Source organism: Nocardioides sp. URHA0020 (genome assembly GCF_000620705.1).
In the GTDB taxonomy this organism is placed as follows: domain Bacteria; phylum Actinomycetota; class Actinomycetes; order Propionibacteriales; family Nocardioidaceae; genus Nocardioides.
In genome coordinates this window covers 1-229,821 of the sequence record NZ_JIAR01000033.1, presented here as the reverse complement: position 1 = coordinate 229,821, position 229,821 = coordinate 1, and the positions used below count along the sequence as shown (strand labels likewise).

211 protein-coding genes, 1 pseudogene and 1 riboswitch (1 of these 213 only partly in view) are annotated in these 229,821 nt (G+C 72.0%); of the genes and pseudogenes, 116 read left to right on the top strand and 96 right to left on the bottom strand.

Annotated elements, in window-relative coordinates; translation table 11 throughout:
- From N542_RS0103505 to N542_RS0103480, 6 genes are all read right to left on the bottom strand, one after another.
- Positions 1–336: the 5' portion of a DUF6924 domain-containing protein gene (locus N542_RS0103505; RefSeq protein WP_028642749.1), read on the bottom strand. The gene continues 180 nt to the left of window position 1, outside the view; only the first 336 of its 516 coding nucleotides appear in the window; the start codon lies at positions 334–336; its stop codon lies off the left edge, out of view.
- 140 nt (positions 337–476) lie between these two features.
- A complete protein-coding gene (locus tag N542_RS0103500; protein WP_028642748.1) occupies positions 477–1,076 on the bottom strand; it encodes a hypothetical protein in 600 nt (199 codons plus the stop codon).
- Positions 1,077–1,397: 321 nt separating this feature from the next.
- Positions 1,398–2,387, bottom strand: a complete 990-nt coding sequence (locus N542_RS0103495) for an aldo/keto reductase (RefSeq protein WP_028642747.1) — start codon at positions 2,385–2,387, stop codon at positions 1,398–1,400.
- A gap of 22 nt (positions 2,388–2,409) precedes the next feature.
- Positions 2,410–3,174, bottom strand: a complete 765-nt coding sequence (locus tag N542_RS0103490) for an SDR family NAD(P)-dependent oxidoreductase (protein WP_028642746.1) — start codon at positions 3,172–3,174, stop codon at positions 2,410–2,412.
- 38 nt (positions 3,175–3,212) lie between these two features.
- On the bottom strand, positions 3,213–3,986 hold the full coding sequence (locus N542_RS0103485; protein WP_051551346.1) for an NADPH-dependent F420 reductase: 774 nt from the start codon (positions 3,984–3,986) through the stop codon (positions 3,213–3,215).
- Positions 3,987–4,030: 44 nt separating this feature from the next.
- Positions 4,031–4,873 (bottom strand): SDR family oxidoreductase, encoded by an 843-nt coding sequence (locus tag N542_RS0103480; protein ID WP_028642744.1) that lies wholly within the window; start codon positions 4,871–4,873, stop codon positions 4,031–4,033.
- Positions 4,874–5,031: 158 nt separating this feature from the next.
- Here N542_RS0103480 and N542_RS0103475 point away from each other — a divergent pair, with 158 nt between their 5' ends.
- From N542_RS0103475 to N542_RS0103465, 4 genes are all read left to right on the top strand, one after another.
- Positions 5,032–5,910, top strand: coding sequence for a helix-turn-helix domain-containing protein (locus N542_RS0103475; protein ID WP_028642743.1), 879 nt, complete (start codon positions 5,032–5,034; stop codon positions 5,908–5,910).
- Entirely contained in the window at positions 5,814–6,200 is a 387-nt protein-coding gene (locus N542_RS28410; protein ID WP_197025843.1) for a helix-turn-helix domain-containing protein, read from the top strand. The genes N542_RS0103475 and N542_RS28410 overlap by 97 nt, the downstream gene beginning before the upstream one ends.
- Complete coding sequence (locus N542_RS0103470) at positions 6,182–6,418, top strand: hypothetical protein (protein ID WP_028642742.1); 237 nt, start codon at positions 6,182–6,184, stop codon at positions 6,416–6,418. Before N542_RS28410 ends, N542_RS0103470 begins: the two co-directional genes overlap by 19 nt.
- 183 nt (positions 6,419–6,601) lie before the next feature.
- Positions 6,602–6,967, top strand: coding sequence for a hypothetical protein (locus N542_RS0103465; RefSeq protein ID WP_155992837.1), 366 nt, complete (start codon positions 6,602–6,604; stop codon positions 6,965–6,967).
- On the opposite strand, the gene malQ is transcribed toward N542_RS0103465, so the two are convergent.
- The 6 genes from malQ to N542_RS0103435 all read right to left on the bottom strand — a co-directional run bounded on the left by malQ (position 6,945) and on the right by N542_RS0103435 (position 12,266).
- Complete coding sequence (gene malQ / locus N542_RS23195; RefSeq protein WP_081794997.1) at positions 6,945–8,864, bottom strand: 4-alpha-glucanotransferase; 1,920 nt, start codon at positions 8,862–8,864, stop codon at positions 6,945–6,947. The two genes, N542_RS0103465 and malQ, sit on opposite strands and share 23 nt — an antisense overlap.
- 28 nt (positions 8,865–8,892) lie before the next feature.
- Complete coding sequence (locus N542_RS23190) at positions 8,893–10,380, bottom strand: SIR2 family protein (protein WP_051551345.1); 1,488 nt, start codon at positions 10,378–10,380, stop codon at positions 8,893–8,895.
- Between the two features lie 122 nt (positions 10,381–10,502).
- A complete protein-coding gene (locus N542_RS0103450; RefSeq protein WP_028642740.1) occupies positions 10,503–10,709 on the bottom strand; it encodes a hypothetical protein in 207 nt (68 codons plus the stop codon).
- A 31-nt stretch (positions 10,710–10,740) separates the two neighbouring features.
- Positions 10,741–10,887, bottom strand: a complete 147-nt coding sequence (locus tag N542_RS27350; protein ID WP_155992836.1) for a hypothetical protein — start codon at positions 10,885–10,887, stop codon at positions 10,741–10,743.
- Between the two features lie 44 nt (positions 10,888–10,931).
- On the bottom strand, positions 10,932–11,489 hold the full coding sequence (locus N542_RS0103440) for an isochorismatase family protein (protein ID WP_028642739.1): 558 nt from the start codon (positions 11,487–11,489) through the stop codon (positions 10,932–10,934).
- Between the two features lie 9 nt (positions 11,490–11,498).
- Positions 11,499–12,266: an LLM class flavin-dependent oxidoreductase gene (locus N542_RS0103435; RefSeq protein ID WP_028642738.1), complete on the bottom strand. Its 768-nt coding sequence runs from the start codon at positions 12,264–12,266 to the stop codon at positions 11,499–11,501.
- 18 nt (positions 12,267–12,284) lie between these two features.
- Here N542_RS0103435 and N542_RS0103430 point away from each other — a divergent pair, with 18 nt between their 5' ends.
- A complete protein-coding gene (locus N542_RS0103430; protein WP_028642737.1) occupies positions 12,285–13,136 on the top strand; it encodes an MOSC domain-containing protein in 852 nt (283 codons plus the stop codon).
- Positions 13,137–13,139: 3 nt separating this feature from the next.
- On the opposite strand, the gene N542_RS0103425 is transcribed toward N542_RS0103430, so the two are convergent.
- Both N542_RS0103425 and N542_RS26345 read right to left on the bottom strand, forming a co-directional pair.
- A complete protein-coding gene (locus N542_RS0103425) occupies positions 13,140–14,090 on the bottom strand; it encodes an acyl-ACP desaturase (RefSeq protein WP_028642736.1) in 951 nt (316 codons plus the stop codon).
- Between the two features lie 49 nt (positions 14,091–14,139).
- Positions 14,140–16,665: a hybrid sensor histidine kinase/response regulator gene (locus tag N542_RS26345; protein WP_081794996.1), complete on the bottom strand. Its 2,526-nt coding sequence runs from the start codon at positions 16,663–16,665 to the stop codon at positions 14,140–14,142.
- Between the two features lie 64 nt (positions 16,666–16,729).
- Between N542_RS26345 and N542_RS23180 the strand changes: the two genes are divergently transcribed.
- On the top strand, positions 16,730–17,704 hold the full coding sequence (locus tag N542_RS23180; protein ID WP_036506188.1) for an alpha/beta hydrolase: 975 nt from the start codon (positions 16,730–16,732) through the stop codon (positions 17,702–17,704).
- 7 nt (positions 17,705–17,711) lie between these two features.
- Here N542_RS23180 and N542_RS26340 read toward each other — a convergent pair whose 3' ends face one another.
- Positions 17,712–19,898 (bottom strand): hybrid sensor histidine kinase/response regulator, encoded by a 2,187-nt coding sequence (locus tag N542_RS26340; RefSeq protein ID WP_051551343.1) that lies wholly within the window; start codon positions 19,896–19,898, stop codon positions 17,712–17,714.
- Positions 19,899–21,051: 1,153 nt separating this feature from the next.
- On the opposite strand from N542_RS26340, the gene N542_RS0103405 reads away from it, so the two are divergent.
- Genes N542_RS0103405 through N542_RS27745 form a run of 3 tightly spaced genes read left to right on the top strand, consistent with a single transcriptional unit; the run spans position 21,052 to position 25,306 of the window.
- The gene (locus N542_RS0103405; protein WP_036506186.1) at positions 21,052–22,713 is read left to right on the top strand and encodes an FAD-binding dehydrogenase; all 1,662 of its coding nucleotides are present in this window, start codon (positions 21,052–21,054) and stop codon (positions 22,711–22,713) included.
- Between the two features lie 5 nt (positions 22,714–22,718).
- Positions 22,719–23,678 (top strand): glutaminase A, encoded by a 960-nt coding sequence (glsA, locus tag N542_RS0103400; RefSeq protein WP_028642734.1) that lies wholly within the window; start codon positions 22,719–22,721, stop codon positions 23,676–23,678.
- The gene (locus N542_RS27745) at positions 23,675–25,306 is read left to right on the top strand and encodes an alpha/beta hydrolase (protein WP_051551342.1); all 1,632 of its coding nucleotides are present in this window, start codon (positions 23,675–23,677) and stop codon (positions 25,304–25,306) included. The genes glsA and N542_RS27745 overlap by 4 nt, the downstream gene beginning before the upstream one ends.
- A 3-nt stretch (positions 25,307–25,309) precedes the next feature.
- Here N542_RS27745 and N542_RS0103390 read toward each other — a convergent pair whose 3' ends face one another.
- Entirely contained in the window at positions 25,310–25,633 is a 324-nt protein-coding gene (locus tag N542_RS0103390) for a DMT family transporter (RefSeq protein WP_028642733.1), read from the bottom strand.
- 70 nt (positions 25,634–25,703) lie between these two features.
- Between N542_RS0103390 and N542_RS23165 the strand changes: the two genes are divergently transcribed.
- Entirely contained in the window at positions 25,704–26,252 is a 549-nt protein-coding gene (locus N542_RS23165; RefSeq protein WP_036506184.1) for a TetR/AcrR family transcriptional regulator, read from the top strand.
- Here N542_RS23165 and N542_RS23160 read toward each other — a convergent pair.
- The gene (locus N542_RS23160; RefSeq protein ID WP_051551341.1) at positions 26,238–27,896 is read right to left on the bottom strand and encodes a bifunctional 3'-5' exonuclease/DNA polymerase; all 1,659 of its coding nucleotides are present in this window, start codon (positions 27,894–27,896) and stop codon (positions 26,238–26,240) included. The two genes, N542_RS23165 and N542_RS23160, sit on opposite strands and share 15 nt — an antisense overlap.
- A gap of 8 nt (positions 27,897–27,904) precedes the next feature.
- Positions 27,905–28,246 carry a DUF2200 domain-containing protein gene (locus N542_RS0103375; RefSeq protein WP_028642732.1) on the bottom strand — a complete coding sequence of 114 codons (342 nt, stop codon included), beginning with the start codon at positions 28,244–28,246 and terminating at the stop codon, positions 27,905–27,907.
- Between the two features lie 77 nt (positions 28,247–28,323).
- Here N542_RS0103375 and N542_RS0103370 point away from each other — a divergent pair, with 77 nt between their 5' ends.
- On the top strand, positions 28,324–29,034 hold the full coding sequence (locus N542_RS0103370; protein ID WP_197025839.1) for a YoaK family protein: 711 nt from the start codon (positions 28,324–28,326) through the stop codon (positions 29,032–29,034).
- 33 nt (positions 29,035–29,067) lie between these two features.
- Here N542_RS0103370 and N542_RS0103365 read toward each other — a convergent pair whose 3' ends face one another.
- The 24 genes from N542_RS0103365 to N542_RS23145 form a co-directional block, all read right to left on the bottom strand.
- Complete coding sequence (locus N542_RS0103365) at positions 29,068–29,871, bottom strand: ABC transporter permease (protein ID WP_028642730.1); 804 nt, start codon at positions 29,869–29,871, stop codon at positions 29,068–29,070.
- A complete protein-coding gene (locus tag N542_RS0103360) occupies positions 29,868–30,656 on the bottom strand; it encodes an ABC transporter permease (protein ID WP_028642729.1) in 789 nt (262 codons plus the stop codon). Before N542_RS0103360 ends, N542_RS0103365 begins: the two co-directional genes overlap by 4 nt.
- Positions 30,656–31,453: an ABC transporter ATP-binding protein gene (locus N542_RS0103355; protein WP_036506236.1), complete on the bottom strand. Its 798-nt coding sequence runs from the start codon at positions 31,451–31,453 to the stop codon at positions 30,656–30,658. The genes N542_RS0103360 and N542_RS0103355 overlap by 1 nt, the downstream gene beginning before the upstream one ends.
- A gap of 41 nt (positions 31,454–31,494) precedes the next feature.
- A complete protein-coding gene (locus N542_RS0103350) occupies positions 31,495–32,610 on the bottom strand; it encodes an ABC transporter substrate-binding protein (RefSeq protein WP_028642727.1) in 1,116 nt (371 codons plus the stop codon).
- Positions 32,611–32,817: 207 nt separating this feature from the next.
- The gene (locus N542_RS0103345) at positions 32,818–33,288 is read right to left on the bottom strand and encodes a nucleoside deaminase (protein ID WP_028642726.1); all 471 of its coding nucleotides are present in this window, start codon (positions 33,286–33,288) and stop codon (positions 32,818–32,820) included.
- Positions 33,285–35,885 (bottom strand): molybdopterin-dependent oxidoreductase, encoded by a 2,601-nt coding sequence (locus N542_RS0103340; RefSeq protein WP_028642725.1) that lies wholly within the window; start codon positions 35,883–35,885, stop codon positions 33,285–33,287. The genes N542_RS0103345 and N542_RS0103340 overlap by 4 nt, the downstream gene beginning before the upstream one ends.
- Positions 35,886–36,102: 217 nt before the next feature.
- A complete protein-coding gene (locus N542_RS0103335; protein WP_028642724.1) occupies positions 36,103–36,864 on the bottom strand; it encodes an FAD binding domain-containing protein in 762 nt (253 codons plus the stop codon).
- Positions 36,864–37,676 (bottom strand): MurR/RpiR family transcriptional regulator, encoded by an 813-nt coding sequence (locus N542_RS0103330; RefSeq protein WP_028642723.1) that lies wholly within the window; start codon positions 37,674–37,676, stop codon positions 36,864–36,866. Before N542_RS0103330 ends, N542_RS0103335 begins: the two co-directional genes overlap by 1 nt.
- Positions 37,673–38,905 (bottom strand): allantoate amidohydrolase, encoded by a 1,233-nt coding sequence (locus N542_RS23155; RefSeq protein WP_036506182.1) that lies wholly within the window; start codon positions 38,903–38,905, stop codon positions 37,673–37,675. Before N542_RS23155 ends, N542_RS0103330 begins: the two co-directional genes overlap by 4 nt.
- Positions 38,902–40,101: a pyridoxal-phosphate-dependent aminotransferase family protein gene (locus tag N542_RS0103320; RefSeq protein WP_231482428.1), complete on the bottom strand. Its 1,200-nt coding sequence runs from the start codon at positions 40,099–40,101 to the stop codon at positions 38,902–38,904. Before N542_RS0103320 ends, N542_RS23155 begins: the two co-directional genes overlap by 4 nt.
- Before the next feature lie 184 nt (positions 40,102–40,285).
- Entirely contained in the window at positions 40,286–41,623 is a 1,338-nt protein-coding gene (gene allB / locus N542_RS0103315; RefSeq protein WP_028642721.1) for an allantoinase AllB, read from the bottom strand.
- 6 nt (positions 41,624–41,629) lie between these two features.
- A complete protein-coding gene (gene pucL / locus N542_RS23150) occupies positions 41,630–42,472 on the bottom strand; it encodes a factor-independent urate hydroxylase (RefSeq protein ID WP_036506178.1) in 843 nt (280 codons plus the stop codon).
- Entirely contained in the window at positions 42,472–42,789 is a 318-nt protein-coding gene (uraH, locus tag N542_RS0103305) for a hydroxyisourate hydrolase (RefSeq protein WP_028642720.1), read from the bottom strand. Before uraH ends, pucL begins: the two co-directional genes overlap by 1 nt.
- Positions 42,786–43,280: a 2-oxo-4-hydroxy-4-carboxy-5-ureidoimidazoline decarboxylase gene (gene uraD, locus N542_RS0103300; RefSeq protein WP_028642719.1), complete on the bottom strand. Its 495-nt coding sequence runs from the start codon at positions 43,278–43,280 to the stop codon at positions 42,786–42,788. Before uraD ends, uraH begins: the two co-directional genes overlap by 4 nt.
- A gap of 129 nt (positions 43,281–43,409) precedes the next feature.
- Positions 43,410–44,921: an AtzH-like domain-containing protein gene (locus tag N542_RS0103295; RefSeq protein ID WP_028642718.1), complete on the bottom strand. Its 1,512-nt coding sequence runs from the start codon at positions 44,919–44,921 to the stop codon at positions 43,410–43,412.
- Positions 44,918–46,000: an acetamidase/formamidase family protein gene (locus N542_RS0103290; RefSeq protein WP_028642717.1), complete on the bottom strand. Its 1,083-nt coding sequence runs from the start codon at positions 45,998–46,000 to the stop codon at positions 44,918–44,920. Before N542_RS0103290 ends, N542_RS0103295 begins: the two co-directional genes overlap by 4 nt.
- Positions 46,001–46,085: 85 nt before the next feature.
- Complete coding sequence (locus N542_RS0103285; protein WP_028642716.1) at positions 46,086–47,906, bottom strand: AMP-dependent synthetase/ligase; 1,821 nt, start codon at positions 47,904–47,906, stop codon at positions 46,086–46,088.
- Positions 47,907–48,034: 128 nt separating this feature from the next.
- Entirely contained in the window at positions 48,035–49,183 is a 1,149-nt protein-coding gene (locus N542_RS0103280; protein WP_028642715.1) for an acyl-CoA dehydrogenase family protein, read from the bottom strand.
- Complete coding sequence (locus N542_RS0103275) at positions 49,183–50,220, bottom strand: LLM class F420-dependent oxidoreductase (protein WP_028642714.1); 1,038 nt, start codon at positions 50,218–50,220, stop codon at positions 49,183–49,185. Before N542_RS0103275 ends, N542_RS0103280 begins: the two co-directional genes overlap by 1 nt.
- Before the next feature lie 150 nt (positions 50,221–50,370).
- Positions 50,371–52,113 carry an ABC transporter ATP-binding protein gene (locus N542_RS0103270; RefSeq protein WP_028642713.1) on the bottom strand — a complete coding sequence of 581 codons (1,743 nt, stop codon included), beginning with the start codon at positions 52,111–52,113 and terminating at the stop codon, positions 50,371–50,373.
- Positions 52,110–53,840: an ABC transporter transmembrane domain-containing protein gene (locus tag N542_RS0103265; protein WP_028642712.1), complete on the bottom strand. Its 1,731-nt coding sequence runs from the start codon at positions 53,838–53,840 to the stop codon at positions 52,110–52,112. Before N542_RS0103265 ends, N542_RS0103270 begins: the two co-directional genes overlap by 4 nt.
- Before the next feature lie 58 nt (positions 53,841–53,898).
- Positions 53,899–54,810, bottom strand: coding sequence for a hypothetical protein (locus N542_RS0103260; protein ID WP_028642711.1), 912 nt, complete (start codon positions 54,808–54,810; stop codon positions 53,899–53,901).
- Between the two features lies 1 nt (position 54,811).
- Positions 54,812–55,354 carry a YbaK/EbsC family protein gene (locus N542_RS0103255; protein WP_028642710.1) on the bottom strand — a complete coding sequence of 181 codons (543 nt, stop codon included), beginning with the start codon at positions 55,352–55,354 and terminating at the stop codon, positions 54,812–54,814.
- 43 nt (positions 55,355–55,397) lie between these two features.
- Positions 55,398–55,874, bottom strand: coding sequence for a lecithin retinol acyltransferase family protein (locus N542_RS23145; protein ID WP_051551340.1), 477 nt, complete (start codon positions 55,872–55,874; stop codon positions 55,398–55,400).
- A 119-nt stretch (positions 55,875–55,993) separates the two neighbouring features.
- On the opposite strand from N542_RS23145, the gene N542_RS23140 reads away from it, so the two are divergent.
- The gene (locus N542_RS23140) at positions 55,994–56,992 is read left to right on the top strand and encodes a glycerophosphodiester phosphodiesterase (RefSeq protein WP_051551339.1); all 999 of its coding nucleotides are present in this window, start codon (positions 55,994–55,996) and stop codon (positions 56,990–56,992) included.
- Here N542_RS23140 and N542_RS0103240 read toward each other — a convergent pair.
- The 4 genes and pseudogenes from N542_RS0103240 to N542_RS28400 form a co-directional block, all read right to left on the bottom strand.
- A complete protein-coding gene (locus N542_RS0103240; protein ID WP_028642709.1) occupies positions 56,956–57,153 on the bottom strand; it encodes a PspC domain-containing protein in 198 nt (65 codons plus the stop codon). The two genes, N542_RS23140 and N542_RS0103240, sit on opposite strands and share 37 nt — an antisense overlap.
- Entirely contained in the window at positions 57,150–57,524 is a 375-nt protein-coding gene (locus N542_RS0103235; protein ID WP_028642708.1) for a hypothetical protein, read from the bottom strand. Before N542_RS0103235 ends, N542_RS0103240 begins: the two co-directional genes overlap by 4 nt.
- Before the next feature lie 537 nt (positions 57,525–58,061).
- Entirely contained in the window at positions 58,062–58,433 is a 372-nt protein-coding gene (locus tag N542_RS28405; RefSeq protein ID WP_442937400.1) for a pentapeptide repeat-containing protein, read from the bottom strand.
- A gap of 167 nt (positions 58,434–58,600) precedes the next feature.
- Positions 58,601–58,858, bottom strand: a pseudogene (locus tag N542_RS28400) (PspC domain-containing protein); the annotation flags it as partial.
- Between the two features lie 143 nt (positions 58,859–59,001).
- Here N542_RS28400 and N542_RS0103225 point away from each other — a divergent pair.
- From N542_RS0103225 to pcrA, 16 genes are all read left to right on the top strand, one after another.
- Positions 59,002–60,312, top strand: a complete 1,311-nt coding sequence (locus N542_RS0103225; protein WP_028642706.1) for an ATP-binding protein — start codon at positions 59,002–59,004, stop codon at positions 60,310–60,312.
- Positions 60,305–60,976, top strand: coding sequence for a LuxR C-terminal-related transcriptional regulator (locus tag N542_RS0103220; RefSeq protein WP_028642705.1), 672 nt, complete (start codon positions 60,305–60,307; stop codon positions 60,974–60,976). Before N542_RS0103225 ends, N542_RS0103220 begins: the two co-directional genes overlap by 8 nt.
- Before the next feature lie 42 nt (positions 60,977–61,018).
- A complete protein-coding gene (locus tag N542_RS0103215; protein ID WP_036506175.1) occupies positions 61,019–62,419 on the top strand; it encodes an APC family permease in 1,401 nt (466 codons plus the stop codon).
- Positions 62,420–62,521: 102 nt separating this feature from the next.
- The gene (locus N542_RS0103210) at positions 62,522–64,759 is read left to right on the top strand and encodes a chemotaxis protein CheW (RefSeq protein WP_028642703.1); all 2,238 of its coding nucleotides are present in this window, start codon (positions 62,522–62,524) and stop codon (positions 64,757–64,759) included.
- Entirely contained in the window at positions 64,756–65,175 is a 420-nt protein-coding gene (locus tag N542_RS0103205; protein WP_028642702.1) for a chemotaxis protein CheW, read from the top strand. Before N542_RS0103210 ends, N542_RS0103205 begins: the two co-directional genes overlap by 4 nt.
- A 35-nt stretch (positions 65,176–65,210) precedes the next feature.
- On the top strand, positions 65,211–66,779 hold the full coding sequence (locus N542_RS0103200; protein WP_028642701.1) for a methyl-accepting chemotaxis protein: 1,569 nt from the start codon (positions 65,211–65,213) through the stop codon (positions 66,777–66,779).
- Between the two features lie 86 nt (positions 66,780–66,865).
- The gene (locus tag N542_RS0103195; RefSeq protein WP_028642700.1) at positions 66,866–68,449 is read left to right on the top strand and encodes a methyl-accepting chemotaxis protein; all 1,584 of its coding nucleotides are present in this window, start codon (positions 66,866–66,868) and stop codon (positions 68,447–68,449) included.
- A 41-nt stretch (positions 68,450–68,490) separates the two neighbouring features.
- Entirely contained in the window at positions 68,491–70,122 is a 1,632-nt protein-coding gene (locus N542_RS0103190; protein WP_197025837.1) for a methyl-accepting chemotaxis protein, read from the top strand.
- A 215-nt stretch (positions 70,123–70,337) separates the two neighbouring features.
- Positions 70,338–71,222, top strand: a complete 885-nt coding sequence (locus N542_RS0103185) for a hypothetical protein (protein ID WP_028642698.1) — start codon at positions 70,338–70,340, stop codon at positions 71,220–71,222.
- Between the two features lie 122 nt (positions 71,223–71,344).
- Positions 71,345–72,469, top strand: a complete 1,125-nt coding sequence (locus N542_RS0103180) for a protein-glutamate methylesterase/protein-glutamine glutaminase (RefSeq protein ID WP_028642697.1) — start codon at positions 71,345–71,347, stop codon at positions 72,467–72,469.
- Positions 72,466–73,302 (top strand): CheR family methyltransferase, encoded by an 837-nt coding sequence (locus N542_RS0103175; protein WP_028642696.1) that lies wholly within the window; start codon positions 72,466–72,468, stop codon positions 73,300–73,302. The genes N542_RS0103180 and N542_RS0103175 overlap by 4 nt, the downstream gene beginning before the upstream one ends.
- Entirely contained in the window at positions 73,290–73,676 is a 387-nt protein-coding gene (locus N542_RS0103170) for a response regulator (RefSeq protein WP_028642695.1), read from the top strand. Before N542_RS0103175 ends, N542_RS0103170 begins: the two co-directional genes overlap by 13 nt.
- A 1-nt stretch (position 73,677) precedes the next feature.
- Positions 73,678–74,124: a chemotaxis protein CheX gene (locus N542_RS26335; RefSeq protein ID WP_051551338.1), complete on the top strand. Its 447-nt coding sequence runs from the start codon at positions 73,678–73,680 to the stop codon at positions 74,122–74,124.
- A 55-nt stretch (positions 74,125–74,179) separates the two neighbouring features.
- Positions 74,180–74,542, top strand: coding sequence for a response regulator (locus tag N542_RS0103160; RefSeq protein WP_028642694.1), 363 nt, complete (start codon positions 74,180–74,182; stop codon positions 74,540–74,542).
- Between the two features lie 7 nt (positions 74,543–74,549).
- A complete protein-coding gene (locus N542_RS0103155; protein ID WP_028642693.1) occupies positions 74,550–75,020 on the top strand; it encodes a hypothetical protein in 471 nt (156 codons plus the stop codon).
- A gap of 56 nt (positions 75,021–75,076) precedes the next feature.
- Positions 75,077–77,497: a DNA helicase PcrA gene (gene pcrA, locus N542_RS0103150; protein ID WP_028642692.1), complete on the top strand. Its 2,421-nt coding sequence runs from the start codon at positions 75,077–75,079 to the stop codon at positions 77,495–77,497.
- Positions 77,498–77,563: 66 nt separating this feature from the next.
- Here the strand turns inward: pcrA and N542_RS23130 are convergent, their stop codons facing one another.
- Positions 77,564–78,604, bottom strand: a complete 1,041-nt coding sequence (locus N542_RS23130) for a M23 family metallopeptidase (protein ID WP_051551337.1) — start codon at positions 78,602–78,604, stop codon at positions 77,564–77,566.
- 236 nt (positions 78,605–78,840) lie between these two features.
- Here N542_RS23130 and N542_RS0103140 point away from each other — a divergent pair, with 236 nt between their 5' ends.
- The 3 genes from N542_RS0103140 to sucD all read left to right on the top strand — a co-directional run bounded on the left by N542_RS0103140 (position 78,841) and on the right by sucD (position 81,471).
- Positions 78,841–79,257 carry a cobalamin B12-binding domain-containing protein gene (locus N542_RS0103140; RefSeq protein WP_028642691.1) on the top strand — a complete coding sequence of 139 codons (417 nt, stop codon included), beginning with the start codon at positions 78,841–78,843 and terminating at the stop codon, positions 79,255–79,257.
- A gap of 145 nt (positions 79,258–79,402) precedes the next feature.
- Positions 79,403–80,572 (top strand): ADP-forming succinate--CoA ligase subunit beta, encoded by a 1,170-nt coding sequence (gene sucC / locus N542_RS0103135; protein WP_028642690.1) that lies wholly within the window; start codon positions 79,403–79,405, stop codon positions 80,570–80,572.
- 2 nt (positions 80,573–80,574) lie between these two features.
- Positions 80,575–81,471: a succinate--CoA ligase subunit alpha gene (sucD, locus tag N542_RS0103130; protein ID WP_028642689.1), complete on the top strand. Its 897-nt coding sequence runs from the start codon at positions 80,575–80,577 to the stop codon at positions 81,469–81,471.
- A gap of 92 nt (positions 81,472–81,563) precedes the next feature.
- Here the strand turns inward: sucD and N542_RS0103125 are convergent, their stop codons facing one another.
- The 3 genes from N542_RS0103125 to N542_RS26330 all read right to left on the bottom strand — a co-directional run bounded on the left by N542_RS0103125 (position 81,564) and on the right by N542_RS26330 (position 84,766).
- Positions 81,564–82,328 (bottom strand): hypothetical protein, encoded by a 765-nt coding sequence (locus N542_RS0103125; protein ID WP_155992834.1) that lies wholly within the window; start codon positions 82,326–82,328, stop codon positions 81,564–81,566.
- Positions 82,321–82,815: an RNA polymerase sigma factor gene (locus N542_RS0103120; RefSeq protein ID WP_028642687.1), complete on the bottom strand. Its 495-nt coding sequence runs from the start codon at positions 82,813–82,815 to the stop codon at positions 82,321–82,323. The genes N542_RS0103125 and N542_RS0103120 overlap by 8 nt, the downstream gene beginning before the upstream one ends.
- A 103-nt stretch (positions 82,816–82,918) precedes the next feature.
- Positions 82,919–84,766, bottom strand: a complete 1,848-nt coding sequence (locus N542_RS26330; protein ID WP_051551336.1) for a hypothetical protein — start codon at positions 84,764–84,766, stop codon at positions 82,919–82,921.
- Between the two features lie 92 nt (positions 84,767–84,858).
- On the opposite strand from N542_RS26330, the gene N542_RS0103110 reads away from it, so the two are divergent.
- The 5 genes from N542_RS0103110 (at position 84,859) to N542_RS0103090 (ending at position 89,714) form a co-directional block, all read left to right on the top strand.
- Complete coding sequence (locus N542_RS0103110) at positions 84,859–86,112, top strand: cell division protein PerM (protein WP_028642686.1); 1,254 nt, start codon at positions 84,859–84,861, stop codon at positions 86,110–86,112.
- Between the two features lie 10 nt (positions 86,113–86,122).
- On the top strand, positions 86,123–86,761 hold the full coding sequence (gene purN / locus N542_RS0103105) for a phosphoribosylglycinamide formyltransferase (RefSeq protein WP_028642685.1): 639 nt from the start codon (positions 86,123–86,125) through the stop codon (positions 86,759–86,761).
- A riboswitch (ZMP/ZTP riboswitch) is annotated at positions 86,759–86,836 on the top strand. Its footprint overlaps the gene before it by 3 nt.
- Before the next feature lie 38 nt (positions 86,837–86,874).
- On the top strand, positions 86,875–88,434 hold the full coding sequence (gene purH, locus N542_RS0103100; RefSeq protein WP_028642684.1) for a bifunctional phosphoribosylaminoimidazolecarboxamide formyltransferase/IMP cyclohydrolase: 1,560 nt from the start codon (positions 86,875–86,877) through the stop codon (positions 88,432–88,434).
- Between the two features lie 93 nt (positions 88,435–88,527).
- The gene (locus N542_RS0103095) at positions 88,528–89,373 is read left to right on the top strand and encodes a bifunctional methylenetetrahydrofolate dehydrogenase/methenyltetrahydrofolate cyclohydrolase (RefSeq protein WP_028642683.1); all 846 of its coding nucleotides are present in this window, start codon (positions 88,528–88,530) and stop codon (positions 89,371–89,373) included.
- Entirely contained in the window at positions 89,370–89,714 is a 345-nt protein-coding gene (locus tag N542_RS0103090) for a DUF3017 domain-containing protein (protein ID WP_051551335.1), read from the top strand. The genes N542_RS0103095 and N542_RS0103090 overlap by 4 nt, the downstream gene beginning before the upstream one ends.
- A 75-nt stretch (positions 89,715–89,789) precedes the next feature.
- On the opposite strand, the gene N542_RS0103085 is transcribed toward N542_RS0103090, so the two are convergent.
- Complete coding sequence (locus tag N542_RS0103085; RefSeq protein WP_028642681.1) at positions 89,790–90,776, bottom strand: malate dehydrogenase; 987 nt, start codon at positions 90,774–90,776, stop codon at positions 89,790–89,792.
- A gap of 113 nt (positions 90,777–90,889) precedes the next feature.
- On the opposite strand from N542_RS0103085, the gene N542_RS0103080 reads away from it, so the two are divergent.
- The gene (locus tag N542_RS0103080; protein ID WP_155992833.1) at positions 90,890–91,576 is read left to right on the top strand and encodes a hypothetical protein; all 687 of its coding nucleotides are present in this window, start codon (positions 90,890–90,892) and stop codon (positions 91,574–91,576) included.
- A 6-nt stretch (positions 91,577–91,582) separates the two neighbouring features.
- Here the strand turns inward: N542_RS0103080 and N542_RS23120 are convergent, their stop codons facing one another.
- Positions 91,583–92,650 carry an MIP/aquaporin family protein gene (locus N542_RS23120; RefSeq protein WP_081794993.1) on the bottom strand — a complete coding sequence of 356 codons (1,068 nt, stop codon included), beginning with the start codon at positions 92,648–92,650 and terminating at the stop codon, positions 91,583–91,585.
- A 175-nt stretch (positions 92,651–92,825) separates the two neighbouring features.
- Between N542_RS23120 and N542_RS0103070 the strand changes: the two genes are divergently transcribed.
- Together N542_RS0103070 and N542_RS0103065 are read left to right on the top strand one after the other, a co-directional pair.
- Positions 92,826–95,018 carry an NADP-dependent isocitrate dehydrogenase gene (locus N542_RS0103070; protein ID WP_028642679.1) on the top strand — a complete coding sequence of 731 codons (2,193 nt, stop codon included), beginning with the start codon at positions 92,826–92,828 and terminating at the stop codon, positions 95,016–95,018.
- Positions 95,011–95,517 carry a hypothetical protein gene (locus tag N542_RS0103065; protein ID WP_028642678.1) on the top strand — a complete coding sequence of 169 codons (507 nt, stop codon included), beginning with the start codon at positions 95,011–95,013 and terminating at the stop codon, positions 95,515–95,517. Before N542_RS0103070 ends, N542_RS0103065 begins: the two co-directional genes overlap by 8 nt.
- Before the next feature lie 17 nt (positions 95,518–95,534).
- Here N542_RS0103065 and N542_RS0103060 read toward each other — a convergent pair whose 3' ends face one another.
- Positions 95,535–97,160, bottom strand: coding sequence for a methyl-accepting chemotaxis protein (locus N542_RS0103060; RefSeq protein WP_028642677.1), 1,626 nt, complete (start codon positions 97,158–97,160; stop codon positions 95,535–95,537).
- A 169-nt stretch (positions 97,161–97,329) separates the two neighbouring features.
- On the opposite strand from N542_RS0103060, the gene N542_RS0103055 reads away from it, so the two are divergent.
- Genes N542_RS0103055 through N542_RS0103035 form a run of 5 tightly spaced genes read left to right on the top strand, consistent with a single transcriptional unit; the run spans position 97,330 to position 101,467 of the window.
- Entirely contained in the window at positions 97,330–98,541 is a 1,212-nt protein-coding gene (locus N542_RS0103055; protein ID WP_028642676.1) for an MFS transporter, read from the top strand.
- 45 nt (positions 98,542–98,586) lie between these two features.
- Entirely contained in the window at positions 98,587–99,645 is a 1,059-nt protein-coding gene (gene trpS / locus N542_RS0103050; RefSeq protein ID WP_028642675.1) for a tryptophan--tRNA ligase, read from the top strand.
- A gap of 10 nt (positions 99,646–99,655) precedes the next feature.
- Positions 99,656–100,177 carry a 2'-5' RNA ligase family protein gene (locus N542_RS0103045; RefSeq protein ID WP_028642674.1) on the top strand — a complete coding sequence of 174 codons (522 nt, stop codon included), beginning with the start codon at positions 99,656–99,658 and terminating at the stop codon, positions 100,175–100,177.
- Between the two features lies 1 nt (position 100,178).
- Positions 100,179–101,231, top strand: coding sequence for a YihY/virulence factor BrkB family protein (locus N542_RS23115; protein ID WP_051551334.1), 1,053 nt, complete (start codon positions 100,179–100,181; stop codon positions 101,229–101,231).
- The gene (locus tag N542_RS0103035; RefSeq protein WP_028642673.1) at positions 101,228–101,467 is read left to right on the top strand and encodes an SCO4848 family membrane protein; all 240 of its coding nucleotides are present in this window, start codon (positions 101,228–101,230) and stop codon (positions 101,465–101,467) included. The genes N542_RS23115 and N542_RS0103035 overlap by 4 nt, the downstream gene beginning before the upstream one ends.
- Before the next feature lie 3 nt (positions 101,468–101,470).
- Here the strand turns inward: N542_RS0103035 and N542_RS26995 are convergent, their stop codons facing one another.
- The 3 genes from N542_RS26995 to N542_RS0103015 are packed head-to-tail and all read right to left on the bottom strand — an operon-like array spanning position 101,471 to position 104,915.
- Positions 101,471–102,871 carry a methyltransferase domain-containing protein gene (locus tag N542_RS26995; protein WP_081794992.1) on the bottom strand — a complete coding sequence of 467 codons (1,401 nt, stop codon included), beginning with the start codon at positions 102,869–102,871 and terminating at the stop codon, positions 101,471–101,473.
- A complete protein-coding gene (locus N542_RS0103020) occupies positions 102,868–104,670 on the bottom strand; it encodes an AfsR/SARP family transcriptional regulator (protein ID WP_028642672.1) in 1,803 nt (600 codons plus the stop codon). The genes N542_RS26995 and N542_RS0103020 overlap by 4 nt, the downstream gene beginning before the upstream one ends.
- Positions 104,671–104,687: 17 nt before the next feature.
- Entirely contained in the window at positions 104,688–104,915 is a 228-nt protein-coding gene (locus tag N542_RS0103015; protein ID WP_028642671.1) for a tautomerase family protein, read from the bottom strand.
- Between the two features lie 175 nt (positions 104,916–105,090).
- Between N542_RS0103015 and N542_RS0103010 the strand changes: the two genes are divergently transcribed.
- The 5 genes from N542_RS0103010 to N542_RS0102990 all read left to right on the top strand — a co-directional run bounded on the left by N542_RS0103010 (position 105,091) and on the right by N542_RS0102990 (position 113,082).
- Positions 105,091–105,459, top strand: coding sequence for a Rid family detoxifying hydrolase (locus N542_RS0103010; protein WP_028642670.1), 369 nt, complete (start codon positions 105,091–105,093; stop codon positions 105,457–105,459).
- Positions 105,460–105,574: 115 nt separating this feature from the next.
- Positions 105,575–106,477 carry an ABC transporter ATP-binding protein gene (locus N542_RS0103005; protein WP_231482424.1) on the top strand — a complete coding sequence of 301 codons (903 nt, stop codon included), beginning with the start codon at positions 105,575–105,577 and terminating at the stop codon, positions 106,475–106,477.
- Positions 106,474–107,202 (top strand): ABC transporter ATP-binding protein, encoded by a 729-nt coding sequence (locus N542_RS0103000; RefSeq protein WP_231482415.1) that lies wholly within the window; start codon positions 106,474–106,476, stop codon positions 107,200–107,202. The genes N542_RS0103005 and N542_RS0103000 overlap by 4 nt, the downstream gene beginning before the upstream one ends.
- A 10-nt stretch (positions 107,203–107,212) precedes the next feature.
- Positions 107,213–110,386 carry an FtsX-like permease family protein gene (locus N542_RS0102995; protein WP_028642667.1) on the top strand — a complete coding sequence of 1,058 codons (3,174 nt, stop codon included), beginning with the start codon at positions 107,213–107,215 and terminating at the stop codon, positions 110,384–110,386.
- Positions 110,386–113,082 (top strand): FtsX-like permease family protein, encoded by a 2,697-nt coding sequence (locus N542_RS0102990; protein WP_028642666.1) that lies wholly within the window; start codon positions 110,386–110,388, stop codon positions 113,080–113,082. The genes N542_RS0102995 and N542_RS0102990 overlap by 1 nt, the downstream gene beginning before the upstream one ends.
- A gap of 103 nt (positions 113,083–113,185) precedes the next feature.
- On the opposite strand, the gene N542_RS0102985 is transcribed toward N542_RS0102990, so the two are convergent.
- The 4 genes from N542_RS0102985 to N542_RS0102970 all read right to left on the bottom strand — a co-directional run bounded on the left by N542_RS0102985 (position 113,186) and on the right by N542_RS0102970 (position 117,798).
- Positions 113,186–113,929, bottom strand: a complete 744-nt coding sequence (locus N542_RS0102985; protein WP_028642665.1) for a succinate dehydrogenase/fumarate reductase iron-sulfur subunit — start codon at positions 113,927–113,929, stop codon at positions 113,186–113,188.
- A complete protein-coding gene (locus N542_RS0102980) occupies positions 113,929–115,947 on the bottom strand; it encodes a fumarate reductase/succinate dehydrogenase flavoprotein subunit (protein ID WP_028642664.1) in 2,019 nt (672 codons plus the stop codon). Before N542_RS0102980 ends, N542_RS0102985 begins: the two co-directional genes overlap by 1 nt.
- A gap of 27 nt (positions 115,948–115,974) precedes the next feature.
- Positions 115,975–116,676, bottom strand: a complete 702-nt coding sequence (locus N542_RS0102975) for a succinate dehydrogenase cytochrome b subunit (protein ID WP_028642663.1) — start codon at positions 116,674–116,676, stop codon at positions 115,975–115,977.
- A 63-nt stretch (positions 116,677–116,739) separates the two neighbouring features.
- Positions 116,740–117,798: a glycosyltransferase gene (locus N542_RS0102970; protein WP_036506171.1), complete on the bottom strand. Its 1,059-nt coding sequence runs from the start codon at positions 117,796–117,798 to the stop codon at positions 116,740–116,742.
- Positions 117,799–117,969: 171 nt separating this feature from the next.
- Between N542_RS0102970 and N542_RS0102965 the strand changes: the two genes are divergently transcribed.
- From N542_RS0102965 to scpA, 6 genes are all read left to right on the top strand, one after another.
- Positions 117,970–118,773, top strand: coding sequence for a hypothetical protein (locus N542_RS0102965; protein WP_028642661.1), 804 nt, complete (start codon positions 117,970–117,972; stop codon positions 118,771–118,773).
- Positions 118,774–120,627, top strand: coding sequence for a fumarate reductase/succinate dehydrogenase flavoprotein subunit (locus tag N542_RS0102960; RefSeq protein WP_028642660.1), 1,854 nt, complete (start codon positions 118,774–118,776; stop codon positions 120,625–120,627).
- A 155-nt stretch (positions 120,628–120,782) separates the two neighbouring features.
- Complete coding sequence (locus N542_RS0102955; protein WP_028642659.1) at positions 120,783–121,565, top strand: succinate dehydrogenase/fumarate reductase iron-sulfur subunit; 783 nt, start codon at positions 120,783–120,785, stop codon at positions 121,563–121,565.
- Between the two features lie 30 nt (positions 121,566–121,595).
- Positions 121,596–123,098 carry a sulfatase family protein gene (locus tag N542_RS23105; protein WP_155992832.1) on the top strand — a complete coding sequence of 501 codons (1,503 nt, stop codon included), beginning with the start codon at positions 121,596–121,598 and terminating at the stop codon, positions 123,096–123,098.
- Between the two features lie 735 nt (positions 123,099–123,833).
- Positions 123,834–125,495 carry a methylmalonyl-CoA mutase family protein gene (locus N542_RS0102945; protein ID WP_036506168.1) on the top strand — a complete coding sequence of 554 codons (1,662 nt, stop codon included), beginning with the start codon at positions 123,834–123,836 and terminating at the stop codon, positions 125,493–125,495.
- Positions 125,492–127,609: a methylmalonyl-CoA mutase gene (gene scpA, locus N542_RS23100; RefSeq protein ID WP_081794991.1), complete on the top strand. Its 2,118-nt coding sequence runs from the start codon at positions 125,492–125,494 to the stop codon at positions 127,607–127,609. Before N542_RS0102945 ends, scpA begins: the two co-directional genes overlap by 4 nt.
- 19 nt (positions 127,610–127,628) lie before the next feature.
- On the opposite strand, the gene N542_RS0102935 is transcribed toward scpA, so the two are convergent.
- The gene (locus N542_RS0102935; RefSeq protein ID WP_028642657.1) at positions 127,629–128,384 is read right to left on the bottom strand and encodes a hypothetical protein; all 756 of its coding nucleotides are present in this window, start codon (positions 128,382–128,384) and stop codon (positions 127,629–127,631) included.
- A 213-nt stretch (positions 128,385–128,597) separates the two neighbouring features.
- On the opposite strand from N542_RS0102935, the gene N542_RS0102930 reads away from it, so the two are divergent.
- The 12 genes from N542_RS0102930 (at position 128,598) to N542_RS0102875 (ending at position 143,302) form a co-directional block, all read left to right on the top strand.
- The gene (locus N542_RS0102930) at positions 128,598–129,701 is read left to right on the top strand and encodes a HupE/UreJ family protein (protein ID WP_231482412.1); all 1,104 of its coding nucleotides are present in this window, start codon (positions 128,598–128,600) and stop codon (positions 129,699–129,701) included.
- 149 nt (positions 129,702–129,850) lie between these two features.
- Positions 129,851–131,659, top strand: coding sequence for a purple acid phosphatase family protein (locus N542_RS0102925; protein ID WP_028642655.1), 1,809 nt, complete (start codon positions 129,851–129,853; stop codon positions 131,657–131,659).
- A 104-nt stretch (positions 131,660–131,763) separates the two neighbouring features.
- Complete coding sequence (meaB, locus tag N542_RS0102920) at positions 131,764–132,744, top strand: methylmalonyl Co-A mutase-associated GTPase MeaB (protein ID WP_028642654.1); 981 nt, start codon at positions 131,764–131,766, stop codon at positions 132,742–132,744.
- Between the two features lie 112 nt (positions 132,745–132,856).
- Positions 132,857–133,963 carry a ScyD/ScyE family protein gene (locus N542_RS26325; protein ID WP_051551331.1) on the top strand — a complete coding sequence of 369 codons (1,107 nt, stop codon included), beginning with the start codon at positions 132,857–132,859 and terminating at the stop codon, positions 133,961–133,963.
- A gap of 80 nt (positions 133,964–134,043) precedes the next feature.
- Entirely contained in the window at positions 134,044–135,240 is a 1,197-nt protein-coding gene (locus tag N542_RS23090) for an amidohydrolase (RefSeq protein ID WP_036506166.1), read from the top strand.
- Positions 135,241–135,393: 153 nt separating this feature from the next.
- Positions 135,394–136,455 carry a BMP family lipoprotein gene (locus N542_RS0102905; protein WP_028642653.1) on the top strand — a complete coding sequence of 354 codons (1,062 nt, stop codon included), beginning with the start codon at positions 135,394–135,396 and terminating at the stop codon, positions 136,453–136,455.
- 119 nt (positions 136,456–136,574) lie between these two features.
- Positions 136,575–138,125 carry an ABC transporter ATP-binding protein gene (locus tag N542_RS0102900; protein WP_231482409.1) on the top strand — a complete coding sequence of 517 codons (1,551 nt, stop codon included), beginning with the start codon at positions 136,575–136,577 and terminating at the stop codon, positions 138,123–138,125.
- Entirely contained in the window at positions 138,122–139,231 is a 1,110-nt protein-coding gene (locus N542_RS0102895; protein ID WP_028642651.1) for an ABC transporter permease, read from the top strand. The genes N542_RS0102900 and N542_RS0102895 overlap by 4 nt, the downstream gene beginning before the upstream one ends.
- Positions 139,228–140,496 carry an ABC transporter permease gene (locus N542_RS0102890; protein WP_028642650.1) on the top strand — a complete coding sequence of 423 codons (1,269 nt, stop codon included), beginning with the start codon at positions 139,228–139,230 and terminating at the stop codon, positions 140,494–140,496. Before N542_RS0102895 ends, N542_RS0102890 begins: the two co-directional genes overlap by 4 nt.
- A complete protein-coding gene (locus tag N542_RS0102885) occupies positions 140,496–140,888 on the top strand; it encodes a cytidine deaminase (protein ID WP_231482408.1) in 393 nt (130 codons plus the stop codon). The genes N542_RS0102890 and N542_RS0102885 overlap by 1 nt, the downstream gene beginning before the upstream one ends.
- Positions 140,860–142,023, top strand: coding sequence for a cytochrome P450 (locus tag N542_RS0102880; protein WP_028642649.1), 1,164 nt, complete (start codon positions 140,860–140,862; stop codon positions 142,021–142,023). Before N542_RS0102885 ends, N542_RS0102880 begins: the two co-directional genes overlap by 29 nt.
- Complete coding sequence (locus N542_RS0102875; protein WP_028642648.1) at positions 142,016–143,302, top strand: thymidine phosphorylase; 1,287 nt, start codon at positions 142,016–142,018, stop codon at positions 143,300–143,302. The genes N542_RS0102880 and N542_RS0102875 overlap by 8 nt, the downstream gene beginning before the upstream one ends.
- A 106-nt stretch (positions 143,303–143,408) precedes the next feature.
- Here the strand turns inward: N542_RS0102875 and N542_RS0102870 are convergent, their stop codons facing one another.
- Complete coding sequence (locus N542_RS0102870) at positions 143,409–143,861, bottom strand: MaoC family dehydratase (RefSeq protein WP_028642754.1); 453 nt, start codon at positions 143,859–143,861, stop codon at positions 143,409–143,411.
- A gap of 48 nt (positions 143,862–143,909) precedes the next feature.
- Between N542_RS0102870 and N542_RS0102865 the strand changes: the two genes are divergently transcribed.
- Genes N542_RS0102865 through N542_RS0102850 form a run of 4 tightly spaced genes read left to right on the top strand, consistent with a single transcriptional unit; the run spans position 143,910 to position 147,132 of the window.
- Positions 143,910–145,004: an adenosine deaminase gene (locus tag N542_RS0102865; protein ID WP_036506163.1), complete on the top strand. Its 1,095-nt coding sequence runs from the start codon at positions 143,910–143,912 to the stop codon at positions 145,002–145,004.
- Entirely contained in the window at positions 145,001–145,477 is a 477-nt protein-coding gene (locus N542_RS0102860) for a DUF3592 domain-containing protein (RefSeq protein ID WP_028642646.1), read from the top strand. Before N542_RS0102865 ends, N542_RS0102860 begins: the two co-directional genes overlap by 4 nt.
- Complete coding sequence (locus tag N542_RS0102855) at positions 145,477–146,694, top strand: cation:proton antiporter (RefSeq protein ID WP_028642645.1); 1,218 nt, start codon at positions 145,477–145,479, stop codon at positions 146,692–146,694. Before N542_RS0102860 ends, N542_RS0102855 begins: the two co-directional genes overlap by 1 nt.
- Positions 146,695–146,748: 54 nt before the next feature.
- On the top strand, positions 146,749–147,132 hold the full coding sequence (locus tag N542_RS0102850; protein ID WP_028642644.1) for an SHOCT domain-containing protein: 384 nt from the start codon (positions 146,749–146,751) through the stop codon (positions 147,130–147,132).
- A gap of 9 nt (positions 147,133–147,141) precedes the next feature.
- On the opposite strand, the gene N542_RS26320 is transcribed toward N542_RS0102850, so the two are convergent.
- Both N542_RS26320 and N542_RS23080 read right to left on the bottom strand, forming a co-directional pair.
- Positions 147,142–147,588 carry a hypothetical protein gene (locus N542_RS26320; RefSeq protein WP_028642643.1) on the bottom strand — a complete coding sequence of 149 codons (447 nt, stop codon included), beginning with the start codon at positions 147,586–147,588 and terminating at the stop codon, positions 147,142–147,144.
- Positions 147,585–148,196: an ATP-binding protein gene (locus tag N542_RS23080; RefSeq protein ID WP_036506160.1), complete on the bottom strand. Its 612-nt coding sequence runs from the start codon at positions 148,194–148,196 to the stop codon at positions 147,585–147,587. The genes N542_RS26320 and N542_RS23080 overlap by 4 nt, the downstream gene beginning before the upstream one ends.
- Before the next feature lie 189 nt (positions 148,197–148,385).
- On the opposite strand from N542_RS23080, the gene N542_RS0102835 reads away from it, so the two are divergent.
- A complete protein-coding gene (locus N542_RS0102835) occupies positions 148,386–149,987 on the top strand; it encodes a substrate-binding domain-containing protein (protein ID WP_081794990.1) in 1,602 nt (533 codons plus the stop codon).
- A gap of 7 nt (positions 149,988–149,994) precedes the next feature.
- On the opposite strand, the gene N542_RS0102830 is transcribed toward N542_RS0102835, so the two are convergent.
- The 3 genes from N542_RS0102830 to deoC are packed head-to-tail and all read right to left on the bottom strand — an operon-like array spanning position 149,995 to position 153,271.
- Positions 149,995–150,867, bottom strand: a complete 873-nt coding sequence (locus N542_RS0102830; RefSeq protein ID WP_028642641.1) for an aldehyde dehydrogenase family protein — start codon at positions 150,865–150,867, stop codon at positions 149,995–149,997.
- Positions 150,864–152,291, bottom strand: coding sequence for an aldehyde dehydrogenase family protein (locus tag N542_RS0102825; protein WP_036506158.1), 1,428 nt, complete (start codon positions 152,289–152,291; stop codon positions 150,864–150,866). The genes N542_RS0102830 and N542_RS0102825 overlap by 4 nt, the downstream gene beginning before the upstream one ends.
- Before the next feature lie 5 nt (positions 152,292–152,296).
- A complete protein-coding gene (deoC, locus tag N542_RS0102820) occupies positions 152,297–153,271 on the bottom strand; it encodes a deoxyribose-phosphate aldolase (protein ID WP_028642639.1) in 975 nt (324 codons plus the stop codon).
- A 65-nt stretch (positions 153,272–153,336) separates the two neighbouring features.
- Between deoC and N542_RS0102815 the strand changes: the two genes are divergently transcribed.
- Positions 153,337–153,915: a hypothetical protein gene (locus N542_RS0102815; RefSeq protein WP_028642638.1), complete on the top strand. Its 579-nt coding sequence runs from the start codon at positions 153,337–153,339 to the stop codon at positions 153,913–153,915.
- Here N542_RS0102815 and N542_RS0102810 read toward each other — a convergent pair.
- Positions 153,912–155,549 (bottom strand): phospho-sugar mutase, encoded by a 1,638-nt coding sequence (locus N542_RS0102810; RefSeq protein ID WP_036506156.1) that lies wholly within the window; start codon positions 155,547–155,549, stop codon positions 153,912–153,914. The genes N542_RS0102815 and N542_RS0102810 overlap by 4 nt on opposite strands.
- 938 nt (positions 155,550–156,487) lie before the next feature.
- Between N542_RS0102810 and N542_RS23075 the strand changes: the two genes are divergently transcribed.
- Positions 156,488–159,352, top strand: a complete 2,865-nt coding sequence (locus N542_RS23075; RefSeq protein ID WP_155992831.1) for a PKD domain-containing protein — start codon at positions 156,488–156,490, stop codon at positions 159,350–159,352.
- Positions 159,353–159,382: 30 nt separating this feature from the next.
- Here N542_RS23075 and N542_RS0102800 read toward each other — a convergent pair whose 3' ends face one another.
- The 7 genes from N542_RS0102800 to N542_RS0102770 all read right to left on the bottom strand — a co-directional run bounded on the left by N542_RS0102800 (position 159,383) and on the right by N542_RS0102770 (position 165,505).
- On the bottom strand, positions 159,383–160,387 hold the full coding sequence (locus tag N542_RS0102800; protein ID WP_036506154.1) for an aldo/keto reductase: 1,005 nt from the start codon (positions 160,385–160,387) through the stop codon (positions 159,383–159,385).
- An 8-nt stretch (positions 160,388–160,395) separates the two neighbouring features.
- Positions 160,396–160,788: a MerR family transcriptional regulator gene (locus N542_RS0102795; protein WP_028642635.1), complete on the bottom strand. Its 393-nt coding sequence runs from the start codon at positions 160,786–160,788 to the stop codon at positions 160,396–160,398.
- A 40-nt stretch (positions 160,789–160,828) separates the two neighbouring features.
- Complete coding sequence (locus N542_RS0102790) at positions 160,829–161,494, bottom strand: biliverdin-producing heme oxygenase (RefSeq protein WP_028642634.1); 666 nt, start codon at positions 161,492–161,494, stop codon at positions 160,829–160,831.
- Positions 161,495–161,799: 305 nt separating this feature from the next.
- Positions 161,800–162,963 (bottom strand): sulfotransferase family protein, encoded by a 1,164-nt coding sequence (locus N542_RS0102785; RefSeq protein ID WP_028642633.1) that lies wholly within the window; start codon positions 162,961–162,963, stop codon positions 161,800–161,802.
- A gap of 16 nt (positions 162,964–162,979) precedes the next feature.
- The gene (locus tag N542_RS0102780) at positions 162,980–164,008 is read right to left on the bottom strand and encodes an NADPH:quinone oxidoreductase family protein (RefSeq protein ID WP_028642632.1); all 1,029 of its coding nucleotides are present in this window, start codon (positions 164,006–164,008) and stop codon (positions 162,980–162,982) included.
- A 47-nt stretch (positions 164,009–164,055) separates the two neighbouring features.
- A complete protein-coding gene (locus tag N542_RS0102775; protein WP_028642631.1) occupies positions 164,056–164,691 on the bottom strand; it encodes a TetR/AcrR family transcriptional regulator in 636 nt (211 codons plus the stop codon).
- 1 nt (position 164,692) lies between these two features.
- Positions 164,693–165,505, bottom strand: a complete 813-nt coding sequence (locus N542_RS0102770; RefSeq protein WP_231482407.1) for a purine-nucleoside phosphorylase — start codon at positions 165,503–165,505, stop codon at positions 164,693–164,695.
- Positions 165,506–165,536: 31 nt separating this feature from the next.
- Between N542_RS0102770 and N542_RS0102765 the strand changes: the two genes are divergently transcribed.
- Positions 165,537–165,929, top strand: coding sequence for a VOC family protein (locus tag N542_RS0102765; RefSeq protein WP_028642629.1), 393 nt, complete (start codon positions 165,537–165,539; stop codon positions 165,927–165,929).
- A 170-nt stretch (positions 165,930–166,099) separates the two neighbouring features.
- Entirely contained in the window at positions 166,100–167,053 is a 954-nt protein-coding gene (locus N542_RS0102760; protein WP_155992830.1) for a type IV toxin-antitoxin system AbiEi family antitoxin domain-containing protein, read from the top strand.
- 129 nt (positions 167,054–167,182) lie between these two features.
- Here the strand turns inward: N542_RS0102760 and N542_RS0102755 are convergent, their stop codons facing one another.
- Positions 167,183–167,635, bottom strand: a complete 453-nt coding sequence (locus tag N542_RS0102755; protein ID WP_028642627.1) for a gamma-glutamylcyclotransferase — start codon at positions 167,633–167,635, stop codon at positions 167,183–167,185.
- Between the two features lie 71 nt (positions 167,636–167,706).
- Here N542_RS0102755 and lpdA point away from each other — a divergent pair, with 71 nt between their 5' ends.
- The 4 genes from lpdA (at position 167,707) to N542_RS0102735 (ending at position 173,062) form a co-directional block, all read left to right on the top strand.
- Entirely contained in the window at positions 167,707–169,104 is a 1,398-nt protein-coding gene (lpdA, locus tag N542_RS0102750) for a dihydrolipoyl dehydrogenase (RefSeq protein ID WP_028642626.1), read from the top strand.
- Between the two features lie 2 nt (positions 169,105–169,106).
- Positions 169,107–170,519: an NAD(P)H-quinone dehydrogenase gene (locus N542_RS0102745; protein ID WP_028642625.1), complete on the top strand. Its 1,413-nt coding sequence runs from the start codon at positions 169,107–169,109 to the stop codon at positions 170,517–170,519.
- Positions 170,520–170,562: 43 nt separating this feature from the next.
- Positions 170,563–171,744 (top strand): SpoIID/LytB domain-containing protein, encoded by a 1,182-nt coding sequence (locus tag N542_RS23070; RefSeq protein ID WP_051551327.1) that lies wholly within the window; start codon positions 170,563–170,565, stop codon positions 171,742–171,744.
- A 97-nt stretch (positions 171,745–171,841) separates the two neighbouring features.
- On the top strand, positions 171,842–173,062 hold the full coding sequence (locus tag N542_RS0102735; RefSeq protein WP_028642624.1) for a SpoIID/LytB domain-containing protein: 1,221 nt from the start codon (positions 171,842–171,844) through the stop codon (positions 173,060–173,062).
- On the opposite strand, the gene N542_RS23065 is transcribed toward N542_RS0102735, so the two are convergent.
- A complete protein-coding gene (locus N542_RS23065; protein WP_036506153.1) occupies positions 173,043–174,212 on the bottom strand; it encodes a benzoate/H(+) symporter BenE family transporter in 1,170 nt (389 codons plus the stop codon). The genes N542_RS0102735 and N542_RS23065 overlap by 20 nt on opposite strands.
- Positions 174,213–174,259: 47 nt before the next feature.
- On the opposite strand from N542_RS23065, the gene N542_RS0102725 reads away from it, so the two are divergent.
- A complete protein-coding gene (locus N542_RS0102725; RefSeq protein WP_028642623.1) occupies positions 174,260–174,781 on the top strand; it encodes an XRE family transcriptional regulator in 522 nt (173 codons plus the stop codon).
- 25 nt (positions 174,782–174,806) lie between these two features.
- Here N542_RS0102725 and N542_RS0102720 read toward each other — a convergent pair whose 3' ends face one another.
- The 4 genes from N542_RS0102720 to N542_RS0102705 form a co-directional block, all read right to left on the bottom strand.
- Positions 174,807–178,193 carry a pyruvate carboxylase gene (locus tag N542_RS0102720; protein ID WP_028642622.1) on the bottom strand — a complete coding sequence of 1,129 codons (3,387 nt, stop codon included), beginning with the start codon at positions 178,191–178,193 and terminating at the stop codon, positions 174,807–174,809.
- 10 nt (positions 178,194–178,203) lie between these two features.
- Positions 178,204–179,721 carry a PH domain-containing protein gene (locus tag N542_RS23060; protein ID WP_051551326.1) on the bottom strand — a complete coding sequence of 506 codons (1,518 nt, stop codon included), beginning with the start codon at positions 179,719–179,721 and terminating at the stop codon, positions 178,204–178,206.
- Positions 179,718–180,200, bottom strand: coding sequence for a PH domain-containing protein (locus N542_RS0102710; protein WP_028642621.1), 483 nt, complete (start codon positions 180,198–180,200; stop codon positions 179,718–179,720). Before N542_RS0102710 ends, N542_RS23060 begins: the two co-directional genes overlap by 4 nt.
- 62 nt (positions 180,201–180,262) lie before the next feature.
- Positions 180,263–182,044, bottom strand: a complete 1,782-nt coding sequence (locus N542_RS0102705; RefSeq protein ID WP_028642620.1) for an acetyl/propionyl/methylcrotonyl-CoA carboxylase subunit alpha — start codon at positions 182,042–182,044, stop codon at positions 180,263–180,265.
- Positions 182,045–182,284: 240 nt separating this feature from the next.
- On the opposite strand from N542_RS0102705, the gene N542_RS23055 reads away from it, so the two are divergent.
- From N542_RS23055 to N542_RS23045, 6 genes are read left to right on the top strand one after another with little or no spacing between them, the layout of a single operon-like run.
- Positions 182,285–184,006 (top strand): methyl-accepting chemotaxis protein, encoded by a 1,722-nt coding sequence (locus N542_RS23055; protein WP_051551325.1) that lies wholly within the window; start codon positions 182,285–182,287, stop codon positions 184,004–184,006.
- Positions 184,003–185,484: a chemotaxis protein CheW gene (locus N542_RS0102695; RefSeq protein WP_028642619.1), complete on the top strand. Its 1,482-nt coding sequence runs from the start codon at positions 184,003–184,005 to the stop codon at positions 185,482–185,484. Before N542_RS23055 ends, N542_RS0102695 begins: the two co-directional genes overlap by 4 nt.
- Positions 185,485–185,511: 27 nt before the next feature.
- Positions 185,512–186,426 (top strand): GAF domain-containing protein, encoded by a 915-nt coding sequence (locus tag N542_RS26315; protein WP_051551324.1) that lies wholly within the window; start codon positions 185,512–185,514, stop codon positions 186,424–186,426.
- 22 nt (positions 186,427–186,448) lie between these two features.
- Entirely contained in the window at positions 186,449–187,621 is a 1,173-nt protein-coding gene (locus tag N542_RS0102685) for an acyl-CoA dehydrogenase family protein (protein ID WP_028642618.1), read from the top strand.
- A 46-nt stretch (positions 187,622–187,667) separates the two neighbouring features.
- Positions 187,668–188,336: an NADPH-dependent F420 reductase gene (locus N542_RS0102680; protein ID WP_028642617.1), complete on the top strand. Its 669-nt coding sequence runs from the start codon at positions 187,668–187,670 to the stop codon at positions 188,334–188,336.
- A gap of 27 nt (positions 188,337–188,363) precedes the next feature.
- Positions 188,364–188,930 (top strand): GtrA family protein, encoded by a 567-nt coding sequence (locus N542_RS23045; RefSeq protein WP_051551323.1) that lies wholly within the window; start codon positions 188,364–188,366, stop codon positions 188,928–188,930.
- Here N542_RS23045 and N542_RS0102670 read toward each other — a convergent pair.
- Both N542_RS0102670 and N542_RS0102665 read right to left on the bottom strand, forming a co-directional pair.
- Complete coding sequence (locus N542_RS0102670) at positions 188,872–189,474, bottom strand: Maf family protein (RefSeq protein ID WP_028642616.1); 603 nt, start codon at positions 189,472–189,474, stop codon at positions 188,872–188,874. The genes N542_RS23045 and N542_RS0102670 overlap by 59 nt on opposite strands.
- Positions 189,471–190,064, bottom strand: coding sequence for a TetR/AcrR family transcriptional regulator (locus N542_RS0102665; RefSeq protein ID WP_081794987.1), 594 nt, complete (start codon positions 190,062–190,064; stop codon positions 189,471–189,473). Before N542_RS0102665 ends, N542_RS0102670 begins: the two co-directional genes overlap by 4 nt.
- 79 nt (positions 190,065–190,143) lie before the next feature.
- On the opposite strand from N542_RS0102665, the gene N542_RS0102660 reads away from it, so the two are divergent.
- Genes N542_RS0102660 through N542_RS0102650 form a run of 3 tightly spaced genes read left to right on the top strand, consistent with a single transcriptional unit; the run spans position 190,144 to position 193,681 of the window.
- Entirely contained in the window at positions 190,144–191,562 is a 1,419-nt protein-coding gene (locus N542_RS0102660; RefSeq protein WP_028642614.1) for an MFS transporter, read from the top strand.
- A gap of 52 nt (positions 191,563–191,614) precedes the next feature.
- Positions 191,615–192,625: a glycoside hydrolase family 6 protein gene (locus N542_RS0102655; protein WP_028642613.1), complete on the top strand. Its 1,011-nt coding sequence runs from the start codon at positions 191,615–191,617 to the stop codon at positions 192,623–192,625.
- 48 nt (positions 192,626–192,673) lie between these two features.
- A complete protein-coding gene (locus N542_RS0102650; protein ID WP_028642612.1) occupies positions 192,674–193,681 on the top strand; it encodes a response regulator transcription factor in 1,008 nt (335 codons plus the stop codon).
- A gap of 177 nt (positions 193,682–193,858) precedes the next feature.
- Here the strand turns inward: N542_RS0102650 and N542_RS0102645 are convergent, their stop codons facing one another.
- The 4 genes from N542_RS0102645 to N542_RS0102630 all read right to left on the bottom strand — a co-directional run bounded on the left by N542_RS0102645 (position 193,859) and on the right by N542_RS0102630 (position 198,167).
- Positions 193,859–194,656 (bottom strand): hypothetical protein, encoded by a 798-nt coding sequence (locus N542_RS0102645; protein ID WP_028642611.1) that lies wholly within the window; start codon positions 194,654–194,656, stop codon positions 193,859–193,861.
- Positions 194,653–196,122, bottom strand: a complete 1,470-nt coding sequence (locus tag N542_RS0102640) for a glycosyltransferase family 2 protein (RefSeq protein ID WP_231482405.1) — start codon at positions 196,120–196,122, stop codon at positions 194,653–194,655. The genes N542_RS0102645 and N542_RS0102640 overlap by 4 nt, the downstream gene beginning before the upstream one ends.
- A gap of 183 nt (positions 196,123–196,305) precedes the next feature.
- Positions 196,306–196,530 (bottom strand): acyl-CoA carboxylase subunit epsilon, encoded by a 225-nt coding sequence (locus tag N542_RS0102635; RefSeq protein ID WP_028642609.1) that lies wholly within the window; start codon positions 196,528–196,530, stop codon positions 196,306–196,308.
- Positions 196,531–196,538: 8 nt separating this feature from the next.
- Positions 196,539–198,167 (bottom strand): acyl-CoA carboxylase subunit beta, encoded by a 1,629-nt coding sequence (locus N542_RS0102630; RefSeq protein ID WP_051551322.1) that lies wholly within the window; start codon positions 198,165–198,167, stop codon positions 196,539–196,541.
- Between the two features lie 53 nt (positions 198,168–198,220).
- On the opposite strand from N542_RS0102630, the gene N542_RS0102625 reads away from it, so the two are divergent.
- From N542_RS0102625 to N542_RS0102590, 8 genes are all read left to right on the top strand, one after another.
- Positions 198,221–199,027, top strand: coding sequence for a biotin--[acetyl-CoA-carboxylase] ligase (locus N542_RS0102625; RefSeq protein WP_231482402.1), 807 nt, complete (start codon positions 198,221–198,223; stop codon positions 199,025–199,027).
- A 12-nt stretch (positions 199,028–199,039) separates the two neighbouring features.
- Complete coding sequence (locus tag N542_RS23040) at positions 199,040–199,546, top strand: PH domain-containing protein (RefSeq protein ID WP_036506147.1); 507 nt, start codon at positions 199,040–199,042, stop codon at positions 199,544–199,546.
- Positions 199,530–200,522, top strand: a complete 993-nt coding sequence (locus N542_RS0102615) for an adenylate/guanylate cyclase domain-containing protein (protein ID WP_155992828.1) — start codon at positions 199,530–199,532, stop codon at positions 200,520–200,522. Before N542_RS23040 ends, N542_RS0102615 begins: the two co-directional genes overlap by 17 nt.
- Positions 200,523–200,582: 60 nt before the next feature.
- Positions 200,583–200,900, top strand: coding sequence for a winged helix-turn-helix domain-containing protein (locus tag N542_RS23035; protein WP_036506193.1), 318 nt, complete (start codon positions 200,583–200,585; stop codon positions 200,898–200,900).
- 22 nt (positions 200,901–200,922) lie between these two features.
- A complete protein-coding gene (locus N542_RS0102605; protein ID WP_028642605.1) occupies positions 200,923–202,107 on the top strand; it encodes a 5-(carboxyamino)imidazole ribonucleotide synthase in 1,185 nt (394 codons plus the stop codon).
- A 1-nt stretch (position 202,108) separates the two neighbouring features.
- Positions 202,109–202,615, top strand: coding sequence for a 5-(carboxyamino)imidazole ribonucleotide mutase (gene purE / locus N542_RS0102600; RefSeq protein ID WP_028642604.1), 507 nt, complete (start codon positions 202,109–202,111; stop codon positions 202,613–202,615).
- Positions 202,616–202,717: 102 nt separating this feature from the next.
- A complete protein-coding gene (locus N542_RS0102595; protein WP_028642603.1) occupies positions 202,718–203,353 on the top strand; it encodes a DUF6758 family protein in 636 nt (211 codons plus the stop codon).
- A gap of 26 nt (positions 203,354–203,379) precedes the next feature.
- A complete protein-coding gene (locus N542_RS0102590) occupies positions 203,380–204,276 on the top strand; it encodes a PHP domain-containing protein (protein ID WP_028642602.1) in 897 nt (298 codons plus the stop codon).
- Here the strand turns inward: N542_RS0102590 and N542_RS0102585 are convergent.
- Positions 204,245–205,006: an SDR family NAD(P)-dependent oxidoreductase gene (locus tag N542_RS0102585; protein ID WP_028642601.1), complete on the bottom strand. Its 762-nt coding sequence runs from the start codon at positions 205,004–205,006 to the stop codon at positions 204,245–204,247. The two genes, N542_RS0102590 and N542_RS0102585, sit on opposite strands and share 32 nt — an antisense overlap.
- A 61-nt stretch (positions 205,007–205,067) precedes the next feature.
- Between N542_RS0102585 and N542_RS0102580 the strand changes: the two genes are divergently transcribed.
- Positions 205,068–205,877 carry a ParA family protein gene (locus tag N542_RS0102580; RefSeq protein ID WP_028642600.1) on the top strand — a complete coding sequence of 270 codons (810 nt, stop codon included), beginning with the start codon at positions 205,068–205,070 and terminating at the stop codon, positions 205,875–205,877.
- The gene (locus N542_RS26310; protein ID WP_081794986.1) at positions 205,874–206,629 is read left to right on the top strand and encodes a L,D-transpeptidase; all 756 of its coding nucleotides are present in this window, start codon (positions 205,874–205,876) and stop codon (positions 206,627–206,629) included. Before N542_RS0102580 ends, N542_RS26310 begins: the two co-directional genes overlap by 4 nt.
- A 321-nt stretch (positions 206,630–206,950) precedes the next feature.
- Here N542_RS26310 and N542_RS23025 read toward each other — a convergent pair whose 3' ends face one another.
- A complete protein-coding gene (locus N542_RS23025) occupies positions 206,951–208,369 on the bottom strand; it encodes a DEAD/DEAH box helicase (RefSeq protein ID WP_231482396.1) in 1,419 nt (472 codons plus the stop codon).
- A 233-nt stretch (positions 208,370–208,602) separates the two neighbouring features.
- On the opposite strand from N542_RS23025, the gene N542_RS0102560 reads away from it, so the two are divergent.
- Positions 208,603–209,319 carry a ferritin-like fold-containing protein gene (locus N542_RS0102560; protein ID WP_051551319.1) on the top strand — a complete coding sequence of 239 codons (717 nt, stop codon included), beginning with the start codon at positions 208,603–208,605 and terminating at the stop codon, positions 209,317–209,319.
- A 6-nt stretch (positions 209,320–209,325) separates the two neighbouring features.
- Here N542_RS0102560 and N542_RS0102555 read toward each other — a convergent pair whose 3' ends face one another.
- From N542_RS0102555 to N542_RS0102545, 3 genes are all read right to left on the bottom strand, one after another.
- On the bottom strand, positions 209,326–209,595 hold the full coding sequence (locus N542_RS0102555) for a hypothetical protein (protein WP_028642598.1): 270 nt from the start codon (positions 209,593–209,595) through the stop codon (positions 209,326–209,328).
- Positions 209,596–209,618: 23 nt separating this feature from the next.
- Entirely contained in the window at positions 209,619–209,840 is a 222-nt protein-coding gene (locus N542_RS0102550) for a DUF3107 domain-containing protein (RefSeq protein ID WP_028642597.1), read from the bottom strand.
- A 74-nt stretch (positions 209,841–209,914) separates the two neighbouring features.
- Positions 209,915–210,502, bottom strand: a complete 588-nt coding sequence (locus tag N542_RS0102545) for a TetR/AcrR family transcriptional regulator (protein WP_051551318.1) — start codon at positions 210,500–210,502, stop codon at positions 209,915–209,917.
- Between the two features lie 205 nt (positions 210,503–210,707).
- Here N542_RS0102545 and moeZ point away from each other — a divergent pair, with 205 nt between their 5' ends.
- From moeZ to N542_RS0102505, 8 genes are read left to right on the top strand one after another with little or no spacing between them, the layout of a single operon-like run.
- Entirely contained in the window at positions 210,708–211,907 is a 1,200-nt protein-coding gene (gene moeZ, locus N542_RS0102540) for an adenylyltransferase/sulfurtransferase MoeZ (RefSeq protein WP_028642595.1), read from the top strand.
- A gap of 46 nt (positions 211,908–211,953) precedes the next feature.
- A complete protein-coding gene (locus N542_RS0102535; protein WP_036506142.1) occupies positions 211,954–212,832 on the top strand; it encodes a hypothetical protein in 879 nt (292 codons plus the stop codon).
- A 55-nt stretch (positions 212,833–212,887) separates the two neighbouring features.
- Entirely contained in the window at positions 212,888–213,613 is a 726-nt protein-coding gene (locus N542_RS26305; protein ID WP_028642593.1) for a DUF4129 domain-containing protein, read from the top strand.
- On the top strand, positions 213,610–214,089 hold the full coding sequence (locus tag N542_RS0102525; protein WP_028642592.1) for a hypothetical protein: 480 nt from the start codon (positions 213,610–213,612) through the stop codon (positions 214,087–214,089). Before N542_RS26305 ends, N542_RS0102525 begins: the two co-directional genes overlap by 4 nt.
- Positions 214,090–214,093: 4 nt before the next feature.
- Positions 214,094–215,077, top strand: coding sequence for an AAA family ATPase (locus N542_RS0102520; RefSeq protein WP_028642591.1), 984 nt, complete (start codon positions 214,094–214,096; stop codon positions 215,075–215,077).
- Positions 215,078–215,087: 10 nt separating this feature from the next.
- The gene (locus tag N542_RS0102515) at positions 215,088–216,398 is read left to right on the top strand and encodes a DUF58 domain-containing protein (RefSeq protein WP_028642590.1); all 1,311 of its coding nucleotides are present in this window, start codon (positions 215,088–215,090) and stop codon (positions 216,396–216,398) included.
- Positions 216,395–216,937: a hypothetical protein gene (locus N542_RS0102510; protein ID WP_028642589.1), complete on the top strand. Its 543-nt coding sequence runs from the start codon at positions 216,395–216,397 to the stop codon at positions 216,935–216,937. The genes N542_RS0102515 and N542_RS0102510 overlap by 4 nt, the downstream gene beginning before the upstream one ends.
- Positions 216,934–217,272, top strand: a complete 339-nt coding sequence (locus N542_RS0102505; protein WP_036506139.1) for an MGMT family protein — start codon at positions 216,934–216,936, stop codon at positions 217,270–217,272. Before N542_RS0102510 ends, N542_RS0102505 begins: the two co-directional genes overlap by 4 nt.
- Positions 217,273–217,322: 50 nt before the next feature.
- On the opposite strand, the gene N542_RS0102500 is transcribed toward N542_RS0102505, so the two are convergent.
- Genes N542_RS0102500 through N542_RS0102490 form a run of 3 tightly spaced genes read right to left on the bottom strand, consistent with a single transcriptional unit; the run spans position 217,323 to position 220,806 of the window.
- On the bottom strand, positions 217,323–218,714 hold the full coding sequence (locus N542_RS0102500; protein WP_028642587.1) for a DUF1116 domain-containing protein: 1,392 nt from the start codon (positions 218,712–218,714) through the stop codon (positions 217,323–217,325).
- Entirely contained in the window at positions 218,711–220,138 is a 1,428-nt protein-coding gene (locus N542_RS0102495) for an FdrA family protein (protein WP_028642586.1), read from the bottom strand. The genes N542_RS0102500 and N542_RS0102495 overlap by 4 nt, the downstream gene beginning before the upstream one ends.
- Positions 220,135–220,806 carry a DUF2877 domain-containing protein gene (locus N542_RS0102490; RefSeq protein WP_155992827.1) on the bottom strand — a complete coding sequence of 224 codons (672 nt, stop codon included), beginning with the start codon at positions 220,804–220,806 and terminating at the stop codon, positions 220,135–220,137. Before N542_RS0102490 ends, N542_RS0102495 begins: the two co-directional genes overlap by 4 nt.
- A gap of 69 nt (positions 220,807–220,875) precedes the next feature.
- Between N542_RS0102490 and N542_RS0102485 the strand changes: the two genes are divergently transcribed.
- The 7 genes from N542_RS0102485 (at position 220,876) to N542_RS0102455 (ending at position 229,382) form a co-directional block, all read left to right on the top strand.
- On the top strand, positions 220,876–222,135 hold the full coding sequence (locus tag N542_RS0102485; protein ID WP_081794985.1) for a PucR family transcriptional regulator: 1,260 nt from the start codon (positions 220,876–220,878) through the stop codon (positions 222,133–222,135).
- A 160-nt stretch (positions 222,136–222,295) separates the two neighbouring features.
- The gene (locus N542_RS0102480) at positions 222,296–223,666 is read left to right on the top strand and encodes a uracil-xanthine permease family protein (protein WP_197025836.1); all 1,371 of its coding nucleotides are present in this window, start codon (positions 222,296–222,298) and stop codon (positions 223,664–223,666) included.
- Entirely contained in the window at positions 223,663–224,499 is an 837-nt protein-coding gene (locus tag N542_RS0102475; RefSeq protein WP_028642582.1) for an FAD binding domain-containing protein, read from the top strand. Before N542_RS0102480 ends, N542_RS0102475 begins: the two co-directional genes overlap by 4 nt.
- Positions 224,496–224,972 (top strand): (2Fe-2S)-binding protein, encoded by a 477-nt coding sequence (locus N542_RS0102470; protein WP_028642581.1) that lies wholly within the window; start codon positions 224,496–224,498, stop codon positions 224,970–224,972. Before N542_RS0102475 ends, N542_RS0102470 begins: the two co-directional genes overlap by 4 nt.
- Complete coding sequence (gene cutA, locus N542_RS0102465) at positions 224,969–227,356, top strand: aerobic carbon-monoxide dehydrogenase large subunit (RefSeq protein WP_028642580.1); 2,388 nt, start codon at positions 224,969–224,971, stop codon at positions 227,354–227,356. The genes N542_RS0102470 and cutA overlap by 4 nt, the downstream gene beginning before the upstream one ends.
- Entirely contained in the window at positions 227,353–228,000 is a 648-nt protein-coding gene (locus N542_RS0102460) for an SRPBCC family protein (protein ID WP_028642579.1), read from the top strand. Before cutA ends, N542_RS0102460 begins: the two co-directional genes overlap by 4 nt.
- Positions 227,997–229,382, top strand: a complete 1,386-nt coding sequence (locus N542_RS0102455; protein WP_028642578.1) for an amidase — start codon at positions 227,997–227,999, stop codon at positions 229,380–229,382. The genes N542_RS0102460 and N542_RS0102455 overlap by 4 nt, the downstream gene beginning before the upstream one ends.
- Before the next feature lie 274 nt (positions 229,383–229,656).
- On the opposite strand, the gene N542_RS28345 is transcribed toward N542_RS0102455, so the two are convergent.
- Positions 229,657–229,818, bottom strand: coding sequence for an HNH endonuclease (locus N542_RS28345; RefSeq protein WP_331279569.1), 162 nt, complete (start codon positions 229,816–229,818; stop codon positions 229,657–229,659).
- Positions 229,819–229,821: the final 3 nt, after the last annotated feature.

The following is a 229,821-nucleotide window of genomic DNA, read 5'->3' as shown; positions in this document are numbered from 1 at the left end:
ACAGGTGAGGTCGACGTACACGAGAGTGAGGTCGGCACCTGTGTCTACCTCCGCCATCGACTGCGAGTCGGCGAGCAGCACATAGCCCAATGGGGCGTTGCCAGCGGCTTCGATGGCCGCCGCCAGGCGCTCACCGTTCACGCCCTCGAACGAGGGGTGGTCGAGCGCGGTGAAGTTCGGGACGACGAAGTCGTCGGGGTCGCCGTTGTCGATAGTGTCTACCGGGGTGTTGATGGCTTGGAGAATGGCCGCCCACCCTGCGTCATTGCTCCGGTCAGTGCGTATGAGGGCGGTGGCCTCGTGGTCGAGGGCGGCCGCAAGTTCGGGCAGGTCCACGCGCGGAGTATGACACCGCCGGGGCCATGCTGAGGTCCCTTCGCTCGCGCCCAGAGGGCATCGACCGCTCATCGGCAGGAGCGAGCGGAACGCGGCAGGAGCGGATGTTCTGGCGCGTGCGCATTAGTAGGTTTCGTGAACTACCCACCAGATCCGCGTGGCGTGCCCATCATCTCGACCTGCCACTCGCCGCTCATGTGTTGGCGGTAGGTCTTGTCGCTTTGCGTGTAGTCGATCTCGACTCCTGTTAGGGATCCGAGGGGCGCCTTGGTTATGCGGGCGTGCACGAGTGCGTACCGCTTCCCGGCCGAGTGCGGGGGCACCGTGAGCTCACCCGTCCACCTCTCGCTCATGGTGATGGCTGCAGGGTTGCCGGAGGTGCGGCTGTCCCAGCTCAGCATCATGCCGTCGGTCTCTGCGTAGGAGAGAGTTCGATAGCCCAGGATCTTGAACCCGGCGGGAACTCTGTTGACGTGTACCGACTGGACGGTGAGTGACTTGTCGGTGTTGTTGTCGAATGCCGGCAGCGCGAACAGGACTTCGTCACCGATCTTGACGTCCCGGAGCCCCAGAACGCCTGCCGCTTGCGGTCCCGAGTCTGCGAACGCCGTGCCGTTCCGGTCCCGGGCTGCCATGCCGATGGCAAGCGCGGAAGCACCGCTGAGGGTTATCAGTACAAGCGTTGCCAGTGAGATCCGCGTCCGCCGCGCGTGTTGGACGCCGACCGTCATCAGTTCCACGGGCCTAGCGGTAGATGGGAGCAGGCGGTACGCACGAGCAGAAGATACGGGCTCTGGCCGACTCGCGGTGTGAATCGGCCAAGCACAACGGGCACTACGCGGCATGAGCGTGCGTCTCCGAGCGCACGCTACGCGGCATGACCGGATGGCCGCAGCGCACGCTATCTGCGGCAGATCCGGTCGATTCTCCGACCTCCAGACTGTTCCGTTGTCGTCCTCAAGGGCTGCGGCGACACTCACCTCTCCAGTAGTACCGAGGACACGTGTGACGTCTCAACGTCGACGACATCTCCCAGGCCTGGACTCGGGCACCTGGGGTAGTTACTGGTCGATCGACGCCATGTTGGCGTCGTCGTGCCGCGCCCCGGCCGCCGGCTCGAGCGCTTCGAGGCGCGCGACCTGATCGGCGGTGAGCTCGATCGCGTCAGCGGCCGTGTTCTCCTCCACACGGGCGACGCGGCGCGTGCCGGGGATGGGTGCGATGTCGGCGCCGCGGGTGAGGATCCACGCGAGCGCCGTCTGCGCCGGAGTTGCGCCGATCTCGGCGCCGATCGCGGTGACCTCATCAACGAGCGCGAGGTTGCGGGCGAAGTTCGCACCGGTGAAACGGGGGTTGGTCTTGCGCCAGTCGTCGTCTGCGAAGTCGTCAACCGACCGGATCTGGCCGGTGAGGAGGCCGTGGCCGAGCGGCGAGTAGGGCACGAAGCCGATGCCGAGCTCGCGGAGCACGGGCAGGATCTCGGCCTCGACGTCGCGGGTCCAGAGCGAGTACTCGGTCTGCAGCGCGGTCACTGGGTGCACGGCGTGGGCGCGTCTGATGGTGTCGGGTGAGGCCTCGCAGAGTCCGAGGTGCAGCACCTTGCCTTCGGCGACGAGCTCAGCGACAGCTCCGGCGGTGTCCTCGATGGGCACGGCCGGGTCGACGCGGTGCTGGTAGTAGAGGTCGATGCGGTCGGTGCCGAGTCGGCGCAGCGATCCCTCGACGGCGGCTCGGATGCTCTCGGGACGGCTGTCGATCTGGCCGGGAGCGGGGTCGGCTGCCGGGCGGTGCGAGACGAGGCCGAACTTCGTGGCGATGACGACCTCGTCGCGTCGGCCGGCGACGGCGCGTCCGACGAGCTCCTCGCTGAGGAAGGGTCCGTAGATCTCGGCGGTGTCGATGTGGGTGACGCCGAGGTCGAGGGCGCGGTGGATGGTGCGGATCGACTCGTCGTGGTCGAGCGCGCCCTCGGAGGTGTAGGTGCCGGCCATGGTCATGGCGCCGAGGCCGATGCGGGAGACGTCGAGGTCTCCGAGGTGTGCGGTGTGCATGTGTGCTCCTGTGGTGGTGGGCTCAGGCCTGTGAGGTGGGCATGGCCCAGAGCTCGCTGATCGAGGAATGGGCCGGGCGGGTGACCATGTAGGCGATGCTGTCGGCGATGTCCTCGGGCTGCAGGCGCACGGGGATGTCGTCGGTGGCGTCGAGGCCGTCGCGGACCTGCTGGTTGTTGTGCGACACGAGCTCGGTCATGACGGCGCCGGGTTCGAGGACGCCGACGCGGACCTGCTGCTTGGTGACCTCCTGGCGCAGTGCCTCGGTGAACCCGTTCACACCGAACTTCGTCATGTTGTAGACGCCGAAGTTGGCCGATGCCTGGCGGCCCGCGATGGAGGAGATGTTGACGATGTCGGCCACGCCGCGCAGGTCGTCATTCGCGGCAGCGAGCAGGTGCGGCAGCGCCGCGTGGGTCGTGTACAGCAGGCCCTGTTGGTTGACGGCGATCATCCGGTCCCATTCGTCGAGGTCTGCGCCGACGATGTTGCCGAGGAGCATGAGGCCGGCGTTGTTGACGAGGATGTCGAGGCGTCCGAGCGTGGCGACGACGGTCTGCACGGCTGCCTGCGCCTGAGCCCGGTCGGTGATGTCGGCTTCCACGGCGAGCGCGGTGCCGCCCGCGGCTTCGATGGAGGTGACGAGCTGGTCGAGCCGGTCCTTGCGACGGGCGAGGACGGCGACGGTCGCGCCGTGCTCGGCGAGTCGGCGGGCCGTGGCCTCGCCGATGCCGCTGCTGGCTCCCGTGACGATCGCGACGGCGCCGGTGAGTGAGGTGCTCTGCATGGCTTCCTCTCGTGGTGCGTATGGGGTCGGCGTCTCGGTCAGGAGGTCTCGGGGAAGTACCCGCCGGCAGGCCCGCGCACGGCCGAAGCGATGAGCGTCCGTGCCTGCTCAACCGACACCGGGATCACCGGGGCCGACAGCAGCCATGCGACGAGCTCGTCGGTCGAGAGGGACCCGGCCGGCCACGCCGGCATGTACGGGTCGCAGTAGGCGGGTGTGCCCGGCTCGCTGCGCCACCCCTGGCTGAGCGGGCCGATGTCGAGTGCGTCGTAGCCAAGCGTGTCGAGCAGGGCGCTGGCGTGCTGCTTGGCGTCTGCATCGTCGCCGGCGATCGGCAGGGTGCTGCGCTCCGATGAACCGGTGGGGCGGCAGCCGTTGCCCAGGCTCGCGAAGGTGATGTTGTTGAACGCCTTCACGACGAAGGAATCGGCGAGGTGCCCCTGCACGAGCTCACTCGCGGTGGACTCCTGGTCGTCGAGGGCCCGGATCCGCCCGTCGCGCTGGGGGTAGTAGTTGGTCGTGTCGAGCACGACCTTGCCCGCCAGCTCGCTCGCCGGCAGGTCGGTGTAGGCGATGAGCGGGATCGCGGCGATGACGATGCCAGCCTCGCGTGCAACCTCGTGCGAGGTAGCGGCGCGGGCGCGCGGGCCGAGCTCGTTGACGAGCTCGGCGAGGGTCTCGGGGCCGCGGGAGTTGCCGATGACGATGTCGAGTCCGGCGGCGACGGCGAGTCGCGCGATCGTCGCACCGATCGCGCCGGCTCCGATGATGCCCAGTGGAGAGGCCGGTGGAGAGGTCAGTCGAGAGGTCATGGGTGTCCGATCAGGAGAGTTCGACGCTGGGGTGGGCTCGACGATCAGGCGTCGTACGACAGCGAGGCGGAGAGCTCGCGGTGGGCGTCGATCTGCTGCTGCACGGTGGCCTGCTTCTCCTCGATGCCGCCCATCGCGTCTGCTCCGGCGATGAATCGGCCCGGAAGTGCGCCGCTGTCCGACAGCGTGACCAGGGCTGCGCCGAGCTTGGCGGGGTCGCCCGCCTGGGTGCCGTGCATCTGGCGCCACGCTTCGATCGTCTGCTTCGTCTGGTCGGCGTAGTCGTCGATGTCGACCTCGGGCCACAGGGTGGAGGAGCCCTCGACGAGCAGCTCGGTGCGGAAGAAGCCGGGCTCGACCGACATGGTCTCGACGCCGAACGGTGCGACCTCTGGGGCGAGTGACTCCATCCATCCCTCCAGGGCATGCTTCGACGCGGCGTAGGCCGAGGTGAAGCCGCCACCGACGAAGCCGGCGGTCGAGGTGACGGTGATGATCTGGCCCGACCGCTGGCGGCGCAGGAGGGGCAGGATCACCCGGGTGACGTTCAGGGGGCCGAAGAAGTTGGTCTCCATCTGGGCGCGCACCTGGTCGGCGCTGAGGGTCTCGAAGAACCCGGCGTAGAAGTTGCCGGCGTTGTTGACGAGCACGTCGATGCGCCCGAACCGCTCGACGGCCGCAGCTGCCGCTGACTCGGCCGCGGCGGGGTCGGTCACGTCGAGGGCGAGGGCCAGCAGGTTGTCGTGGGCGCCGACGGCGTCGATGACACGTTGCGGGTCGCGGCCGGTCGCTACGACGAAGTGGCCCGCGGCGAGCGCGGCCTGTGCGATGTCGATGCCCATGCCGCGGCTCGCGCCGGTGATGAACCAGACCTTGGTGTCAGTCATGGAGGATGCTTCCCTTCTCATCCGCTCGCCCGACGGGGCGAGCGGTCGTGGACGAATGCACCCAGTCAACGTCGCCCGCAGGGGCTGAGGGAGTCCCGGCTCATAGGGTCACTGGCGGTACCTCCCAGCGGATCGATCTCTGGCCTACTGTCGAGTCCATGGACATCCGGAACGACATCCGTGAGTTCCTGACCAGCAGACGCGCCAGGCTCACTCCCGCCGACGTCGGCCTGCCTGACTTCGGCGGCCGGCGACGCGTCGCCGGGTTGCGCCGCGAGGAGGTCGCACTCGTCGCCGGCATGAGCGTCGAGTACTACATCCGCCTCGAGCGCGGCAACGCCACCGGGGTCTCCGACGCCGTGCTCGATGGTATCGCCAGGGCTCTTCAGCTCGACGACGCCGAGCTCAATCACCTGCACGACCTTGTGCGCGCCGCGAACGACGGCAGAGCACCCAGCCGACGCAAGCCGCGCAGCCGCACCCAGACCCTGCGCCCTGGGATGCAGCAGCTGCTCGACGCCATGCATGGCGTGCCGGCGGTCGTGCAGAACGGACGCCTCGACGTCATCGGGATCAACGCGCTCGGTCGTGCGCTGTTCGCGGAGATGCTCGAGGACCACCGCACGCCCGCGAACTTCGCGCGCTACCTCTTCCTCGACCCCCGTGCGCACCGGTTCTACCGCCACTGGGACGACTCAGCCCAGCAGATCGTCGCGCTCCTTCGCAGCGAGGCCGGGCGAACGCCCCGCGACCGCAGCCTCACCGACCTCGTCGGCGAGCTCGCCACCCGCAGCGAACCGTTCCGCACTCTCTGGGCGTCACACGATGTACGCGAGCACCGCACTGGCACCAAGGACGTCACACATCCCGTGGTCGGCGATCTTGACCTCTCGTTCGAGGCGCTCGACATCAGTGCGGAACGCGGTCTGCAGCTCATCGCATTCTCCGCCGAGCCCGGATCCCCCACCAGCGACGCACTTCGCCTGCTCGCCAGCTGGACCGCCGCAGACGCTCCCACCAATGCAGAAGTCACCTGACCCTGGCCGACGATGAGCTCAGTCTCGCCGCTCTCGCCGAGCGCGCCGACCTGGCTCACCCGACCGCGCACCGCGAAGTAGCTCGGCTCACGTCGGCAGGCATCGTGACCGAACGCCAGGTACGCCGCACCCGCCTCATCCGCGGCAATCCGGTCAGTCCGCTGATCGCCCCCTGCGGCGGATCCTCACGCGTGCGGAGTTCATGGCAGACTCCAGGCTTCCTGGACGCGGTGTGCTCCAGTCCGATCGTTCGCGTCATGGGGGAGTCCTCGTGGCCATCTCTGCGCTGACCGCGGTCCCGCAGGCGACCGTCCCCGCGCTGGTCGAGGCGCGTCGGGTCGACGCTGCGCCGGTTGACGCATCGCGCGCCGCCTCCTTCATGAGTCAGGCCGAAGATCGGCTCGCACAGATGCCGTTGCTCACCAGCGTCGCTGGGAGGTACGCCATCGCCTATGACGCGGCCACCAGATCGGCGAGGCACTCCTCGCTGCTGTGGCTCGGGATGTGACCTCGTGACGCTTGCCGGTCCGCAAGCACTCCGCAAGAAGGCCCGCGGAGCCCGCACGCCGACGACTGTCAACGACTCGGCTGGCGGCGTTTGCCCCAGGGCAGAGGCTCTTTCTGGACCGTTCCCCACGATGACCGCCGACAGCCAAACCCGCCGTTTTCGTTCCGCTTAGAGGTGTACGACGTGAGTGTTTCCTGGGAGTTCGCCGACGCGTGGGTGTTCGCGGCGATCGCGGTCTACGGCCGGCCGTGCTCCCTGCTCGAGATGATCGGGGCAGGGGACTGGATCAACCACGCCGTGCTGCTCGAGGACGAGGTGGAGCCGGCCCTCGGCAAGTTGACGGGCGCCGGTCTGGTGCGGATCTACGAGGGCTGGACCTTCGAGCTCACCGACGAGGGCGCGAGCCTGTGGTCCGACGGTGTCCGGGACCTGCAGGCCCACATGCAGCAGGTCCAGGACCGGCTGGCGGTCATCGAGCCGGGCACCTCGACCGTCCGGCTCGCCCCGGGCGTGATGGGGCAGGCGCTCACGGCGTACCGGACGTCCTGACCGACCCGGGCTCGGCCGACGCGTCGTCGGGGGCGTCGTCGGGTGCGTGCGAGCGGCGCTCCGCCATCAGCCGGACCAGCCGGCCGACCTCGGGAGACTCACCGAGGGCGTCGACGCGCACCGGGAGCGGGATGCTCCAGTTGTCCCGCTCGAGGCTGCCCGGGACGTTGGGACGACGCTCCTCCAGCACGGCGTCCTCCAGGGACAGCGAGAGCAGCATCGAGGGGGCCCGCGCCAGTTGGCGGTACGCCGCCTCGACGGCCGCGGCCGGTGAGGCGTCCGACGTCAGACCGTCCCGGCGCAGCCGCGACAGCAGCTCGCGACGTCCGTCGTGGACGTCGTCGGGTGCCATGTCGGTCGCCGCCAGCTGGTCGATCGCGTCGGAGCCGGTCCACAGCCCCGCCACGGTGGGGAGGTCGTGGGTCGTAACGGTGCCGAGCGCGGCAGCCGGCCACTCGGCCGGGTCGTCGTCCTCGAACCACAGCACCTTGTAGGAGAGGATGCTCCGCTCGGCCAGCGCCTGCGGGACCCCCGGCTCCACGGTGCCGAGGTCCTCTCCCACCACGACGGCGTGCGCTCGGTGCGACTCCAGGGCCACGATGTCGAGCAGGTCGTCGCTCGGGTAGCGCACGTAGGCACCCGCCGTCGCGTCCTCGTCCTCGGGGATCCACCACAGCCGGAAGAGCCCCATCACGTGATCGATGCGCAGGCCGCCCGCGCCCGCGATGGTCCGGCGCACCGACTCGATGAAGGGCTCGTACTCCGCCTCCTGCAGGCGCCACGGCACGAGCGGCGGGGACCCCCAGTCCTGGCCGAGCGAGTTGAGGGCGTCGGGTGGGGCGCCGACGGTCACGCCCTGCGCGAGCACGTCCTGCCACGCCCATGCGTCGGCGCCGCCCCCCGAGACGCCGATCGGCAGGTCCTGGATCACCGTCAGGTCTCCGGTGGCCTCCCGGAGCTGCACGTCGACCTGCCACTGGAGCCACGCGTGGAAGCCGACCTCCTGCTCGTGCTCCCGGCGGAACGCGTCGATCGCCGCCGAGCCGGGACGCCGGAGCTCGGCCGGCCACCGGTGCCAGTCAGGCCCGTGGTGCTCCGCCAGCGCGCACCAGGTCGCGAACTCCTCCAGCGCCTGGCCCTGGGCCGCGCGCCAGGAGATGAAGTCGTCGTCGTGGCAGGCCGTACGGCGCTCGAAGGCGGCGCGCAGTGCGGCAAGCTTGACCTCCCAGACCGCGTCGCGCTCGATGCGCGACCGCTCGTTGAGGTCGTGGACCTGCTGGGCGTCGACGTCGTCGGCACGATGGCCGGGCACGTCCGGGACCCGCAGGTAGAGCGGGTTGCGGAAGCGGCGGGTGGCCGGCAGGTAGGGGCTGGGCTCCAGCGGAGCACTCGGCGCCACCGCGTGCAGCGGGTTGACCAGCAGGAAGCCACCCCCCTCCTGCTCGGTCCAGGAGCGCAGGGTGCGCAGGTCGCCGAGGTCGCCGATGCCCCAGCTGGCTCCGGACAGGGCGCCGTACAGCTGCACGGCCCAGCCCCACGACGGCCGGTCGGGGAGCCAGCAGCGACCCGGCGAGACGATCAGCCGACGGTCCGCGCCGGAGTCCTCCTGCAGCCGGTGGTAGCCGAGGGGGAAGTCGTCCGGGATCCGTCCGTCGAGCTCGTGCTCGGTGCCGTCCTCGCAGGTGACGCGGACCCGCCCGACGGAGAGGCTGCGCCCTCGCCGCGTCACGATCGGGGCCCGCTGCTCCAGGTCCTCGGGCGGGCTGCCGATGATCTCGTGCAGGCGGTCCACGGTGGCCGCCGCCGCGCGGTGTGGCTCGTCGTCGGCATCCAGCCACACGTGCTGCACGCCCCATGCGTCGACCTCCTGGCCGATGACCTCCGCGGTGCCCACCATGTCTGCTCGGTTCCCCGCGGCGCCGCGGTCATCCCTGCGGCTCCTCGCACTCGGGGGGCGGGGCCCCGGCCCCGAGCTCGTCGAGCCGTCTGGCCAGGGCCTGCCAGGAGGCGTCGCCGGACGGGAGCCGCGCCCGGAGCCGGTACACCTCCCGGGCGGTGCGACGGCTCTCCTCGTCCAGCAGCCCGTCGAACCGCGGGTCGAGCAGCCACGAGGCGTCGTCCGCGGCGTACCGGCCGATCGCGTCGAGGAAGATCTCCAGGGCCCGGATCCGCTCCGCGACCCCCTCGCCGGGCAGCGTGAGCCAGTGCAGCGTGTCCTCCCAGAGCTCCCCGCGGGCGGCGTCGCCGTCCACGTCGAGCAGGGTGCCCAGGGAGCCGTCCACGCCGTGCAGCTCGCGGTAGACCTGGGCCTCCTGCACCAGGCGGACGACGTTGTCGTCCGTCATCGAGGCGCCGACGACCAGCACGTGGCGGGTGAGCAGCAGCGTCTGCAGCAGGGCGCCGGCCGGACGGGCGTGGGCGTCGAAGCGGACGACGTCACGCCGGGTCAGGACGATGCTCCGGGGGTGCCGCACGTCGCCGTGCATCTTCAGCACCCAGGCCGGCGCACCCACCGGTGACTCCCACGGCAGGACGGCGACGGCGGGCTGGCCGTCGGCGAGCGCAGCGGTCTCGTAGAGCCCGTCGAAGTTCGTGGTCACGACCTCGCGGCAGCCGAGGCCGGCGAGCAGCGCGTGGGCGAGCGAGGGGCGGTCGTGCTGGGAGCAGATCTCGGCGACGTGCTTGCCCAGCTCGGGGACCCGGTGCTCGAGCAGCTGCGCCTGGTCGAGCGGCGTGAGCGTGTGCGTCTCGTGCTCGCCGAGCTGGCCCGTCCGGCGCCCCAGCTGACGCAGCAGCTCGCGCCACGTCGGCATGCCCGCCGACCTGCTCACGCCCGCGCCGAGGAAGAGGGCCAGCTCACCGCGGCGGGCGAGCTCGCCCAGGCGGCGCGCCTCCTCCAGGTACGGCACGTCGACGTGCAGCTGACCGCGGACGTGCTGCGCGGCCGCGTGCACGGAGCGCTCCGGTGTCACGACGGCGATGTCGAGGTCCGCCGAGCGCGTGATCTCGTGCAGGGTGCGCAGCAGCTCGTGGACGACGCCTCCACGGTCACGGCCGTGGCCGCCGCCCTCGAGTCCCAGCACCGGCAGCGCCAGCACCGGTGAGGTGCGGTCGTTCCCGGCGCGCAGACCCTGGGCGACGACGTCCTCGACCACGGCGCGGGCCCGCGTCATCAGCTGCTCGGTCGACAGCCCGGGGCCGACGCTGATGAACCACACCGCTCGCCCGTCGCGAGCGCGCCCGTACCCGGCACCGGGCCAGCCGGATGGCCGCAGGCGGCCGTGGTCGGAGCAGCCGGTGACCGCGCTCCAGTGCGCCTCGACCGCGAAGGAGTCGTCGGTCGGCACCACGGCGGCGTCGTGGACGACCGACTCCATCCGGCCGTGCACGACGAAGACGTGGGAGGTGCTCACCTGAGGGCTCCGGGCTGGTCCTGCCGCGCGGTACGGCGGCAGCGCGGGGTACCCCCGGACGGCCGCGGACACACGTCCGCGGCGGGCGACGACACCCTCCGGGCCGTCGGGCGGGGGTGGACTCAGGCGGCGGAGTCGCCGGTGACCTCTTCGCGGGTACGCCGCCAGGAGGCCGCCCGCTGGCGGTCGCTGGCCAGGGCGCTGTTGGTCATCCGGAGCTCCTGCTCGGCGCGGGCACGCCAAGCGGCTCCGTGGGCGCCGTGCAGGCACAGACGGAAGTCGTCGAGCCAGCCGGCGACCCAGGTCTCGGTGTCGACGGAAGCAGTCATGCCCTACTGATCGGCAGGGCGGCGCCCGGTCTTAGCCCCGGCGGGCGGCACTCTTCGCGCGCCGGGCGCGCACGCTGTCGACGCCCTGCTTGATCCGGCGCTGGTTCTCGGGCTTGCGGGCCTCGTCGTACACCTTCTTGGCGATGCCGATGGTTGCTGCGAGTCGGAAGATCTTCATGGTCGAGCGGTACCCAGTCGGCAGCGATCAAGTCGGGTGCTCGATCAGAAGGCGATCTCGGCCGAGGTCTGCGTGCTGCCCGACCGACCCGGGTAGCTCATGTCCCAGCCGGCGTACATGTTGGTGAAGTTGATCTTGGTGAGCGCCGAGATCAGCTCCCCGCCGGTGTACTCCGCCGGGACCTCGCCCGTCGTGTGGCAGTCGGAGACCAGCGTGACGTCGTACCCCCGGACGAGGGCGCCGTGGATCGTCGAGCGGATGCAGGCGTCGGTCTGCGCCCCGGCGACGACGAGGTGCTCGGCGCCGAGGCCGGTGAGGACCTCGCCGAGCTCGGTGTCCTCGAAGGAGTCGCCGTAGCGCTTCTGCACGACGGTCTCCCCGCCCGCGGGCTCGAGTCCGTCCGCGAGCTCCCAGACCGGGGTGCCGGCCACCAGTTCGTCGCTGTTGTGCTGGACCCACACCACCGGGACGTCGGCCCCGCGAGCCTGGTCGACCAGGCCGGCGACCCGGGAGACGACCCCGTCGGGGTCCCAGGTCCCGTCGTCGGCGAGCACGCCGCGCTGGAGGTCGACGACGACCAGTGCCTTCTTCTTGTCAGCCATGGACCAACCCTAGGCCGACCCACCGACAGTCCGGTCCGAGCGCAGGGCGTCGATCAGGGGCCTCGGATCGGGGGAGTCCGCGCCGGCCTGGAGGACCACCGTGTCGGCCCCGGCCGCACCGAGCTCGGCCACCCAGTCCGACACCCGGGCGGTGTCGGTGACCTCGGTGTAGACGCAGACCTGCCGGTCCGGACCGACCAGCTCCCGCGCGCGCCGTACGACGTCGGGGTCCACGACCGAGTCCAGCAGCACGCCGTCGGAGACCTCGCCGGCCAGGGCGACCGACCGCGGGCCGCGGGCACCGACCAGGAGCCTCGGCACGACCGTGGGCGGCCAGTCCAGGGCCACGCCGTCGAGACGGACGTAGCGACCGGTCGTCGTGACCGTGTCGCCGGCGAGCAGCGAGCGGACGGCCACGGTGTGCTCGCGCAGCAGCGTGACCGGTGACTCGACAGCCGCCCCGACCTGCGCCATCCAGTCCTGGACGCCGTGCCCGAGCACGACCGTGAGGCGGCCGGGGAAGAGCCGCGCCAGGGTCGCGACCTCCATGGCCACCAGCGCCGGGTTGCGCAGCGGCACCGGCAGCAGGCCGATCCCGACCCGCAGGTGGGTCGACCAGGCGAGCGCGAGGGCGGCGGTCGTCAGCCCACCCTCGAGGAAGCAGTCCTCCCACAGCCAGAGCTCCGCGACGCCGGCCGCCTCGGCGTGCTCCACGACCGACCGGAGCTCCTCCGGCGGCGACTGGGGGCGGAAGACGACTCCGGTGATCGGGCTCATGACACCTATTCTGACCACGTGTCCCTCAGCCTCACCTCGATCCACCGCTACCCCGTCAAGTCCTGCCGGGGTGAGTCCGTGCCGGAGCTGCTGGTCGAGCCGTGGGGGCTCTCCGGCGACCGGCGCTGGATGCTGGTCGACGCGAGCGGGGCGGTGATCACGGCGCGCGAGGTCAACCGGCTGGTCCTGGTCGACCCGGCGATCACGCCGTACGGCCTGGTGGTCAACGCGCCCGACCTCCCGGAGCTCGTCGTGCCCGTCCCGGACCCGGCCGCCCAGACGCCGGTCGAGCTCTGGGAGTCGCATCTGACGGCAGCCGCCGCCGGCGCGGAGGCCGACGCGTGGTTCAGCAAGGCGATGGGGCGTACGGCGCGCCTCGTGCACCTCGACGACCCGACCCGGCGCCCCACCAGTCCGGACTTCAGCGAGCCGGACGACCGGGTGTCCTTCGCCGACGGCTACCCGCTGCTGCTGGCGACCGAGGAGTCGCTGGCCGCGCTCAACGACGTCGTGCTCGAGCGCGCGACGGACCCCGCGGAGCCGCTGCCGATGACCCGCTTCCGGCCCAACGTCGTGGTCGCGGGTGCGCCGGCGTGGGCCGAGGACGACTGGCGCCGCATCCGGATCGGTGAGGCCACCTTCCGCGCGGTCAAGGGCTGCGCCCGCTGCGTGCTGACCACGATCGACCCGGAGACCGCGGTCCGCGGCAAGGAACCGATCGCGTCCCTCGCGCGGGTGCGCCGCTGGGACGGCAAGACGTGGTTCGGGATCAACCTGGTGCCGGACACGGCCGGGGTGACGGTGCGGGTCGGTGACGCGGTCGAGGTGCTCGACGCCGTACCGGCCGGCGGGGGTCCGATCCGGCCCTGACGCTCAGGACGCGATGTCGGGGCTGACCCCGTCGTCGCGCGCGGCGACCCGCGCCCGGTTCTCGGCGCGCCGGTCGACGAACTTGGTCGCCTGGGCGTCGAGCGCCTCCAGGAACGCGGCCAGCTCGACGCGGGCCTGCTCGCCCTCCGGGCCGAAGTCGGTCCGGTCCAGCACGTTCCAGTGCCGCAGCACCGGCATGATCACGTCGTCGTGGTGCAGGCGCAGGTCGTAGATCCCGGCCTTCGCGATGATCATGGAGTTGCGTCGGAAGCCGGCCATCGTGGCGCCCGGCATCTCGAAGCCGATCACCTCGTCGGCGATCGCGCGCATCGTGGCGTCGGGCGCGATCTCCAGCGCCGCCGCCACGATGTTGCGGTAGAAGACCATGTGCAGGTTCTCGTCCTTGGAGATCCGGGCGAGCAGCTTGTCGGCGATCGGGTCGCCGGTCACCTTGCCGGTGTTGCGGTGCGAGACCCGGGTCGCGAGCTCCTGGAACGACACGTACGTCACCGCTTCGAGCGCCGTCTTGTCGCCGGAGTCGTAGCCCGAGGTCATGTAGTCCATCCGGGCCCGCTCGAGCTCGACCGGGTCGACCCCGCGGGTCACGACGAGGTAGTCGCGCAGCGCGACGCCGTGCCGACCCTCCTCCGCCGTCCACCGGCCGACCCACGTGCCCCACGCCCCGTCACGACCGAAGCGGGTCGCGATCTCGCGGTGGTACGACGGCAGGTTGTCCTCGGTGAGCAGGTTGGTGAACATCGCGGCCTTGGCCGTCTCCGAGAGCTGCGACTGCTCGGCGGAGTAGTCCTCGCCGCCGAGGAACGCGAAGTCGCGTCCCTGGCTCCACGGGATGTAGTCGTGGGGGTGCCACTCCTGGGCGATCGCGAGGTGCCGGTCGAGGTTCTCCGCGACGACGGGCTCGAGCTCCTCGAGCAGGTTCTCCGGTGTGGTCATGATGCCCTCCCTTGGACGCTGGGTCCCCGCCGTCGAGCCTAGCGTCCGGTCAGGGCGCCGGCACCCAGCGCTGGAGGGTGGCGGCGACCGCCGCCGGAGAGATCGGCTTCGACAGGTAGTCGTCCATCCCGGCGGCCAGGCACCGCTCACGGTCGCCCTCGACGGCACTCGCGGTCATCGCGATCACGGGAGTGTGCCGCTGGTCGCCCTCGCGGCGGCGGATCCGGACCGTCGCCTCGAGACCGTCCATGCCCGGCATCTGCACGTCCATCAGCACGGCGTCGTACGCCGTGGCGTCCATCGCCGCCAGCCCGGCCGCGCCGTCGTCGGCGACGTCCACCTGGTAGCCGAGGCTCTCCAGGATCCCGGTGGCGACGAGCTGGTTGATCTCGCCGTCCTCGACCACGAGCACGCGGCCGCGCGACAGGGCCGCGGGCGGCGGGGCTGCGGCGACGGGTGCCGACGGGGAGGTCGAGGCGACGGCCTCGGCGAGGGTGGAGCGCAGGCGCGAGAGCTGCACGGGCTTCGTCATCCGGGCGACGAAGCCGGCCTCGGCCGCCTCGGCCTGCCCGACGTCGCGTCCCGAGGTCAGCAGCACCAGGGCGACGCCGGCGTGCTGGGGCGTGGCGGTGATGCTCCGGGCCAGGTCGAGGCCGTCGAGGCCGGGCATGCAGAGGTCGAGGACGGCCAGGCGGTACGGCGTACCGTCGGCTGCTGCCCGGGCCAGTGCCTCCAGCGCCTCCGCGGCGCCGTCGGCCAGGTCCACGGTCAGGCCCCACGCCGTGAGCTGGTCGTGCAGGATCACCTGGTTGGTGCGGTTGTCGTCGACGACGAGGACCCGCAGGGCGGTGAGTCCGTCGCGGTCGGTGGCGCGCGTGGCCGCGGACTTGGTCGCCAGGGCGAAGGGGACCGTGAAGGAGAACGTGCTGCCACGGCCGGGCTCGCTGGTCACCTCGAGCGTGCCCCCCATCGCCGTGACGAGGCGACGAGAGATCGCGAGCCCGAGCCCGGTCCCGCCGAAGCGGCGCGTCGTCGAGGAGTCGGCCTGCGAGAAGGGCTCGAAGAGCCGCTCGGAGTCCGCGGGATCGATGCCGATGCCGGTGTCGGAGACCTCGAACCGGACGGCGGCGCCGTCCTCGGTGAGATGGTCCAGGTGGGCGTGGACGATGACCTCGCCGCGCTCGGTGAACTTGACCGCGTTGCTGGTCAGGTTGAGCAGCACCTGCCGGAGCCGGGACGGGTCGCCGCGGAGGCCGACCGGGAGCTCGGGGGAGGAGTAGGCCAGCAGCTCCAGCCCCTTCTGCTGGGCCGGGTCGGCGAGGATCTCCGCCACGTCCTCGATGACGCCGACCGGGTCGAAGTCGATGGACTCGAGCTCGAGGTGGCCGGCGTCGATCTTCGAGAAGTCGAGGATGTCGTTGAGGATCGTGAGCAGCGCGTCGCCGGCGGTCTGCACGCCCTCGGCGTACCGCCGTTGCTGGTCGTCCAGCGGCGTCCTCAGCAGCAGGCCGGTCAGACCGATCACGCCGTTCATGGGGGTCCGGATCTCGTGGCTCATCGTCGCCAGGAACTCCGACTTCGCCCGCGAGCCCTCCAGTGCGGCGTCCCGCGCGCTGGCGAGCTCGGCACGGGCGTCGCTCTCCGACCGCAGCAGCCGCGCCGTGCGGACGAACGCGATCAGGATGAGGGCGAGCATGCCGACCAGCACGCCGGACGGGTCGTGGTCCTTGCCCTGGACGGCGTCGACGAAGAGCAGCAGCGGCGGGACCAGCAGCGGGCCGATGGCGATGGACAGCTTGCCGAGCGCCGGGCGCTCCTGGAGCTCGGCCGCAGTCTCCGCCTCCGGCGGTGCCTGCGGTCGCAGCGTCGAGGACGCCATCAGGACCGCACCCAGCATCCAGCCCACGTCCAGCAGGGCCGACACGGTGTGCTGGACGCTCAGGACCAGGTAGCCCAGGTCGGACACCAGCCAGCAGGACACACCGGCCGCGAAGCCGAGCCCGAGGGCCTCCCGGGCGCGTCGCACGGTCAGCGCCCGCAGCACGAGCGCCAGCAGCACCGCGTCGAAGACGGGATACATCGCGAGCACGATCCGCGTCAACGCCGACATCGACTCGTCGGCGACGATGTCGTGGATGGTGAAGGTCCAGAAGAGCAGCAGGCTCAGCACGACGACGGTGAGCGCGTCGATCAGCGCGTCCGGGTCGATGCTCGTGGTCCGCCCGCGTCGCACGGTGGTGACGAGCAGGACCGCGCCGCCCAGACCGAGATAGCTCAGGAAGTAGGGGACGTCGGCCAGGGAGACGTCGGGCTGCCGACCGCTCCAGGAGTACGCCAGCCAGATGAGGTCGCCCAGCGCCGAGCTGGTGAGGCCGGCCGCGATCAGGGCGGGGACGGCACGTCGGCCGCGCGGTGCCGTGGCGGTGCCGAGCCACGCCAGCACCGGCGCGATCCACACCGCGAGCAGGTACGTCGCGTCCCCGACGGGGCCGGTCGGCCACACCAGGTGCAGGACGATCAGCGCCGCGGCGAGGCACCAGAGGGTCAGGACAGCTGTCCTACGAGGACTCGTCATCCGTCCCTCCCTTCAGCGCGAAGCGTAGCCGCGAGCGCGGGTCCTGGCTCCTAGAATCAGCGGCATGACGACGAAGCTGCGGCCCGGTGTGCGCGCCCTGGACCGGCTGATGAAGTCCAACCCGGCCATGTCGGTCGCCAGGATGACTCACGAGCAGCTGGAGAAGGCCCAGAGCGCGGTCATCCCGGACGGGGGCATGGCATCGCTCTTCCTGGGCAGGCTGCAGAAGGGCGTCGACGTCCGCACGACGTCCTTCGCCGCCCGGCACGGGGAGCTGCCGCTGCGCATCTACACCCCGCAGGCCTGGAGGCGTACGCCGCGGCCGGTGGTCCTGAACTTCCACGGAGGCGGCTTCGTCCTCGGCAGCGCCCGCCAGTGCGACTGGAGCTGCAGCATCGTGGCCAAGGAGCTGGACGCGGTCGTCGTCTCCGTCGACTACCGGCTGGCCCCGACGCACCGCTACCCGGCCGGACTGCTCGACTGCTACGACGCCCTCGAGTGGGTCGCCGCCCACGCCCCCGACCTCGGTGGCGATCCCTCCCGGATCGGCGTCATGGGCGACAGTGCGGGCGGCAACCTGGCCGCGGTCATCGCGATCGCGGCCCGCGACGAGTCCGGCCCGGTGATCGGGCACCAGGCGCTCATCTACCCCGTCACCGACATGACCGAGGCGCTGCAGGACGACCCGTCGTACGTCGACAACACCGATCGCGGCATCGTGCTGTCGAACGAGGACATGGAGATCTTCCGCGACTTCTACGTCAGCGAGCACGACGACGCCGGCGACTTCCGGCTCTCGCCGGTCCTCGCTCCGGACCTGTCGGGCCTGCCGCCCGCGGTCGTCGTGGTCGCCGGCCTCGACCCGTTGCACGACTCGGGGGTGCGCTACGCGCAGGCGCTGGTCGACGCCGGCAACGAGGTCGCGGTCGAGGACTTCCACGTGATGCCGCACGGGTTCCTGAGCTTCCCCTACTTCTGCGTCAGTGCCCGTCCGGCCATGGACGCGATCGTCGCGTCGCAACGAGCCGCGCTCTGCTGACCGACGATCAGGTCCGGACACGGGCACCTGCCACCCATCGCTCCAGGACCGCGGTCACGGCCGCCCGGGTGATCGGCTTGGACACGTAGTCGTCCATGCCGGCGGCCAGGCACCGCTCCCGGTCGCCGTCGACAGCGCTCGCCGTCATCGCGATCACCGGCGTGCGGCTGCCGTCGGCCTCGCGCCGCCGGATCTCACGGGTCGCGGAGAACCCGTCCATGACGGGCATCTGCACGTCCATGAAGACCAGGTCGTAGTCCTGGGCGGCCATCGCCGCCAGACCTGCGGCGCCGTCGTCGGCCAGGTCGACGTCGTACCCGCACGCCCGGATGATGCCCTCGGCGACGATCTGGTTGATGTCGCCGTCCTCGACGACCAGGATCCGGCCCCGGCGCGGCGGTGGAGTCGGGACGACCACCGCCTGCGGTCGACGGACCCCGGCCACGGAGGCGGTGATCGCGGGCCGGTCGGCGGCGGCGCCGAGCGGCACCGTGAACCAGAACCTGCTCCCGTTCCCGGGCTCGCTCTCCACGCCGAGGGTGCCGCCCATGGCGTCGACGAGCTGGTGGCAGATCGCGAGCCCCAGGCCGCTGCCGCCGTACCGACGGGTGGTCGAGGAGTCCGCCTGCGAGAAGGGGTCGAAGAGTCGGCTCCGGTCGGCGGCGTCGATCCCGATCCCGGTGTCCGAGACCTCGAACCGCACCGTCCAGGTGTCCGCCGCGACGGTACGCCGACCCGACTGGTCCCAGTGGGTCGTGGTCCCGACCGGTTCGGCGCGGATCACCACCTGGCCGCTCTCGGTGAACTTCACGGCGTTGCCCGCCAGGTTGAGCAGCACCTGCCGCAGCCGCGACGGGTCACCGAGCAGGCGAGCGGGAAGCGCGGGCGAGCAGGACGTGAGCAGCTCGATGCCCTTCTCGCCGGCCGGGTCGGCCACGAGCCCCGCGACCTCGGCGACCACCCGCGCCGGCTCGAAGTCGATGCTCTCCAGCTCGAGGTGCCCGGCCTCGACCTTGGAGAAGTCGAGCACGTCGTTGATGATCGCGAGCAGCGCGTCGCCCGCCGTCCGGACGCCCTCGGCGTACGTGCGCTGACGCTCCTGGAGTTCCGAGCCCAGGAGCAGCCCGGTCAGACCGATCACGCCGTTCATCGGCGTCCGGATCTCGTGGCTCATCGTCGCGAGGAAGTCCGACTTCGCGCGCGATCCCTCCAGGGCGGCGTCCCGGGCGGCGGCGAGCTCGGTGCGGGCCTCGCTCTCCGAGCGGAGCAGGTGGCCGGTGCGCACGAAGGTGAGGGCGACCAGGGTCACGGTGCCGAGCAGCATCGTCCACGGGTTGATGACGAGCCCCAGGTCGGCACCGAGGGACCACAGCACGGTCGGCACGAGCAGCGGGATGCTCGCGCTGAGCAGTCGGCCGCCCGTCCGGGCGTGCTCGAGGTCGAGCGGTGTCGCGGCCACCGGCGGGACCGGGGGCCGCAGCGTGGCCGTGGCGAGCACCATCCCGCCGAGCATCCAGCCGGCCTCGGGGACGGCCGAGAAGGTGCCCTCCATCGCGAGCGCGTAGTAGGCGAGGTCGGCGGCCAGCCAGCACCAGATGCCGATGGCGAGGGGCCGACCGACGGCCCGGCGGGTCCGGCGGTGCACGAGGGCTCTCAGGGCGAGACCGCACAGCACGGCGTCGAGCACGGGGAAGGCCACCCACATCAGTCGCCCGAACTGCTGGGAGGAGTCCTCGCCCGACAGCTGGTCGACGGTGCCCGTCCACACCACCAGCACGCTGACGACCACGACGGTGACCACGTCGAGCAGGGCGTACGGCGCCACCCGGCGGTCGCCCCGCCGTCCCACGGTCACCACGACCAGCGCGCCGACCAGGTACAGGTAGCCGAGGAGGTACGGCACGTCCGCCACCGACCGGTCCGACTCACCGGTGGCCCGGGAGTGCGCGACGAGCAGGACGTCTCCGACCGCGGCCAGCGTGACGCTGGTGGCGAGCAGCGCGGGCACGAGCCGTCGGCGCCGGGTCGGCGCCCAGCGCGTGCCGAGCCAGGCCAGCACGGCCGGGAGCAGGTTGCCCAGGAGGTACGTCGCGTCGGCGGACGTGCCCGACGGCCCGCCGAGATGGATCGCGATCACGACCAACTCGGTCACCCACAGGGCGCGCACGACGAGCGAGCGTCGGCTCCGGTCCACTGGCGCTCCCCCTTCCGCGCGGTCCCACGACGCCGTGCACCACGTGCGTCACCCCGACCCATCGGCCGCACGGAGGCGAACCTGCGCTCTTGTGGCGCCGAGGGTGTCGCCGGGCGCTCCGGTGGTTGAGAAGAACGCGGCCCACCGGTGGTTGAGGACGTCGCGGCCCTTCGGTGGTTGAGGAGGGCCGCTAGGCCCGTCTCGAAACCCCCGCAGGCCGAGGCACGACGTCGGGATGCGGGGGTCTCGACGACGCTCGCTGGCGCTCGCTGCTCGACCACCGGAGGCCACCGGTGGTTGAGGAGGGCCGCCAGGCCCGTCTCGAAACCCCCGCAGCCCACGTGGGAGGTCGGATGCGGGGGTCTCGACGACGCTCGCTGGCGCTCGCTGCTCGACCACCGGGACCTCCGTTGGTTGAGGAGGGCCGCTAGGCCCGTCTCGAAACCCCTGCAGCCGGCGCGGGAGGTCGGGTGCGGGGTGGTTTCGAGGCTCAGGCCTGGCGGCGTTCGCACCTCAACCACCGGAACCCCCGGTGGTTGAGGAGGGCCGCCAGGCCCGTCTCGACACCCCCGCAGCCCAGGCAGTACGTCGGATGCGGGGGTCTCGACGACGCTCGCTGGCGCTCGCTGCTCGACCACCGGAACCCCCGGTGGTTGAGGAGGGCCGCTAGGCCCGTCTCGAAACCCCTACAGCCGACGCGGGAGGTCGGGTGTGGGGTGGTTTCGAGGCTCAGGCCTGGCGGCCTTCGCACCTCAACCACCGGAAGCTCCGGTGGTTGAGGAGGGCCGCCAGGCCCGTCTCGAAACCCCCGCAGCCGAGGCGCGACCTTGGGTGCGGGGGTCTCGACGACGCTCGCTGGCGCTCGCTGCTCGACCACCGGGGCGGCGGCCCACCGGTGGTTGAGGAGGGCCGCTAGGCCCGTCTCGAAACCCCCGCAGCCGAGGCGCGACCTTGGGTGCGGGGGTCTCGACGACGCTCGCTGCGCTCGCTGCTCGACCACCGGAGGCTTGCGAGGGTGTGGGGGTCTCGACGACGCTCGCTGCTCGACCACCGGGGTCTCGGTGACGCTCGCGGGCTTTCCGCTGACCGGAGGAAGTGACCGCTGGGTAACCTGCATCACAGACGGGCGCCGGGGCATGGAAGGATCGCGCTCGTGAGCACGAGTGCGGAGACCAGTGATGTCATCGTGGTGGGCGGCGGCCTGGCCGGCCTGGCCGCCGCGGCCGAGGTGGCGGACGCCGGCAAGCGGGTCCTGCTGCTGGACCAGGAGCCCGAGCAGTCGCTCGGTGGACAGGCCTTCTGGAGCCTCGGCGGGCTGTTCTTCGTGGACAGCCCCGAGCAGCGCCGGATGGGCATCAAGGACTCGCGCGACCTCGCGATGCAGGACTGGCTCGGCAGCGCGCAGTTCGACCGCGAGGAGGACCGCTGGCCCCGCCGGTGGGCCGAGGCGTACGTCGACTTCGCGGCCGGCGAGAAGCGCGCCTGGCTGCGCCAGATGGGGCACCGGACCTTCCCGATCGTGGGCTGGGCCGAGCGCGGCGACGGTCGCGCCGACGGTCACGGCAACTCGGTCCCGCGCTTCCACATCACCTGGGGCACCGGCCCCGGTGTGGTGGACCCCTTCGAGCGGCGGGTGCGCGAGCACGCCGCGACCGGGCGGCTGCGCTTCGGCTTCCGGCACCAGGTGGACGACCTGCTGATCGAGGACGGCTCGGTGGTCGGCGTACGCGGCACCCTGCTCGAGCCCAGCGCGATCGAGCGCGGCAAGGCCAGCAGCCGGGTCGGCGTCGGGCAGTTCGAGCTGCGCGCCCAGGCCGTGATCGTCACCAGCGGCGGCATCGGCGGCAATCACGACCTGGTGCGCAAGACCTGGCCCAAGCGGCTCGGCACCCCACCGAAGACGATGGTCGCGGGCGTGCCCGCCCACGTCGACGGCCGCATGCTCGCCATCACCGAGGCGGCCGGCGCGCGCGTGATCAATCCCGACCGGATGTGGCACTACGTCGAGGGCATCCGCAACTGGGACCCGATCTGGGACAACCACGGCATCCGGATCCTGCCCGGCCCGTCGTCGCTGTGGATCGACGCGACCGGCAAGCGGCTCCCCGCGCCGTACTTCCCGGGGTTCGACACCCTCGGCACGCTCACCCACCTGCGGACGACGGGCTACGACTACTCGTGGTTCGTGCTGACGCAGAAGATCATCGAGAAGGAGTTCGCGCTGTCGGGCTCCGAGCAGAACCCCGACCTCACCGGCAAGGACATCAAGCTGCTGCTGTCGCGGGTGAAGAAGGGCGCGCCGGGTCCGATCGAGGCCTTCAAGGAGCACGGCGACGACTTCGTCGTGGCCGACAACCTCACGGACCTGGTCCGCGGCATGAACCAGGTCGGCGACCGGGCACTGATCGTCGAGGCCGAGCTGCGCGAGCTGATCGAGTCGCGCGACCGCGAGATCGACAACACCTTCACCAAGGACGCGCAGGTCACCGCGATCCGCGGCGCCCGCACCTACCGCGGTGACAAGCTCATCCGGGTCGCCTCGCCGCACAAGATCCTGGACCCCAAGGCCGGTCCGCTCATCGCCGTGCGCCTCAACATCCTGACCCGCAAGACCCTCGGCGGTCTGGAGACCGACCTCGACGGTCGCTGCCTGACCTCCGACGGGACGCCGCTGCCCGGGTTGTACGCCGCGGGCGAGGTCAACGGCTTCGGCGGTGGCGGGATGATGGGCTACAACGCGCTCGAGGGGACCTTCCTCGGTGGCTGCCTCTTCTCCGGCCGTACGGCGGGCCGGGCGGCTGCCCGAGCGGTCTAGCCGCGGTGACCGATCGACTGGTCTCCTCCGGGGACCTGCCTCGTCGCGTGGTGGTGCAGGAGGCGCTCGACGAGGCGCACGCGTCGTACGTCGGCGACCGGACGGGCGAGCTCTCGACGGTCTACCCGGCGCTGGCGGACGCCGACCCGACGGCGTTCGGGCTGTGCGTCGTCGGGGTCTCCGGCGAGCGCGTGTCGAGCGGTGCGGCCGACCGCGCGTTCACGATCATGAGCGTCGCGAAGCCGTTCGTCTTCGCGCTGGCGTGCGAGGTCCACGGCGTCGAGGAGGTACGGCGACGCATCGGCGTCAACGCCACCGGACTCGCCTTCAACTCGGCGTCGGCGGTCGAGCGCAGCCCGGACGGCCGGACCAACCCGATGGTCAACTCCGGGGCCATCGCCACCACCAGTCTGCTGGAGGGCTGGGCCCAGGTGCAGCAAGGCCTCTCGGCGTTCGCAGGTCGGCCGCTGGAGCTCGACGAGCCGACGCTGGACTCCGCGCTGGCGACCAACCACCGCAACCGTGGGCTCGCGAACATGCTCGCGGCCGCCGGTGCGATCGAGGCCGACCCGGCCGAGGCGGTCGAGGTCTACACCCGGCAGAGCTGCCTCGCCTTGACGGCCGAGGACCTGGCGGTGATGGGCGCGACGCTCGCCGACGGCGGCACCAACCCGGTGACCGGCGAGCGGGTGGTCGACCCGGAGACGGCGCACGCGACGCTCGCGGTGATGACGATCGCCGGGATGTACGAGACATCGGGCGACTGGCTCCTCGACGTCGGCATGCCGGGCAAGAGCGGCATCGCCGGGGGGCTGCTGACGGTCTCGCCCGGCAAGGGCGCGCTGGCGACGTACTCGCCCCTCCTCGACGCCCACGGCAACAGCGTCCGGGGATCCGCGGCCGCTGCCTTCCTGGCCCGCCGGCTCGGGCTCGACGTGCTCGCCTCGCAGGCGGTGCACCCGTGACCTGGCGCGCGCCGATCGCCGCGACGGTGGGCGCCGTGCTCCTCTTCTGGCTCTCGCTGACACCGTCGCTGCTGCCGCTCGGCCCTGTCTTCCAGGGCGTGGTGTCGGCGGTCTGCGCGCTGCTGGGGTACGGCGTGGGCGCACTGCTCGGCTGGATGCTGCGGGCCAGCGGCGTACGACTGGACGGGCCGCGGCGGCAGCGCACCTGGCAGGTCGTCGCGGCCGTCGCCGGAGTCGGCACCGTGGTCGCCCTCGTGCTCGGCCACCGCTGGGACGACCAGGTCCGTGACCTCGTGGGGGTCGACCGGGACTCGCTCGCAGCCGACCTCCTGCAGCTCGCGGTGACCGCGGTGCTCTTCGTGGCGCTGCTGGGCATCAGTCGCCTCCTGAGGTCTGTGGGCCGTGGGGTCGGGCGCCAGGTCGGCCGCGTGCTGCCCGACCGGGTCGCGCTGGTGATCGGCGCCCTCGTCGTCGCGTGGGTCGCCTGGGGCCTGGTGACCGGCGTCCTCGGCGGCCGGGTCGTCGGCGCCCTGGACGCGACCTTCCAGGCGATCGACGACGAGTTCCGCACCGACACCCCGGCACCCACCAGCCCCTACGTCTCGGCCGGCCCCCGGTCCGGCGAGAGCTGGGACGACCTGGGCCGGCAGGGCCGTGTCTTCATCGCCAGCGCCCCGACCTCCGACGAGATCGGGGACTTCACCGGAGGCGATGCGCAGCAGCCGGTCCGCGCGTACGTCGGAGCCTCCGGCGACGTCGACCTGACGGCCGAGGCGCGACGGGCCGTCGGCGAGCTCGAGCGCACCGGCGGCTTCGACCGCGCGGTCCTCAACGTCGTCACCGGCACCGGTCGGGGCTGGGTCAACGAGAATCAGGCGCGGGCGCTGGAGTACATGTGGGCCGGCGACACCGCCACCGTCAGCATGCAGTACTCCTACCTGCCCAGCTGGATGTCGTTCCTCGCCGACGGGGAGCGGGCGCAGGACGCCGGTCGGATCCTCTTCGACGCCGTCTACGCGCACTGGGTCGCGCTGCCCGCAGACCGGCGACCGCTGCTGGTCGTCAGCGGGGAGAGCCTCGGCTCCTTCGGCGGGGAGGCGGCCTTCAGCGGCGCCCAGGACCTGGCCACCCGCACCGACGGTGCCCTCTTCGTGGGGCCGACCGCCAACAACCGGCTGTGGAGCAGGTTCACCGCGGAGCGCGACGCGGGCACCCCCGAGGTGCTCCCGACGTACGCCGGCGGCGACATCGTCCGCTTTGCCGACCAGCCGTCCGACTGGGACGCGCCAGGGGAGTGGAGCGGCACGCGGATCGGCTACCTCCAGCACGCCAACGACCCGATCACCTGGTGGGACCTCGGGCTGGCGCTGCAGCGGCCCGACTGGCTCTCGGAGCCGCGCGGGCGCGATGTGTCGCCACGCGTCCGCTGGGTCCCGGTGGTCACGATGCTGCAGCTCGCGGCCGATCAGATGGTCGCCAACGGCGTGCCGGCCGGGCAGGGCCACCAGTTCGGCCAGGAGCCGGTCCGGGCCTGGGCGGAGATCCTGCCGCCGGCCGGCTGGACCGACGCCGACACCGAGCGCCTCGCCGTACGGATCGGCGAGCTGGAGCCGGACGTCATCGGCTAGAGGTCAGTGCGCGCCGGTGAGGTTGAGGCCGACGACGCCGACGACGATCAGGGCGAGCGACGCCGCCTTGAGCCACGTGAAGGACTCGCCCAGGAAGACCAGCCCGACGACGGCGACCAGCGCGGTGCCGGCGCCGGCCCAGATCGCGTAGGTGACCGACACCGGCAGCGTCCGCACGATGACGGTGAGCAGCCAGATCGACCCGGCGTACCCGCTGACCACCAGCACCGTCCATCCCGGGGACGTGAAGCCCTCGGTCCGCGGCAGGAGGGCGGTGGCGACGACCTCCACGACGATGGCGAGGCCGAGGAGCACTGCGGTGAGCACGGTTCTGTTCCTTCCAGATGTAGCGGTCGCTACGTTTGGTCCCCAATGTAGCACTCGCTACGCTGGCCCCGTGGATCGCCGGAAGGAGCTGCTGGACCAGGTCACCGACCACGTCCTCGAGCACGGCCTGATCGGTCTCACCCTGCGTCCCGTGGCGGCGGCGATCGGCACCAGCGACCGGATGCTGATCTACCACTTCGGCAGCCGGGACGGCCTGGTCTCCGCCGTGGTCGCGCAGGCCGGCGCCCGCAGCGTCGTCGCCGTCGACGCGCTGCCGGCCGCGCGGTCGGTGCGGGCCGGCGTCAACGCGCTGTGGGCGGCGTACCAGACCGAGCCTCTGAACAGCTGCCTCGACGTCTACTGCCAGGCGGCGGCGACCGGGCTGATCGGGGAGGAGCCCTACCTCTCGGACGCCCGGGCGAGCAACGAGAAGTGGGCCGTCAGCCTGCGCGCCTACCTGGTGCGGTGCGGCGCACCGCCGCGGCGGGTGCGCCGGATCGTCACCCTGGTCGACTCCGCCCTGTACGGCTTCCACCTCGACCTGGCCACCGACCGGCCCGAGTGGCTCGCGGTCGGCGTCGACGACCTGGCCGTCGCCGCCCAGTCACTCGCCGGCTGACTCCACGGCCGCGCCCGGCTTGCCCGCCTCGGCGTACGACCGCACGATCGAGGTGCTCAGCGGGAAGTCGATCGCGAGGTCGCGGAAGAGCAGGTCGGCCGCGGTGGCCGCCGCCGCAGCCGTCTGCTCGGCGACGGCGTCGGCGAGCGCGGCCGGCGTGTGCACGACGACCTCGTCGTGGAGGAAGAAGACCAGGTGCGGGCGGGACTCGAGCGGGCCGGTGCCGCCCAGGCGCCAGAGGCGGTTGCGCAGGTCGGCGATCCAGCACAGCGCCCACTCGGCGGCCGTGCCCTGGACGACGAAGTTGCGGGTGAAGCGGCCGTACGCGCGACGGTGGCGGGCCTGGCTGTCGGCATCGGGCGGCGGGTCGTCGGGGTCGCGGTCCCACGCCTCGCCGAGACCGGGCGAGCCCCGGCCCAGCAGGGTGCGCACGACCTGCCCGCGCTCGCCCGCCCGGGCGGCGTCCTCGACGAGCCCGAAAGCCGCGGGGTAGCGGCGGGTCAGCCCGGCGAGCAGCCGGCCGCTCTCGCCGGTGGTGGCGCCGTACATCGCGCCGAGCAGGCCCAGCTTGGCGTCCGTGCGGCTGGCGACCGCTCCGTCGTCGACCATCGCCTGGTAGAGGTCGGCACCGCGTGCCGCCTGGGCCAGCGCCCGGTCGCGGCTCATGCCGGCCAGCACGCGCGGCTCGAGCTGGGCGACGTCGGAGACCACCAGCAGCCAGCCGTCGTCGGCCATGGCGGCCGGTCGGACCTGGGCCGGGAAGGACAGCGCGCCGCCGCCGTTGGACGACCATCGACCGGTGGTCGACCCGGCCGGCTGGTACGACGGGCGGAACCGACCGCCGCGCACCCACTGGTCGCTCCAGGCCCAGCCATTGGTCTGGAAGAGGTGGGCGAGCTGCTTGTAGCGCAGCAGGGGAGCGATCCCGGGGTGGTCGAGCGCGCGCAGCGAGTGGGCCCGGGTGTCCGTGACCTCGAGCCCGGCCCGGCGCAGCGCCGCCAGCAGCTCCGGACGGGAGTCGGGGTTGAGGCCCGGGGCGTCCAGGGCGTTGCGCACCTCGCCGATCAGGGCCTCGAGCGCCTGCGGTCGGGCCCCGCGCGGGGGGCGCGGGCCGAGCAGCTCGCGCAGCAGCCGCTCGTGGACCTCGACCCGCCACGGCATGCCGGCGTACGTCATCTCGGCGGCGACCAGCGCCCCCGACGACTCCGCCGCGAGCAGCAGCGCGAGCCGGGTCGCCTCGCTCGACGCCGCCACCGCGGCGAGCTGGCGGGCGTCCTCGAGGTCGGCGCGCAGGTGCTCCGCGGTGTCGTCGACGGCGAAGAGGCCCGGGTCCGAGGGTGCGCTCGGCCCCAGCCGGTCCCAGTGCCCGGACTGCTCGCCCTCGAGCAGCGACGCGTCGACCGCGGGCGCCCGGCGCAGCAGGTGGTGGCCGAGCCGCAGGTCGTGGCAGCGCGCGACGCGCACGCCGGCCGCCAGCAGCTGCGGGTGCCACCGTGCCGTGTCGTCCCAGACCCAGCGCGGTGCGTCGACCTCGCGCTCGCGGACGTACGCCGGGAGCTCGCCCAGCGTGAGCTCGCGGCGTACGTCGCCGTCGACGACCAGCACGCGGTCGCCGGGCAGGCGGGAGAGCGGGATGCGGGCCATCGGGAGGGCTAGGCGCGCAGGACCCGGTCGAGCGACCTGCCCCTGGCGAGCTCGTCGACCAGCTTGTCGAGGTAGCGGATCTGCTGCATCAGCGGGTCCTCGATGCTCTCGACCCGGACACCGCAGACGACGCCGGTGATCAGGTCGACACGGGGGTTGAGTCGGGCATCGGCGAAGAAGTCCTCGAACGTCGTGCGGCCGGCCAGGTGCGCTCGGAGCTCCGGCTCCTCGAAGCCGGTCAGCCACCGGATCACCTCGTCGAGCTCGGCCCGCGTGCGCCCCTTCCTCTCCACCTTCGCCAGGTAGAGGGGGTAGACCGACGAGACGGCGGTCGTGAAGATCCTGGACATCCTGGTGAGCGTATCGCCGTGCGCCGACGCAGTGGGGGTGCGGCCGGGTAACCCCGGTGACACACCGTCCGACCACAATGGCGGCCGTGACCGACCGCCTCGCCGCCGTACCTCTCGAGCGCATGCACCTGTGGCTGATGCTCGTGCTGACCTTCACCACCGGGATCGTGGACGCGGTCGGCTACCTCGGTCTCGACAAGGTCTTCACCGGCAACATGACCGGCAACGTGGTGATCCTCGGCATGGCGCTCGTCGGCGCCGACGGGCTGCCGATCGTCGGCCCGGTCCTGGCGCTGCTGGGGTTCATGGGCGGCGCCGCCCTGGGCGGCCGGCTGCTGCGACGGGCCGGAGGGGCATGGACGCACCTGACGACCGGGCTCTTCGCCGGCGTCGGCGTGGTGATGCTCGCGCTCGCGGCCATCCTGCTGGCGGCCGGCGAGGACCCGGCGAGGTGGCTCGCGCTCGGCGTGACCACGTTGCTCGGTGGGGCGATGGGCGCCCAGGCCGCCACCGCGCGGTTCATCGCGGTCAAGGACGTCACCACCGTGGTCGTGACCTCGACGATCACCGGCCTGGCCGCCGACTCCGTGCTCGGCAGCGGCCAGGGCGGTGGCAGCGGACGCCGGGCGACCGCCGTCGTGCTCATCCTCGCCGGTGCCGCGGTCGGAGCGGCGCTGCTGCGCTGGCACCTCGGTGCCGGTCTGGTGCTGGCGGGCGTGATCGTCCTGGTCGCCACGGTCGTCGGGGCGACTCACGCACGGGTGCACGCGCGGGTGCCTGCACCCTGACGCTCCGCCGCCGGGCCGGAGCGGAGCCGGTTGCTAGCGGTCGGCGCTCAGCCCGAAGCGGGTCAGCACCAGGCTCTCGCACAGCTGGGCCACCATGTAGAGCACGACCGAGACCAGGGTGACGACGACGAGCAGCGCCCACACGAGGTCGTACTGGTAGAGCGCCAGCGCCTGGTTGATCGCCTTCCCCACGCTGTCGGGCGTGGTGTAGAACTCGGCGATCAGCGCGCCCGTGACCGCGCCCGGCACCGAGATCCGGATCGCGGCGAAGACCGACGGCACCGCGGTCGGGTAGGCGACCCGACGCAGCACGTCCCAGGTCGAGCCGCCGTACACGTGCACGACGTCGCTCATCTGGGCGGTCACCGACCGCAGTCCGTAGGAGATCGTCACCAGCGCCGGGAAGAACACCACGATCCCGCTCATCACCGCCACGGTGGCGAAGCCGTTGCCGAACACCAGCGTGATGATCGGGGCCAGGGCGACGAGCGGCACGGTGCGCACGATCATCGCGACCGGCATCGTCGCGGCCTCGACCCCTCGGGAGAGGTACGTCGCGGTCGCGACCGTCGTCGCGGCCGCCAGCCCGGCCACGAACCCGATGCCGGCGTCGAGGAGGGTCTGCCACAGCGGGTGCAGGACCGCGGCCCGGTTGGCGGAGGCACCCTCGTCGCCGACCAGGAAGTCGAGGACGTCGCTGGGACGGCGGACCACCAGCGGGCTCACGTCGGAGACCTCGAGGACGACCAGCCAGAGCACCACCAGGCAGGCCAGCACGAAGAGCAGGTTGAGCAGCGGCCGGACCGCCGGCTTGAGCAGGTCGAGCGTCTTGGTCATGGGGTCCCCTTCGCCCAGGGGGTGATGGCTCGGCCCATCAGCCCGATGATGAAGTAGGCGAGCCCCGAGACGATGGCGCAGCTGAAGCCGAGCGTCCAGACCAGGGCGGTCTCGCGGTTGTTCTGGGCCAGGTAGAGCGACGGGCCGACGCCGATCACCAGGTGCTTGTCGAAGTACTCACCCAGCAGGGCGCCGAGGAACGCCGCCGGGGCGGCGATCTGGAGCGTCGTGAAGAGCGCGGGCAGGGAGGCGATCAGCCGCACCCGGGTGAACTGCTGGAGCCGGCTGCCGCCGTACACCTGGACGACGTCGAGGCTCGTCTGGTCGGCCGAACGGAAGCCGAGGACAGCCCCGACGACGGTGGTGAAGATGACCGAGATCGCGGCCAGGTCCGTGGCGGTGGAGGAGGTGCCGCCCTCGACCGGGATGTCGTTGACGACGATCAGGATCGGTGCCAGCACCACGATCGGCAGGCAGTAGGTGATGACCGCGAACTGCATGATCACGGGGGCGATCCGAGGGACCAGCATCACGAACACGGCCAGCACGAGGGCGATGCCGACGCCGTACAGGTAGCCCTTCGCCGCCTCCCGGAGGGTGACCGAGAAGATCTTGCGGTAGTAGGCGAAGCCGCGCTCGTGGAACTTGTCGAAGACGTCGACCGGCGTCGGGATCTGGTGGCCGGCGAGGAACGTGGTCGCCGCCAGCCACCAGAGCGCCACGAGCAGGACGATGCCGAGCACGCCGACACCGATGGTGTGCAGCCGCTCGCGGGAGAGGCGCATCAGCTGTTCTCCTCCACGGCTGCTCCGCCCGCACCGAAGAGCAGCTCCGAGGCCTGGTCGTGCAGCGCGTGGAACTCGGGGGTCCGCATCATCTCCCGGGTCCGTGGCCGGGGGAGGTCGACGGTGATGATCTCCTTGACCCGGCCCGGGCGCGGGCTCATCACGGCGACCTGGTCGGAGAGGAAGATCGCCTCGCTGATGCCGTGCGTGACCATCAGCGTGGTGGCCGGCTTCTCGGTCCAGATCCGCAGCAGCTCGAGGTTCAGCCGCTGCCGGGTCATGTCGTCGAGCGCGCCGAACGGCTCGTCGAGCAGCAGCACGCTGGGCTTGACCACCAGGGAGCGGGCGATCGAGACCCGTTGCCGCATGCCGCCCGAGAGCTGGCCGGGCTTGGCCTTCTCGAAGCCCTCGAGGCCGACGAGCTTGATCAGCTCCTTCACCAGGGGCTCGTCCGCCTTCGCGCCGGAGACCTGGAAGGGCAGCCGGATGTTGGACTCCACGCTGCGCCAGGGGAGCAGCGCGGAGTCCTGGAAGGCGATGCCGAGCTCGTGGTCGCGCCGCAGCTCCTGCGGGGTCTTGCCATCGACGATGGCCGTGCCGGAGGTGGCCTCCTCGAGGCCGGCGAGGATCCGCAGGATTGTCGACTTGCCGCAGCCCGAGGGCCCCAGCAGCGAGAGGAAGCTGCCCTTGTCGGTGTACAGCGTCGTGTCCTGGAGCGCCTCCACCTTCTTGCGGCCGACCGAGAACGTCTTGCTGAGGCTGTCGATCCTGACGCCGGTGCCCGTGCTGGCCGGCACCGGCGTCAGGGTGCTGTCGTGAGTCACTGGGTCTCCGTGCCTCAGCCCTTGAGGGACGGGTCCTCCTTGTACAGCTCGTCGATCAGGGCGGTGTTGAAGAGGTCGTCGGCGGAGATCTCGATGCCGGCGGCCTTGATGGAGGCGATGTTGGCCTCGATCATCGTGGGACTCATCGTGAACAGGCCGTTGGCCTCGGTCTCGTCGCTGTTGACCAGGAGCTCGCACTGCTGCTTGGCCTGCTCGACCTCCTTCGCGACCTCCAGCGGCGGGTCGATCTCCTTGCCGTAGGTGTTGACCGCGAGCTCGGCCCCGGCCTGGTAGCCGGCATCACCGGCGCAGGCGTCGGTCCAGCCCTTGATCTCCGCCTTGAGGAAGGCCTTCACCTCGTCGGGGCTGTTCTTGATCATGTCGTCGGTGGTGATCACGGTCTCCGCGACGAACGGCAGGCCGTTGTCGGCGAAGGGCAGGTCGACGGTGTCGAACCCGTGGCCCTTGACCAGCAGGGACTCATTGGTCAGGTAGGCGACCAGGCCGTCGATCTGCTTGTCCTCGAGCGGCGACACGTCGAACGAGTTCGGCACGATCGTGAGGCACTCCGGGTCGATGTCGTTGGCGCTCAGGAAGGCGTTGAAGAGGCTGAGGTTGGGGTCCTGGACGCCGATCTTCTTGCCACACAGGTCCGCGGGCGTCTTGATGTCGCCCTTGTCGCCGAGCGACAGGATGCTGAACGGGTTCTTCTGGTACGTCGCGCCGACGATCTTCAGCGGGAACTTGGAGTTGGCGACCGCGGCTGCCGTCGAGACCGCGTTGCTCAGGCCGAACTCGGCCTTGCCGGTCGCGACGATCTCCTCCTGGGCGACCGGCCCGGGCAGCAGGGTCACCTTCGAGAAGCCCGCGTCGGCGTAGTAGCCCTTGGAGTCGGCGAGGAACTCACCGGCGAACTCCGCGTTCTTGATCCAGGACAGCTGGACGCTGACGTCGCCGTAGTCGCCCTTCGCCGCGGCGCTGGAGCCGCCGGACGCGACGTCGGAGTCGCTGTCGGAGCCACCGCACGCCGTGAGCGAGAGCGTGGTCATGGCGAGGACGGCAGTGAGCTGGAGCGCGGTGCGTCGGGCACCCTGGCGCGACAACCTGTTCGACCGGAACGGCAAGGTCATGTGGGGGTTCTCCTAGGTAGGGCGCGACGGGAATCCCGGCCCGTCGCGGAATCACGGGTGTCCGAGACGCGCTGAACCTAGGAGCGCCAGGTTGCGGAACTTCGCGACCGACGTAACGCGAGCGTTAAAACGCTCGTTTCAGCGACGCCGGCGCAGGAAAGGCCCGTACTCCCGCCCGAGCTGCCGGAGCGGATCACCGCAGGGGCGTCAGTAGTCGACCCGGTCGGCCTTGCTCAGCCAGGCCTGGAACGGCGCGAACGAGTCGGCGTGCCGGCCGGCGTGGACGGCCGTCGGCCAGGTGGCCCGGTCGCGGGCGAAGAGCTCGTAGAACTCGCGGTCGTCGAACCCGCCGCGGGCGGCGTCGTCGCGGTCCGCGGCGTACACCACCCGGTCGAGGCGGGCCCAGAGGCAGGCGGCCACGCACAGCGGGCACGGCTCGCACGAGGTGTAGAGCACGCAGCCCGCCAGCGAGAAGTCACCCGCGCCGGCGCAGGCGGCCCGGATCGCCAGGACCTCGGCGTGGGCGGTCGGGTCGTTGTCGCGGGTGACCCGGTTCTGCCCCGTCGAGAGCAGGACGCCGTCGCGCACGACCACCGCGCCGAACGGGCCACCACCCGCCGCGACGTTGGCGACCGCGAGGTCGAGGGCGTGGGCCAGCCACGGTTCGTCGGTGGTCATCGCTGCTCCTGTGACTGGGCGGAGAGCCGCCAGAGCCGGTCCCGGCTCATCGGCAGCTCGTGGGGACGCACTCCGAGTGCGTCTCGTACGGCGTTCGCGACCGCCGGTGCGACCGGGTTGTACGGCGCCTCGCTCATCGACTTGGCGCCGCGCGGGCCGAGCTCGTCGTACGTGTCGGCGAAGAGCACCTCGGTCGGGGGTACGTCGCCGATCTGCGGCACCCGGTAGTGCCGCAGGGCGTGGGTCACCATCTCGCCCTCCTCCACGACGAGCTCCTCCTGCAGCGCGCTGCCGAGGCCCTGGGCGACGCCGCCCTCGACCTGGCCGCGCAGCTGCTCGGGGTTGATCACCCGTCCGGCGTCGACGGCGTGGACCGAGCGCAGCACCCGGAGCTCGCCGGTGGCCCGGTCGACGGCGACGCGCACGCCGTGGACGTTGAAGGCGACCGATCGCGGGGTGCCCTCGTGCCGACCGGTCCGGCTCAGGGGCGGCGTCCCGCCCGCGTCGAGCGCCGCACGCAGCTCGCGGGCGGCGTGGGCGACGGCGGTCCCGGCGACGACCGAGCCGGTCGAGCCGAAGGCGCCGGTGTCGTACGCCACCGCGTCGGTGTCGGAGGAGTGCAGCCGGATCCGGGCCGGGTCGATGCCGAGCTCCTCGGCCACCAGCTGGACGTGCACGGTGGCGGACCCGTTGCCGAACTCGGCGCTGCCGACCCCGATCGTCACGGTGCCGTCGACGTCGAGCGTGACCGTCGCCTCGCTGTGGTGGCCGCGCGGGGGGATGGTGGCGATCATCGACGCGGCCATGCCCTCGCCGACAGCCCACCGGTCGCCGGCCGGCGCCTCGTCGCCCTCGGCCAGCGCCGACTCGACGAGGTCGAGGCACTGGTCGAGCCCGTAGGACCCGAAGACCAGGTCACCGTCGGGCTCACCGTTGACGATGAACTGGTCACCGGGGCGTACGACGTTGCGTCGCCGCAGCTCGACCGGCGAGATGCCGAGCTCGCGGGCCAGGTCGTCGAGGGCGCACTCGATGCCGAAGATCACCTGGCCGAGCCCGTAGCCGCGGAAGGCGCCGGACGGCAGGTTGTTGGTGTAGACGGCCTCGGCGTCGACCCGCTTGTTGGCGCAGCGGTAGAGCGCGACCGACTCGTGGCAGCCGTGGAAGAGCACTCCCACGGAGTGGTTGCCGTAGGCGCCGGCGTCGCTGAGCACGTCGACGACCAGCGCGGTCAGCACGCCGTCGGCGTCCGCGCCCGCCGTGACCGACACCCGGAAGGGGTGCCGGCAGGGCGCCAGGGTGAACTGCTGCTCGCGGGTCAGCTCGAGCTGCACCGGCTGCTGGAGGCGGAGCACGGCGAGCCCCACCAGGTCCTCGACCAGCATCTCCTGCTTGCCGCCGAAGCCGCCGCCGACGCGGGCAGCGACCACCCGCACGCGGTCGGGGTCGAGCCCGAGGACGTGGGCGAGCTCGCTGCGCACCAGGAACGGGACCTGGGTGCTCGACCGGACGACGAGGCGGCCGTCGTCGTCGAGCCAGCCGCGGGCGCCGTGGGTCTCCAGCGCGACGTGGGTGACCCGCGCGGTCCGCCACGTCCCGCTGACCGTCGCGGCGGCGGCCGCGAGACCGGCCGCGACGTCGCCGACCTCGCCGTGGGTCTGGGCGACGACGTTGCGGTGCGGCTCGGCGATCCGGCTGAGGTCGGCGGCCTTGTCGCCGTGCAGCAGTGGCGCACCGGCGGCGCGGGCGGTCTCGGGATCGAAGACGGCCGGGAGGACGTCGTACTCGACCTCGATCAGGTCCGCGGCCAGCTGCGCGTCCCGCACGGACTCGGCGACGACGGCGGCGATGCGCTGCCCGCGGAAGCGCACGACGTCGTCGAGCATCCGGGTGTCGTCGGGGTCGTCGAGCCGGCTCTCGTGGCGGGCGGTCGAGTAGAGGACGTCGGGGACGTCGAGGTGGGTGAGGACCAGGCGCACGCCGGGCGCGGCCGCGGCTCGGGCGGTGTCGATGCGGGTGATCCGGGCGTGGGCGTGCGGGCTCTGGAGGAGCGCCATGTGGAGCACGCCGGTCGTCGGCAGGTCGAGCGTGTAGGCCTCGGTGCCGGTGACGATGCGCGTCGCGGCGGGGGCGGCGACGGAGGCGCCGAAGGCTCCTGCGGTGCTCGACCCGGGCTCGAGGTTGATCCGCCCGGCAAGGGCGTCGCGGATCGAGCGGTAGCCGGTGCAGCGGCACAGGTTGCCCTTGAAGCAGCGCTCGACGTCCGGCTCGCTGCCCGCTCCGGCCGCGGTCATGATGAAGCCGGCGGTGCAGAAGCCGCACTGGAAGCCGGCCGCGTCGGCGAACGCGCGCTGCACCGGGTGCAGGTCGTCAGGCGTGCCGAGTCCGGCGAGCGTGGTGACGTCGTGGTCGACGGCACGGGCCGCCGGGTAGAGGCAGGAGTGGACGGGTGAGCCGTCGACGTGGACGGTGCAGGCGCCGCAGTCGCCGGAGTCGCAGCCCTTCTTCACGTCCGTCCGGCCGGCGTCGCGCAGGTAGGTGCGCAGGCACTGCCCGGGTGCGGGGCTGGCCTCGACGGGCTCGCCGTTGATCCTCATGACGGGCGTCCTCGGGTGGCGGTGGGAGTTCCACGGTCTGCTGGCGGGAAACGGTGGATCCCGCACCGGCTGCCGGGGTTGCGGGGGCTGGCGGGGTTGGGGCCGCTGGGGCCGCCGGCGGTGCTGTGGCAGCCGCCGCGGTCTGGCGGTGGGAGATCCACGGTCTGCAGGCCGGAAAGCGTGGAAAGGTCACCGCCACCCCCGGTCGTCCGTGCGCTCACGACCCCAGCTCCTCGCGCACCTCGCGCGCCAGTACCCCGGTCACGTGGGCGCGCCAGTCGGCCGGGCCGTGCAGGTCGTCGTACCAGCAGTCGACGGCGGCGAGCCCGGCCTCCAGGTCGTCGAGGTCCAGCACGACCGGCCGGGTGGTGGCCGCGGTGACGAAGACCCGGCGACCGCTGCCGACGACGACGGCCGCCGCCCGGCCCCGCGGGGTCAGTGCGATCCGGCGGAAGGCGGTGGGACGGGACAGGGCGGCCGTGGGCACGTCGACCGCGCGGAGCACCTCGCCGGGCGCGAGCGTCGTCGTACCGGCGCCGGTGACGAAGTCGACGACCGACTGGCGGCGCTCGCCACCGTCGGGCGTCCAGATCAGGGCCGAGGCGTCCAGTGCGGCGGCGAGGGAGACCATCGCACCGGCCGGCAGCGCGAGGCAGAGGTTGCCGCCCACGGTGGCGACGTGCTGGACCTTGAAGGACATCAGCAGCGAGTCGGCGCACGCACGGGCGAGCCCGCTGGCGGCACCCCAGGGCGCGGCGACGACCCGTGCGACCGTGCAGGTCGCGCCGAGCCGCAGCACGCCGGGCAGCTCCTCCCAGTCGGGCCAGCCGAGGGTCGTCAGGTCGACCAGGCCGCCGACCTCCGGCTGCGGCTCGGAGAAGAGCCAGGTGCCACCGGCGAGCAGCGTCTCGCCGGGCGCGAGGGCCAGGTCGGCGCGCCGGTGCGCGGTCCGGTGGCCGGAGACGGTGGGGAGGTCCATCACTCCACCTCGGCGAGCCGCGTGTAGGCGGCGCTGATGTCGGCGACCCGGTCGCGTGCCGGGCGCCCGAGCGTCGAGAGCACACCGTCGGCGAGCACGCTCACCAGGCTCATCGCGGCGGCATAGCTGTCGAAGGCGAGCGTGCTGCTCACCGGGCACTCCAGCCAGTACGCCGCGGTGGCCGCGTGCCGGCGGGCCGTGGGATCGCCGAGCAGCACGACCGTGGCTCCGGTGCCGCAGGCCTCGGTCAGGAAGGCGCCGAAGTCGGCCGGCCGGCGGCGGAACCCGACCACGACGACGGCGTCCCCGGCCACCAGGTCGGCAAGCTCCTCGCTGATCACCTGGCCGGGCAGCGGTGCCAGGCGTACGTCGCTGCGCGCGTGGGCGAGCTGCTGGCGCAGGTGCAGCGCGACCGGGTGGCTGTTGCGCCACCCGACGACCAGGACCCGCCGGGCCCCGGCGAGCAGCGCCACGATGTCGTCGAGGACCGGGCACTCCAGCGCCGCCTTGAGCGATTCCTGCTCGTGCTCGAGGTGCGCGACCACGGTCGGCACGCCGTCGACCCGGCGCGGCTCGCCCGCGCTGCGCAGGGCGCGCAGGTGGTCGCGCACCTCGTCGAAGTCGCTGAAGCCAAGGCTGCGGAAGAGCCGGCTCATGGTCGCCTTGGAGACGCCGGCCATGTCGGCGAGCTCCGCGGAGCGGTAGGTCGCGAGGTCGTCGAGGTGCTCCAGCAGCGTCTCGGCCGCGCGGCGCTCCTGCGGCGACAGGACGGCGTACCTCTGGGTGATCCGCTCGTCGATCCGCTCGCTCATGTCCGTGCCCCGACCTGGGCGGCGACCCCGAGGACGGCCGCCTCCAGCGCGTCCAGCCCGGCGGCGACGTCGTACTCCCGCACGTCCTCCTCGGGATGGTGGCTGATGCCGTCGTGGCAGCGCACGAAGAGCATCCCGACGTCGGTCGTGAGCCCGACCGCCATCGCGTCGTGGCCCGCCCGGCTCCACAGCCCGATCGGGTCATCGTCACCGGTGCTCCGGATGCCCGCCACCACCGCCTCCTGGAGCCACGGGGCGCAGGGCATGGCCGGTGCGCGATGGGTCTCGCGCACGTCGAGCCGCAGCCCGCGCGCGCCGCACTGCGCCTCGATCTCCGCCAGCAGCGACGCCCACATGGCGTCGCGCTCGCCGTCGGTCGCGGCGCGCAGGTCCAGGCTGATGTCGGCGCGGCCGGGGATGACGTTGATCGCGCCCGGCTGCACCTCGATCCGACCGACGGTGGCGATGCAGTCCGAGTCGCGCGCGCGCCGCTCGATCAGGGTGATCGCCTCGCTGGCGCCGACGAGCGCGTCGCGGCGGCGGGGGTACGGCGTACCGCCGGCGTGGCGGGCCTCGCCGATGAAGCTCAGCCGGAAGCGGCGGGCGCCGGCGATCGTCGTGACGTAGCCGAGCGAGCGATCCGCGGCCTCGAGGTAGGGGCCCTGCTCGATGTGGGCCTCGAGGTAGCCCACCAGCTCGTCGGGCCGGCGGGCGGCGTCACCGACGCGGCGCGGGTCGAGGTCGAAGTCGAGGAACGCCTGGTGCAGCGTCAGGCCGTCGCGGTCGCGCAGGTCCCACCAGTCCTCCTCCCACACCCCGGCGAGGGCCTGGCTGCCGAGCAGCGCCTTGCCGAAGCGGGTGCCCTCCTCGTCGCTGAACCCGATGACCTCGAGGGCGAAGGGCAGGGCGTGGTCGCGCAGCCGCTCGGCGACCGCGATCGCCATCACCACACCGAGCATCCCGTCGTACGAGCCGGCGTCGGGGACCGTGTCGAGGTGGGAGCCGACCAGCAGCGCGGGCAGTCCCGGGGTCGCACCCTCACGCCGGCCGCACTGGTTGCCGGCCGCGTCCTGCCAGCTGCGCAGCCCGGCCTCCTCCATCCAGCGCCCCGCCACCGCGTTGGCGCCGGCGTGCTCGCGCGACAGGTAGACCCGCTCGAGCCTCGGGGCGTCGGCGGTGAAGCGGTCCAGCTCCGCGCACCGGTCGAGCACGGCGCGTGCGGTGGTCATGCGTACACCTCCTGCGCGGCAGCAACGCCGCCCCCGGCGGTCAGGGGTACGCCGTACGCCCGGAGCACCTGCTCGAGCGCGGCGAGGGTGACCAGGACGGCGTCGGTGCGAGCGTTGTAGCCCATGGTGCCGATCCGCCAGACCTTGCCGTGGAGCGGACCGAAGGACGTGCCGATCTCGATGCCGAAGTCGGTGAGCAGCCCCGCGCGCGCCCGGTCGCCGTCGACGCCGTCGGGGATCGCGACGGCGACCACGTTGTGCATCTTGTGCTCCACGTCGCCGAAGACGTCGAGGCCCAGGCCGCGGACGCCCTCGAGCATCGCCCGGCCGTGGAGGGCATGCCGCTCGACCGCGACGTCGAGCCCCTCCTCGACCAGCAGCCGGGCGCACTCGCGGGCGCCGTACAGCATGGTCGTCGCCTCGGTGTGGTGGTTGAGGCGCCGCGGTCCCCAGTAGTCCATGATCTGCGCCAGGTCGAGGTAGTTGCTCGCGATCCGCTCGCCGGCGGCCTCGTCGCCCGCCTCGCGGATGCCGGCCTCGACGTGCTTGCGCCCGTCGATGACCTCGGCGGCCCGGTCCGAGAGCGTGATGGGGGCGCTGCCCGACGGACCGCCCAGGCACTTCTGCAGCCCGGCGGTGGCGATGTCGAGCCCCCACGCGTCGGTCTCGAAGGCGTTGCCGCCGAGCGAGGCCGTGGCGTCGCAGTAGAGCAGCACGTCGTGGCGCCGGCAGATCTCGCCGAGGTCGGCCAGCGGCTGGCACATCGTGGTCGAGGTGTCGCCCTGCACGACGGCGAGCACCTTTGGTCGCACGCGTCGTACGGCGTCCTCGACCTGCTCGGGCGGGAACACCTCGCCCCAGGGCACCTCGATCGTGTGCACCTCGGCGCGGCAGCGTTCGGCGATCTCGACCAGCAGGTGGCCGAACCGGCCGAAGACGGGCACCAGCACCCGGTCGCCCGGCTCGAGCAGGCTGACCAGGGCCGCCTCGATGCCCGCGCGCGACGTGCCGTCGACGAGGAACGTCTGCTCGTTGCCGGTGCGGAAGACATCGCGGTAGAGCGCCATGGTCTCGTTCATGGTCGCGGTCATCCACGGGTCGTACTGGCCGACCAGCGGGGCCGACATCGCGCGCAGCACGCGGGGGTCGGCGTTGACCGGCCCCGGGCCCATCAGCAGGCGGGTCGGCGGGTTCACGGGTCCGATCATCCGAGCCTCCGGGGGGCGGTGGGAGATCCACCTGCTGCGGGACGGGAACGGTGGAGGAGCCACCGCCACCCGGGGCGGGCGGGCCGCCATCCGGGCGGCGGTGGGAGATCCACGGTTCGCAGGCCCGAATCGGTCGAGGACCCACCGCCGGACCGCGTCGAGCGCCTGACCGTCACGATCCGGGCCTCCTCAGCTGCTGGCCCCACCGGTGGTCGGGGTGCTCGACGTCGATGGCGTTGCCGCGCACGACCGTACGGGTGATCCGACCGCCGTACCGCATCCCGTCGTACGCCGAGATCGGGTTGCGGTGGGCGAGCCGGGCGGCCTCGACGCGGAGCTCGACGCCGGTGTCGTACACCGCGAGGTCGGCGTCAGCGCCGACGGCGATCCGGCCCTTGGTGGGCAGGCCGACCAGGTCGGCGGTGTTGCGCGACATCCAGCGGCTGACGTCGGCGACGGGGATGTTGCGCCGCCGCGCCTCCTGGGCGACGGCGCTGAACCCCACCTGCAGCCCGGAGACGCCGCCCCAGGCCTGTTGCAGGTCGCCCTCGCCGCGGCCCTTCTCCTCGGCCGTCGAGGGGGAGTGGTCGCTGACGATCATGTCGATGATGCCGTCACGCAGCCCCTGCCAGAGCTCCTCGCGGTTGCCCGCGTCGCGGATGGGCGGGCAGCACTTGAACTGCGAGGACGCGTCGGGGATGGTCTCGGCCGCGAAGCAGAGGTAGTGCGGGCAGGTCTCGACGGTGACGCGCAGCCCCTCGGCCTTCGCGTCGGCGATCGCGGGCAGCGCCCGTGCGCTGGACAGGTGCAGGATGTGGACCCGCGCCCCGGTGTCGCGCGCGCCGTCGAGCACCCGCTGGATGGCGGTCAGCTCCGCCGTGTCCGGCCGGGAGAGCAGGAAGTCGCGGTAGGAGCCGCCCGGCGTCACGGGTGCGGCCTCGAGCACCGCGGCGTCCTCCGCGTGCACGATCATCAGCCCGTCGAAGCGCGCGACCTCGACCAGCGCCGCGCGGAACAGGTCGGGGTCCAGCGGCGGGAACTCGTCCACGCCGCTGGGGGCGAGGAAGCACTTGAAGCCGAAGACGCCGGCCTCCCACAGCGGCGCCAGGTCGCCCAGGTTGTCCGGCACCGCGCCGCCCCAGAAGCCGACGTCGACCATCAGCTCACCGCTGGCGGCCTCCTGCTTGAGCTCGAGGTGCTCCACCGTGGTGGTCGGTGGGATCGAGTTCAGCGGCATGTCGACCAGAGTCGTGGCGCCACCGAGCGCGGCGGCCTCGGTCGCCGACACGAAGCCCTCCCACTCGGTGCGACCCGGCTCGTTGATGTGCACGTGGGTGTCGACGACGCCGGGCACGACGTACGCCGTGTCGGGGGCGCGCAGCACCACGCCGGCGACCTCGTGGTCGACCGGCTCGATCGCCTGGATCCGGCCCTGGTGCACGAGGACCGTGGCCGGTCTGAAGGCCCCGTCCACCAGCACCCGCTGGGCCTGCACGGCGTCGATGCGCACGCGGGCTCAGACCTCCTCGCGCAGCACGGTCGCCTCGATCAGGCCGTACGGGCGGTCCGCTGCGAAGAACACCTCGCCCGGGTTGTCCAGCCCGAAGGGCTCGAGGTCGACGAGGAAGTGGTGCTTGTTGGGGCACGACAGGCTGATCTCGACGACGTCGTCGTACCTCTCCAGGACGGCCCTGCCCATCGCGAAGATCGTCTGCTGGAGCGCGAGGGAGTGCACGTCGGAGAAGGTCGAGAGCAGCAGGTCGCGGATGTCGTCGTACAGCCCGTCGAAGTCCAGGTCGGTGCCCGCGTAGCGCCAGGACGCCGTCACGCTGGTGGCCAGGATCCGGTCGGTCGTCCCCTCCAGCGTCGTGTAGCGGTCCTGGGGGAACCCGTGGAACTCCGAGCCGGTGGACTTCAGCACCGTGCAGTCGCGCAGGCCCGCGCGGACGACGACCTCGTCGCCGTCCATCTCGACCACCGTGGTGCGGGTCGCGCGTGCGGTGCGGACGAAGGAGTGGTCGCCGTCGGCGATCCGGTCCCACGAGTACTGCTCGGCCGCCCACCGACCGCCGGTGACCCACGCGAACTCCCCGACGAAGTGCCGCCCGAGGCGCAGCAGGAAGTCCTCGGGGGAGCCGACGCCGTCGCGGGCGAAGGCGTAGACGGTGTTCTTCTGGGTGTCGGTCGCGACCACGTGGGAGTTGTCGCCCTCGGTGTGGCAGGCCTCGAAGTCGCCGCGCAGCTGGCTGGTGACGTTGAGGTCCTCGATGACGTGGCGCTCGGTGTCGCGGGTGACCCTCAGCAGGCGGCACTCGGCCTTGCCGTACTGGTTGGGCCCGAGCACGATCTTGGCGACCATCAGCTCCCCTTGTAGGTCGTGTAGGAGTACGGGCTCAGCAGCAGCGCCACGTGGTAGTGCTCGTCGGCGTCCACGGCGAAGCCGAGCGAGACCCCCGGGAAGAACGTGTCGCGTCCCGCCGCCGCGAACCACGGTCCGGTGTCGAAGTAGAGGCCGTAGCCCCCGGGCTCGAGCTCGAGGTCGAACCGCACCCGGCCGTCGGCGTCGGTGGCTCGTACGCCGAGCTCCTCGGCGTCGGGTCCGATCAGGGCGACGACCAGGCCCGCGGCCGGCACGCCGAGCGCCGCGTCGAGGACGTGGGTCGAGAGGGTGCTCATGAGAGGAGTCCTTCCAGGCGGAGCAGGGCGATCTCGCGGAGCTCGCCGGAGGTCACGGCGATCTCGATGTCCGGGTCGTTCGTCAGCCGCTCCTCGAGCAGCGCGAGGATCTCGTCGGCGCTGCGCCCGGCGGCGCGGACCAGGTAGATGCGGTCGAACCTCTCCTCGTACGCCGCGTTGCCCGCAGCCAGCCGACGTCGTACGTCGTCATCGTGCGGGTCGACGCCGGCCTGCTCGCTGCCGGACATCCGCGCACTCGCCCCCGACCCGGCGTGCCGCTCCCCGATGCGGGGGTGGTCCGCGAGCGCCTGCTCGACCTCGGCCGGGCTCCAGGCGCGGGCCTGGGAGTCTGCGCGGGCGAGCAGGTCGGCGAGCCGGGCGTACGGCCGACCGTCGACGACGGCGGTCACCCAGGCGTCGATGTCGACGCACGGGCGCACGACGGCATCGGCCTCGGCGGGCGTCAGCGCGTTGAACTCGTCCAGCAGCACGTTTCCTCCTCGGCCCGTGACACTAGGGATCCGATGTAAAGGCAGACCGAAACAACCGTTTCAGTGACGTTACGGCCCCCACGCATCTCCGGCCACCTGCACACGCGACGCCGCGCGGCCCAGCCCGGCTCAGCCGAGCTCGACCGCCAGCCGGAGCAGGTCGCGGTCGCGGCCGGGCGCGGCGAGCAGGCAGACCCCGACGGGCAGCCCGGTCGCGGTCGTGCCGGGGATGCTGACCGCCGGCAGGCCCGCGATCCCGGCCAGGCAGGTGAGCGACATGGTGGCCGCACGCACGGCGTCCAGGCTCTCGCCGAGCAGCGGGGCCACGGTCGCGGCGGACGGCAGCACGACCACCCGGTCGCCGACCAGCTCCAGGATCCGCGTGCGAGCCCGCCCGACCACGTCCCGCGCGGCCGCTGCCCGGGCGTCGTCGATCAGCGCCGCCGCCTCGAACCGGCCGCGGACGTCGGCGCCGAGCTCGTCGAGCCGCGGCGCGAGCCAGGCACCGCGCTCCTGCCAGGCCTCCCAGGCCTGCAGGGTCTGGAAGGCCTGCAGCCAGGTCGGCAGGTCGCTCAGGTCCCACGACTCCCGCATCGCGCCGTGCTCGGCGGCGTACCGGTCGACGACCTGCGCCACTTCCTCGCTGGCGATCGCCAGCAGGCCCGGCACGCTGACCAGGTCGCTGGCCGCGCTGCGCGGGCTCGCCGGCAGCAGCGCCTCGCCGACGCGCCCGAGCAGGTCCGCGCTGCGGGTGACCCAGCCGACGGTGTCGAAGGACCGCGAGAGCGGCAGCACGCCGTAGGCGGACGCGAGGCCGTGGGTGGTCCGGATGCCGTAGAGGCCCTGGTACGCCGCGGGCACCCGGATCGAGCCGCCGGTGTCGGTGCCCAGGCCGATGGTCGCGTGGCCGAGCGACACCGCGCTGGTCGAGCCGGACGTCGATCCGCCGGAGATGCGCAGCGGTGCCTTCGGGTTGGGCGGGGTCCCGTAGTGCACGTTGGTGCCGGCCAGGGAGTAGGCGAACTCGTCGGTGCGGGCGATCCCGCGCACCGACGCCCCGGCCTGGAGGAGCAGCTCGACCGCGCGGGCGTGCACGGGCTCGGTGCGCGCCTGCGCCAGCCACGCCGGGTTGCCGGCGCCGATGCGCTGGCCCTGCACGGCGTACAGGTCCTTGACCGCGACGCTCTCGCCGTCGAGCGGGCCGCTGTCGACCGGTGCGACCAACGGGTCGCCGACCAGCCGCCAGATGCGGGTGTCGAGCGCCGGTGCCGGCACCGACACGTGCGCGGCCGACACCCGCCAGCCGTCCGTCGTGCGCACCCACAGCTGGGTCTGCTGGCCGCGGCCGCCCCGCGCCAGCTCGGTCACCGCGATCACGAGCGCGTGGTCGTCGTCGACGGTCTGCACGTGGGTCTGCACGACGCGGCGCTGCGGCGCACCGCCGCGGCCGCTGCGGAAGGCGCTGATCTGGTCGTGCCCGACCAGCAGCCCGGCGGCGTCGCCCCGCAACGTGGTGGGGCCGGGAGAGAAGAGCCGGTCGAGGGTGGGCACGTCGTCGGACATCAGCGCCCGCTCGTACTCCCAGAAGGCCTCGACCAGCCCGGCGGGCACGGGTGCTCTGCTCGCATCGGGGGCCGTCATGGGCCCAGTGTGCCGAAGTCGTCCTTGCGGATCCGCGCGTGGACGCCCTTCACGACGTCGACGACCTGGGAGATGTTGAAGTCGGTGGCGGCCGACAGGTAGGCGTACGCCAGCCTCGGCTCCATGCCGTAGCGGCTCTCGAGCAGCGCGATGGCGGCCCGCACGCAGTCCTGCACCGCGCGGTCGAGGTCCTCGTCCATGCCGGTCGGCACCAGGTGCTCGGCGGTCTCGGCCAGCGGCCCGGCCAGCTCCCCGAAGCGGCGTACGGCGTCCTCGTGCGGCACCACGTCGAGGCGGAGCGTCGCCCGCAGCGACGCCTCCATCGCGGTCAGCGACACCTCGCCGTCGCCCTGCGCGAAGTGCGGGTCGCCGACGTAGACCAGCGCTCCGTCGACCTGCACCGGGAGGTAGAGCGTCGAGCCCACGGTCAGCAGGTTGATGTCGATGTTGCCGCCGTGCGCCCCGGGCGGCACGGAGTGCGGCCGGGCGTCGCCCGCCACCGCGACCCCCATGATCCCGAGGAAGGGCGCCAGCGGGAACGCGACCTGCGCGGGACCGCCGACCGTCAGCGGGAGGCGGCCGTGGGTGCCGGCGTCGTCGAGGTCGGCGAAGGCACTGAAGACGGCACCGTCGCGCGGGTACTCGCCGGGCAGCGCGCCCTTGCCGTGGCGGTTGGAGATCACGCCGTACGGCACCCGGGGGAGCGTCTCCAGGACGGTGATCGCCAGCAGGTCGCCGGGGCGCGCTCCCTCGACCCGCACCGGCCTGCTGACGACGTGCGGCCCGTCGACGCCGAACGTGTGCGGCACCTCGCCGGCCGCGATCTCGATGGCGTCGTCGAGCACCCCGACCACGTCGTACTGCCCGAAGAACGCCTTCGGGTCCCGCCCCTGGTCCTCGAGGATGCCCTCGTGGCTCACGGTGTCGAAGGTGATCTCCGTCCCCGGCTCGACGGTCAGCACGGGGTCGTCGCTCGCGCAGGGCAGCCGTCCCCACAGCACGTGGTCGGCGGTCGAGGGCAGGTACGCCGACCCGCGGATCGGCCCGGACCCCGGCTGCAAGACCTCGAGCTCGCCCATGCGGGGGACGGTAGGCAACGCTTGTTTCGTGGCCGTTTCGAGGCTCGGCCCCAGCCTTGGCGCTCCCCCGTGACGTCGACCGGGCTCAGCTGTACAGGCGGTCCACGACGTCGGAGTACTTGGTGTTCACGACCCGGCGCTTGAGCTTCAGCGTCGGGGTGAGCTCCTCGGACTCGGCGGTCCACTCGACCCCGAGCAGCTCGAACGACTTGACCTGCTCGGGGCGGGAGAGCCGCTCGTTGGCGGCGTCGACTGCCTGCTGCACCAGCGCCCGGATCTCCGGCTTCTCGGCCAGCTCGGCGAGGTCGGTGAACTCCAGGCCCATCTGCTGGGCCATGATCGGGGCGATCTCGCCGTCGAGGGTGAGGATCGCGACGACGTACGGCCGGCTGTCGCCGATCGCCATGGCGTGCCCGATGAGCGGGGACTCCTTGAGGTAGTTCTCGATGTTGGAGGGGGCGACGTTCTTGCCGGCGGAGGTGATGATCAGCTCCTTCTTGCGGTCGACGACCGCGAAGAAGCCGTCGTCGTCGAGGGTGCCGATGTCGCCGGTGTGCAGCCACCCGTCCTGGTCGATCAGCGCTCGGGTGGCGTCCTCCTGGAGGTGGTAGCCGGGAGTGTTGACCGGACCGCGCACGAGGATCTCGCCGTCCTCGCCGAGCGTGATCTCCATGCCCGGGTTGGCCCGGCCGACGGTGCCGAGCTTGAAGCCGCCCGGTCCGTTGGCGGTGACCGCGCCGCAGGTCTCGGTCATGCCGTAGACGTCGTACACCTTGAGGCCGAGCCCGGCCATGAACTTCGCGACGTCGAGCGGCATCGGCGCGGCGGCCGAGCCGGCCCAGGTGACCTGGTCGAGGCCGAGCAGCAGCTTGAGGAAGCCGAGGATCCCCTCCTCGGCCCGGCGGTAGCCCTCCTCGATCTCCGGCGTCATCACGCCGCCGACCTCCTGGGCCTCGACCCACGCGAGGGCGGCCGCCATGGCGGTCTCGACCATCTCGCGGTTGTCCGGGTCGGCCGCCAGCTTGGCGGACAGGCCGGTCTTGATCTTCTCCCAGACCCGGGGCACGCCGAAGAACATCGTCGGGTGCACCTCACCCAGGGTGGCGAGGAGCTGCGCGGGGTCGCCGATGGCGTGCACGTGACCGCCGATGAGCTGCGGGCCGTAGAGCCCGAGCACGCGCTCGGCGATGTGGGCGAGCGGCAGGTAGCTCACGCCCGTCTGCGGCTCGTCGAGGCCCGACGACTCCTGCGTGCCGACGGTCTCGAAGAGCACGTTGTGGTGGGTCAGCACCACGCCCTTGGGACTGCCGGTGGTGCCCGACGTGTAGAGGATCGTGGCCGCAGCGTCGGGCGTGAGGGAGGCGGCGCGGGCCTCGACGGCGCCCGGGTTCGCGGTGCGGTACGCCGCGCCGGCGGCCACCAGGTCGTCCCAGTCCTCGTCGATCATCACGATCCTGCGGATGCTGTCGACTTCGTCGAGGGCCTTGGCCCACCGCGCCCGGTGGTCGGCGGTCTCGAGGAAGATCACCGTCGGTCGTGCCTGGCCTGCGATGTAGGCGATCTGCTCGGGGGAGAGCGTGTTGTAGATCGACATCGGGGTGGCGGCCGCGTGCACGGCACCCATGTCGGCCAGGAAGTGCTCGGTGCGGTTGTTCGCCATGATCGCGACCGTGTCACCGGCCGCGACCCCGAGCTCGATCAGCGCGCCGGCGAGGTCGAGCGCCCGCTCCCGGGTCTCGGACCAGGTCACCGTGCGCCACGACCCGCCCTCCGGCACGTGGTGCTTGTCGGAGTACGCCGGCTGGTCGCCGTACCGACCCACGGTGTCGGCCAGGGCGTCGACGAGGGTGCGTCCCTCGACCTGCTCCTGGATCCGGGTGCGGTCGGCGAGTACGTCGTGGGACATCGGTGGGGCTCCTCGGGGTCGAGCGTCCAGGCCTCGCCGCGAGTGGCGAGGGTCACAGCCTCCCCGATCGGTGGTCGGAGTTCCAGACCGGCTCTCCGAATTGTCCGATCGTCGTCGTACGTCGCGGCTCAGACTCCCAGGCTGCGCCCGATGATCTCCTTCTGGATCTCGGTCGTGCCGCCGTAGATCGTCTGGATCCGGCTGTCGGTGAAGGCCTTCGCGATGGGGTACTCCATCATGTAGCCGTAGCCGCCGTGGAGCTGGACGCCGGCGTCGACGACCTGCTTCTGCAGCTCGGTGGTCCACCACTTCGCCATCGAGGCGAGCGAAGGGTCCACCTCACCGGCGTTGAGCTTGAGGATGCAGTCGTTGATGAAGACCCGCGCGATGTGGGCGTGGGTGGCCATCTCGGCGAGCACGAACCGGTTGTGCTGGAAGGACCCGATCGGCTTGCCGAACGCCGTGCGCTCCTTGGCGTACGCCAGCGAGATGTCGAGGACATGCTCGATCGCGGCCACCGCCATCGCGGCGATCGAGATGCGCTCCTGGCCGAGGTTCATCATCAGGTAGATGAAGCCGGAGCCCTCCTCGCCCAGGAGGTTCTCCTTCGGCACCTCGACGTTGTCGAAGAACAGCTCGGCGGTGTCCTGGGCCTTCATGCCGACCTTGTCGAGGTTGCGGCCCCGCTCGAAGCCGGCCATGCCGCGCTCCACCACGAGCAGGCTGATGCCCTTGTGGCCGGCGTCGGGGTCGGTGCGGCAGACCACGATCACCAGGTCGGACATGATGCCGTTGCTGATGAAGGTCTTCGACCCGTTGAGGACGTAGTGGTCGCCCTTGTCGACCGCCGAGGTCCGGATGCCCTGCAGGTCGCTGCCCGCACCCGGCTCCGTCATCGCGATCGACGAGATGATCTCGCCGCTGACCAGGCCGGGCAGCCAGCGCTGCTTCTGCTCGTCGGTCCCGAGCGCGGAGATGTAGGGGACGATGATGTCGCTGTGCACCGGGAAGCCGGGGCCGCTGGCACCGACGCGGGCCATCTCCTCGGCGACGACCGTGTTGTAGCGGAAGTCCTTGACCCCGGCGCCGCCGTACTGCTCCTCGACGTCGAAGCAGAGCAGCCCCGCCTCGCCGGCCCTGGTCCACACCTCGCGGCTGACCTGGCCGTCCTTCTCCCACTGGTCGTGGAAGGGCACGACCTCCTTCTCCAGGAACGTGCGCACGGAGGAGCGGAAGTCCTCGTGCTCCTGCTCGTAGATGGACGGACGAGTACTCATCAGCTGACCCACTCCTTGATCTGCGCGACGGTGGCCACCGGGTCGTCCGACACGGGGGAGATCTGCAGGTTCGTGACGCCGGCCTCCTGGAAGGCGGCGATGCGCTCCTGGACGTACGACGCCGGGCCGACCAGGTTGCCGGCCTCGAGCCACTCGGTGGGGACGAGGGCCTCGGCGTCGCGCTTGTTGCCGTCCAGGTAGAGGTCCTGGATCTGCTTCGCCTCCTTCTCGTACCCGTAGTGGCAGGCGAGCTCGTTGTAGAAGTTCTTGCCCCGTGCGCCCATCCCGCCGACGTAGAGCGCGTAGAGCGGACGCATCAGGTCGAGCAGCTTCTTGGTGTCCTCGCCCTCGCCGATCGCGACCATGCCGCCGGCGGAGATCTCCAGCGGCGCCAGGTCGGCGGAGCGCTTGGCCGTGCCCTTGGCGAGCGCGTCACCCCAGACGTCGCCTGCCTTCTCCGGCAGGAAGAGGAAGGGCAGCCAGCCGTCGGCGACCTCCGCGGTCATCGCGACGTTGTTGTCACCGAGCGCCGCGACCCAGATGGGGATGGCGTTGCGCTCGACCTTGGTGAGGATCTTGAGCGGCTTGCCGAGGCCGAGGCCCTGGTCGGCGGGCAGCGGGAGGGTGAAGATCTTGCCCTGGTGCTCCAGGCGCTCGCGGCGCAGGCCCTGGCGCAGGATCTGGATGACCTCGCGGGTGCGGCCGAGGGGCTTGTCGTACGGCAGGCCGTGGAAGCCCTCGATCACCTGCGGGCCGGAGGCGCCGAGCCCGATGACCGCGCGGCCACCGGACACGTTGTCCAGCCCGGCCGCGGTCTGCAGCAGCGCGCTCGGCGTACGTGAGAAGACGTTGAGGATGCCGGCACCGATCTCGATGGTCTCGGTCTTGGCGGCGAGGTAGCCCATCAGCGTGGGGGAGTCGAAGCCGTAGGCCTCGGCGACCCACACGGTGTCGAGCCCGGCCTTCTCCAGGCCGACGACCTGGTCGGCTGCGTCGCGGGGGTTGCCCGAGTACATGAGCGGTGTCGAGAGCTTCATTGTGACAGCATAACTGTCACGGTCGTGTCGCGGGCAAGAGGTGGCGCGGACGAGGAGTTTCATCGGCCGGCCGATGAAACTCACGCTGGGACGATGAAGCTTTGTCGTCCGAGCAGGAGATTCGTCGGCCGGCCGATGAAACTCGCCCCGTCAGCCCCGCCCGTGCCAGCTGTCCCAGAGGGCGGCGTAGGAGCCGCCAGCGGCGACCAGCTCGTCGTGCGAGCCGAGCTCGGCGATCCGGCCGTCCTCGACGACCGCGACCCGGTCGGCGTCGTGGGCGGAGAAGAGCCGGTGCGCGATCGCGATCACCGTGCGGCCCTCGAGCACCGCCGCGAGCGAGCGCTCGAGGTGACGGGCGGCGCGCGGGTCGATCAGCGACGTGGCCTCGTCGAGCACCAGCGTGTGCGGGTCGGCCAGCACCAGCCGGGCCAGGGCGATCTGCTGGGCCTGCGCCGCGCTGACCGCGCGACCGCCGGAGCCGACCTCGGTGTCGAGGCCCTCGGGCAGGGCGTCGACCCAGTCGAGCGCGTCCACGGCGTCGAGGGCGCCGCGTACGTGGTCGTCGGTCGACCCGGGCCGCGCCAGCACGAGGTTGTCGCGGATCGATCCCACGAAGACGTGGTGCTCCTGGGTCACGAGCGCGACGTGGCCGCGCAGGTCGTCGAGCGGCAGCTCGGTGAGGCCCACGCCGCCGACGGTGACCGACCCGGTGCGCGGCGGGTGGATGCCCGCGAGCAGCCGCCCGAGCGTGGACTTGCCGGCGCCCGAGGGACCGACCATCGCGATCCGCTCCCCGACGCCGATGTCGAGGTCGACGCCGTGCAGCACGTCGCGACCCTCGACGTACGAGAAGCGCACGTCCTCGGCGGCGATCTGCTCACCGACCGGCTCGCGCCCGCTGACCTCGCGGTCGTCGGGGACCTGCGCGACGCCGAGCAGGCGCGCCAGCGACGCGGCGCCGAGCTGCAGCTCGTCGAGGATCGACACGATCCGGTCGACCGGGTCGATCAGCATCTGCACGTAGAGCGTGGCCGCCGTGACCGCGCCGAGCGAGACCTGCCCCTGGGTGTAGAGGTAGCCGCCCAGGAGCAGCGTCGCCACCGTCGGGATCAGGTAGGCGATCTCCATGTTGGGGAAGAAGACGGTGCGCAGGTAGAGCGTGTACCGCTCGGCCAGGTAGGAGGTGCGGATGTCGTCGTCCATCGTCGCGACCCGCTCGTCGCCGAGGCCGAGCGCCTCGACGGTGCGGGCACCCTCGACGGTCTCGGTGAGGGTGGCGTTGATCTGGGAGTACGTCGCGCTCTCGCGCAGGTAGCCGTCCTTGGCCCGCCTGAGGTACCAGCGCAGCCCGATCACGAGCGGGGGTACGCCGAGCAGGCACGGCACCGCGACCCACCAGCCGACGCTGATCGCGGCGGCCAGGGTCAGCACGGCCGTGATCACCGCGATCGTCCACTCGGGCAGGGCCATCCGCACCGACCAGCCGAGCTGGTCGACATCGCGGCTGGTGCGGGTCAGCAGGTCGCCGGAGCCGGCGTCCTCGACCACCCCGACCGGCAGCGCCAGCGTGTTGTCGACGAAGTCCTCGCGGAGCTCCGCGAGCACCTGCTCGGCCAGCACCTGGCTGAGGTAGCGCGCGAAGCGGGTGATCACGGTCTGCGCCAGGAGGAAGCCGGCGAGCAGGGCGATGATCGTGTCGACGTGGCCCACGGTGGTGCCCTGCTCGACGGCCTCGACCAGGCCGCCGAGGAGCCGCGGCGCCGCCAGTCCGGCGAGCGCCGCCAGCACGTGCAGCACGAGCGCGCCGTACAGCATCCGGGGGTGCCGGCGGGCCAGCGCGCCGACGTAGGTGCGGACGGCGGGAGTGTCGGCGACCGGCAGGTGGGTGGTCATCGGCCCGTCACCTCCAGCTCCGACATCTCAGACTCGCGAGTGACGACGCGGCGGTACGCCGGGTCGCTGGCCAGCAGGTCGGTGTGGGTGCCGACGGCGACCACGCGTCCGCCGTCGAGGAAGGCGACCGCGTCGGCGGCGGCGAGCATCAGCGGGCTGGTCGAGGTGACCACGGTCGTCCGGCCCGCGCGGCGACCGCGCAGCCGGGCTGCGATCCGGGCCTCGGTGTGGGCGTCCACGGCGGAGGTCGGCTCGACGAGCACCAGCACCTCCGGGTCGATGGCGAGGGCGCGCGCGAGCACGAGCCGCTGCCGCTGACCGCCCGAGAAGCTGCGGCCGCGCTCGGCGACGAGCGAGTCGAGGCCGTCGGGGAGCGACTCGAGGACGTCGCCGGCCGAGGCGGTGTCGAGGGCGCCCGCGACGTCGCCGTGACCCGTGAGGTCGAGGCTGTCGCCGAGGCGCCCGGAGAAGAGCGTCGCGCCGGTGTCGGAGACGACGACGCGCTCGCGGACCTCCGTGGGGTGCAGCGAGGTGAGCGGCACGCCGCCGAGGCGTACGTCGTCGTCGATCGGGGAGGCGGTCATGCCCAGGCGGTCCGCGAGCTCGGCGGAGTCGTCGGGCTGCTCGCTCACGATCGCGGTCAGCAGGCCGGCGCGGACCACCAGACCGGTGCGGGTGTCGACGAGGTCGGAGCCGATGGCGGGCGACGGGGCGATCTCGGCGGGCACGGTCACCTCCGGCTCGAGCGAGAGCACGTGTGCGATCCGGGTCGCCGCGACCCGCGCGCGGATCAGCTTGTTGGCGAACTCGGTCGCCGTGCGCAGCGGGATCATCAGGAAGGCGGAGTAGCCGTAGAACGCGACCAGCTCGCCGGGGGTGATCGAGCCGGCCACGGCGTACCGCGCGCCGATCCAGACCACGATGACCACGAAGAGCCCGGGCAGGAAGACCTGCAGCGCGTCGAGCACCGACTGGAGCTTGGCGACCTGGACGCCGGCGGTCCGGGTGGTCTGCGACTCGCGGCGGTAGCGGTCGAGAAAGACCTGCTCGCCGCCGACGCCCCGCAGCACCCGCAGGCCGCCGACGATGTCGCTCGCCGTGTTGGAGAGCCGACCCATCAGGTGCCGCTGGTGGGCGCTGCGGCGCTGCAGGGGGGCGAGGAGCGGGGTGACACCCAGCATCAGCAGGGGCACGCCGACCAGCACGACCAGCCCGAGCGTCACGGACGTCTGCAGCAGGATCACCGAGACGACGACGAAGGAGACGATCGCGCCGGCGAAGCGGGCCGAGACGTCCATGACCTGGCCGACGTGCGAGAGGTCGTTGGTGCCGATCGCGACCACCTCACCGGTCGAGACCCGCCGCGGCAGGGTGGCGCCGAGTCGGGTCGTCTGACGGGTCACGAGCTGGACGACGCGGTACGCCGCGATCAGCCAGTTCGTGACGGCGAACCGGTGCCGCATGATGCCGGCGGCGGCCTGGACCAGGCCGATGCCGAGGAGCACGGCGGCCCACTCGACCAGCTGCTCGCGGTCCTTCGCGGCGACACCGTCGTCGATGGCGTGACCGATCACGGCGGGCAGCACGGCCTGGGCGCTCATCCAGACGATGCCGAAGAACATCCCTCCGGCCAGCGTCGGCCACTGCTGACGGGCCATCCACCACAGGAAGCCTCCGGGCGTGCCGGTCTGCGGCGTACCGGGATGGTCGAGGGAGAGCTGGCGCACCCACCCACGCTAGGGACTCGACCCCTTCGTCAGCGAATTGTTTTCGCGGTGACGACCGTCACCCTCCCGAGACGGTGTCGAGCTGACCGCAGGAGGCCTTGGCGAAGTCGATCGCGTTCTTGGCCCCGGCGATGGTCATCCGCAGCGTGATCTGGCCCGGACGGCCGGCGAGGTGCAGGCCGATCTTGAACGCCGTGGCGCCGCCCGACTCCAGGAACGCGTGGTCGTCGCAGCGGTTGGGCTTGATGGGCAGGTCGACCCGCGACGGTGCGTCGGTGCCGCGGACCGTGACGTCGGGCCGCCACACGTCGGTCCCGACCGGTGCCAGGATCGGCGTGCCGGACACCGTGTCGATGACCAGGTCGGGGCCGTCCTCGCCCGTCGGGCGTACGACGAGCGTGAGCGTGCCGGGGTCACCGGCCTTGCCGCTGAAGGGGATCTCGTCGTCCCAGGCCAGGTCGGCGACCTGGCCGATCGCCAGCTCGAGGCAGCGCGCGGTCGTGAAGCGGCCGGCGACGTCGGTCGAGTCCTCGACCGGGACCGTCGTGGTGGTGTCGCCGTAGGTGACGGTGACGGTTCCGGTGCCCCGCGGGTGGTCGCAGGCAGGACGCGGCGGGAGGTAGAGCTGGAAGCCGCGCTCGGACTGCGAGGGGACCGCCCGCAGGCGCGTCCCGGCCAGTGCCGTCCGGAAGCGCGGGTCGCGGTAGGTGACCCGGACCGGCGTGATGGTGTCGGCGGTGTCGTTGTCGATCCAGACCTCCATCCGCCCGGCCGCGGCGTCGCGCGAGGACTGCCGCATGTCCGCGACGAGATTGCCGGTCGGCGGTCCCTGGGTCGGCATCGGCAGCGGCGAGAGCGTGCGGATCGACCTGCTCGCGGTCGGCTCCGGGGTCGCGGCGTCGGAGCCGTCGTCGGCACAGCCGGCGAGCAGGATCAGGCAGGTGAGCGCGAGGCCGAGCCGGCGTCGCATGTCAGCCGGCCAGCCCGTCGATGACCTCGGCGCCGGGGAGCTCGGCGGCCAGGTGGCCCGGCAGGAGCAGCTTGGAGCGTCGTACGCCGGATCCGATCACCGCGACCTCGACGTCGAGGACGCGGCTGTCGACCAGGAGGCGCCAGGTGCTCGGCAGCCCGACCGGCGTGATCCCGCCGTACTCCATGCCGGACTCCTCGACCGCGCGGTCCATCGCCAGGAAGGAGGCCTTGCGGACGTCGAGCGTGCGCTTCACCAGGTTGTTGACGTCCGCGCGGGTGTCGGCGCGCACGAGGCAGGCGGCGACCCGCTCCTCACCGTCGCGCCGACCACCGACCAGGACGCAGTTGGCACCGGTGTCGAGGCCGAGGTCGTAGGCCTCCGCCAGGGCCGCGGTGTCCGCGATCGCCGGGTCGATCTCGACGACCCCGACCTGCCCGGCGTGCGCCCAGCCGCGGAGTGCGGCGGCCACCGGCTCGGCCAGCAGGTCGGGGCGGTCCAGGGCCGGCACGGTCTCGAGGCGGCCGAGGGTCGGAGTGCTCATGGCCCCATCCTGGCGGACGGGCCGGGCTGACCGGGAGCAGTGTCTAGGAAGTGGCGGACGCCGACCGACCGCGCCGGCGGCGCAGCGGGCCGGTCATGGCGTACAGCCCGGCGCCGGCGGTGCCGATCAGCGCCACGTGCGCGCCGATCGCCTGCGCCGCGACGACGGACGCGACGGCCCCGTGTGCCCCGAAGGCCCATCGGCGGACCTGGCTGCTGGCTGCGCGGCCGGTGCAGGACCAGGCGGCGAAGTGCTCGCAGTTGTTGCGGAAGAGCCGGTAGCCCGCCACCCCGAGGCGCGACTCGGCGTGCCGCATCGTGTCGTCGGGGCTCAGCCGCTGCTGGTAGGAGCGCACCTGCACGGTGCCACCGGCGGCGAACTCGGCCATGGAGGTGCGGGCGATGCACCGGTCCCGGCCGCGCGGTCCGGCGTAGTGGATCACCGTGTCGTCGCCGCCGTCGATGCCGTGGTGGCTGTAGCGGAGACCACGACGCACGAAGACGTGGTCCCCACGCGCCATGGCTGCTCTTGCCCTTCGTCCAGTGCTGCTGCGCCGCAGAGCCTAACCGGGGTCCACCCGCAACCCCGTGTTCACGTCACCCATGCCGGCCGGCCACCCGGCTGGGCTCTGCTGGAGCCATGCGACAGGCCGACCCTCTCGTCATCGCCCACCGCGGAGCCCCCGGCTACCGGCCCGAGCACACGCTGGCGTCGTACCGCCTGGCGATCGCGCTCGGCGCCGACTACGTCGAGCCGGACCTGGTGTCCACGAAGGACGGCGTCCTCGTCGCGCGGCACGAGGCCGAGATCAGCCGGACGACGAACGTCGGGCGGCGCGGCGAGTTCGCGGATCGGCTGACCACCAAGGAGATCGACGGCCGGCTGGTCTCGGGCTGGTTCGTCGAGGACTTCACCCTGGCGGAGCTCAAGACGCTGCGCGCCGTCGAGCGGCTGCCCGAGCTGCGGCCGCACAACACCCGGTTCGACGGGCGCTACGACATCCCGACCTTCGACGAGATCCTCGGCCTGGTGGCCGTCGAGTCGCAGCGGCTGGGCCGGGAGATCGGCGTCTACCCCGAGACCAAGAGCCCCGCACACTTCGCCGACCTCGGCCTCGCGCTCGAGGAGCCGCTGCTCGATGCCCTGTCCGTGCACGGGTACGGCGGCCCGGAGGCGCCGGTCTTCATCCAGTCCTTCGACCCCGCCAACCTGCAGTGGCTGCGGTCCCGGACCGGGCTGCCGCTGGTGCAGCTGGTCGAGGCCACCGGGCGCCTCGACCTGGTGACCTCGACTGGTCTGCGGCGGGTCGCCCAGTGGGCCGACGCCGTCGGCGTCGCCAAGGACCTGGTCCTGCCCCGGCACCCCGGCTCCGGCACGATCGGCGACCCGTCGGCACTGGTGGCCGACGCGCACGCGGCCGGCCTGCTCGTGCACGTGTGGACGATGCGCGACGAGAACGCCTTCCTGCCGACCGGCTACCGACGTGGCGAGAGCCCGTCCGACCCCGGGGACTCGATCGAGGAGACGCAGGCGTTCCTCGACGCGGGGGTGGACGGGCTCTTCACCGATCAGCCGGACACCACTCTCGAAGCCAGGCGGCTTCACGCCTCCGGCATGAGGATCCACGCCGCGACGTAGCCGATCGCGACCGCGCCACCGCTGAAGAGCGCGGCGACGACCGTGAGCAGGCGGACCAGGGTCGGGTCGAGCCCGAGGTAGTCGGCGACGCCCGAGCAGACCCCGGCCATCATCCGGTCGTCGGCGCGGCGGGTCAGTCGCTTGCTGGTGATGGTGTTCATCGGATCTCCTCGTCGGTCTCCAGGACCGTGGTGTCGGTGCTGCTGGTGGTGGACGTGGTGGCGTCCGTGCCGGCATCCGTGCCGGTGTCGGCGGTGAGGGGGGAGTCGGCGGGCGGGATCCAGCCGACCTGGCGGGTGGTCCAGCGCTTGCTCCCGGACACGCCGATGGCGAGCAGGCCGGCGAGGCCGGCGAGCACCCAGGGGACCGGGAGCAGCCAGCGGACGTCACCGGTGCCCACGACGTCGCCCTGGACCAGTGCCCAGACGCCGACCAGGCCGAGGAACGCGATCCCCATGACCAGGTGGCCGACGTTGACGGGGTGCCGTCCGGACTGGCGGTCGGTCTGCAGGTCTGTCGTTGTCGTGCTCATCGGTGGTGCACCTCGATCGCGCCGACGCCGAGGTCGGCATTGATGGTGATCCGGGGGTCGCTGACCGACCCCTCGAAGGCGGTCATGGTGGTGTTGATGCCGCCGTTCTCCCGGTCGAAGACCTGGATGTTGCCCGGTCCGTCGACGCTCGCGTTGACCCGCGCTCCGAGGCCGGGCGGCAGGATCACCTCGAGGTGTCCCACGTCGCCCCGGACCGCGATGGTGCGCCCGTCGAGCGCGGTGAGGTCGGCGACGTCGCGCAGGTCGAGCACGATCTCGCCGGCGTCGACCTGGTAGTCGCTCTCGACGCCCGCCGCCGTCAGTGGCCTGGCGTCGACGGTGTCACCGTCCCACTGGTCGGCCGCGGTCGCGCCGGCCAGCACGACCGTCGCGATCAGGCCGACCAGGACGATGCCGCCCGCGCGGCCGAAGAACGCGCCGATCACCAGCATCACGCCGCAGATCGCGACGGCCAGGGCGGGGTACGCCGGACCGGCGACGTTCGCGCCAGCCAGGTCGATCATGCCCAGGAGCCCCTCAGCCAGCGCGATCAGCGCGAGCGTGAACCAGAAGAGGATCGGCCCCCGACGGCGCGGGTTCGGCACCCGCTGCGGGACCGGCTGCACCGGTGGGTAGTACGGCGGGGCCGCGGTGTAGGCCGGCGCCTCGTAGCCGGGCGCCGTGGAGATCGGCGCCTCGTAGCCGGGCGCGGTGTACGTCGGCGCGGTGTAGGTCGGTGCGGTGTAGGTCGGCGCGGTGGCGGGGCCGGTGTAGACGGGAGCGGTGTAGGTGGGAGCGGCGTACGCCGAAGCGGGGTAGGGCGTGGTCTGGTCGGGCGCGACCGGCGGCACGGGACCGTAGTAGGCCTGCGGCGGCTGCGGTGCCGGCTTGTTGCGGGTCAGGATCCACAGGGCGACCAGCGCGACGACCGCGAGCGGCCAGGGGAACCAGAAGGCTCCCCAGCTGTCGCCGATCAACGCGATCGCGGCGAGCACGCCGACGCCGACCAGCACGATGGAGCGGGTGCGGTCGTCGAGGTTGATCGTCGCCTGGGGATCGTTGTCGCTGGGCACCAGGAGCCAGCAGGCGCCGTAGAGGATCAGGCCGGCGCCACCGAAGAAGACCAGGACGACGAAGGCGACGCGCAGCACGAGCGGGTCGACGTCGAGGTGCCGGCCCAGGCCGCCCGCCACTCCCGCCACCTTGCGGTCGCTGATCGAGCGCCGCAGGCGACCGAGGTCGCGGACCTCGTCGCGGGTGACCCGCGGCCCACCGGCGGCCGGGGCGCCGGCGTCCGAGGGCGGGGGAGGTGCTTCGGGCGGTGTGGTGTTCATGGCTCCAGCGTGCTCGGTCCGCAGCCCCCGCACCATCGGGGACGACCCTGATCCTCGCCGGGGGCGGGACCCCGGTGGTCAGGGGCGAGTCGGGGTCAGCCCTCATGGTCGGGGGCTGTCCGTTGTGTGACGATTGAGTGGAGATGAGCAGCACACACGGCACCGCGGTCGACCCCGGTGCGACCGGGACCCGCCGAGCGAGCCGCCGAGCGACCCGCGACACCCAGGAGCCGATCCTGGGCGGCGTCGCCGCCGGTCTGGCCCACCACCTGGCCGTGCCGGTCCTGTGGGTGCGTGCCGGCTTCGTCCTCGCCGCGTTCCTCGGTGGGTTCGGCGTCGCCTTCTACGCCGGCCTGTGGTGGATGCTGCCCTCCGACCAGCGCTTCGAGACGGCCGCGCCGGGCATCGAGAGCGCCACCCGCGGGGGCCGACGCCCGGGGCGCATCCGGCGCCTGGGCGACGTCGGCCCGGCGGTCGCGCTCGCGGCCCTGGGCTTCGGGGCGATCCTGCTGCTCGAGGCGGTGCTCGGTCGGGGCGCGGTCTTCTGGCCGCTGCTGATCGGCATCGTCGGCGTCGCGCTGCTGTGGCGCCAGGCCGACGAGGCCCAGCGCGAGCGCTGGGTGGAGAGCACCGGCCGGGTCGCCCCGATGCGGGTCGTCTTCGGCAACGGTGGCTGGGCGTCGTACGCCCGGGTGGCCGCCGGCGTCGGGCTGATCGTGCTGGCGCTCGTGCTCTACTCCGCCCACGGCGGCTCGCTGTCGATGGCTCGCGACATCATCGTCGCCGCGCTCCTGACGGTCGTCGGGCTCGCGATCGTGATCGGCCCGTGGGTCTACCGTCTCGCCGCCGACCTCTCCGACGAGCGCGCAGAGCGGGTGCGCACCCAGGAGCGTGCCGACGTCGCCGCGCACCTGCACGACTCGGTGCTGCAGACCCTCGCGCTGATCCAGAAGAACGCCGACGACGGCGCCACGGTCGCCCGCCTGGCCCGGGCCCAGGAGCGCGACCTGCGCGCCTGGCTGTACGCCGGCGAGTCCACCGACGAGCGCACCGTGGCCAGCGCCCTGCGGGGTGCGGCCGCCCGCACCGAGGACGAGTACGCCGTCTCCGTGGACGTCGTCAACGTCGGTGACTGCGACTTCGGCGAGGAGCTGCGGCCGATCGTGCACGCCACGGGCGAGGCGGTCACCAACGCCGCGAAGCACGCCGGCACCGGCAAGGTCGACGTGTACGCCGAGATCACGCCCGACGCGGTCGACGTCTTCGTGCGCGACCGCGGGCGCGGCTTCGACCCCGCTACGGTGCCCGCGGACCGGTACGGCGTACGCAACAGCATCGTGGACCGGATGCAGCGACACGGCGGCTCGGCCGAGATCCGGTCCGCGCCCGGCGACGGGACCGAGGTGCGGCTGCACCTGGCCCGCCAGCCCCGACAGGAGGAGCACGATGAGTGAGCAGCGCGGTGGGGTAGGGGTCGTGATCGTCGACGACCACGCGATGTTCCGCAGGGGCGTGCGCGCGGAGCTGGAGAGCGTCGGCCGTGGGGTCGTCACGATCCTGGCGGAGGCGGCCGACGTCGACGAGGCGATCGCCGCGGTCACCCTGCACCGGCCCCAGGTGGTGCTGCTCGACGTGCACCTGCCCGGTGGCGGCGGCGTCGAGGTGATGCGGAGGATGGCGACGACCGGTGCCTCGCCCGACACCCGCTACCTGGCGCTGAGCGTCAGCGACGCCGCGGAGGACGTCATCGGCACCATCCGTGGCGGCGCCCGCGGCTACGTCACCAAGACGATCACCGGTCCCGAGCTGGTCCAGGCCATCGGTCGGGTCGCCGAAGGCGATGCCGTCTTCTCGCCGCGACTCGCGGGCTTCGTCCTGGACGCGTTCTCGGGCTCGATCGACGTCGCGGCCGTGGACGAGGACCTCGACCGGCTGACCGAGCGGGAGCGCGAGGTGATGCGCCTGATCGCCCGCGGCTACGCCTACAAGGAGGTCGCCAAGGAGCTGTTCATCTCGATCAAGACCGTCGAGACCCACATGTCCAGCGTGCTGCGCAAGCTCCAGCTCTCCTCACGCCACGAGCTGACCCGCTGGGCCTCGGACCGCCGCCTGCTCTGACCCGGACCGTTTCGGTCGTCGTGCCCCGGGTACCTACGGGCGGTGACGACGACCGCCGGGTCCGACCTGGACAAGCACGGCCCGAGCGACCTGAAGCGGTCCATCACCGGTCGGCTGCTCTTCTTCTACGTGCTCGGCGACGTCCTCGGGTCGGGCATCTACGTCCTGATCGGCCTGGTCGCCGGCGCGGTCGGCGGTGCGTTCTGGCTGGCCTTCGCCATCGGCGTCACCGTCGCGACCGTCACCGGACTGGCGTACGCGGAGCTGGTCACCAAGTACCCCCGAGCCGCCGGCGCCGCCCTCTACGTCAACAAGGCGTTCGGCAACCGCTTCCTCACCTTCGTGATGGCGGTCTGCATGCTGTCGGCCTGCTTCGCGGCGGCCGGGTCGCTGGCCACCGGCTTCGCGGCGTACTTCGACGAGATCTGGTCCCTGCCGCCGGCGTTGCTCGTCTCGCTCGGGTTCGTGGTGGTCCTCACCGTCGTCAACTACGTGGGCATCACGGAGTCGGCGGTCGCCAACATGCTGATGACGTTCGTCGAGGTCGCCGGGCTCCTGGTGATCATGGCGATCGGCATCGTGTACGTCGCGCAGGGCAAGGCCGACTTCGCCACGCTCGGCGAGTTCCACACCGACGACAACCCGGTCCTGGCCGTGGTCGCCGGCGTGGCGCTCGCCTTCTTCGCGATGACCGGCTTCGAGAACGCCGCCAACGTGGCCGAGGAGACGGTGGACCCGCGCCGGACCTTCCCCCGCGCGCTCGTCGCCGGCATGGTGACCGCGGGCGTCGTCTACGTGCTGGTCGCGATCACGGCCGCCCTCGTCGTGCCCGTCAGCACCCTCGCCGACTCCGACGCCGCGCTCCTGGAGGTCGTGAAGGCCGACGTGCTGCCCCTCCCGGTCGGGGTGATGACCACGCTCTTCGCGGCGATCGCCATGGTCGCGATCGCCAACACCACGTTGGTCTCGGTGGTCACCCAGTCCCGTATCCTCTACGGGATGGCCCGCGAGGACGTGGTCCCGGGTGCCTTCGCGCGGGTCCACTCGCACCGACGCAGCCCGTGGGTCGCCCTGTGCTTCGCCGGGCTCGTCGTGTGCTCCCTCCTGCTCGCGGGCTGGCTGCTCAACCAGGCCGGCGTCGGGCTCGACGTCGTCGCCCGTCTCGCCACGGTCACCGTCGTCTTCACGCTGTTCATCTACGCCCTTGTCATCGTGTCGTGCCTCAAGCTCCGCGGCAGCGACGACGACGGTGACAACTACCGTGCCCCCACGGCACTGCTCGTCGCGGGGCTCGTCGGCAACGTCGTGCTCCTCGCCTACGTCGTCTACGACGACCCGCACTCGCTCATCTGGTGCGCCGCGCTGCTCGCCCTCGGCCTGGCCCTGTACGTCGCCGAGCGGCTCTTCGGCAGGCGCGACCGGGCGACCTCCGCAGTGCGCTAGACCCGAGGATCCCCGCGAAGGTCCGCGGAGTTCTTCGCTCAGGTCACCCCACGGATGGCCGATATGCCCCGTCGAAGGCACGAACGACGAGAGGCAACCCCCGTGGATGAGATCGACGAGATCGTCCAGGAGTTCCTCGTGGAGAGCCACGAGAACCTGGATCAGCTCGACCGCGACCTGGTCGCGCTCGAACGAGAGCCCGACTCCCGCGACCTCCTGGGCAGCATCTTCCGCACCATCCACACGATCAAGGGCACCAGCGGGTTCCTCGCCTTCGGTCAGCTGGAGTCGGTGACCCACGTCGGCGAGAACCTGCTCGCCCGGCTGCGTGACGGCAAGATGTCGATGAGCCCCCAGACCACCGACGTGCTCCTCGCGATGGTGGACAAGGTCCGCGACCTGCTCGCCGCGATCGAGAACGACGGCACCGAGGGCCAGACCGACGTCAGCGTCGTGGTCGCCCAGATCACCGCGATCCTCGAGGGCAAGGCACCCGAGCCGGTAGCCGCCGCTCCGGTCGAGGAGCCGGTCGCCGAGACCGTGGCCGCGCCCGTCGCCCAGCCGGCCGCCCCGGTCGCCCAGCCGGTCGCCCAGCCGGTCGCCCAGCCCGACCCCGGGAGCCCCGCGGTGGAGCACGAGGAGCCCGCCCATCGCCGGACCGTCGCCGAGTCCTCGATCCGCGTCGACGTCGACCTCCTCGACACCCTGATGCGCCTGGTCGGTGAGCTGGTGCTCACCCGCAACCAGGTCGTCCGCCAGGCCGGTGACCTGCAGGACGTCGACCTGATGCGCTCCTCGCAGCGCCTCAACCTGATCGCGAGCGAGCTGCAGGAGGGGGTCATGAAGACCCGCATGCAGCCGATCGACAACCTCTGGTCCAAGCTGCCGCGCGTCGTCCGCGACCTCGGCGCCAACTGCGGCAAGCAGGTCTCGCTGACCATGGTCGGCAAGGAGACCGAGCTCGACCGCACGCTGCTCGAGGCCGTCAAGGACCCGCTCACGCACCTCGTGCGCAACGGCGTCGACCACGGGCTCGAGAGCCCCGAGGACCGCGTCGCGGCCGGCAAGCCGGCCGAGGGCGTCCTGACCCTGCGCGCCTACCACCAGGGTGGCCAGGTCGTCGTCGAGGTCAGTGACGACGGCGCCGGCATCGACTCCGAGAAGGTGGCCGCGAAGGCCATCGAGCGCGGCCTGCGCACCCAGGCCCAGATCGCGCAGATGTCGCCGACCGACATCCTCCAGCTGATCTTCGTCGCCGGCTTCTCGACCGCCGCCGCCGTGACCAACGTGTCCGGCCGCGGCGTCGGCATGGACGTCGTCAAGACCAACATCGAAGGCATCGGCGGCACCATCGAGGTCGAGTCGGTCGTCGGACGCGGCACGACGTGCCGCCTCCGCATCCCGCTCACCCTCGCGATCGTGCCGGCCCTCACCGTCGAGTGCGCGGGCGACCGCTACGCCATCCCGCAGGTCAGCCTGCTGGAGCTCGTCTCGCTCGACGCCGACCGGGCCGCGAGCGCCGTCGAGGACATCAACGGTGCCTCCGTCTACCGCCTCCGGGGCACCCTCCTGCCGCTCGTGCGCCTCGCCGACGTGCTGGGTGTGGAGTCCGTCCGCTCCGACGGCCACGTCGTCATCGCGGTCCTGCAGGCCGAGGGCAAGCGCTTCGGCCTGGTGATCGACCGGGTGCTCAGCACCGAGGAGATCGTGGTCAAGCCCCTCGGCTCCCAGATGAAGGCGATCGGCACCTACTCGGGTGCCACCATCCTCGGTGACGGCCGGGTGGCGCTGATCCTCGACGTCCAGGCGCTCGCCCGGCGGGTGCTCAACGCCGATGCGCTGGACCAGGACGACGCCGACGAGCGCGACTCCCGCGGTGCCGTGGCCGAGAGCCTGCGGCTGCTGGTCGCCGGTCTCGGCGGTGGCCGTCGGGTGGCGATCCCGCTGTCGTCGGTCACCCGCCTGGAGAACTTCGACCAGTCCGCCGTCGAGCGGATCGGCAACCGCGAGGTCGTGCAGTACCGCGGCGGGATCCTCCCGGTGGTGCGCCTCAACAACTACTACGGCGCGCTCAGCGACCGCGAGGGCGACGAGCTGGTGGTGGTCATCTACACCGTCGGTGAGCGCAGCGTCGCGATCGCCGTCGACGAGATCGTCGACATCGTCGACGAGAACACCGAGTTCCACGACGAGGTCACCGACCACGGCGTCCTCGGCTCGACCCTGGTCCGCGACCGCATCGTCGAGGTCCTCGACGTCCGCGCCGCGATCCTGTCGGCCGACCCGACCTTCTACACCGCGTCCGACGAGTTCGACGCCCAGCTCCAGGAGACGATGTGAGCACCCGACTGGTGACCTTCACCCTCGACGGCCGGCTGTACGGCGTCGACGTGAACGCGGTGCAGGAGGTCCTGCGCGGCCAGCCGCAGACGCGGATCCCGCTGGCGCCCGAGAGCGTCTCCGGGCTGATCAACCTCCGCGGCCAGGTGCTGAGCGCGCTCGAGCTGCGCGCCCGCCTCGGCCTGCCGGACCGTGACGCCGACCGGGAGCCGATGCTCGTCGTCGTCCGGGTCGCCGGCGAGACCATCGCCCTGCTCGTGGACAGCATCGGGGCTGTCATGGACGTCGACGACGACCAGTTCGAGCTGCCGCCCGACACCCTCAGCGGCCCCGCGCGGGAGTTCCTGCACGGTGCCTACAAGCTCGACAGCCAGCTGTTGCTGGCTCTGGACGTCGACAGAGCCGTCGCCGCCTAAGCACCACCCCGAGACCACACCCCGAGGAAACTGACATGTCTCTGAACATCACCTGGACGGTGGGCCGCAGGCTCACCGCGATCGCCGGTATCGGCGCCGTCACCGCCGTGTTCGTCGCGGGCGTGGCCTACTCCGGCTTCCGTGGCCTGGACGACGACTCCACCAAGCTCGCCTCCTACCAGGAGGCACGCTCGCTGATGCACGCGCTCGACACCCGCTCCAGCGAGCTCAAGGTCGACGGCCTCAAGGCCGCGGTTTACCAGGACAACGCCTCCATCGCCCAGGACGTCGTGGACGACACCGCGACGATCAAGGACCTGATGAGCCAGCTCCACGCGCTCGACCTCGTGGTCTCCGAGGAGCAGTCAAAGGCGTTCGACCAGGCCTGGGCCGACTACGAGGCGTCCATCTCGGCGTACGTCGACTCCGCCATCGCCGACCAGGCCGCCGCGCGCAAGACCGTGGACGACGTCCAGGCCGCCAACGACAAGATGGACGACCTGCTGTCCGGCTCGATCGAGGGCATCGAGAAGGCTGCCGCCGCGAAGACCGCCGAGGCCGACAGCACCCGGTCCTCGGCGCTCACCCTGCTCGCGGTCGCCGCCCTCATCGGCCTCAGCGCCCTCGTGGCGGTCGCCTTGCTGATCACCCGCTCGATCACCCGGCCGTTGCGCCGCAGCGTCGACGCCCTCAGTGCCTTCGCCGGCGGCGACCTGACCCAGCGGGTCGAGGAGCGGTCGACCGCCGAGCTCGGTGAGCTCGAGGTCGCGCTCAACCAGTCCATCGAGTCGGTGTCCGGCATCGTCGCCGACGTCGTCGGCTCCGCGGACGCCGTCGCCGCCGCCTCCGAGGAGCTCTCGGCCTCGTCGCAGCAGATCGCCGCGGGTGCCGAGGAGACCTCGGTCCAGGCCGACGTCGTGGCCGGTGCCGCCAACGAGGTCTCCCGCAACGTGCAGACCGTCGCCGCCGGCGCCGAGCAGATGGGCGCCTCCATCCGCGAGATCGCCCACTCGGCCAACGAGGCCGCTCGGGTGGCGTCGCAGGCGGTGTCGATGGTCGAGACGACCAACGAGACCGTCGCTCGCCTCGGGACGTCCAGCCAGGAGATCGGCGCGGTCGTCAAGGCGATCACCTCCATCGCCGAGCAGACCAACCTGCTGGCGCTGAACGCCACCATCGAGGCCGCTCGGGCCGGTGAGGCCGGCAAGGGATTCGCGGTCGTGGCCAACGAGGTCAAGGAGCTGGCCCAGGAGACCGCCCGGGCCACCGAGGACATCGCTCGCCGGGTCGAGGCGATCCAGGGCGACACGACCGGTGCGGTCGAGGCGATCGGTGAGATCTCCACGATCATCACCTCGATCAACGACTACCAGCTGACCATCGCCTCGGCGGTCGAGGAGCAGACCGCCACGACCAACGAGATGTCGCGCAACGTCGCGGAGGCCTCGACCGGCTCCGGCGAGATCGCCAACAACATCACCGGTGTCTCGGGCGCCGCCCAGTCGACCACGCAGGCGCTCACCCAGTCGCGCACCGCGATCGACGAGCTCGCCGGCATGGCTGCGGAGCTGCGCAGCCAGATCTCCCGCTTCCAGCGGGCCTGATCGGCGGCAGGGAGCCGCCGGCCCACAGCCGGCGGCTCCCTGCCCTCCAGACGCCCTCCCACCCCCTCGAAGCAAAGGTCACCCTCATGAACCGCCTCCGCACCTGGTCGGTCGCCCGGCGACTCACGGCCGTCGCCGTCATCAGCGGCCTCACCATGGCCGTCCTCGGCGCAGTGGCGATCTCGGGGATCAACGACCTCCGCTCCTCCTCGGAGGAGCAGAACCAGATGGGCTCGACGGCCGGCATGATCCAGTCGCTCAACCTGGTCGCCCAGTCGCTGAGCACCGACGCCTACCTGGCCGCCGGCCTCGACGACCCGTCCGGGGTCCCGGACCAGCTCAAGACCCACCTCGGCGAGCTCCAGGGGATCATGGGCGGCCTCGAGGACATGGACCTCGCGACCAGCAAGCTCCAGCTGAGCGCCGAGGACTCGGCTGCCTTCCAGAAGGCGTTCGAGGACTACGTGACCACGGTGTCCGCCTTCGTGCAGGGCGCGCTGACCGACCAGGCGGCCGCCCGCCACCAGCTCGACGAGATCCAGTCCGCGAGCGACCAGCTCAACGCGATGGTCAAGGAGGCCGTGACGACCGTCGCGGCCGCCGCGGACGCCTACAGCGCCGAGCAGGACGGGGTGCGCCACCGCGTGCTCTGGACCACGGTGATCACCGGTGTGCTCGGCCTGGTGCTCCTCATCGGCCTGATCACCGCGATCTCCCGCTCGATCGTGCGGCCGCTGCGCCGCAGCGTCGGCGTGCTGACCGCGTTCGCCGGCGGTGACCTGGCCCACCGGGCGGAGGAGACCTCGGCTGCGGAGCTCGGCGACCTCGAGCGTGCCCTGAACCGGTCGATCGAGTCGGTCTCGGCGATCGTGACCGCGGTCCAGGGCTCCGCGGACGCCGTCGCCGCCGCCTCCGAGGAGCTCTCGGCGTCCTCGCAGCAGATCGCCGCGGGTGCCGAGGAGACCTCGGTGCAGGCCGGCGTCGTGGCCGGTGCCGCGGACGAGGTGTCGCGCAACGTGCAGACCGTCGCCGCCGGTGCCGACGAGATGGGTGCCTCGATCCGCGAGATCGCGAGCTCGGCCAACGACGCTGCTCGGGTGGCGACCGAGGCGGTCAGCATCGTGGAGCGCACCAACGAGACCGTGGCCAAGCTCGGCACCTCGAGCCAGGAGATCGGCAACGTGGTCAAGGTGATCACCTCGATCGCCGAGCAGACCAACCTGCTGGCGCTGAACGCCACGATCGAGGCCGCTCGGGCCGGTGAGGCCGGCAAGGGCTTCGCGGTCGTGGCCAACGAGGTCAAGGAGCTGGCCCAGGAGACCGCCCGGGCCACCGAGGACATCGCTCGCCGGGTGGAGGCGATCCAGGGCGACACGACCGGTGCGGTCGAGGCGATCGGTGAGATCTCCACGATCATCACCTCGATCAACGACTACCAGCTGACCATCGCCTCGGCGGTCGAGGAGCAGACCGCCACCACCAACGAGATGTCGCGCAACGTCGCGGAGGCCTCCACCGGCTCGGGCGAGATCGCCACCAACATCAACGGCGTCGCCACCGCGGCGACGACCACGACCCAGGCCGTCAACCAGACCCTGTCGGCGATCGGCGAGCTCGCTCAGATGGCGGCCTCGCTCCGCACCGAGATCTCTCGGTTCCACCAGGGCTGACCGCCCGCCCCACCCGTTCACCTCGGCAGAAAGACTCCACCGTGACTGAGTTCGTCGGCTCCCGGGCCTCCGGCCACACCCTGATCCGCTGGTTCCGCGACACCAACGTCCGCCCGAAGATCCTGACCGCGGTCGGCCTGTCCGCCGGTGTCGCCGTGATCGTCGGCGTCCTGTCCATCTGGGCCCAGGCCGACGCGGCCGACCGCGCGGACCGGCTGTACGCCGAGAACGTCGAGGGCGTCAGCTCCGTCGAGGACATCACGGCCGCGATCGCCAACATGCGCATCGACGTCCGGAACGCTGTGCTCGCGCAGCTGCCCACCGGCAAGAAGACCGCCGAGGTCCTGCTGGGCCAGCACAAGGCGGACTTCGACGCGGCTGCCGCGTCGTACGCCGACCTGCCGCTCGACGCCGCGCGTCGCCAGGACCTCACCGAGCTCGAGGCGGCGGTCGAGGACTTCATGGCCATCCAGCAGAAGGTGCTGCTGCCCCTCGCCAAGCAGGACAACCTGGCCTTCTGGTGGGTCAAGAACGAGCTCCAGGGCCAGCCGGTGGTCAACGAGATGTACCGGCACGCCGCTGCTCTCACCGCGGCCGAGGCCGCCGACGCCTCCGCCTCGGCGGTCCAGGCCCACGACAGCTACGCCCGCAACCGGCTGGTCACGATCCTGCTGCTCCTGGTGGGCATCAGCCTCTCCGTGGCGCTCGGCTGGCTCGTCGCCAACGCCACGGCCCGCCGGGTCAACCGCGTGCGGGAGGTCGCCCAGGCGCTCGCCGGTGGTGACCTGACCCGTCGCTCCGACCTCGACTCGGCCGACGACGTCGGCACCATGGGTGCGGCGCTCGACGAGGCGACCGACAAGCTGCGCGACCTGATCGGCTCCGTCGTCGGCTCCGCGGACGCGGTCGCCGCCGCCTCCGAGGAGCTCTCGGCGTCCTCGCAGGAGATCGCTGCCGGTGCCGAGGAGACCTCGGTCCAGGCCGACGTGGTCTCCGGTGCCGCGGACGAGGTGTCGCGCAACGTGCAGACCGTCGCCGCCGGTGCGGAGGAGATGGGCGCGTCGATCCGCGAGATCGCGAGCTCGGCCAACGACGCTGCTCGGGTGGCGACCGAGGCGGTCAGCATCGTGGAGCGCACCAACGAGACCGTGGCCAAGCTCGGCACCTCGAGCCAGGAGATCGGCAACGTGGTCAAGGTGATCACCTCGATCGCCGAGCAGACCAACCTGCTGGCGCTGAACGCGACCATCGAGGCTGCTCGGGCCGGTGAGGCCGGCAAGGGCTTCGCGGTCGTGGCCAACGAGGTCAAGGAGCTGGCTCAGGAGACCGCCCGGGCCACCGAGGACATCGCTCGCCGGGTCGAGGCGATCCAGGGCGACACGACCGGTGCGGTCGAGGCGATCGGTGAGATCTCCGCCATCATCACCTCGATCAACGACTACCAGCTGACCATCGCCTCGGCGGTGGAGGAGCAGACCGCGACGACCAACGAGATGTCGCGCAACGTCGCGGAGGCCTCGAGCGGCTCGGGTGAGATCGCGGCGAACATCTCCGGTGTCTCCAGCGCGGCCCAGTCGACGACGCAGGCGCTGTCGCAGTCCCGCTCGGCGATCGACGAGGTCGCCCGGATGGCGGCCGAGCTCCGGTCCGCGGTCAGCTTCTTCAAGTCCTGAGGACGGTGCGGGCCGGACTCGGATGTCCGGCCCGCGCCCGCCGAGGCATCTCACGGCATCTCAAGGCACCGACAAGGCGTCGACAAGGGTCGAGCAAGACCCTGCCCGGCGCCCCCGCCCTCGGGCTACCATCGACCTCGTCCGGTCTCGTGTCCCGGACGGGGTCGTTGGCGTCTCACCAGCCGACCCCGACGACAGGTGGAGGGAGCAAGCCGGTGGCGTACTCCGTGATCGGTGGTCCTGCCCTCGGCTTCGACCTCGCCCGCCTGCCCGGCGGGCACCAGGTCGCCCGAGTGCTGCGGGCGGCCCTGGCCGCCGGCCCCGAGGACCTGGAACGACTCGCCGACTGCCATCCCGGCGCCGGCGTGCGCGAGGAGTGGCGGCGAGCCTGCGCCGGACCGGCGACCGAGACCCCCTCGATGAGCACCGCCCTGCCGCTCGCCGGCTCGGCGCTCCAGGACGCGGCGGCGGGGGAGACCGCGCTGCTGCGGCGGCTGGAGACCAGCCTGCTCGGAGACGCCCACGCCCTCGACCGGCTGCTGCGGCGTGACCTGCTGGACTGGACCTGGCTGCACAGCGGTGCCGTCGCGGTCCAGGACCCGACCGCCTCCCTGGCCGCCGACGTGCTGGCCGACGCGGCGGCGAGCGCCTACCTGCGTGACCAGCTCTCGGACGACCTGCGCCGCGCGATGGCCGGCCCGTTCGTCCGGGCCGCGGTGGTCGACGGCGACGAGCCGGCGGTGGGCCTGCCCGACGTGGACCAGCGGCTGGCGACGCTCGGCGGCGCCGACCTCGCGACACGCGAGTCCTGGCGCGCCGTGGTCGACCGGCTGCGGATGCACACCGCCCAGTGGGCCCCCGCGATGCACCAGGCGACGTGGGCGCTGTCCCTCGCCGAGCGGCTCCGGCTCGCGTGCGACGCCCAGTTGGCGGCCGTGATCGCCTTCCGGTGCGCCGACTTCGACGCCCACGACGCGGCGTACGGCGTCTGGAACGCCTGGTCCGGCGTCGTCCAGGCGAGCACCGTGAGCGACCTGCTCCCGGCCGACGACGCCGCCGTGCTGCTGCGGCCGTGGCTCGCCGTGTACGACGGCTCCTGATCAGCCTGCTCTCCTGACCTTTCTCCTCCCAGCCTGCTCAGGTCGATCCGACCCCGGCCGATGTGGTCTTCACCTGCCGCTGTGGCAGGTGAAGTGGTGAGGACCAGAAGTAGGTGCAGAGCATGGCCCCGATCCGGGTGCTCGTGGTCGACGACTCGGTCGTGATCCGCAAGCTGGTCTCCGACCTGCTCGCGGAGGACCCTGACATCGAGGTCGTCGGGACGGCGGTCAACGGCAAGGCGGGTCTGCAGAAGATCGCGCTGCTCAAGCCGGACCTCGTCACGATGGACGTGGAGATGCCCGAGCTCAACGGCATCGAGACGGTCCGCAGCCTGCGCCAGTCCGGCAACCGCGTCCCGATCATCATGTTCAGCACGTTGACCGAGCGAGGAGCAGAGGCGACGCTCGACGCGCTGTCCGCCGGTGCCTCCGACTACGTCCCGAAGCCGGCGAACGTCGGCAGCGTCGGTCGCTCCATGGAGCAGGTGCGCGAGGCCCTGATCCCGCGCATCAAGTCGCTCGTCCCGCGTCCGGGGATGCTCAGCCTGCCCGGCGTGGCCCGGCCGGCCCAGCCCGCCCCGGTCGTCCTGCGCACCCCCGCACCGCGGCCCCCGGGCGGCTACCGGCTGCTCGTCATCGGCTGCTCGACCGGCGGACCCGAGGCGCTGAGCGCCCTGCTGGCGGGCCTGCCGCCGCTGCCGGTGCCGGTCATGGTCGTGCAGCACATGCCCCCGCTCTTCACCACGCAGTTCGCCGCCCGGCTGGACCGTCAGCTCGACGTCGAGGTCACCGAGGCCGCGCACGGCCAGGTGCTGCGCCCCGGCACGGTCTGCATCGCCCCCGGCGACTTCCACCTCGAGGTCGTCTCCGACGCCCGCGGGCTGGTCACCAGGCTGACCCAGGCTCCGCCGGAGAACTACTGCCGCCCCGCCGTGGACGTGCTCTTCCGCACCGCGGTCGCCGCCGTCGGCGGGTCGGTGCTCGGCGTCGTGCTCACCGGCATGGGCGCCGACGGCGCCAAGGGGTCACGCAACATCGTCGACCGCGGCGGCGCCGTGCTGGCGCAGGACCAGGCCACGTCGGTCGTGTGGGGCATGCCCGGTGCGGTCACGAACGCCGGCCTCGCCGAGCGGGTCCTGCCCCTGGGCGAGCTGCCCGCCGAGATCACCCGCCGCCTCGTGCACCCGCACGTCGGCGGTCCCGTTGGCACTCCCGCCAACAGAGCAGTTGTAGGAGGTGCACGGTGACCATCAGTCCCCAGGCCTTCACCTTCGTCCGTGAGCTCGTCCGCGCCGAAAGCGCGATCGTGCTCGACACGGGCAAGGAGTACCTCGTTGAGTCGCGGCTCGTGCCGCTGGCTCGCGCGGCCGGCCATCCCGATGTCGACGCCTACGTCGCCGACCTGTCCAAGCGCCGTACGCCGGCCGCGATGAAGCAGGTCGTCGAGGCGCTGACCACCAACGAGACGTCGTGGTTCCGCGACGCCGACCCCTTCACCGCGCTGCGCCAGAACGTCTTCCCCGCGCTGGCCAAGACCCGGTCCAACCGCACCCTGCGGATCTGGGCCGGCGCGTGCTCGAGCGGCCAGGAGCCGTACAGCATCATCATGACCGCCCTGGACACCCCCGAGCTGGCCGGCTGGAAGATCGAGCTCGTCGCCACCGACCTCTCGGAGGAGATGCTCACGCGGTCCCGCAAGGGCGAGTACTCGCAGCTGGAGGTCAACCGCGGCCTGCCGGCGACGACCCTGGTCCGCCACTTCGAGCGCGCAGGCCTCAACTGGCGGATCAACCAGTCGATCAGGGAACGTGTGGAGTTCCGCAGCCTGAACCTGACCCGGCCCTTCCCGCCGATGGGTCGGTTCGACATCGTGTTCCTCCGCAACGTTCTCATCTACTTCGACCTGCCCACCAAGCGCGACGTGCTCAAGCGCGTGCGCCAGGTGATGGCGCCCGACGGCCACCTCTTCCTGGGGGCGGCCGAGATGACCATGGGCGTCGACGACGCGTGGGAGCGCGTGCCCGCAGGGCGATCTTCGGTGTATCGGATCAGAGAGGAACAACGCACATGCGTGCTTTGATTGTCGACGACTCTCGAGCGATGCGCCGGATCGTCGGCCGCATCCTCGGGGACGCAGGCTTCGAGGTCCTGGAGGCCGGCGACGGCCAGCAGGCACTCGATCTGCTCGAGGGCCTCGACGGCCCGCCCGAGCTGGCCTGTGTCGACTGGAACATGCCGGTGATGGACGGCCTGACGTTCATCACCGAGGTCCGCAACCGCCCGCAGTGGCGCGCCATCACGCTGATGATGGTCACCACCGAGAGCGAGTCGGACCGGATCGTACGAGCGCTGGCGGCCGGCGCCCACGAGTACCTCATCAAGCCGTTCACCGGTGAGGCCATGCTGGAGAAGCTCGACCTGCTCGGGCTCCTCCCGACTTCGACGGGGGTCTGACATGACCATCTCAAGCGCGCCCGACCAGGCGCTCGTCCTGGCCGCCATCGAGCAGGTGTGGGGCTCCATGCTCTTCGCCTCCGCCGAGGCGTGGCCGGCCGAACGGGCCGCCGACTTCGGCTCCGGCGTCCAGGCGCACATCGAGCTGCGAGGTGACTGGAACGGTCGCCTGGTGCTCACGTGCGACAGCGACGTCGCGACGCAGATCGCCGGCGCCATGCTCGGGCTCGGCCCCGACGAGGAGCTGCCCGAGCTCGACGTCCACGACGCCGTGGGCGAGGTCCTCAACGTCGTCGGCGGCAGCGTGAAGGGTGCCCTGATCGGCACCTGGGCGCTCGGCCTGCCCGACGTCTCCGAGACGAGCGAGGCACCGTCGCGTGACGACTCGTTCGTCGTGTCGTGGGGCGACGCCCCCGTCTACGTCCAGATCCTCCCGGACGCGGCCTGAGCGTCCGCCCGGACATCCCAGCCCGGACCAACCAGCAGAGCAAGAAGGAAAGACCATGAAGATCCTCATCGCAGACGACAGCAAGGTGATGCGGCAGATCGTGCTGCGCACCATGCGCCAGGCGGGCTTCGGTCACCACGACTTCGTGGAGGCCGTCGACGGCGCCGACGCGCTGGACAAGGTGGCCGCCGAGGCGCCCGACCTGGTCCTCTCGGACTGGAACATGCCGAACAAGACGGGCATCGAGCTGCTGCGCGCGCTGCGTGGCGGCGGCAACGAGGTCCCGTTCGGCTTCGTGACGTCCGAGGGCTCCGAAGACATGCGCGGCGCCGCCCAGGCGGCCGGGGCCATGTTCCTCATCGCCAAGCCCTTCACGGCCGAGCACTTCGAGTCGGCCCTGTCCGGAATGCTGAGCTGAGGCGACCATGCTCCCCGACCGCAAGGCGATCAAGGACCTGTTCGAGGGCCTGCTGGGCCGCGACGTCGCCGTCACCGACGGCCGTCCGGTCGACATCGGCCTGCCCAAGCCGGTGATCGCGTCGTACATCGACGACCACCACAACCTGCGCGCCGTCGCCCTGATGGACTTCCGGCTCGCCGCACTCTCGGGTGCGGCGCTCGCCCTGGTCCCCAAGGGCGCGGCGGAGGCCGCCGAGGAGGACCGGCTGATGCCGGAGAACCTCTTCGAGAACGCCTCGGAGATCTGCAACGTCCTGGCGGCACCCTTCGGTGACGCGATGGGCGAGCACCTGCGGCTCTCGGAGGCGTACGCGCCCTCCTCGCCGGTGCCGGCGCACCTGAACGTCCTGGCCATGCAGCTGGGCGCGCGGGAGGACGTGGCGCTGGAGATCGCCGGCTACGGCACGGGCACGCTCTCGCTCGTGGTCTCCGTCTGAGCGGCCCCGTGACCGGGGCGGTCCCTGGGGGTGCGGCCACGTAGGCTGGACCGGAGATGAGTACGTCGATCCCGCTCCCCGGCCTCGAGTCCGTCGCGCCCTCCGACCCGCCGCGCCGTGGTCCGAGCCGCGAGCAGCTGCTGGAGGGCCTCAACGAGCCGCAGCGCGCCGCCGTGATGCACGACGGCGCACCGCTGCTCGTGGTCGCCGGGGCCGGCTCCGGCAAGACCCGGGTGCTCACCCGCCGGATCGCGTGGCTGATCTCCGAGCGCAAGGCGCACCCCGGCTCGATCCTCGCGATCACCTTCACCAACAAGGCTGCGGCCGAGATGAAGGAGCGCGTCGAGGAGCTGGTCGGCAAGCGCGCCCGGATCATGTGGGTCTCGACGTTCCACTCCGCGTGCGTGCGCATCCTGCGCAAGGAGTCCGACAAGCTCGGCTACAAGTCGAACTTCTCGATCTACGACGCCGCCGACCAGAAGCGGCTGATGACCCTGGTCTGCAACGACCTGGACCTCGACCCGAAGCGCTTCCAGCCCGGCGCGATGCTGCACTGGGTCTCGAACCAGAAGAACGAGCTGCGGGACCCCGAGGACGCGACCAAGGACGCGCACAACAGCCTCGAGGAGACGTACGCCGCGGTCTACACGACGTACCAGCGCCGCCTGCGCGAGGCCAACGCCCTCGACTTCGACGACCTCATCATGGGCACCGTCCACCTGCTGCAGACCTTCCCCGAGGTCCGCGAGACCTACCGGCGGCGGTTCCGCCACGTGCTCGTCGACGAGTACCAGGACACCAACCACGCGCAGTACGCGCTGATCCACCAGCTCTGCGCCGACCCGATGGAGGACACCGGGGCGGACCGCGACGGTGCCGAGCGGGTCGAGCCGGCCGAGCTGATGGTCGTGGGTGACGCCGACCAGTCGATCTACGCCTTCCGGGGCGCCAACATCCGCAACATCCTCGACTTCGAGCAGGACTTCCCGAACGCGACCTCGATCCTGCTGGAGCAGAACTACCGCTCCACCCAGACGATCCTCAACGCCGCCAACGCGGTGATCGGCCACAACAAGGGTCGCAAGGAGAAGCGGCTGTGGTCCGAGGCCGGCGACGGCGAGCGGATCGTCGGGTACGTCGCCGACGACGAGCGCGACGAGGCCAGGTTCGTCTCCGAGGAGATCGACAAGCTCACCGACGAGGGCGACCTGCGACCCGGCGACATGGCGGTCTTCTACCGGACGAACGCACAGTCGCGGGTCTTCGAGGAGGTGTTCATCCGCACCGGCCAGCCCTACAAGGTGGTCGGTGGGGTGCGCTTCTACGAGCGCCGCGAGGTGCGCGACGCGCTGGCCTACCTGCGGATGCTGGTCAACCCGGCCGACCAGGTGTCGCTGCGGCGCATCCTCAACACCCCCAAGCGCGGCATCGGCGACCGGGCGGTCGCCTGCGTGCAGGCGCTGGCCGACCGGGACCGGACCACCTTCTGGGAGGCGCTGCGCCGGGCCGACGAGGCGCCCGGGCTCGCGACCCGCTCGCTGACGATGATCCAGGGCTTCGTGGCGATGGTCGAGGAGCTCCAGTCGATGGTCGACGCGGGGGAGCGCGCCGACGTCGTGCTCGAGAGCGTGCTCGCGCGGTCGGGCTACCTGACCTGGCTCGAGGAGAGCGACGACCCGCAGGACGAGACCCGGCTGGAGAACCTGGCCGAGCTGGTCGCCGTCGCCCGGGAGTTCGCCGAGGACCCCCTGGCCGGCCCGTCGGCCGACCCCACCGACGTCGAGGCCGGGATCGTCGCCCCGGGTCTCGGTGACTTCCTCGAGCGGGTCGCGCTGGTCGCCGACACCGACCAGATCCCCGACGACGACCCGGACGACCAGGGCGTGGTCACATTGATGACGCTGCACACCGCCAAGGGGCTGGAGTTCCCGGCCGTCTTCCTCACCGGGCTCGAGGACGGCGTCTTCCCGCACTCGCGCGCGCTCGGGGACCAGACCGAGCTCGAGGAGGAGCGGCGCCTGGCGTACGTCGGCGTGACCCGCGCCCGCTCGCGCCTGTACATCTCGCGCGCGGTGGTCCGCTCCGCCTGGGGCGCCCCCTCGCACAACCCCGGCTCGCGCTTCCTCGACGAGCTGCCGGTCGACCTCGTCGACTGGCGGCGCACCGAGGCCGCGCAGACGCAGTGGTCTCGCCCCGACCTCAGCGGCGGCGCCGGCGCCCGGATCGGCGCTCCGACCGCCGCCGGACGCCGCAATTTCTCGGCCGCCGCCGTCCGCGCCGACGCGGCCGCGCGCGCCAAGCCCGCCCGCGAGATCCCGAGCCTCGACCCGGGCGACCGGGTCCTGCACGACTCGTTCGGCCTCGGCACGGTCGTCTCGCTCGAGGGCGTGGCCGACAAGACCGTCGCCTCGATCGACTTCGGCTCCGACGGCGTCAAGCGCCTGCTGCTCCGCTACGCGCCCGTCGAGAAGCTGTAGCGGCGACGCGCGGCCGGACCCGGTGATGGCGGTCGAGAGCCGGTGCCGCGAGAGGCAGCCTGCTTGCTAGGGCTGCAGGCCGTGGACCACGAGCGCGGCGTACGGGTCGACCGGGTCGCCGCCGCCGGGGCGCACCTCGAGGTGCAGGTGGGGGCCGGTCACGTTGCCGGTCGAGCCGACGAAGCCGATCGCGTCGCCGGCGTGGACCTCCTGGCCCACGGTGACGGCGTAGGAGGTCTGGTGGCAGTACCAGAGCTCGGTGCCGTCCTCGAGGGTCACGACGGTCTTGTTGCCGTAGGAGCCGTCGTACCCGGTCGAGGTCACGACCCCGTTGGCGACGGCGTGGATCGTGGTGCCGCTGGGCGCCGCGAAGTCCAGACCCGTGTGCAAGTGCGCCCACAGGCCGCTGGAGTCGCCGAAGCGAGCGGTCAGGTGGTAGCCCTCGACCGGCAGGGTCCACTGGTTGAGCTTGAGCTTGGCGGCCTGCTGCTCGGCCTGCTTGGCGAACTTGGCCAGCGCGGCGTCACGTGCCTTGTTCTGGGCCTCGGCCTCGTCCTGGAGCTTGTCCTTCGCGGCGTCCGAGAGCGCGTCGCGGCGCGAGTCGCGGCTGACCGTGCTGCGGTCCAGGAGGCTGACCGAGCCGACGCTGCTGGCGCCGCTGAGGGCGCTGGCCTGGCTGAAGCGGGGGGCGTCCTCGCTGTTGAAGCCGCCGTTGGCGGTCACGGCACCACCGGCTGAGATCGCCAGGGCGGCCAGACCGAGCAGGACGGGCACGCCGGGAAGGCCGCGGAAGAGGGGCGCGCGGGAGGAGCTGCGACGGGCACCCGGCTTGGACGGGCCGGTGCGCGGGGTGTGGGACGCGCGGACTCCACCGATGCGGGAGGTCTGGTAGACGACCGGCCGCTCAGCGAGCTCGCGGGGGACGGAGACCGTGACCGGGAGGACCTGGGTGTCCTCGTCGGCGCGGAAGTCGAGCGCCGGGGGAGCGGCGGCGGGCTGAGCGGACCTGCGGTCGACCTTCTCGGCACGACGCTTGCCTGCGACCGGGGTCGCGAGATCCGAGGGACGGCGGTCGGGACCGCGTCGTACCGCTCGGTGGTTACCCATACGTTTACTTCTCCGCTGCTCGGGGTTCAGACGGCGAGGCCCGACTGTAACGGACTGATCACGGCGTGGCGAAACGAACGCCCCAAACTTGTGGACGAATTTCGTCGGCTCGAGCCTCTCACGTCTGCCTCCAGAAGTGACATCGGCCCTTCGGACAGGCGTGAAACCACGCGCGCCGAGATTTTACTGTCGTGCGGGCCACGTGGCGCGGCTCACGCCTCGGATAGCCTCGCGGCATGACTACCTCTCCGGCGCGCAGGATCCGCATCGTCGTGGGCAAGCCCGGCCTCGACGGCCACGACCGGGGCGCCAAGATCGTGGCCCGGGCGCTGCGCGACGCCGGGCACGAGGTGGTCTACACCGGTCTGCACCAGACGCCCGAGCAGATCGTCGAGACCGCGATCCAGGAGGACGCCGACCTGATCGGGCTCTCGGTGCTCTCCGGGGCGCACATGACGCTCTTCCGCCGACTGGTCGAGCTGCTCGCCGAGCGCGACGCCTCCGACATCGTGGTCTTCGGTGGCGGGATCATCCCGGAGGAGGACATCCCGGTCCTCGAGGAGATCGGGGTGGCCAAGGTGTTCACCCCCGGGGCGACGACGGGCGAGATCAGCGGCTGGGTCGCCGAGCACTTCGCCGAGTCCGTCAGCTGAGTCGGCGGGCCGGGGCCGTGCCCCACGTCACGTCACTGCGGCTCGTCGTACGCCGCCGGGCCAGTCTAAGGTGCCAAGGACACCCCTGAGCGTGTGGCGGGCGTCTCGCGCGCCTGCCCGCTCCGACTAGAGACATGGTGGATCTGTGGATCTGATGGAATTCCAGGCGAAGGAGCTCTTCGCCAAGCACGGCGTCCCGGGCACCCCCGGCATCGTCGCCAACACGCCCGCCGAGGCCCGAGCCGCCGCTGAGCAGCTCGGCGTCTGCGTGGTCAAGGCGCAGGTGAAGGCCGGCGGCCGCGGCAAGGCCGGTGGCGTCAAGCTCGCCAAGACGCCGGACGAGGCCGAGGCACACGCCACCGCGATCCTCGGGATGGAGATCAAGGGCCTCACGGTCAACCGGGTCCTGATCGCCCCGGCCGCGAGCATCGAGGAGGAGTACTACTTCTCCTTCCTGCTCGACCGGTCCAACCGGTCCTACCTCTGCATCGCCAGCGTCGAGGGCGGTGTCGAGATCGAGGAGGTCGCGAAGACCAACCCCGATGCGGTCAAGCAGATCGCGATCGACGCCGGCACCGGCGTCGACGAGGCGAAGGCCCGCGAGATCGTCGCGGAGGTCGGCTTCCCCGAGGCGCTCACCGAGCAGGCCGTGCAGACGGTCCTCGCGCTGTGGACCACCTTCGTCGAGGAGGACGCCACCCTCGTCGAGGTGAACCCGCTGGCCCGCCTCGCCGGCGACAAGCTCGAGGCGCTCGACGGCAAGGTCTCGCTCGACGAGAACGCCGAGTTCCGTCACCCCGAGCACGCCGACTTCGAGGACAAGGCCGCGGCCGACCCCCTCGAGGCGAAGGCCAAGGAGAAGGGCCTCAACTACGTCAAGCTCGACGGTGCCGTCGGCATCATCGGCAACGGCGCCGGCCTGGTCATGTCGACGCTCGACGTCGTCGCGTACGCCGGTGAGGCGCACGGCGGGGTCAAGCCCGCCAACTTCCTCGACATCGGTGGCGGCGCGTCCGCCCAGGTGATGGCCGACGGCCTCGACGTGATCCTCAACGACCCCCAGGTCAAGAGCGTGTTCGTCAACGTCTTCGGCGGCATCACCTCCTGCGACGCGGTCGCCAACGGCATCGTCGGCGCGCTCGAGATCCTCGGCGACGAGGCGAGCAAGCCGCTCGTCGTACGCCTCGACGGCAACAACGTGGAGGAGGGTCGCCGCATCCTCGCGGAGGCCGACCACCCGCTGGTGACGCTGGTGGACACCATGGACGGCGCGGCCGACAAGGCCGCCGAGCTCGCGAACAAGGCAGGGGTCTGAGCATGTCGATCTTCTTGAACAAGGACTCCAAGGTCATCGTCCAGGGCATCACCGGCGGTGAGGGCACCAAGCACACCCGCCTGATGCTGCGGGCCGGCACCAACGTCGTCGGTGGCGTGAACGCCCGCAAGGCCGGCACCACGGTGACCCACCAGGACGCCGACGGCAACGACGTCGAGCTGCCCGTCTTCGCCTCGGTCGCCGAGGCGATCGCCGAGACCGGCGCCGACGTGTCGGTCGCCTTCGTCCCGCCGGCCTTCACCAAGGACGCCGTGATCGAGGCCATCGACGCCGAGATCGGCCTGCTGGTGATCATCACCGAGGGTGTCCCGGTGCAGGACAGCGCCGAGTTCTGGGCCTACGCCCAGGGCAGGAGCACCCGCATCATCGGCCCGAACTGCCCCGGCATCATCACGCCGGGCGAGGCGCTGGCCGGCATCACCCCGGCCACCATCGCCGGCAAGGGCCCGATCGGCCTGGTGTCGAAGTCGGGCACGCTGACCTACCAGATGATGTTCGAGCTGAAGGACCACGGCTTCTCGACCGCCATCGGCATCGGCGGCGACCCGATCATCGGCACCACCCACATCGACGCCCTCGCGGCGTTCGAGGCGGACCCCGAGACCAAGGCGATCGTGATGATCGGCGAGATCGGTGGTGACGCCGAGGAGAAGGCCGCTGCCTACATCCGCGAGCACGTCACCAAGCCGGTCGTCGGCTACGTCGCGGGCTTCACCGCCCCCGAGGGCAAGACCATGGGCCACGCCGGCGCCATCGTCTCCGACGGTGCGGGCACGGCCCAGGGCAAGAAGGAGGCCCTCGAGGCCGCCGGGGTCAAGGTCGGCAAGACGCCGTCCGAGACCGCCTCCCTGATGCGGGAGATCCTGAAGAGCCTCTGATCCACCGCCGCCGGCTGCGAGTTTTGTCGGCCGGCCGACAAAACTCCCGCTTGGACGATGAAGCTTCGTCGTCCAAGCGGGAGTTTCGTGTTTCAGCAGGGGTCGGCGGAGAAGACGCACATCGCGTCGACGACCGGGGCCGACTTCGTCTCGAGCAGGTCGGCGGCCTGCTCCACGACAGCCGGGTCGCCGGTGCCCATCGAGTACGTCGTGTCGAGCAGGAGAGCGTTGCCCACCTGCACGACCCGGTGCACGAAGGCGTCGCCGGCTTCGCTGACGTGGTCGACGTACACGAGCGAGCCGGCGTCGCGGGCGACGTCCTCGGTGGAGCGGGACCTGCCGTCCGTCGTCGCCGCACACTGCGCGACGCGGGCCGCCAGGTCGAGCCGGGACCGGGTCGCGGACTCCTCGTCGGCGTACACGGCGAGCGTGCGGGTCCAGTCACCCTCGGTCTCCTTCTGCACGACCTGCGACACGGCGACCGTGGCCGGGGGACCGTCCGGGGACCAGCCGAGCCCCGGGCAGGCGTCTGCGTCGCTCCGGACGAAGCCACTGCGGGTCGTGCCCGGCAGGCCGTCGGCGAGGGGGAAGTCGGCCGGGATCTCCCGGACCCACGCGACGCTGGGCGACGGCGACTGCGTGGCCGGCGGGGGAGTGCTGTCGGTGCGACCGTTGCCGGCGGCCATCGCCAGCGGCGTCGCGATGATCGCCACGGCGGCGACCCCGCCGATCGCGGCGAGGGCGTGGTTGCGGCGGCGCAGCCGGGTGCCGCGACGGCGTACCTCGGCGGCGGGGAGGGCGTCCATGGTGAGTCCTGGGGTGGTGAAGTGCTCGAGCTCGTCCATCGGGTCAGGCATGACGCAGTCCTTCCTCGTCGGCGAGCAGGGCCGCCAGCGCCGTACGTCCCCGGCTGAGCCGGGCCTTGATGGTGCCTTCGGGGACGCCGACCTCGCGGGCGACGTCGTGCACGGGCAGGTCGGCGATGTGGTGGAGCACCAGGGCCTGGCGCTGCGCCTCGGGGAGCAGCTTGAGCGCCGCCACCAGGGCCACGTGGGCCTCGCTGGGCGCCGCGCTCTCGTACGCCGGACCGACGGCCCGGTCGGCCGGTCTGCGGCCGCGCACGGTGCGCCGCCAGCGGCTCACGGCCAGGCGGTACGCCGTCGTCCGCACCCAGGCCTCGGGATGCTCGGCCCGGTCCAGCCTGCGGCGGTGCGCCCAGGCGCGGACGAACGCCTCCTGGACGCACTCCTGGGCCTCGTCGCGGCTGCCGATCATGGCGTAGACCTGGCCGGTGATCCGCTGGAACGACGCACTGTAGAAGTCGTCGAACTCGCGTTCGTCCATCGACTCTGGTCCCGTCTCGTCAGGTCAGCAGGGTTGCTGATCGTGAGGGATACGCCCGAGCGGGACCCACGGTTGCACGCGGGACGGAGAAAGTTCGTGAGGCTCAGCGCACGGCGGGTGCGGGCATCTCCCCGACGCGGGCGAGGGCGCGCTGCACGAGCTCCTCGAAGGCGCCGGTGCTGATCGTGTAGTCCTTCACCGGCACGAACCCGACCTGGGCCACGGCCGTGCCGTCGCGCACGATCCCCATCAGGAAGTTGAGGGTCCGCTTGTCGGTGACCTCGGTCGTGACCCGCCACACGGTCAGGTCGGTGTCACCCGGGCTGGCGTTGCGCAGGCGGATCACCTTGGTGCCCATCTGCTTCGAGGAGCACCGCGCCATCTTGGTGCGCACGGCGGCCACGAAGGCCTTGGCCCGCTTGCTGGGCAGGGTGCCGACCGACTCCGTCAGCCCGAACTCGTCGGGCAGCTTGGCCTCGGGCACCAGGAACGTCCGCGTCAGGTTGTTGGTCACCGGGGCCGTGAAGGAGGTGTCGTCGCAGTGCGTCGCAGCCGCGTTCGCGAGCGCGCGGCGCGGCTCGGTGCCGACCCACGGCCGGTCGACGTTGTCGGCGGGCGGCAGGTCGACCGCGTCGAGCATGGCGGGTGCCTGCGCGACCGGGACCGGCGTGGTCGCGCGCGGCGTCGGGTCGGTCGAGCAGGTGCCGCCCTCGGGGAGCGCGCAGAGCTGGTCGACGGCGTCGGCCAGCACCTGGACGCTGGACGCCGTCCGCGCGCCCTTGGTGCTGGCGGTGTGCACGGTCGTGGTCGTGAAGCTGCCGGTGCGGGCGACGCCGGCGATGATCTCGGTGTCGGGCTTGGTCCAGTCGCGCAGCGAGAAGAGCATCGCCTCGTCACCGACCCCCGACACGTCGTACGTCGTGAGCAGCTGGGTGCGGTCGTCGTTGCAGCCGGCGAACCAGCCGACCTCGGTGGTGAAGCCGCGGTGCGAGGCGCGCTCGTTGCGGGCCGCCTCGGCGGTCTGCGCGAACGTGGGGACGGTCCTGCCCGTCCGCTTGCCCGGCTGGGGGTCGAAGACGCGCACCAGGGCGTTGTCCGGGCGCCCGCTGGGGACGGCGTACCGGCTGCTCTGGCAGCGCACGACCAGTCCGGTGCCGGAGGAGTTGTCGTCGGTGCGGGCCGCGGTCCAGGCGCCGCCCGCGGGCAGGACCTCCGAGACGGTGCCGGCCGAGAGCAGCGCGTCCTCGGGGAGGCCGACGACCTGGGGGGCCGCCGGGCCGGACGGCTGCTCGGCCTCGATCCGCTCGCCCGCCAGCGTCGGGCGGACGCCGTCGGCATCGGTCACCAGCGTGCCGGTGATGACGAGCGCGGCGGCGGTCGCGAGGACCCCGATGACGGTGTGGGTACGACGCCGGGTGGCGCCGGCGCGGCGGATGATCGTCGGGCGGGGCCAGGGGTTGCTCTCGACGTGCCCGCGGACCGCCTCGAGAGCCCGGCGCACGTCGGTCGTCGGGATCTCGCGCTGCAGCGAGAAGGTCGCCATCGCGGTCTGCAGCTCGCGCTCGGCCTCGGTCCGCTGCAGCCCCACCTCGCGGGCCATGGCGGCCAGCGAGCTGCTGGTCAGCTCGGCGACCAGCAGCACCCGGCGCTGGGTCATCGACAGCCGGCCGAGCGCGTCCAGGGTGGCCTTGACCTCGGCGTCCAGGTGCTTCTCGCGGTGCCAGAGCTTCGTCGTGTGCCGGCGTACGGCGTGCCGGCACGCGTGCTCGCGCACCCAGGCCTCCGGGTCCTCGACGCGGGAGACCTTCCGCCAGTGGTGCCAGGCGACGACGAAGGCGTCGCGCACCGCCGCGCGGGAGGACGGAAGGTCGCCAGTGAGGCAGTACGTCAGCAGCAGCAGGCGCGTGCGGACGTCCTTGTAGAACTGGTCGAACTCGTCGGGCTCCGTCATTTCGCCGTCCACGGTAGCCGAGGGGCCGATCCGTGCCGATTCGGCGTGTGCGCCCCGATCCGGTGCCCGCGGGAGGCGATGATGGCCCGACCATGACCTCGCTGCTCCCCGGTCCGACCTCGGCCGCCTCCCTCCGGGGCGGTGTCGACCGCCGGAACCGTCCGCCACTGGCGCCGGTCGCCCTCCTGGGCGGTGTGGCCGCGGCCGGTGCGACCCTGCTGGTCTGCCTCGCGGTCGGGGTGATCGGCTGGTTCCTCGCCGACGCCGGCGCCCACGGCACCCCGCGCGACGGGCTCCGCGTGGGAGCCCTGGGCTGGCTGCTCGGGCACGGCTCCGGGATCCGGGTCGAGGGCGTCGCGATCACGATCGTCCCGCTCGGGATCTCGGCGCTCTGCGCCTGGTCGGCGTGGCGGATCGGGCACCGGGTCGGCGACGCGATCTCGGGGCACGGGCCCGACGCCGACCGGATCGCCGACGGTGAGCGCGACTGGACCGTGCCGACGGCGGCCTCGCTCTTCACCGCGGGCTACCTGGTGGTCGCCGTGGTCACCGGGGTCCTGGCATCGACCCCGGAGACCGCTCCCTCGCTGCCGCGCGTGGTCGTCTGGTCCTTCCTGCTGACCGCGTCCTTCGGGTGGGCCGGGATCGCGACCGGCTCCGGTCGCCTGGCGATCTGGGCGACCGTCGTGCCCCCGTGGCTGCGCGCCGCGCTCGCCGGTGGCCTGCGCATCCTCGCGGCGTTCCTGGTCGCCTCCACCGCGGTCTTCCTCGTCGCGCTCCTGGTCGACCTCGGCACGGCGGCCAACGTCATGTCCCGCCTGCACACCGGTGCCGGCGACGCCACGATCTACACCGTGCTCTCGGCGACGCTGGTGCCCAACGCCGGGATCTTCGCCGGCAGCTACCTGCTCGGCCCCGGCTTCCTCGTCGGCACCGGCACGATCGTCTCGCCAGCGCTGGTCTCGCTGGGACCGGTGCCGATGTTCCCGCTCCTGGCCGCCCTGCCGGACGAGGGCCCGACGCCGGCCTGGACGGCGTACCTCCTGGTCCTGCCGCCGCTGCTCGCCGCGGTCGCCGCGGCGTGGGCACAGCGGCGTACGCCGACCGTGCGCTGGGAGGAGGGCGCCCTGCGCGGCTGCGTCGGTGGCGTGACCGCCGGCCTGCTGCTCGGCATCCTCACCGCCGTCTCCGGCGGCGCCGCCGGTCCGGGCCGGATGACGGCCATCGGACCGGGCGCGATGGACGTGATGGTCCACGCCGTCACGGCGTTCGGTCTCGGCGGCGTGGTCGGCGGGCTGGCCATGACGTGGTGGCAGCGCCGCACCGCCCGGCACGCCGCCCCCTAGACTCCGAGCCGTGTCGAACCCCGCCGAACCGGCTGCCGTCGTCGTCCTCGTCTCCGGCTCCGGCACCAACCTTCAGGCGCTGATCGACGCCTGCGAGGACCCGGCGTACGGCGCCCGGGTGGTCGCCGTCGGCGCCGACCGCGAGGGCATCGAGGGCCTCGCGCGCGCCCAGCGCGCCGGCATCCCGACCTTCGCGCTCAGGCTCGCGGACTTCGAGACCCGGGAGGAGTGGGACGCCGCGCTGGCCGGCGCCGTCGCGGCGTACGACCCCGACATCGTCGTGCTCGCGGGCTTCATGAAGCTCGTCGGCAGCACCTTCCTCGCGCTCTACGGCGGCAAGGTGGTCAACACCCACCCGGCGCTGTCGCCCTCCTTCCCCGGGATGCACGGACCCGCGGACGCCCTGGCGTACGGCGTGAAGGTCACCGGCGCGACCCTCTTCGTGGTCGACCCCGGCGTCGACACCGGCCCGATCGTGGCCCAGCGCGCGGTCGAGGTGGCGCCGGACGACACGGTCGAGACCCTGCACGAGCGGATCAAGGTCGCCGAGCGCGGGATGCTCGTCGACTCGATCGGCGCGATGGCCCGCGAGGGCTTCGTGGTCGAGGGGCGCCACGTCCGGATCGGCCGCCTGGACCCCCTAGACTGACGCCCACACGACTGGCGCAGGTGGGGAGACCACCAGGGAGTGACGCCGGGAGCATCGACCGCCTGGGTGCTCCCAGACCACCGGCCGAGCCGCCCGACCCCGCAGGAGTCTCCGTGTCCGACAACCGCATCCCGATCAAGCGCGCCTTGGTCTCCGTCTACGACAAGTCCGGTCTCGAGGACCTCGTCCAGGCCCTCCACGGCGCCGGCGTCGAGCTGGTCTCGACCGGCGGGTCGGCCGCCCTGATCGCCGGCCTCGGGCTCCCGGTCACCAAGGTCGAGGACCTCACCGGCTTCCCCGAGTGCCTCGACGGCCGGGTCAAGACGCTGCACCCGCGGGTGCACGCCGGCATCCTGGCCGATCGCCGCCTCGACTCCCACGTGGCACAGTTGGCCGAGCTCGGCGTCGAGCCGTTCGACCTCGTCGTGTCGAACCTCTACCCGTTCGTCCAGACCGTGCAGTCCGGCGCGACGCCCGACGAGTGCGTGGAGCAGATCGACATCGGCGGCCCGTCGATGGTCCGCGCGGCCGCCAAGAACCACCCGTCGGTCGCGATCGTCACCTCGCCGGGCAGCTACGCCGACGTGGTCGCCGCCCTCGCGGACGGCGGCTTCACGCTCGACCAGCGCAAGCGCCTGGCCGCGGAGGCGTTCGTGCACACGGCGTCGTACGACGTGGCCGTCGCGTCCTGGATGGGCAGCGTGCTGACCGACACCTCCGACGGCGAGGGCTTCCCCGCGTGGGTCGGCGGGACGTGGGAGAAGGAGTCGACGCTGCGGTACGGCGAGAACCCGCACCAGAGCGCCGCCCTCTACCTCAACGGCGTCGGCACCGGCCTCGCCCAGGCGACGCAGCTGCACGGCAAGGAGATGTCCTACAACAACTACCTCGACTCCGACGCCGCCCGGCGCGCGGCGTACACCTTCGACGAGCCGGCCGTCGCGATCATCAAGCACGCCAACCCGTGCGGCATCGCGGTCGGCGCCGACGTGGCCGACGCCCACCGCAAGGCGCACGCGTGTGACCCGGTGTCGGCGTTCGGCGGCGTGATCGCCACCAACGTGCCGGTCTCGGTCGAGATGGCGCACCAGGTGGCCGAGGTCTTCACCGAGGTCGTCGTGGCCCCGGCGTACGAGGACGGCGCCGTCGAGGTCCTCGCCGCGAAGAAGAACATCCGGCTGCTGGTCTGCGAGCCGCTCGGTCGCGGCGAGGTCGAGATGCGGCCCATCTCGGGCGGGCTGCTCATGCAGCAGCGCGACTACGTCGACGCCGACGGCGACGACCCGACCACCTGGACCCTCGCGACCGGCGAGGCGGCCTCGCCGGAGGTCCTCGCCGACCTGGCCTTCGCCTGGCAGGCGTGCCGCTCGGTGAAGTCCAACGCGATCCTGCTCGCCCACGGCGGCGCCTCGGTCGGCGTCGGCATGGGCCAGGTCAACCGCGTCGACTCCTGCAAGCTCGCCGTGGAGCGGGCGGGGGAGCGCTCGGTCGGCTCGGTCGCCGCGTCGGACGCGTTCTTCCCGTTCGAGGACGGCCCGCAGATCCTCATCGACGCCGGCGTCACCGCGATCGTCCAGCCCGGCGGGTCGATGCGCGACCAGCTCACCATCGACGCGGCGAACGCGGCCGGCGTGACGATGTACTTCACCGGCACCCGGCACTTCTTCCACTGACCAGGGCCGGCGCAGCCGACCGACCACCGGTGGTCCAGCGTGTCGAGACCCGGTGAGATGCACGCAGACAGCAACCGAGACAGGATGTCCCCCGTGACTGCACAGAAGCTGGACGGCTCCGCGACCCTCCGGGCGATCAAGGTCGAGCTCACCGAGCGGGTGGCCAGGCTGCGCGAGAAGGGCGTGGTGCCCGGACTGGGCACCGTCCTGGTCGGCGACGACCCCGGCTCGCACTGGTACGTCGGCGCCAAGCACAAGGACTGCGCCGAGATCGGCATCGAGTCGATCCGGGTGGATCTGCCGGCGACGGCGAGCCAGGCCGAGGTCGAGGCGGAGATCGACCGCCTGAACGCCGACCCCGGCTGCACCGGCTTCCTGGTGCAGCAGCCGACCGGCCTCGACGAGTTCCGGCTGCTCTCGCGCGTCGACCCCGACAAGGACGTCGACGGCCTGCACCCGACCAACCTGGGCAAGCTGGTGCTCGGCGAGGCCGGACCACTGCCCTGCACGCCGATCGGCTGCATCGAGCTGCTGCGCCGTCATGGCGTGGAGCTGAACGGGGCCGAGGTGGTGGTGGTCGGCCGTGGCCTCACCGTCGGCCGGCCGCTGGGCCTGCTGCTCACGCGTCGCTCCGAGAACTCCACGGTCACCCTGTGCCACACCGGCACCCGTGACCTGGCCGCGCACACCCGCACCGCCGACGTGATCGTCGCCGCGGCCGGCGTGCCCGGCATCATCACCGGCGACATGGTCAAGCCGGGCGCGGCGGTGCTCGACGTGGGCGTCTCGCGGGTCGACGGCAAGATCGCCGGCGACGTTGCGCAGGACGTCTGGGACGCCGCGGGCTGGATCTCTCCCAACCCGGGCGGGGTCGGTCCGATGACCCGCGCGATGCTGCTGTCCAACATCGTCTCGGCCGCCGAGCTCCAGGTGTCGTGAGCGACCTCGAGCCGCCCCACGAGGAGGAGCCGACGTCGGCCGAGGCGGTCGGCGACGAGGAGGTGCGGCGCTACCCGTCCACGCTCGGTGGTGCCTTCTACATCCTCGTCGTCGTGGTGGTCGCGATCTCGATCGTCGTCGTCACGACCGGGGCGTGGCGGCTCGGGATCCGCTGGTTCGGCGGGACGCTGCTCTTCGCGGCCGTGGTCCGCGCAGCCCTGCCGGCGAAGGACGCGGGCATGCTCGCCGTCCGCAACCGGTGGTGGGACTGCTTCCTGCTGGTCGCGACCGGGGTCGCCCTGATCTTCCTGGCCGGCTCGATCCCCGACCAACCGGGCTGAGATGCGAGTCGGCGCCAGCTCGCGGTGAGGACCGAGAGCTGGCGCCGATTCGGATGCACGCGGCGGCGACGGGGCTCAGATGAGGCCGAGCTCCGTGACGGCCGCGCGCTCGTCGGCGAGCTCCGCGGTGGAGGCGTCGATCCTGGCGCGGGAGAAGTCGTCGATCTCGAGGCCCTGGACGATCTCCCAGTCGCCGTCCTTGGTGGTGACCGGGAAGGACGAGATCAGGCCCTCGGGGACGCCGTACGACCCGTCGGACACGACGGCCATCGAGACCCAGTCGTCGGCGGGGGAGCCGAGCAGCCAGTCGCGGGCGGCGTCGACGGTCGCCGAGGCGGCCGAGGCGGCCGAGGACGAGCCGCGGGCCTCGATGATCGCGGCGCCGCGCTTGGCGACGGTCGGGATGAAGGTGCTCTCCACCCAGTCGTGGTCGCCCACGACCTCGGCGGCGTTCCTGCCACCGACCTCGGCGTGGAAGATGTCGGGGTACTGCGTGGCCGAGTGGTTGCCCCAGATCGTCATCTTCTTGATGTCGGTCACGGCGGCACCGGTCTTCGCGGCCAGCTGCGAGATCGCCCGGTTGTGGTCGAGGCGGGTCAGCGCCGAGAACCGCTCGCGCGGGATGTCGGGGGCGTTGGTCATCGCGATCAGCGCGTTGGTGTTGGCCGGGTTGCCGGTGACACCGATGCGGACGTCGTCGGCGGCGACCGCGTTGAGCGCCTTGCCCTGGGCGGTGAAGATGGCGCCGTTGGCGGAGAGCAGGTCACCGCGCTCCATGCCGGGGCCGCGCGGGCGGGCGCCGACGAGCAGCGCGAGGTTGACGCCGTCGAAGATCTTCTCGGCGTCGTCGCCGATCTCGACCCCGGCGAGGTTGGGGAACGCGCAGTCGTCCAGCTCCATGACGACGCCCTCGAGCGCCTTCAGGGCCGGCGTGATCTCCAGCAGCCGCAGCTCGATCGGCCGGTCGCCCAGCAGCGACCCGCTCGCGAGGCGGAAGAGGAGGCTGTAACCGATCTGACCGGCGGCGCCGGTGACGGCGACCTTCAACGGGGCTGAGCTCACGACGACTCCTTGAACACACGATGGTGAGGAATGGTGGGATTTCCGGCTTCCGACGCTAGCAGCGGCGGAGGGTCCCGCTCGCACGAGGTCTCCGGTACGCGATCATGGCGGCCATGGACTCGAGGGGGGTACACCGCGCGCTCGCCGCGCTGGTCGTGCTGCCGCTGGCGCTCGGCGGCTGCGGGAGCGCCGGCGTCTCGAGCCCTCCGGCGGGCGTCGACGAGCTCGTCGTACCGACGCCGTCGCCGGACCCCGACGACTTCGTCGCGGGGGTCGACAACCCCTGGCTCCCGCTGCGGCCGGGACGGACCTGGACCTACCAGGTCGTGGACGTCGACGGCGAGCACCCGATCACGGTCTCGGTGGCGGGCGGGCCCGAGGTCGCCGGCGTCGAGACCACCGCGCGGGTCAGCACCGAGCAGGGCCGGAGGACGACCGACTGGTTCGCCCAGGACACGGCCGGCAACGTGTGGTGGTTCGGTCGCGCGGGGGAGTGGCAGGCCGGCAGCGACGGGGCCGAGGCCGGCCTCGCGATGCCGGACCAGCCGCGCGTCGGCGACGGCTACCGGACGGCGTACCGCTCCGGCGTCGTGGAGGACCTCGCCACCGTCATCGCCCTCGACGGCACGGCCACCGTCCCGGCCGGCTCGTACGACGACCTGCTCGTCACCCGCGAGACCTCCGAGCTGGAGCCGGGCGGCTCGCGCGAGCTGTCCTGGGCGCGCGGGGTCGGGCTGGTGAAGGCGGACAGCTTCGGCCGCGTCGTCCGACTGATGGAGACCGGCGAGGACCCGCCCTAGCTGGACCTAGCTCGGCGGCCGGACCTGGGTGCCGCTGTCGCCGTCGTGGCCCTCCCAGATCGGCCGGTCCTCGGCCGGGGGCTGGGTGGCGATCGGCTCGGTCAGCGTCACGTCGTCGTGGGCCGCGACCGGCTGGGCCGCCGCCTGCTCGGCCGCCTGCTGGGCCTGCCACTGCTCGGGGGTGGAGCCGACCGGGTGCCACTGCTGGCCGGCGGGGTCCCACTGCCAGCCGTCCTGGACGATCGGCGCCGCCGCGGCGGCCGGCGTCGTCTCCTGGTTCCACTGCTGCTGGTACTGGTCCGGTGCGGCGTAGCCGGGGACCTGGGCGGCCGTGCGCGGGCGGCTGAAGGAGATGCCGGAGCCGGGGACGGCGTCGCCGACCCGGCCGAAGAGCAGCGGGTAGACGAGGCCGGCCAGGGCGGCACCGACCAACGGGGCCAGGATGAAGAGCCAGAGCTGGGCGATCGCGTCGGTGCCGGCGAAGAGCGCGGGGCCGATGGAGCGGGCCGGGTTGACCGACGTGCCGGTGGCAGGGATCGCCACGAAGTGGATCGCGGCGAGGGTGAAGCCGATCGCCAGCGGGGCCAGGGCGGGGTGCTCGTTGCGCTCGTCGGTGACGGCGAGGATCACGGTGACGAAGACGGCGGTCATCACCAGCTCGAGGAGGAAGGCCGCCCACCAGGCGTAGCCGCTGCCGGCGTCGCCGAAGGCGTTCTGACCCATGTTGCCCTTGGCGGTGAAGTCGTCGAAGCCCTGCATCAGCACGAAGAGCGCCAGCGCGCCGACCACGGCGCCGACCACCTGCGCGACGACGTACAGCCCGACCTCGCGCCACGGCATCCGGCCGCCGACCGCCGCACCGACCGAGACCGCCGGGTTGAAGTGCGCGCCGGACACGCGTCCGAACGCGTAGACCATCACCATCACCGCGATGCCGAAGGTGAGCCCGATGGTGCCGATGCTCGCGGCGCCGGCCTGACCGGCGTAGACGACCGAGCCACAGCCGAAGAGCACCAGGACGAACGTCCCGAGCACCTCGGCGGTGAGCTTCTGCTGGAGGGTGGAGTCGGCCATGCGTGTGCTCCCGTCGCGCCGGCATCCCCCGCGGACGCCTCGGGGCAGCACTCTATGCCCCGAGCACCGCCGTTGCCCGGACCCGGAGCGGGTGCGAGGGTGGGTGGGACGCCATCGTCAGGTATCTTGACGTCAAGGAATCCAGTCCGCAGCCCAGCCTCAGGAGTCTTCGAGCATGGCCAAGATCATCTACACGCACACGGACGAGGCGCCCCTGCTGGCGACGTACTCCTTCCTCCCGATCGTGCAGGCCTACGCCGGCAAGGCCGGCGTGGACATCGAGACGCGCGACATCTCGCTCTCCGGGCGGATCCTGGCGCAGTTCGGGATCGTCGACGACGCCCTCGCCGAGCTCGGCGCGCTGGCCAAGACGCCCGAGGCCAACATCATCAAGCTGCCCAACGTCTCCGCCTCCATCCCGCAGCTCAAGGCCGCGATCACGGAGCTGCAGGAGCAGGGCTACGACCTCCCCGACTACCCGGAGAACGCCCAGACCGCCGAGGAGAAGGCCGTCGTCGCGAAGTACGACAAGGTCAAGGGCTCCGCGGTCAACCCGGTGCTGCGCGAGGGCAACTCCGACCGGCGCGCGCCGCTGTCGGTCAAGAACTACGCGAAGTCCCACCCGCACCGCATGGGTGCGTGGAGCAGCGACTCCAAGACCAACGTCGCGACGATGGGCAAGGACGACTTCTTCTCCAACGAGCTGTCGGTCGTCCTGCCCGGCGACGACACCCTGACCATCAAGCACATCGGCGTCGACGGCACCGAGACGGTGCTCAAGGACGGCCTGAAGGTGCTCGCCGGCGAGGTCGTCGACGCGACCTTCATGAACGTCGCCGCCCTGCGGCGCTTCCTCACCGAGCAGATCGCCCGCGCCAAGGCAGACGACGTGCTCTTCTCCGTGCACCTCAAGGCCACGATGATGAAGGTCTCCGACCCGATCATCTTCGGCCACGTCGTGCAGGCGTTCTTCCCCACCCTCTTCGAGCAGTACGGCGAGCAGCTGGCCGCGGCCGGCATCTCCCCGAACGACGGGCTCGGCGGCCTCCTCGGCGCGGTCGCGTCGCTGCCCGAGGGCGACGCCATCAAGGCGGCCGTCGCGGCCGGCCTGGCCGACGGCCCGGCGATGGCGATGGTCGACTCCGACAAGGGCATCACCAACCTGCACGTGCCCTCCGACGTCATCATCGACGCCTCGATGCCGGCGATGATCCGCGGCGGCGGCCACATGTGGGGCCCCGACGGCGCCGAGGCCGACACCCTCGCGGTGATCCCGGACTCCAGCTACGCCGGCATCTACCAGGCCACCATCGACGACTGCCGCACCCACGGCGCGCTCGACCCGGCGACGATGGGCTCCGTGCCCAACGTCGGCCTGATGGCCCAGGCGGCCGAGGAGTACGGCTCCCACGACAAGACCTTCGAGGCACCCGCGGCCGGCAGGATCCAGGTCGTCAACAGCGCCGGTGACGTGCTGACCGAGCACCACGTCGAGCCCGGCGACATCTGGCGCGCCTGCCAGACCAAGGACGCCCCGATCCGCGACTGGGTCAAGCTGGCCGTCACCCGCGCTCGCGCGTCCGGCTCGCCCGCCGTCTTCTGGCTCGACGAGGCCCGCGCCCACGACGCCAACCTGATCGCCAAGATCAACGAGTACCTCCCCGAGCACGACACCGAGGGCCTCACGATCGAGGTCATGACGCCGGCCGAGGCGACGACGTACTCCCTGGAGCGCGCCCGCCGCGGCGAGGACACGATCTCGGTCACCGGCAACGTGCTGCGCGACTACAACACCGACCTCTTCCCGATCCTCGAGCTCGGTACGTCGGCCAAGATGCTCTCCGTCGTCCCGCTGATGAACGGCGGTGGCCTGTTCGAGACCGGCGCCGGTGGCTCGGCCCCCAAGCACGTCCAGCAGCTGGTGAAGGAGAACTACCTGCGCTGGGACAGCCTGGGTGAGTTCTTCGCCCTGGTGCCCTCGCTGGAGCTGTACGCCGAGCAGGCCGGCACCCCGGGGGCCAAGGTGCTCGCCGACGCCCTCGACCGGGCGACCGGCACGTTCCTCAACGAGGACAAGTCGCCGACCCGTCGCGTCGGCGGCATCGACAACCGCGGCTCGCACTTCTACCTGGCGCTCTACTGGGCCCAGGAGCTGGCGGCGCAGAGCGAGGACGCCGAGCTGGCGGCCGCGTTCGCGCCGCTCGCGGAGCGGCTCGCCGCCGAGGAGCAGACGATCGTCGACGAGCTGGGCGCCGTGCAGGGCCACCCGGCCGACATCGGCGGCTACTACCGTCCCGACGACACCAAGGTGGAGGCCGTGATGCGTCCGTCGGCCACCCTCAACGCGGCACTGGCGTCCCTTGCCTGAGCACGACGCACCCGAGACCGAGGCCGGCTTCGCCCACTGGGACCAGAAGCCGGCCCTCGGTCGACGCGGGATGATCCTGGCGGTGGTGGTCCCGGTCCTGATCGCGGCGGCCGCCTTCGGTGTCGTCTCGCTGGTCTCGGAGGGCTCCGAGACCGCCGCCACGGCGATCAAGGTGCCGACCAACTCCTGGATCGCCGGCCAGCCCAGCGGCAGCACGCCGATCCAGGGGACCCTGGCGGTCGACTCGCGCCGCTGCGTCTACCTCGACGGCCCGGACGGCGAGGTGTGGCCGGTCTGGCCGGCCGGCTTCCGGGCCCGCCTCGACAGCACCGGCAAGGTGAGCCTGTACGACGGTGCCGACCACCTGGTCGCCCGCGACGGGGAGGGTGTGCGTGCCACCGGCGTCCTCAGCTCGCCGACCGCGTTCGCCGGCGAGACCTGCCTGCCCTCCGACGACGAGGTCGCGGTCGTGCAGTCCGAGGTGACCCGCGTCGGGTGAGGTGGGGGCCCAGCCTCCTACTGGTAGCGGAACGTCGCCACCAGCTCCTGCAGCCGGACCGACATCCGCGACAGGTCGCCGACCGCGCCGTGCAGCTGCTGCACGCCCTCGGTGGTCACCTGGGACGCGTCGGCCACCCGGCCGACCGTCTGGGCGATCTCGCCGGAGCCGGTGGCGGCGTCGGCGACGTTGCGGTTCATCTCCTGGGTGGTCAGGGTCTGCTCCTCGACCGCGGCGGCGATGGTGGTCTGCGAGTCGCTGATCCGCGCGACGACCGTGCCGATCTGGTTGATCGCGTCGGCCGCCCCGGCAGCGTCGGCCTGGATCGCGCCGACGCGCTGGGTGATCTCCTCGGTGGCCCGGGCGGTCTCCTGCGCGAGCTCCTTGACCTCGTTGGCCACGACCGCGAAGCCCTTGCCGGCCTCACCGGCCCGAGCGGCCTCGATGGTCGCGTTCAGCGCGAGCAGGTTGGTCTGCTCGGCGATCGAGGTGATCACCTCGACCACGTTGCCGATCTCCTGCGACGAGACGCCGAGCTTGCCGACCGTCACGCCCGTCTCGTCGGCCGTCTGCACGGCCTCGGCGGCCACCCCGGCCGCGTCGTGGGCGCTGCGGGCGATCTCCTGGATCGAGGCGCCCATCTGCTCCGAGCCGGCGGCCACGGTCTGCACGTTCTGCGAGACCGCCTCGGCGGCGGCGCTGACCAGCTGGGCCTCGGCCGAGGTCTCGACGGCGGAGGCGGAGATGGAGTCGGAGGTCGCGGCGATCTCCTCGGCGGCGGTCGCCACGGTCGTGGCGGACTCCGCCATCGTCGTGACGATCTGGCGCAGCGAGCCCATCGTGGTGTCGAACGCCGTGGCCAGCTGGCCGATCTCGTCGCGCTGCCGGATCTCCGGCGACGCGGTGAGGTCGCCCTCGGCCACCCGGTCGATCGCGGTGACGAAGCGGCGTACCGGGCGCACGACCGAGCGGGTGACGACCAGGCACATGGTGAGGGCCAGCAGCAGCGCCAGGCCCGCGACGACCACGATCAGGCGCTTGGCGGCCGCGGCCACGTCGTCGGCGTGCCGGTCCAGGGCGGCGGTCCGCGTGTCGACCGAGGTCACGAGCGCCTGGGTGCTCTCGAGGAGGTCCGACCAGGTGGTGGCCAGGTCGCCGGAGTTGAGGACCGTGAACGCGGCCTGCATCTCGGCGTCGGTCCGCACGGCCCCGAGCTGCTCGGCCCAGGCGTCCGAGGCGGCGAAGAAGTCGGTCCACTGCTGGGTGATCGTCTCGAACTGCGTGCGCTCACGCGCGCTGAGCGCCCCCTCGTCGAAGTCGGCGAGCAGCGTCTCGACGACGTCCCGGTCCGCGACCAGGCCCGACATGTTGTCCGCGTCCGGCTTCACGGCCGAGGCGGCCCCGGTCATCGTGGCCTCGGCGAAGATGAAGCCCTGCCAGCCGCTGACGTCGGCGTCGAGGTAGCGCAGCTCCTTGACGTCGTCGCGCATCGACGCGAGGCGCTGCTGGTCCGCGCGCAGGTCGACCTGCTGCTGCGCGGCGTGCACGCCGGTGGCGGTCACGACGACGAGCAGGACGCAGAGGATGCCGAAGGCCAGGGTGAGCCGGCGGCCGATGGACAGGTGGTGCAGCAACGTGCGCATGGTGAGGTGCCTCGGGGGTTCGACAGAGTGGTCATCCGTTCGATCGGCCGCGCCCCGCCCGACCTGAGGCGCGGAATAGGTCGGGCCCGTCCGCGGGTTGCAGACTGGGAGCGCTGCGTACGCCGTCAGCCGTGACCTCGACCCGACGACCCCCGGAAGGGCCCCGACCGTGACGACGACCGCCTCCGTGACCGACGCCAGCGCTGGGTCGGTGCCTGCCGGGCACTACCGCTGGGCGGTCCTCGCGCTCGCGCTGGGCGGGTTCGCCATCGGCACGACGGAGTTCGTGACGATGGGCCTGCTCCCGCAGATCGCCGACGGGGTCGGCGTGTCGATCCCGACCGCGGGCCACTTCATCTCGGCGTACGCCCTCGGCGTGGTCGTCGGCGCGCCCATCATCGCGATCTTCGGGGCCAGGCTGCCCCGGCGCGGCCTGCTCGCGGGCCTGATGGCGACGTACGCCGTCTTCAACGTGCTCAGCGCCGCCGCGTCGAGCTACGGGATGCTGATGGTCGCGAGGTTCCTCGACGGTCTGCCCCACGGTGCCTACTTCGGCGTCGCCTCGCTGGTGGCCGCCGGCCTGGCCGCGCCGGAGCACCGCGGTCGCGCGGTCGCCTCGGTGATGCTCGGCCTGTCGATCGCCAACGTCGTGGGCGTGCCCGCGGCGACCTGGATGGGCCAGCTGCTCGGCTGGCGCTCGGCGTACCTCGCCACGGCCGCGATCTCGGTGCTCACGGTCGGCCTGATCCTGCTCTTCGTGCCCTCGGTGCCGGGCAACCCCGCGGCGACCGGGCGACGCGAGATGCTGTTCTTCCGCAACGGCCAGGCCATGCTCACGCTGCTCGCGGGGGCGGTCGGCTTCGGCGGGCTCTTCGCGGTCTACTCCTACATCGCCCCGACGGTGACCGAGGTCGGCGGCCTGCCCGACTCGGCGGTCCCCGTCTTCACGGCGGCGTTCGGCATCGGCATGGTGGCCGGCACCTGGCTCGCCGGCCGGCTCGCCGACTGGTCGGTCTTCACGACCCTGATCTGGTCGGGCATCGGCTCCGGGATGGTCATGCTCCTGGTGTGGGCGCTCGCGCCGTACGGCTGGTGGCTGGCGCCGGCGATCTTCCTGGTCACCGCGATCGGCTCGGTGCTCGTGGTGAACCTGCAGCTGCGGCTGATGACCGTCTCGGGCGACGCGCAGACCCTCGGTGCGGCGATGAACCACGCCTCGCTGAACGTCGCGAACGCCCTCGGCGCCTGGCTCGGCGGCCTGGTGATCGCGGCCGGCTACGGCTACCGGGCCCCCGCCCTGGTCGGCGCCGCCCTCTCGGTCGCCGGCATCGCCGTCCTGCTGTGGTCGGCGGCGACGGACCGGGGCGAGACCGACCGGTAGCCCCCCGCGCGCTCGAGGCCCGGTCGATCGGCGAGAATGGTCGCCATGTCCACCACGACCGAGCCCGAGGTCTCGCCGGCGACGGCCGGGACCGGCGGCTCCCGTCCGCGGGTGCTCTCCGGCATCCAGCCGACCGCCGACTCCTTCCACTTCGGCAACTACCTCGGCGCCCTGCGGCAGTGGGTGGACCTGCAGGACGAGTACCAGCCGTTCTTCTTCATCGCCGACCTGCACGCGATCACGGTCGAGCAGGACCCGAAGGTGCTCCGCGAGCGCACCCTCCGGGCCGCGGCGCAGCTGCTGGCGATGGGCGTCGACCCGGACCGCGCGGCGATCTTCGTGCAGTCCCAGGTGCCCGAGCACGCCCAGCTCGGGTGGGTGCTGCAGTGCCTGACCGGGTTCGGCGAGGCCCGCCGGATGACGCAGTTCAAGGACAAGTCGGCCAAGGGCGGCGAGGGGGCGGCGAGCGTCGGGCTCTTCACCTACCCGATCCTCCAGGCGGCCGACATCCTGCTCTACCGGCCGCACTACGTCCCGGTCGGCGAGGACCAGCGCCAGCACCTCGAGCTGACCCGCGACCTCGCCCAGCGCTTCAACAGCCGCTACAAGAAGACGTTCCGGCTCCCGGAGCCCTACATCCTCAAGGCGACCGCCAAGATCACCGACCTGCAGGACCCGACCTCGAAGATGTCGAAGTCGGCGTCCTCGCCGTCGGGGATCATCGAGATGCTCGACGACCCCCGGGTCTCGGCCAAGAAGATCCGCTCCGCGGTGACCGACTCCGAGGCCGAGGTCCGCTTCGACACCGAGCACAAGCCCGGCGTCAGCAACCTGCTCACGATCTACTCGGCCCTCACCGGCCGCCCGGTCGCCGACCTCGAGGCCGACTACGCCGGCCGCGGCTACGGCGACCTCAAGAAGGACCTGGCCGAGGTCGTCGTCGACTTCGTGACCCCCTTCCGGGAGCGGACGCTCGAGCTGCTCGACGACCAGACCCACCTCTCCGAGGTGCTGCGCCGGGGCGCCGAGCAGGCCGGTGAGGTCGCCCGCGCCACGCTGCACGACGTCTACCAGCGGGTCGGCTTCGTCGCGGCGGGACAGTAGGGTCCTCAGAGTGCCGACGATTGGAGTGGCGGTCGCGATCCCGGAGCCCTGGGCGAGCGAGCTGCAGGACTACCGGACCGCCGTGGGAGACGCCACGGCGACGATGATCCCCACCCACATCACGCTGGTGCCGCCCACCGAGATCGACGACCTGCTCGTCGCCGACGTGGAGAAGCACCTCGAGGAGGTGGCGGCCGAGATCCCGGGCTACTGCGTACATCTGCGCGGGACGGGTACCTTCCGGCCCGTGTCACCCGTCGTCTTCGTGACCCTCGTCGAGGGCATCTCCCAGTGCGAGCAGCTCGCCGGCGCCGTACGCCGTGGCCCCCTCGACCTGGAGCTCCAGTACCCGTACCACCCGCACGTCACCGTCGCGCACCACCTCGAGGACCCGCTCCTCGACCGGGCGTTCGCCGAGCTCGCCGACTTCGAGTGCGAGTTCGAGGTCACCGACTTCCACCTCTACGTGCACGACGCCGACGCCGGCTGGCAGCCCACGCGCACCTTCGCGCTCCAGGGCACAGCCGGCTGAGATGCCGTCGATCAAGGAACGGGTCGCCGACCTCCGCAAGCGCCGGCCGCTGGTCGACCACGTGGTGCGCATGCAGGAGCACTACGGCGGGGTGAACGCCGGCCAGCAGGCCGGCGCGGTGACGTACTTCGCGTTCCTGTCCTTCTTCCCGATCCTCGCGCTGTCCTTCTTGGTCGTCGGGTGGATCGCTGTGATCTACCCGCGGGCCGAGAGCAACCTGACGACGGCGATCAACCAGCTGCTGCCGAACATGATCGGGCCGGGCGACGACCAGATCTCGCTCGACGACTTCCAGGGTGCGCAGACGACCATCGGCGTGGTCGCGCTGGTCAGCCTCGCCGCCGTCCTGTACGCCGGGCTGGGCTGGCTGTCGGGCATGCGCGCGGCGCTCGAGATCGTCTTCGAGGTGCCGAAGAAGGACCAGCCCAACTTCGTCTTCGGCAAGCTGCGCGACCTGCTCACCATGGTCCTGATCGGCGTCGTCCTGATCGTCTCGGTGGGTGTGTCGAGCCTGGTCAGCAGGTACTCCACCAAGCTCCTCGACCTCGTCGGGCTGGGCACCGAGCTCTCGCCGCTGCTCCAGGTGCTCACCGTTGCCCTCGGGATCCTCGCGAGCATGCTGCTCTTCGTCGTGCTCTTCAAGCTGCTCGCGGAGCCCGCGACACCCACCCGCTCGCTGTGGTCCGGTGCGCTGCTGGGTGCGCTCGCGTTCGAGGTGCTCAAGCGGCTCTCCGGCCTGCTGCTGGCCTCGACCAAGGACCAGCCGGCCTTCCAGGCCTTCGGGATCGCCCTGATCCTGATCATCTGGATCAACTACTTCTCGCGGGTCGTCCTGTACGCCGCCGCGTGGGCGCACACCTCGGCCGCGGCCCGGGCCGCACGACCCGCTCCCACGCCGGCGCCCGTCGAGGGGCCGCCGTCCCCGCCGCTGCGCCAGCGGGGGAGTGAGCTGGAGTACCCCTGGGCGGCGACCTACGCGGCCGGCGCCGCCACGATGCTCGGCCTGGTCGCCCTGACCCGCCGGCTCACCCGTACGTCCGGGAGGGACGCATGAGGCTCGAACGCAAGCACGGTTGGCTCCTGGTGGGCATCGCCGTCTGGAACTTCGTCGTCTGGGGCACGTTCATCAAGAACCTCGCTGCCTCGCACGCCTCCGGTGAGGACCGCCCCGGCGGCTACTACGTCGCCCACTCCGTGCTCATCGTCGTCGACCTCGCGATCGGCGTGGTGCTCGGCCTGCTCGGCCTGAGGGTCCTGCGCTCCCCGAAGCGCCCCGTCGGCCGGGACTGACCCTCAGGCGTCCCCGCTGCGGTCCGGGGCGGGCGAACGGCCGAAGCTGACCGACTCCACCACGGCGGGCGGTCCGTCCGCGGCCAGCTGCTGGTCGGGCAGCAGTCCGAGCGCGTCGTTGATGCTGGAGAACGCCAGCCGGAGCCCCACGAACGCGGTGATCGCCACGATCTCGGCGTCGGAGTAGCCAGCGGCCCGCAGCCGGTCGACGTCGGTGGCGGTCGTGCCGTTGGGGTCGCGGACGACCTGGCGGGCCCAGGTCGCGAGGGCGCGCTCGACGTCGCTCAGGCCGGCGTCCGTGCCCGTCAGGACGGCCGCGGCGACCTCGTCACCGGCTGCGGAGGCGAGCTTGCCGCCCCACGCGAGGGCGCAGTAGGCGTCACCGCGCGCGGCGGCCGTGGCGGCGACGAGGATCCCGCGCTGCCGGGGCGTGAGTCGCGCGGCCGTGCCGGCCGTGCCGAGCGCCCCGAAGAGCTGGTCCACCACCTCGGGCAGGTGCGCCCAGGCCCGCGAGGCGTTCATGACGTAGCCGAGCTCGTCCCGGTCGTCGGCGTACAGCTCCTCGACGGCCTCGGTCACCGGTGCCGGGCCCAGGAAGCTCGTGGACCCGTCGGCCGGCCGCTCGACGGGCCGGCGGGCGACGTAGCCGACGACGTCGATCTCCGCCCGAAGCGGCAGGCCCTCGCGGACGCGCTCCTCGGCGATGGTGCGGGCGTGGGCCAGGAAGGCCTCCTCGCCGACGACCTGGATGGCCTCGTACGCCGGACCGGTGCTGGCCAGGGCCAGGGCGTAGGCGTCCGGGTCGGCGAACTCCCAGGCGCAGGGCACCTGGACGCGCCGGACGTCCACGAAGCCGTGGCTGGTGAGCAGCTCCTCGCCCGCACCGGGCCGACCGAGCGAGACCATGGCCGCCTGGTGGGCGACGCTCCCCGTGCTGGCGAGCCGGAAGGGCGCGAGAGCCCACGCGCCGGGTGACGCCTTGATGTGTCCCCAGACGGTGAGGCCGATCCGGCCACCGGGCGCGAGCACCCGGTGGACCTCGGCGAGCGCGTCGGGGGTGGTGCCCCAGATGCCTCGGAAGCTGGTCACGACGTCGAAGTCGGCGTCGGCCCAGGGCAGGGCGTGCATGTCGCCGACCCGGACGTCGGCGTCGGGCAGCCGGTCGCGGGCGACGGCGACCAGGCGCCGGGACGCGTCGATGCCGGCGGGACGCGCGCCGCGCAGCGCACCGAGCTCCAGCGCGAGCCCGGCACCACAGGCGACGTCGAGCAGCCGGTCGCCCGCACGCAGCTCGAGGGCGTGGTGCAGCGCGACGTACTCCCGGCAGTTGGCCGGCTCGCTCAGGGTGGCGAACCGCACCGCCTGGCGTCCCCAGCCCTCGTCGACCTCCTCCCAGCCGGTCACAGCGCTGACACCATCTCGGCCACCAGCGGGTTGTCCAGCCCGGCCGCGGAGTCCACGGCGGCCTCGACGGCCCCTGGCCGGCCCAGGTGGGCCCGGTGCACGTGGGAGCGGGCGACGAGCTCCGCCATCTCTCCGCGGGCCGCCAGGGCCGACAGCTCCTCCACCCACGTCGACGCACGCGGGTGCCCGCAGGCGATGGCCACGGTGCACGTCGCGTCGAGGACATGGCCCCGGATCCACTGGTAGGCGTCGGGCCACCGGCCGCACCTCAGGCCGGCGTCCTCCAGCCACCTCAGGGCCGCGGGCAGGTCGTGACCGTCCGCCTCGAGGAGCCCCACCCCGCGGGCGGCGATGCCCTCCCAGCAGGGGTCGCCGAGCTGGCACGCGAGTGCGAAGGCGTGCTCCAGCCGGCTGTGGGCCGGTCCCGGTCGGCCCTCGGTCCGGTCGACCTCGGCCCGCAGCGACTCGGGCCACGGAGCGAAGGCGACCCAGGACTCGGCGCGGACGATCTCCAGCGAGTGGTCGAGCGCCTCTGCGGCTGCGGCTGAGTCGCCGCGCAGCAGGTGGACCCGACCGACCAGGGAGGAGGACCAGGCCGCCTGCCGCGGTGCGCCGCTGGAGTGCGCTCGACCGACGCTCTCGTCGAGTGCCGTCAGCGCCTCGGCGTAGCGAGCGCTGTCGGACAGGTTCATGCCGCGGATCCCCAGCACCGCCGCCAGCTCGGCCTCGTCATCCGTGAGCGAGACGGCCCGGTCCAACCAGGTGTCGGCCCGGTGGCGTCGTCCCGCCTGGACGTCGACGAAGGCGAGCTCCCGGGTGATCCGCGCTGCCGCGCGACGCTCCCCGGCGTCCTCCGCGCGGGCGAGGGCCTCGTGCAGGACGGCCGCACCCTCCTCGTCGCGGCCGCGAACGCCGTGTACGAGCGCGCTCCCGAGCGCGATCAGGGCGCGCACGCGGATCTCGTCCTCACCTGCTGCCGCGGCGTCGCCGACCGCCCGACGCAGGCACTCCAGGCCGGCGTCGACGGCCCCGGCGTTGACAGCGGCCTGCCCGGCCTCCAGCTGGGCGAGCGCTGCCTCCCGGCCCCGCGACGCCCCGGTGTGGGTGGAGCCGCGACCGGCCCGGAGGGCCGTCTCGAGCGCGGCGGACGGCACGACGTCCAGCTCGCGGTGGAAGAGGCGGGTGCAGCGCTCGACCTGCTCGCGGGCCGTGTCGGTCTGCCCCGCGGCGGTCAGGCAGCGCACCAGCAGGACCTGGTTGTTCTCCTCGAGCGGGTTCAGCTCGACCAGCCGGCTCGCCGAGGACACGGCCTCGGTGAGCCGGCCGTAGCCGAGGTGACGCAGTGCCTGCTCGTGCAGCACGGCCTCGCACGCGGCGCCCACCCGGCGACGCTCGATCTCGAGCCAGGTGTCGAAGCTCGGGCAACCCTCGAGGTGGATGCCTTCCAGCAGCTCGCCGGGCACCGCCGTACGCCAGCCCTCACCGGTGCCGGTCAGCACCAGCTCGGCGTCCACGGTCGTGCCGGCCGCCAGGTGCAGCTCGACGGGGTCCCCGGTGAGGCGGATCGCCGAGCCGAGGGTCCGGCGCAGGTCGGCCAGCGCCCACCGCAGCGCGCCGAGCGGGTCGTCCGCGTCCGGGAACAGCAGGGCGGACAGGTGCTGGCGCGATGCCGGTCGCCGGGTGAGCGCCAGGTAGGCGAGCACGGCCCAGGACTTCCGACCACGCAGGTGCGCGTCGGATCCGCCCGGGACCTCGATCCTGGGCGCACCCAGCAGGTGGATCATGACCTGGCTGGCCATGGCCGTGAGCGTACCTGTCAGCCGACCGGCACGCCGGCAGCCAGCGCGCGGACGTCGGCGGTCGACAGCGCGTTCCCACCGATGCCCCAGTGACCGCTCTTCACCTCCTCGACGACCACCCAGGTCACCCCTCGCATGTTCTCCCCCTCGATCTCGACCATCGCGTCGGTCAGACGCTCGACGATCTGGTGCTTCTGGGTGTCGTCGAAGACTCCCTCGATCAGCTTCACCTGGATCAGCGGCATGGTGCCTCCCTCTCGTGGACGGGACCCTGGTGGTCCCGGTGGTCCCACCGTGCGGGGCGTGCGTGTGAGGCGACGTGTGAGGCGAGGGGATCCGCGGGTCGAGTCCCTGGCCGCGAGGCCCGGACTTCTCTAGGCTCACGGGATGGGTGAGCGAGGAAGTGCGACGAGGTCTGCGGTGACCACCGACGCGGCCCCGGCGGCGCTCGGTCCCTACAGCCAGGCGATCGTCGCCGGCGGTTTCGTCTTCTGCTCGGGCACGGCGGGGATCGATCCGCAGACGGGACAGGTGCTCGAGGGCATCGAGGCGCAGACCGAGCAGGCCCTGCTCAACATCTCGGCCGTCCTCGAGGCCGCCGGCGCATCCCTGGACGACCTCGTGAAGACCACGATCTTCTACGCCGACGTCGACGACTTCGCGACGCTCAACGCGGTGTACTCGCGGTTCATGCCGGACCCGCCCCCCGCGCGCTCCGCACCCGCGAACGTGCGACTCCCACGGGGTCTGCTCGTCTCCATCGAGGCGATCGCGCTCCTGCCGACCTGACCCGGGCGGCGCACGTCATCCACTGCCGCCGGTCCCTGGTTGCCGGTAGGGTCGCAGGCGCGCGCCGGGTGCGTGCACGACGGATGGAGGCGCGGTGGCGGGGTCGGGTCTGCGGTTGCCCGCCGCGGCGGAGCGCGAGCCGGAGTACGGGCACGACGCGCTCGTCGTGTGCGACAACCTCGTGCGGATCTACCAGGCCGAGGGCATCGAGGTGCAGGCCCTCCAGGGCCTCGACCTGCTGGTGCACGACGGCGAGATGATCGCGATCGTCGGGGCGTCCGGCTCCGGGAAGTCGACGCTGCTGCAGGTGCTGGCCGGCGTGGACGCCCCGACCGCGGGCCGGGCTCGGGTGGCCGGCCACGACCTGCTCGACCTCTCCCGGGGGGAGCGGGTGCGCTACCGGCGCGACGTGGTCGGGTTCGTCCGGCAGCAGACCGCGCGCAACCTGGTGCCCTACCTCACCGCGACGCAGGTGATCGACCTGCCGATGACGATCGCCGGCAGGCCGCGGCGCGAGCGCGCGCAGCGCAGCGCACTGCTTCTCGAGGCCCTGGGCGTGACGCACTGCGCCGACCGTCGGCCCGACCAGATGTCCGGCGGCGAGCAGCAGCGGGTGGCGATCGGCGTCGCGCTGGCCAACGAGCCGCGGGTGCTGCTCGCCGACGAGCCGACCGGCGAGCTGGACAGCGAGACCGCGCAGGAGGTCTTCTCCGCGCTGCGGACCGCCAACCGCGACCTGGGCTCGACCGTCATCGTCGTCACGCACGACGCCGCGGTGAGCGGGCAGGTGGCCCGGACCGTGGCGATCCGCGACGGCCGGACCAGCAGCGAGGTGCTGCGCAGCGGCGACTCGCACGACGCCCTGGCCGAGGAGTACGCGGTCATGGACGGTGCCGGGCGCGTCCAGGTGCCCCGCGAGTACCGCGAGGCGCTGGCCCTCACCCGCCGGGTCCGGCTCGCGCTCGCCGAGGACCACGTCCAGATCCGCTCCGACCGCGATGCCGAGGAGTCCCCATGAGCGTCGCCGACGAGACCGCCCCGGGCCGGCACCGCGCGGCGGGGTCCTCGGCGGAGGCGATGGTCGAGGTGCGCGGGGTCACCCGCACGTACGGCAGCGGGGCCGGCACCGTGCACGCGCTGCGGGACGTCTCCTTCGACGTCGCACCGGGAGAGATGGTGGCCGTCGTGGGACGGTCGGGCTCCGGCAAGACCACGCTGCTCAACATGGTGGGTGGGCTCGACCGGCCCGACGCCGGGACCGTGCGCGTCGACGGCACCGAGGTCACCACCCTCGGCGACGCCGGGCTGAGCCGGCTGCGGCGCGAGACCGTGTCGTACATCTTCCAGACCTTCGGGCTGATGCCGCCGCTCACCGCGGCCGAGAACGTCGGGGTGCCCCTCCGGCTGCGTCGTACGCCCGTGCCCGAGCGCGAGGAGCGCGTCGCCCTCCTGCTCGACCTGGTCGGGCTGCGCGAGCACGCCGAGCAGCGCCCGGCCGAGCTGTCCGGAGGTCAGCAGCAGCGGGTGGCCATCGCCCGCGCGCTCGCCGGCTCGCCGCGGTTGCTCATCGCCGACGAGCCGACGGGGCAGCTGGACGCCGAGACGGGGGTCGCGATCATGGCTCTGCTCCGGGGCGTCGTGGAGTCCGAAGGGCTGACCGCGGTGGTCGCCACCCACGACCCGGTGATGATGGCGCTGGCCGACCGGGTGCTCACGATCGCCGACGGTCGCGTCGAGGGGTGACGGCACCGACGTGCTGAGCCTGGTCCTGCGGCGCGCCCGGGGGCAGCTCCGACTGGTCGCAGCCGTGGTCGCGCTCGTCGCCGTCGCCGCGACCCTGCTCGGCGTGTGCGCGCTGCTCCTCGGCCCGACCCAGGATCGAGCCTTCGACCTCGAGCTGCAGCCCGGCCAGCAGCAGGACGCCGCGCAGGGCTTCGCCATCGACGCGTTCCTGGTCCGGGTCCGCAACGACGACATCGTGGAGGTGCGCGAGAGCGCGGCGGACCAGCTCCGCGAGGTGGTCGGGGCGTTCGAGCCCCGGACCACCGTGGTCGAGACGTCGGCGATGCGCAGCCTCGCGGGGACCGGTGACCCCGCGGTCGGCTACCTCTCCGCCGGGGACGGGATCAAGCCGCGGAGCGAGCTCGTCTCGGGGCGGTGGCCCGCGAGCAGCACCGGAGCGATCGAGACGACGGTGCCCGAGGCGGTGGCCCGCCGTCTCGGTCTCGCGGCCGGTGACGAGGTCCGTCTGGGTGACACCACCGGCCTGGACGGCCTGTCCGGTCCGATGACGCTGGTGGTCGTCGGCACCTTCCGCCCCGCGTCGGACCTGGGATGGGAGAGCGACCCGCTGACGGGCGCCGGCGTGGACCCGGACCACGGCGACGGCGCGACGACCGCGACGGCGTACGGCCCGTTCGTCATCGACGACGCGGCGTTCCTGGCCAGCGGGTCGGCGGCAGCCCGGCTGCGGGTGACGGCCCGGCCCGTCATCACCGACGCCGACCGCGAGTCGGTGACCGCCGCGGTCCAGGCCTACGACGGGGCCGAGGACCGGCTCGCGGCGGACCTGGCCGATCGCGTGCAGCTTGTCCGGCTGGACTTCCCGCTGCCGGACATCCTGGAGGGGGTCGAGACCAACCGTGCCGCCAGCCGCTCGCTCGTGCTGGTCACGGTGCTGCTTGGAGGCACGCTCTCGCTGACGGCTCTGCTGCTGGCCGGCCGGCTCGTCGCCGCGGTCCGGGACGAGGAGCGGGCGCTGCTCGTCGCCTTCGGAGCCAGCCCGCGTCAGCAGCTCCGCGCGACGGGGCTGGAGGCGGTGCTGCTGGCGCTCGTCGCCGCGGCGCTCGCGCTGCCGGCGGCAGCCCTGCTGCACTCCCGGCTCACCCACCTGGCCGGCCCGAACGCGGCCGGGTTGGCCCAGGCGCCCACCGTCACCGCAGGGCTGGTGCTGACCGTGCTCGGGTGCTGCCTCGTGCTCGCCCCGGTGCTGGCGCTGGCGGCCTTCGACACGAGCACCACGACCGCGGCCACCCGCCGCCGGTGGGCCCTGGACCGCGTGCACGCCGACTGGACCCTGATCGTGGCAGCCGGGGCGGCGGCCGTCCTGGCCTGGTGGCAGCTGCGTGACCAGCCGGACACGACCACCGGCCGCGGCGACGTCGCGCTCACCCTCGCGCCGGTGGTGTGCGTGGTCGCCACCACCCTGGTCGTGCTGCGGCTGGTGCCGGTGCTGCTGCGCGTCTTCGCCCGGCTCGCCCGTCGCTCGCCCGCCCTGGTGCTGCCGTTGGCGGCCCAGCAGGCGGCCCGGCGTCCGCACCCGGGCACGGCCATGGCGCTGATCGCGACCGCTGTCGCGACGGCGACGTTCGGGCTCGGGCTCCGCTCGACCTGGGAGCGGTCGCAGGTGGACCAGGCGGACCTGCGCGTCGGCACCGACCTGAGCCTCGCCGTACGCACGACGCCGACGCAGGACGACGCGGCCGCCGTGCTGGCCGCCGTTGACGGGGAGTCCTCGGCCGTCTCGGCGGTCATCGACCGACCGGTGGCCATCGGCCGGTACGCCGGCTCGACCGACGCGCCGCCGCCGACGCTGGTCGCGGTGGACAGCGACGAGGCGGGTGACCTGCTCCGTGGCCGGCTGGACGGCGGCACCTGGGCCGGCGTCGGCGCGCGGCTGGACCCCGGCCCGGCCGTCCCGGGGTTGGTGCTCGCCGACGACACCGCCACCGTCCAGGGGCGGGCGGCCGGCACGCTGCCGGTCACGGCGACCACCACCGCAGTCGTGGAGGACACGGCAGGCGTGCGGCACACGCGCACCGCGGCGCCGGTGCGGCTCGACGGCACGGTCCGGCCGCTGGTCTGGAGCGCACCGGCGGCCGGGCTGAGGCTGGTGGCGCTCGCGCTGCACCTGGACGCGCCGCGACCTCGCCGCGACCAGCTCGCCCAGGCGGACGTCGCTCTCACCGTGACGCTGCCCGGGGTGAGCGAGGGCGGCACCTGGCACGCTCAGCCCCAGGACGAGGACCCCGTCCTGAACCCGTCCGTCACGGTCCGGCCCGCCGCGGACGCCATCCGGCTGCGCGCCGGCGCGGTGGTCGACACCGGCCGGCTGTCGGACGGTGGGGGAGACCTGCTGGTCACGGCGTTCGTCGCACCCGACGCCGTACCCGTGGCACTGTCGGAGGACCTCGCCGACGCCATCGGCGCCAGGACCGGTGACCTGCTCGAGGGCGACCTCAGCACCGTCGGGGTGCCCCTCGAGGTCGTCGCGGTCGTGTCCGACGTGCCGTCGGCGCCGGGCCGGCCGGCGGTGCTGGCCGACGCCGATACCGTGTCCCGCAGCCTGATCGCCGGGGGACAGCTGGAGCCGTTCGTGGACGCGTGGTGGGTGGGGGACCCCACCGTGCCGGCGGAGCAGGCGCTGAGCCGGCTGGAGCAGGGGTCGCTCGTCACCCGCGCCGGAGTGACCGCCGACCTGGCCCGCGGCCCGTTCGAGGTGATCGTGCCGACCGTCCTCACGACCCTGGTGGTGGCTGCGGTCGTGCTGCTCCTGGCCGGCATCGCCCTGGTCGCCGGGGCGGACCAGCGGCGCCGGGTGGTGGAGCTGACCCGGCTCCGTGCCCTCGGGCTGCCCCGGCGCGGCGCCCAGCGGCTGATGCTGGCCGAGTACGCCGCCTCGCTGGCGCCGCTGCTGTGCCTCGGCGTCCTGGTCGGACTGGGCGCCGCGTGGGTGCTCGGACCGTTGATGGTCCGCTCGGACGTGGGCGCGGCCCCGGTGCCGACGGCGGTCCTGGACTGGCCGTGGGGGAGCGCCGCCCTGGCCCTCGGCGGCGCGGTGCTCGGGTCGACGCTGGTCGCCTGGGCGGTCGCGGTGCGCCAGGTGCGCGCCTCGGACCGGGCCGGGCTGCGGACGGGTGACTCCTGATGCGCGTGCGGATCCACCGGCCCACGGTGCGCGGGCGGCTCCGCGCCGACCGTGGGCTGCTGGTGCTGACGGCGCTGATCGTGGCCCTGACCTCGGCCCTGCTCGCGGCGATCTGGCCGCTCACCGTGCGCACCGCGGACGACGCCATGGCCGCGAGCGTCCGGGAGGCGGGGCCGGGTGCCGCGGTGGTGGCGACCCTGCCGCAGCCGCCCGCCGCCGGCGAGCGGCGCCGCTACGCGGACGCTCCGGAGAGGTTCGCGCTGGACGTGAAGTTCACCGGCAACGAGATCCCCGACCGGCTGGCGTCGGTGGTGCACCCCAGCGTCGCCTCGTACGTCTCCCCGTCGCTGCCGGTGGACGGCGCGGGTCCGAGGCGCACCCTGCGACTCGTCTACGCGGTCTCGCCGACCGAGCCGCCGGCGGTGACCTGGGTGGCGGGGCGTGCGCCCGGGTCGAGTGCCGGCCCCGGCGAGGCCGACATCGTCGTGGCAGAGGGCGACGCGCCGTGGCCGGTGCAGGTCGGGCTCTCCGAGCGGGCCGCTGCCGCGCTCGGCGTCGGGCCGGGTGCGCGCCTCACCCTGGAGGACCAGTCCGGCCAGGACGTGGACGTGCGCGTCAGCGGCATCTACACCCCGGACCGCCCGGACGACCCGGCATGGGCGGTGGCGCGCGAGCTGCTCAGCCCGGCGGTCGGCACCGCCGACGGGATCGAGCGCACCTCGGTGGCGGCGCTGGTCTCGTCGGAGGCGCTGCCCGACCTGCGGGTCGCCGTACCGTCGGACCACCTGACCCAGCGCATCACCTACCTGCCCGACCCGGAGGCGGTGCGCTGGGAGCAGACCTCGGCCCTGCGCCGCGACGTGGTCGAGCTGAGGGCCATGCCCGGCCTGGACAGCGGTCAGACCGGGTGGGACGGCGCGCTGGACCGGGTGCTCGCTGACGCGTCGGCCGAGGTCGCGCGTGCGCGGGGCCGGGCGCAGGTGGTGCTCCTCGGGCTGCTCGCCACCGCGGCGCTGACGATGGTCCTCGCCGCTCGGCTGCTGGCCCGCCGGCGCGCCGGTCCGCTGACCCTCGCCCGTGAGCGGGGCGCGACGCTGGTCGGCATCGGGGCCGAGCTCACGATCGAGGCGGTGCTGGTGGCGGTGGTCGGCACGGCGCTCGGGGTCGGGGTCACGGCGGCCCTGCTCGGATCGCTCAGCCTGAGCTGGGTGCTGCCCGTGGTCGTGGTGGCGGTCGTCGCCGCGCCCGTGCTCGGCACGGTCGAGGCGGACCGCGCCACGGGTGCCCGCCGGGAGCCCGCCAACCGGGCCGCCCGACGTGTCGCCGGGCGACGGCGCCGGGTGCGGCGGGTGGTGCTCGAGGCGGGGGTCGTCGTGCTCGCCGGCGTCACGTTCGTCGCCCTGCAGCAGCGCGGTCCGGTCACGGGTGACGCCGTCCCGGCCAGCACGCCCACCGTGTGGGCGCTGGTCGGTGCGCTGGTGCTGGTCCGGCTCCTCCCGCTGCTGGGGCGCCGGCTGCTGCGGGGGGCGGGTCGGTCGGCCGCCGCGCTGCCGTTCTTCGTGGCGGCCCGGGTGGTGGCCGGTGGGCTGAGCGCCCTGCCGCTGGTCGTCGTGGTCGTCGCGGTGGCGCAGGTCGCCTTCTGCAGCATCCTGGCCGCCACCCAGCAACGCGGCCAGGAGGCCGGTGCCCTGCTCGCCGTCGGCGGTGACGCACGGCTCGAGTCGGTGCCCGGCGAGGAGGTCTCGGCGAGGGCCGGCCCGGTCGGCCGGGCGCCCGGGGTGGTGGCCGCGGTGGCCGGCCGGGTCGCCGACGGGACGCTCGTGTCCGCGGTGTCCACGGGCGCCTCGGTGCGCCTGGTCGTCGTCGACGCCCGGGCCTACGAGCGGCTGCTGGCCGCCAGCGACCTGCCCGACGCACCTCAGCTCGAGCGACTGGCGGCCGCGGGCGGCGAGGGCGCCCCGGTGCCGGCCCTGCTGCTCGGCGGCCCGTCGGGCCTCGAGGACGGCCTGCAGGTGCGTTGGGGGGACCGGGTGAGCGTCCCTCTCGACGTGGTCGGCGAGGCGCCCCGGGTCGATGCCGCCACCGACCCGGTGGTCGTCGTCGACGCCGCCGCCTTCGCCGCGGCCGGCGCGGTCGCCGACCCCGACACCATCTGGGCCGTGGGACCCGGTGCTCCCCAGGCACTGCGATCGGCGGCCGAGGTCGACCCGTCCGACGCCGTGACGACGTACGACGACGTGCTCACCAGGCTGCGTGCCGCGCCGCTGCCCGCGGCGCTGGTGCACCTGGCCGTGACGGCATCGCTCCTCCTGCTGCTGCTCGCCGGGCTCGGGGTGGTGCTGGGCGCCGCGGTCGACGCCCCCGCCCGCGCCACCGCGCTGGGCCGCCTGCGCTCGCTCGGCCTCGGCGAGCGCGAGCTGCGGCGGGTGCTCGCCGGGGAGCTGCTGGTGCCGGTGCTCGCCGGCGTGGTGGTCGGCGTCGTGGTCGGCGTCGCCACCGCCTGGTCGACCTTCGGTCTGCTCGGGCTCGAGCAGGTGACGGGTCAGAGCGAGCAGCCGCAGCTCGTCGTCCCGCTGTGGACGGGGCTGACAGCCCTCGCGCCGCCGCTGGTGGCGCTCGTGGTGGCGGCGCGACAGAGCAGCCGGATCCGGCGCACCGACCTGGCGCGCCTGCTGCGCAGCGGCGACGTCCGGTAGCCGGATCCCGACGGCACCGAGCCGCTCACGACCCGAAATCACCGAGTCGGCGCCAGATTGCACTCGCGGTGCAATCTGGCGCCGACTCGTCGTCGGGTCCGGCTCAGTGGCCGTGGCGCATGGCCTGGTGCAGGTCCCAGTTGAGGCGGGAGATCACGTCGAGCGGGATCTCCTTGGGGCAGGCGGCGGTGCACTCCCCGATGTTGGTGCAGCCACCGAAGCCCTCGTGGTCGTGCTGGGCGACCATGTCGACGACGCGGGTGTCGCGCTCGGGCTGGCCCTGCGGCAGCTCGCCGAGGTGCGTGATCTTGGCGCCCATGAAGAGCGACGCGGAGCCGTTCGGGCAGGCCGCCACGCAGGCGCCGCAGCCGATGCAGGTCGCCACGTTGAAGGCGCGGAGCGCGTCGTCGCGGGGGACCGGCACGGAGTGGGCCTCGGGGGCGGAGCCGGTGTTGACCGAGATGTAGCCGCCGGCCTGGATGATCCGGTCGAGGGCGCCACGGTCGACGACCAGGTCCTTGACCACCGGGAACGCGTCGGCGCGCCAGGGCTCGATCACGATCTCGTCGCCGTCCTTGAAGGACCGCATGTGCAGCTGGCAGGTGGTGGTGACCTCGGGGCCGTGGGCCTCGCCGTTGATCATCAGCCCACACATGCCGCAGATGCCCTCGCGACAGTCGGAGTCGAACGCGACCGGGTCCTCGCCCTTGCCGTTGAGCTGCTCGTTGAGCACGTCGAGCATCTCGAGGAACGACATGTCCTCGGAGACCCCGTCGAGCTCATAGGTGTGCATCGCGCCCTTCGACGCGGCGTCCGGCTGGCGCCAGATCTTGAGAGTCACCTTCATTACTTGTAGCTCCGCTGCTTCATCTCGATGGCCGTGTAGACGAGCTCTTCCTTGTGCAGGACGGGCGGCTCGTCATCGCCGGCGAACTCCCACGCGGCGACGTACGCGAACTGGTCGTCGTGGCGCAGCGCCTCGCCGTCCTCGGTCTGCGACTCGCCTCGGAAGTGGCCGCCGCAGGACTCGCGGCGGTTCAGGGCGTCGATGCACATCAGCTCACCGAGCTCGATGAAGTCGGCGACCCGGCCGGCCCGCTCGAGCGACTGGTTCAGGCTCTCGGCGGTGCCGAGCACCTTCACGTTGCGCCAGAAGTCGTCCTTGAGGGTGCGGATGAGGTCGATGGCCTTCTTCAGGCCGTCCTCGGTCCGCTCCATCCCGCAGTACTCCCACATGATGTTGCCGAGCTCGCGGTGGTAGGAGTCGACGCTGCGGGTGCCCTTGGTGGACAGGAAGTGGGTGACCCGGTCCTGGACCGCCTGCTTGGCCTCGACGACCGCCGGGTGGCTCTCGTCGACCTTCTCGAAGGGCCCGTCCGCGAGGTAGTCGCGGATGGTGTGCGGCAGCACGAAGTAGCCGTCGGCCAGGCCCTGCATCAGCGCGGACGCGCCGAGGCGGTTGGCACCGTGGTCGGAGAAGTTGGCCTCACCGGTCACGAACAGGCCCGGGATCGAGGACTGCAGGTCGTAGTCGACCCACAGGCCGCCCATCACGTAGTGGACGGCCGGGTAGATCCGCATCGGCGTCTCGTACGGGTTCTCGCCGGTGATCCGGGCGTACATGTCGAAGAGGTTGTCGTACTTCTCCTCGATGCCGTCGACGCCCAGGCGCTCGATCGCGGAGCTGAAGTCGAGGTAGACGCCGCGGCGTACGCCCTCGACCTCCGGGCCGACGCCGCGACCGTCGTCGCACACGTTCTTGGCGGCACGCGAGGCGATGTCACGGGGGACCAGGTTGCCGAAGGAGGGGTAGATCCGCTCCAGGTAGTAGTCGCGGTCCTCCTCGGGGATGTCGCGCGGGTCCTTGTCGCAGTCGGCCTTGTTCTTCGGCACCCAGATCCGGCCGTCGTTGCGCAGCGACTCCGACATCAGCGTCAGCTTGGACTGGTGCGCGCCGGTGACCGGGATGCAGGTCGGGTGGATCTGCGTGTAGCAGGGGTTGGCCATGTAGGCGCCCTTGCGGTGCGCGCGCCAGGCGGCGGTCACGTTCGAGCCCATGGCGTTGGTGGAGAGGAAGAAGACGTTGCCGTAGCCACCGGTCGCGAGGACGACCACGTCGGCCAGGTGGGTCTCGATCTCGCCGGTGACGAGGTCGCGAGCGATGATCCCGCGCGCCTTGCCCTCGACGATGATGACCTCGAGCATCTCGTGGCGCGTGAACTGCTCCACGGTGCCGGCCGCGACCTGGCGCTCCATCGCCTGGTAGGCGCCGATCAGCAACTGCTGGCCGGTCTGCCCACGAGCGTAGAACGTGCGCGACACCTGCACGCCGCCGAACGAGCGGTTGTCGAGGAGGCCGCCGTACTCGCGGGCGAACGGGACGCCCTGCGCGACGCACTGGTCGATGATGTTGGTGCTGACCTCGGCCAGGCGGTAGACGTTGGACTCGCGCGAGCGGTAGTCGCCGCCCTTGACCGTGTCGTAGAAGAGGCGGTGGACGGAGTCGCCGTCCTCCTTGTAGTTCTTGGCGGCGTTGATGCCGCCCTGCGCGGCGATCGAGTGGGCCCGGCGCGGGGAGTCCTGGTAGCAGAAGGACTTCACGTTGTAGCCGGCCTCGCCGAGCGTGGCCGCGGCGGCGCCGCCGGCCAGGCCGGTGCCGACGATGATCACGTCGAGCTTGCGGCGGTTGGACGGGTTGACGAGGCGGGCCTCGAACTTGCGCGTCTGCCAGCGCTCGTCGATCGGTCCGCCGGGCGCCTTGGTGTCCGCGATCGGGGCACCGGGCGTGTAGTAGCCGGCCGCGTCGTCGCCGTGGTCGGCGGGCGCGTCGTGGGACGGGTCGGACGTGAGGGTGGTGTCCGGCATGTCGGTCATGTGCGCAAAACCCCTTGGCTACTTGGTGATGACGCCGGCGAGGACGAAGATCGGGACGAGCGAGAACCCGCCGGCGATGACGACGGCGACGATCCAGCCGAGGGTCTTCGCGTTGCGACGGGCGCGGGTGTTGTTGGTGAGGCCGAGGGTCTGCGCCGAGCTCCACACCCCGTGGTGCAGGTGCATGGCCAGGGTCAGCATCGCGGCGAGGTAGATCAGCGTCATCCACCACGTGTCGAAGGTGTCGACGAGCAGGTTGTACGGGTCGTTGGTCGCGCCACCCGACACGTTGACCTTGCCGATGGTGAAGTTGACGAGGTGCCAGATGATGAAGAGCAGCAGCGTCAGCCCGCCCCAGCGCATGGTGCGCGAGGAGAGGCTCGAGGCGTTGTTCTTCTTCATCACGTACTGGGTGCGGCGGGCCCGTCGGGCGCGCTTCCAGAGCGCGGCCGCCGAGGCGACGTGCACGACCAGCGACACGATCAGGACGGACCGGATGATCCAGAGCGCCCCCTCGCGCGGGAGCATCGGCTCCCCGAGGATGCGGAGGTGCTCTGCGTACTCGTTGTAGGCGTCATGGCCGGAGAAGGCCTTGAGGTTGCCGTACATGTGCAGGAGCACGAACCCGATGAAGATGATGCCGCTGACGGCCATCAGGAGCTTGAGGGTGATGGTCGAGCGCGATGCTCGCGCTCCCCTGACCAGGGTCGTCGTTGCCACGATCAACCACGCTACCTCCCGCGTTCGGTACTGGGGACCGCAGGGGATGTGACTTACATCCGGTTAGCCGACCCTGGCCTCGCGTGCGACCACCGGCCGGTAGTGGTGCTCGACCAGCTCGTCGACGGCGTCCGGCCAGGAGCGGGACGCCAGGTCGCGGGCGCGTACGCCGAGCAGCCCCCGGCTGCGGTCCGCGGCCAGGGCGTCGACCGCGTCGCGCAGGCCGAAGCGGCGCGCGTCGTCGTACAGCAGCCCGGTCTCGAGGTGGCGTACGACGTCGGGGGCGCCGCCCGAGCGCGGCGCGACCACCGGCACCCCTGACGCCGCAGCCTCGCGCAGCGCGTGGCAGCAGGTCTCGCGGGTGCCCGGGTGCACCAGCAGGTCGAAGGTCGGCAGCACCGCGGCCAGGTCGCCCGTGCTCAGGCTGCCGGTGAGCTTGGCGCCCGGGAGGCGCGCCTCCAGCCAGCCTCGCTGCGGACCGTCGCCCACGATCACCGGCCGGATGCCGGGGACCTGGGCGAGCTCGACGAGGCGGCGTACGTCGTGCCGGTTGCGCAGGCTGCCGACGTACCCGACGACCACCAGCGGCCGGGGCAGGGTCCGCGCCCGCGACCAGCGGTCGTGCAGCCAGCCGTCACGCAGCGCCGGGGTGAAGGCGGAGGTGTCGACCCCGGGAGTCCAGAGCCGGGGCGCGCCACCGAGCTCGATGACCCGGTCGAGCATCCAGCGCGAGGTGACCAGCGTGGTCGCTGCACGCTCCCCGACGCGGGTGCGCCAGTAGTCGGCGGCGACGTCGAGCAGCGGTGACTGCTCGACCACCAGGCTCGGGATGCCGAGCCGCTCGGCGTGCTTGAGCGCCTTGCGCCCGACGGTGGCCGGAGAGGTCACGTGCACCACGTCGGGCCGGAACGACGTCAGCGCGTCGCGGACCTGCGCCCCGGGCCGGTCCAGCGTCCGGATCCGGGCGACCGGGCAGCCGCGGTACGTCGTCAGCCCGGGCCCCGGTGCGACCAGCTGCACCGCGTGACCGGTGTCGACCAGCCGGTCCACGACCGCCTTCACGGTGGTGGTCGTGCCGTCGACCGCGGGGAAGAACGTCTCGGTCACGAGGGTGATCCGCATGCGGCCAGGGTGACCGGGAGAGGTGGCCGACGGGCTGCCGCCAGGCAGATGTCGGATGAACCGAGCCCCCACCACGCAGGTGGAACACGTTCTCGCAATCTCGGTGTGGGCCCTTTCACATCCGGCGCGAAGTGTGCAGACTCACTGCACGACCACGACCGGAGGCTGCGGATGGCGACAGATCTGACGGGTGTGAACGGGCCCACGAGAGCCCGGATCGACGCGAAGACGCTTCGCACCGACAGATGGTGGCTCTATCCGGCGACGACCTTCGTGGTCTTCGCGGCCTTCATCGTCTACGCGACCTGGCGGGCCTTCTCGGGAGACAACTACTTCTCCGAGCCGTACCTCTCGCCCTTCTACTCGCCCTGCCTCAGCGACTCCTGCGTCGCGGGGTCCTCGGACTTCGGGCAGCCCTTCAGCTGGTGGAGCCTGTCGCCGGCGCTGATCATCCTGATCTTCCCGCTGGGCTTCCGGATGAGCTGCTACTACTACCGCAAGGCCTACTACCGCGCGTTTTGGCTGTCGCCGCCGGCCTGCGCGGTCGGCGAGCCCCACACGAAGTACACCGGCGAGACCCGCTTCCCGCTGATCTTCCAGAACGTCCACCGCTGGTTCTGGTACGCCGCCGTCGCGGTCGCGCTGATTCTGACGTACGACGTGGTGCTCGCGTTCGGCCCCGCGGAGGGCGAGTCCGACGGCATCCACATGGGGCTCGGCACGCTGCTCATGCTGATCAACGTGGTGCTCATCTGGGGATACACGCTGGGCTGCCACTCCTGCCGCCACATCGTGGGCGGCCGCCTGCGGCACTTCTCCAAGCACCCGGTCCGCTACAGGGCCTGGACGCTCGTGTCGAAGCTGAACGCCCGGCACGCCGCCTTCGCGTGGTACTCGCTCTTCTCGATCGCCATCGTCGACTTCTACATCTACCTGCTGGCGACCGGGACCATCGACGACGTGAGGTTCTTCTAGATGGCCGACAGCACCCGGCACCCGATGACCGGTAACGAGATGTCCGGCTCCAGCGAGGGCGGCATGGAGCGGCACACGTACGACGTCGTCGTGGTCGGCGCGGGCGGCGCGGGCCTGCGCGCCGCGATCGCCGCGCACGAGGCCGGCGCCCGCACGGCGGTCGTCTGCAAGTCGCTGCTCGGCAAGGCGCACACGGTGATGGCCGAGGGCGGCATCGCCGCGGCCATGGGCAACCGCTGGCCCGAGGACAACTGGGAGGTGCACTTCCGCGACACCATGCGCGGCGGCAAGATGCTGAACAACTGGCGGATGGCCCAGCTGCACGCCCAGGAGGCGCCCGAGCGGGTGCAGGAGCTCGAGGACTGGGGTGCGCTCTTCGACCGCACCGAGGACGGGCTGATCTCGCAGCGCGACTTCGGCGGCCACAAGTACGCCCGCCTCGCTCACGTCGGTGACCGCACGGGCCTGGAGATGATCCGCACCCTCCAGCAGCGCACCGTGCAGCTCGGCATCGACGTGTTCATGGAGTGCACCGTCACCGACCTGCTCAAGGACGGCGACACGATCGCCGGCGCCATCGGCTACTGGCGCGAGTCCGGCCGCTTCATCACCTTCGACGCCCCCACCGTGATCCTCGCGACCGGCGGGATCGGCAAGTCCTTCAAGGTGACCTCGAACTCCTGGGAGTACACGGGAGACGGCCACGCGCTGGCGATGCGCGCCGGAGCCGCCCTGATCAACATGGAGTTCGTGCAGTTCCACCCGACGGGCATGGTCTGGCCGCCGTCGGTGAAGGGGCTGCTGGTCACCGAGTCGGTGCGCGGCGACGGTGGCATCCTGCGCAACTCCGAGGGCAAGCGCTTCATGTTCGACTACATCCCGGAGTTCTTCAAGGCGGAGACGGCCGACACGATCGAGGAGGCCGACCGGTGGTACGACGACAAGAAGAACAACCGGCGCCCGCCTGAGCTCCTGCCGCGCGACGAGGTCGCCCGGGCGATCAACTCCGAGATCAAGGCCGGCCGCGGATCACCGCACGGTGGCATCTTCCTCGACATCGCGTCACGCCGTACGCCGGAGTTCATCCGCAAGCGGCTGCCCTCGATGTACCACCAGTTCAAGGAGCTGGCGGACGTCGACATCACCGCGGAGCCGATGGAGATCGGGCCGACCTGCCACTACGTGATGGGTGGCGTCGAGGTCGACGCGGACACCCAGGAGAGCGCGGTGACCGGGCTGTACGCCGTCGGGGAGTGCTCGGGCGGCATGCACGGGTCCAACCGGCTCGGTGGCAACTCGCTCGGTGACCTGCTGGTCTTCGGCAAGCGCGCGGGGGAGGCGGCCTCGGCGTACGCGGCCTCGCTCGGCGATGCCCGCCCGTCGGTCGACCAGGCCGACATCGACACGGCGAAGGCGAGCGCGCTCGCGCCGTTGGAGGTCGAAGGCGGCGAGAACCCCTACACGATCCAGCACGACCTGCAGCAGTCCATGAACGACCTCGTCGGCATCATCCGCACCGGCCCCGAGCTCGAGGAGTCGCTGCGGGAGATCGAGGCGTTCAAGGTGCGGGCGCAGACGATGGTCGTCGAGGGGCACCGGCAGTACAACCCCGGCTGGCACCTCGCGATCGACCTGCGCAACATGCTGATCGTCTCCGAGGCCATCGCCAAGGCGGCCCTGGCGCGCGAGGAGTCGCGCGGCGGCCACACGCGCGACGACTTCCCGAAGACCGACCACGAGGTCTGGGGCACGAAGAACCTCGTCGTCACGCTGAACGCCGACGGCACCGGGGTGGACCTGCACGAGAAGCCGCTCCCGGTGATGCCGGACGAGCTCAAGAAGTACTTCGAGTAGCGGTGGTCGAGGTGCGAGCGAAGCGAGCCAACACGGTGGTTGAGGTGCGAGCGAAGCGGGCCGACGCGGTGGTTGAGGTGCGAGCGAAGAGCCAACGCGGTGGTTGAGGTGCGAGCGAAGCGAGCCTCGAAACCACCCGGAGAAGGGAAGCAACAGTGGGCTACGACCTGAAGATGCGCGTCTGGCGCGGTGACCAGGAGGGCGGCGACCTCGCCGACTACACCGTCGAGGTCTCCGAGGGCGAGGTCGTCCTGGACGCCCTGCACCGCCTTCAGGCCACCCAGACCGGTGACCTCGCGATCCGGTGGAACTGCAAGGCCGGCAAGTGCGGCTCCTGCTCGGCCGAGATCAACGGCCGCCCCAAGCTGCTGTGCATGACCCGGCTCTCCGACTTCGAGCCGACCGAGACGATCACGGTCACCCCGATGCGGACCTTCCCCGTCATCCGCGACCTAGTCACCGACGTCTCGTTCAACTACGAGAAGGCCAAGGAGCTGCCGTACGCCGAGCTCCCGCCGCGCGACGCCGACGGCAAGCGCCGGATGGCGCAGATCGACGTCGAGCGCGGGCAGGAGTTCCGCAAGTGCATCGAGTGCTTCCTGTGCCAGGACACCTGCCACGTCGTCCGCGACCACGAGGACAACAAGCCGGCGTTCGCCGGGCCGCGGTTCTTCCTGCGGTACGCCGAGCTCGACATGCACCCGCTCGACACCCATGACCGCCGTGCGCTGGCCCAGGGCGCGGCCGGGCTGGGGATGTGCAACATCACCAAGTGCTGCACCGAGGTGTGTCCCGAGGGCATCAAGATCACCGACAACGCGATCATCCCGATGAAGGAGCGCGTGGTCGACCGCAAGTACGACCCGCTCGTCTGGCTGGGCAGCAAGATCGGCTTGCGCAACAAGGACAACGACGGACGTATCGAGATTCAGCCCTAGTTGGGTATCTCTATCCAGTAACCTCCGTTCGTGGGTCGACGACGGACGGGTGAGCTGCGCGGCATGCTCCCCGTGAGCGGGCCATCGGTCGTCGGCATCGACGACCTCGAGGCGAGCCCGACCCCGGCGTACGACTTCCCCGTCGAGCGGCCGAACGTCCTAGTGGTGACCGTCGACGACCTGGCCTCGGTCGACATGCCGTACCTGCCGCGCGTGCGCCGCCTGATGGAGAAGGGCGGGGTGGCCTTCTCCGACGCGCTGGCTCCGACCCCGCTGTGCGCACCGTCGCGGGCGTCGCTGCTCAGCGGGCAGTACGCCCAGAACCATGGCGTCCTCAGCATCACCGGCCCGAGCGGCGGGTACGCCGCGTTCACCGACCAGGACACGATCGCGACCGCGCACCAGGCCGCGGGCTACGACACGCTCTTCACCGGCAAGTACATCAACGGCTACGGCAAGAACGGCACCGAGCAGGACCTGCCGGCCGGCTGGACCGACTGGCGCGCGACGATCGACCCGTCGACGTACAACTTCATCAACCCGAAGATGAACTGCAACGGCGTCATCGCCCGCGCCCAGGGCTACACGACCGACGTGATGACCGCGCACGCCCAGGAGATGATCAGCGCCGACCGGGGTGGTCGCCCGTGGTTCGCGTGGGTCAACTTCGTCGCGCCGCACACCGGGGGCCCGGCCGGTCCGGGGGACCCCAAGCTGCTCTACCGGGACACGACGGCTGCGTTCGAGACGACCGTCCCGCACCCGCGGGACCGCAACTACTTCCGCAAGGTGCCGCTGCCCCTGCTGCCCAGCTCGTTCCCGGACGGCGATGCCCTGGTCCCCGCGCACGCCCCGGCCAACGCGAAGCGGTTCGACGCGCTCCAGAAGCGGGCCCTGGACATCGTCTACCAGCGGCGGATCGAGGCGGCCCGGGGCCTCGACCGTGCGATGGCGAAGCTGATCCGCACCCTGCGCAAGACCAAGCAGCTCGACCGCACGCTGATCGTCTTCCACTCCGACAACGGCTACGCCATCGGACCGCACAACATGAACGGCAAGCGGTTCCACTACGACGAGTCGCTCCGGGTCCCGCTCTACCTGCGCGGCCCCGGCCTGCCGCAGGGTGTGGTGGTGCCCACTGCGGTCACCATCCCCGACGTGGTCGCGACGATCTTCGCCGCCACCGGCGTGGAGCCACCGCGCCCGCTCGACGGCGTCGACCTGCTGCCGTGGATCAGCGCCCCGGCCCAGGTGCGCGTCGTGCCGATCGCCTCCTGGGCCGCCGACCAGGCGCGCTGGCAGTACCGCGGCGTCCGCCTCGGCCCGTGGACCTACGTCGAATACCGACGCGGCGGTGCCGAGCTCTACAACCGCGACAGCGACCCGTACGAGGTCCAGAACCTGGCCGACGACCCGGCGTACGCCGACGTCAGCGCCACCCTCTCGACCCTCACCGAGCGCTACCGGGCCTGCGCCGGCGCCACCGCCCCGAAGGACTTCTACGCCGCCGCCCCCCTCGCCCCCGCCGGCTGACTCCTCCTGACCACCTGACCGGTGCTCGACCCTCGAACCCGCCCCTCCGGTGGTCGAGCAGCGAGCGCCAGCGAGCGTCGTCGAGACCCCCGCACCCGACGTCCTGCCTCGGGTGCGGGGGTTTCGAGACGGGCCTGGCGGCCCTCCTCAACCACCGGAGTGGGGTCGCAGCCCCGGTGGTCGAGCAGCGAGCGCCAGCGAGCGCCGTCGAGACCCCCGCACCCGACGTCCTGCCTCGGGTGCGGGGGTTTCGAGACGGGCCTGGCGGCCCTCCTCAACCACCGGGGGCCGCCGGCCTCCTCAACCACCGGGGGTTCCGGTGGTTGAGGTGCGAAGGCCGCCAGGCCTGAGCCTCGAAACCACCCTGCACGCGACGTACCGCCTCGGGTGCGGGGGTTTCGAGACGGGCCTGGCGGCCCTCCTCAACCACCGGAGTGGGGCCGCGCCCTCCTCAACCACCGGGGGCTTCCGGTGGTTGAGGTGCGAAGGCCGCCAGGCCTGAGCCTCGAAACCACCGCGCACGCGACGTACTGCTTCGGGTGCGGGGGTTTCGAGACGGGCCTGGCGGCCCTCCTCAACCACCGGGGGGCCGCGTCCTCCTCAACCACTGGGTGGAGTGGCGGCCCTCCTCAACCACCGGGGGGCCGGGCGCCGACGCAGTCGTACGGCGATCGGGGACGCCGAAAAGGTCACACTCTGTAGCCGACGTCACGGTGCGCTCCTATCGTTCGCAGCATGACTGTCGAGGGCGGGCTGGACGAGCCCAGCGAGCTGGAGCCGGCGCCGGGCTCTCTGCACCTGGCCGCGCCGGAGGACGCGTGGACCGCGGCCGACTGGGAGCGGGAGGCCGCCGCGGTGCTCCGCAAGGCCCGCCGGCTGGGTGCCGACGACGCGGACGACCTGGTGTGGTCGAGGCTCGCGCGGACCACGCTCGACGGCATCGCGGTCACCCCGCTCGGGATTCCGCAGGACCTCAGCGCGCTCGAGACCTCGGGCCGACCGCAGCGCCAGGGGCCGTGGGACGTGCGGGCGTTCGTCGACGGTCGCGAGGCGAGGCTGGCCAACGAGGAGGCGCTCGTCGACCTCGACGGAGGGGTGACCAGTCTCTGGCTGAAGGTGGACGGCGACACCGACCTCGACGTGCTGCTCGACCGGGTGCTGCTGGACCTCGCGCCGGTCGTCCTCGACGGCGCAGACCCGGCGAGGGCCGCGGCGTACCTGAAGGGCCGCGAGCTGCACCCCGACACCAACCTCGGCGTCCCCGCCGCTGCTGCCACCGCCGAGACCGCCCGGGCGGCGCAGCGGCTCGAGGTCCGCGGCTTCGTCATCGACGCGACGACGGTCCACGACCGCGGCGCCTCGGACGCGCAGGAGCTCGGCTGGTCGATGGCCGCGGGCGCGGCGTACCTCCGCACCCTGACCGCCGCCGGACTGAGCGTCGACGAGGCGGCCGGCCTGGTCGAGTTCCGGTACGCCGCGACCGACGAGCAGTTCCCGACGATCGCCAAGCTGCGGGCGGCCCGTCGGCTCTGGGCGCGCGTGCTCGAGACCAGCCAGGCCAGCACCCGCGAGCTGCGGCTGCACGCCGTCACCAGTCGCCCGATGATGAGCAAGTACGACCCCTGGGTCAACATGCTGCGCACCACCGTGGCGGCCTTCGCCGCCGGCGTCGGGGGAGCGGACAGCGTGACCGTGCTGCCCTTCGACAGCCCGCTCGGCCGACCGGAGGCGCTGGGTCGCCGGGTCGCCCGCAACACCTCCCACCTGCTGATCGACGAGTCGCACGTCGCGCAGGTCGCCGACCCGGCCGGCGGGTCGTACGCCGTCGAGAAGCTCACCGACGACCTGGCTCGCGCGGCCTGGGAGGTCCTCGGTCGACTGGACGACGGCGGTGACCTGGAGCTCGAGATCGCGGAGACGGTCGCGAGGCGGGAGGCCGAGATCGCGAAGCGGACGCGGCCGATCACCGGGCTGACCGAGTTCCCGAACCTCGACGAGACCCTGCCCGAGCGGCGCCCGACCGACGAGTGGGACGACGTACGCCGCTACGGCGCCAGCTTCGAGGCACTCCGCGACGAGCCCGCGAGCGGCCCGGTGCACCTGGTTGCCCTCGGCACCGTCGCACAGCACACTGCGCGGGCTACCTTCGCCAGCAACCTCTTCGCCGCCGGCGGCATCGCCGTCACCACGGACGTCGATGGGCACCGGGTCGCGTGTGTGGTGGGCACCGACGCGGCCTATGACGAGCAGGGCGCCGAGACCGCCGCAGCGCTCCGCGAGAGCGGGGTCGAGTGGGTCGTCGTCGCCGGGAAGCCCCGCGACTGGGCCGACGACTCCTGCGCGATGGGCGTCGACGCCCTGGACTTCCTGACCCGGACGAGGGAGAGGCTGGCATGAGCGTCCCGACGAGCTTCAGCGGTGAGCCCTGGATGTCCCCGGAGGGCATCGAGATCAAGCCGTCGTACGGACCCGAGGACGTGGAGGGGCTCGACGCGCTCGGCACCTTCCCCGGTCTGAGCCCGTTCCTGCGTGGTCCCTACCCGACGATGTACACGACCCAGCCGTGGACGGTCCGGCAGTACGCCGGCTTCTCGACCGCGGAGGAGTCCAACGCCTTCTACCGCCGCAATCTCGCGGCCGGGCAGAAGGGCCTGAGCGTCGCCTTCGACCTCGCGACCCACCGCGGCTACGACTCCGACCACCCGCGGGTGCGCGGCGACGTCGGCATGGCGGGCGTGGCGATCGACTCGATCTACGACACCCGCACGCTCTTCGACGGCATCCCGCTCGACGAGATGTCGGTGTCGATGACCATGAACGGCGCGGTGCTCCCGGTGCTCGCGCTCTACATCGCGGCGGCCGAGGAGCAGGGGGTGAAGCCGGAGCAGCTCGCGGGGACGATCCAGAACGACATCCTCAAGGAGTTCATGGTCCGCAACACCTACATCTACCCGCCGGCGCCGAGCATGCGGATCATCTCCGACATCTTCAGCTACACCTCCGCGAAGATGCCGCGCTTCAACTCGATCTCGATCTCCGGCTACCACATCCAGGAGGCCGGAGCCACGGCCGACCTGGAGCTCGCGTACACGCTCGCCGACGGTGTCGAGTACATCCGCGCCGGCCTGTCCACGGGCATGACCATCGACCAGTTCGCGCCACGGCTCTCCTTCTTCTGGGCGATCGGCATGAACTTCTTCATGGAGATCGCGAAGATGCGCGCCGCCCGCGCCCTGTGGGCGCGGCTGGTGCGCGAGTTCGAGCCGCAGAACCCGAAGTCGCTCAGCCTGCGCACCCACAGCCAGACCTCTGGCTGGTCGCTGACCGCCCAGGACGTCTTCAACAACGTCGGACGCACCGCGATCGAGGCGATGGCCGCGACCCAGGGCCACACCCAGTCGCTGCACACCAACGCCCTCGACGAGGCGATCGCGCTGCCGACCGACTTCTCGGCCCGGATCGCACGCAACACCCAGCTGCTGCTCCAGCAGGAGAGCGGCACGACCGGGACGATCGACCCGTGGGCCGGGTCCTACTACGTGGAGCGCCTCACCCACGACCTCGCCGAGCGCGCCTGGGCCCACATCCAGGAGGCCGAGCGGGCCGGTGGCATGGCCGCCGCGATCGAGCAGGGCATCCCGAAGATGCGCATCGAGGAGGCGGCCGCCCGCACCCAGGCGCGGATCGACTCCGGCGCCCAGAAGGTGATCGGCGTCAACACCTACCGCCTGGCCGCCGAGGACAAGCTCGACGTGCTCAAGGTCGACAACGACGACGTCTACCGCCAGCAGATCGCCAAGCTGGAGCGGCTCCGCGCGGAGCGCAACGACGACGACGTACGGAGATCGCTCGAGGCGCTGACCAGCTCGGCCGAGCGGGGTGCGGAGCAGGGCAGCCTCGACGGCAACCTGCTCGCGCTGGCCGTGGACGCGGCCCGGGCCAAGGCCACGGTCGGGGAGATCTCCGACGCGCTGGAGAAGGTCTACGGCCGCCACCAGGCCGTGATCCGTACGATCAGCGGCGTGTACAGGGACGAGTCGAGCCACGGTGACGGCTCCCTGCTCAAGCAGGTGCTCGACGCGACCGCGGAGTTCGAGGAGGCCGAGGGCCGACGCCCGCGCATTCTGGTCGCCAAGATGGGCCAGGACGGCCACGACCGGGGCCAGAAGGTCATCGTCAGCGCGTTCGCCGACATGGGCTTCGACGTCGACGTGGGTCCGCTGTTCTCGACCCCCGAGGAGGTCGCCCAGCAGGCGGTCGACGCCGACGTGCACATCGTCGGGGTCTCGTCGCTGGCCGCCGGCCACCTCACGCTGCTGCCCGCGCTGAAGGCCGCGCTGGCCGAGCAGGGCCGCCCCGACATCATGGTCGTGATCGGCGGCGTGATCCCGCCCGACGACGTGCCCACGCTGCGGGAGATGGGCGCCGCCTCGGTGTTCCTGCCCGGCACGGTGATCGCCGAGTCGGCGCTGGACCTCCTGGCCAAGCTGCGGGATCAGCTCGACCACTGAGGCCGGCGGTCGGGAGCTGTCAGCCCACCTTGACGACGTATCCGGAGTAGCCCCGCAGGATCCCGGCGACCCCGGCCTCGAGGCCACGCCGGGCGCGCTCGACGGTGAAGGTGGACGCGTCTGAGAGCGGCTCCGTGCCGGAGCCGCCCCCGCGCGCGGTGGTGCCCTTCCACACGGCCGCCGTGACGTTTGCGGTCGGCTCCGCGAGCTCGGCTCCCAGCAGCAGGAACTTCTGGTCGAGCCAGCTCGAGGTAACCAGGGCCAGCGGATCGGCGAGGGCGTCGCCCGTGCTGATGACGAGGTCCGGCTCGAGGTCGATCGCGGCCTGGATCGCGGGGAGGTAGTTGCCGGGGTCGTGGGCGGGGACGGGATGGACGCTCACCTTGTTGGCTGCGGCCCACGTCCGCACCGCTGTCGCCAGACGGCGCGCGGAGACGGAGTCGTCGGTCGAGAGCAGGGCGACCGAGTAGCCGGACGGCACGGTCACCCCGCTCCACGAGTGCGGGCTCGGCGTGAGGGTGCCACCTGGCGCTGGGGGAGCGCTGGGGGTGACGAAGCCGGGTCCGAGTGAGCCCGTGCCCGGGCTGGCCTGGATCGGGCCGCCGTCGGCACCGATGACGCCCGGGCTGGTCCCCGGGGCGCTCGGGAGCCTCGACCCCGCACCGGCGACGGGCGCCGCGCCGGAGGCGCCGGTGTCGGCGCCTGCGCAACCGGCGGCGAGCACCGCTGTCAGCGCGAGAGCGGGCAGGACCAGGAGACTGCGAGGGCGGGGCACCCGTCTTTCCTATCCGATCGGCAGGGCCCGGTTCCAACCAGGGACGGCCGGTCCACACGATGTTCTGCCAGCGGACGACTCGCGTTCATCCAGTGTCGCGACCCTTCGCCAGCCATGCTTACGAAACTCTCCCGCCCCCTTGTCCTTGTCGGCCTCCTCCTCGCGATCGCCTGGTGGTCACCGCCGGCTTCGGCGCACGGATTCAGCTCCGTCGTGTACGCCGACATCACCTCGTCGAGCCCCGGAAGCATCCAGGTCGATCTCGCGCTGGAGGAGGACCTGCTGATCTACTCCGCGGCCGATGACGCAGGTGACGACCAGCTGGTCGAGGAGGGGCAGCCGGCCTGGGACTCGGGTGATCTGGCGGCGCAGGCCGCCGTGCTGAATGCGCACGCAGACGCCCTCCTCGGCTACGTCGAGGACCGCTTCGGGGTGAGCGCGAAGGGCGAAGCGTGCGTCGCGAAGCAGGCGGGGGACTTCACCGTCGAGCTCCGCGACGTGCCGTACCTCCACGTCAAGCTGGACTATGACTGCGCCCGGAACGCGACCGCGCACGAGATCCACAGCACCCTCTTCCCCGACGGCGAGGGCTATGTCAGCGGCACCAAGACGATCGTGACCTACGACCTCGACTTCAAGGACGGCAGCGCGGCCCTGGACTCATCGCGCACCTCGTTCTCCACCGACCAGTCGGCCGGGGCACGCTTCTGGGAGTTCTTCTCCCTGGGGGGCGAGCACCTGCTCACCGGGATCGATCACATCCTGTTCCTGATAGCGCTGATCGCTGGCTCGCGTAGCCTGCGCGAGATCGTGCTGGCTGCGACCACCTTCACGGTCGCGCACTCCGTCACGCTGTTGCTCGCGGCGCTCGGCGTCGTCAAGGTGCCCAGTGGAGTCGTCGAGCCGTTGATCGCGCTGTCCATCGCCGTCGTCGCCGGTTGGTACCTGTGGCGGTTGTGGCGACACGGCCCCGACGCGCTGGAGATCGACACCACCAGCAGCAGCCACTTCGCGCTCGACCGTGCCGGGTGGGGACGGCTCGGCGTGGTGTTCTGCTTCGGCCTGATCCACGGACTCGGCTTCGCCGGCGCGCTGGGCATCGAGCAGGCTTGGTCCTGGACGCTGCTGTGGTCCCTGCTCGTCTTCAACCTCGGGATCGAGGCCGTCCAGCTCGGCCTGATCGCGCTGATCTTCCCGCTGCTCGCGGTGCTCCGTCACCGCAGCCCGCGGGCCGGACGCGTGGTCACCGGCACGATCGCCGCGGTGGTCAGCGTCTTCGGCCTGCTCTGGTTCGTCCAGCGGATCACCGCCGGTTGACGAACCGGCCCGCACTCGACGGGGATCGGACAACTGCCGTCCGCAGCGTCGTCACCGGTCGTACACCTGACACCGACACGGTCGGCGTTGTTCAGGAACCTCTGATCCCTTTCTCAGGATCTGACCTCATCGAAAGCGAGCACGCCTCCATGAAGCCCACCTTGTCCCGGCGCCGTCTCGGCGTCGGAGTCATCACCTTCTCGCTCGCGGCCGGGGCCGTCGCCGGCACCGGCCTGACGATGGCTGCGAACGGTGCCGACCCGGTCCCGTTCAAGGACGGCATCACCGGAATCGTCCTCGGGGTGGCCCCGGACGAGACCGCCCGCACGCTCGCCTGGTACTCGGCGACGCAGCCGGCCGCGGGCGAGACCGTGGAGCTGGCCACCAAGGCCGACTTCTCGAACAAGGTCGTCGTCCCGGCCGCCCTCGCGGCCAACATCACCACCGACAAGGCGACGAACACCCCGCTCACCAGCTTCAACGGCAAGGCGAAGCTCGACGGCCTCAAGGCCAACACCACCTACTACTACCGGGTGGCCGAGAAGGGCACGTCGAACGCCTCGACCTCCTACTCGTTCAAGACCGGGACCTTCGGCGACGGCGACTTCCAGTTCCTGTTCTTCGGCGACCCGCAGATCGGTTCGTCGGGCGACGCCGAGGCGGACGGTGAGGGCTGGGAGTTCGCGCTGGACCAGACCAGGATCCAGAGCCCCAAGGCCGAACTCTACGTCTCCGGTGGCGACCAGGTGAACACGGCCAACAACGAGACCGAGTGGGACAACTTCCTCCAGCCCGACGAGCTCCGCTCGATCCCGTGGGCACCGACCATCGGCAACCACGACAACGGTGGCATCGCCTACGACCAGCACTTCGCGCTGCCGGGCACCAAGCGGAACGACGCCAACCTCTACTCCTCGAACTCCAACGCGGTCAGCCCGACTTCGCAGCCGGGTGGCGACTACTGGTACACGTGGAAGGGGGTGCTGTTCATCGACCTGAACTCGAACGCGTACTCGGCGGCCAACGGCTCTGACCCGGCACACGTCGACTTCGTCAACGACACGGTCACCGCACAGAAGGCGGCCGACCCGGACATCAAGCACGTCGTCCTCGTCTACCACCACTCGATCTACTCGCCGGCCGACCACGCCAACGACGCCGACAACCAGCAGCGCCGCAAGGACTTCACCAAGGCGTTCTCCGACCTCGGCGTCGACCTGGTGCTGCAGGGTCACGACCACTCGTACTCGCGCACCTACGCACTGAAGGGCACCGACCTCGGCTCGGCGCCGGTCAAGGCCGACCCCAACGAGCAGCCCGGCCAGGCCACGGTGGTCGGCAACGTGGGGGGCGTCGTCTACGTGACCGCCAACTCGGCCTCCGGCTCGAAGTACTACGACCTGACCGAGCCGGACGAGTCCAAGGACGGCTACGGCCCCGACACCAAGATCGGTGGCCCGCAGTCGCTGCAGGCCGACGACCTCACCAAGACACACGTCCGGCACTGGGCCAACTCGGTGGAGAACCAGGAGCACGTGCAGACCTACCTCGAGGTCACCGTCAACGAGAAGGGCGTCCAGGTCAAGAACATCCGGGCCAACGACGGCTCGGGCCCGAACCCGGCGGTCGACCTTGGCAAGGCGACCGGCATCGGTCCGGAGCTGAGCGACTGGGCGCTGCCGATCGGCTCGGTCCAGGACCAGTTCAGCCTCTTCCGCAACAAGGCGGACGTCTCGCAGATCGTGCCGCCGGCCGACGTCAAGACGGTCACCAACACGGTGACCAAGACGGTGACGAAGACGGTGACCAAGGAGGTCGTGCCGACCCGGGTGAAGAACTCGGTGAAGGCGAAGATCGCCAGGCTCACCAAGCAGATCAAGAAGGCGAAGGGCGCCAAGAAGTCGCACCTCAGGGCGGAGCTGAAGGCGTACAAGGCGGTCCAGAAGCAGCTCAAGTAGGCCGCTGCGATCGTCAGCACCATCCGACCTGCCCGGGGACATCCCCCGGGCAGGTCTGTGGCCTGGTTCTCCAGGTGAACGCCCGCCCGAGTAGCCTGCGACCCGTGTCTGCCGCCACCGTGCCCGACCTGCTCGAGGGAGTCGCCGCCGGCCGTCGGGCGGCGGTTTCGCAGGCGATCACGCTGGTCGAGTCGACCAGCCGCAAGCACCGCAGGCAGGCCCGGGAGCTGCTGACCGAGCTCGCCGGCGACGGCCACCCGGACGCCGTCCGGGTCGGCATCTCCGGCGTGCCCGGCGTCGGGAAGTCGACCTTCATCGAGGCGCTCGGCTCCCGGCTCACCGCGGCCGGCCACCGGGTCGGCGTGCTCGCCGTCGACCCCTCCAGCGTCCGCACCGGGGGCTCGGTGCTCGGCGACAAGACCCGGATGGCGCGGCTCGCGAACGACCCCCGGGCCTTCGTGCGCCCCTCGCCCAGCGCCGGCACCCTGGGCGGCGTCGCCCGCGCGACCGTGCAGGCGATGGCGGTCCTCGAGGCCGCGGCGTACGACGTCGTGCTGGTCGAGACCGTCGGCGTCGGCCAGTCCGAGGTGACCGTGGCCGGGATGGTCGACACGTTCGTCTTCCTCACCCTGGCCCGCACCGGTGACCAGCTGCAGGGCATCAAGAAGGGCATCCTCGAGATCGCCGACGTGATCGCGGTCAACAAGGCCGACGGTGACCGCCAGCAGGAGGCGCGGGTCGCCGCGCGCGACCTCGCCGGAGCGCTCCGCCTGGTGCGGGGCCACGGCGAGTGGGCGCCCCCCGTCGTGACCTGCTCGGCCCTCGAGGACTCCGGGGTCGACGACGTGTGGGACCGGGTCGCCGCCCACCGGGACCACCTCGGCGCCGACGGCCTCGCCGACAAGCGCGCCCACCAGCAGCTGGAGTTCACCTGGGCCCTGGTCCGCGACGAGCTCGACCAGCGTCTGCGCCACTCGGCCGGCGTGCGCGCGATGCGCGACGAGGTCCGCGCCGCGGTGCTCGCCGGCGAGCTGCCGGCGACCGTGGCCGCCGACCGCATCCTCGCGGCGTACGACGAGAGCTGAGATATCCCCGATATTGGGCTTTCCTGGCGGCCGGTGAGCGCGAACCCGTGCGCAGCGCGCGCGGGGAGGTCCATGGTGGGGGTCTCAGCACCGCTCAGGGAGGTAGCAGATCATGCGCAGAACCCGCATCGTCGCGGCGACCGCGACCCTCGCGCTCACGGCCACGACGGCCGTGCTCGTGCCGGCCAGCGAGGCGGCCGCACCCCGACCCAGGATCCTCGCCAAACATCTCGTCAGCCCGCTCACCGCGGCCGTGGACGACGACGGCACGGCGTACGTCACGCAGAACTTCACCGGACAGCTCCTCAGGATCCGGCCCGGCAAGAAGCCCAAGGTCGTCTACGCCAGCAAGCGCGGCCACGAGGTCGGCGGCGTGTCGGTCTTCCACGGCAAGCTCGTCTTCACCGAGACCGCCAGCGACGCGCAGGGCAACCCTGCGAAGACCTGGGTGAGGTGGATCGGGTCGTCCGGCAGGGTGCACACCCTGGCCCGGCTCCGGGCCTACGAGAACCGCACCAACCCCGACCGCGGGGTCACCTACGGCGTGAGCCGGATGAGCCCGGAGTGCGCCGCCCAGTGGCCCACCGAGCAGTTCGGCCCCGCGACGTACGAGGGCCAGCTCGACTCGCACCCCTACGCCACGCTCCAGACCGACGAGGGGACCGTCTTCGTCGCTGATGCGGGCATGAACGCCGTGCTGGCGATCTCGCCGCGCGGTCACATCCGCACGGTGGCGGTGACCCCGCCCGCGCGCGTCAAGATCACCGCCGAGCTGGCCGCCTCCTTCGGGATGCCCGACTGCGTCGTCGGACGGACCTACTCCGGCGAGTCGGTGCCCACCGACCTCGCGCTGGCCAACGGCAAGCTCTACGTCACCACCGAGGGCGGCGGCATCGGCGAGCAGGTCCCGCTCGGCTCCATCTACCGCATCGGCATCCGGGGCGGCGCGGTCAAGAAGCTGGTCGGCAAGCTCGCCGGCCCGGTCGGCCTGGCCAGCAACGCCCGCGGCGACCTCTTCGTCTCGCAGCTCTTCGGCAGCGAGATCTCGCGGATCAAGCACGGCACCGCGAAGGTCCGGACCTACTCCAGGAGGAACCAGCCGGCGGCCGTCGAGTGGACCTCGCGCGGCCTCTACGCGACGGTCAACGTCCTGGTCGGGCCGTCGGAGGAGAGCCCGAGCACGCCTCCCGGCGGCAAGCTGATCAGGTTCCGCAGGTGAGCTGACCGCGACGTGACGTGGGCAGGTCCCGGGTGAGAAGCCTGGGGCCTGCCCGTCACGCTCCGGTAGCCTCGTCGGTGATGTCCACCGCCGCCCCGAGTCCCGCAGAAGCCGTGATCGACGACGTCATCCTCGGGGTCGAGGACGAGATCGTCGCCCTGCGGCGCGACCTGCACACCCATCCGGAGCTCTCCTGGCGCGAGGTCCGCACGACCGACCTGGTCGCCGCGCGGATCGCGCAGGCGGGCTGGCGGATCACCGAGCTGCCGCGCACCGGCCTGGTCGCCGAGATCGGCGTCTCCGGCCCGGTCGTCGGCCTCCGCGCCGACCTCGACGCGCTGCCGGTGCCCGACCTGACCGGCGACCCGTGGTCGAGCACCGTCGAGGGAGTGACCCACGCGTGCGGCCACGACGTGCACACCGCCGCGCTGGTCGGCGCCGCCGTCGCGCTCGGCCGGGTCCACGAGCAAGGACTGCTGCCGGGCCGCGTGCGGCTCCTCTTCCAGCCCGCCGAGGAGGTGATGCCCGGGGGAGCGCTCTCGCTGATCGAGCTCGGTGCCCTGGAGGGCGTCGACCGCATCTTCGGGCTGCACTGCGACCCCACCCTCGACATCGGCAGCGTCGGCCTGCGCGAGGGACCGATCACCGGCGCGGCCGACCACCTCGACGTGACGCTCACGGGCTCCGGCGGCCACACCTCGCGCCCGCACCTGACCGAGGACCTGACCTACGCGCTGGGCAAGGTCATCACCGAGCTGCCCGCCATCCTGTCGCGCCGCCTCGACCCCCGCTCGGGCGTCAGCGTCGTCTGGGGCGTCGTGCGGGCCGGCTCGGCCCACAACGTGATCCCCGCGACCGGCCGGGCCGGCGGCACCGTCCGGATGCTCGACGCCGTGGCGTGGTCGGAGGCCGAGAAGCTGGTGCCGCTGCTCGTGGAGCAGATCGTGGCGCCGTACGGCGTGCACGCCCAGGTCGACTACCAGCGCGGCGTACCGCCCGTGGTCAACGACCCCGCCTCGATCGCGCTGCTCGGGACCGCCGTCGAGCGGGTGCTCGGCCTGGCCGGGCACGTGCCGACCCAGCAGAGCCTCGGCGGGGAGGACTTCGGCTGGTACCTCGACCGGGTCCCCGGTGCGATGGGCCGGCTCGGCACCCGCACCCCGGGCGGTCCGACGTACGACCTGCACCAGGGCAACCTGCGCGTCGACGACCGCGCGGTGGCCATCGGCGCCCGCGTGCTGGCACAGGTGGCCGTCGCGTTCCACGGCGTTCTTTGACGAAATTGCACCCGATCCGATGAGTATGTCCGCCCGCCGGGCATCGACTCGATAACAACTTCGTCATCGGGCTGTCCGGGCCGCAGCGAACCCATACAGTCTGATCTGTTTTCCACGCCTTGACGGGCGTCCACAGATCACGAAGGAGGCGTCTTGCGGCGCACCACGAAGTTTGCAGCTCTGCTGACGGTCGGCATCCTGGCCCTCACGGCTTGCGGTAGTGACAGCGACGGCGGCAGCGACGCCGCCGGCGACGGCGGCTCGGCTGCCCCCAAGTCCGACGTGAAGGTCGGCATGGCGTACGACGTCGGTGGCCGCGGCGACCAGTCGTTCAACGACTCGGCCGCCGCCGGCATGGACAAGGCGACCAAGGAGTTCGGGATGACCTCCGAGGAGTCGGAGGCCGAGGACGGCGAGGCGGAGAACGCCCGCGAGGAGCGCCTGCGCACGTTCGCCGAGAACGGCTTCGACCCGGTCATCGCCGTGGGCTTCGCCTACGCCGCGGCCCTCACCAAGGTCGCCGCCGAGTACCCCGACGTCCACTTCGCGATCATCGACGACGCCAGCCTCGCCGACGTCAAGAACGTCGCCAGCCTGGTCTTCGCCGAGGAGCAGGGCTCGTTCCTGGTGGGCGCGGCTGCCGCGCTCAAGACCAAGACCGACCACATCGGCTACATCGGTGGCGTCGAGACGCCGCTGCTGCAGAAGTTCGAGGCCGGCTACGTCGCCGGTGCGCAGGCGGTCAACGCCGACATCAAGGTCGACACGACCTACCTGTCGCAGCCGCCGGACTTCTCCGGCTTCGGTGACCCGGCCAAGGGCAAGACCACCGCTCAGGGCATGTACGACGCCGGCGCGGACATCGTCTACGCCGCCGCCGGTGGCTCGGGCGCGGGTGTCTTCGAGGCGGCCGCCGAGTCGAAGACCAAGGCGATCGGTGTCGACTCCGACCAGTACAAGACCGCGGACGCGTCCGTGAAGGACGTCATCCTGACCTCGATGCTGAAGAACGTCGACGTCGCGGTCTACCAGTACCTCAAGTCGGTCGACGGCGGGACCTTCCCGGCCGGTGTCACGACGTACGACCTCAAGGTCGACGGCGTGGGCTACTCGACGTCCGGTGGCTTCGTGGACGACATCACCTCCAAGCTCGACGACTACAAGCAGCAGATCATCGACGGCAAGATCACGGTTCCGACCGAGCCTGCCAAGTGATCGACCGCTAGATCGCTTCACCGCGACGGGTCCGCGGGGCGCAAGCCCCGCGGGCCCGTTCCGTCTCTCCGACCGACCGGGTAGCGTCACGCCCGAACCTGACGAGGAGGTCATGGATCGTGCCCACCCCTGCCACGCCCATCGCGGAGACTGCTCCGGCCGAGACCGAGCTGGCCGTGCGCCTGCGCGGCATCGGCAAGCGCTTTCCGGGTGTGATCGCCAACGACGACATCAACATCGACGTCCGTCGCGGCACCATCCACGCGATCGTCGGAGAGAACGGCGCCGGCAAGTCGACGCTGATGAAGATCCTGTACGGCGTCCAGCCCCCCGACTCTGGCACCATCGAGATCGGCGGCGCGCCGGTCGCGCTGCACTCGCCCGCCGACGCGATCAAGGCCGGCGTCGGCATGGTCTTCCAGCACTTCATGCTGGCCGACAACCTCACGGTCCTCGAGAACGTCGTCCTGGGCGCCGAGCGGAGGCACGGCATCGGTGCCAAGGCCCGCGCCGAGATCACGCGGCTCTCCGACGCCTACGGCCTCGGCATCGAGCCGGACCGGCTGGTCGAGGACCTCGGCGTCGGCGCCCGTCAGCGCGTCGAGATCCTCAAGGTCCTCTACCGCGGCGCGCGCGTCATCATCCTCGACGAGCCGACCGCGGTCCTGGTGCCCCAGGAGGTCGACGAGCTCTTCGGCAACCTGCGCGAGCTCAAGGCCGAGGGCCTGAGCGTCATCTTCATCTCCCACAAGCTCGACGAGGTCCTCTCGGTGGCCGACGAGATCACCGTGATCCGCCGCGGCACCACCGTGCGCACCGTCGAGCCGGCCGGCATCACGGCCCGGCAGCTCGCGGAGCTGATGGTCGGCTCCGAGCTGCCCTCGCCCAGCACCGAGACCTCCACCGTCACCGACCACGTGCTGCTCCGGGTCGAGCACCTGTCATTGCCCAGCCCCGAGGGCCGTCCGGTCCTCGACGACATCTCGTTCGCCATCCACCGCGGCGAGGTGCTCGGCATCGCGGGCGTCGAGGGCAACGGCCAGGCCGAGCTCGTCGAGTCCATCATGGGCATGCGTGCGACCTCGACGGGGCTGGTCGAGCTCGACGGCGTCGACCTCTCCGACCGCTCGGTCCACGAGCGTCGCGAGGGCGGCATCGGCTACATCCCCGAGGACCGTCACCGGCACGGGCTGCTGCTCGACTCGCCGCTGTGGGAGAACCGGATCCTCGGTCACCAGTCCCGGCCGCCGAGCGTCAACCACGGGCTCATCGACAAGCGCGCGGCCCGCGCCGACACCGCCCGCATCATCGAGCAGTACGACGTCCGCACCCCCGGGCCGGACGTGCTCGCCCGGGCGCTGTCCGGCGGCAACCAGCAGAAGCTGATCGTCGGCCGCGAGATGAGCGGTGACCCGGTGCTGCTGATCGCGTCCCACCCGACCCGCGGCGTCGACGTCGGCGCCCAGGCCGCCATCTGGGGGCACATCAAGGACGCCCGTCGCAACGGGCTGGCGGTGCTCCTGATCTCGGCCGACCTGGACGAGCTCATCGGTCTGTCCGACCGGATCGAGGTCATCCTCCGGGGTGGGTTCGTGGGCAGCTTCGACCCCGAGGACGTCACCCCCCAGCAGCTGGGCTCCGCGATGACCGGGGCAGGAGAGCAGGCATGACCAACGCACGTGTCCTCAAGCTGGTCCTCGGCGTGGCCTCGGCGCTGCTCGCCCTGGTCGCCGCCTTCGCGATCACCAGCCTGGTGCTGATCATCGCCGGCGACCCGGTGGGCGAGGTGTGGAAGACGATCCTGCGCTTCCCGGAGCCGCGCAACCGGGCCAACATCATCAACAACGCCACCGTGCTCTACCTCTCCGGCCTCGCTGTCGCGGTGGGCTTCCGGATGAACCTCTTCAACATCGGTGTCGACGGGCAGTACCGCATCGCCGCCTTCACCGCCGCCGTCGTGGCGGGCGAGGGCTGGCTGCCGGGCTACCTCAACACCGCCCTGGCCGTGCTGGCCGCGATCCTCGTCGGCGCGGCGTGGGCCGGCATCGCGGGCATCCTGCGGGCCACGCGCGGGGTCAGCGAGGTCATCTCGACGATCATGCTGAACTTCATCGCCACCAGCATCGTCGCCTACCTGCTGCGCGAGGTCGCGGTGCGCGAGAAGGGCAGCAACAACATCGGGACCAAGATCATCCCGGAGGGCAGCCGGATCCCGAGCTTCTCGATCGGTGACGGGCCGGGCACCGAGGTCTACGGCTTCGTGTTCATCGCGATCCTCGCGGGCTTCCTCTTCTGGTTCGTGCTCAACCGGACCCGCTTCGGCTTCGACCTGCGCGCCACCGGCCAGTCCCAGACGGCCGCCGTCGCCAGCGGCATCAGCGTCAAGAGGATGACCGTCATCGCGATGCTCATCTCCGGCGGCATCGCGGGCCTGGTGGGCCTGCCGATCCTCTTCGGCGACGCCTACAGCTACGGCTCGACCTTCCAGTCCGGTCTCGGCTTCGCCGGCATCGCGATCGCCCTGCTCGGCCGCAACAACCCGATCGGCATCGCGCTCGGCGCCCTGCTGTTCGCCTTCCTCGACGAGCAGTCGAACCCCCTGCAGATCCTGGTCGGCGTCGCTCCCGAGATCGTCGCCATCACCCAGGGCGTGATCGTGCTGACGGTCGTGATCTCCTACGAGCTGGTCCGCCGGTACGGCGTACGCCTGGAGCAGCGTGAGGTGGCCAGGGCGCTGGCCCGGCCGACCGACAAGACCGAGGAGGTGCCCGCATGAGCGTCCCCACGACCGTCACCGGTGTCGTCGAGCCGCCGGCCGCGCCGTTCACCCGCCGCAGGCTGCCGCGCTGGTGGTTCGCCGTCGCCCTGGTGGCGCTCCTGGCGGGGCTGTCCCTGCTCGAGATGATCACCGGCGCCAACGACCTCACGTCGTCCGGCACCGTCGGCGCGACCCTCATCGCGACCGTGCCGATCATGCTGGCCGGGCTCGGCGGCCTCTGGTCGGAGCGCGCGGGCGTCGTCAACATCGGCCTCGAGGGCATGATGATCCTCGGCACGTACGGCGCCGGCTACTTCGGCTACCACCACGGTGCGTGGGCCGGCGTCGCCGGTGCGATCGTGCTGGGCGTGCTCGGTGGCCTCCTGCACGCCGTCGCCACCGTGATCTTCGGCGTCGACCACATCATCTCGGGCGTCGCGATCAACATCATCGCCCTCGGTGCCGTGCAGTACCTCGCCTCGCTGACCTTCGTCGGCCTGCCCGGCGGCGGCGCGACCCAGTCGCCGAAGATCCCCGACGTCCAGGCCATCACGATCGGCCCGCTGAGCGACGCCTTCGGCAACCTCGAGGACCGGGACATCTTCCTGGTCTCGGAGCTCGCGGCGATCGGCCGCGCGCTGGTCACCAACCTGTCGCTGCTGACGGTGATCTCGCTGCTGCTGCTGCTGGTCACCTGGTACGTGCTGTGGCGCACCGCCTTCGGCCTGCGGCTGCGGGCCTGCGGCGAGAGCCCCGCCGCGGCCGAGTCCCTGGGCGTGCACGTGCTGCGCTACAAGTTCGTGGCGGTCCTGGTCTCGGGTGGTCTGGCCGGTCTCGCCGGCGGCTTCCTGGTGATGGTCGCGTCGAGCAACTACCGCGACGGCCAGACCGGCGGTCGTGGCTACATCGGCCTCGCCGCGATGATCTTCGGCAACTGGCGACCGGGCGGCCTGCTGGCCGGCTCGGGGCTCTTCGGGTACACCGGGACCCTCGGCCAGCGACAGGGTGGCGACTCCGTCCACGCACTGCTGCTCGCGCTGGCGATCCTCGCCCTCGGCTTCGGCGTCTGGCAGGCCCGGCAGGGCGCGCACCGCACGGCCATGGCCTCCGGTGCGGTCGCGGTCGTGATCGCGGCGGTCTACTTCGCGATCGACGAGGTGCCGAGCGACTTCGTCACGATGACGCCGTACGTCGTCACGCTGCTGGTGCTCGCCTTCGCCTCGCAACGGCTCCGGATGCCGGCCGCCGACGGACAGATCTATCGCAAGGGAAGCGCCGGATAGTGGCCGCGGAGTTCGACTGGGACGCGCTGAAGGCGGCCGCCGAGCAGGCGGTCACCCACGCGTACGCGCCGTACTCGCACTTCTCGGTGGGTGCCGCCGCGACCGTCGACGACGGCCGCGTGGTGACGGGCTGCAACGTCGAGAACGCGGCGTACGGCGTCGCGCTGTGCGCCGAGTGCGGGCTGGTCAGCCAGCTGCACATCACCGGCGGCGGCCGGCTGACGCACTTCGTGTGCGTCAACGGCGACCACGACGTGATCATGCCCTGCGGTCGCTGCCGCCAGCTGCTCTACGAGAACGGCGGTCCCGAGCTCCTGCTGTGGACGGTCTCCGGCATCAAGACGATGGATGAGGTGCTGCCGGATGCGTTCGGTCCCGACGACCTCGATTGACCTGACCGATCCTGCCGTCGTCGCCGACCCCTACCCGCACTTCGCCCGCGAGCGCGAGCAGCACGCGGTGGCGTGGCACGAGGCGTCCGGGACGTACCTCACCTTCACCCACGCGACCGTCGGCCAGGTCCAGCGCGATCGCCGGCTGGGCCGGGTCTTCACGCCGCGCGAGCCGCTGGACCACCTCGAGCCGTTCAACCTGCTCCACCGCAACCAGATGATGGAGAACGAGCCGCCGGTCCACACGCGGCTACGCCGTCCCGTCGCCAAGGCCTTCGCCCGTGGCCACATCGAGCGGCTCCGGCCGCGGGTGCGCGAGATCGCGGCCGGCCTGCTCGCCGAGCTCGACCCGGCGGGCTTCGACGTCATCGGGGGGTACGCCGAGCCGCTGCCGGTGCTGGTGATCGCCGACCTGCTCGGCGTACCCCGCTCCCACGCCCACGACCTCCGCGACTGGTCGCAGGCGATCGTGCGGATGTACGAGGTCGCGCCGTCGCCGCAGACGGTCGACGACGCCGTACGCGCGGCCCAGGACTTCGCCGGGCTGGTGCGTGAGCTGGTCGCCGAGCGTCGGGCCCGGCCGGCCGACGACCTCATCACCGACCTGGTCGCGACCGAGCTCACCGAGGACGAGGTGGTGGCGGCCGTCGTGCTGCTGCTCAACGCCGGCCACGAGGCCTCGGTCAACGTCTTCGGCAACGGGCTGGCCGCGATGCTGCGCCGCGGGCTGCGCCCGGGGGAGGACGTCGCGCAGACGGTCGAGGAGATGCTGCGCTTCGACTCCGCGCTGCAGCTCTTCGAGCGCACCGCGATGGAGGACGTCGAGGTCGGTGACGTCCTCGTCGAGGAGGGCCAGAAGGTCGCGGCCCTGCTCGGAGCGGCCAACCGCGACCCGCAGGTCTTCGACCGGCCGGACGAGTTCGTGGTGGACCGAGACCCCAACAACCACCTGGCCTTCGGCGTCGGCGTGCACTTCTGCCTCGGCGCTCCGCTGGCGCGGATGGAGCTCGCGGAGTCCCTGCCCGCGTTGTTCGAGACCTTCCCCGACCTGGCACTGGCCGACGAGCCGGTGAGCCGGGGGACCTTCGTGCTGCGGGGCTACCGCAGCCTGCCTGTGAGAGGACACCATGCCTGAGCACGATGCCGTCGAGGTGATCTCGGCCAAGCGCGACCGGCACGAGCTGAGCGACAGCCAGATCGACTGGGTCGTCGACGCCTACACCCGCGGGGCCGTCGCCGACGAGCAGATGTCCTCGCTCGCGATGGCGATCCTGCTCAACGGCATGAACCGCCGCGAGATCTCCCGCTGGACCGCCGCGATGATCGCGTCGGGGGAGCGGATGGACTTCTCCGGGCTCTCCCGTCCGACCGCCGACAAGCACTCGACCGGCGGGGTCGGCGACAAGATCACCCTGCCGCTGGCGCCGCTCGTGGCGGCGTGCGGCGTCGCCGTACCCCAGCTCTCCGGACGCGGCCTCGGCCACACCGGCGGCACGCTCGACAAGCTCGAGTCGATCCCGGGTTGGCGCGCGGCGCTGTCCAACGACGAGATGTTCGCGCAGCTGGAGTCGCTCGGGGCGGTGATCTGCGCGGCCGGCGACGGCCTGGCGCCCGCCGACAAGAAGCTCTACGCCCTGCGCGATGTCACCGGCACCGTCGAGGCGATCCCGCTGATCGCGTCGTCGATCATGTCGAAGAAGATCGCGGAGGGCACCGGCACGCTGGTGCTCGACGTCAAGGTCGGCACCGGGGCGTTCATGAAGGACCTCGCCTCGGCTCGCGAGCTTGCCGAGACGATGGTGGCGCTCGGGCAGGACGCCGGCGTGCACACCGTCGCGCTGCTCACCGACATGTCGACCCCGCTGGGCCTGACCGCCGGCAACGCGATCGAGGTGCAGGAGTCGGTCGACGTGCTCGCCGGCGGCGGTCCCGCCGACGTGGTCGAGCTGACCCTGGCGCTGGCCCGCGAGATGCTCGCCGGCGCCGGCCGCGCGGACGTGGATCCCGCCGACAAGCTGGCGGACGGGTCTGCGATGGACGCCTGGAAGCAGATGATCCGCGCCCAGGACGGCGACCCCGACGCCGCGCTCCCGACCGCTCGCGAGCAGCACGTCGTCGCGGCGCCGTCGTCGGGCGTGCTGACGCGCCTCGACGCGATGGCCGTCGGCCTCGCCGCCTGGCGGCTGGGTGCCGGCCGGGCGCGCAAGGAGGACCCGGTGCAGGCCGGTGCCGGCGTCGTGTGGCACGCCCGCCCCGGCGACACCATCACGGCGGGCCAGCCGCTCTTCACCCTGCTCACCGACGACGAGCACCGCTTCGAGCGGGCCCTCGCCTCGCTCGAGGGCGGCTACGACATCGAGGCGGCCGGCTCGTCGTACGTCGCGGTGCCGCTGCTCATCGACCGGATCGGCTGACTTCTCGGGCTCTTCCCGCACTTCTCGGGCGTTGCAACGGCCGAGAAGTGCGGCGATCCCCGGTGAACCGGGGATTCCGCGCTCGGCCGCCCGAGCCCCACCCACCTCACGGCAGCAGCAGCACCACGGTCTCCGCGACGCAGGCGGGCTTGGTCTCGCCCTCGATCTCGATCGTGTAGCGGATCGTCGCCTGCTTGCCCTTCGGCAGCTCGGCGACGTCGGCGAGCGCGACGTGGGCGCGGATCCGCTTGCCGACGAGGACCGGGTTCGGGAAGCGCACCTTGTTGGTGCCGTAGTTGAGCTTGGCGCCGGGGGTCTCGAAGGTCAGCACCTGGCTGCCGAGGTAGGGCACCAGCGACAGGGTGAGGTAGCCGTGGGCGATCGTCCCCCCGAACGGGCCGTCCTTGGCCCGGTCGACGTCGACGTGGATCCACTGGTGGTCACCGGTGGCGTCGGCGAAGACGTTGACCCGGTCCTGGTCGATCGTCAGCCACTCCGACGTGCCGAGCTCCTCGCCGGCCGCCGCGGACACTTCCTCGAGAGTCTTGAAGACGCGCATGGAGCGAACCTAGCGGGCCGGATCCAGCAGGTCTGGAAGGATCACCACATGACGCCCTCCCGTGACCAGGTCCGCCGGGCGCCGAAGGTGCTCCTGCACGATCACCTCGACGGCGGACTGCGCCCCCAGACGATCATCGACCTGGCCGCTGACTGCGGCCACGTGCTGCCCGACGTCGGCGGCGAGCCGACCCCGGAGTCGCTCGGCCGCTGGTTCGCCGAGGCCGCCGACTCCGGCTCGCTCGAGCGCTACCTGGAGACCTTCGACCACACCGTCGGCGTGATGCAGACCGGTCCCGCGATCACCCGGGTGGCCGCCGAGTGCGTCGAGGACCTCGCCGCCGACGGCGTCGTGTACGCCGAGATCCGCTACGCCCCGGAGCAGCACGTCGAGTCGGGCCTGACCCTCGAGGAGGTGGTCGCCGCCGTGCAGGAGGGCTTCGACCAGGCAGTCTCGGCGAGCGGGGGCCGGATCGTCGTACGCCAGCTGCTGACCGCGATGCGGCACCAGGCGCGCTCGAAGGAGATCGCCGAGCTGGCGGTCGCGTGGCGCGACCGCGGGGTCGCGGGCTTCGACATCGCCGGCGCCGAGGCGGGCTACCCGCCCACCCGGCACCTCGACGCGTTCGAGTACCTCCAGCGCGAGAACTTCCACTTCACCATCCACGCGGGCGAGGCCTTCGGGCTGCCGTCGATCTGGCAGGCGCTCCAGTGGTGCAGCGCCGACCGCCTCGGCCACGGCGTCCGGATCATCGACGACATCACGGTGCACGACGACGGCTCGGTGGAGCTCGGCCGGCTGGCGGCGTACGTGCGCGACAAGCGGATCCCGCTCGAGATGTGCCCGTGGTCCAACGTGCAGACCGGTGCGGCGGCCTCGATCGCCGAGCACCCGATCGGGCTGCTGAAGCGGCTGCGCTTCCGGGTCACGGTCAACACCGACAACCGCCTGATGAGCAAGACGTCGATGAGTCACGAGATGGAGTCGCTGGTCGAGGCGTTCGGCTACGGGCTCGACGACCTCGAGTGGTTCACGATCAACGCGATGAAGTCGGCGTTCCTGCCCTTCGACCAACGGTTCGCGCTGATCTCCGAGGTGATCAAGCCGGCGTACGCCGCCCTGCGTGAGGAGCCCCTCGGGTGAAGATCCACTACGTGCCCACCGTGCTGCTGCTGGGGTCCGCGCTCCTGATCCTGCTCGGCGGGGTGCTCCTGCTGCTCAAGGGCCGCGCCGTACGACGGACCGCGGAGCGCTTCCGCGACCGCGCCGTCTCGACCACCGCCACGGTCGTCTCCCTGGAGGCCAAGGACCTCAGCCTCGGTGCGGAGCCCGACACCCGCTACTTCCCGCGGGTGAGCTTCGTGCCGGAGGGCGCGACCGAGGCCGTCGAGGCCCAGACGCTCACCGACGTGCCCTCGCCGCCGCCGCGCGTCGGCGACCCGATCGAGGTCGCCTACGACCCCGAGCACCCCGAGCACGTCGACGTCGCCGCCACCGAGGGTGACGTCGAGGGCGCGGGTCAGACCTTCGTCGTGCTCGGGTCGCTCGTGCTCCTGGTGGCGCTCGGGGTCGCCGCGGCCTGGCTGGTGCTGGTCCTCGTCGTCTGGACCTCGTAGTGCCGTCGCCGGCGGAGTCGATCTTCTGGATCGCGCTGTGTGCGGTGCTGGCGCCGTTGCTCGCTGCCCTGCTCCTGCGCGGCAAGGTCTCGGAGGTCGTGCTGCTGCTGGTGCTCGGCGTGCTGATCGGGCCGAACGTGCTCGACGTCGCCGTCACCGGGGAGGGCGTCGAGATGCTGCGCGAGCTGGGTCTCGGCATGCTCTTCCTGCTCGCCGGCTACGAGATCGAGATCGACGAGCTGGTCGGCACGGGCGGCCGGCGCGCACTCGCCACCTGGGTGGCGTGCCTCGCCGTCGCGCTCGGCCTGGTCGGGCTGATCGGCCTCACCGGCGCGTTGCACGCCGAGATCGCCGTGGCGATCGCGCTCACCTCGACCGCCCTCGGCACGCTGCTCCCGATCCTCAAGGACAGCGGGCTGCTCACCACCACGTTCGGCCGCACGCTGATGAACCACGGCGCGTACGGCGAGCTCGGCCCGGTCGTCGCGATGGCGGTGCTGCTCGGCACCCGCGGCCTCCTCGAGTCCGTGCTCGTGCTCGTCGGGTTCTTCCTGCTGGCCGTGGTCGTGCACCGCTTCTCCGCGCGGGTGAGCCGGGAGGGCTCCGCGCTGCTGGGCGTCGTCCAGCGCGGTGGCGAGACCTCGGGCCAACCGCAGGTGCGACTGGTCGTGCTGCTCCTGGTCTCCCTGGGGGTGGCCGCTGCGGCCTTCGACCTCGACGTCGTGCTCGGCGCCTTCGCGGCCGGCTTCGTGCTGCGCGGGCTGCTGCCGGCCGGGCACCAGAGCCTGGAGCACAAGCTGGAGGGCCTCGCCTTCGGGCTGCTGATCCCGGTCTTCTTCATCACCTCGGGCATGGCCATCGACCCGCAGGCGGTGCTCGACGAGCCGGTCGCGCTGGTGGTGTTCGTGGCGCTCATCCTGCTGGTGCGCGGCGGCCTGGTGCTGGTCTCCACCCGCCGGATGACGCGGGACGACGGTCCCGTCTTCGACGGCCGGGAGAGCGCGGCGATGGCGCTCTTCGCAGCGACCGGGCTGCCCATCATCGTCGCGGTCACCTCGGTCGCGGTCCGGGCCGGCGAGATGACGCAGACCAACGCCTCGGTGCTGGTGGCGGGCGGGGCGGTGACCGTGCTGGTCTGCCCGCTCCTCGCCCAGCGGCTGCTGACCGGACGCGCTCACCCGGTTCAGGTGAATCCCGGCGCCGACGCGGGGCACTAGCCTCGACGCGAGAGCGGGGCCGCGTCCGGCCCCGACGCATTTGAGAGGAACGCTGTGGACAGCTTCTGGGACTTCTTCTGGTTCATCATCTCCTTCTTCCTGCTCATGGCCTACCTGGTCGTGCTGTTCCAGATCCTCACGGACCTGTTCCGCGACCGGGACACGAGCGGCGTGGCGAAGGCGTTCTGGGTGTTCTTCCTGATCATCCTGCCGCTGGTCACCTCGCTGGTGTACCTGATCGCTCGCGGCCAGGGCATGGCGGAGCGCAACATCACTGCCGTCAAGCAGGCGCAGGCGAGCCAGGAGGACTACATCCGCTCGGTCACCGGCACGGCCGCCTCGCCGACCGAGGAGATCCACCGCGCGAAGGGGCTGCTCGACTCGGGCGCCATCACGCAGGCCGAGTTCGATGCACTGAAGGCCAAGGCCCTCAGCTGACCTGAGTCCTCAGCGCGGCAGGACCGCCCACCAGGTGCGTCTCCACCGCGACGACGACAGCGGTACGACGGCGCCCCGCGCCGGATCGTAGGCCAGGGGCTCCCCGTCACGCTCGTCCAGCACCAGGACGACGTGACGGGGCAGCCACCGGGTGCCCAGGAAGACCGGGACCGGGGTCGGGAGCGCGGCGACCACCTCGGCCCGGCGGTAGCGGCGGACCCTCCCGCCCAGCTCGCGCGCGACGGCCCACGGCGGGGTGCCGAGCGCTCGCGGCCACGGCAGCTGCAGCCGGCCGCTCCGGTCACGCAGACCGGTCAGCCGGCGGTGCGTGGCCCGCACCTCCTCGGCGAAGCGCGGCCACGGGCCGGCGGCCGTCCCGGCGAGCACGGCCTCCGCGACCACCACGGACGACGGGCCGCAGGTCCGGGCGTCCGGCTGCCGCGGCCAGTCGGTCATCGCGTGACGTCTGCGGCGGCGAGCAGCCCGAACGCGGCGTACGCCTCGTCCGGGGTGACCGGCGTGCAGCCGCGCTCGACGGCGTGGGAGACGACGCGGCGCTGGTCGCGCATCAGGGCGAGGCCGCGACGCACGAGCACCAGCGGGGGCTTGCGGTGCTCGCGCAGGTCGCGGGTGAGGCGCCGCCAGAAGGTGACCATCGGGTGCTGGCGCACGCAGTACGCCGCGGCGAGCTGGCCGGCCTCGCTGCACGGAGCCACGATCTCCTGGGCGAAGATCCCCTCGGCGATGAAGAGCCGGTGCATCCCGAGGTCGAGGGTGTGCTCGCCGCAGCGGCCGTTCTGGGCGATCTCGTAGATCGGCACAGACGCGCGTCCGGTGCGGCAGAGGTCGTCGATCGCGGCCAGCGCGTCGTCGAGCAGCCAGGACTCCGGGACGTCCCAGTCGACGATGCCGGCGTTGGCGCCCTCGGTGATCAGCGGCAGCGTGGGGTCGCCGGCGCTCTTGTAGAAGTCGTCGAGCCGGAGCACCGGGATCCCGATGCGTTCGGCGAGCCGCGACTTGCCGGACCCGGACGGCCCGGCGAGGACGATCACCTGCGCGCGCATCGGCCCATTCTGCACGGTGCGGCGCGTCGTCACCGCATCGGTTGCCGCTCCTCGGGTCCCGGCAGACGGGCGCCGTGTCGGCCGTCCGGCCGCCGGGCATGGCCCGGGTGGGCCACTCCACCGGGGCCGGACGGCTGGACTTGGGGGCAGGAGGCAGACGGGGGCTGAAACCGGTTCTACCGTGCGGCCATGGCAACAGGTGTGAAGTCGTTGACGAAGGGCCGGCTCGGTCTCGTCGTCGCAGCCGGCGTGACCCTCGTGGCCGTGGTGACGGTGGGGGTGCTGGTCGTCAACGGGCCTCCCGGCGCCAGCGCCGACGACGACCGCGCCTGCGACAAGCTGACGCACCGCAACCTCACCGTCGCTCCCGCCATGCTCGGCATCGTGCAGAGCGCCTCCTCGGCGCTCCGGGCCGACTGCGTGGTGCTCAAGGTCAAGTCGGAGCCCTCGGTGCAGGTCGCGCGACGCTTCGAGTTCAACAAGGCCGTCCCCGACCTGTGGATCGCGGAGTCCAACACCTGGCAGGCCCGTCTCTACGACAAGAAGGTGAAGCTCCGGATCGTCGGACCGGCCCTGGCCTCCTCGCCGGTGGTGCTCGCCGGCGGACCGAAGACGAAGACGCCGGAGTCGTGGCGCGCGGCGTTCGACTCCGACACCGTCGACCTCCGTGACCCGAGCAGCGACGGGGTGGGCGCCCTGGCGATGCTCGCGCTGCGCTCGGAGATGACCGCGACCGGAGCGACCGACCAGCAGGTGCGGGAGACGCTGGTGCCCCTGGCGCAGCGGTACGGCGAGCAGCAGGACGGCCAGGCTGAGAACGCCTCGCTCAAGGGTCTGGTCGAGGGCCTGGCCGGCGACCGGCTGATCCCGGTCACCGAGCAGGAGCTCGTGAACGCCGGCGCGCAGGCGGGTCTCGAGGCGCGCGTGCCGGCCAAGGGCGCACCCCTGCTGCAGTTCCCGCTCTACGCACCCAGCAAGGCGGACGCCGGCACCCTCGCGGCGGCGCGCGTCCTCACGCGCTGGTTCGCCTCCCCGACCGGTCAGAACGCCCTGACGGAGGCCGGCTTCCGCCCGGCCGACGGCCAGCCCATCCGGCAGGGTGTCGGCGCCGTGCGGCTGCTGCCGCTGCCGGTGCCCTTCGCCGCCGCCGGCGACCTGCACCTGTGGCAGGTCATGAGCCAGCCCTCCAGCGTGCTCGCCGTCTTCGACGCCTCCGGCTCGATGGACTTCATGGCCGGCAACCAGTCGCGGATGCAGCTGGCCGTCAACGTGGCGAAGACCGCCCTCGAGGTCTTCCCGGACCGGGCCCGGATCGGGCTCTGGGTGTTCTCGATCGACCAGGGTGGCAAGGGCAAGGACTGGCGCGAGCTGGAGCCGATGCGGCGCCTCGACGCCACGGTCGACGGCGCCAACCAGCGCGACCTGCTCGACAGCAAGGCCGAGGAGATGCTCGGTCTCACCAACGGTGGCACCGGGCTCTACGACTCGACCCTCGCGGCGTACCGGCAGGGCCTGGAGGACTACGACGCGGCGTACTCCAACTCGGTCATCCTGATGACCGACGGCGCGAACGACGACCCCGGGTCGATGTCGCTCAACCGCCTGGTCCAGAAGCTGAAGGCGCTGCGCAACCCGCGCAAGCCGGTGCGGATCATCGGTATCGGGATCAGCCAGGACGCCGACTTCGCCGCCCTCAAGCGGATCTCGAAGGCGACGGGCGGGCAGGCCTACAGCGCCGACACGCCCGAGGACATCCTGAACGTCTTCGCCGAGGCGATCGCCAACCGGTAGGTCTCCGTCAGACCCCGATGGGGTGCCAGACCGTCTTGATCTCCAGGAAGGTCGTCATCGGCTCGAGACCGGGGTCGGCCGACCAGTCGGGCTCGACGGCCGGCGCCCGGCGTACGCGCTTGAGGTTGTCGGCGGCCGCGACCTCGAGCTCCGTGGCCAGCGCCGCGTCACCGACGACGCCGGTCAGGTCGATGGCGTTGACGTCCATGTGAGCGGCCAGCCACGGAGCGACCGTCGCGGCCGAGCCGGTCAGCAGGTTGACCACGCCGCCGGGCACGTCGGAGGTCGCGAGGACCTCGGCGAGGTTGACGGCCGGCAGCGGCCGGTCGTACGACGAGACGACCACGACCGTGTTGCCGGTGACGATCACCGGAGCCACGACGCTGATCAGTCCGAGCAGCGAGGACTCCTGGGGCGCGAGCACGGCGACCACGCCAGTGGGCTCGGGTGTCGAGAGGTTGAAGAAGGGGCCGGCGACCGGGTTGGCGCTGCCGAGCACCTGGGTGATCTTGTCGGCCCAGCCGGCGTACCAGACGAGCCGGTCCACGGCGGCGTCGACGACCTTCTCGGCCTTGCTGGAGGAAAGGCCCTCGGACTGGACGACGGCCTGCACGAACTGCGGGCGGCGGTCCTCCAGGACCTCGGCGATCCGGTAGAGGATCTGCGCGCGGTTGTACGCCGTGCGCGCCGACCAGGACCCGAAGGCCTTGCGGGCGGCGACGACGGCGTCTCGGGCGTCCTTGCGGGAGGCCAGGGCGGCGTTGGCGACGAACGCGCCCCGGCTGTCCCTGACCTCGTAGGAGTAGGCCGACTCCGAGCGCGGGAAGGCCCCGCCGATGTAGAGCTTGTACGTCTTGCGGACGTCGATGCGGTCGCTCACTTGAGATACGCCTCCAGACCGTGGCGGCCGCCCTCGCGGCCGTAGCCCGACTCCTTGAACCCGCCGAACGGGCTGGTCGGGTCGAACTTGTTGAACGTGTTGGCCCAGACGACGCCGGCGCGCAGCTGGTTGGCCATCGACAGGATCCGGGAGCCCTTCTCGGTCCAGACGCCGGCGGAGAGGCCGTACGGCGTGTTGTTGGCCTTCTCGACCGCCTCCGACGGCGTGCGGAACGTCAGCACGGACAGCACCGGGCCGAAGATCTCCTCGCGGGCGATCCGGTGGGCCTGGGTGACGTCGGTGAAGAGCGTCGGGGGGAACCAGAAGCCGGTGGTCGGCAGCTCGCACTCCGGCGACCACCGCCCGGCGCCCTCGGCCTCGCCGATGGCGGAGAGCTCGCGGATCCGGGCCAGCTGCTCGGCGGAGTTGATCGCACCGATGTCGGTGTTCTTGTCGAGCGGGTCGCCGACGCGCAGCGTGGACATCCGGCGCTTGAGCCTGGCGAGCAGCTCCTCGGCGACCGACTCCTGGACCAGCAGCCGCGAGCCCGCGCAGCAGACGTGGCCCTGATTGAAGAAGATGCCCGTGACGATGCCCTCGACGGCCTGGTCGAGCGGAGCGTCGTCGAAGACGATGTTGGCGGCCTTGCCGCCGAGCTCGAGGGTGACCTTCTTGTCGGTGCCGGCGACGGTGCGGGCGATGGCCTTGCCGACCTCGGTGGAGCCGGTGAAGGCGACCTTGTCGATGCCCCGGTGGGCGACCAGCGCCTGACCGGTGCCACCGGCGCCGGTGATGATGTTGACGACGCCCGGCGGCAGGTCGGCCTGCTGGCAGATCTCCGCGAAGAGCAGCGCCGTCAGGGGAGTGGTCTCGGCCGGCTTCAGCACCACGGTGTTGCCGCAGGCCAGGGCCGGCGCGATCTTCCACGCCAGCATCAGCAGCGGGAAGTTCCACGGGATGATCTGGCCGGCGACGCCCAGAGGCTGCGGGTCGGTGCCGCGGCCGGCGTACTCGAGCTTGTCGGCCCAGCCTGCGTAGTAGAAGAAGTGGGCGGCGACGATCGGGATGTCGACGTCGCGCGACTCCTTGATCGGCTTGCCGTTGTCGATCGACTCCAGGACGGCCAGCTCGCGGCTGCGCTCCTGGATGATCCGGGCGATCCGGTAGAGGTACTTGGCGCGCTCACGGCCGGGCAGCTTCGACCAGACCTTGTCGTAGGCCTTGCGGGCGGCCTTCACGGCGGCGTCGACGTCGGCCTCGTCGGCCTCGGCGACCTCGGCGAGGACCTCCTCGGTCGACGGGCTGATCGTCTTGAAGGACTTGCCGTGGCCGTCGACGAACTCGCCGTCGATGAAGAGGCCGTACGACGCCTTGATGTCGACGATGCTGCGGGACTCGGGGGCGGGGGCGTACTCGAAGGGCATCGGGATCAGTCCAAGGTGAAGTAGTCGGGACCGGAGTAGCGCCCGGTCGTCATCTTGGTGCGCTGCATGAGCAGGTCGTTGAGGAGCGTGGAGGCGCCGAAGCGGAACCAGTCCGGGTCGAGCCAGTCCGGACCGGCGACCTCGTTGACCATCACCAGGTACTTGATCGCGTCCTTGCTGGTGCGGATGCCACCCGCCGGCTTCACCCCGATCATCCGACCGGTCTGCTCGCGGAAGTCGCGGACCGCCTCGAGCATGATCATGGTGACCGGCAGCGTCGCGGCCGGCTGCACCTTGCCGGTGGAGGTCTTGATGAAGTCGGCGCCGGCCATCATCGCCAGCCAGCTCACGCGGCGGACGTTGTCGTAGGTCTGCAGCTCGCCGGTCTCGAAGATCACCTTGAGGTGCGCACTCGGCCCGTCGGCACGGGCGCACGCGGCCTTGACCGCGACGATCTCGTCGTACACCTGCTGGTAGCGCCCGGAGAGGAACGCCCCGCGGTCGATCACCATGTCGATCTCGTCGGCCCCGGCCTCGACCGCGTCGGCGGTGTCGGCGAGCTTGATGTCGAGGGCCGCGCGGCCGCTCGGGAAGGCCGTGGCGACGGCGGCGATGTGGACACCGGAGCCGCCCAGCGTCTCCCTCACGGTCGCGACCATGTCGGGGTAGACGCAGACAGCGGCGACCGACGGGCAGTCGGGGTCGGCCGGGTCGGGGCGCATCGCCTTGGAGGCGAGCGCCCGCACCTTGCCGGGGGTGTCCGCGCCCTCGAGCGTCGTCAGGTCGACCATCCGGATGGCGAGGTCGAGCGCGTACGCCTTGGCGGTGGTCTTGATCGATCGGGTGCCGAGCCCGGCGGCGCGGGCCTCCGCGCCGACCTGGTCGACGCCCGGCAGCCCGTGGAGGAACTGCCGGAGGGAGGCCTCCGACCGGGTCACCTCGTCGAGCCCGGAGCCGAGGATGGTGGGAGTGGCGGTCACCGACCCAGCATAGGGTTGGCTGCGCCCCGCGCCACAACCCGCAGAACTGGCCCGAGAAGAGGACCGTGACCGAGCCCGACCCGACCCGTGACGACACCGCCGTCGTCGAGAGGTTCGCCCCGACGAGTGGTCGACTGACCGGGGTGCTCGGCCTGGTCACCGCCGGGGTGGTGTTCGCGATCGCCGTCTTCGACTGGGACACCGGTACGCCGCTCGGGGTCGCGATCGTGGCGCTCCTGGGTGCACTCCTCGTGTGGATGGCGCTGCTGCGCCCGGCCCTGTGGGCCACGCACCAGTACCTCGCCATGCGCGGGATCACGCGCACCGAGTGGATCCCGCTGGTCGCGATCGAGCGGGTGGTGATCACCCAGATGCTGGCCATCGGCACCGGTGACAAGCGCTACCTCAGCCCGGTGATCGGCCACACCGCGCGCACGGCCGTCAAGGGACGCTTCGGCGCCTCGGCGCCGAAGGTCGAGTACAGCCACCAGCAGCTCGTCGAGACCCGGATCAACCAGCTGGCGCGCGAGGCGCGCGAGCGGCACGACCCCGACCCCGGCGTACGGCGTACCTGGGCGTGGCCGGAGCTCGCCGGCTGCGCGCTCCTCGTGCTGGCGTTCGCGGTCTGGCTGGTCGCCAGCTAGATGCCGGCGGCGGCCTTGATGCCGTTGCGCAGCGCGTCCAGCCGGCCGACGGCGGCGATCCGAGCGGCGTCGACGCCGTCCTCGGGGTCCACCGGCACGACGACCTCGAGGTAGCACTTGAGCTTGGGCTCGGTGCCGCTCGGGCGGACGATGACGCGGGCGCCGTCGACCAGGCGGTAGCGGAGCCCGTCGGTCGGCGGCAGCGCCGCGCTGCCGAGGGAGAGGTCGTCGACGGCCTCGACGGCCAGCCCGCCGAGCTCGGTCGGGGGCGTCGCCCGCAGCCGCGCCATCGCGGCCGCGATCTCACCGAGGTCGGTGACCCGAACCGAGAGCTGGTCGGTGGCGTGCAGCCCGTGCGCGAGCGCGATGTCGTCGAGGATGTCGACCAGGGTGCGGCCCTGGGCCTTCGCGTCGGCGGCGAGGTCGCACAGGAGCAGCAGCGCCGAGACGCCGTCCTTGTCCTTGACGTTGTCGGGGTCGACGCAGTAGCCGAGGGCCTCCTCGTAGCCGTAGGCCAGGCCGTCGACCTTGCTGATCCACTTGAAGCCGGTGAGCGTCTCGGCGTACGGCTGACCGGCCGCGGCCGCCAGCTTCCCGAGCAGGCTCGAGGAGACGATGCTGCAGGCGTAGGTGCCGTGCTTGCCCGAGGCGAGGACGGCGTACGCGAGCAGCGCGCCGACCTCGTCGCCGCGCAGCATCCGCCAGCCGTGCGGGCCCGGCACGGCCGCCGCGCACCGGTCGGCGTCCGGGTCGTTGGCGACCACCAGGTCCGCGCCGTTGCGCTCGGCGAGCGCCATCGCCAGGTCCATCGCCCCCGGCTCCTCGGGGTTGGGGAAGGCGACGGTCGGGAAGTCGGGGTCGGGCTGCTCCTGCCGCGCCACGACCGACGGTGCGTCGAAGCCGGCCGCCTCGAGCACCCGCTCGACCGGCACCCCGCCCACGCCGTGCAGGGGGGTGTAGACGATCTCGAGGTCACGGGGGCCGTCCTCGACGAGGCCGGCGACGGTGTCGAGGTAGCTGTCGACGAGCTCCTCCTGCAGCACCTTCCCGGGCCGTCCGCGCGGGACGTCGGCGACCGCGCCGACGGCAGCGATCCGGGCCGCGATCTCCGCGTCCGCGGGCGGCACGATCTGGCTGCCGTCGCCGAGGTAGACCTTGTAGCCGTTGTCGCGCGGCGGGTTGTGGCTGGCGGTGACCATCACGCCGGCGGCGCAGCCGAGCTCGCGGATCGCGAAGGCGAGGATCGGGGTGGGCAGCGGGCGCGGGAGGACGTACGCCGTGAAGCCGGCGCCGGTCATCACCTCGGCGGTGTCACGGGCGAAGACGTCGGAGTTGTGGCGGGCGTCGTACCCGATCACGACGGCGCCGCCGCGGTGGCCGGTGTCGGCGAGGTAGGCGGCCAGCCCGGCCGCGGCACGGGTGACGACGACCCGGTTCATCCGGTTGGGCCCGGCGCCGAGCTCGCCGCGCAGGCCCGCCGTACCGAACTCGAGGGTGCCGTCGAAGCGGTCCGCGAGATCGCTCCGGTCCCCGCCCGCCTCGACCTCCGCGATCACGGCCTCTAGCTCGGCGCGGGTCTGGTCGTCGGGGTCGTCGGCGGCCCAGGCACGGGCGGCGTCGAGCAGGTCACTCATGGAGGGCACGATACGAGGGCCGCGCCCCCCGGTGTTCGAGGAGGGCCGCCAGGCCTGGACCGACCGGTCGTTGAGGAGCCCCGCCCGGCTCGGGCCCACCGGTGGTTGAGGAGGGCCGCCAGGCCCGTCTCGAAACCCCCGCACCCGAGGCGCGACGTCGGGTGCGGGGTGGTTTCGAGGCTCAGGCCTGGCGGCCTTCGCACCTCAACCACCGGGGGCTCCGGTGGTCGAGGAGGACGCGGCCCCTCCGGTGGTTGAGGAGGACGCGGGCCCCTCCGGTGGTTGAGGAGGGCCGCCAGGCCCGTCTCGAAAGACCCGCAGCCCAGGCAGTACGTCGGGTGCGGGGTGGTTTCGAGGCTCAGGCCTGGCGGCCTTCGCACCTCAACCACCGGGAGCCCCGGTGGTTGAGGAGGACTCGGCCCCACCGGTGGTTGAGGAGGGCCGCCAGGCCCGTCTCGAAACCCCCGCACCCGAGGCGCGACTTCGGGTGCGGGGGTCTCGACGACGCTCGCTGGCGCTCGCTGCTCGACCACCGGAAGCCCCGGTGGTTGAGGAGGGCCGCTAGGCCCGTCTCGAAACCTCCGCAGCCGAGGCAGTACGTCGGGAGCGGAGGTCTCGACGACGCTCGCTGGCGCTCGCTGCTCGACCACCGGAAGCCCCGGTGGTTGAGGAGGGCCGCTAGGCCCGTCTCGAAACCTCCGCAGCCGAGGCAGTACGTCGGGAGCGGAGGTCTCGACGACGCTCGCTGGCGCTCGCTGCTCGACCACCGACGACGCGGCGCACCCGGCCGCCCGGACGACTGCCTCGGGTCTGCTGCCCACGAGTCGTAGCCAAAGTCGGGTATTCGGGCGGTCGGACCCGGCCCCGCGGGGGTGGTGACGCTTGTCTGGCTGCGAGCGATGTCGTGGGACGTCGCGTCGAGTGATCAGGGGCGCGTCTTGTTGAACCACCGTCGCAGCACGGGCCAGCTGATCGGCATCGCCACCGTGGCGGCGGTGCTGATCGGCTCCCTCACCCCGCTGGCCGCCACGTCGGCCGACGCCGCGACCGTGCCGGACACGGCCCCCAGCGCCGCCACGCCCCAGGTGAAGAACGGCGCGACGTACGCCATCACCGAGGTCGGCAGCACGATGGTCCTCGGCGGCACGTTCACCCAGGCGGCCAACTACGGCGCCAACCAGCCGACCGTGGACCGGTCCTACGTCCTGGCCTTCGACCGCGACAGCGGGCAGCTCAGCAGCACCTTCGCCCCGGTCCTCGACGGCATCGTCAACGACGTCGAGCCCGGCCCGACGGCGGGCACCGTGTACGTCGCCGGCGCCTTCACCACCGTCAACGGCACCAAGAACCCCAAGCTCGTGCTGCTGAACACCGCCACGGGAGCGGTCGTCCCGTCCTTCAAGGCCCCCGCGATGAACGGCGTCATCAGCTCGATCGACGTCGCCGACGGTCGCCTGTACGTCGGGGGGCTCTTCACCGTCGTCGGCGGGGTCACCCACGGCGGCATCGCGACCCTCAACGCCGGCACCGGCGCCCTCGACCCCTTCGTCAACATCCAGCTCGCCCAGCGTCACAACGACACGGGCGGTGGTGCCCAGGGCGGGGTCGGGGTCAAGGAGCTCGACGTCGCCTCGACGGGCCAGAGCATGGTCGTGGTCGGCAACTTCAAGACGGCCGACGGGCTGGCCCGCGACCAGGTCTTCCAGGCCGACCTGACCGGCCCGTCCGCCGTCGTCCGCACCGACTGGAAGACGAGGCGCTACGAGCCCTACTGCTTCAACTGGGCCTACGACAGCTACATGCGCAGCGTGACGTACTCGCCGGACGGCTCCTACTTCGTCATCGGGACCACCGGTGGCAAGAACAACGGGACCCTGTGCGACTCGGCGACCCGCTGGGAGACCAACGGCAGCGGTCAGGAGCTGCAGCCGACCTGGGCCGACTACGCCGGCGGCGACACCATCTGGGCCGTCGAGGTCGCCAACGACGTCGTGTACGCCGGCGGCCACCAGCGCTGGATGAACAACGGCGACGGCAACGACTACGCCGGCCAGGGAGCGGTGCCGCGTCCGGGCCTGGCCGCCCTCGACAGCACCACCGGTGTCCCGCTCTCCTGGAACCCCGGCCGCAACCCCCGCGGTGCGGCGGTGTTCGACATCTACGCGGGCTCGAAGGGCCTCTACCTCGGCAGCGACACGGAGTGGATCGGCAACTTCGCGATCTTCCGACCGCGGATCGCGATGTTCCCCTACGCCACCGGCTCGACCCAGAAGGACGACGCCGTCGCCAGCCTGCCCGCCGACGTGCTGACCGCGAGCACCAGCGGCGACACGCTCACGCGTCGTACGTTCGACGGCACCACCGCCGGTGCCGCGAGCACCGTCGCGACCGGTGACGGCTGGAGCAGCGCCCGTGGCGGCTTCTACGCCGGCGGCAACCTCTACTACGGCCGCACCGACGGCTACCTCTACAAGCGGTCGTGGGACGGTCGGGTGCTCGGCGCCGCCACGAAGATCGACCCCTACCTCGACCCGGCATGGGTCGGCGTCGACACCGGCAGCAACTCGGTCTACAACGGCAGGCTGCCGGACCTCTACGGCTCGCTGAACAGCACCCAGGCGCTGGCGTACAGCAACGAGCGGATCTACTACGCGACCAGCAACAGCTCCACGCTGCGCTACCGCTACTTCAGCACCGACAGCGACATCGTCGGCTCCGAGGTCTTCACGGTCTCGAGCTCGATCGACTTCCGCCGGGTCGGCGGGATGTTCGTCTCCGACGGCTACCTCTACTACGTCTCGACGACCAGCGGCAACCTGTCGCGGATCGCCTTCGACGGTGCCGCGACGTCCGGCTCGGCGACCACCGTCTCGACCGCCGACTGGCGCAACCGCGCCCTGTGGCTCGCGCCGACCTTCAACAACCAGCCGCCGACCGCCCAGGTCACCGCGTCGTGCAGCGACCTGGTCTGCTCGTTCGACGCCGCCGGATCCACGGATCCCGACGGCACCATCGCGTCGTACGCCTGGGACTTCGGCGACGGCAGCTCCGACACCGGCGCCACCGTCCAGCACACGTACGCCGCCGGCAGCTACACCGCGACGGTGACCCTGACCGACGACCTCGGCGGCACCACCGTCGTGCAGAAGCAGGTCGCGCCGACGGCCCCAGCCACCTCCACCATCGGCTTCGTCGGCTCCGCACAAGGGGCGTACAACGCCCAAAACGTCAGCCTCGCGACCCCGAGCAGCACCCAGGCGGGCGACCAGCTGATGCTCTTCGTGTCCGGCGGCGTCACCGACCCCGGTGCGACGCTCCCGGGCGGCGGGTGGACGCTGCTCGGCTCCCGGGTCAACAACGGCCTGTGGTCGGGGGTCTACAGCAGGACCGCGACGGCGAGCGACAGCACGACGAGCGTGCCGGTGTCCTTCAACGCCGTGATCAAGTCGACGCTGGTCCTGGCGGCCTACCGCGACGTCAACGCCACCGTCGCGGGCAGCGCCATCGGCTCCTCCATCACGTCGTCGTCGGCCACCCACGTGGCGCCGACGGTGACCGCACCCTCCGGCGCCTGGCTGGCGACCTATTGGACGGACAAGTCGGGCACCACGACCGCGTGGACCCTGCCGGCGACCACCACGACCCGGTCGACGGCGTACGGCACCGGCACCGGTCGCGTCACGGCGGCGCTCGTCGACAGCAACGCGACGGTGGCGCCCGGCACGGTCGGAGGCCTCACGGCCACCACGGACGCGCCGAGCACCCGGGGCGTCGCGTGGACGATCGCCCTCGCCCCGAAGTGATCGTCCAGCGCCGCGGGTGACCGGTCCGGCTCAGCCGTCGATCGAGCTGAGGTCGCCGTAGCGGTCACCGACGACGGCGTCGCGCGGGACGGCCTGGTCGAGGGCGGCGAGGTCGTCGTGCGTGAGCGTGACGTCGGCGGCGCCGACGTTCTCCTCGAGGTACCGGACCCGCTTCGTGCCGGGGATCGGGGCGACCCCGAGCTCGTCGTCGCCCTGCGCCAGGACCCAGGCGAGGGCGAGCTGGCCGGGGGTGCAGCCCTTGGCGTCGGCGATCGCCCGCACGCGGTCGACGAGCTGGAGGTTGGCGCGCAGACCCTCGCCGTTGAGGCGGGGGAAGTACGCCGAGCGGCGCGAGTCGCCCTCCTCGAGCGCGTCCTCGCTCGTGATGGCGCCGGTCAGGATGCCGCGGCCGAGAGGGGAGTACGGCACCAGCCCGATCCCGAGCTCGCGCAGCACCGGGAGGATCTCGTCCTCGAGATCGCGGGTGAAGAGCGAGTACTCCGTCTGCAGGGCGGTGATCGGGTGCGTGGCGTGGGCGCGCCGGATGGTGGCGGCCGAGGCCTCGGAGAGGCCGAGGTGGCGCACCTTCCCGGCCGCGACCAGCTCGGCCATCGCGCCGACGGTCTCCTCGATCGGGACCGTCTGGTCGACGCGGTGCTGGTAGTAGAGGTCGATGTGGTCGACGCCGAGCCGCTGCAGGGACGCGTCGCAGGCCGCGTGGACGTACTCCGGTCGCCCGTTGATGCCGACGCGGGTGCCGTCCGGGAGCCGCTCGTTGCCGAACTTGGTCGCGAGCTGGACCTCGTCACGGCGGCCGGCGATGGCCTTGCCGACCAGCTGCTCGTTGATGAACGGGCCGTACATGTCGGCGGTGTCGAGGAAGCTGACGCCGAGGTCCAGGGCACGGTGGATGGTGTCGAGGCCGGAGGCCTCGTCGGGGCTGCCGTAGAACTCCGACATGCCCATGCAGCCGAGGCCGAGCTCGGAGACGTCGAGCGGAGAGGTGGTGCCGAGGGTGCGCTTGTCGATGGTCATGCCACCACTCAAGCGCTTGGAGCGCGCTCCAGGTCAAGGGCGTCGACCCTCGAGGTGTAGATGCCGATCTTGCGGTCGATGGCGCCCAGGTGCTCCTGCACCTCCGCGAGCTGGGCGAGCACCTGCAGCCGGTGCGCCTGGAGCAGGTCGAGCCGGGCCGTCTCGTTGCCGTCGCCCTGGCGGACCAGCTCGGCGTAGCGACGGACCTCACGGATCGGCATGCCGGTCCCGCGCAGACAGTTGAGCAGCCCGATCCAGCCCAGGTCGGCGTCGGTGTAGCGCCGGTGCCCGGTTGCGGACCGGCCGACCGGGCGGAGCATCAGGCCGTCACGCTCGTAGTAGCGCAGGGTGTCCGGCGTCAGGTCGGTCGCCTGGGCGGCCTCGGCGATCGAGTAGGTCACCCCCGCAGTGTGACCCCTGGAGTGCACTCCAGGTCAAGCCTCAGCGGGCGTAGCTCTCGAGGTGCTGCCCGAGCTCGGCGAAGAGCCCCTGGTTGAGGCGGAAGGCGGTCTTGACCTCGGCGACGATCCGCTCCTGCTCCTCGCCGGTCGGCCCGATCGCGTCGAGGCGGGCGCGGTAGCCGTCCTTGTAGATCTTCGGCTTCGCGATCTCGGGGAAGTCGTAGAACGCGATGCCTGCGCCGTCGAGCTCGAAGGTGCGGTCGAGGATGCGGCCGATCGCCTGACCGCCGGACAGGTCGCCCAGGTAGCGCGTGTAGTGGTGCGCCACCAGCAGTGTCGGCCACTCGGCCGCGGCGTCGAGCAGCCGCTGCCGGTAGGCCTCGGCAGCGGGGGACTCCAGCGTGGGGTCCGCCGTGTCGGCCAGCCAGTGGTCGAGGTCGGCGTCGATCGCGGCCAGCCGCTCCAGCGCGGTGTCGGCCACTGCGGCCACGGCGGCGTCGTCGCCGTGCGCGGTGACGATCTCCTCCATGGTCGCGTAGACGAGCCGCAGGCGGAGCAGGTAGTCGGCGTACCCGCGCTCGTTGACCCTGCCGCCGAGGAGCTCGGACATGAACGACGAGTCCTCCGCCGCCCGGTGCTCGGCGAGGGATCCCTCCCGCATGGCCGCCGACAGCGCGAGGTCGGTGGTCTGGTCGAGGACGGTCATTGCTGCTCCCGGTCGGCGGTGATCTGAGGTGACAGATTGTCAGCATGGAGGGACGCGGCGTCCACCGCGTCCATACGACGACTCGATCGCCCCGGGGCGGCAGGCGCCGCGGGCTCAGGCACGCGCGGATGCCCAGCCCCATGTGGAAGCGCTCGCCCTCGGCGAGGTGGGGGCAGACGTAGAGCCGCAGCCGCGTGGGCGGGTCGTCGGCCTCGGCGCGCTCGGCCATCAGGTCCGCGAACGCCGCGAACACCCGGCGCTGCAGCTGCAGCGTTTCGCCGGAATTGCGGGGCGCGTGGTGGAGGCTAGCCCGTGGGTGCGTCCAGGTGCTCGGCCTCGACGCCGTAGCGCTCGACGTACTCCTGGAAGCGCTCGCGCACGGTGCCCTCGCTCAGCCCGAACTCGGTGACGTCGTAGCGGTGCCCGCCGAACTCGCCGCGCGGGTGGGCGGCGAGGTGATCGGCCATCGCCTCGAACGCCCCGTCGCCGGCCTCGAGGCCGAGCGCGTCGTACACGCCGCGGACGGTGTCGACCGGGTCGCGGGCCAGGTCGGCGTAGTGGACGTCGAGGATCGGGTGCTCGGGCCGCCGCGCCCGGAAGTCCTCGATCCGGTCGATCGACTCCGCGAGCGTGTCGCTCCAGTGCTCGGCGATGTAGGGGCGGTGGTCGGCGTCGGAGAACGTGCTCGACATGACGTTGATCAGGCTGCACACGGACCCGGTCAGCGTCACCGGGTCGCGGTGCAGCAGCACCAGCCGGGCGTCGGGGTAGGTGTCGACGAGCGCGTCGAGGGCCAGCGCGTGGTGCGGGCTCTTGAGGGTCCAGCGTCCGCGTACGCCGGCGCTCTGCAGGGTCTGCAGCACGAGCCGGTGGTAGTCGTACGCGCCCCGGTTGTCGCCGGCGCGCCACCAGGCGCCGTACGACGGCACGTTGGCGATCGCCTCCCAGGAGATGCTCTGGAACGCCTGCCCCATCACGGCGATGCACTCGGTCGGGTCGGACGCCGCCTCGTGGTGGATGGCGCTGATGGCGGGGTTGAGCATCTCGAGCATGTCGACGCCGCCCTGCGCCGCGTCGACCCGCGGTCCGCTCCGGCGCTCTCCGGGCTCCGGTGGGGGGACCGAGTCCTGGGACTCCCAGGCAAGCAGCGCGCGGTTGCCCGGATCGGCGTCGAGCAGCTGGGAGAGGAAGGTCGTGCCGGCGCGGAACATGCCGACCACGACGACCGGTGCCTCGATGCGCTCCTCGGCGACGGCCGGGTGCCGCGCCACGTGGTCGACGACCTTGAGCCGGTTGGTCAGCGCCGCCACCAGGGAGGGTGGGAGCGCGACGACACCGAGGTCGTTGAGCTGCGCCTCGTGGTCGAGCGCGTCGCAGTAGCGCTCCAGCCCCTCGCGGTAGCTGGGGTCACCGAAGTCGGTGAGACCGGTCTGCGCGGTGGCCTGGGCCTCGAGGTCGTCGGGGTTCATGGGCGGGCTCCCTTGCTCATGCGGTCACCTGGACGACCGTGCGCCCCGTCGTACGACGGGCCGCGTGGTCCTCGAGGGCGGCCGCGACGTCGTCGAGGCCGATCCGGCGCCCGATCACCGGTCGGATGCTGCCCGCCGCGACCAGCTCGAGCAGCGCCGCGTGCACGCGGCGCCCGGTCTCGGGGCTGAACGGGTTGATGCCGAACCGCCGGAAGTCGCGCGGCACGTCGAGGTAGGCCAGCAGGACGCCGAGGACCGACAGGTTGGCCATCGACAGCTTGCGCAGCGGTCGTCCGGTGAGGCCCGACTCCGGGTCGTCGTTGAAGCCGACGGCGAGGTAGCGGCCACCCAGGGCGCCGCAGGTCCACATCGTCTCGGTCTGCTCGCCACCGATCGGGTCGAAGATCACCTCGGCGCCGCGGTCGCCGGTCGCGTCCATCACCGCGTCGAAGACGTCCTCGGACGTGTGGTCGATCGCGACCTCCGCGCCGAGGTCGCGGCACAGCCGCGCCTTGTCCGGCCCACCGGCGATCGCCAGCACCCGGGCCCCGGCGGCGACGGCGAGCTGGATGGCCGCCGTACCGACCGCGCTGGCGCCGCCGCGCACGACGACCGTCTCGCCGGCCTGGAGCGCGGCGCGCTCGTGCAGCGCCAGGTAGCCGACGTGGAAGGGCAGCGTGAACGCCGCGGCCTCGGCGTCGTCGAGCTCGGGCGGCGCGTCGAAGAGGCTGCCGGCGAGGGAGTGCTCGGCCAGCCCGCCGAGCGACTGCGGCGTGATCCCGACGACGCGACGGCCCCGCCACTCCTCGGCGCCGGTGCCGGTCGCGTCGACCACGCCGGCCACGTCCATGCCGAGGGTGAACGGCGGCTGCGCCATCACCGCGGCCACGCCGCCGCGGCAGCGGGCGATGTCGCCGAAGTTGAGCGAGGCGGCCGCGACGGCCACCCGGACCTGGCCGGGTGCCGGCTCCGGCGGCTCGACGTCGTCGCGGACCTCGATGGCTGCGCTCGGCTCGCCGTGGCGCACGACGCGGACTGCCTTCATGTGACCCCCATCACTCGGTGCTGGGCCGACCGTACTAAGAGGGCGTATTACACGTCAACGGGCGGGGTGGTCGCCATGCCCGCGGCCAGGGCGACCAGGTTGCGCACGAACAGCTCCGTCGGCAGCTGCGAGCGGCCCGGGGTCGAGCGCTCGCTGGCCCGGGCCCGGTCGGCCACCGAGCGCAGGATGAAGCCGGTGATCAGGGCCAGCCGCTCGTTGTGGAGGGCCTCGTCCAGGGGCGGCATCCGAGAGGCGAGGAGCGCGTAGACGTCGTACCCGCCGGTGGCGGTGAGCTCGGCCGCGACGGCCTCGTCGAGGCGGTCGAACTCCTCGACTAGCTGGCCGACGATCACGAGGTACTGGCGGCCGGACGGGCCGGTCTCGGCCAGCTCGACGGCCGGTCGCACGATCGCCTCGAGGACGGCGGTGAGGTCGTCCTCGGGGGTGGTCCGGGCCTTCGCGAGCAGCTCGCCCTCGCGGGCGGCGAGGAACGACGCGTGCTGGTGGAGGACCGCGACGAGCAGGCTCTCGCGCGTGCCGAAGTGGTAGTGCACGGCGCCGCGGTTGCGCTGGCCGGCCCGGCGGGTGATCTCCACGAGCGAGGCGGTGAAGACGCCGTCCTCGGCGAACACCGCCGTCGCCGCCTCGACCAGGCGGGTGCGCGTCTCGTCGGCGGCGCTCATCTCAGATCCGCGGGACGATCCGCCCCAGCAGGTCGCCCATCCGCGAGGCGGCGGCGCGACCCGCCTCGAGGACCTCCGCGTGGTCGAGCGGCTGGTCGGAGATGCCGGCGGCGAGGTTGGTGACCAGGCTGATGCCGAGCACCTCCATGCCGGCCTCGCGGGCCGCGATCGCCTCGAGCGTCGTGCTCATGCCGACGAGCTGCCCGCCCAGGACGCCCGCCATCCGGACCTCGGCAGGGGTCTCGTAGTGCGGCCCCGGGAACTGCACGTAGACGCCCTCGTCGAGGCTCGGGTCCACCTCGCGGCACATCGTGCGCAGCCGCGAGCTGTAGAGGTCGGTGAGGTCGACGAAGTGGGCGCCCTCGATCGGGCTCTTGCCCGTGAGGTTGATGTGATCGCTGATGAGCACCGGCGTACCCGGCGTCCAGCTCGGCTTCAGGCCGCCGCAGCCGTTGGTCAGCACGATCGCGCGGCAGCCGGCGCGGGCCGCCGTACGCACCCCGTGGACGACGGCGGCGACGCCCTTGCCCTCGTAGTAGTGGGTGCGGCTGAGGAAGACCAGGAGCTGCTTGTCGCCGGCGCGGACGGAGCGGATCTTGCCGGAGTGGCCGGCCACCGCCGCCGCGGTGAAGCCGGGCAGGTCGGTGGTGTCGATCTCGGCGGTCGCCTCGCCGAGCGCGTCGACGGCGGGCAGCCAGCCCGAGCCGAGCACGAGGGCGACGTCGTGGCGCTCGACGCCGGTCAGCTCGGCCAGCCGCTCGGCGGCGTGGGCGGCGATCTCGTACGGGGAACTCTGGACGGCGGCATGACTCACGCGCACGACTCTAGTCGGGCACGATGGGGCGATGATCGACCACTTCGGCATCAACTGCGCCGACCTCCCCGCGTCGGCGGCGTTCTACGACAAGGTCCTGGGGGTCCTCGGCTTCAGCCGGATCATGGACTTCGGGGTCGCGCTGGGCTACGGCCCTCCCGGCAAGCCCGACTTCTGGATCGGCACCCAGCCCGACGGCTCCGGCCCCTCGTCCGGCCCCAACCGCGAGGTCCACATCGCCTTCGTCGCCGAGTCGGCGGACGCCGTACGCGCCTTCTTCGACGCGGCGGTGGCCCTCGGCGCCGAGGTCCTCCACGAGCCGCGGCACTGGCCGGAGTACCACGACCACTACTTCGGGGCCTTCGTGCGCGACCCGGACGGCAACAACGTCGAGGCTGTCTGTCACACGGTGGCGCCGGGGTAGGGCTCCCCGTCCAGGGATACCCGGTTAACCGGGTATCCCTGGACTTCTGGGCCTCTGCATGCCCTGAGAAGTTGACGAAGTGCCCGAGGAGTAGGGCGGCTTCGGGCGTTGTCCACAGATGCGCGGGACCCTGGGACCGGCACGCGTCGAGCGGGCATATCGACACCATGATGCGCCCACCGGTGAGGCCCGACGACGACCCACGCAACACGCAGGTCTTCCTGCGCAGGACGCTGCTGGAGCAGGGGTACGACGACTACGCGATCTCGCGCATGGTCAAGGACTGCGTCCTTGCCCGGGTACGTCGCGGCGCGTACGCCGACTGGGCGGCGGGCAAGGTGCTGCCCGCCGCCGGGCGCCACGGGCTCGTGGCCCGGGCCGTCGTCCAGCAGGCGAAGACGCCGGTCGTCCTGTCCCACGTCTCGGCGGCACTGGAGTACGACGTCCCCGACTGGGGCCTGGACCTCGACGACGTGCACGTCACCCGGCTGGACGGGCGGCTGGGCCGGCACGAGGCGGGGGTGCATCAGCACTGCGGAAAGGTGCTGGCCGGCGACGTCGTACGCATGAACGGCGTGGACGTCATGAGCGCCACGCGAGCGGCGCTCGAGGTCACCACCGTCGCCGGCGTCGAAGCGAGTCTTGCCGTGGTCAACCATCTCCTGCACGCCGGCCACACGACCCTGAGGCAGCTGGCCGAGCGCTACGCGGTGATGGACCACTGGCCGAACACGCTGCACACCGACGTCGTCCTGCGCCTCGCGGACCCGAGGATCGAGTCGCTCGGAGAGACGCGGACCTACCACCTCTGCTTCCGGCACAGCCTCCCGATGCCCGAGCCGCAGTACGAGATCAAGGACGAGCGCGGGGTCGTCGTGGCCCGCGTGGACTTCGCGTGGCCGAGCCTCGGGGTGTTCCTGGAGTTCGACGGCAAGGTGAAGTACGAGAAGCTCCTCGCGCCGGGCGAGAGCGCGTCGCCGGTCGTGATCCGGGAGAAGCGGCGTGAGGACGAGATCCGCCGGTTGACCGGTTGGAGGTGCATCCGCCTCACCTGGGCCGACCTCGCGCAACCGGATCGCACTGCGACGATGATCCGCGCCGCGCTCGAGCGCGCCGCGGCCTGACGCTGACCCGCCGTACTCCTCGGGCACTTCACCAACTTCTCGGGCTCTGCATTGCCCGAGAAGTTCAGGGATCCCCGGTTAACCGGGTATCCCCGGACAGGCCGACCCCCGACCACCCACCAGCCGCAGTCAGTGCCCGATCGAGCGGCAGGGGCGCCGGCGGAGGGCGGCGACGTAGTCGGCGGGGGCGTCGGCGGCCTCGGCGGCGTCGGCGAGGACACCGAGGTACGACGCCGAGGGCAGGCCGCCCTCGTAGGCGTCCAGCACGTAGGTCCAGGCGACGACGGAGCCGGTCATGGTGGCGACCCGGACCTTGGTCTTGCGGTAGAGCCCGGAGTCGGCGGCCTCCCAGCCGTCGAGCTGTGACTCGTCCTCGGCCGAGACGTCGTACACCGCCACGAACACCTGGTCGATCGGGTCCTCGACGAGGGTGGACAGCGCGCCGTCCCAGCCGTGCTCCTCGCCGCCGAAGGTGAGCCGCCAGCCCTGGACCCAGCCGGTGGTCGACAGCGGCGAGTGCGGGCAGCGCTCGCTCATCCGGGCGGGATCGAGGTTGGTCCCATAGGCGGCGTAGAGCGTCACGCCCGAAGAGTAATCGAGCGACGACCGGAGCGATGCGCAGTGGGCTGCCTCACGTCAGTAGGCTGAGGCCTGTGAGCACGCACTTCAACGTCCTTGTCCTCGGTGCCGGCCCTGGTGGGTACGTCGCCGCGATCCGCGCCGCACAGCTCGGCCAGTCCGTGGCCGTCATCGAGGAGAAGTACTGGGGCGGCGTGTGTCTCAACGTCGGCTGCATCCCTTCGAAGGCGCTGCTGCGCAATGCGGAGATCGCCCACATCATCACCAAGGAGAAGGACGTCTTCGGCATCAGTGGTGATGCCTCGATGGACTTCGGCGTCACGCACAAGCGCAGCCGCGGCGTCGCGGACTCCAGCGCCAAGGGCGTGCACTTTCTGATGAAGAAGAACAAGATCACCGAGATCGACGGCTGGGGCACGATCACGGGCGACCACGAGGTCGAGGTCGACAAGGACGGCACGAAGACGTCGTACACCTTCGACCACCTGATCATCGGCACCGGCGCCAAGGTCCGGATGCTCCCGGGCATGAGCCTGAGCGAGCACGTCGTCACCTACGAGGAGCAGATCCTCGACAGCGACCTCCCGGGCAGCATCATCATCGGCGGCTCCGGCGCCATCGGCGTCGAGTTCGCCTACGTGATGACCAACTTCGGCGTCGACGTGACGATCGTGGAGTTCCTCGACCGGATGGTCCCGACGGAGGACCCGGACGTCTCGAAGGAGCTGCTCAAGCAGTACAAGAAGCTCGGCGTGAAGGTGCTCCTCTCCACCAAGGTCGACTCGGTCGAGGACACCGGCAGCGGCGTGCGCGTGACCGTGAGCCCCGCCGGCGGTGGCGACAGCCAGGTGCTCGAGGCCGACAAGATGCTCGCCGCGTTCGGCTTCGCCCCGCGCGTCGAGGGCTACGGCCTCGAGAACGCCGGCATCGAGCTCACCGAGCGCGGCGCGATCGCCGTCGACGCCCGCGGCCGCACCAACGTCCCGCACATCTACGCGATCGGCGACGTGACCGGCAAGCTCATGCTCGCCCACACGGCCGAGGCGATGGGGGTCGTCGCCGCCGAGACGATCGCCGGCGCGGAGACCATGGAGATCAACTTCGACATGATCCCGCGGGCGACCTTCTGCCAGCCGCAGATCGCCTCCTTCGGCTACACCGAGGCGCAGGCCGCGGAGAAGGGGTACGACGTGAAGGTGTCGTCGTTCCCGTTCTCGGCCAACGGCAAGGCCCGTGGCATGGCCGAGGGCGTCGGCTTCGTGAAGATCGTCGCCGACGCCGAGCACAACGAGATCATCGGCGCGCACATGATCGGGCCCGAGGTCACCGAGCTGCTCCCGGCGCTGACCCTCGCGCAGCAGTGGGACCTGACGGCGGACGAGGTGGCCCGCAACGTCTTCGCCCACCCGACCCTGTCCGAGGCGATGAAGGAAGCGATCGAGGGCATCGCCGGCCACATGATCAACCTCTGAGGATGGCCCCGACGCGCTCGGCCAGCGAGAAGGTCGTCATCATCGGCGGCGGCCCCGGCGGGTACGAGGCCGCCCACGTCGCCGCCCAGCTCGGCGCGCAGGTCACCATCGTCGACACCGACGGGGTCGGCGGCTCCGCCGTCCTGACCGACTGCGTGCCCAGCAAGACCCTGATCGCCACGGCCGAGGTGATGAGCGAGCTGTCCGGCGCCGCCGAGCTCGGCGTCCAGTTCCACGACGCCGAGGGCGACGCCGCGACGTCCATCCGGGTCGACCTGGCGCGCGTCAACGCGCGGGTCAAGGCCCTGGCGACCAGCCAGTCCGAGGACATCGAGCGCCGGCTCGTCCGCGACGGGGTCACCCTCGTCCACGGCCGCGGCCGGCTGGCCGGGCCCGGGCGGGTCTTCGCCCAGCACGCCGACGGCACCGAGCAGGAGCTCGAGGCCGACGCGATCCTGCTGGCGACCGGCGCCGCGCCGCGCACGCTCCCGACCGCCCAGCCCGACGGTGAGCGGATCCTCACCTGGGAGCAGGTCTACGACCTCACCGAGGTGCCCACCGAGCTGATCGTGGTCGGCTCCGGCGTCACCGGTGCAGAGTTCGCCAGTGCCTACCTCAACCTCGGCATCCCGGTCACGCTGGTCTCGAGCCGTGACCGGGTGCTGCCCGGTGAAGACGCGGACGCCGCCAAGGTGCTCGAGGACGTGCTCACGCGCCGCGGCATGACGGTGCTGTCCAAGTCGCGCATGGAGTCGGTGGCCCGCGACGGCGACGTCGTCACGGTGACGCTCACCGACGGTCGCACGGTCCAGGGATCGCACTGCATCCTCGCGCTCGGCTCGGTGCCCAACACCGGTGACATGGGCCTCGAGGAGGCCGGGGTGATCCTCAAGGACGGCGGGTTCGTCAACGTCGACCGGGTCTCGCGCACCTCCGCCCGCGGGGTGTACGCCGCCGGCGACTGCACCGGCGTCCTGATGCTCGCCAGCGTCGCGGCGATGCAGGGCCGGATCGCGATGTGGCACTTCCTGGGCGACACCGTGCACCCGCTGGACCTGAAGAAGGTCTCCTCCAACGTCTTCACCGCGCCCGAGATCGCCACCGTCGGCTGGTCCCAGCAGGCCGTGGACGCCGGTGAGATGCAGGCGGAGGTCGTGATGCTGCCGCTCTCGGGCAACCCCCGCGCCAAGATGCAGGGCGTGCGCGACGGCTTCGTGAAGCTGATGTGCCGGCCGGGCACGGGCATCGTCGTCGGGGGAGTGGTCGTCGGACCGCGCGCCAGCGAGCTCATCCACCCGGTCTCGATCGCGGTCGCCGAGTCGCTGACGGCCGACCAGCTCGCCCAGGCGTTCACGGTCTACCCGTCGATGAGCGGGTCCCTGGCCGAGGCCGCGCGGCGTTTGCACCACGTCTGAAGCGGGCTACCCTGACCGACTCGACCGCTTCTCGGGAGGTTCGATGCTGATCCAACGCTCCACCGCGTCCCTGTTCGTGACCGCGTCCCTGGTGGGCACGGCGCTGGCCGCCGCACCCGCGCAAGCAGCGCCCGAGCGACGGGGACCGAGCACCGTCACGATCACCACGACGGGCTGGGGCCACGGCAAGGGTCTGTCGCAGTACGGCGCCCGCAACCGGGCCCGGGCCGGGCAGAGCTGGCAGACGATCGTGCGCACCTACTACCCGCGCACGTCGTGGGGCCGGGCGACCGGGCACCTCCGCGTCCAGATCACCGCCGACACCACCCGCGACGTCATCGTCCGGCCCCGCAGCGGCCTCACGGTCCGCTCGCTCGGCTCGAGGAAGACCTGGCGGGTGCCCGCCAGGGTCCACGGCCGCAAGGTCATCGCCTGGCGGATCCTGCCGGCCGGGCACCGGTCGAAGGTGCAGTACAAGACCCGCAGCTGGCACACCTGGCACACCGGCAGGGGTGACGCGCAGTTCACCGCCGGCGGCGCGCCGATCGTGCTCCAGACACCGCGCGGACGCGCGTCGTACCGCGGGGTCCTGCGCTCGACCTCGGTCAACGCCTCCGGCACCTCCCGCGACACCGTCAACGTCGTGCCGGTGGAGGCCTACCTGCGCGGCGTCGTGCCGCGCGAGGTGCCGGCGTCGTGGCCGGCCGCCGCGGTCCGCGCGCAGGCCGTCGCGGCCCGCACGTATGCCGTCTCCGAGCGCCGCGCCCGCACCCGCGCCCCCTATGACCTCTGCGACACCGCCTCCTGCCAGGTCTACGGCGGCTTCCAGGCCGAGCAACCGCAGTCCGACGCCGCGGTCAGGGCCACCTCGCGCCGGGTCGTGCTGTACGGCGGCCGCCCGGTCTTCGCCCAGTTCTCGTCGAGCAACGGCGGGTGGAGCGTGGACGGCGGCTACCCGTACCTGCGCGCCGCCGAGGACCGCTTCGACCGGGGCAGTGCCGGTGACCCGACGACGCGGACGTTCAGCGCCGCCGCGATCACCCGGAACTGGTCGGGCATGGGCGACCTGGTCTCGATCAAGGTCACGGTGCGCGACGGCCGCGGGCCGTACGGTGGCCGGGCCAGGACCGTGCGGGTGGTCGGCTCGAACTTCACCAGGACGGTCTCCGGCGACACCTTCAGGTCGTGGCTGGGCCTGCGCTCGACGCTGATGCGAATTACGTAGCGGTAGTTCTCAGGTTCGCATTGCGGGGCCGATAAGACGCATGGTGCGATGGCACGTCACACCCGCACCATCAGACTCCACGAGCCCCGAGGACCCCATGCGTCGCGCCCTGCTGCCTGCCTGGACGGCGGTGCTGTGCCTCGGCCTGGTGCTCGCCCCGAGCGCCCCCGTGGCGGCTGCGGACAGCGGTGCGACGGCGCAGCGCGCCGTCCGCTCCTGGGACGTCGCAGGTCCGTCCCGGGTCACCGTCAGCGGTCACGGCTTCGGGCACGGCCACGGCATGTCGCAGTACGGCGCCGAGGGGGCTGCCCGGCAGGGACTCACGTATCGCCAGATCGCCTCGTTCTACTACCCCGGCACCACCTGGGCCACCTCCGCCGGCCGGGTCGTCGTTCAGCTCACCCGGGACACGACGCCCTCGAGCTTGATGGTGCGCGCCGCGTCCGGCCTCACCCTGCGCGACACCGCCGCCACCGGGCGCACCGCGCTGCCCGCCAACGGCGCCAAGCGCTGGCGCGTCACGACGGACGCCCGCGGCGTCAGCCGGGTCTCCTACCTGACCGACCGGTGGCGCGCCTGGGCGACGCTGAAGGGCCGAGGCGAGTTCTTCGCCGGCGGCGCTCCGATCACCCTGATGACGTCGACCGGCGACCGGGCCTACCGCGGCCGGCTGCGGACGGCCGTCACCGCCTCGGGCACGCGGGTCACGGTCAACGACCTGACCCTCGACAACTACCTGCGCGGCGTCGTGCCGCTCGAGATGCCCGCGCTCTGGAGCCCGGCCGCCGTCCGCGCCCAGGCGGTCGCGGCCCGCACCTACGCGGCGTACGAACGCGCGCACCCGATCTCGTCGGCGTACCAGATCTGCGACACCTCGTCCTGCCAGGTCTACGGCGGGTACGACGCCGAGCACCCCGCCACCGACCGCGCGATCGCCGCCACCCGGGGCAGGATCCTGACGAGTCGCGGCGAGCCGGCGTTCACCCAGTTCGGGTCGAGCAGCGGCGGCTGGACCTCGGCCGGGTCGGTGCCCTACCTGAGCGCTCGCCAGGACCCGTACGACGACTGGTCGGGCAACCCCGTGCACGACTGGAAGGAGCGCCTGACCGATGCCACCCTCGAGCGCGCGTGGCCGAAGGTCGGCGACCTGACCCGGATCGCGGTCACCTCCCGCGACGGCAACGGAGCCTGGGGCGGCCGGGTCCGCTCGATCACCCTGGTCGGCACCCGGGGCCGCGTCGTCGTCGGCGGTGACGACTTCCGCTCGCGGCTCGGGCTGCGCTCGACCTGGCTGACCTTCAGCGTCGCGCCGCGCTGAGCGCGGAGCCGAGCAGCGGCCGGAGCACCAGGCCGGCGACGAGCGCCCAGAAGGCGGCGCCGACGCCGAGGATCGTCACGCCCGAGGCGGCGATGACGAAGCACACCACGGCCGCCTCGCGACCGTCCTCGTCGGCGAGCGCGCCGGCCAGCGAGGCCGCGAGGGTGCCGAGCAGGGCGAGGCCGGCCGCTGCCTGCATCACGTCTCCCGGGGCGGCCGCGACCAGCGCGGTCAGGGCGCCGGACGCCAGCGCCAGGACGAGGTAGGTGGCCGACGCCGCGACGACCGCGGTCCAGCGGCGGCTGCGGTCGGGGCCCGCCATCGGACCGGCGGTCATGGCGGCGGTGATCGCCGCGAGGTTGATCGCGTGCCCGCCGAAGGGGGCGCCGAGCAGGGTGCCGATCCCGGTGACCGTCATCGTCTCCCGCCAGGGGACCTGGTAGCCGAAGCTCGAGGTCACCGCGACGCCCGGGACGTTCTGCGAGGCCATGGTCACGATGTAGAGCGGGATCGCGATGCTCACGACGGCGCCGAGCGTCCAGTGCGGAGACGTCAGGGTCACCGACGGCACCAGGTCACCGGGCGCGACCGAGGAGCCGGCCGACACGATCACCACGAGCAGCGCCACCCCGAGCGACACCGGCACCGCCCAGCGCCGCGAGATCCGGTGCATCACCACCCAGGCGAGCACGACCGGACCGACGTACGCCGGCGAGTCGGCCAGCCCGGTCACCGGCTCGAAGCAGATCGGCAGCAGCACGCCGGCGAGCATCGCCCGCGCCAGGGAGGTCGGGATCCGCGCGATCAGGTCGCCGAGGGCGGGCACCAGGCCGGTCATCAGGATCAGGACGCCGGTCACGACGAAGGCCCCCACCGCGGCGTGCCAGCCGCCGGTGACCGCCCCGGTCGAGACGAGGAGGGCCGCACCGGGCGTCGACCAGGCGAGGGTGATCGGGGTGCGGTGGCGCACGGCGAGCCACAGCATGCCGAGTGCCTGCGTGACGAGCAGGATCAGCAGGCCCGAGGCCGCCTGGGCCGGGCTGGCACCGACGGCGGTCAGGCCGGCGAGCACGACGACGAACGAGCTGCTGGACCCGACGACCGCCGTCACGATGCCGGCGACGACAGGTGTGCCCTCGTGCTCGGTCATGGCAGACTCCGTTCTGTAAACAGAACGCAGGGTAGCGGGAGGTGTCCATGGTCAGCGCACCCGGTGCCGCCGTCGGGGCCCGCATCCGGGCCCTGCGGGGCGAGCGTGGGCTGTCCCTGACCGCGCTCGCGGCGGCGGCCGGGATCGGCAAGGGCTCGCTGTCCGAGCTCGAGAGCGGTCTCCGCAACCCCACGCTCGACACGCTGTACGCCGTCGCCGGCCCGCTCGGCGTCCCGCTCGCGTCCCTCGTCGACTTCCGCGACGGCTCCGTGGTCGCGGACGAGGGCTTCGAGACCGTCCTGCTACACACCGAGCGCACCGCGGGCAGCACGTCCGAGGTGTGGCTGCTCCGGGTCCGTGCCGGGATCACCCGGTCGTCGCCCGCGCACTCGCCCGGGGTCGTGGAGCAGCTGATCGTGCTGGCCGGCTCCTGCCGGGTGACGCACGGCGACGAGTCGGTCGAGATCGCGACCGGAGGTCACGGCGCCTGGCCCGCCGACGTGCCGCACCGCTACACCGCCGGCGACGTCGACCTGCGCGCGATCAACGTGATCGTCACGCCCTCCTAGCCACGACGACGGCGGCACGCGCGGGCTACGACAGCACGAGCACCAGGTCGCCGCCGTCGACGGCCTGGGTGCCGGGCAGCGCGATCCGCTCGACGGTGCCGGAGATCGCGGCGGTGATGGAGGCCTCCATCTTCATCGCCTCGATGGTCGCCACGGTGTCGCCGGCCTCGACCCGGGCGCCCTTCTCGACGACCACGGTGACGACCCCCTGGAAGGGCGCGGCGACGTGCCCCGGCTGGGCGGTGTCGGCCTTCTCGGCCACCGCCACGTCCGAGGCGACGTTGCGGTCGCGCACGTTGACCGGTCGCATCTGGCCGTTGATGGTGGCCATCACCGTCCGGAAGCCGCGCTCGTCGGCCTCGCTGATCGCCTGCAGCCCGACGATGAGGGTCTTGCCCTCCTGGAGCTCGACCTCGTGCTCGACGCCCGTGCGCAGCCCGTAGAGGTAGTCGAGGGTGTCGAGCACCGAGACGTCGCCGTACCTCGCCCGCGACTCGGTGAACTCGCGCGTCGGGCCGGGGAAGAGCAGCTCGTTGAGCGTACGGCGACGGGTGGGGCTCGCGCCGGCGAGGCCCTCCTGCTGCTCGGCGGTGAGCGTCTCTATCGGCGGCTTGTGGGTGCGGCCCTCCAGGGCCCTGGTGCGGAAGGGCTCGGGCCAGCCGCCCGGCGGGTCGCCGAGCTCACCGTTGAGGAAGCCGACGACCGAGTCGGGGATGTCGAACTTGCCGGGGTTCTCGGCGAACTCGACCGGGTCGGCGTCGGCGCCGACCAGCGCGAGCGCCAGGTCGCCGATCACCTTCGACGACGGGGTCACCTTGGGGATCCGGCCGAGGATGTCGTTGGCGGCGGCGTACATGTCCTCGATCTGCTCGAACTTCTCGCCGAGGCCGAGCGCGATCGCCTGCTGGCGCAGGTTGGAGAGCTGGCCTCCGGGGATCTCGTGGCGGTAGACGCGCCCGGTCGGAGCCGGCAGGCCGGACTCGAACGGTGCGTAGACGCGGCGGGTCGCCTCCCAGTAGGGCTCCAGCGCGTTGATCGCGGCGAGCGACAGGCCGGTCTCGCGCGGACCGTGGTCGGTCGCGGCGACGAGGGAGGAGATCGGCGGCTGCGACGTCGTGCCGGCCATCGAGGCCGTGGCCGCGTCGACGGCGTCGACGCCGGCGTCGATCGCGGCCAGCAGCGTCGCGAGCTGACCTCCCGGGGTGTCATGCGTGTGCAGGTGCACCGGCAGGTCGAAGCGCTCGCGCAGCGCCGTGACCAGCGTGCGCGCGGCCGGGACCCGCAGCAGGCCGGCCATGTCCTTGATGGCGAGCACGTGCGCGCCGGCCTCGACGATCTTGTCGGCCAGGCGCAGGTAGTAGTCGAGGGTGTAAAGGTCCTCGTCGGGGTTCGACAGGTCGCCGGTGTAGCAGAGGGCGACCTCGGCCACGGCCGTCCCGGTCGCGCGGACGGCCTCGATCGCCGGCCGCATCTGCTCGACGTCGTTGAGCGCGTCGAAGACCCGGAAGACGTCGATGCCGGTGGCCGCGGCCTCCTCGACGAAGGCGTTGGTGACGTCGGTGGGGTACGGCGTGTAGCCGACCGTGTTGCGGCCGCGGAGCAGCATCTGCAGGCAGATGTTCGGCACCGCCTGGCGCAGCGACGCGAGCCGCTCCCACGGGTCCTCGGACAGGAAGCGCAGCGCCACGTCGTACGTCGCGCCGCCCCAGGCCTCGAGCGACCACAGCTCGGGCGTCGTGCGGGCGACGTGGCCGGCGACCGAGAGCAGGTCGCGGGTGCGCACCCGGGTGGCGAGCAGCGACTGGTGGGCGTCGCGGAACGTGGTGTCGGTGACCGCGACCTTCGTCTGCGCACGCAGCCGACGGGCGAACTCCTCCGGGCCGACCTCCAGCAGCAGCTGGCGGCTGCCGTCGGGGGCGGGCACGTCGAGGTTGACCGCCGGGAGCTTGCTCACGGGGTTGGTGGTCACCGGCGCCGGGCCGTAGGGCTGGTTGACGGTGACGTCGGCGAGGTAGCCGAGCAGCTTGCTGCCGCGGTCGCCCGAGCTGCGCGCCTGCAGCAGCTGCGGGTGCGTCTCGATGAAGGAGGTCGTCACGCGCCCGGCCGCGAAGTCGGGGTCGGTCAGCACCGCCTGCAGGAAGGGGATGTTGGTGGAGACGCCGCGGATGCGGAACTCCGCCACCGCCCGGCGCGCCTTCTCGACCGCCTTCTCGAAGGTGCGGCCGCGACAGGTGAGCTTGGCGAGCATCGAGTCGAAGTGCGCCGAGACCTCGGCACCGGTGTAGACCGTGCCACCGTCGACGCGGACCCCGCCGCCGCCGGGGGAGCGGTACGTCGTGATCACGCCGGTGTCGGGGCGGAAGTTGTTGGCCGGGTCCTCGGTGGTGATGCGGCACTGCAGCGCGGCGCCGCGCAGCCGGACGGTGTCCTGCGAGAGCCCGAGGTCGTCGAGGGTCTCGCCGGCGGCGATCCGCATCTGGGACTGCACGAGGTCGACGTCGGTGACCTCCTCGGTCACCGTGTGCTCGACCTGGATCCGGGGGTTCATCTCGATGAAGACGTAGTTGCCGGCCGGGTCGAGCAGGAACTCGACGGTGCCGGCGTTGCGGTAGCCGATCTCCTTCGCGAACCGCACGGCGTCGGCGCACATCCGGTCGCGCAGCTCCGGGTCCAGGTTGGGCGCGGGCGCGATCTCGATGACCTTCTGGTGGCGCCGCTGCACCGAGCAGTCGCGCTCGAAGAGGTGGATCACGTTGCCCGCGCCGTCGGCGAGGATCTGCACCTCGATGTGCCGCGGCTCGACGACGGCCTGCTCGATGAAGACCGTGGGGTCGCCGAAGGCCGCCTCGCCCTCGCGCATGCAGGTCTCGACCGCCTCGCGCAGGTCCTTGGGGTCGTCGACGCGCCGCATGCCGCGACCGCCGCCACCGGCGACGGCCTTCACGAAGAGGGGGTACGGCATCCCTGCGGTCGCCTCGACCAGGGCGTCGACGTCGGTCGACGGCTCGACGCTGGCCAGGGTCGGCACGCCGGCCGCCTTGGCGGCCGCGATCGCGCGGGCCTTGTTGCCGGTCAGCTCGAGCACCGTCGAGGTGGGCCCGACGAAGGTGATGCCCGCGTTGGCGCACGCCTCGGCCAGCGCCGGGTTCTCCGACAGGAAGCCGTAGCCGGGGTAGACGGCGTCCGCACCGGACTTGAGCGCGACGGCGACGATCGCCTCGGGGTCGAGGTAGGCCCGCACCGGGTGGCCGCGCTCGCCGATCTCGTAGGCCTCGTCCGCCTTCAACCGGTGCTCGGACCAGCGGTCCTCGTAGGGGAAGACCGCGACGGTCTTCGCGTCCAGCTCGTACGCCGCACGGAAGGCCCGGATCGCGATCTCGCCGCGGTTGGCCACGAGCACCTTGGAGAACATGCGGGACACGCTATAAGTCCGGGAGCCGAAGCGCTGTGTGGTTCGTCTCTGGCGAGACGAGGAACTGAGCGAGCAGGTCCGGCATCGCGTGGTGGGCCAGGTCGACGGCGACATCCTGCGGTACGTCGAGCACGCTCACGCGCTGGCGACCGCCGGCCGTGGTCGCCACCAGGGTGGTCAGCCCGGCCCGGCGCTGGAACCAGCTCGCTCGCAGGTTCCAGCCGATGACGCCGCGCACCGCCAGGGCGTCGCGGCGCCGGTCGAGGCTGCCGGAGCGGGCGACGAGGTGGCCACCGACCAGCGCGTGGCCCAGGGCGGCCGCCCGGTCGCGCGCGAGCAGCGCCGCGAGCGGGAGCAGGACGACGACGCCCAGCGACCAGGTGCCGAGGGCGTCGAAGCCCACGAGCGTGACGGCTGCCACGACCACGACCGCCGCCGGCCCCAGGGCGCGCACGTACCGCCTCCTGCGTGCCTGCGGACCGTGGTCGCTCAGTGGAGCCGTGAGCGGTGCCGAGGTGCCGAGCACCGCCGACGCGACGCCGTCGACGACTGCCCTCGGCGCGGGTGGGGCGAGCAGGGCGCTGCGCGACTCGCCGCCCAGGCCGGTCACGATCGCCGAGACCCGTCCGCCCCGGGCGAGCCGCAGGCCCAGTGGCGTCGAGGTCGTGACGCCACTGACACGGTCGTCGTCGAGGGAGGTCTCGCGGGTGGTCAGCAGACCCCGTCGCAGGTGCCACGCCCCGTGGTGCTCGGGCCCGGTGTGGGTCAGCGTGAAGCCCCAGTTGGTGACGACGTACCCGCCGATCGCGAGCGCCGAGACGGCACCCAGCAGGAGGGCCAGTCCGATCGGGACTGCGAGGGCCGCCGACCAGCCGGCCGTGCTGTCGACGACCTCGTGGGGATCGACCCGGTCGAACCCTCCGAACGTGTTGACGGCCTGGCCGACGACACCCAGGGCACCACCGGCCAGGGCCAGGCCGGTGGTGGTCAGGGGAGCGAAGCGCACCCAGGCGGGGTCGAACCGCAGCACCACCCGGTCGAGGTGCTCGGGCTCGGCTCCGGTCGTCGCCGGGGCGCCGAGACGCAGCAGGTCGACCCGCAGCTGCCGGGCCCGCGCGGCCGGCAGCCCGTCGAGGTCGAGGTGGTCCTCGTCGTCCTTCGAGGCCGAGCCGGTGCCGATCCGCACGATGGTCAGGCCCAGGGCGCGGTGCGTCAGCGGCGCGCTGATGTCGACCGACCGCACCCGGTCGAGCGGCGTGGAGAGCTGGTGCCGGTTGAGCAGGCCCCGGCGGAGCTCGACCCGGGCGGGCGTGATGCGGAAGTACGTCGTGAAGTAGCGCAGCACGCCGAGCGCCATCGGGATGACGATGCCGGCTCCGTGCCACCAGTCGGTCCGGCCGGATGCCGTGCCGGCGAGGAAGAGCCCGATCAGCACGGGCAGGAAGCGGACCAGCTCGCGGACCGGGTAGACGAGCAGCATCCGAGGGTCGACCCGCTGCCAGGCGACCTCGACGGTCGCAGCGCTCACGTGGCGTCGCCCGCGACGGTGTCCGCCTGGACGGCGAGCTCGTCGACCAGCGCCAGTGCGCGGTCCCGGGGCAGCCCGACGATCTCGAGGGCGCCGGCGGCCGAGGCGGTGGTGACGGTGACCGTGGCCAGCCCGAAGAGCCGGGCCAGGGCGCCCTCCGCGTGGTCGACGGTCTGGATGCGCGACATCGGCGCGATCCGCCGCTCGCGCACCCACCAACCGGTCTGGGTGTAGACCGCGGTGGCGGTGACCTCCCAGCGGTGGACGCGGTAGCGCCAGACCGGCATGCCCACGGCGTACGCGAGCACCGCGACGGCCGCGAGCGCCACGGCCCACCACGGCACCGGCAGCCAGTCGGTGACGGGTCCGGCGACGACGAGCACCGCGACGAGCACGACGCCCTCGGCTGCCGCCGCGGTCGCCCACATCAGCCGAGCCCGAGGGCTGACCCGGTGGCTGGGCTCACGCAGCTCGGGCATGCGCCGAGGCTACTGGGCCGTGGTCGGTGCGGGTCCCGACCCGCCCGTCGCTCGGTCGGTGCTCACTTGATCTCGGCGATGACCTCGCCGTTGCCGACGGTGGCGCCGACCTCGGCCTTGAGGCCGGTGACGGTGCCGGCCTTGTGGGCCTTGAGGGGCTGCTCCATCTTCATCGCCTCGATCACGATGACGGTGTCGCCCTCGGCGACCTCCTGGCCCTCCTCGACGACGACCTTGACGACCGTGCCCTGCATCGGGCTGGCGACCGCGTCGCCGCTGACCTTGGCGCCGGCCTTCTTGGCGCGCTTGGCCTTCTTCGCCCCGCCGGCGGCCGGACCGGTGGCAATGCCACCCAGCCCGCCGGGCAGCACGACCTCGAGGCGCTTGCCGCCGACCTCGACGACCACGGTCTGACGCTCCTCCGGCTCCCCGGCCTCGGCCTGGTCGCCGGCGTACGGCGTGATCTGGTTGTCGAAGTCGGTCTCGATCCAGGTCGTGTAGACGGTGAACTCGCCCTCGCCGGACGGCGTCGAGGCGCCGACGTACGCCGGGTCGTCGACGACCGTGCGGTGGAACGGGATGACGGTGGGCATGCCGTCGACGACGAACTCCGACAGCGCCCGGCGCGAGCGCTCGAGCGCCTGGGTGCGGTCGCGGCCGGTGACGACGAGCTTGGCGATCAGGGAGTCGAAGGCCCCGGGGATCGTCTCGCCGTTCTCGTAGCCGCCGTCGACGCGGACGCCGGGGCCCTGCGGCGGGCTCCAGGCCGACAGCGTGCCGGGGGCGGGCATGAAGTTGCGGCCGCCGTCCTCGGCGTTGATGCGGAACTCGATCGAGTGACCGCGGATCTCGGGGTCGTCGTAGCCGAGCTCCTCGCCCGCCGCGATGCGGAACATCTCGCGGACCAGGTCGATCCCGGTGACCTCCTCCGAGACGCAGTGCTCGACCTGGAGGCGGGTGTTGACCTCGAGGAAGGAGATGGTGCCGTCCTTGGCCACGAGGAACTCGCAGGTGCCGGCGCCGACGTACTGCGCCTCCTTGAGGATCGCCTTGGACGACTCGTAGAGGCGGTGGAGCTGGTCCTCGCTCAGGAACGGTGCGGGCGCCTCCTCGACCAGCTTCTGGTGGCGGCGCTGCAGCGAGCAGTCGCGGGTGGAGACGACCACGACGTTGCCGTGCTGGTCGGCCAGGCACTGGGTCTCGACGTGGCGCGGCTGGTCGAGGAACTTCTCCACCAGGCACTCGCCGCGACCGAACGCCGAGACGGCCTCGCGGACCGCGGACTCGTAGGCGTCGGGGATCTCCTCGAGGGTGCGGGCGACCTTGAGGCCGCGTCCGCCGCCGCCGAAGACGGCCTTGATCGCGACCGGCAGCCCGTTGGCCTGCGCGAACGCGACGACCTCGTCGGCGTCCTTGACGGGGTCCTTGGTGCCCGGCGCGAGCGGGGCGTTGGCCCGCTCTGCGATGTGCTTGGCCTTGGCCTTGTCGCCCAGCGCCTCGATCGCGGCCGGCGGCGGGCCGATCCAGATCAGGCCGGCGTCGAGCACGGCCTGGGCGAAGTCGGCGTTCTCGGCGAGGAAGCCGTAGCCGGGGTGCACCGAGTCCGCACCGGACTTCTGGGCGACCGCGACGATCTTGGCGATGTCCAGGTAGGAGTCGGCCGGCGTCGCGCCACCGAGTGAGTGCGCCTCGTCGGCGAGCCGCACGAAGAGCGCGTCCCGGTCGGGCTCGGCGTACACGGCGACGCTGCCGATGCCGGCGTCCTTGCACGCTCGGATCACCCGGACCGCGATCTCTCCGCGGTTGGCGATCAGGACCTTCTCCAGCGGCTTGCTCTCGGGCACTACCCCTCCTGCTTCCAGACGTGGCGGATCGTGGCGACCCCGCGGGGCACAGTATCGCCAGCGGCTCGGGGACGGGCCAGCCGACCGGTGTGGCACATGTCGCACCGCGCTGCTCCCACCCCCTGCACCCGATCGGGTGAGTTGCCGGGCATTGTGCTCAGTCTGGGCACGCAGGGGCCGATCAACCCGCATGGACAGCCGGTGACGAACCGGGCGACGACCCCCAGGAGAGCCCTCCCCATGCCCGACTCCGCCGCAGGTGCCCCCGCCGATCCCGGCTCCGACCGCGACCTCGCCGGGCTGGTCGCAGCCCTCGACCGCTCGTTGGCCGTCATCGAGTTCCAGCTCGACGGCACGGTGATCACCGCGAACCAGAACTTCCTCGACCTGATGGGCTACTCGCTGCCCGCGATCCAGGGCAAGCACCACCGGATGTTCTGCACGAGCGAGCACGCCGACTCGGAGCAGTACGTCGAGTTCTGGGCCCGCCTCCGTGCAGGGACGTTCGTCCAGGACGAGTTCCTCCGGGTCACCCGCGACGGTCGCGAGGTCTGGCTGCAGGCGACCTACCACCCGGTCCTCGACGACCAGGGCCAGCCGACGAAGGTCGTCAAGCTCGCCGAGGACGTGTCGGAGGCCAAGCGGGTCGCGGCCGACCACCTCGGCAAGGTCGCGGCGATCGACCGGGCACAGGCGGTCATCGAGTTCGACCTCCAGGGCAACATCCTCCACGCCAACCGCAACTTCCTCGACGTCGTCGGCTACGCGCTGCCCGACATCCTCGGCAAGCACCACCGTCTCTTCGTCGACCCGGAGGTCGCCCAGAGCCAGGAGTACGCCGACTTCTGGGAGCGCCTCGGCGCCGGCCAGTACGAGGCGGGGGAGTACCGCCGGATGGGCAAGGGTGCCCGGGAGGTGTGGCTCCAGGCCACCTACAACCCGGTCCTCGACGCCAAGGGCGCCCCGATGAAGGTCGTGAAGTTCGCGACCGACATCACGGCGGCGAAGCAGGCGAACGCCGAGATCGTCGCTCGCGTCGACGCCGTCGACCGGGCCCAGGCCGTCATCGAGTTCGACCTCGAGGGTGTCGTCGTCGACGCCAACGAGAACTTCCTGCGCACGATCGGCTACTCGCTGCGCGAGATCGTCGGCCAGCACCACAGCCTCTTCTGCTCCGAGGAGTACACCCGATCGGCCGAGTACCGCGACTTCTGGCTGCGGCTCGGCAAGGGCGAGGTCATCGCCGGCCGCTTCCACCGCAAGGGCAAGTACGGCCGTGACGTCTACATCCAGGCGACGTACAACCCGGTCCCCGACCTGCGCGGCAACGTCGCGAAGGTGATCAAGTACGCCTACGACGTGACCCCGGAGGTCGAGCGCGAGCAGCGCATCGACGACGGCACCCGACAGATGACCGGCTCGGTGCGCGAGCTGGCCGGCTCGATCGCCGAGATCGCGACGCAGTCGCGGACCGCGACGGAGCTCGCCGCCGAGACGCACTCCAACGCCGAGCAGGGCGTCGAGGCGCTGCGCGCGTCGATCGAGGCGATCTCGCTGATCCAGAAGTCGTCGACGGCGATCAGCGACATCGTGAAGGTGATCGGCGAGATCGCCGGCCAGACCAACCTGCTGGCGTTCAACGCCTCGATCGAGGCCGCGCGGGCCGGTGAGCACGGGGTCGGCTTCTCGATCGTGGCCGGCGAGGTGCGCAAGCTCGCCGAGCGCTCCTTCGAGGCCGCGCAGCAGATCGGTCGCCTGATCGAGGAGTCCGCCGACCGGGTCAACCAGGGCTCCGCGGTCTCCCAGCGTGCGGAGGTCGCCTTCGAGCGGATCGTGACCAGCGTGTCGCGCACCAACGAGGCGATCCGCACCATCTCGGCGTCCACCCTGGTGCAGCAGGAGGCCTCCGAGCAGGTCAACAGCCTCATCGACCAGCTCGCCAGTGCGACGTCCGACGCGTGACCTTCGTGACCACCGATCCCGTCTACGGGCTCCTGCAGCTCGGTGACCTCGACCTCGCTCTGCCGCTGTCGGCGCTGCGGGAGGTCGTGCCACGGCCGGAGACGCTCGCACCGCTGCCGGTGGCCGCCACCGGGCTGGTGGGCGCGATGGGGCTGCGCTCCATGGTCCTGCCGGTCCTCGACCTGCGCCCGCTGCTGGGACTCGACGAGATCCCGCCTGCCGACCAGGTGGTGGTCGTGGTGGTGCACGAGCACCACGTCCTCGGACTCGTGGTCGACCGGGTCCGGGGTGTCACCCGGGTGCCGGACAGGGATCTCGTCGAGCTGTCGACGGCGTCCGGTGACCTGCTCGTCTCGCACGCCTTCCAGCACGAGGACCCGACGCGCCCGGTCAGCGTGCTGGATGCGGCCCACCTGCTCGCGCTGCCCGGCATGCCGCGCGTGCCGGAGCAGCCTGCGGCCGACACCTCCGCCGGACCCCGGGCGGGGCGCGGCGCCAGCCTGACGCTCGTGCGCTGCGGGGAGCAGGTGCTGGCCGTCGAGGTCGACGTGATCCACACGACGATCCCGCTCACCGACCTGCGCGCCACCCTGCTGACCGGGGGCGACTGCCTCGGCGTCACGTCGTACGCCGGCCGCGACGTCCCCGTCGTCGACCCGATGACGATGATCGGCCTGTCCGCGCTGGAGCCGGAGGAGGTGTGCGCCGGGGTCGTGCTCGACCTCGGCCCCGGCTACGTCGTGCTCGCGGTCTCCGACCTGATCGAGCTGCGCGTCGCCGGCGACGGCGTGCTGCCGGTCCCCGGCTTCGCCAACCACCGCGTCGAGCTCGTCCGCGGCGTGCTCGAGGTCGCGGACGGCGCCTGCCTCGTGCTCGACGGGCCGGGTCTGCGGGCCGACGGGACCCTGCTCGCGCTGGCCTCGGTCAACACCGAGGAGACCGGCGCCGGCGACCTCGGCAGCGCGGCGACCGACGGAGCGACCGACGGAGCGACCGACGGAGCGACCCGCGGGCCTGCGTACCTGACCTACACCGCAGGCGTCGGGCTCGCCTCGCCGCTCGAGCAGGTGGTGGAGATCCTGCCGTTCCCGGACGCGCTCACGCCGTCCGCGGTCGACCACGTCCTCGGCGTCCTCGTGCACCGCGGCCGGACGGTGCCGGTCGTCCCGCTGGCGACGGTCCTCGGCCAGGAGCCGGGGGAGCGCGGACCGTCGTCGTGCCTGCTGCTCGTCGAGCTCGACGGCGAGCAGATCGCGCTCGCGGTCGACTCGCTCGGCGGCATCGAGCCGATCGTGTGGACCGACCCGGACCACCGCGTCGTCCCGAGGCACGACCTGACCCGCGCGGTCCACGACGCCCCGCTGGTGCGGCTCTCCGGGGGGACCCGGCTCGTGCCGGCGCTCGACCTCCTGCACGTGGCCGACACCCTCGGGCTCGGCGAGGACCACTCGTCGACCGTCCAACCCACCGCGGCATGACACCCGCTGACGTGAAGTAGGAAGACCATGACCACCGTCAGTAGCTCGGAGCTGACCACCATCACCACCAGCGACGCCGCCGGCTCGCCGGGCAAGCTGCGCAGCCACGGGCTGCACGCCCCGACCGCCGAGGACGTCCGGCACGCCCTGTGGATGGGGACGACGGACGTCGTCGCGCGCACCTGGGCCGACGCCTGCGAGCGCGCCGGCCTGCCGGCGGACCTGCCCCACCCGACCCTGGACGAGCTCGCCCGGATCGCGGCGGCCCTGGTGGCGACGGGTGGGGCGGCTGGTCTCGTCGGTCGCTCGATGTCGGTCCGGATCTCCTCCTACCGCGGCATCGCGGCCCGGGGGAGCGAGGCGACGCCGCCGTCCTGGGACTGGGCTCGGGTCGCCATGAACACCCTGCTGCGCGGGCGCACCCCACGCCCCGAGCGGATCACCGAGATGCTCTCGCTCGATCCCTTCGCGCCCGAGATGCGCGTCGAGCTCGACCAGGTGGCCAGCCGGGCTGCGCAGCGGCTCCACGCGGCTCTCGGGGGCGTGAGCATCGTGCTCGACGGCGCACAGTGCTTCGTCGGCAGCCACGGTGGCCGCGGCACCTGGATCGCGGAGGCGGCGGGCAGCCCGATCGAGTGGTCCTTCTGCGCGACCAGCGTGCGCACCCGTGAGCCGTACGTCGTCCCGGACGTGCGGGTCGACGTCCTGCACCGCCTCAACCCCACGGCGCTGCACGACGGGGCCCGCAGCTACGCCGGCGCGCCCCTGATCACCTCGGGCGGGGAGGTGCTCGGCAACTGCTGCGTGGTCGACGTCGTCCCGCGCGACTTCAGCGCCGACGACGTCGCCGTGCTCCAGGAGGAGGCGGCCGCGGTCGTGACCGAGCTCGAGCGCCGCCGGGAGGAGCGACGTCTGCAGACCGGCGAGGTTAACAACCGCTAACCAAACGGCTAGGGTGCGGAGCATGACCTACGAGCTGTCCCGTGAGCACGAGGAGTTCCGCCGTACCGTCCGGTCCTTCGCCGCGGCGGAGATCGCGCCGCACGCCGCGCAGTGGGACCGCGACCACCACTTCCCGGTCGACATCGTGCGCAAGATGGGCGCGCTCGGCCTCTTCGGCCTCGCCGCCCCGGAGGAGTACGGCGGCGCCGGGGACGACGGCGACTTCACCAGCCTGTGCGTCGCGATCGAGGAGATCGGTCGCGTCGACCAGTCCATGGGCATCACGCTCGAGGCGGCGGTGGGCCTCGGCATCAACCCGATCCTCACCTACGGCACCGAGGAGCAGCGTCAGACCTGGCTGCCCGACCTGGTGTCGGGGGAGCGGCTCGCCGGCTTCGGACTCACCGAGCCCGGTGCCGGCTCCGACGCCGGCGCGACCAGGACCAGGGCGACGCTCGAGGACGGCGAGTGGGTCGTCAACGGCGCGAAGCAGTTCATCACCAACTCGGGCTCCGACATCACCAGCCTGGTGACGGTGACCGCGCGCACCGGCGAGCGCGAAGGGGGCCGTCCCGAGATCAGCACGATCATCGTGCCGAGCGGCACGCCCGGCTTCACCGCCGAGAAGGCGTACGACAAGCTCGGCTGGCACGCCTCCGACACGCACCCGCTGTCGTTCGAGGACGTCCGCGTGCCCGAGGCCAACCTCCTGGGCGAGCGCGGCCGCGGCTACGCCCAGTTCCTCGCCACCCTCGACGACGGCCGGGTCGCGATCGCCGCCCTGGCGGTCGGCTGTCTCCAGGCCTGCCTCGACATGAGCCTGCAGTACGCCGGGGACCGGCAGACCTTCGGCGGCCCGATCGGGCGCAAGCAGGGGTTGGCCTTCCAGATCGCCGACCTCGAGGTGATGCTGCACGCCAGCCGCCTGCTGACCTATCGCGCCGCCGCGATGAAGGACGCCGGCGCGCCGGTCAAGGAGTTCAAGCAGGCCGCCGCGGTCGCGAAGCTGTACGCCACCGAGTCGGCCGTCACCGGCACCCGGATCGCCACCCAGGTCTTCGGTGGCTACGGCTTCATGGAGGAGTACCCGGTGGCTCGCTTCTACCGCGACGCCAAGGTGCTCGAGATCGGCGAGGGCACCTCCGAGGTGCAGCGGATGCTGATCGCGCGGGGGCTCGGCCTGCCGGTCGAGTGAGCCGGACCGTTGACCTCAAGTCCGGTTGAGGTCCTACGGTCACAACATGGACATCACCGTGCTGGGCACCGGCGGCGTCGGCCGGTCCGTCGCCGGACGACTCGACGACCTCGGCCACCACGTCACCATGGCGACCCGCGAACCCTCGGTCACGGCCGGCCGCGACGAGCACGCAGCCTGGGCGGCGGCGCACGCCGGCGTGGCCCTGGCGCCGTTCGCGGGATCGGTGACCGGCGCGGACCTCGTCGTCAACGCGCTGGGCGGTGACATCGCGCTCGGCGTCCTCGCGGAGGTCGGGCCCGAGCTCGTCGGCCGGGTGCTCCTGGACCTGTCGAACCCGCTCGACCACAGCCAGGGCTTCCCCCCACGGCTGTTCGTCAAGGACGACGACTCGCTCGCCGAGCAGCTGCAGCGGGCCCACCCCGAGGCCCTGGTCGTGAAGACCCTCAACACGATGAACAACGCGGTGATGGTCGATCCGGCGCGGCTGCCGGAGGGGACGACGGTCTTCGTGTCGGGCGACGACCCGGGGGCCAAGGCTGCGGTCGTCGCGCTGCTGCGCGAGCTCGGGCACTCCGACGTGATCGACCTCGGCGGGCTCGAGACCGCCCGCGGGCCGGAGATGTTCCTGGCCCTGTGGATCCGCACGGCCGTCGCCCTCGGGGGCTCCGACTTCAACATCAAGGTGGTGCGGGGGCCGTCACTGCCGTCCTGACCGGGGTCAGCGGTTAGCCTTGACGACATGGGCGACCGGTGGCATCGGATCTTCACCGAGGCTTACCGGTTCCTCGCGGTCGGTGGTCTCGCGACCGTGCTCGCCCTGGTGATCTTCAACCTGCTGGTCCACGGCTTCGGTGCCGGGTACGACGCGCCCCTCGCGGACCAGCCCTACCTGGCGTACGTGGTCGCGAACCTGATCGGCATGGCCGTCAGCTATCGCGGCAGCCGCAACTGGGTCTTCAAGGACCGTCCGCCGCGCACCGCCGACGGTGGCCGGCTGATGTTCGTGGTGATCAACGTCGGCACGATGCTGATCCCGATCGGGCTGCTGTGGTTCAGCCGGCACGTGCTCGACCACAACGACCCGTGGTCGGACAACCTGTCGGCCAACGTCGTCGGGCTCTTCCTCGGCATGGTGGCGCGGTTCTACCTCTTCCGCACGCTGGTCTTCCAGCGCCCGGTGCACCTGGCCGAGCTCAAGACCAACCCCCTCCAGGTCCTCGAGATGAGCGAGCTCGTCGAGCCGCCGGTCACGGACGTGCCCACAGCTCCGTCCACGAGTGACCCAGCTCGGCCACCAGCTCCCTGAGCAGCGGCAGGCTGACGCCGACGACGTTGTGGTGGTCGCCCTCGATGCCGGTGACGAACGCGCCACCGAGACCGTCGACCGTGAAGGCGCCGGCGACGACCAGCGGCTCGCCGGTCGCGACGTACGCCGCGATCTCGTCGTCGCTGACGTCCGCGAAGTGCACGACCGTCGAGGCGGTGGCCGCGGCCACCTGACCCGTGGCCGAGTCGTGCAGGCAGTGTCCGGTGCGCAGCACGCCCGACCGGCCTCGCATCGCGCGCCATCGGCGTACGGCGTCCTCGGCGTCGTCCGGCTTGCCCAGCGCCTCGCCGTCGAGGTCGAGCACGGAGTCGCAGCCGAGCACGAGTGCACCGGCGGGTACGCCGTCCCCGCTCACCACTGCGGCGACCTTCAGCTCGGCCAGCTGCAGCGCGAGCTCGGCCGGAGGCAGTCCCTGGAGCTGGGACTCGTCGACGCCCGACACGATCACCACCGGGTCGACCCCGGCGCTGCGCAGGGTGGCCAGACGGGCGGGGGACTGGGAGGCCAGGACGAGAGTGGTCACGCGGGCGATTGAAGCACCTCGAGCCCGTCGCCGAAGGCGCAGGTCGCCAGTGTCGTCAGTGGGTCGCCGGGCTCCAGGTGCTCGGGGGCACGCATCGAGATCATCACGTTGAGCAGCATCCCGTAGGCCACGAAGTCGCGGACCTTCTCGTCGTCCCAGCCGGTGCGCTGGATGGTCGCGAAGACGTCACCCATGCACCGCCGGGCGGCGCCGGCGATCTCCGGCACGTCGCCGTTGGAGAAGCCGTGCATCATCACCTGGAGGAAGTCGTGGTCGCGCAGGAGCTCGGTGTACGCCAGGCCCATCCGGGCCTTGTCGTCCTCGCTGTCCGGGTCGAACGACCGCTCCTCGAGGACGTCCTCGAACGCCGCCTTGATCCGGCCGACCGCTCGCTCGAACACCTCCAGGAAGAGGTCGAGCTTGGTCCCGAAGATGCGCACGACGTACGGCTGGGAGACCCCGGCCTCCCTGGCGACCGCATCGGTGCTGGTGCCGTGGTAGCCGCCGTGGGCGAACGCCCGCGTGCCGGCCTGCAGCACCAGCTCGCGACGGTCCTCCGCGGACATCCGGGTGACTCGCTCCGCCTTCATGGTTGACATGTTATCAGTCGATTACTTAAGGTCGGGACACCAAGTAATCATTCAATGCCTTCTTGTGACGGAGATCCTGATGTCCACTCTCGACACACCCCGGGTCGCAGCCCCGGAGCCGGTCGCGCCCCGATCCCGGCGGATCCCCGTCTGGGTCGCGATCGTCGCCGCCTCGCTCCCGATGTTCATGGCCACCCTCGACAACCTGGTGATGACCAGCGCGCTGCCGGTGATCCAGGTCGACCTCGGCTCCTCGGTCGGCCAGCTGTCCTGGTTCCTGAACGCCTACACGCTGACCTTCGCGACCTTCATGCTCCCGGCCGCGACGCTGGGTGACCGGCTCGGTCGGCGCCGGATGATGCTCGCCGGCGTCACGGTCTTCACGCTCGCCTCGATCGCGTCGGCGCTGAGCACCTCCTCGGAGGCGCTGATCGCCGCCCGGGCGGTCCAGGGCCTCGGCGCCGCGGCGATCATGCCGCTCTCGCTGACCCTGCTCGCCGCCGCCGTCCCGCCGGCGATGCGCGCCGCCGCCATCGGCATCTGGGGCGGGGTGTCCGGCCTGGGCGTCGCGCTCGGCCCGGTCATCGGCGGCGCCGTCGTCGAGGGGGTCAGCTGGCAGGCGATCTTCTGGCTCAACGTCCCGGTCGCCGTCGTCGCGGTCCCGTTGCTGCTCGTGGCCATCCCCGAGTCGAAGGGCGCCTGGCAGCGGCTCGACCCGATCGGCGTGCTGCTCCTCGGTGGCGCCGTCTTCCTCGGCATCTGGGGCATCGTGCACGGCAACGACGACGGCTGGAGCGACCCGCTGGTGCTCGGCCCGCTGGTGCTGGCCGCCGTGCTGCTGCCGGCGTACGTCGTCTGGGCCCGCACCCGCACGTACGCCGTGCTGCCCCTGCGGCTCTTCCGCTCGCGGCGCTTCTCGGTCGCCAACATCATCTTCCTGATGTTCACGCTGGGCATGTTCGGCACCGTCTTCCTGCTGGCGCAGTATCTGCAGATCGTGCAGGGCTACAGCCCGCTCGAGGCCGGCATCCGCACGCTGCCGTGGACCGCGGCGCCGATGGTGGTCGCGCCGATCGCCGGCGCGCTGGTCGGCCGCGTGGGCTACCGGGCGCTGCTCTTCACCGGCCTGGTCCTCCAGACGGTGTCGCTGGTGTGGTTCGCCGTGATCACCGAGAACGCCGCGGACTACTCGTCCTTCGTCGTGCCGCTGATCATGGCGGGCGTCGGCATGGGCCTGACCTTCGCGCCGGGGGCCTCGATGGTGTTGGACGGGCTGCCGGACGGCGACTTCGCGATCGCCAGCTCGGCGAACTCCACGATCCGCGAGTTCGGCGTCGCGCTCGGCATCGCCGTGCTCGTCGCGGTCTTCCTCGGCAACGGGGGCCAGCTCACCCCGAGCGGGTACGACGGCGCCATCGGGCCGGCCCTGCTGACCGGCGCCGCAGCCGTGGCCGTGGCGGCGGTCGCGAGCCTCTTCGCGCCCGGCCGCAGGGGCTGACCGACCGGCGGGGCGGTCGGGGGAGGGTTGGGCGCCTTGGCATGATGGCGCCGTGCTCCTCCCTCGACCGTCCCGCGCGCTGGCCGCGGCCGTGCTGGTCGCCTGCGCGTCGCTGACGGCCTGCTCCGGCAGCGATCCGGCCCAGCAGCCCGACGCCGTGGCGAGCGAGACCCGCGACGCCACCGGCGCGAACCCCTACGCCGACCACGACCAGTACGCCGACCCGGACTCCAAGGTGGCGCAGGCCGCCGCCTCGGCGAAGTCCAGCGGCGACGCTCGCGGCTCCGAGGTCTTCACCCGGCTCGAGCAGATCCCGCAGGGGATCTGGCTGACCCCCGAGGAGTACCCCGCCGGGTCGGTCGGTCCGTACGTCCAGCAGATCGTCGCCGCCGCGGCCGAGGCCGGCCGCCTGCCGACCTTCGTCGTGTACGGCGTCCCGGACCGGGACTGCACCGGTCAGCACTCCGCCGGTGGCCTGCCCGCCGACGAGTACGGGCCGTGGGTCGGCGAGATCGCGAAGGCCGCGGAGGCCGGCCCGGCGGCCGCCGTCGTCGAGCCCGACGGGCTCTCCTCGCTGCTGGAGTGCGGCGACCGCGACGAGCGGGTCGGTCTGATCAAGGACGCCGGCGAGCGCCTCACGAAGGCGGGGGTGACGACGTACATCGACGGCGGTCACTCGCACTGGATCGCCCCCGACGAGCTCGCACCGCTGCTCGAGGACGCCGGGATCGCCGACGTCCGCGGCTTCTCGACGAACGTCTCGAACTTCCAGACCGACGACGACGAGCAGTCGTACGGCGAGGAGCTCAGCGGCCTGCTGGGCGGGACGCACTTCATCATCGACAGCGGACGCAACGGGTTCGGCGCCACGAAGGACTGGTGCAACCCGCCCGGGCGGGCCTTCGGCACCGACCCCGGTCCGGTCTCCGGCTCCGACACGCTCGACGCGTACGTGTGGGTCAAGCCGCCCGGCGAGAGCGACGGGGAGTGCAACGGAGGGCCCCAGGCCGGTCAGTTCTGGCCCGAGCGGACGATGGAGCTCGCCTCGGCATCCGGCTGGTGACCCTGGGACGGTGACAGGAGCAGCCGTGCCGTTGTTAGGCTGCGCGTCATGGAGCCGGGGAACAAGTGGGTCGCAGTCATCATCGAGGACGACCCCGATGTGCGCGACCTCATCGACATCGTGCTGACCCAGTCCGGTTTCACGACCGTGGTGACCGAGAACGGCACCGACGGGGTCGAGGCGGTGCGCAAGCACAACCCGCTGATCACGACCCTCGACGTGAACATGCCCGGCATGGACGGCTTCGCCGTCGCCAAGCGGCTGCGCGACTTCAGCAGCACCTACCTGATCATGATCACGGCCCTCGCCGACGAGATCGACGTGGTCCAGGGCTTCGAGGCCGGGGCGGACGACTACCTGGTCAAGCCCTTCCGACCGCGTGAGCTGCGCGCCCGCGCCGACTCGATGCTCCGGCGCCCCCGCGCCCGGGTGGACAAGCCGCACGGCTGGGCCGATACCGACCCGGAGCCAGAGCCCGCCGCACCGGCGCCGGCCGCACCGTCCTGGGCGGCCACCGCTGCGCAGGAGTTCGCCGAGGCGCCCCTCCCGGCCGCCCCGCAGGCTCCGGCGCCCCAGCCGACCCAGCCTGTTCAGCCGGCCCAGCCCGCCCAGGCTCCCTTCCAGGCGGCCACGCCCCCCGAGGTGCAGCAGCCGGCCCCGCCGGTGGCGCAGCCGGTCGCCCAGCCGCCGGCCGCCCAGCACGGTGCGGTCACGGCCGACCCGGGCACCGGGTGGATGCGCTTCAACGGCCTCGCCCTCAACCACGAGACCCGGGTCGTGACCGTCAACAACGGCTCGATCGACCTCACCCGCACCGAGTTCGACCTGCTGGCCTCGCTGATGGCCACCGGGCGACGGGTCCGCAGCAAGGCCGACCTGGTGCTCACGATGCGCGGCCAGCAGTACGTCACGTCGTACTTCGTCAACGAGGCCGACAAGCGCTCCGTCGAGGTGCACATCGCCAACCTGCGCCGCAAGCTCGGCGACGACGCGGCCACGCCGCGCTACGTCGAGACCGTGCGCGGGGTCGGCTACCGGCTCGCCGAGAGCGTCTAGCCCGTCTGAGCCGTCGCGGTGGTTTCGAGGCTCGGCGCTGGCGCGCCTCGCACCTCAACCACCGGGACGGCTGGCGCTGGCGCGCCTCGCACCTCAACCACCGGGATGGCTGGCGTTGGCGCGCCTCGCACCTCGACCACCGGCACGGCTCGGCGCTGGCGCGCCGAGCCGCTGCCGCTAGTTCGCGTCGACCGGGATGTCCTGCGCCTCGGTGGTCTTGTCCGAGGGGAAGATCGCGATCGGGACCCGCTGCTTGATGGACTTCTTCGTGTAGCTCTTCGAGCCGGCCCGGCGCTCGACGTGCACCGACGCGGTGAAGGTCAGGTCGATGCCGATCGTGTTGGCCGCCGTGGCGTCGATGGTCTGGTTCCGCAGCTCGAACGCGCCCTTGGGCGACGTGATCAGCATCCCGCGCTTGCTCGACAACGGCTCGGGGTCGAAGGTGAGCTCCTTCGCGACACCGCTGAGCTCGTAGGGGTGCTCGTCGTTCGTCCCGCCGCCCTGGACCTTGACCTTCGAGGTGACGCGGATCCGGTCGAGCCAGACCTTGCGCTTGGTCTTGAACGGGTCGTCGAGGTCGCGGTCCAGGTCGTAGGCCTGGAACGTGAACGTGAAGTGCTTCTTGCCCTTCGGGTACCACTCGTTGGTCCGCGGCGTGGCCTTCGTCGGGTAGAGCGTGTAGACGAAGTCCACGCCGTCGATCTCGATGTGCGACTGGAACGTGCCGTCGCGGGTGAACTCCGAGTCGTACGGCTTCTCGCTGGCCGTCGGGCTGGCCGAGGGGGTCTCGCTGGGGTCGTCGCTGCCGGTGATGCCGTCGACGACGGAGCAGCCGGAGAGTGCCGTGAGCACCAGGGCGGCGCTCAGGACGCCGGCGAGGCCGCGGAGGCGCGGTCGGGTGCTGGTCATGGGGGTCTCCTGCCCGTGGGGGGTGCTGCGGTCGGTGGTGCTGGCGGCGAGGGTGCGGAGGCTCATGCCTTGAAGCCGCGGTAGCGCTTCATGGCCTTGATGAACATCCAGGCGGTCTGGAGCACGGTGATGACACCGAGGATGGGCCAGGTGACGGCCAGGAAGTCGGAGCGCAGCGCGATCGGGAGCTGCACCCAGATCGCCATGAACACCACGAGGACGAAGAAGAACGCCACGAACGGGTACATCCAGGCGACGCCCTTGCCGCGCTCGGCCTTCGCCTGCGCCGCCCAGTTGTCGGTCTGCTGGCGGCTGAAGAACTTCAGCCATGCACGGACGAAGTGGCCCATTCGGATGACCATGTAGGTCTCGGCCGGGATGAGCAGCAACGAGAAGAGGTAGTCGCGCCGGTTGGCGAACTCCATCGACCGGGCGACCCGGAAGTTCAGCCAGACCGAGGCGAGCGGCGGGATCAGCCACCACGGGCTGAACACGAACGCGTCGATGTTGAGCGAGCCGGCGAGCAGCAGCACGAAGAGCACGCGCGAGGTGATGTTGATGACCATCGACAGGTGCTCGAACCAGCGCAGCCGCAGGTTGGGGTGGAACGGCTGGCCCTTGGTGTCGCCGCGCTGGCCCGGCCACATCAGGTCGATGGCACCGAAGTTCCACTTGACCTGCTGGGCGTCCAGCGAGCGGAGCGTGTCCATGCCGCCGACGTGGGCGCGGGCCCGGGCGCTGATCTTGGTGAGGTAGCCGGCGCTCTTGATCTGCAGCGACAGCAGCGAGTCCTCGACCTCGCTGTCGCTGACCCAGGGGGTGCGCTGGTGGCTGTCGCGCAGCACGTCGCGCAGCGCCTGGGTCGAGAACATGGAGAACTGGCCGCCGAGCACCGCCATGTTGCGGCCCTTGAGCAGGTTCTGCATGTTGAACGCCGAGAACTGGGCCCGCTGGCCGGCGATCAGGAACTTCGCCATCCAGCCGTCGAGCGCGCTGTCGTCGATGGAGTAGATCGCCGAGATGCCGCCGATCCGGTCGTCGCTGGAGATCTCGTCGACGAGGTGCTGGATGGCGTCCGGCTCGGGCGTGGTGTCGCCGTCGACGCCGAGCAGGTAGTCCATCGTCTCGACGAGCGAGTAGCCGTAGTTGAGGGCGCCGACCTTCTTGTCGGGGTTCTTGCCGATGTCATGGACGTAGATCACCGTCTCCTGCTCACCGGTCGCCGTCATCCGCTTGTGCGGCCCGGCGTAGTGACCAGCGATCTCGACGGAGTCGTCGGAGGAGTTGTTGATGATGACGTGGATGACGTCGGGGAGACGGGTCTGCTGCAGGAGCGAGTCGAGCACCCCGGCGATCGTCTCGGCCTCGTTGTACGCCGGGATGATGCAGCCGACCGTGGGGCGGTACGTCGGGAGCTCGTCGACCTCGCCCTGGTACTGCGGCTCGTACGCCTCCAGGCCGGGGTCGGCGATGCGGACGTAGGGGTCCACCGGGGCGGTGCCGAACTGGGTCCCCATGTCGTTGACGTCCACCGTCGTCCTCGTCTCCGTGCCGCGGGTGCCGCCCGATGCGGTGCACCCCGTGTGTCTCCAGTGTGAGGATCGCGTCTCAAGGCCCCACACCGAAAACCCCAAAGATCTCCCTAAGTATGAGTCAGGTGAGTGGCCCGGGTCACGGCTGAGCGTGACACCGGGCGGTTCGCGGCGAGCCGGCGGCTAGCGCGGCAGCCCGCTGGAGCGCCAGCCACCGGGTCCGTGGGGGAGCGTACGGCGCACCGCACGGTGGTGGGCCGACCACTCCGGCGTACGGCGGTCCGCGGTCGCGGGCGTCGTCCGGAGGGCGCTGAGGACGGCCACGATCGCCGCGACCTCCTCGGGCGTGGCGTCGGCGTTGACGATGCGGAGCACCGGCTGGGTGGGCGGCTCCTCCGACCCGCTCATGGTGGCCATCAGAGGGGGATGTTCCCGTGCTTCTTGGCCGGGAGCGTCTCGCGCTTGCTGCGCAGCAGCCGGAGGGCGCGGACGATCTCGACGCGGGTCTCGTGGGGGGTGATGACGGCGTCGACGTAGCCGCGCTCCGCCGCGATGTAGGGGTTGGCCAGCGTGGTCTCGTACTCGTCGATCAGCTCGGCGCGCTTGGCCTCGACCTCCTCCGCGGAGCCGCCGCCGTCACTGATGGCCTTGAGCGTCTTGCGGTGCACGATGTTGGCGGCCCCCTGGGCGCCCATCACGGCGATCTGGGCGGTCGGCCACGCGAGGTTGATGTCGGCACCGAGGTGCTTGGAGCCCATCACGTCGTACGCGCCGCCGTAGGCCTTGCGGGTGATGGTGGTGATCAGCGGCACGGTCGCCTCGGCGTAGGCGTAGATCAGCTTGGCGCCGCGGCGGATGATGCCGTTCCACTCCTGGTCGGTGCCGGGCAGGAAGCCGGGCACGTCCACGAAGGTCAGCACCGGGATGTTGAACGCGTCGCAGAAGCGCACGAACCGGGCGGCCTTCTCGGAGGCGTCGATGTCGAGCGTGCCGGCGAACTGCATCGGCTGGTTGGCCACGACACCCACCGGGTGACCCTCGACGCGGCCGAAGCCGATCACGATGTTGGGCGCGAAGAGCTCCTGGACCTCGAGGAAGTCCTCGTCGTCGACGACGACGGTGATGACGTCACGGATGTCGTAGGGCTGGTTCGGGGAGTCGGGGATGATCGTGTCGAGGGTGCGGTCCAGCTCGGAGATCTCGGTGTCCGCGACGTCCCCGAGGGTCGGGGCCTCGTCGAGGTTGTTCTGCGGCAGGTAGGACAGCAGCGCCTTGACGTACTCGATCGCGTCGTCCTCGTCGGAGCCCATGTAGTGGGCGTTGCCGGACTTGGTGTTGTGCGTGCGCGCGCCGCCGAGCTCCTCCATCGTGACGTCCTCGCCGGTGACGGTCTTGATCACGTCGGGGCCGGTGATGAACATGTTGGAGGTGCCGTCGACCATGATCGTGAAGTCGGTGACCGCGGGGGAGTAGACGTGCCCGCCGGCACACGAGCCCATGATCATCGAGATCTGCGGGATGACGCCCGAGGCGTGCACGTTGCGGCGGAAGATCTCGCCGTACAGGCCGAGCGAGACGACGCCCTCCTGGATCCGGGCGCCGGCGCCCTCGTTGATGCCGATGATCGGGCAGCCGGTCTTGATCGCGAGGTCCATCACCTTGGTGATCTTCTCGCCGTACACCTCACCGAGCGAGCCGCCGAAGATGGTGAAGTCCTGGGAGAACACGCAGACCTGGCGGCCGTCGACGGTGCCGTAGCCGGTGATCACGCCATCGCCGTACGGGCGGTTCTTCTCCAGCCCGAACGCCACAGAGCGGTGCCGGGCGAGCTCGTCGAGCTCCACGAACGAGCCCTCGTCGAAGAGCAGCTCGATCCGCTCCCGCGCGGTCTTGCGGCCCTTGGCGTGCTGCTTCTCGACCGCCTTCGCGGACCCCGCGTGGACCGCCTCGTCGAGGCGCCGGTCCAGGTCGGCGAGCTTGCCCGCGGTGGTGTGGAGGTCGATGTCGGCCGGGATGTCGGTTCCCTCGCCGGGCTGGGCACTCATCGTGGGGGCTCCTCGTTCGCGTGCGGTTGGGACCGTGGGTCAATGTAGTGCCCGTGACCGCCCTGCCGATGCGACGCCCGTCACTCGACCCGTCGCCGCTCGCTGCCCTTGCCCCCGACCTGGTCGTCGAGATCCTCGGGACCACCACGTCCACCAACGCGGTCGCCACGGACCGCGCCCGCGCCGGGGCGCCCGAGGGACTGGTGGTGGTCGCCGAGCACCAGACGGCCGGCCGAGGCCGGCTCGACCGGAGCTGGCAGGCACCCCCGCGGTCGTCGGTGATCTTCTCCCTGGTGCTGCGCCCCGTGGTCCCGCTCGCGAGCTGGCCGTGGCTGCCGCTGCTGACCGGCCACGCGCTCGGCAAGGCGCTCCGGGCCGAGGGGTACGACGTCGGGGTCAAGTGGCCCAACGACCTGCTGATCGGCGACCGGAAGGTCGCCGGGATCCTGGTCGAGCGGATCGAGACCCCGGACGGTCCGGCCGCGATCATCGGTGTCGGGCTCAACGTCAGCCTCACCCCGGACGACCTCCCGGTGCCCACCGGCACGTCGCTCGCGATCGCCTCGGGCGCCGAGCCCGACCGGACCGCGCTCCTTGTCGCGCTGCTCCGGTCGCTGCAGGAGGCGTACGACGTCTGGCAGGTCGGGGGATCCGCCGCGGCGAGCCACCTGCGCACGTCGTACGCCGCCGGCTGCGTCACCGTGGGCCGCGATGTCCGGGTCGACCTCCCTGGTGGCTCGGTGCTGACCGGTCGGGCCACCGGGGTGGACCCAGGAGGACGCCTGGTCGTCGCCGGTCCCGACGGGGAGACCGCCGTGGGCGCAGGTGACGTAGTCCACGTGCGGGCGACCGATCGGTGACATGATCTGCCCGTGGCCATCTCACCGAAACTGCTGAACGAGGGCGAAAAGGTCGTCGTCGACACGCGGACGCACGTCAAGGCGCTGATCCTCCCGATCCTCATGCTGGTGCTCTTCCTGGCGATCGGCACGTTCGTGCAGGTCAAGATCGACCAGGGCGTGCTCACCAACGGCGCCTGGATCCTGGTCGCGGTCGGCATCGTCTGGTTCGTGCTCCGCCCGCTGATCATCTGGGCGACCGCGACGTACACGTTCACCGACCGTCGCCTGATCACCCGCACCGGCGTGATCGTCCGCCGCGGGCACGACATGCCGCTCGCCCGGATCAGCGACATCGCGTACGAGTTCGGCCCCATCGACCGGCTGCTCGGCTGCGGGACGCTGCTGATCTCCGACGCCAGTACGCACGGCACGATCAAGCTGCACGACATCCCGCAGGTCGAGGAGACCCAGCGGACGCTCAACCTGATGCTGCAGCACATCCATGACCCTGCGGCAGGACATGACGACGGAGCCTGAGCCGCAGCACCCCGGTCCGCAGGATCTCGAGCGCGCGATCCTGGGTGAGACCCCGGAGTTCAACGCGCAGGAGGTGGCCACGGCCACCGGTGTGACCCTGGAGGAGGCACGGCGTCTGTGGCGCGCCCTCGGCTTCCCCGAGCACGGCCTGGAGACGGCGTACACCGACGCCGACACCGAGGCGCTCTCGACGATGATCAGCGCCGTCCGTGCGGACCTGATCGACTTCGACCTCGCCGTGAACCTCACCCGCGCCGTCGGCCAGACGATGGCGCGGCTCGCCGACTGGGAGGTCTCGACGCTGGTCTCCCGGGTGGACGAGCTGGCCGCCGACCCCGGCACCGATGCCGGCCGCACCGGCTCCGCGCTGCGCCTGATCGAGCAGATCAAGGACCCCTTCGAGGACCTGCTGATCTACGTGTGGCGCCGTCACCTCGCGGCGGCCGTCGCGCGCGTGGAGGCGCTGCGCGCCAACGAGGAGGACCTGAACACGGTCCAGCTCACGGTGGGCTTCGCCGACATCGTCAGCTTCACCGCGCTGTCGAACCGGATGAGCGAGGAGCGGATCGGCGACCTGGTCGAGCTCTTCGAGTCGCGCTGCGCCGACGTCGTGACCAGCCAGGGCGGCCGCATCATCAAGAGCATCGGCGACTCGGTGCTCTTCGTCAGCGAGGACCCCGTCCGGGCCTACGACATCGCCGAGGGCATCATCAACGTCGTGGGCCGCGACTCGCGGATGCCCGACATCCGCCTGGGGCTGGCCAGCGGCTCGGTCGTGATGCGGATGGGCGACGTCTTCGGCCCACCGGTCAACATGGCCGCGAGGCTCACCGCGGTGGCGAGGCGCAACCGGATCATCATCGACGCGGCGACGGCCGAGCTGCTGCCGGAGGCCGAGTTCGAGACCCGGAGGATGCCGGCCCGGCCGGTGCGCGGGTTCGGCCTCGTCGAGCCGGTCTCCGTACGCCGAGCGTGACCGGCCTAGATATTTGCGCCATTCCTCCCCGTGACGGGCGTCACCTCCTACGGTGGGCAGATGATCGAGGTGCAGGAGATCAGGCTCGATCCTGATGCGCGGCGGATCTGGTGCGGGCAGGAGGAGATCGTGCTGTCGCGCAAGGAGTTCGACCTCGTGCATGCCCTGATGGCGAGGGCCGGGGACATCGTCAGCCGCGACGACCTGATGCGCGAGGTCTGGCACACGACCTTCTGGACCTCCTCCAAGACGATCGACGTGCACCTGGGCTGGGTGCGGCGCAAGCTCGGCGACGACAGCCGTCAGCCGCACCTGATCACCACGATCCGCGGTCGTGGCCTGCGGTTCGAGACCGAGGACCTGCGCGCTCCGGGCTGACCGTCCCCACTACAGTTGCCGCGTGCCTGCGCCGGACCCCACTCACGCGCCCACGCTCGCCGTGATCGGCGGCGGCCAGCTGGCCCGGATGATGGCCGAGCCGGCCGCGGCGATGGGTCTCCCGCTGCGGCTGCTCGCCGAGGCCGAGGGCGTCTCGGCGGCCCAGGTGATCGTGGACCACCAGGTCGGCGACTACCGCGACCTCGCCACGCTGCGGGCGGTGACCGCCGGCTGCCGGGTGGTGACCTTCGACCACGAGCACGTCCCGACCGAGCACCTCCATGCGCTGCAGGACGACGGCCTCGCCGTACGTCCCGGGCCGGAGGCACTGGTGCACGCCCAGGACAAGGGCGTGATGCGGGAGCGGCTGGCCGAGCTCGGCATCCCGTGCCCGCGCAACGCCATCGTCTCCTCGGTCGCCGAGGTCGAGGCGTTCGGCTTCCCGTGCGTGCTCAAGACGACGCGCGGCGGGTACGACGGCAAGGGCGTGTGGTTCGTCCGCTCGGTCGAGGACTGCCCGGCGGCCTTCGAGGCGGCCGCCGCGAGCGGCGTCCGACTGCTCGCCGAGGAGCTCGTCGACTTCCGCCGGGAGCTGTCCGCGCTGGTGGCGCGCTCCCCGAGCGGCCAGGCCGCGTCGTACCCCGTCGTCGCCTCGACCCAGAAGGACGGCATCTGCCACGAGGTGATCGCTCCCGCGCCCGGCCTCGACCCGGAGCTCGCGGGCCAGGCCCAGGAGATCGCGCTGCGGGTCGCCGGCGCGCTCGACGTGACCGGGGTGCTGGCGGTCGAGCTCTTCGAGACCAACGACGGGCGGGTGCTCGTCAACGAGCTCGCGATGCGTCCGCACAACACCGGGCACTGGACCCAGGACGGCGCGGTGACCTCGCAGTTCGAGAACCACCTGCGTGCGGTGCTCGACCTGCCGCTGGGCTCGCCGGCGCCGCGGGCCCGGTGGACCGTCATGGTCAACATCCTCGGTGGACCCGACCGACCCGACGGGCAGAGCGTCGGGCGTCTGTACGACGGCTACCCGCACGCCCTGGCGCGCGACCCGCACCTGCGGGTGCACCTCTACGGCAAGGACCTCCGCCCGGGGCGCAAGGTCGGGCACGTCAACGCCTACGGCGATGACCTCGACGAGTGTCTCGAGCGGGCCCGGCACGCGGCCGCGTGGTTCCGGGGCGACCTGGGGAACGAGAGTGAGTGACATGACGGTCGGCATCGTGATGGGGTCGGACTCCGACTGGCCGGTGATGAAGCTCGCCTCGGAGGCGCTCGCCGAGTTCGACGTCGCCTACGAGGCCGACGTCGTCTCCGCGCACCGGATGCCCGAGGAGATGCTCGAGTACGGCCGCTCCGCCGCCGACCGCGGGCTCTCGGTGATCATCGCCGGCGCCGGTGGGGCGGCGCACCTGCCCGGCATGCTCGCCGCGGTCACGCCGCTGCCGGTGATCGGGGTCCCGGTGCCGCTGAAGTACCTCGACGGCATGGACTCGCTGCTCTCCATCGTGCAGATGCCGGCCGGCGTCCCGGTGGCCACCGTCGCCATCGGCGGGGCCCGCAACGCCGGGCTGCTCGCCGTCCGCATCCTCGCGGCGAGCGACCCCACCCTGCAGGAGCGGATGCGGACCTTCCAGGCCGAGCTCAAGGCGACCGCCCAGGAGAAGGGCGCGGTCGTCCGCAACGACGCCGCCCCGCGGCGCGTCGGCTTCTAGCACCGATGACCGGGCACGTCGGTCGGGGCGCGACGGCCGCCGGGCCGGCCTCGACGCCACCTGGCTCTTGACGACGGCAGCGACGATCCGCACCGTTGTCCCATGCTCTCGGCGAGTTGCGTGCGCTGTCCCGCGCCGGCGTTGCAGGTGCCTGACGGCACGTGGTCGTGCCCCGACCACGGCACGACCAGGCCGCTGTGGCGCGCCGAGGAGTCGTCGTACGACGGGTTCGCCGAGCACCTGCGCACGGCGACCGGCTTCCCGACGTACGTGCCCTGGCCGCTGAGCCCGGGCTGGACCCTGACGGACTTCGCCGCGGTGGTGCCGACCCCGGGGCGCGCCACGGCCGTGCTGACCTGCACGTCGGGCACCAGCGAGCTGGACGGTCCCGTCGACGTGCTCGTGGTCGCCGAGGAGGCGGGCACCGGTCTCGGCGCGCGCTGCGCCGGGACGCGCTACACCGACCCGGGCTTCGAGATCGGCCAGCGGCCGCCGTCGGCACGAGTGCGGATCGGCAGCCAGGCGGTGAACCTGTGGGACATCTCGACGAGCCGCGACGACGGGGAGTTCGACCGGTCCGTGCTGGCCGGTGAGGCCGGTGGTCGGTGGCTGTGGATCGTGCTGCGGCCGGCGTCGGCGCTGCTGCTCTTCCGCGACGACTGGATCCTGCGCGACGTGTCCGGCGACGGGCCGCAGCTGGTCGCGCTGCCCTTCGGGGGACACCGGCCCGGCTGGTGACGTCCGGCACGCCCTAGGCTGACGACGTGCGCATCGACCTCCACACGCACTCGCGTGCGAGCGACGGAACGGACACCCCCGCCGAGCTCGTGCGGGCCGCCGCGCGCTCCAGGCTGGACGTCGTGGCCATCACCGACCACGACACCGCGGACGGCTGGGCCGAGGCGGCCGCGACCGCCGTCGACGTCGGCATCACGCTGGTGCCCGGCATGGAGATCAGCACCGGGCTGCGCGGCCGCAGCGTGCACCTGCTCGCCTACCTGCCCGACCCCACCAGCCCGGCGCTGGCCGACGAGCTCAACCGCGTGCTCGCGGGTCGCGAGTCGCGCGTGCCCGAGATGCTGGACCGGCTGCGCCACCTGGGCATCGAGATCGGCGCCGACGACGTGCGCGCCGCCTCGCACGGGGCGGCGGCCACCGGCCGGCCGCACATCGCCGACGCCCTCGTGACGCTCGGCGTGGTGGGGGACCGCACCGAGGCCTTCGACCGCTTCTTGGGAGCCGGGCGCGCGGCGTACGTCAACAGGTACGCCGCTCCCCTGGAGGTGACGATCCGCGCGGTGACCGAGGCCGGCGGGGTGTCGGTGATCGCGCACCCGTGGGGCAGGGGCGGCCTGGGGCGGCCCGACGAGGCGACGCTCGCGCACCTGCACGACGTCGGGCTCGCCGGGATCGAGGTCGACCACCAGGACCACGACGCGGCCGCCCGGGACCAGCTGCGCGCGATGGCGCGCAACGTCGGGCTGGTCGCCACGGGATCGAGCGACTACCACGGCACCGGCAAGATCGACCACGAGCTGGGCTGCAACACCACCGCCCCGGACGAGTACGAGCGGCTGATGGAGCTGGCCCGCGAGGCCGGCGTACGCAGCGAGCGGGTGACGCCGCTGGTCACCGACGGCCCAGCGACTGGAACCGCTTGAGCAGCGAGGTCGGCACCAGTCGTCCGGCCGTCGCGATCGCCTTGTACTGAGCGCTCGGGATCGACCAGGCCTTCCCCTTCGCGTGGTCCTTGAGCGCCTGGGCGACCAGCTCGTCGGCGTCGAGCCACAAGAAGTCGGGGGCGGAGCCGCGGGAGACGTCCATGCGCTCGTGGAACTCGGTCCGGGTGAAGCCCGGGCACAGGCAGGTGACGGTGACGCCCTGGTCGCGGTACTCGTACGCCGCCCACTCCGAGAACGAGTTCACCCACGCCTTGGCGGCGCTGTAGCTGCCGCGGGGGAGGAACGACGCGACGCTCGAGACGTTGATGATCCCACCGCTCCCGCGCCCGGCCATCGGGCCGAGCGCCGCGTGGCTGAGCCGCATCACCGCGGTGACCAGCACGTCCAGCATCGCCTGCTCGTCGTCGACCGGGTTGTCCAGGAAGCGCTTCTTCAGCCCGAAGCCCGCGTTGTTGACCAGCAGGTCGATCGGGCGGTCCGGGTCGGCGAGGCGTGCCTCGACCGTGGCGAGCTGCTCCCGGTCGACCAGGTCGGCGACCAGCACCTCCACCGCGACGCCGTACGTCGCCGTCAGCTCGCTCGCCTCGGCCTCGAGCCGGGCCCGGTCGCGGGCGACCAGGACGAGGTCGTAGCCCTGGATGGCGAGCTGGTGGGCGAAGGACTTCCCGATGCCCGCGGTCGGGCCGGTGACGAGTGCGGTCTGCGACATGTCGCCGAGTCAAGCAGGTGCCTGCGAGATCTCGTCAGGTCGGTCCGGCATGATGGACGCAATGACCACGACACTCGCGATCGCCAACCAGAAGGGCGGCGTCGCCAAGACCACGACCGTCGCGTCGGTGGGTGCCGCGTTGGCCGAGCTGGGCCACTCCGTGCTGCTGGTCGACCTGGACGCGCAGGCGTGCCTGACCTTCTCCCTCGGGATCGACCCCGAGGACCTCGAGCTGTCGGTGCACCAGGTGCTCACCAAGGGCGTCGACCCCACCGAGGTCATCATCGCCACCGAGGACGGTGTCGACCTGATGCCGGCCACGATCGAGCTCGCGCGGGCCGAGGCCGAGCTGCTCACCCGCACCGGCCGCGAGCACGTCATCAAGACCATGATCGAGACGCTCGAGGAGGACGGCGCCGGCTACGACTGGGTGCTGCTCGACTGCCCGCCGTCGCTCGGGGTGATGACGGTCGCGGCGCTCACCGCCGCCGACGGCGTCCTGATCCCGCTGCAGTGCGAGACGCTCTCGCACCGCGGCGTCGGCCAGCTGCTCGACACCGTCCACGACGTGCGCCGCTTCACCAACCGCAAGCTCGAGGTCTGGGGCGTGCTGCCGACGTTGTACGACGGTCGCACCAACCACGCCCGGACGGTGCTCGAGACGATCTCGGAGACCTACGACCTCGAGGTCATCGAGCCGCCGATCCCGAAGACGATCAAGTTCGCCGAGGCACCCGCTGCCGGGCGCTCGATCCTCTCGACCAGCCGCAGCAGCAAGGGCGCCCGCGCCTACCGGGAGGCCGCGGAGAACCTCGTGGCTCGCTCGAAGCGTCCGAAGGCTCGCAAGAAGAAGGCGGGTCGCGCGTCGTGAGCGAGCCCCGGGGGACCCATCGCGCCGTACCCGTGCGGCCGCGCTACGGCCGACTCGTCGCCCTGGGCGTCTCCCTCGCGGTGACCGCGATCGCCGTGCTCGGGTCCGTCGGCGTGCTGCCCTTCTCGAACGGCGACGGGGCCTCCGCCCAGCAGGACTCCCCGGCCGACGACGCCGCCGCGATCGGGCGGGCGGCCCCGCCCACGGCGAGCGCCTCGGCGTCCGCGACGACCACGCTGAAGCAGGCGGCGTCCGGTTCGGCATCGGCATCGGCATCTGTGTCGGCGTCGGCGTCTGTGTCGGCGTCGGCGGACGAGGCCGAGGCGGCGACCGATCCGGCCCGCGACGTGACGCTCCCGGCCGACTCAGGCTCCGGGCGGCGCATCGTCTTCAGCGAGGGCCGGCAGCGGGTCTGGCTGGTCGGCACGGACGGCAAGGTGCAGCGCACCTACCTGGTCTCGGGCAGCGTCTACGACAACCTCGACCCCGGCACCTTCCAGGTCTACTCGCGCTCCGAGCAGGCCCAGGGCATCGACGACTCCGGGACCATGAAGTTCTTCGTGCGCTTCACCCAGGGCGACAACGCGGCCATCGGGTTCCACGACATCCCGGTCTCCGACGGCAAGCCGGTGCAGACCGCCGCCCAGCTCGGTACGCCGCTCTCGCACGGCTGCATCCGACAGAAGGAGGCCGACGCGATCGCGCTCTGGAAGTTCGCGCCGCTCGGCACCGAGGTCGTCGTCACCGCCTGACCTGCGCCGCTGGTCGAGCGCGCGCCGTGCCCGGTGCCAGGGAGTCGGCGGCCAGGCCGGCGGGGGTTGTTGGTGGGGGGTTCGCCCGCGGCGTACTTCTCAGGCATTTCCTGCACTTCTCAGGTGTTGCAACGCCCGAGAAGTGCGGGGATCCCCGGTGAACCGGGGATCCCTGGGGCCCATGAGGTCAAGGCGCCGCGGTCGTCGCGGCCTGGCGGTCGGCGGCGTACTTCTCAGGCACTTCCTGCACTTCTCAGGTGTTGCAACGCCCGAGAAGTGCGGGGATCCCCGGTGAACCGGGGATCCCTGGGGCGCACGAGATCATTCCGCGGCAGGAGCCTTGTCCGTACCACCCGTGCCACCAGCGCCGCCGGAGCGGCGACGACGGTTGCGGTTGCGGTTGCGGCTGGGACCGGCCGGGGCGTCGCCGCCTTCGGCGGGCGCTCCGGCACCAGCACCAGCACCACCGCCAGCACCAGCACTAGCAGGTGCCTCACCGCCGGAGCGGGTGCGCGTCCGGTTGCGGTCACGGTTGGACCGCTCGCCGCCGCGGTTGCGGTCACCGCCACGGTCCCGGTCGCCGCCACGGTCCTCGCGCGGCTTGCGCTCGACCGGCGCCGGGTCGACGATGCGGCCCTTGGTGCCGGGGGCGATGCCCTGGTCGTGGTAGAGGTGCTCGGAGGTCGAGTACGTCTCCTGCGGCTCGTCGAAGGGCAGGTCGAGCGTCTTGTTGATCATCTTCCAGCGCGCGATGTCGGGCCAGTCGACGAACGTGATCGCGGTGCCGGTGGCGCCCGCGCGGCCGGTGCGGCCGATCCGGTGGACGTAGGTCTTGTCGTCCTCGGGGCAGGTGTAGTTGATGACGTGCGAGACGCCGGCGACGTCGATGCCGCGCGCGGCGACGTCGGTGGCGACCAGGACCCGGATCTTGTCCTCGCGGAACTTCGCGAGGGCCTTCTCGCGGGCCACCTGGGCCATGTCGCCGTGCAGGGGGCTCGCGCTGAAGCCGCGCTCGATCAGGTCGTCGGCGACCCGCTGCGCCTGACGCTTGGTGCGGGTGAAGACGATGATCTTGCCGGCGTCCTCGGCCTGCAGCACGCGGCCGATGATCTCGGGCTTGTCGAGGTCGTGGGCCTGGTAGATGAACTGCGCGGTGGCCGGCACGGTCGCGTTCTCGTACGACGACTCGGCGCGGATGTTCATCGGGTGGCGCATGTGGGTGCGGGCAAGCGAGACGATCGCGGCCGGCATCGTCGCCGAGAAGAGCATGGTCTGGCGGGTCTCGGGGGTCATCGACAGGAGCCGCTCGACGTCGGGCAGGAAGCCGAGGTCCAGCATCTCGTCGGCCTCGTCGAGCACGAGCGCGTGCACGTGCGAGAGGTCCAGCGCGCGGCGGTTGGCCAGGTCGATCAGGCGACCGGGCGTGCCGACGACGATGTCGACGCCGCTCTCGAGCGTGTCGAGCTGGGTGTCGTAGCCGACGCCGCCGTACACGGTCAGGACCCGGAGGCCGAGGTCCTTGCTCGCGAGGTGGAGGTCGTTGGAGACCTGGAGCGCGAGCTCACGGGTCGGGGCGACGATGAGCGCCTGCGGCTTGCCCTGGGGCAGGTCGGCGTACGCCGGGTCGGTCATCGTGACGCTGCGCTGCAGCACCGGGATGCCGAACGCGAGGGTCTTGCCGGTGCCGGTGCGGGCCTGGCCGATGAGATCGGTGCCCAGCAGCGCGACGGAGAGGGTCATCTCCTGGATGGCGAAGGGAGTGGTGATGCCAGCGCGCTCGAGCGCGTCGCAGATCTCGGGCAGGACGCCGAGCTCTCGGAACGTGGTCGTCAGTGTCTTCTGCTTTCGTGAGTCAGCCGGGTGTCAACCGATTGAACGTCGGATGCGGCGGACTCAGAATGGTCTGCCGCGCACATGCGGCGAGGTTGCAGACGCGACCTCGGTCACCTGCAGTCTATCTGTAGGGTGCGCACGTGCCCCCATCCGCGCCGCCGCCCGCACCGGACGAAACACCGGTGGCCTTCCAGGACCCGCAGTACCGCGAAGCGGTGGTCGACCTGCTGGCGGCGATCGCGTACGGCGAGATCTCGGCCTTCGAGCGCCTGGCCGAGGACGCCAAGCTGGCGCCGACGCTCGAGGACAAGGTCGCGATCGCGACGATGGCCTCCGCCGAGCTCGGTCACGTCGCGCGCCTGCGCGAGCGCCTGAGCGCGCTGGGGGCCGACCCGTTCGCGGCGATGGCGCCCTTCCGAGCGCCGATCGACAAGTTCCACGAGCACACCGCCCCGGCCGACTGGTTCGAGGGCCTGATCAAGGCCTACGTCGGCGACGGCATGGCCAACGACTTCTACCGCGAGATCGCGGCCTACCTCGACGCCGACACCCGCGACCTGATCGTGGCCTCGCTCGAGGACTCCGGGCAGCACTCCGCCTTCGTGGTGGACCGGGTGCGCGCCGCCATCGCCGCCGACCCGCGCCTCGGCGGCCGGCTCGCCCTGTGGGGCCGCCGGCTGATGGGGGAGGCGCTCACGCAGGCCCAGCGGGTGGCCGCCGACCGGGACGCGCTGACCGCGCTGCTCGCCGGCGGGATCGACCGGCCCGGGCTCGACCTCGCCGCGCTCGGCCGGATGTTCGCCCGGATCACCGAGCGGCACGCCGAGCGGATGGCCGAGCTCGGGCTCGACAGCTGAGCCGGCTCAGGCGTGCCGGCGACCAGTGACGGTCGCGGTGAGCATCACCAGCACGGCCGCGGCAGCGACCTGCCAGCCGTGTCGCCACCAGTCGACGCCGTACGTCTCCGGGTCGAAGAGCTGGCGGTAGGCGAAGTCGCCCAGCAGGCAGCCGCCGATGCCGCACAGGATCGTCAGCCACAGCGGTACGTCGTCGCGCTGGCCGGGAGCGACCAGCTTGCCGAGCACGCCGATGACGGTGCCACCGATCACGGCCCAGAGCAGAGCGGTGATCATGCGGTGATCATGCTCCTAGGACGTCAGCCCCGGAAGCCGACCTGGCCCACGGTGCTGTGGCCCAGCTCGACGTAGGCGAGCTTCGCGACCGGCACGATCAGCCGACGGCCCTTGGCGTCCTTGAGGTTGAGCACCCCGTCGCCCGACACGGCGTCGGCGACGAGCTTCTCGAGGGCCTCAGCGGTCTCCTCGACGTCGATGGTCAACTCACGGGCGGCGTTCTGGACGCCGATCTTGACCTCCATGAGGTCCTCCTTCATTGCGGTTCTCGGGGGTGGTGCTCCGCGGTCGGGTGGTCCGCAGGTGGATCAGGGGTGGGTCAGTGGTCGTCGGTGAGCGGGTAGCCGCGGATGCCGCGCCAGGCCAGTCCGGCCACCAGGGCGGCGGCGTCGTTGCGGCTGATCTCGCCGGGGTCCGAGAGCCAGAACCGGGCGCTCACCTGAGCCATTCCCACGAGGGAGACGGCGAGCAGCCGCGAGGCGTCGTCCGGCAGCCCGGTGTCGTCGTGGATGACGTGCGCGATCATCGCCGCGCACTCGATGGTGACCCGGTCGACGTGCTCGCGCACGGCGGGCTCGTTGGTCAGGTCCGACTCGAAGACCAGGCGGAAGGCGCCGGTGTCGCTGGCGACGTACTCGAAGAAGACGTCCATCGTCGCCGCGACGCGGTGCTTGTTGTCCGGGGTGGACTCGAGCGCGTGGCGGGTGTTGTCGATGATCGTGTCGCAGGACCGGTCGAGCAGCGCGAGGTAGAGGTCGAGCTTGCCGGGGAAGTGCTGGTAGAGCACCGGCTTGGAGACCCCCGCGCGCTCGGCGATGTCGTCCATCGCCGCCGCGTGGTAGCCCTGGGCCACGAACACCTCGAGGGCGGACTCCATCAGCTGGGCGCGTCGCTCCCGCCGGGGCATCCGGGCGCCGCGAGGTCTCGCGGGTGCGTCGTACTGCTCTGCCGTCACGCGGCGAACACTACCCGTGGGGCGGTGCCGTCCGGATGACGGGACGCGGCGATCCGCGTGGGGCCGCGGCGGGGAACATGGCAGGAGCCGCGGTTGTTCGGACCGACGAGAGCAATTCCGACAGACATTTGTCAGAGCAATACCCGAGGAGTACGCCGTGTCCTTTCCCGCGCTCGTGGAGCCCGCGGCCGAGCTGACCATCGACGAGGTGCGTCGCTACAGCCGCCACCTGATCATCCCGGACGTGGGGATGACGGGTCAGAAGCGGCTCAAGAACGCCCGCGTGCTGGTGATCGGCGCCGGCGGTCTCGGCAGCCCCGCCCTGCTCTACCTGGCCGCGGCCGGCGTGCACACGCTCGGCATCGCGGAGTTCGACGAGGTCGACGAGTCCAACCTGCAGCGCCAGATCATCCACGGCCAGTCCGACATCGGGAAGTCCAAGGCGGTGTCGGCCAAGGAGTCGATCGCCGAGACGAACCCGTACGTCGAGGTGATCCTGCACGAGCAGCGTCTCGACAACGACAACGTCCTGGACGTCTTCAAGGGCTACGACCTGATCGTCGACGGCACCGACAACTTCGCGACCCGCTACATGGTCAACGACGCGGCGTACTTCCTGGGGATCCCGTACGTCTGGGGCTCCATCTACCGCTTCGACGGCCAGGCCTCGGTCTTCGCGCCGTCGCTCTCCGACGACGCGCCGTGCTACCGCTGCCTCTACCCCGAGCCGCCGCCGCCGGGCATGGTCCCGAGCTGCGCGGAGGGTGGCGTGCTCGGCGTGCTCTGCGCCTCGATCGGCTCGATCCAGGTCAACGAGGCCATCAAGCTGCTGACCGGCATCGGCGAGCCGCTGGTCGGCAAGCTGATGATCTACGACGCCCTCGAAATGGAGTACCGCAAGCTGAAGGTCCGCAAGGACCCCAACTGCGCGCTCTGCGGTGAGCACCCGACCGTCACCGGCCTCATCGACTACGAGGCCTTCTGCGGTGCGATCTCCGACGAGGCGGCCGACGCCGCAGCCGGCTCGACGATCTCCGTCACCACGCTCGAGCACATGATCAAGGAGCGCGAGGAGGGCACCCGCGACTTCTTCCTGGTCGACGTGCGCGAGCCGAACGAGTACGAGATCAACCGGATCCCGGGCTCGGTGCTGATCCCCAAGGGCGACTTCCTCAACGGCTCCGCCCTCGAGCAGCTCCCGAGCGACAAGCAGATCGTCATGCACTGCAAGTCGGGCGTGCGCTCGGCCGAGACGCTCGCGATCGTGAAGGGCGCCGGGTACGCCGACGCCGTGCACGTGGGCGGTGGCGTGGTCGCGTGGGTCAAGCAGATCGACCCCTCGCAGCCCACGTACTGAGCTCGCTCCGCGTAACCAGGCTCATGCACCCGTCGTTGACGGGTGCATGAGCCTTTCACGATCCCAGCTGGCCGCCGTGCTCGCGGCCGTGACCATCACGATCATGACCGCCGCCTTCCTGACCGTCGGCCCGTCCCGCGCCGACGGCGCCACCGCGTGGGCGCCGGCCGGCAGTGCAGCGATCCACCCCGGCACGATGATGTACACGGCGGGTGCCCAGTGCACCGCCAACTTCGTCTACACCGACGGGTCCGGCGCCGTGTACGTCGGCTACGCCGCCCACTGCGCGGGCACCGGCGAGGCCACCGACACCAACGGCTGCAACGTCAGCTCGCTGCCGCTCGGCACCAAGGTGACGTTCAACGAGGGCGGCAGCCTCCTCGACGAGGGGACGCAGGTCGGCACCGGCACCCTGGCCTACTCCTCGTGGGACACGATGAAGAAGGTCGGCGAGCGCGACGCCAACACCTGCGCCTACAACGACCTGGCGCTGGTGAAGGTCGCCGCCGCCGACGTCGCCAAGGTGAACCCGTCGATCCCGTTCTGGGGTGGCCCGACCGGCATCGATACCAACGGCACCGCCGCCGGTGACCGCGTCTACACCTTCGGCAACTCCAGCCTGCGCGCCGGTGTCGAGGTGCTCTCGCCGCACACCGGCGTCAGCCTCGGCGACGACGCCGCCGATGGCGGCTGGTCGCACCCCCTCTACACCGTGAGCCCGGGTGTGCCCGGCGACTCCGGCTCGGCGTTCGTCAGCGCCGACGGCAAGGCGATCGGCGTGCTGTCCACGCTCGGTCTCGCGCCCCTGCCGCTCTCGAACAACATCGGCGACCTCGGCAAGGAGCTCGCCTACGCCCAGCAGCACTCCGGCATCTCGGGACTGCGGCTGGTCAACGGCACGGAGGCCTTCTCGCCCGTCCTCTGACGCCTGGATCCACGCGGCGTGGCCCCGGCCAGGGTGTCCCGGTAGGTTGCCGAGCATGACCGCTCGGCGCGCCGGCACCCTGGCCGTGGCGCTGGTGGCCGCGGGGGTGCTGCTCTCGGTGCTGCTGGTGACCTGGGCCGCCTCCATCGGTCCGAGCGAGGTCCTGCACGGCGCCGGGCCGTCGCCGGCGACGCCGACCGCCGTACCGTCCAGCGCCGCGGCCACCCCGTCCAGCGACGACGAGACCGCTCCGGACCCGGACGACGGTCCGAACAACGCGGCCCTGCTCCGCGTGCTGGCCCTCGTGCTCAACCTCGCCACGCTGGTGGTCGCCCTCGTGCTGCTGGGCCGGATGCTGCGCTGGCTGGTCCGGGCCCGGCGCGTACGCCGCGCCCGTCAGCTGCGCGAGGCCGCGCTCGGCGGCTCCGGCTTCGCGGTCATCGAGCCCGGTGCGGCAGTCGCGCGGGAGCTGATCGCCGACGCCGAGGGGCAGCGCGACGCCCTGGCCGGGGACACCCCGCGCAACGCGGTCGTGGCGTGCTGGCAGCGGTTCGAGACCGCCGCGGGAGCCGCGGGGATCGAGCGGCGGGAGTGGGAGACGTCGTCCGAGCACACCATCCGGGTCCTGGACCTGGCGGCGGCCGACCCGGCCGCGGTCTCGCGGCTGGCCCGGCTCTACCGCGAGGCCCGCTTCTCCGAGCACCAGCTGACCGAGGACGACCGGGCCGCGGCGCTCGAGTCGCTCGAGGCGATCCACCGCACCATCGGGGCCCCGGCGTGAGGCGCCTGCGGACCCGGTGGGGTCGACGGCTCGTCGGCGGGGTGGCCGGGTTCCTCGGTGCCGAGCTGCTGCTCACCCTGGTCGACGCCGGTCCGGACCCGCTGCGGCTCGCCCTGCTCGTCGCGACCTGCACCGTGCTGCTGGGCCTGGTGCTCGACGCGCTCGACGACGCCGAGCCGTCCTGGAGCGTGGAGGTCGAGGAGCCGTCGGTGCGCGACTCTGGGGAGACCCGAATGGTGCGCTACGTCGGGCTGATCGAGGCCCACGAGTCCTCTCGCGCGCCCGACCGCGCCCTGCGCGACCGGCTCGGCGTCCTCGCCGACCAGGTCCTCCAGCAGCGGCACGGGCTGCGGCGCGACGACCCCGGAGCCGGCGTACTGCTGGGGCCCGAGCTGAGCGAGATGCTCGACGGTCCGCCGCGGCGTCTGAGCCGCGCCGAGATCTCCCACTACCTGTCCACGATCGAGGAGCTGTGAAGCGATGACCGAGCCAGTAGCCGGGACCCTGTCCGTGCGTCAGGCCGCCGACCTGGCCGGTCGCGTGGTCGCGGAGGTCGAGAAGGCCGTCGTCGGCAAGCGCCAGGCCCTGTGGCAGGTGCTGGCCGCCGTCCTGGCGAAGGGTCACGTCCTCCTCGAGGACTACCCGGGCCTGGGCAAGACGCTCGCGGCCCGGTCCTTCGCGCAGGCGCTCGGGCTCGACTTCCGCCGCGCGCAGTTCACCCCCGACCTGCTGCCGGCCGACCTCACCGGCTCCTTCGTCTACGACCAGCGCGAGTCCCGCTTCGAGTTCCGGCGCGGGCCGATCTTCACCGGGCTGCTGCTCGCCGACGAGATCAACCGGACCCCGCCCAAGACCCAGTCCGCGCTCCTGGAGGCGATGCAGGAGCGGCAGGTCACCGTCGAGGGCGAGACCTTCCCGCTGGCCGCGCCCTTCCACGTGCTGGCGACCGCCAACCCGATCGAGTACGAGGGCACCTACCCGCTCCCCGAGGCGCAGCTCGACCGGTTCCTGCTGCGGGTCAGCTTCGGCTACCCGTCGCCCGGCGAGGAGTACGACGTCCTCGCGCGGCGCCTCGACCGGCGCCAGGAGGAGGTCGAGCTGGAGCGGATCACCGACGCCGACGGCCTCCTGGCCATGCAGGCCGCGGTCGAGACGGTCACCGTCGACGAGAGCGTCGGTCGCTACTGCGTCGACCTCGCCACCGCCACCCGCACCCATGCCGACGTGCTCACGGGGGCCTCGCCGCGCGGCTCGCTCGGCCTGGTGCTGGCCGCCCGGGCCTTCGCCCTGATGCGCGGTCGCGACTACGTCATCCCGGAGGACGTGAAGGCGGTCGCCCGTCCGGTGCTCGCGCACCGGATCACGGTGCGCCCGGAGCTGTGGATGTCGGAGGCCAGCGGTCGCGGTGTCGTGGACGCCGTGCTCGCCAAGGTCGCGACCCCGAGCACGCTCGAGCGCCGATGAGCGTGCCGCGATGACCTCGCCCGACGCCCGGTGGCGCCCCACGGCGGCGCTCGGCCGGGCGCTCGTCACCGCCGCCGTCGCGGTCGCCGCGGCGCTGCTGTTCGGCGACCCGTCCCTGGTCGTGATCGCGGTGCCGTTCGTGGCGCTCTCGACCCTCGGTCTGCTGCACCGTCCCACGCGGGTGCCGACCTGCCAGGCGCGGCTCGACCACGTCGCGCTGCACGAGGGCCAGGGCACGACCTCGCGGCTGAGCGTCACGGACGCCGACGACGCGGAGTACCTCACCCGGTCGCACGGGCGGCCGCCGTACGTCGCGGTGCGGCCCCAGCGCGGCCAGGTCGGGGCGCTGCTGGCCGGGCCCGACGGACCGGCGCCGACGATCGAGCTCAGCCCACGGCGCTGGGGGCGTCGCTACCTGGGCGACGAGAAGGTGGCGCTGGTGACGCCGTGGGCCGGCTACCGGTTCGGTCCCGTGTCGCTGGCCGGCCAGCAGCTGCGCGTGCTGCCGACGACGGCGGCGTACGACTCGCGAGCCGACGCCCCGCAGCCCGTGGGCCTGGTCGGCGCGCACCGCTCGCAGCGTCCGGGCGGCGGCACCGAGCTGGCCGGGATCCGGCCGTTCATGGCCGGCGACCGGCTCCGCCGGGTCAACTGGCGGGTCTCCCTGCGGACGGGCGACCTGCACGTCGTCAGCACCCGCGCCGAGGAGGACACCGGCGTGCTCCTGGTCGTCGACGCGCTGGCCGACCACGGTGCCTCCGGTGGAGTGGACGGCACGCCGAGCAGCCTCGACCTGTCGGTGCGCGCCGCCTCGGCCATCGCCGAGCACCACGTCCGGTCGGGCGACCGGGTGGCGCTGCGGGTCGTCGGCCGGGGGCGTGAGCTCGTGGGCTTCGGCACCGGCGCCCGGCACCTGCGGCGGCTCCAGCACACGCTGGCCGGGCTGCGCGTCGGTGACGTCGCCGAGGCCGACGCCGGCGTGCTGCAGCTCGGGGTCACGGCCGGCACGGTCGTGGTCGTGCTCTCGCCGATGCTGGCCGAGTCGATCGGCGCGGTGGCTGCGACCCTCACCAGGCGGGGCGTGCCCGTGCTGGTCGTCGACACCCTGCCGCCGGACGTGCGCCCGGCGCTCGTGACGGAGACCGACCCGGAGGTCGCGGCGCTCGCCTGGCGGATGCGCAGCCTGGAGCGGGCAGCGGTGCTGCGGCGCCTGGCGTCGCTCGGTTGCCCGGTGGTCGCCTGGCGGGGTCCGGGCACCATCGACGACGTGCTGCGCCGGCTGGCCCGCCGGGCCGGTCAGCCCCGGGTGGTGGCCCGGTGAACGCGGCCCTCACCAGCGTCGCCGAGCTCTCGCGCAGCCAGCTGGTGCTGCGTGCGCTGATCGTGCTGGGACCGATGATCGCCGTCCTCGCGGCGGGCCCGGCCGGACACTGGCCGCCGTGGTGGGTGGCGGCCGGGATGCTGGCGCTGGCGGGCGTCTTCGCCGCCGTGCCCGAGTCCCCGGTCGGTGGGGGCGTGATGCTCGCGGTCCTCGGGTGGTGGGCGGTCGCGCTCGACGACGGGCTGCACCCGGCCGTGCTGGTGGCGGCGGTCGCCCTGCTGGTCACCCACCTCGCGTCGGTGCTCGCGTCGTACGGTCCGGGCGAGATGCCGGTCGAGCGGGCGCTGGTGTGGTTGTGGGTGCGCCGCGGCGCGGTGGTCCTGCTCGGCGTACCGCTGGTGTGGGGCCTCGCGGTGCTGCTGCGCGACCAGCCCGACCAGCCCGGGGTGTGGGTCGTGGGCCTGGTCGCGGGCCTGGTCACCACCGTCGTAGCGGCCGTCGTGCTGACCGCGCCGCAGCCCGGGGAGGACCGCGGATGAGCCTGGACCACGAGGAGTACGTCGAGCTGGTGCTGCGCTGCGTCGAGGCGGTGCCGCGCGGACGCGTGACGACGTACGGCGCGATCGCGGAGGTCGTCGGCGCGGTGGCCGGAGGCGGCGGCCCGCGGCTGGTCGGCAACGTGATGGCGTCGCACGGCGCCGGGATGCCGTGGTGGCGGGTGGTCCGGGCCGACGGGTCGCTCCCGCCGAGCCACCAGGACGAGGCGCGGCAGTCCTACCTCGAGGAGGGCACGCCCCTGCGCCCCTCGGGCAACGTCGACATCCGGCTCGCGCTGTGGCGCCCGCCGGCGCCCGACCTGCGTCGAGACACCTGAACCGGCTGTCGGACCGACGTCCTGAGAGCCACCTGGGGTGTCTCGACGGCTCAGGCCCGGCCCCGCGCCAGCTCGGCCAACCGGGCGAGGGCCTTCGGGAAGACCTCGGCGGGCGGGGTGACCAGCCCGGCGCCGACCTGGCCGACGCCGGCGACCCTGCCGGCCATGCCGGTGTTGATCTGCGGGAGGATCCCGGTGCGGCACACCAGGGAGACGTCGATCCCGGTGGGCGTGCCCTGGAACTCCAGGACCGGCACGGTCCAGCGCGGGTTCTCGCCGAGGGTGATCTCGTGCATCCGCCGGGTGGTCGCGAGCGCGTCCGGCACTGAGCCGCCGACCAGCCGCACGATCGCGGGTGCGGTGGCCATGGCGAAGCCGCCGATGCCGGCGGTCTCGGTGATCGCCGAGTCGCCGATGTCGGGGTTGGCGTCGTCGGGGCCGTAGCTGCCGAGGAAGAGCCCGTCGGCGAGCTGGGCCGGGCCGGTGAACCACTCGTCGCCGGTGCCCGCGACCTGGATGCCGAAGTCGGTGCCGTTGCGCGCCATCGCGACGACCATCGTGGAGCCGTCGATGCCCCGGGCGGCGTCGAGCGCCAGCTTGCAGGCGGGCATGGCGAGGTTGAGGAAGAAGTGGTCGTTGCCGCCGACGAACCGCAGGCCCTCGGCGATGTCGGCGGCGTCCATGCCGCTGGTGACCATGGCGGGGGAGAGGTCGCGCAGCAGCATCAGGGTGCCCGCGCGGTTGCGGTTGTGGGCCTCGTCGCCCATCTGCAGCATCTGGGTGAGGATGCCGGTGACGTCGACGGGACCGGCGGCGCGCACGGCCCGCTGCAGCAGCGGCCCGAGCACGTCGCCCATCCAGCGCAGCCGGGTCAGCACCTCGGGTCCGTAGGCGCCGTACCGCAGCACCTTGCCGAGCCCCTCGTTGAGCGAGCAGTACGTACGGCGACCCGTGGCCGCGTCCTCGAGCACGAACATCCACATGCTCGGCGTGACGACGCCGGCCATCGGACCGACGGTCGAGCGGTGGTGGCACGGCTCCAGCGAGACGTTGGCGCCGGACTCGAAGAGCGCCACGGCGTCCTCGGGGTCCTCGACCAGCCCCTCCAGCGCGGCCCCGGCCATCAGTCCGCCGCGGAGCGGCCCGGAGGCGCGCTCCCAGGCGATCGGCGGGCCGGCGTGCAGGAACTCGCCGCGCTGCAGGCCCAGCACCTCGGACGCCGGTGCGACGTCGACCAGGGTGGCCGTCACCCCGAGCACCGCGGCGAGGGCGCGCTCGTTGGCGGTACGACGCAGCGGGTCGGCCGCGACCGTCGCGAGGTGCGCCTCGGTGCCGCTCATCGGCGGTCGCCAGTCGACCCGGGTGACGGGCGTGGCCTGGTCGGCGATCGCGTCGGCGAGCAGGTCGGCGCCGACGTTGACGACGGCTTCGGGGGTGCTCATGCGCGGTCTCCCAGCAGCTCGAGGGCGCGGCGGGTGGCGCCGGCGTTGGACAGGTGGACCTCGGCGCCGGCCGCGACCAGTGCGTCGACCTGACGGGCGCGACCCTGGGGGTCGCCGGCGGTGCCGACGACGGCGATGACCACCGGCTGGCTCACCGTCGAGACCGCCGGCGCGAGCAGGGCGGCCGGGTCCGGCTCGGCCCCGTGCCCGAGCACCACGTCGAGCAGCAGCACCCCGGTCGCCGGGTCGGCCGCCGCCCGGGCCAGGTGCTCGAGGCGCAGGGTCGGGTCGATCATCGGGTGCGCCCGGCCCGAGGTGTAGTCGTCGTCGCCGAAGTCGACGAACGTGTGGCCGGCCCCGGTCCCGGCGATCAGCTGGGCCTCGCTCTTCAGGGTGCCGCCGACGAACAGCCCGCGGATGACGCCGCCGTCCGTCGCTCCGGTGGTCGAGTCCGGCGCCACCCCGGACACCGGCCACGTCGGCACGTCGCGGCCGAGCCGGCGCAGCACCGCCTCGGCCGCGGCGGTCAGGTCGGGCCGCCCGTCGCCCAGCAGCGCGAACTCGACCGGGGTGGCGAGCGCCGCGGCGTACGCCTCGATCTCGGTGGCGACGTCGGGTGCCGGCGGCTTGGAGACGACCACGATCAGCTCGACGCCCGGGTCCTGGTCGAGGCGGCGCAGGGCCTCGCGGGTCGAGGCGCCGCGGACCTCGGCGGAGAGGTCACGCCCGCCCACCCCGAGGGCCGAGGTGACCCCGACGCCCGCGTGGTCGAGGAGGGCGAGCAGCTGCTGGCAGCCGGTGCCGGAGGCGGCGACGATGCCGACCGGGCCCGGGGAGACGACGTTGGCGAAGCCCAGGCCGAGACCGCCGACCACGGCGGTGCCGCAGTCTGGCCCCATCACCAGGACCCCACGCTCGGCGGCCGCGCGCTTGAGGGCGACCTCCTGCTCGACGGGCACGTTGTCGCTGAAGACGAGCACGTCACGTCCGGCGTCGACCGCGTCCATCGCCTCGACCACGGCGCTCGGACCCGGCACGGAGACCACGACGATCGCGTCGTGGCCCGGGGTCCCAGCAGCGCGGCGCAGCGCAGCGGCCGTGGTGCGCGGCGGAGCGATCTCGGTCGACCCCTCGACCCGGCGGTTGGCGTCGCGCAGCGCCTGGTCGACGCCGGCGAGCGCCGCCGTGAGGGCGTCGGCGTCGGCCAGGCGCAGCGCGACGACGAGGTCGTTGGTGCTCGCCTCGGGCGGGACCTCGAAGCCCATCTCCGTCAGCACCTCGATGTTGAGGGCCGTCGCCATCGCGACCTGGGCGGCGAGCACCCCGTCGAGGCCCTGCACGGCGCGACTGACCTGGAGCAGGGTGACCGAGTCGGCGTACGCCCCGGGTCGTAGCTCCACGTGGTTGCTCGGCGGCGTGGTCATGCGGCTCCTTCGAGAGGGACGAGGTGGTCGAGGGCGACGCGGGCGCCGTGCAGCAGCCCGCGTCCCGAGGTGTGGCCGACGGCCGCGAGCCGCGTGGCGAAGTCGGGCTCCTCCGGCGTGCCGATCGCGGCGAGCCACCGGGCGAACTCCGGGATCACCTCGCCGTGCATCGCGCAGTCGAGCAGGGTCGCGGACAGCAGCGTGGTGCGGTCGAGGCAGGCGCGGACGGCGGTGTCGACCTCGTCGGTGGCGACGCCGGCGGCGCGGTGGGCCGCCAGCCAGCCGCAGAGCACGTCGTCGTCGTACGGCGTCAGCCCGTCGCCGCGCCCGACCATCGCGGCGACGTCACCCGGTGGCGGGCCGGGGGTCGTGGCGCGGGTGCGCACGCGGGGCACCCGGACGTCGACCACGCGGCCGACGGGCAGGGCCTCGCCGTCGAGGTGGAGGACGCCGTCGTCGATCCGTGCGCAGCGGGCCTCGGGCAGCGACGGCACCGCGGCGCGCAGGCCGCACGGCACGGCGGTCGCGCGACGGGAGAGCACGCCGAGGCAGCGACCGGCGACCTCGACGTACACGGCGTCGCGCCCGCGGTGCAGCACCGGCACCGGGCCATCGGGCGCCGAGGACAGCAGCGCCCGCACTCGCGGAGGTGCGCTGACCGGGATCACCTTCCCGACGCTATCGGGGGCGATTACGGTTTGGGGATGTGAGGTTGTGCCAACGCCTACGCCGAGGGAGTGCAAGTGTTGATAAGCGGTGACCGGGAGGAGCTCGCGAGTGCGGCTCTGGCGCGCATCGACGCCCTCCACACGGCGTTGACCCAGATCGTGCTCGAGGGCGGGAACCTCGACGGCATCGCGGCCGAGGTGAGCCGGGTGCTGGGCGTCGGCGTCGCCGTCACCTCGACCGACGGTCGGGTGCGCGCGGAGGCGCTGGGCGGCGACCACCAGGCGCTGCTCGCGGAGAAGGACCTGGTCGATCCCACCGGCCGGGTGCGGGTCGAGCGGATCGGCGACGGAGCCGGGCACGTGTCGCGGGTAGCGGCGGGGGGTGTCGAGCTCGCCCGCCTGGTGGCGGTGAGCCGCGAGCCGATCCCGCCCGACGACGTCCACGCGCTCGAGCGCGCCGCCGCGGTGGCCGCGCTGCTGATCACCCGCGAGGCCGCGGTCGCGGCGGTCGAGAACAAGTACCAGGGCGACTTCCTGCGCGACCTGCTGCTGCGGCGGACGGCGGCGCCCGCGTACGTCGCCGAGCACGCCGAGACCTTCGGGTGGGACCTCACCCGGCCGATGGTCGTCGTGGTCGCCGAGATCGACCCGAGCGACGACCTGGTGTCGGGCGCGCGGCGCCGGCAGTGGCAGGAGCGCTTCTCGGCGGCGTGGCGGCAGGTCGCGACCTCGGTCGCTCCCGACATCGCCACCGTCGACTTCTCCTCCGAAGTGGTCACGCTCCTGCCGCTGGCCGAGGAGGACATGGGCCCGGTGGCGGGCGACGACGTCGTACGACGCGCCGTCACCGCGGTGGCCGGGGACAAGGGCGGCGGGCGGCGCCCGTTCTCGGTCGGCGTCAGCCGGGTCGCCTCCGGCATCGAGGATCTGCCGACGGCGTACGCCCAGGCCCGGCGGGCCGTGGAGGTCGGGCGCCGGATCCGCGGCGGTGGGTCGACCACCTTCTTCGACCAGCTCGGCGTGCACCGGCTGATCGCGCTGATCCCGGACACCCCGACCGGGGCCGCCGAGCTGGGTGCGTTCGTCGACGACGTGCTGGGGCCGCTGGCCGAGGCGACCACCGAGGCCGCCGACCTGCGCGAGACGCTGCAGGTGCTGCTGGACACGAACTTCAACGTCGCCGAGGCCGCCCGCCTGCAGTTCTTCCACTACAACACGATGCGCTACCGGGTCTCCAAGCTGGAGCGGCTGCTCGGTCCCCTCTCGACCGACCCGCACCTCCGGCTGGACGTCGCGGTCGCCCTGCGGGTCCTCGAGATCACCGCGTGATCACGCCTCGGTTACGTCGTGGTCGGTGCGCCGACGCGCCCACAACTGATGCCAGCCGGAGCGGCGTTCCTTCGGCATCTGTCGCCGTCGAGGGTGTGTCATGGGCCTCACTAGGTTGAGCAGGACTCAGGGCCTGACCTGACACCGAAAGGGTGCTCACATGTCGATGTTCAAGTGGGACGTAGTCGATCCGGAGCCCGGCGAGGCCGTCGGTCCCCGCCAGCGGCTGCCGTGGGGCAAGACGGTGGGCGTCGGAGCCCAGCACGTCGTTGCCATGTTCGGGGCGACGTTCGTGTTCCCGATCGTCATGGGGCTCGACCCGAACCTCGCGATCCTCTTCTCCGGCGTCTGCACGATCCTCTTCCTGCTGGTCACCAAGAACATGGTGCCCAGCTACCTCGGCACCAGCGCGTCGTTCGTCGCCGGCGTCGCGGCGATCCGCGCCCAGGGCGGCGACTCCGCCGACGTGACGGGCGCGATCCTGGTGTCCGGCCTGGTGCTGCTGCTCGTCGGCGTGCTCGTGCACTTCGCCGGGTCCCGTCTGATCCACGCGGTGCTCCCACCCGCCGTGACCGGTGCGGTGGTCATGCTGATCGGCTTCAACCTCGCCCCGGTCGTCGCCAGCATCTACTGGCCGCAGGACCAGTGGGTGGCCCTGCTGACGGCGACGTTCATGGTCGTGGCGGCCTGCCTGTTCCCCGGCTTCTGGTCGCGGATCGCGGTGTTCCTCGCGCTGATCTTCGGGTACCTGATCTCGTGGCTCTTCGACAGCGTCTTCGGCCAGATCAACTCGCCGAACTCACTCAACAACATGACCGTGGAGGACCACGACCGGGTGACCTGGAGCGGGGTCAAGGCGGCGGACTGGATCGGCTTCCCCAGCGGCAAGCTCGCGGACGGCGTCGACGTCGTGCACGGCCCCAGCCTCTCCCTGACCTTCATCCTGCTGGTGCTGCCGGGCGTGATCGCCCTGATCGCCGAGAACACCGGACACGTCAAGGCGGTCGCCGAGATGACGGGTGAGGACCTCGACCCCTACATGGGCCGCGCGCTCGGCGCCGACGGTGCTGCGACCGCGCTGGCCAGCCTCTTCGGCGGCTCGCCCACCACGACGTACGCCGAGAACATCGGTGTCATGGGTGCGACCAAGGTCTACTCGACCGCGGCGTACTACGTGGCGGCGCTGGTCGCGATCCTGCTCGGGTTGTGCCCCAAGTTCGGGGCGGTCGTCAGCGCGACGCCCGGAGGGGTGCTCGGCGGGATCACGGTCGTGCTCTACGGCATGATCGGCCTCGTCGGCGCCAAGATCTGGGTCGAGAACCGCGTCGACTTCGGCAACCCGGTCAACCTGGTCGGACTCGCTGCGGGCATCATCGCCGGCATCGGCGGCGTGACCCTGAAGATCACCGACGACTTCTCGCTCAGCGGCATCGCGCTGGGCACGATCATGGTGATCGTCTACTACCACCTGGTCAACGCCCGCGGCCGGCACACCGATCGCACCTCCGGAGAGGTGACCAAGGTCCTGTGAAGCCAGCACCGTTCGACTACCGCCGGCCCGCGACGCTCGCCGAAGCGGTCGCAGCCCTGGCCGGCGAGCCGAACGCGAAGGTGCTGGCCGGCGGCCAGAGCCTGGTCCCGTTGCTGTCGATGCGGCTCGCGGCCCCCGCGATGCTCGTCGACATCAACGGGATCCCGGGCCTGGACGCGATCGAGGTCGTGACCGATGACGGGGTCGGCGGCGTCCGGGTCGGTGCGCTCGCCCGGCACGCCGCGGTCCTCGCCTCGCCCGAGGTGCGCCGCGTGCAGCCGCTCGTGTCGCTGGCCCTGGCCAACGTCGCGCACGCCACGATCCGCAACCGGGGTACGACGGTCGGCTCGATCGTGCACGCCGACGCGGCCGCCGAGATGCCCGTCGTCCTGTCGTTGCTCGCCGGTTCGCTGGACGTCGAGGGGCCGGGCGGACGCCGTACGATCCCGGCCTCCGAGCTCTACCTCGGCCCGCTCGAGTCGTCGGTGGGCCACGACGAGATCGCCGTGTCGGCGTACTTCCCGGCGCTCGCGCCGGGCGCCGGCGTCGCCTTCGAGGAGATCGCGCGCAGGCACGGCGACTACGCCCTCGTGGGTGCCGCCGCACTGGTGGACGGCGACTCGGTGAGGGTCGGCTACCTGTCGGTGAGCGACGTGCCGACCGTCGTGGACCTGAGCGGCGTCGCCGACGACGACCTGGGGGAGGCCGCGCTCGCGCAGCTCGATCCCGCAGCAGACATCCACGCCAGCGCCGCCTACCGCGCGCAGCTGGTCCGCGTGCTCACCGGGCGCGTGGTTCGATCGGCCCGAGCGTTCGCGGAGGAGGGCACATGACCGAGGAGCTCCACGACGTACGCCTCACCGTCAACGGCCACACCCACGAGATCCGGGTGCCCGCACGGCGGCTGCTCTCGGACGCGCTGCGTCACGACCTCAGGCTCACCGGCACCCACGTCGGCTGCGAGCACGGCGTCTGCGGCGCCTGCACGGTCCTGGTGGACGGCGCGCCGACGCGCGCCTGCCTGATGTTCGCGGTCTCCGCGGTCGACACCGAGATCACCACGGTCGAGGGGCTCACCAACCCCGACGGCTCCCTCGGCCCGGTGCAGCAGGCGTTCAAGGAGTGCCACGGGCTGCAGTGCGGCTTCTGCACGCCGGGCTTCCTGACCACGATCACCGCCGGCCTGCGCGACAACCCCACGCCCACGCACGAGGAGGCACGCGACATGATCGCCGGCAACCTGTGCCGCTGCACGGGCTACCAGAACATCGTGAAGGCCGTGGAGAGGGCGGCGGAGCTCTCATGACCACCAAGCTGATGGGCCAGAAGGTCCAGCGCGTCGAGGACCAGCGCCTCCTGCGCGGCCTGGGCCGGTACGTCGACGACGTGGCGGTCGAGCAGGACGTGCTGCACTGCGCGGTCCTGCGATCGCCCCACGCACACGCCCGGATCGTCGACATCGACGTGGAGGCGGTGCTCGACGTCGAGGGCGTGCACGCGGTCTTCACCTGGGAGGACCTGGCGTCCTGCACGCCGCAGATGGCCGAGCCGCTGCCGCTGCTGATCCCGCACCCTGCGCTGACCCACGGCCGCACGCAGTACGCGCTGGCCAAGGACGAGGTCAACTACGTCGGTGAGGCGATCGTCTTCGTCGTCGCTGACGACCGCTACGTCGCGGAGGACGCCGTCGGGCGGATCCGCGTCGACTACGAGCTCCTGCCTCCGGTGGTCGGGATCGACGCCGCGCGCGCTGCGCGGACGCTGGTGCACGAGGACGTGCCCGGCAACGTCGGCGCCCGCCTCGAGCAGCACGTCGGTGACGCACCGGCCGCGATCGCCCGGGCGCCCCACCGCCTGGAGCTCGACCTCACCGTCGAGCGCAGCGCCTGCATGCCGCTGGAGGGCCGCGGCACGGTCGCGCGCTGGGACCCCGACCTCAACCGCCTCCAGGTGTGGACCTCCACGCAGAGCTCGACCGGCGTCCGCGCCGCGGTCGCGGTGAAGATGGGGCTCGACCTCGGCCAGGTCGACGTGATCACCCCCGACGTCGGCGGCGGCTTCGGCGTCAAGATCAACCACCCGTGGCCCGAGGAGCTCCTCGTCCCAATGGCGGCGAAGGCGCTCGGTCGCACGGTGAAGTTCACCGAGGACCGGCGCGAGCACTTCATCTCCGCGGCGCACGAGCGCGGCCAGGTGCAGCACATCGAGGTCGGCTTCGACGACGACGGCCGGCTGCTCGGGCTCGACGTGGAGTTCTGGCACGACCACGGCGCGTACACGCCGTACGGACTGATCGTCCCGATCATCACCTCCACCCAGCTGCTCGGTCCCTACAAGCCGCAGAACTACCGCGTCGTCTTCGAGTCGATCTACACCAACACCGTGATGGTCACGCCGTACCGCGGTGCCGGCCGGCCGCAGGGCTGCTACGCGATGGAGCGCACGATGGACGCGATCGCGGCGTACCTCGGCAAGGACCGCACCGAGGTGCGGGCGGCGAACTTCATCCAGCCCGACGAGTTCCCCTTCGACCAGGGGCTGATCTTCCAGGACGGCCGCGAGCTGGAGTACGACTCCGGCGACTACCCGGCGATGCTGGAGAAGATCAAGGCACTGGTCGGCTGGGACGAGTTCCCGGCGTTCCAGGCGGAGATGGCGGCGCTCGGCCGGCGGGTCGGGATCGGGCTCGCGTGCTACGTCGAGGGCACCGGCGTCGGCCCCTACGAGGGCGCGCACGTGCACGTCGAGACCTCGGGCAAGGTCAAGGTCGCGACCGGCCTGACGACCCAGGGGCAGGGCCACGCCACGGTCTTCGCACAGCTCGTCGCCGACGAGCTCGGCGTGAAGTTCGAGGACGTCGAGGTGGTCACCGGCGACACCCGGCGGATGCCGTACGCCGTCGGCACCTTCGCCTCCCGGGCGGCGGTGATGAGCGGCTCGGCGATCCACCTGGCCGCCAAGCGGGCTAAGGAGAAGGCGCTCAAGATCGCGGCCGAGGCGCTGGAGGCCGACGAGAAGGACCTGCAGATCGTCGACGGCGTCGTGTCCGTCAAGGGCTCGCCGGGCACCTCGATCGATCTCGGCACCGTGTCCGTGCTGTCGAACCCGCTGCGCTACGCCTTCGACGAGGCCTCCAAGGCCGCGACCCAGTTCTCCGTCGGCGATCCCGGCAAGCCGCCGGTGCCCGAGGACGACGAGCCCGGCCTGGAGGGCAAGGACTTCTACTCGCCCGAGCGCGCGACGTTCGCCTCCGGCATGCACGCCGTGATCGTCGAGACCGACCCGGAGACGGCCGAGATCACCATCCTGAAGTACGCCGTCGTCCACGACTGCGGCCACCTGATCAACCCGATGATCGTCGAGGGTCAGATCCACGGTGGTGTCGCGCAGGGCGTCGGCGGAGCCCTCTACGAGCGGATGGCGTACGACGAGTCGGGGCAGCTGCTCAATGCGTCGTTCATGGACTTCCTGATGCCGTACGTCACCGAGGTGCCCGACGGGATCGACATCGACCACCTCGAGACGCCGTCACCGCTGAACCCCCTCGGCATCAAGGGCGCCGGCGAGGCGGGCGTGATCCCGTCCGCCGCCGTCTTCGCCGCCGCCATCGAGGACGCGGAGGGGATCGTGATCACGGCGATGCCGATCTCGCCGTCCGAGCTGTACGCCCTGCGACTGGAGAACTCATGAAGATCGCCGGATCCAACGTCGTCCCCTACCCCGTCGAGACGGTGTGGGAGGCGATCCTGGACCCCCGCGTGCTGGTGGCCACGATCCCCGGCTGCGAGCGGCTCGCCGCGACGGGGGACAACGCCTACGACATGACGGTCACCGCCGGCGTCGCCGCGATCAAGGGCACCTACCAGGGCTCGTGCGCGCTCTCTGACCTGAGGTCCCACGAGTCGCTGGTGATGCGGCTCTCCGGCGCCGGCGCTCCGGGCACCATCGACGCCACGGTCCAGGTCCGCTTCGGCGAGGCCGAGCCGGGCGTGACCCGGATCGACTACGAGGCAGACGCCGTCGTCGGCGGCATGGTCGGTGGCGTCGGCCAGCGGATGCTGACCTCGGTCTCCAAGCGGATGGCGGGCGAGTTCTTCGGCAACGTCGCGTCCGCGATCGGTCACGGCCCGTCGACGGTGGCCGAGCAGGGCGGAGCGCCGGCCCCGAGCGCTATCGGGACCTCCGTGGCCGACGCGGCCCCGGCGGCGGTCTTCACCGCCCCGACGAAGGCGGGAGGCGTCTCGTCCCAGGACGACTTCCTCAAGGGCATCGCGGTCGGAGCCGGGCTCGTGGTGCTGGGCGTCGTCGTCGGGCGGCTCTTCGGGCGCCGATGACGATCTCCGTCGAGTCGACCGCGCGCGACCAGGTCGCCGCCGTACGACGCCGCGAGATCTCGGCGCGCGAGCTGCTCGAGCTGCACCTGGAGCGGATCGCCGTACGCAACCCCGAGCTCAACGCGATCGTCTCCCTCGACGAGGAGCGCGCCCGCGCCGGAGCCGCCGCGGCCGACGAGGAGCTGGCGTCCGGCGCGGAGGTCGGTGCGCTGCACGGGCTGCCGTTCGCGTTCAAGGACACCCACGGTGTGGCGGGGTGGCGCACGACGTACGGCTCACCGCTCTTCGCCGACCACGTCGCCGAGCACGACGACCTGATCGTGGAGCGTGTGCGCCGGGCCGGCGTCGTGGTGCTCGGCAAGACCAACGTGCCGGAGTTCGCCGCCGGCTCCCACACGTTCAACCGGGTCTTCGGCCTGACCCGCAACCCGGTCGACCCGACGCGCTCCGCCGGTGGCTCGTCCGGGGGAGCGGCGTGCGCGCTCGCGTCGGGGATGGTGCCGCTGGCCGACGGTTCGGACATGGGCGGGTCGCTGCGCAACCCGGCGTCGTTCTGCGGCGTCGTCGGCCTGCGGCCGTCGCTCGGCCGGGTCCCGGAGTGGCCGCTCTACAACCAGTGGGAGACGACGTCCGTCGGCGGACCGATGGCCCGCAACGTGGGCGACCTGGCCCTGCTGCTCTCGGTCATGGCCGGCCCGGACCCGCGGGCCCCGCAGGCACTGACCGACGCCGGCGCGTCCTTCGGCCCTCCGCTGGCGGGCTCGCTCGCCGGGCTGCGCGTGGCGCTCTCACCCGACCTCGGAGGCGCCTTCGAGGTGGACACCGAGGTCGCCTCGATCGTCTCCTCCTCCGCCGCTGTCTTCACCTCCGCCGGCGCGTCGGTGACCGATGCCCACCCCGTGCTCGCCGAGGCCGACGACACCTTCCGCACCCTGCGCGCCTGGCACTTCCAGGCGAAGTTCGGCCTGATGCTCGCCGCCTCGCCCGACGAGTTCAAGCCCTCGCTCGCCGACAACATCCGGGCGGGGGCGTCGCTGACCGGAGCCGACGTCGCCCGCGCGTACGCCCAGCGGACCGCGCTCTCCGACCGCATGCGCGACTTCTTCACGGCGTACGACGTCCTGGTGCTGCCGGTCTCGCAGGTGCCGCCCTTCCCGGCCGACCAGGAGTATCCGGCGTCGATCAACGGCCGGCCCATGGACACCTACCTCGACTGGATGCGCGCGGCGTACTTCATCACCGTCACCGGCTGTCCCGCCATCTCGGTGCCCTTCGGTACGACGGTGGACGGCCTGCCGGTCGGCATCCAGATCGTGGCCCCTCACGGGCGGGACCGGTCCCTGCTCGAGGTCGCGGCCGCCTTCGAGGCCGCGCTCGCGTGAGTCGGATCGGCTCGGCACGCGCGCTCTGTTGAGGGCGGCAGGTCCGGTGGTCGAGGGGGCGCGCCAGCGCCGTCTGGAAGCGGCGCGCGCCCCGGTGGTTGAGGGGGCGTGCCAGCGCCGTCTCGAAACCCGCCTGTCTCGGTGGTTGAGGAGGCGCGCCAACGCCGTCTCGAAACCCCGTACCCCCGGTGGTTGAGGAGGCGCGCCAGCGCCGTCTCGAAACCCCCGCAGCGCAGGCAGGGCAACGTGCGCGCAAGTTGTCGGACTTATCGGCCTATTGGCGTCGGGTGAAGGTGACTTTCCCGTTGTGGTGCTTCTGCATCTCGTACGTCGGGTCGTGGGCTCGGGCGTGGTGTCTTGGGCAGAGGAGTCCGGCGTTGTCGAGGTCGGAGGCGCCTCCGTCGGTCCATCTGGTCCAGTGGTGGGCGTGGCACATCCA

Coding starts and splice junctions, on each gene's coding strand:
- N542_RS0103495 (WP_028642747.1), bottom strand. CDS start 2,387: ATGCACACCGCACACCTCGGAGACCTCGACGTCTCCCGCATCGGCCTC.
- N542_RS0103490 (WP_028642746.1), bottom strand. CDS start 3,174: ATGCAGAGCACCTCACTCACCGGCGCCGTCGCGATCGTCACGGGAGCC.
- N542_RS0103485 (WP_051551346.1), bottom strand. CDS start 3,986: ATGACCTCTCGACTGACCTCTCCACCGGCCTCTCCACTGGGCATCATC.
- N542_RS0103480 (WP_028642744.1), bottom strand. CDS start 4,873: ATGACTGACACCAAGGTCTGGTTCATCACCGGCGCGAGCCGCGGCATG.
- N542_RS0103475 (WP_028642743.1), top strand. CDS start 5,032: ATGGACATCCGGAACGACATCCGTGAGTTCCTGACCAGCAGACGCGCC.
- malQ (WP_081794997.1), bottom strand. CDS start 8,864: ATGGTGGGCACCGCGGAGGTCATCGGCCAGGAGGTCGACGCATGGGGC.
- N542_RS0103450 (WP_028642740.1), bottom strand. CDS start 10,709: ATGACTGCTTCCGTCGACACCGAGACCTGGGTCGCCGGCTGGCTCGAC.
- N542_RS27350 (WP_155992836.1), bottom strand. CDS start 10,887: ATGAAGATCTTCCGACTCGCAGCAACCATCGGCATCGCCAAGAAGGTG.
- N542_RS0103440 (WP_028642739.1), bottom strand. CDS start 11,489: ATGGCTGACAAGAAGAAGGCACTGGTCGTCGTCGACCTCCAGCGCGGC.
- N542_RS0103435 (WP_028642738.1), bottom strand. CDS start 12,266: ATGAGCCCGATCACCGGAGTCGTCTTCCGCCCCCAGTCGCCGCCGGAG.
- N542_RS0103425 (WP_028642736.1), bottom strand. CDS start 14,090: ATGACCACACCGGAGAACCTGCTCGAGGAGCTCGAGCCCGTCGTCGCG.
- N542_RS26345 (WP_081794996.1), bottom strand. CDS start 16,665: ATGACGAGTCCTCGTAGGACAGCTGTCCTGACCCTCTGGTGCCTCGCC.
- N542_RS23180 (WP_036506188.1), top strand. CDS start 16,730: ATGACGACGAAGCTGCGGCCCGGTGTGCGCGCCCTGGACCGGCTGATG.
- N542_RS23160 (WP_051551341.1), bottom strand. CDS start 27,896: ATGGCCCGCATCCCGCTCTCCCGCCTGCCCGGCGACCGCGTGCTGGTC.
- N542_RS0103375 (WP_028642732.1), bottom strand. CDS start 28,246: ATGTCCAGGATCTTCACGACCGCCGTCTCGTCGGTCTACCCCCTCTAC.
- N542_RS0103370 (WP_197025839.1), top strand. CDS start 28,324: ATGGCGGCCGTGACCGACCGCCTCGCCGCCGTACCTCTCGAGCGCATG.
- N542_RS0103365 (WP_028642730.1), bottom strand. CDS start 29,871: ATGACCAAGACGCTCGACCTGCTCAAGCCGGCGGTCCGGCCGCTGCTC.
- N542_RS0103360 (WP_028642729.1), bottom strand. CDS start 30,656: ATGCGCCTCTCCCGCGAGCGGCTGCACACCATCGGTGTCGGCGTGCTC.
- N542_RS0103350 (WP_028642727.1), bottom strand. CDS start 32,610: ATGACCTTGCCGTTCCGGTCGAACAGGTTGTCGCGCCAGGGTGCCCGA.
- N542_RS0103345 (WP_028642726.1), bottom strand. CDS start 33,288: ATGACCACCGACGAACCGTGGCTGGCCCACGCCCTCGACCTCGCGGTC.
- N542_RS0103340 (WP_028642725.1), bottom strand. CDS start 35,885: ATGAGGATCAACGGCGAGCCCGTCGAGGCCAGCCCCGCACCCGGGCAG.
- N542_RS0103335 (WP_028642724.1), bottom strand. CDS start 36,864: ATGGACCTCCCCACCGTCTCCGGCCACCGGACCGCGCACCGGCGCGCC.
- N542_RS0103330 (WP_028642723.1), bottom strand. CDS start 37,676: ATGAGCGAGCGGATCGACGAGCGGATCACCCAGAGGTACGCCGTCCTG.
- N542_RS23155 (WP_036506182.1), bottom strand. CDS start 38,905: ATGACCACCGCACGCGCCGTGCTCGACCGGTGCGCGGAGCTGGACCGC.
- pucL (WP_036506178.1), bottom strand. CDS start 42,472: ATGGTCGCCAAGATCGTGCTCGGGCCCAACCAGTACGGCAAGGCCGAG.
- uraH (WP_028642720.1), bottom strand. CDS start 42,789: ATGAGCACCCTCTCGACCCACGTCCTCGACGCGGCGCTCGGCGTGCCG.
- N542_RS0103295 (WP_028642718.1), bottom strand. CDS start 44,921: ATGACGGCCCCCGATGCGAGCAGAGCACCCGTGCCCGCCGGGCTGGTC.
- N542_RS0103290 (WP_028642717.1), bottom strand. CDS start 46,000: ATGGGCGAGCTCGAGGTCTTGCAGCCGGGGTCCGGGCCGATCCGCGGG.
- N542_RS0103285 (WP_028642716.1), bottom strand. CDS start 47,906: ATGTCCCACGACGTACTCGCCGACCGCACCCGGATCCAGGAGCAGGTC.
- N542_RS0103280 (WP_028642715.1), bottom strand. CDS start 49,183: ATGAGTACTCGTCCGTCCATCTACGAGCAGGAGCACGAGGACTTCCGC.
- N542_RS0103275 (WP_028642714.1), bottom strand. CDS start 50,220: ATGAAGCTCTCGACACCGCTCATGTACTCGGGCAACCCCCGCGACGCA.
- N542_RS0103270 (WP_028642713.1), bottom strand. CDS start 52,113: ATGACCACCCACCTGCCGGTCGCCGACACTCCCGCCGTCCGCACCTAC.
- N542_RS0103260 (WP_028642711.1), bottom strand. CDS start 54,810: ATGCGACGCCGGCTCGGCCTCGCGCTCACCTGCCTGATCCTGCTCGCC.
- N542_RS0103255 (WP_028642710.1), bottom strand. CDS start 55,354: ATGAGCACTCCGACCCTCGGCCGCCTCGAGACCGTGCCGGCCCTGGAC.
- N542_RS23145 (WP_051551340.1), bottom strand. CDS start 55,874: ATGGCGCGTGGGGACCACGTCTTCGTGCGTCGTGGTCTCCGCTACAGC.
- N542_RS23140 (WP_051551339.1), top strand. CDS start 55,994: ATGCGACAGGCCGACCCTCTCGTCATCGCCCACCGCGGAGCCCCCGGC.
- N542_RS0103240 (WP_028642709.1), bottom strand. CDS start 57,153: ATGAACACCATCACCAGCAAGCGACTGACCCGCCGCGCCGACGACCGG.
- N542_RS0103235 (WP_028642708.1), bottom strand. CDS start 57,524: ATGAGCACGACAACGACAGACCTGCAGACCGACCGCCAGTCCGGACGG.
- N542_RS0103225 (WP_028642706.1), top strand. CDS start 59,002: ATGAGCAGCACACACGGCACCGCGGTCGACCCCGGTGCGACCGGGACC.
- N542_RS0103220 (WP_028642705.1), top strand. CDS start 60,305: ATGAGTGAGCAGCGCGGTGGGGTAGGGGTCGTGATCGTCGACGACCAC.
- N542_RS0103200 (WP_028642701.1), top strand. CDS start 65,211: ATGTCTCTGAACATCACCTGGACGGTGGGCCGCAGGCTCACCGCGATC.
- N542_RS0103195 (WP_028642700.1), top strand. CDS start 66,866: ATGAACCGCCTCCGCACCTGGTCGGTCGCCCGGCGACTCACGGCCGTC.
- N542_RS0103180 (WP_028642697.1), top strand. CDS start 71,345: ATGGCCCCGATCCGGGTGCTCGTGGTCGACGACTCGGTCGTGATCCGC.
- N542_RS0103170 (WP_028642695.1), top strand. CDS start 73,290: ATGCGTGCTTTGATTGTCGACGACTCTCGAGCGATGCGCCGGATCGTC.
- N542_RS26335 (WP_051551338.1), top strand. CDS start 73,678: ATGACCATCTCAAGCGCGCCCGACCAGGCGCTCGTCCTGGCCGCCATC.
- N542_RS0103160 (WP_028642694.1), top strand. CDS start 74,180: ATGAAGATCCTCATCGCAGACGACAGCAAGGTGATGCGGCAGATCGTG.
- N542_RS0103155 (WP_028642693.1), top strand. CDS start 74,550: ATGCTCCCCGACCGCAAGGCGATCAAGGACCTGTTCGAGGGCCTGCTG.
- pcrA (WP_028642692.1), top strand. CDS start 75,077: ATGAGTACGTCGATCCCGCTCCCCGGCCTCGAGTCCGTCGCGCCCTCC.
- N542_RS23130 (WP_051551337.1), bottom strand. CDS start 78,604: ATGGGTAACCACCGAGCGGTACGACGCGGTCCCGACCGCCGTCCCTCG.
- N542_RS0103140 (WP_028642691.1), top strand. CDS start 78,841: ATGACTACCTCTCCGGCGCGCAGGATCCGCATCGTCGTGGGCAAGCCC.
- sucD (WP_028642689.1), top strand. CDS start 80,575: ATGTCGATCTTCTTGAACAAGGACTCCAAGGTCATCGTCCAGGGCATC.
- N542_RS0103125 (WP_155992834.1), bottom strand. CDS start 82,328: ATGCCTGACCCGATGGACGAGCTCGAGCACTTCACCACCCCAGGACTC.
- N542_RS0103120 (WP_028642687.1), bottom strand. CDS start 82,815: ATGGACGAACGCGAGTTCGACGACTTCTACAGTGCGTCGTTCCAGCGG.
- N542_RS26330 (WP_051551336.1), bottom strand. CDS start 84,766: ATGACGGAGCCCGACGAGTTCGACCAGTTCTACAAGGACGTCCGCACG.
- N542_RS0103110 (WP_028642686.1), top strand. CDS start 84,859: ATGACCTCGCTGCTCCCCGGTCCGACCTCGGCCGCCTCCCTCCGGGGC.
- N542_RS0103080 (WP_155992833.1), top strand. CDS start 90,890: ATGGACTCGAGGGGGGTACACCGCGCGCTCGCCGCGCTGGTCGTGCTG.
- N542_RS23120 (WP_081794993.1), bottom strand. CDS start 92,650: ATGGCCGACTCCACCCTCCAGCAGAAGCTCACCGCCGAGGTGCTCGGG.
- N542_RS0103070 (WP_028642679.1), top strand. CDS start 92,826: ATGGCCAAGATCATCTACACGCACACGGACGAGGCGCCCCTGCTGGCG.
- N542_RS0103060 (WP_028642677.1), bottom strand. CDS start 97,160: ATGCGCACGTTGCTGCACCACCTGTCCATCGGCCGCCGGCTCACCCTG.
- trpS (WP_028642675.1), top strand. CDS start 98,587: ATGTCCACCACGACCGAGCCCGAGGTCTCGCCGGCGACGGCCGGGACC.
- N542_RS23115 (WP_051551334.1), top strand. CDS start 100,179: ATGCCGTCGATCAAGGAACGGGTCGCCGACCTCCGCAAGCGCCGGCCG.
- N542_RS0103035 (WP_028642673.1), top strand. CDS start 101,228: ATGAGGCTCGAACGCAAGCACGGTTGGCTCCTGGTGGGCATCGCCGTC.
- N542_RS0103020 (WP_028642672.1), bottom strand. CDS start 104,670: ATGGCCAGCCAGGTCATGATCCACCTGCTGGGTGCGCCCAGGATCGAG.
- N542_RS0103015 (WP_028642671.1), bottom strand. CDS start 104,915: ATGCCGCTGATCCAGGTGAAGCTGATCGAGGGAGTCTTCGACGACACC.
- N542_RS0103000 (WP_231482415.1), top strand. CDS start 106,474: ATGAGCGTCGCCGACGAGACCGCCCCGGGCCGGCACCGCGCGGCGGGG.
- N542_RS0102990 (WP_028642666.1), top strand. CDS start 110,386: ATGCGCGTGCGGATCCACCGGCCCACGGTGCGCGGGCGGCTCCGCGCC.
- N542_RS0102985 (WP_028642665.1), bottom strand. CDS start 113,929: ATGAAGGTGACTCTCAAGATCTGGCGCCAGCCGGACGCCGCGTCGAAG.
- N542_RS0102980 (WP_028642664.1), bottom strand. CDS start 115,947: ATGCCGGACACCACCCTCACGTCCGACCCGTCCCACGACGCGCCCGCC.
- N542_RS0102970 (WP_036506171.1), bottom strand. CDS start 117,798: ATGCGGATCACCCTCGTGACCGAGACGTTCTTCCCCGCGGTCGACGGC.
- N542_RS0102965 (WP_028642661.1), top strand. CDS start 117,970: ATGGCGACAGATCTGACGGGTGTGAACGGGCCCACGAGAGCCCGGATC.
- N542_RS0102960 (WP_028642660.1), top strand. CDS start 118,774: ATGGCCGACAGCACCCGGCACCCGATGACCGGTAACGAGATGTCCGGC.
- N542_RS0102945 (WP_036506168.1), top strand. CDS start 123,834: ATGACTGTCGAGGGCGGGCTGGACGAGCCCAGCGAGCTGGAGCCGGCG.
- scpA (WP_081794991.1), top strand. CDS start 125,492: ATGAGCGTCCCGACGAGCTTCAGCGGTGAGCCCTGGATGTCCCCGGAG.
- N542_RS0102925 (WP_028642655.1), top strand. CDS start 129,851: ATGAAGCCCACCTTGTCCCGGCGCCGTCTCGGCGTCGGAGTCATCACC.
- N542_RS26325 (WP_051551331.1), top strand. CDS start 132,857: ATGCGCAGAACCCGCATCGTCGCGGCGACCGCGACCCTCGCGCTCACG.
- N542_RS23090 (WP_036506166.1), top strand. CDS start 134,044: ATGTCCACCGCCGCCCCGAGTCCCGCAGAAGCCGTGATCGACGACGTC.
- N542_RS0102895 (WP_028642651.1), top strand. CDS start 138,122: ATGACCAACGCACGTGTCCTCAAGCTGGTCCTCGGCGTGGCCTCGGCG.
- N542_RS0102890 (WP_028642650.1), top strand. CDS start 139,228: ATGAGCGTCCCCACGACCGTCACCGGTGTCGTCGAGCCGCCGGCCGCG.
- N542_RS0102880 (WP_028642649.1), top strand. CDS start 140,860: ATGCGTTCGGTCCCGACGACCTCGATTGACCTGACCGATCCTGCCGTC.
- N542_RS0102875 (WP_028642648.1), top strand. CDS start 142,016: ATGCCTGAGCACGATGCCGTCGAGGTGATCTCGGCCAAGCGCGACCGG.
- N542_RS0102870 (WP_028642754.1), bottom strand. CDS start 143,861: ATGCGCGTCTTCAAGACTCTCGAGGAAGTGTCCGCGGCGGCCGGCGAG.
- N542_RS0102865 (WP_036506163.1), top strand. CDS start 143,910: ATGACGCCCTCCCGTGACCAGGTCCGCCGGGCGCCGAAGGTGCTCCTG.
- N542_RS26320 (WP_028642643.1), bottom strand. CDS start 147,588: ATGACCGACTGGCCGCGGCAGCCGGACGCCCGGACCTGCGGCCCGTCG.
- N542_RS23080 (WP_036506160.1), bottom strand. CDS start 148,196: ATGCGCGCGCAGGTGATCGTCCTCGCCGGGCCGTCCGGGTCCGGCAAG.
- N542_RS0102835 (WP_081794990.1), top strand. CDS start 148,386: ATGGCAACAGGTGTGAAGTCGTTGACGAAGGGCCGGCTCGGTCTCGTC.
- N542_RS0102825 (WP_036506158.1), bottom strand. CDS start 152,291: ATGCCCTTCGAGTACGCCCCCGCCCCCGAGTCCCGCAGCATCGTCGAC.
- N542_RS0102810 (WP_036506156.1), bottom strand. CDS start 155,549: ATGAGTGACCTGCTCGACGCCGCCCGTGCCTGGGCCGCCGACGACCCC.
- N542_RS0102800 (WP_036506154.1), bottom strand. CDS start 160,387: ATGACCATCGACAAGCGCACCCTCGGCACCACCTCTCCGCTCGACGTC.
- N542_RS0102790 (WP_028642634.1), bottom strand. CDS start 161,494: ATGACCGTCCTCGACCAGACCACCGACCTCGCGCTGTCGGCGGCCATG.
- N542_RS0102785 (WP_028642633.1), bottom strand. CDS start 162,963: ATGAACCCCGACGACCTCGAGGCCCAGGCCACCGCGCAGACCGGTCTC.
- N542_RS0102780 (WP_028642632.1), bottom strand. CDS start 164,008: ATGAAGGCAGTCCGCGTCGTGCGCCACGGCGAGCCGAGCGCAGCCATC.
- N542_RS0102775 (WP_028642631.1), bottom strand. CDS start 164,691: ATGAGCGCCGCCGACGAGACGCGCACCCGCCTGGTCGAGGCGGCGACG.
- N542_RS0102765 (WP_028642629.1), top strand. CDS start 165,537: ATGATCGACCACTTCGGCATCAACTGCGCCGACCTCCCCGCGTCGGCG.
- N542_RS0102760 (WP_155992830.1), top strand. CDS start 166,100: ATGCGCCCACCGGTGAGGCCCGACGACGACCCACGCAACACGCAGGTC.
- N542_RS0102745 (WP_028642625.1), top strand. CDS start 169,107: ATGGCCCCGACGCGCTCGGCCAGCGAGAAGGTCGTCATCATCGGCGGC.
- N542_RS23070 (WP_051551327.1), top strand. CDS start 170,563: ATGCTGATCCAACGCTCCACCGCGTCCCTGTTCGTGACCGCGTCCCTG.
- N542_RS0102735 (WP_028642624.1), top strand. CDS start 171,842: ATGCGTCGCGCCCTGCTGCCTGCCTGGACGGCGGTGCTGTGCCTCGGC.
- N542_RS23065 (WP_036506153.1), bottom strand. CDS start 174,212: ATGACCGAGCACGAGGGCACACCTGTCGTCGCCGGCATCGTGACGGCG.
- N542_RS0102725 (WP_028642623.1), top strand. CDS start 174,260: ATGGTCAGCGCACCCGGTGCCGCCGTCGGGGCCCGCATCCGGGCCCTG.
- N542_RS0102720 (WP_028642622.1), bottom strand. CDS start 178,193: ATGTTCTCCAAGGTGCTCGTGGCCAACCGCGGCGAGATCGCGATCCGG.
- N542_RS0102710 (WP_028642621.1), bottom strand. CDS start 180,200: ATGCCCGAGCTGCGTGAGCCCAGCCACCGGGTCAGCCCTCGGGCTCGG.
- N542_RS23055 (WP_051551325.1), top strand. CDS start 182,285: ATGCCCGACTCCGCCGCAGGTGCCCCCGCCGATCCCGGCTCCGACCGC.
- N542_RS26315 (WP_051551324.1), top strand. CDS start 185,512: ATGACCACCGTCAGTAGCTCGGAGCTGACCACCATCACCACCAGCGAC.
- N542_RS0102685 (WP_028642618.1), top strand. CDS start 186,449: ATGACCTACGAGCTGTCCCGTGAGCACGAGGAGTTCCGCCGTACCGTC.
- N542_RS0102680 (WP_028642617.1), top strand. CDS start 187,668: ATGGACATCACCGTGCTGGGCACCGGCGGCGTCGGCCGGTCCGTCGCC.
- N542_RS23045 (WP_051551323.1), top strand. CDS start 188,364: ATGGGCGACCGGTGGCATCGGATCTTCACCGAGGCTTACCGGTTCCTC.
- N542_RS0102665 (WP_081794987.1), bottom strand. CDS start 190,064: ATGAAGGCGGAGCGAGTCACCCGGATGTCCGCGGAGGACCGTCGCGAG.
- N542_RS0102660 (WP_028642614.1), top strand. CDS start 190,144: ATGTCCACTCTCGACACACCCCGGGTCGCAGCCCCGGAGCCGGTCGCG.
- N542_RS0102650 (WP_028642612.1), top strand. CDS start 192,674: ATGGAGCCGGGGAACAAGTGGGTCGCAGTCATCATCGAGGACGACCCC.
- N542_RS0102645 (WP_028642611.1), bottom strand. CDS start 194,656: ATGAGCCTCCGCACCCTCGCCGCCAGCACCACCGACCGCAGCACCCCC.
- N542_RS0102635 (WP_028642609.1), bottom strand. CDS start 196,530: ATGAGCGGGTCGGAGGAGCCGCCCACCCAGCCGGTGCTCCGCATCGTC.
- N542_RS0102630 (WP_051551322.1), bottom strand. CDS start 198,167: ATGAGTGCCCAGCCCGGCGAGGGAACCGACATCCCGGCCGACATCGAC.
- N542_RS0102615 (WP_155992828.1), top strand. CDS start 199,530: ATGACGACGGAGCCTGAGCCGCAGCACCCCGGTCCGCAGGATCTCGAG.
- N542_RS23035 (WP_036506193.1), top strand. CDS start 200,583: ATGATCGAGGTGCAGGAGATCAGGCTCGATCCTGATGCGCGGCGGATC.
- purE (WP_028642604.1), top strand. CDS start 202,109: ATGACGGTCGGCATCGTGATGGGGTCGGACTCCGACTGGCCGGTGATG.
- N542_RS0102595 (WP_028642603.1), top strand. CDS start 202,718: ATGCTCTCGGCGAGTTGCGTGCGCTGTCCCGCGCCGGCGTTGCAGGTG.
- N542_RS0102585 (WP_028642601.1), bottom strand. CDS start 205,006: ATGTCGCAGACCGCACTCGTCACCGGCCCGACCGCGGGCATCGGGAAG.
- N542_RS0102580 (WP_028642600.1), top strand. CDS start 205,068: ATGACCACGACACTCGCGATCGCCAACCAGAAGGGCGGCGTCGCCAAG.
- N542_RS23025 (WP_231482396.1), bottom strand. CDS start 208,369: ATGACCCTCTCCGTCGCGCTGCTGGGCACCGATCTCATCGGCCAGGCC.
- N542_RS0102555 (WP_028642598.1), bottom strand. CDS start 209,595: ATGATCACCGCTCTGCTCTGGGCCGTGATCGGTGGCACCGTCATCGGC.
- N542_RS0102550 (WP_028642597.1), bottom strand. CDS start 209,840: ATGGAGGTCAAGATCGGCGTCCAGAACGCCGCCCGTGAGTTGACCATC.
- N542_RS0102545 (WP_051551318.1), bottom strand. CDS start 210,502: ATGCCCCGGCGGGAGCGACGCGCCCAGCTGATGGAGTCCGCCCTCGAG.
- N542_RS0102535 (WP_036506142.1), top strand. CDS start 211,954: ATGAGCCTTTCACGATCCCAGCTGGCCGCCGTGCTCGCGGCCGTGACC.
- N542_RS26305 (WP_028642593.1), top strand. CDS start 212,888: ATGACCGCTCGGCGCGCCGGCACCCTGGCCGTGGCGCTGGTGGCCGCG.
- N542_RS0102520 (WP_028642591.1), top strand. CDS start 214,094: ATGACCGAGCCAGTAGCCGGGACCCTGTCCGTGCGTCAGGCCGCCGAC.
- N542_RS0102515 (WP_028642590.1), top strand. CDS start 215,088: ATGACCTCGCCCGACGCCCGGTGGCGCCCCACGGCGGCGCTCGGCCGG.
- N542_RS0102505 (WP_036506139.1), top strand. CDS start 216,934: ATGAGCCTGGACCACGAGGAGTACGTCGAGCTGGTGCTGCGCTGCGTC.
- N542_RS0102500 (WP_028642587.1), bottom strand. CDS start 218,714: ATGAGCACCCCCGAAGCCGTCGTCAACGTCGGCGCCGACCTGCTCGCC.
- N542_RS0102495 (WP_028642586.1), bottom strand. CDS start 220,138: ATGACCACGCCGCCGAGCAACCACGTGGAGCTACGACCCGGGGCGTAC.
- N542_RS0102480 (WP_197025836.1), top strand. CDS start 222,296: ATGTCGATGTTCAAGTGGGACGTAGTCGATCCGGAGCCCGGCGAGGCC.
- N542_RS0102470 (WP_028642581.1), top strand. CDS start 224,496: ATGACCGAGGAGCTCCACGACGTACGCCTCACCGTCAACGGCCACACC.
- cutA (WP_028642580.1), top strand. CDS start 224,969: ATGACCACCAAGCTGATGGGCCAGAAGGTCCAGCGCGTCGAGGACCAG.
- N542_RS0102460 (WP_028642579.1), top strand. CDS start 227,353: ATGAAGATCGCCGGATCCAACGTCGTCCCCTACCCCGTCGAGACGGTG.
- N542_RS0102455 (WP_028642578.1), top strand. CDS start 227,997: ATGACGATCTCCGTCGAGTCGACCGCGCGCGACCAGGTCGCCGCCGTA.
- N542_RS28345 (WP_331279569.1), bottom strand. CDS start 229,818: ATGTGCCACGCCCACCACTGGACCAGATGGACCGACGGAGGCGCCTCC.